Source organism: Myroides phaeus (assembly GCF_009799805.1).
GTDB classification, from domain to species: domain Bacteria; phylum Bacteroidota; class Bacteroidia; order Flavobacteriales; family Flavobacteriaceae; genus Flavobacterium; species Flavobacterium phaeum_A.
This window is the reverse complement of record NZ_CP047050.1, coordinates 2,737,544-2,968,229: the sequence shown is the minus strand read 5'-3', so window position 1 is coordinate 2,968,229 and position 230,686 is coordinate 2,737,544. Positions and strand designations below refer to the sequence as shown.

At 32.2% G+C, this 230,686-nt stretch carries 183 protein-coding genes, 2 tRNA genes, 1 pseudogene and 1 riboswitch (2 of these 187 cut by a window edge); of the genes and pseudogenes, 112 read left to right on the top strand and 74 right to left on the bottom strand.

What is annotated here, in order from left to right:
• From GQS07_RS13120 to GQS07_RS13085, 8 genes are all read left to right on the top strand, one after another.
• Positions 1 to 7,941, top strand: partial view of a beta strand repeat-containing protein gene (locus GQS07_RS13120; protein ID WP_158211210.1) — the 3' portion only. 423 nt of this gene lie to the left of the window's left edge; the window shows 7,941 of its 8,364 coding nt (coding positions 424-8,364); the start codon falls outside the window, past its left edge; its stop codon occupies positions 7,939 to 7,941.
• A gap of 411 nt (positions 7,942 to 8,352) precedes the next feature.
• The gene (locus GQS07_RS13115; RefSeq protein ID WP_158211209.1) at positions 8,353 to 9,906 is read left to right on the top strand and encodes a hypothetical protein; all 1,554 of its coding nucleotides are present in this window, start codon (positions 8,353 to 8,355) and stop codon (positions 9,904 to 9,906) included.
• A gap of 546 nt (positions 9,907 to 10,452) precedes the next feature.
• Positions 10,453 to 12,438, top strand: a complete 1,986-nt coding sequence (locus tag GQS07_RS13110) for a thiamine pyrophosphate-dependent enzyme (protein WP_158211208.1) — start codon at positions 10,453 to 10,455, stop codon at positions 12,436 to 12,438.
• A 31-nt stretch (positions 12,439 to 12,469) separates the two neighbouring features.
• Entirely contained in the window at positions 12,470 to 13,420 is a 951-nt protein-coding gene (locus GQS07_RS13105) for a phosphoribosylaminoimidazolesuccinocarboxamide synthase (RefSeq protein ID WP_158211207.1), read from the top strand.
• Positions 13,421 to 13,433: 13 nt separating this feature from the next.
• The gene (locus tag GQS07_RS13100) at positions 13,434 to 14,069 is read left to right on the top strand and encodes a nitroreductase family protein (RefSeq protein WP_158211206.1); all 636 of its coding nucleotides are present in this window, start codon (positions 13,434 to 13,436) and stop codon (positions 14,067 to 14,069) included.
• A 250-nt stretch (positions 14,070 to 14,319) separates the two neighbouring features.
• Positions 14,320 to 16,725, top strand: coding sequence for a thiamine pyrophosphate-dependent enzyme (locus GQS07_RS13095; protein ID WP_158211205.1), 2,406 nt, complete (start codon positions 14,320 to 14,322; stop codon positions 16,723 to 16,725).
• Positions 16,726 to 16,965: 240 nt separating this feature from the next.
• A complete protein-coding gene (locus GQS07_RS13090) occupies positions 16,966 to 18,231 on the top strand; it encodes an aminotransferase class I/II-fold pyridoxal phosphate-dependent enzyme (RefSeq protein WP_158211204.1) in 1,266 nt (421 codons plus the stop codon).
• 160 nt (positions 18,232 to 18,391) lie between these two features.
• Entirely contained in the window at positions 18,392 to 18,760 is a 369-nt protein-coding gene (locus GQS07_RS13085; RefSeq protein ID WP_158211203.1) for a hypothetical protein, read from the top strand.
• A 51-nt stretch (positions 18,761 to 18,811) separates the two neighbouring features.
• Here GQS07_RS13085 and punC read toward each other — a convergent pair.
• The 5 genes and pseudogenes from punC to GQS07_RS13060 all read right to left on the bottom strand — a co-directional run bounded on the left by punC (position 18,812) and on the right by GQS07_RS13060 (position 24,646).
• Positions 18,812 to 19,876 (bottom strand): annotated as a pseudogene (gene punC, locus GQS07_RS13080) (purine nucleoside transporter PunC).
• Between the two features lie 368 nt (positions 19,877 to 20,244).
• Complete coding sequence (locus GQS07_RS13075) at positions 20,245 to 21,768, bottom strand: AbgT family transporter (protein ID WP_158211202.1); 1,524 nt, start codon at positions 21,766 to 21,768, stop codon at positions 20,245 to 20,247.
• A gap of 180 nt (positions 21,769 to 21,948) precedes the next feature.
• The gene (locus tag GQS07_RS13070; protein ID WP_158211201.1) at positions 21,949 to 22,611 is read right to left on the bottom strand and encodes a CatA-like O-acetyltransferase; all 663 of its coding nucleotides are present in this window, start codon (positions 22,609 to 22,611) and stop codon (positions 21,949 to 21,951) included.
• A 3-nt stretch (positions 22,612 to 22,614) separates the two neighbouring features.
• Positions 22,615 to 23,397, bottom strand: coding sequence for an enhanced serine sensitivity protein SseB (locus GQS07_RS13065; protein ID WP_158211200.1), 783 nt, complete (start codon positions 23,395 to 23,397; stop codon positions 22,615 to 22,617).
• A gap of 157 nt (positions 23,398 to 23,554) precedes the next feature.
• Positions 23,555 to 24,646 (bottom strand): M42 family metallopeptidase, encoded by a 1,092-nt coding sequence (locus tag GQS07_RS13060; RefSeq protein WP_158211199.1) that lies wholly within the window; start codon positions 24,644 to 24,646, stop codon positions 23,555 to 23,557.
• Between the two features lie 79 nt (positions 24,647 to 24,725).
• On the opposite strand from GQS07_RS13060, the gene GQS07_RS13055 reads away from it, so the two are divergent.
• The 5 genes from GQS07_RS13055 to GQS07_RS13035 all read left to right on the top strand — a co-directional run bounded on the left by GQS07_RS13055 (position 24,726) and on the right by GQS07_RS13035 (position 29,821).
• The gene (locus tag GQS07_RS13055) at positions 24,726 to 25,421 is read left to right on the top strand and encodes a DUF4294 domain-containing protein (RefSeq protein ID WP_158211198.1); all 696 of its coding nucleotides are present in this window, start codon (positions 24,726 to 24,728) and stop codon (positions 25,419 to 25,421) included.
• A 47-nt stretch (positions 25,422 to 25,468) separates the two neighbouring features.
• Positions 25,469 to 26,554 carry a DNA polymerase III subunit gamma/tau gene (gene dnaX, locus GQS07_RS13050; protein WP_090410195.1) on the top strand — a complete coding sequence of 362 codons (1,086 nt, stop codon included), beginning with the start codon at positions 25,469 to 25,471 and terminating at the stop codon, positions 26,552 to 26,554.
• Positions 26,555 to 26,568: 14 nt separating this feature from the next.
• Positions 26,569 to 27,279: a hypothetical protein gene (locus GQS07_RS13045; RefSeq protein WP_158211197.1), complete on the top strand. Its 711-nt coding sequence runs from the start codon at positions 26,569 to 26,571 to the stop codon at positions 27,277 to 27,279.
• 31 nt (positions 27,280 to 27,310) lie between these two features.
• The gene (locus tag GQS07_RS13040; RefSeq protein ID WP_158211196.1) at positions 27,311 to 28,138 is read left to right on the top strand and encodes a S1 RNA-binding domain-containing protein; all 828 of its coding nucleotides are present in this window, start codon (positions 27,311 to 27,313) and stop codon (positions 28,136 to 28,138) included.
• Positions 28,139 to 28,933: 795 nt separating this feature from the next.
• Positions 28,934 to 29,821: a helix-turn-helix transcriptional regulator gene (locus GQS07_RS13035; RefSeq protein ID WP_158211195.1), complete on the top strand. Its 888-nt coding sequence runs from the start codon at positions 28,934 to 28,936 to the stop codon at positions 29,819 to 29,821.
• A 151-nt stretch (positions 29,822 to 29,972) separates the two neighbouring features.
• Here the strand turns inward: GQS07_RS13035 and GQS07_RS13030 are convergent, their stop codons facing one another.
• Positions 29,973 to 31,331 (bottom strand): sensor histidine kinase, encoded by a 1,359-nt coding sequence (locus tag GQS07_RS13030; protein WP_158211194.1) that lies wholly within the window; start codon positions 31,329 to 31,331, stop codon positions 29,973 to 29,975.
• Positions 31,332 to 31,659: 328 nt separating this feature from the next.
• Here GQS07_RS13030 and GQS07_RS13025 point away from each other — a divergent pair, with 328 nt between their 5' ends.
• From GQS07_RS13025 to GQS07_RS13000, 6 genes are all read left to right on the top strand, one after another.
• Positions 31,660 to 32,154: a hypothetical protein gene (locus GQS07_RS13025; RefSeq protein WP_158211193.1), complete on the top strand. Its 495-nt coding sequence runs from the start codon at positions 31,660 to 31,662 to the stop codon at positions 32,152 to 32,154.
• 220 nt (positions 32,155 to 32,374) lie between these two features.
• Positions 32,375 to 33,550 (top strand): efflux RND transporter periplasmic adaptor subunit, encoded by a 1,176-nt coding sequence (locus GQS07_RS13020; RefSeq protein WP_158211192.1) that lies wholly within the window; start codon positions 32,375 to 32,377, stop codon positions 33,548 to 33,550.
• Positions 33,551 to 33,784: 234 nt separating this feature from the next.
• A complete protein-coding gene (locus GQS07_RS13015) occupies positions 33,785 to 34,354 on the top strand; it encodes a Crp/Fnr family transcriptional regulator (RefSeq protein WP_158211191.1) in 570 nt (189 codons plus the stop codon).
• 304 nt (positions 34,355 to 34,658) lie between these two features.
• The gene (locus GQS07_RS13010) at positions 34,659 to 34,832 is read left to right on the top strand and encodes a histone H1 (RefSeq protein WP_090410203.1); all 174 of its coding nucleotides are present in this window, start codon (positions 34,659 to 34,661) and stop codon (positions 34,830 to 34,832) included.
• A gap of 343 nt (positions 34,833 to 35,175) precedes the next feature.
• On the top strand, positions 35,176 to 35,796 hold the full coding sequence (locus GQS07_RS13005) for a hypothetical protein (protein ID WP_158211190.1): 621 nt from the start codon (positions 35,176 to 35,178) through the stop codon (positions 35,794 to 35,796).
• Positions 35,797 to 35,813: 17 nt separating this feature from the next.
• On the top strand, positions 35,814 to 36,458 hold the full coding sequence (locus GQS07_RS13000; RefSeq protein ID WP_158211189.1) for a hypothetical protein: 645 nt from the start codon (positions 35,814 to 35,816) through the stop codon (positions 36,456 to 36,458).
• Between the two features lie 47 nt (positions 36,459 to 36,505).
• On the opposite strand, the gene GQS07_RS12995 is transcribed toward GQS07_RS13000, so the two are convergent.
• On the bottom strand, positions 36,506 to 37,816 hold the full coding sequence (locus GQS07_RS12995) for a DEAD/DEAH box helicase (protein ID WP_158211188.1): 1,311 nt from the start codon (positions 37,814 to 37,816) through the stop codon (positions 36,506 to 36,508).
• A gap of 243 nt (positions 37,817 to 38,059) precedes the next feature.
• Here GQS07_RS12995 and GQS07_RS12990 point away from each other — a divergent pair, with 243 nt between their 5' ends.
• Positions 38,060 to 38,944, top strand: a complete 885-nt coding sequence (locus tag GQS07_RS12990; RefSeq protein WP_158211187.1) for a Fic family protein — start codon at positions 38,060 to 38,062, stop codon at positions 38,942 to 38,944.
• A 335-nt stretch (positions 38,945 to 39,279) separates the two neighbouring features.
• On the opposite strand, the gene GQS07_RS12985 is transcribed toward GQS07_RS12990, so the two are convergent.
• The 3 genes from GQS07_RS12985 to GQS07_RS12975 all read right to left on the bottom strand — a co-directional run bounded on the left by GQS07_RS12985 (position 39,280) and on the right by GQS07_RS12975 (position 41,091).
• A tRNA-Leu gene (locus GQS07_RS12985) sits at positions 39,280 to 39,365 on the bottom strand.
• A 207-nt stretch (positions 39,366 to 39,572) separates the two neighbouring features.
• Positions 39,573 to 40,409 (bottom strand): DUF5694 domain-containing protein, encoded by an 837-nt coding sequence (locus tag GQS07_RS12980; RefSeq protein ID WP_158211186.1) that lies wholly within the window; start codon positions 40,407 to 40,409, stop codon positions 39,573 to 39,575.
• Between the two features lie 211 nt (positions 40,410 to 40,620).
• Positions 40,621 to 41,091: a lipocalin family protein gene (locus tag GQS07_RS12975; protein ID WP_158211185.1), complete on the bottom strand. Its 471-nt coding sequence runs from the start codon at positions 41,089 to 41,091 to the stop codon at positions 40,621 to 40,623.
• Positions 41,092 to 41,523: 432 nt separating this feature from the next.
• Here GQS07_RS12975 and GQS07_RS12970 point away from each other — a divergent pair, with 432 nt between their 5' ends.
• The 8 genes from GQS07_RS12970 (at position 41,524) to GQS07_RS12935 (ending at position 48,475) form a co-directional block, all read left to right on the top strand.
• Positions 41,524 to 42,795, top strand: a complete 1,272-nt coding sequence (locus tag GQS07_RS12970; protein ID WP_006260869.1) for a site-specific integrase — start codon at positions 41,524 to 41,526, stop codon at positions 42,793 to 42,795.
• On the top strand, positions 42,792 to 43,691 hold the full coding sequence (locus GQS07_RS12965; protein ID WP_006260870.1) for a hypothetical protein: 900 nt from the start codon (positions 42,792 to 42,794) through the stop codon (positions 43,689 to 43,691). The genes GQS07_RS12970 and GQS07_RS12965 overlap by 4 nt, the downstream gene beginning before the upstream one ends.
• Positions 43,692 to 43,866: 175 nt before the next feature.
• Positions 43,867 to 44,166: a DUF3853 family protein gene (locus tag GQS07_RS12960; RefSeq protein ID WP_006260872.1), complete on the top strand. Its 300-nt coding sequence runs from the start codon at positions 43,867 to 43,869 to the stop codon at positions 44,164 to 44,166.
• A gap of 96 nt (positions 44,167 to 44,262) precedes the next feature.
• Positions 44,263 to 45,498 carry a primase-helicase family protein gene (locus GQS07_RS12955; RefSeq protein ID WP_006260873.1) on the top strand — a complete coding sequence of 412 codons (1,236 nt, stop codon included), beginning with the start codon at positions 44,263 to 44,265 and terminating at the stop codon, positions 45,496 to 45,498.
• Between the two features lie 219 nt (positions 45,499 to 45,717).
• Positions 45,718 to 46,671 (top strand): toprim domain-containing protein, encoded by a 954-nt coding sequence (locus GQS07_RS12950; protein ID WP_158210463.1) that lies wholly within the window; start codon positions 45,718 to 45,720, stop codon positions 46,669 to 46,671.
• A gap of 95 nt (positions 46,672 to 46,766) precedes the next feature.
• Positions 46,767 to 47,066: a plasmid mobilization protein gene (locus GQS07_RS12945; protein WP_006260875.1), complete on the top strand. Its 300-nt coding sequence runs from the start codon at positions 46,767 to 46,769 to the stop codon at positions 47,064 to 47,066.
• Positions 47,067 to 47,068: 2 nt separating this feature from the next.
• Positions 47,069 to 47,983: a relaxase/mobilization nuclease domain-containing protein gene (locus tag GQS07_RS12940; protein ID WP_006260876.1), complete on the top strand. Its 915-nt coding sequence runs from the start codon at positions 47,069 to 47,071 to the stop codon at positions 47,981 to 47,983.
• A gap of 3 nt (positions 47,984 to 47,986) precedes the next feature.
• Positions 47,987 to 48,475: a hypothetical protein gene (locus GQS07_RS12935; protein WP_006260877.1), complete on the top strand. Its 489-nt coding sequence runs from the start codon at positions 47,987 to 47,989 to the stop codon at positions 48,473 to 48,475.
• A gap of 251 nt (positions 48,476 to 48,726) precedes the next feature.
• On the opposite strand, the gene GQS07_RS12930 is transcribed toward GQS07_RS12935, so the two are convergent.
• From GQS07_RS12930 to lnu(I), 4 genes are all read right to left on the bottom strand, one after another.
• Positions 48,727 to 49,587: an AadS family aminoglycoside 6-adenylyltransferase gene (locus GQS07_RS12930; RefSeq protein ID WP_158211184.1), complete on the bottom strand. Its 861-nt coding sequence runs from the start codon at positions 49,585 to 49,587 to the stop codon at positions 48,727 to 48,729.
• Between the two features lie 175 nt (positions 49,588 to 49,762).
• Positions 49,763 to 50,929 (bottom strand): tetracycline-inactivating monooxygenase Tet(X2), encoded by a 1,167-nt coding sequence (locus tag GQS07_RS12925; protein WP_008651082.1) that lies wholly within the window; start codon positions 50,927 to 50,929, stop codon positions 49,763 to 49,765.
• A gap of 334 nt (positions 50,930 to 51,263) precedes the next feature.
• A complete protein-coding gene (locus GQS07_RS12920) occupies positions 51,264 to 52,235 on the bottom strand; it encodes a phosphotransferase (RefSeq protein ID WP_158211183.1) in 972 nt (323 codons plus the stop codon).
• 173 nt (positions 52,236 to 52,408) lie between these two features.
• Positions 52,409 to 53,179 carry a lincosamide nucleotidyltransferase Lnu(I) gene (gene lnu(I), locus GQS07_RS12915; RefSeq protein ID WP_158211182.1) on the bottom strand — a complete coding sequence of 257 codons (771 nt, stop codon included), beginning with the start codon at positions 53,177 to 53,179 and terminating at the stop codon, positions 52,409 to 52,411.
• Between the two features lie 314 nt (positions 53,180 to 53,493).
• Here lnu(I) and GQS07_RS12910 point away from each other — a divergent pair, with 314 nt between their 5' ends.
• On the top strand, positions 53,494 to 54,333 hold the full coding sequence (locus tag GQS07_RS12910; protein ID WP_006260881.1) for a tyrosine-type recombinase/integrase: 840 nt from the start codon (positions 53,494 to 53,496) through the stop codon (positions 54,331 to 54,333).
• Positions 54,334 to 54,662: 329 nt separating this feature from the next.
• Here GQS07_RS12910 and GQS07_RS12905 read toward each other — a convergent pair whose 3' ends face one another.
• The 9 genes from GQS07_RS12905 to GQS07_RS12865 all read right to left on the bottom strand — a co-directional run bounded on the left by GQS07_RS12905 (position 54,663) and on the right by GQS07_RS12865 (position 65,680).
• Positions 54,663 to 55,361: an abortive infection system antitoxin AbiGi family protein gene (locus tag GQS07_RS12905; protein ID WP_158211181.1), complete on the bottom strand. Its 699-nt coding sequence runs from the start codon at positions 55,359 to 55,361 to the stop codon at positions 54,663 to 54,665.
• Between the two features lie 201 nt (positions 55,362 to 55,562).
• Positions 55,563 to 56,675: a DUF262 domain-containing protein gene (locus GQS07_RS12900; RefSeq protein ID WP_158211180.1), complete on the bottom strand. Its 1,113-nt coding sequence runs from the start codon at positions 56,673 to 56,675 to the stop codon at positions 55,563 to 55,565.
• Positions 56,672 to 57,325 carry a hypothetical protein gene (locus GQS07_RS12895; protein ID WP_158211179.1) on the bottom strand — a complete coding sequence of 218 codons (654 nt, stop codon included), beginning with the start codon at positions 57,323 to 57,325 and terminating at the stop codon, positions 56,672 to 56,674. The genes GQS07_RS12900 and GQS07_RS12895 overlap by 4 nt, the downstream gene beginning before the upstream one ends.
• A 313-nt stretch (positions 57,326 to 57,638) precedes the next feature.
• On the bottom strand, positions 57,639 to 58,094 hold the full coding sequence (locus tag GQS07_RS13720; protein WP_199269100.1) for a hypothetical protein: 456 nt from the start codon (positions 58,092 to 58,094) through the stop codon (positions 57,639 to 57,641).
• 4 nt (positions 58,095 to 58,098) lie between these two features.
• Complete coding sequence (locus tag GQS07_RS12885) at positions 58,099 to 58,533, bottom strand: InlB B-repeat-containing protein (protein WP_158211178.1); 435 nt, start codon at positions 58,531 to 58,533, stop codon at positions 58,099 to 58,101.
• 574 nt (positions 58,534 to 59,107) lie between these two features.
• Entirely contained in the window at positions 59,108 to 63,595 is a 4,488-nt protein-coding gene (locus tag GQS07_RS12880) for an AAA family ATPase (protein WP_158211177.1), read from the bottom strand.
• 497 nt (positions 63,596 to 64,092) lie between these two features.
• Positions 64,093 to 64,410, bottom strand: coding sequence for a DUF6922 domain-containing protein (locus GQS07_RS12875; protein ID WP_006260078.1), 318 nt, complete (start codon positions 64,408 to 64,410; stop codon positions 64,093 to 64,095).
• 39 nt (positions 64,411 to 64,449) lie between these two features.
• Positions 64,450 to 65,133: a nucleotidyl transferase AbiEii/AbiGii toxin family protein gene (locus GQS07_RS12870; RefSeq protein ID WP_158211176.1), complete on the bottom strand. Its 684-nt coding sequence runs from the start codon at positions 65,131 to 65,133 to the stop codon at positions 64,450 to 64,452.
• Positions 65,134 to 65,272: 139 nt separating this feature from the next.
• Positions 65,273 to 65,680: a helix-turn-helix domain-containing protein gene (locus GQS07_RS12865; protein WP_158211175.1), complete on the bottom strand. Its 408-nt coding sequence runs from the start codon at positions 65,678 to 65,680 to the stop codon at positions 65,273 to 65,275.
• 215 nt (positions 65,681 to 65,895) lie between these two features.
• Between GQS07_RS12865 and GQS07_RS12860 the strand changes: the two genes are divergently transcribed.
• Positions 65,896 to 66,150, top strand: coding sequence for a DNA-binding protein (locus GQS07_RS12860; RefSeq protein ID WP_158211174.1), 255 nt, complete (start codon positions 65,896 to 65,898; stop codon positions 66,148 to 66,150).
• A gap of 110 nt (positions 66,151 to 66,260) precedes the next feature.
• Here the strand turns inward: GQS07_RS12860 and GQS07_RS12855 are convergent, their stop codons facing one another.
• Both GQS07_RS12855 and GQS07_RS12850 read right to left on the bottom strand, forming a co-directional pair.
• Complete coding sequence (locus GQS07_RS12855) at positions 66,261 to 67,580, bottom strand: site-specific integrase (RefSeq protein ID WP_158211173.1); 1,320 nt, start codon at positions 67,578 to 67,580, stop codon at positions 66,261 to 66,263.
• A 272-nt stretch (positions 67,581 to 67,852) separates the two neighbouring features.
• Positions 67,853 to 67,937, bottom strand: a tRNA-Ser gene (locus tag GQS07_RS12850).
• Between the two features lie 720 nt (positions 67,938 to 68,657).
• Between GQS07_RS12850 and thrS the strand changes: the two genes are divergently transcribed.
• The 5 genes from thrS to GQS07_RS12825 all read left to right on the top strand — a co-directional run bounded on the left by thrS (position 68,658) and on the right by GQS07_RS12825 (position 72,567).
• Positions 68,658 to 70,610: a threonine--tRNA ligase gene (gene thrS / locus GQS07_RS12845; protein WP_090409698.1), complete on the top strand. Its 1,953-nt coding sequence runs from the start codon at positions 68,658 to 68,660 to the stop codon at positions 70,608 to 70,610.
• Positions 70,611 to 70,655: 45 nt separating this feature from the next.
• Positions 70,656 to 71,210 (top strand): translation initiation factor IF-3, encoded by a 555-nt coding sequence (gene infC / locus GQS07_RS12840; protein WP_090409696.1) that lies wholly within the window; start codon positions 70,656 to 70,658, stop codon positions 71,208 to 71,210.
• Positions 71,211 to 71,274: 64 nt separating this feature from the next.
• Positions 71,275 to 71,472, top strand: a complete 198-nt coding sequence (gene rpmI, locus GQS07_RS12835) for a 50S ribosomal protein L35 (RefSeq protein WP_090409694.1) — start codon at positions 71,275 to 71,277, stop codon at positions 71,470 to 71,472.
• Positions 71,473 to 71,579: 107 nt separating this feature from the next.
• On the top strand, positions 71,580 to 71,924 hold the full coding sequence (gene rplT, locus GQS07_RS12830) for a 50S ribosomal protein L20 (protein ID WP_090409692.1): 345 nt from the start codon (positions 71,580 to 71,582) through the stop codon (positions 71,922 to 71,924).
• Positions 71,925 to 72,045: 121 nt separating this feature from the next.
• Positions 72,046 to 72,567 (top strand): class IV adenylate cyclase, encoded by a 522-nt coding sequence (locus GQS07_RS12825; protein WP_158211172.1) that lies wholly within the window; start codon positions 72,046 to 72,048, stop codon positions 72,565 to 72,567.
• 52 nt (positions 72,568 to 72,619) lie between these two features.
• Here the strand turns inward: GQS07_RS12825 and GQS07_RS12820 are convergent, their stop codons facing one another.
• The gene (locus GQS07_RS12820) at positions 72,620 to 73,309 is read right to left on the bottom strand and encodes a cell division ATP-binding protein FtsE (RefSeq protein ID WP_158211171.1); all 690 of its coding nucleotides are present in this window, start codon (positions 73,307 to 73,309) and stop codon (positions 72,620 to 72,622) included.
• Between the two features lie 412 nt (positions 73,310 to 73,721).
• Between GQS07_RS12820 and GQS07_RS12815 the strand changes: the two genes are divergently transcribed.
• The 8 genes from GQS07_RS12815 to secDF all read left to right on the top strand — a co-directional run bounded on the left by GQS07_RS12815 (position 73,722) and on the right by secDF (position 86,526).
• On the top strand, positions 73,722 to 74,063 hold the full coding sequence (locus tag GQS07_RS12815) for a CidA/LrgA family protein (RefSeq protein WP_090409686.1): 342 nt from the start codon (positions 73,722 to 73,724) through the stop codon (positions 74,061 to 74,063).
• Complete coding sequence (locus tag GQS07_RS12810) at positions 74,063 to 74,761, top strand: LrgB family protein (RefSeq protein WP_158211170.1); 699 nt, start codon at positions 74,063 to 74,065, stop codon at positions 74,759 to 74,761. The genes GQS07_RS12815 and GQS07_RS12810 overlap by 1 nt, the downstream gene beginning before the upstream one ends.
• A 105-nt stretch (positions 74,762 to 74,866) precedes the next feature.
• Positions 74,867 to 77,890, top strand: coding sequence for a tetratricopeptide repeat protein (locus tag GQS07_RS12805; protein WP_158211169.1), 3,024 nt, complete (start codon positions 74,867 to 74,869; stop codon positions 77,888 to 77,890).
• A 24-nt stretch (positions 77,891 to 77,914) separates the two neighbouring features.
• On the top strand, positions 77,915 to 79,678 hold the full coding sequence (locus GQS07_RS12800; RefSeq protein WP_158211168.1) for a TonB-dependent receptor: 1,764 nt from the start codon (positions 77,915 to 77,917) through the stop codon (positions 79,676 to 79,678).
• 159 nt (positions 79,679 to 79,837) lie between these two features.
• Entirely contained in the window at positions 79,838 to 80,290 is a 453-nt protein-coding gene (locus GQS07_RS12795) for a hypothetical protein (RefSeq protein ID WP_158211167.1), read from the top strand.
• 156 nt (positions 80,291 to 80,446) lie between these two features.
• Entirely contained in the window at positions 80,447 to 82,387 is a 1,941-nt protein-coding gene (gene gyrB, locus GQS07_RS12790; RefSeq protein ID WP_158211166.1) for a DNA topoisomerase (ATP-hydrolyzing) subunit B, read from the top strand.
• A 78-nt stretch (positions 82,388 to 82,465) separates the two neighbouring features.
• Positions 82,466 to 83,401: a malate dehydrogenase gene (locus GQS07_RS12785; protein WP_158211165.1), complete on the top strand. Its 936-nt coding sequence runs from the start codon at positions 82,466 to 82,468 to the stop codon at positions 83,399 to 83,401.
• A 137-nt stretch (positions 83,402 to 83,538) separates the two neighbouring features.
• Positions 83,539 to 86,526: a protein translocase subunit SecDF gene (secDF, locus tag GQS07_RS12780; RefSeq protein WP_158211164.1), complete on the top strand. Its 2,988-nt coding sequence runs from the start codon at positions 83,539 to 83,541 to the stop codon at positions 86,524 to 86,526.
• 527 nt (positions 86,527 to 87,053) lie between these two features.
• On the opposite strand, the gene lgt is transcribed toward secDF, so the two are convergent.
• The 7 genes from lgt to GQS07_RS12745 all read right to left on the bottom strand — a co-directional run bounded on the left by lgt (position 87,054) and on the right by GQS07_RS12745 (position 99,834).
• A complete protein-coding gene (gene lgt, locus GQS07_RS12775; protein ID WP_158211163.1) occupies positions 87,054 to 87,983 on the bottom strand; it encodes a prolipoprotein diacylglyceryl transferase in 930 nt (309 codons plus the stop codon).
• A 66-nt stretch (positions 87,984 to 88,049) separates the two neighbouring features.
• Positions 88,050 to 88,274, bottom strand: a complete 225-nt coding sequence (gene yidD / locus GQS07_RS12770) for a membrane protein insertion efficiency factor YidD (RefSeq protein ID WP_090409668.1) — start codon at positions 88,272 to 88,274, stop codon at positions 88,050 to 88,052.
• 64 nt (positions 88,275 to 88,338) lie between these two features.
• Positions 88,339 to 89,817 (bottom strand): cysteine--tRNA ligase, encoded by a 1,479-nt coding sequence (gene cysS / locus GQS07_RS12765; RefSeq protein WP_158211162.1) that lies wholly within the window; start codon positions 89,815 to 89,817, stop codon positions 88,339 to 88,341.
• A 25-nt stretch (positions 89,818 to 89,842) separates the two neighbouring features.
• Positions 89,843 to 90,514 (bottom strand): GTP cyclohydrolase I FolE, encoded by a 672-nt coding sequence (gene folE, locus GQS07_RS12760; protein ID WP_090409664.1) that lies wholly within the window; start codon positions 90,512 to 90,514, stop codon positions 89,843 to 89,845.
• A gap of 289 nt (positions 90,515 to 90,803) precedes the next feature.
• Positions 90,804 to 98,093, bottom strand: a complete 7,290-nt coding sequence (locus GQS07_RS12755; RefSeq protein ID WP_158211161.1) for an MBG domain-containing protein — start codon at positions 98,091 to 98,093, stop codon at positions 90,804 to 90,806.
• Between the two features lie 236 nt (positions 98,094 to 98,329).
• On the bottom strand, positions 98,330 to 98,851 hold the full coding sequence (locus GQS07_RS12750; RefSeq protein WP_233269282.1) for a hypothetical protein: 522 nt from the start codon (positions 98,849 to 98,851) through the stop codon (positions 98,330 to 98,332).
• A 149-nt stretch (positions 98,852 to 99,000) separates the two neighbouring features.
• Positions 99,001 to 99,834, bottom strand: coding sequence for a universal stress protein (locus GQS07_RS12745; RefSeq protein ID WP_158211160.1), 834 nt, complete (start codon positions 99,832 to 99,834; stop codon positions 99,001 to 99,003).
• Positions 99,835 to 100,320: 486 nt separating this feature from the next.
• Here GQS07_RS12745 and mnmE point away from each other — a divergent pair, with 486 nt between their 5' ends.
• The 8 genes from mnmE to GQS07_RS12705 all read left to right on the top strand — a co-directional run bounded on the left by mnmE (position 100,321) and on the right by GQS07_RS12705 (position 108,412).
• A complete protein-coding gene (mnmE, locus tag GQS07_RS12740) occupies positions 100,321 to 101,712 on the top strand; it encodes a tRNA uridine-5-carboxymethylaminomethyl(34) synthesis GTPase MnmE (RefSeq protein ID WP_090408046.1) in 1,392 nt (463 codons plus the stop codon).
• Positions 101,713 to 101,861: 149 nt separating this feature from the next.
• The gene (locus tag GQS07_RS12735) at positions 101,862 to 102,989 is read left to right on the top strand and encodes a site-specific integrase (protein WP_158211159.1); all 1,128 of its coding nucleotides are present in this window, start codon (positions 101,862 to 101,864) and stop codon (positions 102,987 to 102,989) included.
• Between the two features lies 1 nt (position 102,990).
• Positions 102,991 to 103,818, top strand: a complete 828-nt coding sequence (locus GQS07_RS12730; RefSeq protein WP_158211158.1) for a hypothetical protein — start codon at positions 102,991 to 102,993, stop codon at positions 103,816 to 103,818.
• Between the two features lie 94 nt (positions 103,819 to 103,912).
• The gene (locus GQS07_RS12725) at positions 103,913 to 104,299 is read left to right on the top strand and encodes a helix-turn-helix transcriptional regulator (RefSeq protein ID WP_158211157.1); all 387 of its coding nucleotides are present in this window, start codon (positions 103,913 to 103,915) and stop codon (positions 104,297 to 104,299) included.
• A 103-nt stretch (positions 104,300 to 104,402) separates the two neighbouring features.
• Positions 104,403 to 105,641 (top strand): primase-helicase family protein, encoded by a 1,239-nt coding sequence (locus GQS07_RS12720; RefSeq protein WP_158211156.1) that lies wholly within the window; start codon positions 104,403 to 104,405, stop codon positions 105,639 to 105,641.
• Positions 105,642 to 105,844: 203 nt separating this feature from the next.
• Positions 105,845 to 106,756 carry a toprim domain-containing protein gene (locus GQS07_RS12715; RefSeq protein ID WP_158211155.1) on the top strand — a complete coding sequence of 304 codons (912 nt, stop codon included), beginning with the start codon at positions 105,845 to 105,847 and terminating at the stop codon, positions 106,754 to 106,756.
• A gap of 206 nt (positions 106,757 to 106,962) precedes the next feature.
• A complete protein-coding gene (locus GQS07_RS12710; RefSeq protein WP_158211154.1) occupies positions 106,963 to 107,454 on the top strand; it encodes a BfmA/BtgA family mobilization protein in 492 nt (163 codons plus the stop codon).
• 10 nt (positions 107,455 to 107,464) lie between these two features.
• Entirely contained in the window at positions 107,465 to 108,412 is a 948-nt protein-coding gene (locus GQS07_RS12705; RefSeq protein ID WP_158211153.1) for a DUF5712 family protein, read from the top strand.
• A gap of 34 nt (positions 108,413 to 108,446) precedes the next feature.
• Here the strand turns inward: GQS07_RS12705 and GQS07_RS12700 are convergent, their stop codons facing one another.
• A complete protein-coding gene (locus GQS07_RS12700) occupies positions 108,447 to 108,968 on the bottom strand; it encodes a hypothetical protein (RefSeq protein WP_158211152.1) in 522 nt (173 codons plus the stop codon).
• Between the two features lie 371 nt (positions 108,969 to 109,339).
• Here GQS07_RS12700 and GQS07_RS12695 point away from each other — a divergent pair, with 371 nt between their 5' ends.
• Genes GQS07_RS12695 through GQS07_RS12675 form a run of 5 tightly spaced genes read left to right on the top strand, consistent with a single transcriptional unit; the run spans position 109,340 to position 117,441 of the window.
• Positions 109,340 to 111,268: a site-specific DNA-methyltransferase gene (locus GQS07_RS12695; protein ID WP_158211151.1), complete on the top strand. Its 1,929-nt coding sequence runs from the start codon at positions 109,340 to 109,342 to the stop codon at positions 111,266 to 111,268.
• Between the two features lie 3 nt (positions 111,269 to 111,271).
• On the top strand, positions 111,272 to 113,620 hold the full coding sequence (locus GQS07_RS12690; protein WP_158211150.1) for a DEAD/DEAH box helicase: 2,349 nt from the start codon (positions 111,272 to 111,274) through the stop codon (positions 113,618 to 113,620).
• Positions 113,621 to 113,637: 17 nt separating this feature from the next.
• Positions 113,638 to 113,850: a DNA modification system-associated small protein gene (locus tag GQS07_RS12685; protein WP_158211149.1), complete on the top strand. Its 213-nt coding sequence runs from the start codon at positions 113,638 to 113,640 to the stop codon at positions 113,848 to 113,850.
• A gap of 11 nt (positions 113,851 to 113,861) precedes the next feature.
• Positions 113,862 to 115,847 carry an AAA family ATPase gene (locus GQS07_RS12680; RefSeq protein ID WP_158211148.1) on the top strand — a complete coding sequence of 662 codons (1,986 nt, stop codon included), beginning with the start codon at positions 113,862 to 113,864 and terminating at the stop codon, positions 115,845 to 115,847.
• A 13-nt stretch (positions 115,848 to 115,860) separates the two neighbouring features.
• The gene (locus GQS07_RS12675) at positions 115,861 to 117,441 is read left to right on the top strand and encodes an ATP-binding protein (protein ID WP_158211147.1); all 1,581 of its coding nucleotides are present in this window, start codon (positions 115,861 to 115,863) and stop codon (positions 117,439 to 117,441) included.
• A 265-nt stretch (positions 117,442 to 117,706) separates the two neighbouring features.
• Here GQS07_RS12675 and GQS07_RS12670 read toward each other — a convergent pair whose 3' ends face one another.
• Entirely contained in the window at positions 117,707 to 118,747 is a 1,041-nt protein-coding gene (locus tag GQS07_RS12670; RefSeq protein WP_233269281.1) for an ATP-binding protein, read from the bottom strand.
• Positions 118,740 to 119,345 (bottom strand): response regulator, encoded by a 606-nt coding sequence (locus GQS07_RS12665; protein WP_158211146.1) that lies wholly within the window; start codon positions 119,343 to 119,345, stop codon positions 118,740 to 118,742. The genes GQS07_RS12670 and GQS07_RS12665 overlap by 8 nt, the downstream gene beginning before the upstream one ends.
• A gap of 483 nt (positions 119,346 to 119,828) precedes the next feature.
• On the opposite strand from GQS07_RS12665, the gene GQS07_RS12660 reads away from it, so the two are divergent.
• The 9 genes from GQS07_RS12660 to GQS07_RS12620 all read left to right on the top strand — a co-directional run bounded on the left by GQS07_RS12660 (position 119,829) and on the right by GQS07_RS12620 (position 130,190).
• Complete coding sequence (locus GQS07_RS12660) at positions 119,829 to 122,279, top strand: AHH domain-containing protein (protein ID WP_158211145.1); 2,451 nt, start codon at positions 119,829 to 119,831, stop codon at positions 122,277 to 122,279.
• A gap of 1 nt (position 122,280) precedes the next feature.
• Entirely contained in the window at positions 122,281 to 122,850 is a 570-nt protein-coding gene (locus tag GQS07_RS12655) for a hypothetical protein (protein ID WP_158211144.1), read from the top strand.
• Positions 122,851 to 122,858: 8 nt separating this feature from the next.
• Positions 122,859 to 123,551, top strand: coding sequence for an OmpA family protein (locus GQS07_RS12650; RefSeq protein ID WP_158211143.1), 693 nt, complete (start codon positions 122,859 to 122,861; stop codon positions 123,549 to 123,551).
• 754 nt (positions 123,552 to 124,305) lie between these two features.
• The gene (locus GQS07_RS12645) at positions 124,306 to 124,803 is read left to right on the top strand and encodes a hypothetical protein (RefSeq protein ID WP_158211142.1); all 498 of its coding nucleotides are present in this window, start codon (positions 124,306 to 124,308) and stop codon (positions 124,801 to 124,803) included.
• Between the two features lie 473 nt (positions 124,804 to 125,276).
• Positions 125,277 to 125,468: a hypothetical protein gene (locus GQS07_RS12640; RefSeq protein ID WP_158211141.1), complete on the top strand. Its 192-nt coding sequence runs from the start codon at positions 125,277 to 125,279 to the stop codon at positions 125,466 to 125,468.
• 4 nt (positions 125,469 to 125,472) lie between these two features.
• Positions 125,473 to 126,597: a ThiF family adenylyltransferase gene (locus GQS07_RS12635; protein ID WP_158211140.1), complete on the top strand. Its 1,125-nt coding sequence runs from the start codon at positions 125,473 to 125,475 to the stop codon at positions 126,595 to 126,597.
• A complete protein-coding gene (locus tag GQS07_RS12630; RefSeq protein WP_158211139.1) occupies positions 126,584 to 127,687 on the top strand; it encodes a HesA/MoeB/ThiF family protein in 1,104 nt (367 codons plus the stop codon). The genes GQS07_RS12635 and GQS07_RS12630 overlap by 14 nt, the downstream gene beginning before the upstream one ends.
• Positions 127,665 to 129,863: an ATP-binding cassette domain-containing protein gene (locus tag GQS07_RS12625; protein ID WP_158211138.1), complete on the top strand. Its 2,199-nt coding sequence runs from the start codon at positions 127,665 to 127,667 to the stop codon at positions 129,861 to 129,863. Before GQS07_RS12630 ends, GQS07_RS12625 begins: the two co-directional genes overlap by 23 nt.
• A gap of 153 nt (positions 129,864 to 130,016) precedes the next feature.
• Positions 130,017 to 130,190, top strand: coding sequence for a hypothetical protein (locus GQS07_RS12620; RefSeq protein WP_158211137.1), 174 nt, complete (start codon positions 130,017 to 130,019; stop codon positions 130,188 to 130,190).
• Between the two features lie 919 nt (positions 130,191 to 131,109).
• On the opposite strand, the gene GQS07_RS12615 is transcribed toward GQS07_RS12620, so the two are convergent.
• Entirely contained in the window at positions 131,110 to 132,240 is a 1,131-nt protein-coding gene (locus GQS07_RS12615; protein ID WP_158211136.1) for an FAD-dependent monooxygenase, read from the bottom strand.
• Between the two features lie 237 nt (positions 132,241 to 132,477).
• Between GQS07_RS12615 and GQS07_RS12610 the strand changes: the two genes are divergently transcribed.
• Complete coding sequence (locus tag GQS07_RS12610; protein ID WP_158211135.1) at positions 132,478 to 133,137, top strand: response regulator transcription factor; 660 nt, start codon at positions 132,478 to 132,480, stop codon at positions 133,135 to 133,137.
• 127 nt (positions 133,138 to 133,264) lie between these two features.
• The gene (locus GQS07_RS12605; protein ID WP_158211134.1) at positions 133,265 to 135,622 is read left to right on the top strand and encodes a glycoside hydrolase family 3 N-terminal domain-containing protein; all 2,358 of its coding nucleotides are present in this window, start codon (positions 133,265 to 133,267) and stop codon (positions 135,620 to 135,622) included.
• Positions 135,623 to 136,001: 379 nt separating this feature from the next.
• Here the strand turns inward: GQS07_RS12605 and GQS07_RS12600 are convergent, their stop codons facing one another.
• From GQS07_RS12600 to GQS07_RS12560, 9 genes are all read right to left on the bottom strand, one after another.
• Positions 136,002 to 136,874: an IS3 family transposase gene (locus tag GQS07_RS12600; RefSeq protein ID WP_262885458.1), complete on the bottom strand. Its 873-nt coding sequence runs from the start codon at positions 136,872 to 136,874 to the stop codon at positions 136,002 to 136,004.
• 32 nt (positions 136,875 to 136,906) lie between these two features.
• Positions 136,907 to 137,452, bottom strand: coding sequence for an IS630 transposase-related protein (locus tag GQS07_RS12595; protein WP_158209529.1), 546 nt, complete (start codon positions 137,450 to 137,452; stop codon positions 136,907 to 136,909).
• A gap of 57 nt (positions 137,453 to 137,509) precedes the next feature.
• A complete protein-coding gene (locus GQS07_RS12590) occupies positions 137,510 to 138,076 on the bottom strand; it encodes a hypothetical protein (protein ID WP_158211133.1) in 567 nt (188 codons plus the stop codon).
• A gap of 58 nt (positions 138,077 to 138,134) precedes the next feature.
• Positions 138,135 to 138,230: riboswitch (SAM-I-IV-variant riboswitch) on the bottom strand.
• A gap of 189 nt (positions 138,231 to 138,419) precedes the next feature.
• A complete protein-coding gene (locus GQS07_RS12585; protein WP_158211132.1) occupies positions 138,420 to 138,836 on the bottom strand; it encodes an HPP family protein in 417 nt (138 codons plus the stop codon).
• 329 nt (positions 138,837 to 139,165) lie between these two features.
• Entirely contained in the window at positions 139,166 to 140,761 is a 1,596-nt protein-coding gene (locus GQS07_RS12580) for a DASS family sodium-coupled anion symporter (protein WP_158211131.1), read from the bottom strand.
• Positions 140,762 to 140,852: 91 nt separating this feature from the next.
• Positions 140,853 to 141,320: a CYTH domain-containing protein gene (locus GQS07_RS12575; protein WP_158211130.1), complete on the bottom strand. Its 468-nt coding sequence runs from the start codon at positions 141,318 to 141,320 to the stop codon at positions 140,853 to 140,855.
• A gap of 4 nt (positions 141,321 to 141,324) precedes the next feature.
• Entirely contained in the window at positions 141,325 to 141,969 is a 645-nt protein-coding gene (locus GQS07_RS12570; protein ID WP_158211129.1) for a hypothetical protein, read from the bottom strand.
• Positions 141,970 to 141,971: 2 nt separating this feature from the next.
• Positions 141,972 to 142,790 (bottom strand): lamin tail domain-containing protein, encoded by an 819-nt coding sequence (locus GQS07_RS12565; RefSeq protein ID WP_158211128.1) that lies wholly within the window; start codon positions 142,788 to 142,790, stop codon positions 141,972 to 141,974.
• Positions 142,791 to 142,803: 13 nt separating this feature from the next.
• The gene (locus GQS07_RS12560) at positions 142,804 to 144,186 is read right to left on the bottom strand and encodes an OprO/OprP family phosphate-selective porin (protein ID WP_158211127.1); all 1,383 of its coding nucleotides are present in this window, start codon (positions 144,184 to 144,186) and stop codon (positions 142,804 to 142,806) included.
• 466 nt (positions 144,187 to 144,652) lie between these two features.
• Between GQS07_RS12560 and GQS07_RS12555 the strand changes: the two genes are divergently transcribed.
• The 10 genes from GQS07_RS12555 (at position 144,653) to GQS07_RS12510 (ending at position 153,398) form a co-directional block, all read left to right on the top strand.
• Entirely contained in the window at positions 144,653 to 145,294 is a 642-nt protein-coding gene (locus GQS07_RS12555) for a retropepsin-like aspartic protease (RefSeq protein WP_158211126.1), read from the top strand.
• Positions 145,295 to 145,341: 47 nt separating this feature from the next.
• The gene (locus tag GQS07_RS12550; protein ID WP_158211125.1) at positions 145,342 to 145,860 is read left to right on the top strand and encodes a PDZ domain-containing protein; all 519 of its coding nucleotides are present in this window, start codon (positions 145,342 to 145,344) and stop codon (positions 145,858 to 145,860) included.
• A gap of 298 nt (positions 145,861 to 146,158) precedes the next feature.
• Positions 146,159 to 146,572 (top strand): hypothetical protein, encoded by a 414-nt coding sequence (locus GQS07_RS12545; protein ID WP_158211124.1) that lies wholly within the window; start codon positions 146,159 to 146,161, stop codon positions 146,570 to 146,572.
• 353 nt (positions 146,573 to 146,925) lie between these two features.
• A complete protein-coding gene (locus GQS07_RS12540; RefSeq protein ID WP_158211123.1) occupies positions 146,926 to 147,150 on the top strand; it encodes a hypothetical protein in 225 nt (74 codons plus the stop codon).
• Positions 147,151 to 147,619: 469 nt separating this feature from the next.
• A complete protein-coding gene (locus GQS07_RS12535) occupies positions 147,620 to 148,525 on the top strand; it encodes a helix-turn-helix transcriptional regulator (protein WP_158211122.1) in 906 nt (301 codons plus the stop codon).
• Between the two features lie 50 nt (positions 148,526 to 148,575).
• Positions 148,576 to 148,797: a DUF6140 family protein gene (locus tag GQS07_RS12530; protein WP_090408076.1), complete on the top strand. Its 222-nt coding sequence runs from the start codon at positions 148,576 to 148,578 to the stop codon at positions 148,795 to 148,797.
• A 22-nt stretch (positions 148,798 to 148,819) separates the two neighbouring features.
• On the top strand, positions 148,820 to 149,416 hold the full coding sequence (locus GQS07_RS12525; RefSeq protein ID WP_158211121.1) for a uracil-DNA glycosylase family protein: 597 nt from the start codon (positions 148,820 to 148,822) through the stop codon (positions 149,414 to 149,416).
• An 86-nt stretch (positions 149,417 to 149,502) separates the two neighbouring features.
• The gene (locus tag GQS07_RS12520) at positions 149,503 to 151,671 is read left to right on the top strand and encodes a hypothetical protein (protein WP_158211120.1); all 2,169 of its coding nucleotides are present in this window, start codon (positions 149,503 to 149,505) and stop codon (positions 151,669 to 151,671) included.
• Between the two features lies 1 nt (position 151,672).
• Positions 151,673 to 152,248 (top strand): DUF4112 domain-containing protein, encoded by a 576-nt coding sequence (locus GQS07_RS12515; RefSeq protein ID WP_158211119.1) that lies wholly within the window; start codon positions 151,673 to 151,675, stop codon positions 152,246 to 152,248.
• Between the two features lie 304 nt (positions 152,249 to 152,552).
• Complete coding sequence (locus tag GQS07_RS12510) at positions 152,553 to 153,398, top strand: HPP family protein (RefSeq protein WP_233269280.1); 846 nt, start codon at positions 152,553 to 152,555, stop codon at positions 153,396 to 153,398.
• Positions 153,399 to 153,586: 188 nt separating this feature from the next.
• Here GQS07_RS12510 and GQS07_RS12505 read toward each other — a convergent pair whose 3' ends face one another.
• On the bottom strand, positions 153,587 to 155,671 hold the full coding sequence (locus GQS07_RS12505; RefSeq protein ID WP_158211117.1) for an alkaline phosphatase family protein: 2,085 nt from the start codon (positions 155,669 to 155,671) through the stop codon (positions 153,587 to 153,589).
• A 401-nt stretch (positions 155,672 to 156,072) separates the two neighbouring features.
• Between GQS07_RS12505 and bioB the strand changes: the two genes are divergently transcribed.
• From bioB to GQS07_RS12480, 5 genes are all read left to right on the top strand, one after another.
• Positions 156,073 to 157,071: a biotin synthase BioB gene (gene bioB, locus GQS07_RS12500; protein ID WP_158211116.1), complete on the top strand. Its 999-nt coding sequence runs from the start codon at positions 156,073 to 156,075 to the stop codon at positions 157,069 to 157,071.
• Complete coding sequence (gene bioA, locus GQS07_RS12495; protein ID WP_158211115.1) at positions 157,064 to 158,335, top strand: adenosylmethionine--8-amino-7-oxononanoate transaminase; 1,272 nt, start codon at positions 157,064 to 157,066, stop codon at positions 158,333 to 158,335. The genes bioB and bioA overlap by 8 nt, the downstream gene beginning before the upstream one ends.
• A 2,978-nt stretch (positions 158,336 to 161,313) precedes the next feature.
• The gene (locus tag GQS07_RS12490) at positions 161,314 to 161,754 is read left to right on the top strand and encodes a lipocalin family protein (protein ID WP_158211114.1); all 441 of its coding nucleotides are present in this window, start codon (positions 161,314 to 161,316) and stop codon (positions 161,752 to 161,754) included.
• 848 nt (positions 161,755 to 162,602) lie between these two features.
• Positions 162,603 to 162,833, top strand: coding sequence for a TM2 domain-containing protein (locus tag GQS07_RS13795; RefSeq protein WP_262885460.1), 231 nt, complete (start codon positions 162,603 to 162,605; stop codon positions 162,831 to 162,833).
• Between the two features lie 212 nt (positions 162,834 to 163,045).
• Positions 163,046 to 163,312: a TM2 domain-containing protein gene (locus tag GQS07_RS12480; RefSeq protein ID WP_158211112.1), complete on the top strand. Its 267-nt coding sequence runs from the start codon at positions 163,046 to 163,048 to the stop codon at positions 163,310 to 163,312.
• A 303-nt stretch (positions 163,313 to 163,615) separates the two neighbouring features.
• On the opposite strand, the gene GQS07_RS12475 is transcribed toward GQS07_RS12480, so the two are convergent.
• Positions 163,616 to 164,827 carry an MFS transporter gene (locus tag GQS07_RS12475; protein WP_158211111.1) on the bottom strand — a complete coding sequence of 404 codons (1,212 nt, stop codon included), beginning with the start codon at positions 164,825 to 164,827 and terminating at the stop codon, positions 163,616 to 163,618.
• A gap of 91 nt (positions 164,828 to 164,918) precedes the next feature.
• Between GQS07_RS12475 and GQS07_RS12470 the strand changes: the two genes are divergently transcribed.
• Complete coding sequence (locus GQS07_RS12470) at positions 164,919 to 165,791, top strand: LysR substrate-binding domain-containing protein (protein ID WP_158211110.1); 873 nt, start codon at positions 164,919 to 164,921, stop codon at positions 165,789 to 165,791.
• Between the two features lie 55 nt (positions 165,792 to 165,846).
• On the opposite strand, the gene GQS07_RS12465 is transcribed toward GQS07_RS12470, so the two are convergent.
• Together GQS07_RS12465 and GQS07_RS12460 are read right to left on the bottom strand one after the other, a co-directional pair.
• The gene (locus GQS07_RS12465; protein WP_158211109.1) at positions 165,847 to 166,473 is read right to left on the bottom strand and encodes a hypothetical protein; all 627 of its coding nucleotides are present in this window, start codon (positions 166,471 to 166,473) and stop codon (positions 165,847 to 165,849) included.
• A gap of 365 nt (positions 166,474 to 166,838) precedes the next feature.
• Positions 166,839 to 167,264, bottom strand: coding sequence for an acyl-CoA thioesterase (locus GQS07_RS12460; RefSeq protein ID WP_158211379.1), 426 nt, complete (start codon positions 167,262 to 167,264; stop codon positions 166,839 to 166,841).
• 439 nt (positions 167,265 to 167,703) lie between these two features.
• On the opposite strand from GQS07_RS12460, the gene GQS07_RS12455 reads away from it, so the two are divergent.
• From GQS07_RS12455 to GQS07_RS12445, 3 genes are all read left to right on the top strand, one after another.
• On the top strand, positions 167,704 to 168,243 hold the full coding sequence (locus GQS07_RS12455; RefSeq protein ID WP_158211108.1) for a hypothetical protein: 540 nt from the start codon (positions 167,704 to 167,706) through the stop codon (positions 168,241 to 168,243).
• Positions 168,244 to 168,346: 103 nt separating this feature from the next.
• Positions 168,347 to 169,168 (top strand): helix-turn-helix domain-containing protein, encoded by an 822-nt coding sequence (locus GQS07_RS12450; protein WP_158211107.1) that lies wholly within the window; start codon positions 168,347 to 168,349, stop codon positions 169,166 to 169,168.
• Between the two features lie 72 nt (positions 169,169 to 169,240).
• Positions 169,241 to 169,840 carry a DUF417 family protein gene (locus GQS07_RS12445; protein ID WP_158211106.1) on the top strand — a complete coding sequence of 200 codons (600 nt, stop codon included), beginning with the start codon at positions 169,241 to 169,243 and terminating at the stop codon, positions 169,838 to 169,840.
• A gap of 95 nt (positions 169,841 to 169,935) precedes the next feature.
• Here the strand turns inward: GQS07_RS12445 and GQS07_RS13835 are convergent, their stop codons facing one another.
• Both GQS07_RS13835 and GQS07_RS13830 read right to left on the bottom strand, forming a co-directional pair.
• A complete protein-coding gene (locus tag GQS07_RS13835; RefSeq protein WP_317165332.1) occupies positions 169,936 to 170,205 on the bottom strand; it encodes a nitroreductase family protein in 270 nt (89 codons plus the stop codon).
• 21 nt (positions 170,206 to 170,226) lie between these two features.
• The gene (locus tag GQS07_RS13830) at positions 170,227 to 170,568 is read right to left on the bottom strand and encodes a nitroreductase family protein (protein ID WP_317165329.1); all 342 of its coding nucleotides are present in this window, start codon (positions 170,566 to 170,568) and stop codon (positions 170,227 to 170,229) included.
• 375 nt (positions 170,569 to 170,943) lie between these two features.
• On the opposite strand from GQS07_RS13830, the gene GQS07_RS12435 reads away from it, so the two are divergent.
• The 3 genes from GQS07_RS12435 (at position 170,944) to GQS07_RS12425 (ending at position 175,312) form a co-directional block, all read left to right on the top strand.
• Positions 170,944 to 171,834 carry a hypothetical protein gene (locus GQS07_RS12435; RefSeq protein WP_158211105.1) on the top strand — a complete coding sequence of 297 codons (891 nt, stop codon included), beginning with the start codon at positions 170,944 to 170,946 and terminating at the stop codon, positions 171,832 to 171,834.
• A 423-nt stretch (positions 171,835 to 172,257) separates the two neighbouring features.
• Complete coding sequence (locus tag GQS07_RS12430; protein WP_158211104.1) at positions 172,258 to 174,318, top strand: tetratricopeptide repeat-containing sensor histidine kinase; 2,061 nt, start codon at positions 172,258 to 172,260, stop codon at positions 174,316 to 174,318.
• Positions 174,319 to 174,331: 13 nt separating this feature from the next.
• Positions 174,332 to 175,312, top strand: a complete 981-nt coding sequence (locus GQS07_RS12425) for a hypothetical protein (RefSeq protein WP_158211103.1) — start codon at positions 174,332 to 174,334, stop codon at positions 175,310 to 175,312.
• Between the two features lie 88 nt (positions 175,313 to 175,400).
• Here GQS07_RS12425 and GQS07_RS12420 read toward each other — a convergent pair whose 3' ends face one another.
• Genes GQS07_RS12420 through GQS07_RS12410 form a run of 3 tightly spaced genes read right to left on the bottom strand, consistent with a single transcriptional unit; the run spans position 175,401 to position 177,196 of the window.
• The gene (locus GQS07_RS12420) at positions 175,401 to 175,592 is read right to left on the bottom strand and encodes a cold-shock protein (protein WP_090408125.1); all 192 of its coding nucleotides are present in this window, start codon (positions 175,590 to 175,592) and stop codon (positions 175,401 to 175,403) included.
• Positions 175,593 to 175,615: 23 nt separating this feature from the next.
• Positions 175,616 to 176,047, bottom strand: a complete 432-nt coding sequence (locus GQS07_RS12415; protein WP_158211102.1) for a cold-shock protein — start codon at positions 176,045 to 176,047, stop codon at positions 175,616 to 175,618.
• 30 nt (positions 176,048 to 176,077) lie between these two features.
• Positions 176,078 to 177,196, bottom strand: coding sequence for a DEAD/DEAH box helicase (locus GQS07_RS12410; RefSeq protein WP_158211101.1), 1,119 nt, complete (start codon positions 177,194 to 177,196; stop codon positions 176,078 to 176,080).
• An 815-nt stretch (positions 177,197 to 178,011) separates the two neighbouring features.
• Here GQS07_RS12410 and GQS07_RS12405 point away from each other — a divergent pair.
• The 3 genes from GQS07_RS12405 (at position 178,012) to GQS07_RS12395 (ending at position 180,400) form a co-directional block, all read left to right on the top strand.
• A complete protein-coding gene (locus GQS07_RS12405; protein ID WP_158211100.1) occupies positions 178,012 to 179,043 on the top strand; it encodes a hypothetical protein in 1,032 nt (343 codons plus the stop codon).
• A 140-nt stretch (positions 179,044 to 179,183) separates the two neighbouring features.
• Positions 179,184 to 179,627 carry a hypothetical protein gene (locus GQS07_RS12400; RefSeq protein WP_158211099.1) on the top strand — a complete coding sequence of 148 codons (444 nt, stop codon included), beginning with the start codon at positions 179,184 to 179,186 and terminating at the stop codon, positions 179,625 to 179,627.
• Between the two features lie 167 nt (positions 179,628 to 179,794).
• Complete coding sequence (locus GQS07_RS12395) at positions 179,795 to 180,400, top strand: hypothetical protein (RefSeq protein ID WP_158211098.1); 606 nt, start codon at positions 179,795 to 179,797, stop codon at positions 180,398 to 180,400.
• Positions 180,401 to 180,792: 392 nt separating this feature from the next.
• Here the strand turns inward: GQS07_RS12395 and GQS07_RS12390 are convergent, their stop codons facing one another.
• From GQS07_RS12390 to GQS07_RS12370, 5 genes are all read right to left on the bottom strand, one after another.
• Entirely contained in the window at positions 180,793 to 181,383 is a 591-nt protein-coding gene (locus GQS07_RS12390) for a DUF3347 domain-containing protein (RefSeq protein WP_158211097.1), read from the bottom strand.
• A 109-nt stretch (positions 181,384 to 181,492) separates the two neighbouring features.
• On the bottom strand, positions 181,493 to 183,064 hold the full coding sequence (locus GQS07_RS12385; protein ID WP_158211096.1) for an efflux RND transporter periplasmic adaptor subunit: 1,572 nt from the start codon (positions 183,062 to 183,064) through the stop codon (positions 181,493 to 181,495).
• Positions 183,057 to 184,514 carry a TolC family protein gene (locus GQS07_RS12380; RefSeq protein ID WP_158211095.1) on the bottom strand — a complete coding sequence of 486 codons (1,458 nt, stop codon included), beginning with the start codon at positions 184,512 to 184,514 and terminating at the stop codon, positions 183,057 to 183,059. The genes GQS07_RS12385 and GQS07_RS12380 overlap by 8 nt, the downstream gene beginning before the upstream one ends.
• Positions 184,504 to 188,352 carry an efflux RND transporter permease subunit gene (locus GQS07_RS12375; RefSeq protein WP_158211094.1) on the bottom strand — a complete coding sequence of 1,283 codons (3,849 nt, stop codon included), beginning with the start codon at positions 188,350 to 188,352 and terminating at the stop codon, positions 184,504 to 184,506. Before GQS07_RS12375 ends, GQS07_RS12380 begins: the two co-directional genes overlap by 11 nt.
• A 309-nt stretch (positions 188,353 to 188,661) precedes the next feature.
• Positions 188,662 to 189,135: a hypothetical protein gene (locus GQS07_RS12370; RefSeq protein WP_233269279.1), complete on the bottom strand. Its 474-nt coding sequence runs from the start codon at positions 189,133 to 189,135 to the stop codon at positions 188,662 to 188,664.
• 768 nt (positions 189,136 to 189,903) lie between these two features.
• Between GQS07_RS12370 and GQS07_RS12365 the strand changes: the two genes are divergently transcribed.
• The 3 genes from GQS07_RS12365 (at position 189,904) to GQS07_RS12355 (ending at position 192,086) form a co-directional block, all read left to right on the top strand.
• Positions 189,904 to 191,052, top strand: a complete 1,149-nt coding sequence (locus tag GQS07_RS12365) for a porin (RefSeq protein WP_158211093.1) — start codon at positions 189,904 to 189,906, stop codon at positions 191,050 to 191,052.
• Positions 191,053 to 191,157: 105 nt separating this feature from the next.
• Positions 191,158 to 191,424 carry a hypothetical protein gene (locus GQS07_RS12360; protein ID WP_158211092.1) on the top strand — a complete coding sequence of 89 codons (267 nt, stop codon included), beginning with the start codon at positions 191,158 to 191,160 and terminating at the stop codon, positions 191,422 to 191,424.
• A 221-nt stretch (positions 191,425 to 191,645) separates the two neighbouring features.
• Positions 191,646 to 192,086, top strand: a complete 441-nt coding sequence (locus tag GQS07_RS12355; protein WP_158211091.1) for a hypothetical protein — start codon at positions 191,646 to 191,648, stop codon at positions 192,084 to 192,086.
• A 33-nt stretch (positions 192,087 to 192,119) separates the two neighbouring features.
• Here GQS07_RS12355 and GQS07_RS12350 read toward each other — a convergent pair whose 3' ends face one another.
• The 3 genes from GQS07_RS12350 to GQS07_RS12340 form a co-directional block, all read right to left on the bottom strand.
• A complete protein-coding gene (locus GQS07_RS12350; protein ID WP_158211090.1) occupies positions 192,120 to 193,304 on the bottom strand; it encodes a multidrug effflux MFS transporter in 1,185 nt (394 codons plus the stop codon).
• Between the two features lie 48 nt (positions 193,305 to 193,352).
• On the bottom strand, positions 193,353 to 194,210 hold the full coding sequence (locus GQS07_RS12345) for a helix-turn-helix domain-containing protein (RefSeq protein ID WP_158211089.1): 858 nt from the start codon (positions 194,208 to 194,210) through the stop codon (positions 193,353 to 193,355).
• Between the two features lie 244 nt (positions 194,211 to 194,454).
• The gene (locus tag GQS07_RS12340; RefSeq protein ID WP_158211088.1) at positions 194,455 to 194,595 is read right to left on the bottom strand and encodes a hypothetical protein; all 141 of its coding nucleotides are present in this window, start codon (positions 194,593 to 194,595) and stop codon (positions 194,455 to 194,457) included.
• A 94-nt stretch (positions 194,596 to 194,689) separates the two neighbouring features.
• On the opposite strand from GQS07_RS12340, the gene thrA reads away from it, so the two are divergent.
• From thrA to thrC, 3 genes are read left to right on the top strand one after another with little or no spacing between them, the layout of a single operon-like run.
• On the top strand, positions 194,690 to 197,140 hold the full coding sequence (gene thrA / locus GQS07_RS12335) for a bifunctional aspartate kinase/homoserine dehydrogenase I (RefSeq protein WP_158211087.1): 2,451 nt from the start codon (positions 194,690 to 194,692) through the stop codon (positions 197,138 to 197,140).
• 2 nt (positions 197,141 to 197,142) lie between these two features.
• Positions 197,143 to 198,066, top strand: a complete 924-nt coding sequence (locus tag GQS07_RS12330; RefSeq protein ID WP_158211086.1) for a homoserine kinase — start codon at positions 197,143 to 197,145, stop codon at positions 198,064 to 198,066.
• Entirely contained in the window at positions 198,063 to 199,352 is a 1,290-nt protein-coding gene (thrC, locus tag GQS07_RS12325) for a threonine synthase (protein WP_158211085.1), read from the top strand. Before GQS07_RS12330 ends, thrC begins: the two co-directional genes overlap by 4 nt.
• A gap of 73 nt (positions 199,353 to 199,425) precedes the next feature.
• Here the strand turns inward: thrC and GQS07_RS12320 are convergent, their stop codons facing one another.
• Positions 199,426 to 199,983 carry a hypothetical protein gene (locus GQS07_RS12320; RefSeq protein ID WP_158211084.1) on the bottom strand — a complete coding sequence of 186 codons (558 nt, stop codon included), beginning with the start codon at positions 199,981 to 199,983 and terminating at the stop codon, positions 199,426 to 199,428.
• Between the two features lie 258 nt (positions 199,984 to 200,241).
• Between GQS07_RS12320 and GQS07_RS12315 the strand changes: the two genes are divergently transcribed.
• The 11 genes from GQS07_RS12315 to GQS07_RS12265 all read left to right on the top strand — a co-directional run bounded on the left by GQS07_RS12315 (position 200,242) and on the right by GQS07_RS12265 (position 212,953).
• Complete coding sequence (locus tag GQS07_RS12315) at positions 200,242 to 201,309, top strand: SMI1/KNR4 family protein (protein ID WP_158211083.1); 1,068 nt, start codon at positions 200,242 to 200,244, stop codon at positions 201,307 to 201,309.
• Positions 201,310 to 201,400: 91 nt separating this feature from the next.
• A complete protein-coding gene (locus tag GQS07_RS12310) occupies positions 201,401 to 201,802 on the top strand; it encodes a hypothetical protein (protein WP_158211082.1) in 402 nt (133 codons plus the stop codon).
• A 27-nt stretch (positions 201,803 to 201,829) separates the two neighbouring features.
• The gene (locus GQS07_RS12305) at positions 201,830 to 202,726 is read left to right on the top strand and encodes a WYL domain-containing protein (protein WP_158211081.1); all 897 of its coding nucleotides are present in this window, start codon (positions 201,830 to 201,832) and stop codon (positions 202,724 to 202,726) included.
• Positions 202,727 to 202,830: 104 nt separating this feature from the next.
• Positions 202,831 to 203,169 carry a hypothetical protein gene (locus GQS07_RS12300; protein ID WP_158211080.1) on the top strand — a complete coding sequence of 113 codons (339 nt, stop codon included), beginning with the start codon at positions 202,831 to 202,833 and terminating at the stop codon, positions 203,167 to 203,169.
• Between the two features lie 29 nt (positions 203,170 to 203,198).
• Positions 203,199 to 203,744, top strand: coding sequence for a YqiA/YcfP family alpha/beta fold hydrolase (locus GQS07_RS12295; protein WP_233269278.1), 546 nt, complete (start codon positions 203,199 to 203,201; stop codon positions 203,742 to 203,744).
• A gap of 115 nt (positions 203,745 to 203,859) precedes the next feature.
• Complete coding sequence (locus GQS07_RS12290) at positions 203,860 to 204,630, top strand: SMI1/KNR4 family protein (RefSeq protein ID WP_158211079.1); 771 nt, start codon at positions 203,860 to 203,862, stop codon at positions 204,628 to 204,630.
• Positions 204,631 to 205,481: 851 nt separating this feature from the next.
• On the top strand, positions 205,482 to 206,084 hold the full coding sequence (locus GQS07_RS12285) for a DUF6088 family protein (RefSeq protein WP_158211078.1): 603 nt from the start codon (positions 205,482 to 205,484) through the stop codon (positions 206,082 to 206,084).
• Positions 206,074 to 207,069 (top strand): nucleotidyl transferase AbiEii/AbiGii toxin family protein, encoded by a 996-nt coding sequence (locus GQS07_RS12280; RefSeq protein ID WP_158211077.1) that lies wholly within the window; start codon positions 206,074 to 206,076, stop codon positions 207,067 to 207,069. Before GQS07_RS12285 ends, GQS07_RS12280 begins: the two co-directional genes overlap by 11 nt.
• 91 nt (positions 207,070 to 207,160) lie before the next feature.
• Positions 207,161 to 208,381, top strand: coding sequence for a hypothetical protein (locus tag GQS07_RS12275; protein ID WP_158211076.1), 1,221 nt, complete (start codon positions 207,161 to 207,163; stop codon positions 208,379 to 208,381).
• A 143-nt stretch (positions 208,382 to 208,524) separates the two neighbouring features.
• Positions 208,525 to 209,577: a hypothetical protein gene (locus tag GQS07_RS12270; protein ID WP_158211075.1), complete on the top strand. Its 1,053-nt coding sequence runs from the start codon at positions 208,525 to 208,527 to the stop codon at positions 209,575 to 209,577.
• Positions 209,578 to 209,773: 196 nt separating this feature from the next.
• Positions 209,774 to 212,953 carry a DUF3427 domain-containing protein gene (locus tag GQS07_RS12265; protein WP_233269277.1) on the top strand — a complete coding sequence of 1,060 codons (3,180 nt, stop codon included), beginning with the start codon at positions 209,774 to 209,776 and terminating at the stop codon, positions 212,951 to 212,953.
• A gap of 89 nt (positions 212,954 to 213,042) precedes the next feature.
• Here the strand turns inward: GQS07_RS12265 and GQS07_RS12260 are convergent, their stop codons facing one another.
• Positions 213,043 to 213,609, bottom strand: a complete 567-nt coding sequence (locus tag GQS07_RS12260) for a thioredoxin family protein (RefSeq protein ID WP_158211074.1) — start codon at positions 213,607 to 213,609, stop codon at positions 213,043 to 213,045.
• A gap of 369 nt (positions 213,610 to 213,978) precedes the next feature.
• On the opposite strand from GQS07_RS12260, the gene GQS07_RS12255 reads away from it, so the two are divergent.
• Positions 213,979 to 214,713 (top strand): MBL fold metallo-hydrolase, encoded by a 735-nt coding sequence (locus tag GQS07_RS12255; RefSeq protein ID WP_158211073.1) that lies wholly within the window; start codon positions 213,979 to 213,981, stop codon positions 214,711 to 214,713.
• 114 nt (positions 214,714 to 214,827) lie between these two features.
• Here the strand turns inward: GQS07_RS12255 and GQS07_RS12250 are convergent, their stop codons facing one another.
• The 5 genes from GQS07_RS12250 to GQS07_RS12230 are packed head-to-tail and all read right to left on the bottom strand — an operon-like array spanning position 214,828 to position 217,836.
• Complete coding sequence (locus GQS07_RS12250) at positions 214,828 to 215,532, bottom strand: hypothetical protein (RefSeq protein ID WP_158211072.1); 705 nt, start codon at positions 215,530 to 215,532, stop codon at positions 214,828 to 214,830.
• A gap of 11 nt (positions 215,533 to 215,543) precedes the next feature.
• Entirely contained in the window at positions 215,544 to 216,152 is a 609-nt protein-coding gene (locus GQS07_RS12245) for a hypothetical protein (RefSeq protein WP_158211071.1), read from the bottom strand.
• An 11-nt stretch (positions 216,153 to 216,163) separates the two neighbouring features.
• A complete protein-coding gene (locus GQS07_RS12240; protein WP_158211070.1) occupies positions 216,164 to 216,850 on the bottom strand; it encodes a hypothetical protein in 687 nt (228 codons plus the stop codon).
• Between the two features lie 11 nt (positions 216,851 to 216,861).
• Complete coding sequence (locus tag GQS07_RS12235) at positions 216,862 to 217,470, bottom strand: hypothetical protein (protein WP_158211069.1); 609 nt, start codon at positions 217,468 to 217,470, stop codon at positions 216,862 to 216,864.
• A 30-nt stretch (positions 217,471 to 217,500) separates the two neighbouring features.
• The gene (locus tag GQS07_RS12230; RefSeq protein WP_158211068.1) at positions 217,501 to 217,836 is read right to left on the bottom strand and encodes a PadR family transcriptional regulator; all 336 of its coding nucleotides are present in this window, start codon (positions 217,834 to 217,836) and stop codon (positions 217,501 to 217,503) included.
• A 282-nt stretch (positions 217,837 to 218,118) separates the two neighbouring features.
• On the opposite strand from GQS07_RS12230, the gene GQS07_RS12225 reads away from it, so the two are divergent.
• The gene (locus GQS07_RS12225; RefSeq protein ID WP_158211067.1) at positions 218,119 to 218,886 is read left to right on the top strand and encodes a sulfite exporter TauE/SafE family protein; all 768 of its coding nucleotides are present in this window, start codon (positions 218,119 to 218,121) and stop codon (positions 218,884 to 218,886) included.
• Between the two features lie 86 nt (positions 218,887 to 218,972).
• Here the strand turns inward: GQS07_RS12225 and GQS07_RS12220 are convergent, their stop codons facing one another.
• From GQS07_RS12220 to GQS07_RS12205, 4 genes are all read right to left on the bottom strand, one after another.
• Positions 218,973 to 220,553 carry an MFS transporter gene (locus GQS07_RS12220; RefSeq protein ID WP_158211066.1) on the bottom strand — a complete coding sequence of 527 codons (1,581 nt, stop codon included), beginning with the start codon at positions 220,551 to 220,553 and terminating at the stop codon, positions 218,973 to 218,975.
• A gap of 40 nt (positions 220,554 to 220,593) precedes the next feature.
• Positions 220,594 to 221,724 (bottom strand): HlyD family secretion protein, encoded by a 1,131-nt coding sequence (locus GQS07_RS12215; protein ID WP_158211065.1) that lies wholly within the window; start codon positions 221,722 to 221,724, stop codon positions 220,594 to 220,596.
• 19 nt (positions 221,725 to 221,743) lie between these two features.
• Positions 221,744 to 223,063 (bottom strand): TolC family protein, encoded by a 1,320-nt coding sequence (locus GQS07_RS12210; protein ID WP_158211064.1) that lies wholly within the window; start codon positions 223,061 to 223,063, stop codon positions 221,744 to 221,746.
• A 96-nt stretch (positions 223,064 to 223,159) separates the two neighbouring features.
• Positions 223,160 to 224,020: a helix-turn-helix domain-containing protein gene (locus GQS07_RS12205; protein ID WP_158211063.1), complete on the bottom strand. Its 861-nt coding sequence runs from the start codon at positions 224,018 to 224,020 to the stop codon at positions 223,160 to 223,162.
• A gap of 1,047 nt (positions 224,021 to 225,067) precedes the next feature.
• Between GQS07_RS12205 and GQS07_RS12200 the strand changes: the two genes are divergently transcribed.
• On the top strand, positions 225,068 to 230,686 hold the 5' portion of the coding sequence (locus tag GQS07_RS12200; RefSeq protein WP_158211062.1) for a hypothetical protein. Its footprint extends 336 nt past the window's final position; 5,619 of the gene's 5,955 nt are visible here — the first part of the coding sequence; it begins with the start codon at positions 225,068 to 225,070; its stop codon lies off the right edge, out of view.

Here is a 230,686-nt window from a genome sequence, read left to right as displayed (position 1 = left end):
ATAAACATTGTATCTACGTTGGAAGATGGCGAAAAAGGTATTTTTACCTATACAGATGAAACAAATAGAGTTACAAAAATTGATATCCCTTTTGAAGTAATAGATAATATTCACACAATTGTTAATGACCCAAAAGTTATTGCAGAAATCCTTCTTCAAATAAAAGCAAACGCAAGACATTTGGAAGGCGATAGTATTATTAATGTTGAAAAAGGAGAAAGAGCTGTACTTAACGATGTGAAGTTAAGTGTAAAGGATAAATCAATTACACCTTCTAAATTAAAAGCTGATAAAGCTGATGTAGGTAAAGTGTTGATGGTTGATAAGGATGGAGATGTTTACTATGCAGTAATTTTACAAGAGAATGCTAAAAATGAGAGTATTGCTGTTGAAAGTAAAGATGGAAAATTAGATGCCTCAAGTGTTTTATTTATAACAGATTCGGATGGTGATAGAATCGATATCGCTTTATCTGAATTAAATATTGTTTCAACATTAAAGGATATTGGTGAAGGCAAATTTGAATATGTTGATGAAAAAGGGACTGTTGTTATTATTGATATTCCAAACTCAGTTATAAAAAATATTGATACTATTTTAAAGGTAACGGAAGTACAAGATAGTATATATAATACTATTGCTACTAAAGGTCAGAAGATTAATACAGATAGTATTATAGCAGTTACAAATGGAGATAAAGCTGTATTATCAGAAATAACTTTATCTGTAACAGATCACAGCATTACCAAAGACAAGTTAATTGCTACTGTAGCTGATGCTGGAAAAGCATTAGTTGTTAATGAAGATGGGAAATTACACTATGCCATTTTAGATGGTAAAAATACAGTAATCAGCACTTTTGTTGTTGACGGTGATAATTTAACGATAACGGACTCGGAAGATGATTCGTTCCCAGTGCCTTTAAGTGATATTAATATAGACACATATATTAGTAATGATAGCAAAGGGAATTATACTTATTATAATGAAGCAAAGGCTTCGTATAAGATTCAAGTTGTAACAGATGTTGTTAATAATATCCAAACAATCTTAGGTGATAAAACGGTACAAGAAAATATTTATACTACTGTTGCTTCTCAAGGTAGAAAACTATCGAGTAATAGTAATATTATTGAGGTGTCTGGAGGGGATAATGCTGTACTAAATAATGTGATTTTATCTGTAAAAGATAAGAGTATTACAAAAGATAAATTGATTGCAACAACTGCTGATGCAGGAAAAGTATTAATGGTTGATGATAAGGGAGAGTTTTACTATGCTAAAATAGCAGATGAGAATACTAAAAACAAGGCATTTGCTGTAACTAAAATAGGAGGCGAATTAAATAAGAATAGCGAATTTTCATTAGAAGATACAGATAAACACAAAGTAAACATTAAGTTATCTGAATTAAATATTGTTACTACGCTTGTTAAAGGCGTTGATGGAAAATATACGTATACAGACGAACAAGGAGTTATTTCAACTATTGATATTCCTACTGATGTTATTGATAATATAACAACTATTTTAGGTAATGAAACAGTTCAGAATAGTATTTACGCGACTGTTGCTAATCAAGGAAAAGGGCTTAAAACAGATGCTTCTTTAAAAGTAGAAGGTGTAGCAAGTAAGGCTTTGTTGTCAGAACTTTCTATTAAAGTTGATACAGGAGGAATAAAGAACGAACATATCGCAAGTAGAGCTGTTACTCAGGACAAAATTAGTGCTATAGGAGCAGTAAATGGAGCAATATTAGTTTCTGAAGGAGGAATAGATAACCCAATGGCTAAGTTTGAAAGTGCAGAAACGGTTGTTAGTAGAGTAGCTAAAGGTGATATTGTAGAGAGTGAAAGTATTGCTGTTGAAGGAGGTAAAGATGTTCTTTTTGGTCAGGCATCCAAAGATGCTAAGTTGAGCTTGAAAACAGGGGGAGTTAAGAATGAACACCTTGCTGTTAAAAGTGTAACAAAAGATAAAATAGATTCTAAAGAGGCAGAAAGAAACACTGTTCTTACCGCAGATGGTAATGGAAATGTTACTTATCAAGCTCTTACCAGTGATATGATTTCTACTGCTGAAAAACTTTCAACAACGGGACCTATCAAGGTTAGTAATGAAGATAATAAAGCAACTTTACAACCGATTACTGTTTCCTTAGAAAAAGGAGGAATAACAAATGAATATATTGGTAACAAATCAGTTACTACAGACAAAATTAGTTCTACAGTAGTTACAGGAAATGCTAAAAGAGGAGAGGTGCTTACAGCAGATGGAAATGGAAATGTAACTTATTCTCCAATTGAAAATATAATTGCACCGAAAGCTGGTAATTTACAATCAGACGGAATTATTAGCGTATCTGGAAAGACGGAGGCTACAGGTGAAACTAATGGAGATAGAGCTGTTTTAAAAGATATCTATTTAGCAATTACAGATAAAGGAATTAGCACAGAAAAATTGGCAGATAAAGCGGTTACAACAAAACAGCTAAATGCTGAAGGGGCTAATAAAAATACTGTTCTAACAGTTGTTGATGGTGATAAAGTAGCATATCAAGCAATTACGGGAGATATGATTACTACAGCTGGAGAAATCAAAACAGATGGTATTGTTAGTGTTAGTGAAGGTGCTAACAAAGTACTTGCTGATGTTACATTAGGTATTACTGATAAAACTGTTACAGCTACTAAATTAGTTGGCCCAACTGGAACTGCTAATCTTGTAGCAACGACTGATGCGGCAGGTACTGTAACTTATAGAGCAGTAACAAGTGATATGGTTACTGGAGCAGGAAATATTACAACAGATAATGTTGTTACTGTTGTAAATGGTACAGGGAAAGTACTTTCTGATGTAGAGTTAGGTTTAGCTGATACATCTATTACCACTGCAAAATTGGTTGATAAGGCTGTTACTACTGATAAAATTAGTTCTGTAGTTTCTGGAAAAACGGCTGCTGAAAATCAAGTGTTAACTGCTGATGGACAGGGAGGAACGTATTACAAAGGAGTTGACACAATCTTTAACGAAAAGTCAGTAAAACTTTCTACTACAGGTCCTATTGTTATAGATCAGGTAGATAATAAGGCAACTTTACAACCGGTGAATATTTCTTTAGCTGATAAAGGTGTCACTAACGAGTTTATTGGTGATAATGCTGTTACTACAGATAAGATTGGCTCTGGTATTGCTGCCGATAAGACAGTTCTTACAGCAGATGGGCAAGGTAATGTAGCGTATAAATCATTTGGGGAACTTCAAGAAACAGGTTCTTTAAAGGCAGATAATTCAATATCGGTAAGTAGTGAAACTCAAAAAGCAATCTTAGGAAAAGATATAACTCTTAAAGTAAATGATAGAGGAATTCAAACAAAGCATATTGATTTTAAAGCAGTAACTACTGATTTAATTAGCTCTAAGGATATAGATGCAACAACTAATAGCAATTTTGCAGGAGGTGATATTTTAACTGCAGATGGTAGTGGTGGTGTTGCTTTTCAGCCTGTTTCAAATGCTGTGAAATCTTCGATGAAAGGGGATATAGTAGGAAATGAAAGTATAGAAGTTGATGGAGGAGAAAATGTTTTGTTTGGAGCTGACGATAAGAAAACAGCGTTAAGTTTAAAAACAGGTGGGGTTAAAAATACTCATTTAGCTGCAGGAAGTGTTGAAGAATCAAAAATTGCAACTAGTGCAGTTACAGCTGATAAAGTATCTGATAAGGCTATTACTAATGCAAAACTGTTTGGAGGAATAGTAGAAGGTGCTGATAATCGCGTGGCAATTAGTGATGCGGAAGGAAATGTTACTTACAAGCAGATTACAACAGATGTTATTGCTTCAAAAGGGAACTTGTCAGGAGATGCGATTATAACGGTTGATAATGGAAAAAATAAAACATTAGGCGATGTTAATTTAAGTGTAAAGGATAACTCAATTGAAGCATCTAAACTTAAATCAACTGGCGCTACAGTAGGAACTGTTGCTACTGCAGATGGAGCAGGTAAAGTTAATTATCTGCCTATTACTTCTGCAAGTATCACAGGTAAAGGAAATATTACGACAGATGATGTTGTTACTGTTGAAAATGGTACAGGTACAGTGCTTTCTAACGTAAAGTTAGGCTTAGCTGATACATCTATTACCTCTGCGAAATTAGCTAAGGATGCAGTTATCACTGATAAAATAGCTGATGGTGCAGTTACCACGGATAAAATAGAAGGTAAAAATGTTACTATTGAAAAATTAGGGTCAGAAGAAGGAGAAGGTAAAATCTTAGTAACAGATGGAAATGGTGGCTTTGTTTATTCTACAGTAGCAGCAGAGCAAACGGAAGCTCACGATATAACGACAGATGGAATCATCGGTTTTGGAGATGGACAAGATGGAAAAGGTGTAGTTCTTCAAGACATAAATCTTAAAATCAATGAAAATTCAATTACTAAAAGTAAATTGACATCTGAAAACCAACCTGTTGATAGATTACTTGTAACTGATGGTAACGGAGGTTTTGATTATGTTGTAAAAGAAGCAGTCCAAGCTGGAGGAGTTGATATGTCAGTTGGTTCGTCATTAGAATTTATTAATGGAACAGAAGGTAAAAATGCGGTTCTTGCTTTAACTTCAATTGATGTCAAAGATCAAGGAATCACTAATACTAAATTAGCTGATAAAGCTGTTACAACTGCTAAGATTAGCTCAGAAGGAGCTGCTGCAAATACTGTGTTAACTGCAGATGGTAGCGGAAATGTTGCTTATAAAGGAGTAGGTGAATTAGTATTCGATCAAGGTGAAAACTTAACAGCTGATGGTTCTATTTCGGTTACAGCAGATAATAAAGCTTTATTAAAAGCAACCGAAATTAAGATTACAAATCAAGGTGTAGGCAATGAACACATCAAAGTAGGTGCGGTAAAAACAGCTCAATTAGCTGATAATACGGTTACAACTGCTAAGATTAATCCAGAAGGAGCTGCTGAAAATACAGTGCTAACTGTGACAGCTGGAGATAAAGTTGCTTACAAGGGAATGGATGAATTAGTTTTCAACCAAGGAGAAGCATTATCTGGAAATGGAGCAATTGAAGTTAAAACCGGTGAAAAAGCTTTATTGAAAGCCGCTTCTATAGATATTAAAACAGAAGGAGTTCAAACAGAACACTTAAAAAATAAGGCAGTAACAGCAAGTAAAATTTCTTCTGAAAGTGAGACTATCAATCACGTATTGATAGCTGATGGAAATGGAGGAGCGAAGTTTACAGCAATAAATAACCTGATAAATGTAGATGGAAAGAACTTGTCTGAAACAGCAAATGGAGCTATTGAAATTACTGGTGGTGCAAATGCTGTTTTAAAAGATGTGAGTATTGGTGTTAGAAATGGAGGTATTACAAATGCAAAAATAGCTGATAAGAATATTACTGCTACAAAGATGAATAGTGAAACATCTCTGAAGGGTACGGTACTAACCTCTTTAGGAGACGGAGAAGCACAATATTTACCATTAAATACAAATGCAAAAACATTAGGTTCTGATGCTTCAATTAAAGTCACAAACGCTGGTCAATCGGTATTAAATGATGTAAGTATTCAAGTTGCAGATGGTGGAATTGAGAATAAGCATATTGCAGCAAGTGCAGTAAAAACGACTCAATTAGCTGATAAGGCAGTTACTGCAGCTAAGATTAGCTCTAAGAAAGGTGCAACTACAAATGAAGCTGCTAATACTGTATTAACTGCAGATGGTAGTGGAAATGTAGCGTACAAAGCTGTAAGTGAAGTAATCACTAAAGGTGATTTGGGAAGTAAAGACACTACTATTAAAGTTACAAGTGGCAACGGGGCTGTATTGACAAATGTTGATTTAGCAATTAATGAGAGTTCTATTTTAGGAAAACACATTGTTGGTCAACAAGTAGATGCAACTAAATTAGGAGCACCTAAAACAGCAAATTTGGTTCCTGTTTCTAATGCAGACGGAACAGTTGAATACAAGGCAATTAAAGCAGTTGTAGATAACAATGCTGAAGATTTAGTAGTAGGAAATGCTTTAGAGTTTGTTGACAATACAACGGGTAAAAAAGCTGTTAATAGCGCAGTAAATATTCAAGTTAAAAAAGAAGGAATAACAACAGACTTATTGGCAGGAAATGCGGTTACAAATGGAAAATTAGCTGATAATGCTGTTTCAACGAGTAAGGTTGTAACAAATGCAATTACTACAGATAAACTTGGAAATGCAGCTGTTACAAGTGCAAAAATTGGTGAAAGTGCTGTATTAGAATCTAAGTTAGCGAATGGAGCAGTTACAAATACAAAACTTGCTGCAGGAGCCGTAACAGTAGATAAGGTAAGTACTGTTTTACCAACTGGTAACGCGGCTACAGATGCTGTGTTAAGTGCAGATGGAAAAGGTGGTGCAGTTTATAAAAGTTTGGGTACTCTTGTTGTAAATCACGGTCAAGATTTGAAAGCAGATGGTTCTATTGAAGTTGCTTCTGGTAATAAAGCTTTAATAAAAGAAACGGAAATTAAGATTGCTACAGAAGGAGTGGCAACAAACCATTTGCAAAATAATTCTGTTACAAAAGAGAAAATTAGTTCTAAAGTAGGAGATAGTAATGCTGTTGAAAATACGGTACTTACTGCCAAAGGTGATGGAACTGTAAGCTATAAGGGAATGGATGAGTTGGTGTTTGATAACGGAGAAGCAGTTACAAGTACGGAAAACTCTATTAAAATTGAGAATGGTGATAAGGCGGTATTGAAGCCAATGAAACTTGATATTGCAGATGGCGGAGTACAAACAAAACACTTAGCTGGAAAATCAGTTACACCAGATAAAATTAATTCTGTAGGTAAGCCAGAAAATCATTTTTTAGTGTCTGATGGAAATGGGGCTACTGCTTTTAAAGATATTAATTCGATGTTAGAGTTAGGTGGAGCCGAATTGTCTGGACCAGGTGCTATTGAAGTAACAGACGGAGATCACGCTTTGTTAAACGCCGCTTCTATTGATGTTAGAGATGGGGGAATTACAACAGATAAGATTGCTGATGGTGCTATAGTAAATGATAAGATTGCATATAGAACAATAAATCCTGAAAAGATTCGTAGTGCTTCTAATGATACTTTGGGGGTACTAAGAGCTGATGGAAAAGGAGCTGCGGCTTTTACAAGAGGAAAAAAATTAACCCTTGGACATCCTTTACAGTATGGAGAAATGGAAAGTAATCAATTTGTTTTACTTTCTCCTTTGTCAATACAACTAGCACCGCTGGGAATTACTTCTGGTTTTATTGGTGAAAAAGCTGTTACATACGATAAGATTTCTTCTGGTAAATTCAAAAAAGGTTCTTTCTTAATAGCCGACGGAAAAGGAGGTGCAGAATATGGGATACCAAAAGATTATGGTAAAGCATTAACATCATCTGATAATTCTATAGAAGTTGATCATGGAATTTATGCATTAGTCGATCCAGCGTCAATTAAAATAGCAGACGGAGGGGTAAAAGAAAAACATATCGGAAACAGAGAGGTACATGAAACTAAAATTAGTTCAGTAAATAAAAATCAAGGTACTGTATTAGTAGCAGATGGAAATGGTGGTGCATCATTTCAGGAATTAAAAGCTGCAATGCCTAAATTTTTCTATATGCCATCAATTGCATTAGAGGTAAAAGCAAATGAGACAATAACTAAAGATATCTATGCTGATTATTTTAGACAATTCTCAGCACCAATGTATTCAAGTGTTGGAATAGATGGGAAATTACCTGTATTGCCTGCTAATGAATTAAATTACCATATTACTTATTATGATACTACTGTATTCGAAATAGTATCATTAAGTGAAGAAGGAGTATTGGTTTATAAAGTAAAAGGTGATGGAGTTGTAACAGGAAAAACATTTATGAATATTGTATTAGAAGTGAAATAAGAATTTTTTAATAAGTAAATTTTAAAAGGACAGGCAGAAATGCTTGTCCTTTTTTTATGGAACAATGAGCAGTTTGCCTTTTTTGTAAAGCAAAGTGTCTTGAGAAAATTTGAATTAAGTGTTTTTTGTTGCTTGTTTCGGGAAAGTAGTATAGTTGTTCGGGACTTGTTCGGAAAAAGGCCCCTTTTTCCGAACAAGTCTCAAATAGTCCTCGAATAATCTACGATTGATTACTTTGTTGAGCATTTATGATTCTTGCCGTTGTTAAGAATTGTAAAGTTAACCAAATAATTTTTTTAATAGTTTTATATAGTGTGATTTTGAAAGTTGTTTTTTTGTGTATTTTATGTTAAATTTAGGTAATAGTGTTTGTGTTTATTAGAATTAGTATAAAAATCTAAATTTTTAATTATGAATATATTTAAAATAACAGTTGTGTTTTTAGTGTTTTCATTCATAAATATTTTTGCACAGAGTGGAAAAGTACACTATCCTTTTTTCTTGACACTTCAAGAGGGAACTGATGTTCCAAAAGGACTTTATTTACCAGAACGTGAGAAGAATAGTGCAAGATTTACTAAGTATGGTTTAAAGCTTACTCCTTTAGAACAACAGCGATTTGGTGCTGTTTTAATGGATGATATGGCTTTTACGTCGAGTAATGGTATTGATATTAGTTTTGAATTTAATGTTTATGATGGTCCTGAAGTAGAAGGAACAGATGGTTTTATTGTTTTCTTGTATGATGGGGCTACTTCTTCAGAAGAAATGCAAATGGGGGCAACAGGTCGTTCTATGGGCTATATGTATAATAGAGCTTCAGAGGATGAGAAATTAAAAAGAAGAAAGGGGTTGCCTAATGCTTATTTAGGAGTAGGTTTGAATATTACAGGAAATTTTAAAAACAGAGCATTTCAAAGTGATATAAGAATATCAGGAATAAAAGGTCATAATTGGCCAGCTTTGAATTCGTGGACTGTAGGGCAAAGTCACGTTACCTTAAGAGGGGCTGAATATAAGTTACCTGATGGTGATCCAATGCAAGGGTACAGAGGGTATCCTGTGTTGAAAACAGTGAGTACTTTGAAAACAGATTCTCAAACTAATGGTAGTGCTGAATTAAATGATGATGGTACTTATAGTTTTGGGCCAAGTTTTTCACAGAAAACTTCGTTTAGCTTGCGAAATGGAAAGGTTGCGGATAATGAAGACGATGAGAATTTTAGAAAAGCATTTATTAGTTTATTACCGCATAGAGAAGGTGGACTTGTTGTAACAGTAAAAATTCAACACGGTAAGGTGATTTCTACGATTATAGATAAATATCACTATAAAACAAAAGTGACTTATTTTGAAAATGCAGAGGCAAAGTTTGGTGATTTTACAACAAAGAAAAAAGAGAAGAATGTAGCAGGGGAAGATGTTAAGTTTGTTTTGGATGCACCGATTCCAAAAATTTTTAAGGTTGGATTTGCTGGGATTACAGGAGGACGTACAGATATACACATGATTAGAAATTTGTTGATTTCTGTGCCTTATTCAGCAGTTGCTACAGATAAAAATATGACTGTATGTGATAAAACAGCGTCTAAGTTTTATGCATTTACAGATGATTATGCATATACTAATCATATATCAAATCCTATAGCAGGAAATGAAAATATAGATCCAGCGTCTTTTGTTTTTTATTCGAGTGATGGAACAACTGCTATTGAAGGGTATCGATATGCTGATACTAATGGTATGTGGATTTATGATCCTAATATAAGTTATATCACTTTTATACCTAATGATAACTTTGTAGGGAATAAAGCAACTGTGAGATATTCAATGAAAGCAAAAGAAGGTGGTACTTGGGAACCTTACGGAGATGAGATGTATAGGTCAAATCCGGCAAGTATTACTTTAACTGCAGAGGAATGCCCAATTTATGTCAACCCCAATATAAGAATGAAACCTAATTAAGGATAATCCCTAATCTTTTTCTGTGCTTTAAAGAAGATTTATTTTAGCTGTAAAATTATAATTCTATTTTTGTTTGTGAAATGTGATAGAAAAATGTCACTATAGTAATTAGAACAAAGAAATACAAAGTGCCGATGAATATTGTCTTGTGGATTATAGTTAGTATAGCGTTTTTAGGGAGTGTATTAATGTTTATTCCTTCCGTTATGAGCTTAGGAGCTCCTGTATTTAAAGCATCAAATAATAAACAGAAGATACAATTTTTTGTATCCAGAACTTTTCTGTATTTAGTTTTGGTTTATCCGGTTGTTTTCTTTTTTAGTATTATCGGTTACCGTTTTTTTGACGTAAGTGTATTGCCTTTTTTACTTGTTTATTTATCTATTGTATTACTCTTGTTTTTAGCTTGGCGTAAGTCCTCTTAGATTATAAAGGGATGGTTAAAAATAAAATAGGGATTCTTTTATCTCAAAATGAGAGTAAAAAGAAGGTGGTAATGTTTTTTGATTCGCAAATATTCTTATTTTAGTTTCTTTAAAACCAACCATGAAACAAATAAACTATAACCGAAAAAAATTATCAGATCAAGTATTACTTGATCTTTACCAGAGGCTACTTAAACCTCGTATGGTAGAAGAAAAAATGCTTATTCTTATTAGGCAAGGCAAGGTAACCAAATGGTTCTCAGGTATTGGGCAAGAGGCAATTTCTGTTGGAATTGTAGCTGCTTTAGAGTCAGACGAATATGTTTTACCCATGCATAGAAACTTGGGAGTTTTTACTTCTCGAGATATTCCACTACACCGATTATTCTCCCAATGGCAAGGAAAAGCGAATGGTTTTACAAAAGGAAGAGAACGCTCTTTTCACTTTGGAACTCAGGAGTACCACATCGTTGGAATGATATCGCACCTTGGGCCACAGTTGGGAGTTGCTGATGGAATAGCCTTGGCACACAAATTGCGTAAACAAAAGAAGATAACGGCGGTGTTTACTGGTGAAGGGGGAACGTCGGAAGGAGATTTTCACGAAGCGTTGAATATTGCATCTGTGTGGGATTTACCAGTACTGTTTGTTATTGAAAACAATGGTTACGGATTGTCTACACCTACTAATGAGCAATATCGATGTAAACACTTGGCGGATAGAGCGCAAGGATATGGAATGGAAAGTCATATTATAGACGGAAATAATATCTTAGAAGTCTATACGCAAATTAGTGAGATTGCAGCGTCAATGCGAGAGAATCCACGCCCTGTATTGATTGAGTTTTTAACGTTTAGACGTAGAGGGCATGAAGAAGCAAGTGGTACAAAGTATGTACCGCAAGAGTTAATGGATGAATGGGAACGCAAAGACCCATTGGAAAATTATCGTTCTTATCTATTAGCAGAAGGTGTGTTAACAGCAGAAGTAGATGAGGTAATGCGTCAAGCATTTAAAGAAGAGATAGATAGAGATTGGAAAGCAGTGCAAGAAGAAGCGCCAATTGTAGCTAATCTGCAAGAGGAGTTATCAGATATGTACGCGCCTTTTGTTTACGAAGAAGTTAAACCATCAATAGAAAAGGAAAATATCCGTTTTATAGACGCTATTTCACAAGCGTTGAAAGAGTCATTTGAAAGACATCCCGAGTTAGTTATAATGGGGCAAGATATTGCTGAGTACGGAGGAGCATTTAAAGTAACAGATGGTTTTGTAGATCTGTTTGGCAAGGAGCGCATCAGAAATACACCAATTTGTGAAAGTGCGGTTGTCTCTGCAGCTATGGGGTACTCAATTAATGGAGGAAAAGCAATTATGGAAATGCAGTTTGGTGATTTTGTGTCAACAGGCTTTAATCCGATTGTCAACTACTTGGCTAAGATACATTACAGATGGAATGAAAAAGCGGATGTAGTAGTGCGTATGCCTTGTGGTGGAGGTACCCAAGCAGGGCCATTTCACTCTCAAACAAATGAAGCGTGGTTTACCAAAACACCAGGGTTAAAAGTTGTTTATCCTGCATTTCCAGTAGATGCAAAAGGATTGATGAATACAGCGATTAACGATCCAAACCCTGTTATATTCTTTGAACATAAACAATTGTATCGCAGTGTGTATCAGGATGTACCAAAAGATTATTACACGATTCCGTTTGGCAAAGCAGCAATGTTGAGAGAAGGAGGGGATGTTACCATTATATCTTTTGGGGCAGGAGTACATTGGGCGTTAGAAACTTTAGATAAAAACCCAAAAATAAAAGCAGATTTAATAGATTTGCGTACCTTACAACCATTGGATACTGAAACTATATTTAATTCCGTTAAGAAAACAAATAAAGTTATAATTTTGCAAGAGGATTCAATGTTTGGAGGAGTTGCAAGTGATATATCAGCAATGATTATGGAAAACTGTTTTGAACATTTAGACGCACCAGTAAAACGTGTGGCAAGTTTGGAAACAGCTATCCCATTTGTGAAAGCTTTGGAAGATCAATATCTACCTAAAAATAGATTTGAACAAGCGTTAATAGAACTATTAGCGTATTAAGTAAGAAAGAACTACACAACTAAATAAAAATATGAATAACACAATCACAAAAACGAGTTTTGAGTTTCCAAATCAAAAGTCAGTTTATCACGGAAAAGTAAGAGAGGTTTACAATATCAACGACAACCTATTGGTTATGGTTGCTACGGATAGATTATCTGCATTTGACGTGATTATGCCAAAAGGGATTCCTTTTAAAGGACAAATCTTGAACCAGATTGCAACGAAGTTTATGGAGATGACCAGTGATATTGTACCAAATTGGTTAGTCGCTACACCTGATCCTAATGTTGCAGTGGGACACGTTTGTGAGCCTTTCAAAGTAGAAATGGTAATTAGAGGATATCTTGCAGGGCATGCTGCTCGCGAATATGCTGCCGGAAAAAGAGTTTTATGTGGTGTTACACTTGCAGAAGGTCTTAAAGAAAATGATAAACTTACATCACCAATTATTACGCCTTCTACTAAAGAGGAAATTGGGTTACACGATGTAGATATTTCAAGAGAGGATATCTTGGCAAGGGGAATTGTTTCTGAAGAAGATTATTTGGTTTTAGAACAATATACACAGGCGCTTTATAAAAGAGGGAGCGAAATTGCTGCGGCAAGAGGACTTATCTTAGTAGATACAAAGTATGAGTTTGGAAAGACAAAAGAAGGAAAGATTGTGTTAATAGACGAAATTCATACACCAGATTCATCGCGTTATTTTTATGCGGATGGTTATGAAGAACGTCAAGCAAAAGGGGAGGCTCAAAAGCAATTGTCTAAAGAGTTTGTTAGACAATGGTTAATTGGCAACGGTTTTCAAGGGCAAGAAGGACAACAAGTACCTGAAATGACAGATGAATATATTGCATCAGTTTCAGAGCGCTACATTGAATTGTACGAGAAAATTATAGGTGAACCTTTTGTAAAAGCAGATGTATCAAATATTAATGAGAGAATAGAAAAGAATGTTTTGGCTTTTTTAGCTAAATAATTAATATTGAAAAATGGAATTATTAAATAGTTTACAGTGGCGATATGCTACTAAACGTTACAATAGTGAGGTTAAATTAAGTGATGAGGTAGTGATGCAGATTGTAGAAACAGCACGCATGGCGCCAACATCATCAGGATTACAACCTTTTGAAATGATTTTAATTAAAAATCAAGAGTTAAAAGAGAAGTTGGTTCCTGTAGCAATGAATCAGGTACAAGTAAAAGAGTGTTCACATTTATTGGTATTTGCTGTTTGGGATACGTATACTGAAGCGCGTATAGATAGTGTTTTTGACAATATGGAAACTATTCGCGAGATGGCAAAAGGAGAAATGAACGATTATAAAAACTCGCTTAAAGCTCATTTTGGTTCATTAACAGAGGAACAACAATTTCAACACGCGGCAAGACAAGCATATATTGCATTTGGTTTAGCTATTGGAGCAGCGGCAGAGTTAAAAGTTGACGCTTCGCCAATGGAAGGGTTTCACAATGATCAAATGGATGAGATGTTAGGACTTACTGCAAAGGGATTAAAAAGCGTAACTATTTTAGCATTGGGAGAAAGAGATCATGAAAATGATTGGTTAGCTCCGATGAAAAAAGTGCGATTCTCATTAGAGTCAATTTTAACTGTTATAGAGTAAAAATAACAGTATCTAATAAAAACTTAAAACCCGTCTGATGACGGGTTTTTTTGTTGAAATACGATTATCATATTAATAATCTATAAATAGTGAATTAACAAAATATTTTGTTTTTGATAATTAAATGTGGAGTTGATTATTAAAACAATAATTGAGATGTGCATTAATTGGTAATAATGTAGTGTTATAAATTAGCTTTTTTATCGATATTATTCTATATTCGTAACCGGTAAATTAGTACATTTTTACGATGAGTCAAAAAGAAACAAATATGGCTCTTTCTTACGAAGATTTTAAGAAAGAGGTAATTCAAGATTATAAAATTGCTAAGTTAAGTAGAGAATGTAGTTTACTTGGTAGACGTGAAGTTCTTACTGGAAAAGCGAAGTTTGGAATTTTTGGTGATGGAAAAGAAGTGCCACAATTGGCATTAGCTAAAGCTTTTCAAAACGGTGATTTTAGATCAGGTTACTATCGCGATCAAACATTTATGATGGCGATTGGAGAATTGACAGTTGAGCAGTTTTTTGCAGGACTTTTTGGACATGCTGATTTAGCGTATGATCCAATGTCTGGAGGACGTCAAATGGGAGGACACTTTGCTACGCATAGTGTTGATGAAAATGGAAACTGGAATAAATTAGTAAATCAAAAGAACTCAAGTGCGGATATTTCTCCTACAGCTGGGCAAATGCCAAGATTGTTAGGTTTAGCACAAGCTTCAAAATACTATAGAGAATTTGCTGAGGCAGATGCAGAAGGTAATTTTTCTGTTAATGGTAATGAAGTAGCTTGGGGTACAATTGGTAATGCTTCTACGTCAGAAGGATTGTTTTTTGAAACAATTAATGCAGCTGGTGTATTACAAGTGCCAATGGTTATGAGCGTTTGGGATGACAATTACGGAATCTCTGTTCACGCAAAATATCAAACTACAAAAGAAAATATCTCTGAAATCTTAAAAGGATTTCAACGTGATGATAAAGGAAACGGTTACGAAATCTTAAGAGTAAACGGATGGGATTATGTTTCTTTAATTGAAACGTATGCAAAAGCTTCAAAAATTGCAAGAGAAGAACATACGCCAGTTTTAATTCACGTACAAGAGCTTACACAACCACAAGGACACTCAACTTCAGGGTCTCACGAGAGATACAAAAGTAAAGAGCGTTTAGAGTGGGAAGCAGAGAAAGATTGTATCGTTCAGTTTAGAAATTGGATTATTAGTTCAGACATCGCTACAACAGAAGAGTTAGATGAATTAGATAAACAATTGAAAAAAGAGGTTCTTGATGGAAAAAAAGCTGCTTGGAAAGCATATTTAGATCCAATTGTAGCAGAAAGAGATCAATTAGTAGCTGTGTTAAATACAGTTGCTGCATCAAGTCCAAACCGCGTTTTCTTAGAGAAATTTGCAAATGATTTAGCAGGAATAAAAGAGCCAATCCGCAAAGATGTAATTACTGTAGCACGTAAAGCGTTGCGTATGGTAGTGAAAGAAGCAGGGAAAGGAACTTTAGTTCAGTTTATTGAAAACTACTTTGAACAAAATCAAGGTAGATATAGTTCTCATTTAATGTCTGAAACAGCTCACAAAGCTGCATTAGTTAATGAGGTGTTGCCTGCTTACGATGAAACATCAGAGGAAGTAGATGCACGTGTAATTTTGAAAGATAATTTTGATTTTATCTTAGAAAAACACAAAAACGTGATGATTTTTGGAGAAGACGCTGGTAATATCGGTGACGTAAACCAAGGATTAGAAGGGTTACAAGAAAAACACGGATTAAATAGAGTATCAGATACAGGTATTCGTGAGGCTACAATTTTAGGTCAAGGAATTGGTATGGCAATGAGAGGATTACGTCCTATTGCAGAAATTCAGTACTTAGATTATTTATTATACGCTATTCAAATTATGAGTGATGACTTGGCTACATTACAATATAGAACTGTAGGTCGTCAAAAAGCACCATTGATTGTAAGAACACGAGGACACCGTTTAGAGGGAATTTGGCATTCAGGTTCTCCTATGGGTATGATTATTAATGCAATTAGAGGAATGCACGTTTTAGTACCACGTAATATGACTAAAGCAGCAGGTTTCTATAATACATTAATGGAAAGCGATGAGCCAGCGTTGTTAATCGAATGTTTGAACGGATACCGTTTGAAAGAAACGATGCCAACGAATTTAGGTGAGTTCAAAACACCTATTGGAGTAGTAGAAACAATCAAAGAAGGTAAAGATATTACTGTGGTTTCTTACGGATCTACTTTGAGAATTGTAGAGCAAGCAGCTCAAGAATTGTTGGAGTTGGGTATTGAAGTGGAAATTATTGATGCACAGTCTTTATTGCCATTTGATGTTAATCATGATATCGTTAAGAGTTTAGCTAAAACAAACCGTTTATTAGTAATTGACGAAGACGTACCAGGAGGAGCATCAGCATATATCTTACAAAAAGTTTTAGAAGAACAAAAAGGTTACCGTCATTTAGACAGCGAACCACAAACTTTGACTGCTAAAGCTCACAGACCAGCTTATGGAACAGATGGAGATTACTTCTCAAAACCATCAGTTGAAGATGTATTTGAAAAAATTTATGCGATTATGAATGAGGTAAATCCAAGTTTATATCCAGCATTATATTAGTATAGTTACACGAGAAAACCTTTCATATTGAAAGGTTTTCTTTTTTTAATTCACTTTTTATCAAATAAAATACACCATAAAGTAGGTAATATTCTCAATTTATGATTGTATTTTTATATTAAAATCATTTTTATTGTTAGTAAAGTTAAAGGTGTTTGGTATTAAATAGTTTTGTATTTATTATGAAAGCATACAAAATATCATTAATTTTGCATTTGTTTTTTTAAACATAGTTATATTATGGTAAACGATTTATTTGACAGAATACAGAAAAATAAAGGGCCTTTAGGAAAATGGGCATCTCAAGCAGAAGGATATTATGTTTTCCCTAAGTTAGAGGGGCCTTTGTCAAATCGTATGATGTTTCATGGAAAAGAAGTTATTAACTGGAGTATCAATGATTATTTAGGTTTATCTAATCACCCAGAAGTAAGAAAAGTAGATGCAGAAGCAGCAGCAGAATACGGAGCGGCATACCCAATGGGAGCTCGTATGATGTCAGGACATACTTCTATGCACGAACAATTACAAGATGAGTTAGCTGCATTCGTACAGAAAGAAGCTGCTTATTTATTAAATTTTGGTTACCAAGGAATGGTGTCTATTATTGATGCATTGGTTACTAAAAATGATGTTATTGTATATGACGTAGATTCTCACGCATGTATTATCGACGGTGTTCGTTTACATATGGGAAAACGTTTTACGTATAAACATAACGACATTGAAAGTTTAGAAAAAAACTTAGATAGAGCTACTAAAATGGCTGAAACAACTGGAGGTGGTATTTTAGTTATCACTGAGGGTGTATTCGGAATGAGAGGTCAGCAAGGTAAATTGAAAGAGATTGTTGCTTTAAAAGAGAAATACAATTTCCGTTTATTAGTTGATGACGCTCACGGATTTGGTACTTTAGGTGCAACAGGAGCTGGAGCAGGTGAAGAGCAAGGATGTCAAGATGGTATTGATGTTTATTTCTCTACTTTTGCTAAGTCAATGGCATCAATTGGAGCTTTTGTAGCTGCAGATAAAGATATTATTGATTACTTAAAATACAATTTACGTTCTCAAATGTTTGCTAAGTCATTACCAATGATTTTTACATTAGGAGCATTGAAACGTTTAGATTTATTGCGTTCTAACCCTGAGTTGAAAAACAAATTATGGGAGAATGTGAACTTACTTCAAAATGGATTAAAAGAAAGAGGATTCAATATTGGTGATACTAACACTTGTGTTACTCCTGTTTACTTAGAAGGAAGTATTCCTGAAGCAATGGTTATGGTAAATGACTTACGTGAAAACTACAGCATTTTCTTATCTATTGTTGTGTATCCAGTAATTCCAAAAGGAATCATTTTATTGAGAATGATCCCAACTGCTACTCACACTAAAGAAGATATTGCTGAGACTTTATCTGCTTATGAAGCAATTCGTGAGAAATTAGAAAACGGTACTTATAAGCAAATTGCTGAACAAACTACTGTTGACGTATCTAATGAATAGTTAGAATATTACACTATATATGAAAGGGAATCCATTACTATGGGTTCCCTTTTTTGTTATTAAATAGGTGTATTTATTCTCCTGTTTACGAGAACATAGTGCTTTTAATAAATTTAGGTTACCTTGCGGTAATGATTGTTTTATAATGCTTACTTGTAATATGAAGTATTTAGTTGTTTTACTTAGTGTTGGTTTTATGTTTAGCTCTTGTAATAATTTGCGACCAGATTGTGAGGCATTGACTAAAAGTGAATTACAAATGGAGTGTATTGTTATAGCAAGTGAATTGCCTACACAAAAATCAAGTAATTATTTTGTTTTAAAAGGGACAAATATTTACACGAATAGTAAAAAAACAATTATAGATCCTGGAAGAAGGTGGAGTCAGTATAAAAAGCATATTGAAATAGGAGATACGCTTATTAAAAGAAGGGGTGAGTTGACAGCGTATATTCACAAAAGAGGTGAGGTACTTGTGTTTCCGTGGAAATGTGGAGGAGAAGTTTATAATGATTCGATAAAGAAATAGGTTTGAAGATATAAAAAAAAGGAGGCTCGAAAGCCTCCTTTTTAATTTGTATTATTTTCTACTTAATCTAAAACCTAAATACATAAAGGGAACAGTACATCCCATTACGATTGTGGTTGTAAGTAAAGCATCTTGTGTAAATATCGATACGATAGCACTTGTTATAAAACATACACCAAGTTGAATAGTGTTTTGTAGTGCGGCAGCCTTTCCTGTATTGTTAGGGAAAGATTTTAAAGCCTCTGCTACTACTATTGGGTAGTTTGCACCATTTGTTAATGCCATTAAACAGAACGGTATTAAAAGCGTTGTTAATGATGGTTCTGTAAACACAGACAACAAGTATAATGTAGTTGCACCAATGGAATACAAAGCAATTGTAAACGACATAATTTTATAGCTCTCTACTTTATGAGAGATAAAGCGATAACCGTAACCACCAATTAGGAAAGAAATTGTTTGCGGAACAAAGCTCAGTCCGATTTGACTTTCTGTATATCCCATTTCTTTTAAGAAGAAAGGTGATCCTGTAAGCCAAGCGAAGAATGCACCAGAGCAAATAGCGTAAATAAGTACATTACCCACATATTTTTTTGACTTTAAAAGAGAGAAGTAACTTTTGTTTTCAGCTGCTTCAACTTCTTTGTGTTCGTCTTTTTTCTCTTCTGTTAAAGTAAATGTATAAGCAATTAATAAGATAGCAATTACAGCAAGGCTGATGAAGATAGATCTCCATCCGAATTGGTTAAGTAAATAAACACCTAAAAGAGGCGCAAGAGCAGGAGATAAAGCTACTAATGGCATAATAGAGGCAAATACTTTGTTTGTTTCTTCTGCTGGGTATTTTTCAATAACTAATGTTTACCATGTAACTGCAGCGGCACAAACACCAATAGCTTGTATTAAACGCAAAGCTAAAAGTAAGGCAACACTATCTGTGAAATATATGATAAGAGAAGAAATAGTAAATATTCCCAAGCCTGTTAGAATTGTTTTTGGTTTGCCAAACTTTTCAGAGATTGGTCCCCATATTAATTGGGCGATTGCGTATCCTCCTAAGAATAAACTAAGGCTTAAGCTGATATTGCTTTTTGTAGTACCTAAGTCTATACGCATTTTATCAAATGCAGGTAAGTACATATCTGTGGCTAAAAAGCCGATTATACTTAGTCCTGCTAAGTAAACAAGGAATAGAAAGCTATTCGGTTTGTTGTTTGACATACTTTATTTTTAATAAACGAATTTGCGAAAGTAGTCTAAAAATATAGGGTGGTGATTTTAAACAATAGTTATTCTTTATGGCGCTAATGTTTTTGATTATATGTTAATTTTTATTGTTTTTAAATATGTGTAATTTAGTTGTTTGTGGTTTATTTTTGTGATTATTAGATCTTTATATTTAACTTTTAGTTAGCTAAAAAGACTGTGTTTTAGGAGAAATAAGAGCAAAAAAAAGATGCTTATTCAAGCATCTTTTTATTTTTTTAGACTGTAACGTGTAATTGCGCTCCAGGACCTATAGGTAAACCGATTAGAATCCATATTATTAAGAGGATAGACCAACCGATAAAGAATATTATTGTATAAGGTAACATTGTAGATACAATTGTACCGATTCCTGCTTTTTTATCATAGCGTTGCATAAAGGCAACAATTAATGCGAAGTAACTCATCATTGGAGAAATGATGTTGGTAACACTATCCCCAATTCTATAAGCAACCTGAACAAATTCAGGAGAGTAGCCTAATAACATAAACATAGGGATAAAGACAGGTGCCATAATTGCCCATTTAGCAGATGCACTACCCATAATTAAGTTAATTAAAGCAGATACGATTACGAATGATAACATCAGTGGAATAGGACCTAATCCTGATTTTTGTAATGTACCCGCACCTTCAATAGCGAAAATAATACCAAGATTAGTCCAGTTGAAATAAGCAACGAACTGCGCTGCAAAGAACACTAATACAATATAAGACCCCAAGGTTTCCATTGCTTTAGACATTCCCTTCATTACATCACTATCATTTTTTATTGTTTTAGCTCCAATACCATAAGCGATACCAGCAACTGCAGAACCAATGAATAACAAAGCTACAATACCAGACATGAAAGGCGATTTAAGAATAGCTCCGCCTTCTCCTCGCAAATATCCTTGTTCAGGAATAAGACCTCCTAAAACAAAAGCAGTGAAAGCTAATGCAGCTAATCCTGCATATAATAATCCTTTTTTCTCTTCTTTCGTTAAAGCATCAATAGAGATTGCTTTTTCTTCTCCTTCATATGTTCCCAATCTTGGAACAACGATTCTTTCCGTTACCCAAGTACCTAAACCGGCGATAACAAAAGTAGATACAAACATGAAATAGTAGTTTGCAGCTGGATTGACAACATAGTCAGGAATCATAATACGAGCTGCTTCTTCTGATAAACCAGCTAATAAAGGGTCGATTGTTCCTAATAGTAAGTTGGCACTATATCCTCCAGAAACCCCAGCAAAAGCAGCTGCAAGTCCGGCTATAGGATGACGCCCTGCTGCTAAGAATATAACTGCAGCTAAAGGAACTAATAAAACATAACCAACCTCGCTTGCTGTATTTGATAAAATACCAGCAAAAACAATAACAAAGGTCAATAGTTTTTTAGGAGATGATAAGACAATTTTTTTAAGTACAGTTCCAATTAAACCTGAACCTTCTGCGATACCTATTCCCAATAAAGATACAAGTACAGTTCCCAAAGGAGCAAAACCTGTAAAGTTGGTTACCATTTTGGTAAGTATCATTTGTAGCCCTTCAGCACTTACAAGATTAAATGATTTAATCTCTTCTTGTGTACCAGGGTGAATAACGGATAAATCAAAAAAACTTGCTATCCAAGAAGCTATAATAACTAATAATGCAAAACTTGCAAATAGGGTAGCTGGATGTGGTAACATATTACCAATTCGTTCAACCGAAGATAGGAACTTATCTACAAAGCTCTTTTTTGTTTTTGTACTCATTGCTATTTCTAAAAGTGAAATCGCAAGATAGTCTTTTTTTGTTGTGTTAAAAACAGCTTATATAAACTTAATTATTTTGTAAAATAATGTTATTAGTTGTCTTGTTTTCAGTTTGTTGTATGTTTTTGGGAGTGTTAATTTGCTAAGGGAGTAAAAAAATAAAAGTGCTCGAAAGCACTTTTATTTCATCCATTCTGCTACGTTGGTAGCTATATTTTGTATGTCGTTTAATAACATTGAAGTGTGATATCCATCTGAAATTGCGTGATTTACGAAGATTGACAAGGGGATTTTAACCCTGTTGTTTTCCGTGTAAAACTTTCCAAATCGGATAATAGGTTGTAGAAAGTCAGAATCAACCGTTGTATCTTGACTAATGCTTTCAAAACTAATCCATGGTACACAAGAGATAGGAACAAAGTTAGGCGGAGTGTTTGGTCTTGCCTTAATTTGTTTGACATCTTTATAAGTGTCAATATCTTTTATTATTACCTGATGAAAAATTGCAAAATCACTATGGTATTCACTCCATAAATCAGAGAAGGTTTTATCGTCTTCATGAAATATGGTAAAAGCAGGTTGTAAGAAGTTCCATTGCCCTAATTGTCCGTTATGAATGACTGTTCGGAAAGCCTCACTATTGTTTAATGCTTTCATAATTACATACATAAAAGTAGGGTAAAACTTATAACCTTTTATTTTATAACAAGCGTGAAGTTCTGTAATATCAACTTTAATACTAACCGTATATTTTGTTTTTAACTTATTGCGATAGTAATCGTAGTAAGGTTTACGGCTCCATGTATCCAAATCGATAGGAGTAAACTTAGCTTGTTGTTTCATAGTTTATTGTTTCTTATAAAACGGCTCAGCATGCTTGTAGAAGTAATCACTAAAGTTGCCATTCTGTTCTAATTTAATAATGTCTATAAACTCTTCTTTTTTCAAGTGAGGTACACATGTATTTGAAATCATATCAGCTATTTCTTTAAACTGTCCTTTTTCAGCGATAGTTTCAATAGCAAAGATATAATGAGGCTTCTTGTCGATCATAGGATTGAATGTCCACCCAATGTATGCGTTATCAATCACTTCATGCGTTGAGAAAAGTTGTGTTAGTTCCTCTAAAAGAGCAGTAGGTTCAACTTCCGGTTTACCAATTTTTACTTGCATTTGAGCTTTCAGAACAGGGTTTGACAAAGTGTTGAAAATACTACCATTAAGCATTTGAGAAATTTCTTCAGGAACTAAGTTCTTATATATTTTAGAAAAAGGGTTTACAATAATAGTAGAACCAAACGTCATCTCTAAGAAAGAGCGACCTCTTACTTTCATATAAGAGATATCGTCAGTTATTTCACCATTGTCAGAAATACTATCAAGACTTGTAAATACAGGTATGCGTTGGTCATCCAGAACCAAAATAGGAGCATCAGTTGCAAGTCCTTCATTATTATTAGAACTATTAGGTGTTTTTTCAACCAATACATAGATGTAATCTTTTAGAAAACGATCGTAAAAAATAGCGCGGTATTCAGGTTTACTACCGGCTTGTTCTATTAATTGAGCTAATGTAAGATTAGCGTTGATTTTAGTCGTGCTTTTTTTATTTCTATTGTAAAAAGACATTGTATATTCAATTTTAAATCAAAGATAAGTGATTTAAATAGAAGAGCCCTTTAAATACGTGACAAATTGAAGTGTAAATAGCTGTTTTGTATGAATCAAAAAGCCCTATAAAGTAAGTTACTTTATAGGGTAAGTTTTAATTGCGATATTTTAAATCTTATTTGAAATAAGAAAAAGTTTCGTTATTCTCAATTTTAAGAAGAGTTTCATAAATCAAGCGAATAGTATTCTCAACATCCGTTCTATGAACCATTTCTACTGTAGTATGCATGTAACGTAGAGGTAATGAGATTAAAGCAGAAGCAACACCACCATTGCTGTAAGCAAAAGCATCTGTATCTGTACCAGTTACGCGAGACATAGCGTTGCGTTGAAAAGGAATCTTGTTGTTCTCTGCCGTTTCTTCAATTAATTCTCTTAGGTTATTTTGAATAGCAGGAGCATATCCTACAACGGGACCTCTACCAATTTTGTTATCACCTTCAATGTTTTTGTCAACCATTGGTGTGTTAGAATCATGGCAAACATCAGTTACGATAGCAACATTAGGTTTAATCGTTTGTGTTATCATTTCGGCCCCTCTCAAACCAACTTCTTCTTGAACTGCGTTTACGATGTATAGACCAAATGGTAATTCTTTTTTGTTTTCTTTTAATAAACGAGCAACTTCAGCAATCATGAAACCTCCCATTCTGTTGTCGATTGCACGACATACAAAGCGATTGTTATTTAAAATTGTGAAAGTATCAGGATAAGTGATTACACAACCAACGTGAATTCCTAAAGCTTCAACTTCTGTTTTAGAATCACAACCAACATCGATGAAGTTAGTTTCGATTTTAGGAGATTCTTCTTTTCCAGCTCTATTTCTAATGTGGATAGCAGGCCAACCAAAAACTCCTTCTACAGTACCTTTTTTAGTGTGGATTAATACTCTTTTAGATGGAGCAATCATGTGGTCACTACCCCCGTTTCTTACAACGTGAATAAACCCTTCTTCAGTTATGTATTTTACATACCAAGAAATTTCATCTGCGTGTCCTTCGATAACAACTTTATAAGGAGCGTCTGGATTGATAACTCCAACTGCAGTTCCGTAAGTATCAGTAAAAAAAGTGTCAACATACGGTTTTAGATAGTCCATCCATATCTTTTGTCCTTGTGACTCATGACCTGTAGGTGATGGATTATTAAGATATTCTTTTAAAAACTTTAAAGAATCTTCATTTAAAATTGTTTCAGTATTCATGATTTTATTTTTTGCTAATTTACCCAATCTGTTATTATAACTCAACAAAAAGCGATATTTTTGATTAACAATTTGGGTTATGAGAAAGTTAATAGTTATCGTGCTATTTTTAATGCCATTCTTGAGTATGGCACAAGAACAAGAGCTTAGGCAAGTGCCTGATATACCACACGAGATAATAGTGAATGGAGATACAATTCATGAATATTCGATACCAGAGATATTCATTGGAGTGGATGCTCGAGAAGAAAAGTATCGACGAGATATGATTATATTGCGCAATCGCCTTAGACGTGTCTATCCTTATGCAGAAGCTACAGCTGCGAATCTTGTTATTCTAAATAAAAATTTAGAGTTGATGGAAACCAATAGGGAAAAGCGCCAATATATAAAGCGTTCACAAAAGTATTTAGAAAGCCAGTTCAAAGAGCGGTTAAAAAAATTGTCTCGCAATGATGGAAAGATATTACTGAAGTTGATAGATCGTCAGACTGGAAATACCGCATTTTCATTGATAAAAGAATTTAAAAGTGGTTGGACTGCCTTTTGGTCTAATACTACTGCAAGAACATTTAGTTTGAATTTAAAATCAGAATATCATCCAGAAAGTGATATAAATGATTTTTATATAGAGACACAATTACAGTTTTTGTTTTTTAGAAATGAATTGGACTATTCAGCAGGTTCACCTGGGATTAATTTTAATGAATTGAGAAAAAAGTGGATTTTACAAGAGAAGCAAGAAGAGTTTTTTCCATTGGAGTTAAGAGAATAGTTTTCCCATTATAAAAAATAAACTACCTTTGCGCTAATATTATATCTATGGAACAATTCATCGTATCTGCCCGTAAATACAGACCTCAAACTTTTAATGACGTGGTTGGACAACAAGCTATCACGAGTACATTAGTGAATGCAATTGAAAGCAATCACTTAGCTCAGGCTTTGTTATTCACTGGTCCGAGAGGAGTGGGGAAGACGACATGTGCGCGTATTTTGGCGAGAAAGATTAACCAAGAAGGGTATGATAATCCAAATGAAGACTTTGCTTTTAACGTATTTGAGTTAGATGCTGCTTCAAATAACTCAGTGGATGATATTCGTAATTTGATTGATCAAGTTCGTATACCACCACAAACTGGAAAGTATAAGGTATATATCATAGATGAGGTGCATATGCTATCATCAGCAGCTTTTAATGCGTTTTTAAAAACATTAGAGGAGCCGCCACGTCATGCTATATTTATCTTAGCAACTACAGAAAAACATAAGATTATTCCGACTATATTATCGAGATGTCAAATATTTGACTTCAAGAGAATTACTATTGCTGATGCTGCTAATCATTTGGCACTTGTAGCGCGAAGTCAAGGAATTACTTATGAAGATGATGCACTTCGTATCATAGCACAGAAGGCTGACGGGGCTATGCGTGATGCACTATCTATTTTTGACAGAGTAGTGTCTTATTGCGGTAGAAACTTAACTCGTCAAGCAGTAGCTGAGAATTTGAATGTATTAGACTTTGAATATTATATTAGAATTACAGATTATATTTTACAAAATAATATACCTGCGTTATTATTAGCGTTTGACGACATTTTGGCAAAAGGTTTTGACGGACATCATTTTGTGTCTGGTTTAGCATCTCATTTTAGAGATTTGATGGTGTGTAAAACACCGGAAACGATTAATTTGTTAGAGATTGGTGATCATGGAAAACAATTGTTTTACAACCAGTCGCAACAGACATCAATGCCTTTATTGTTAAATGCCATTGAAATAGCAAATGACTGTGATTTGAAATATAAATCAAGTCAAAACCAACGATTATTAGTAGAATTGTGTTTAATGCAGTTAGCGTCTTTAACTTTTGAAGGCGAAAAAAAAAAGATAAACAATATATAATACCTGCAGATTTATTGAAGCAATTGCTTGGCAATGTTGCTCCGATAGATAATCATACTGTTGTTAATCAGCCTGTTTCAGTAGGAGGAGGGCAAACAGATGGTGCATATAACCAAACTACGGATTTAGTAAGTCACAATACAGCTCCAGTTGTACAAGTGCAACAGCATATGGCACAGCAGCCAATTCAGGGAAATGTAGAGCAAGGGCAACCGTCTTTACAACCGAATCAACACGATACAGGTGCTAATGGTGGGGCACGAAAAGTGTCTGCTTTGTCCTTGTCAAGTATTCGTGCAAGGAAAGAGATGGCTTCTTCTTTAGAAAAGCACGTTGTTAATCCGGAAGACTTACCTAAAGATCATTTTCACTATGATCGAATGATGGTGGAGTGGAATAGCTTTTCAGAGCGTTTAATTCGTTCAGGTTTAATGTTAATGGCTTCATTAATGGGAATGACTAAACCGCGTTTGAATGGCTATATTATAGAATTGGAATTACCTAACCACGGTTCTAAATTAAGTTTTGACGAGAATAAGTACGAGTTAGTAAATTATTTAAGAAAGAGACTAAACAACTACGGAATCGAGATTAATATTACAGTTAACGAAGAGATTAAAATAGCTAAGAAAGTATTTGATTCGAAAGACAAGTATCAACATCTAAGTGAGATTAATCCAGAAATAGAATTATTAAGAGAAATATTTGATTTAGAGTTAAAATAAATTCAATTAGATATTGCAAATACATTATAAGATGATAAAAATTGGTGATGATAATACGTTAAAGATTGCACGTGAAACGAGTGTAGGTCTTTATTTGACAGATGGTGAGAAGGATGTCTTATTACCTAATAAGTATGTACCTAAGAAATATGAGATAGGAGACGAACTTATTGTTTTTGTTTATTTAGATCAAGAAGAACGACCAGTAGCTACTACTTTAGAGCCTTATATATATTTGAATGAGTTTGCTTTATTAAAAGTAAACTATATCAATGATTTTGGAGCTTTTATGGATATGGGATTAGAGAAAGATCTATTTGTTCCATTTAGAGAACAAGCTCGTCCAATGAAAGAAGGTAATAGATATTTAATTTATATGTACTTAGACGAGAAAACAAATCGTTTAGTAGGTTCAAGTAAATTAAGACAGTTTGTAGATAATAAAGAAATTACTGTTCAAGAAGGAGAAGAAGTAGAGTTAGTTGTATCTCACATTACAGATTTAGGAATCAATGTAATTATTAATGAGAAGCATGCAGGACTAATGTACAAGAATGAGGTTTTTGAAGAAATGAGAACCGGAGATCGTATTATCGGTTATATTAAATCTATTCGCCCTGATGGAAAAATAGATGTAACGAGAACAAAAGTAGGGTTTGATGGAGTACTTGATAGTGCTACACAGATTCTAAAAGAATTAGAGAGTAATAATGGCTTTTTAGGACTGACAGATGCAAGTCACCCAGAAGACATTAAAACTGTTTTAAACATGAGTAAAAAGACATTTAAAAAAGCTGTAGGTACTTTATATAAACAACAACAGATTGAAATAAAGGAAAACGGTATTTTTTTAAAATAATGCATGAATAAATAAATTATACTTGAATGGAGGCTCGGAGTAATCTGGGCCTTTTTTTATGGAGATAAGAGTGTTGTTGAAAAAGAGAGTAGTTTAGAAATATGAATAAATATAGTTAAAGTTGTACTTATTATAACAAATCTGTTGTTTACTCAGAAAAGAGTTAGGTTTAAATTATTTACATTTTTCCGATGTAAAACAAGTTTATCTTTGACTCAAATATTTAGCATTAAAGTGATTCTAAAAGTCCCTATGACGCTCTTTTTTTAAAAAGGAGAGCGTCTTTTTTTTTCTAATTATTTGTGAGTTTTATAATTTTTCTAATCTGAAAAATGAAATGATTAGTTAGTTTGAATATACATTAGTTTAGGGGCGTTAGGAACTACTCATTTTTATAAAGGGAATCTAATATCAGTTATATATTTTAATGTTGGTGGTATGCTGTGATAAATTTCTTTTTTGGATTTGCTTATAATTAGTTAAAAATGTTAACTAACGTACAATGGTGTTTGTTGTTTTTGTATCAGTGTGTTTTACTATGTAAATACTGTGTTTTTTATGCTAAATAATTAACTAATGTTTATTTATTTATAAAAAACACAATTAAAATTATAGAATAAAAAAAGATATTCACTCAATAAAAGCCTTTGTTCACCAAAAAAAACGACTAATTATTAGTAGACTATAATATCTTTGTGTCCCAATTATAAGTGCGTTAATTATAATGTATGTTAGAGAATAATAACTGATGTAATAAAAAACGCAATGAGTAAAAGTATAATAATTGGATAAGCAATGAAAAAGCTCCGCTACTATTTTTTAGTATTAAACTATTTAAAACAAAATCAATTTCCATCACGTGAATTACTATTAGATTATCTAAAAGAATTTGATATTGATATCAGTGAACGAACTTTATATCGGGCTTTAAAAGAACTAAAATCAGAATTTGGTATTTTGATTAAGTTGGATACGAAGAAAAAAGGTTATTATATTGCAGAGGATGCAGAAGATAATGCAAATACAGTTCTTACTTATTTGAAAGGCATTGTAACCGCAGATATTTTAAATTCAGCAAATAAATCTAAGTTTGAGTTAGCTCATTTTATTGATCGTGAAAATAAGGGTAGTTTAGTATCAATTGATAGCTTCTGTGTTTTCTTTAAAGCAATGACTTCTTTTCACAAGATATCATTTAAATACAATAATGAAATTAAAGGTGAATGTAGAGCAGTAATATTATCTCCTTTGTTTTTTAAACAATATAGAGGGCACTGGTATGTTATTGGTTATGTCGGTAAAGATTTAATTTCATATGAATTAGATAAAACATCTGAGACAATAATTCTTAAAGATAAGTTTAAGGCAAATGGAGGATTGATTAAGGATACATACAAAGAAATAGTTGGGTTTGATTATACAGATTCTGATTTAGAGCAAGTTGTGTTGTCATTCTGTAATAGTCAAGAAAGTTGTATTCGTAAATCACCCTTGCATCACTCTCAAACATTAAATAATTGTGCAGAAGATGGTCGATTATTAGTAACTTTACGCGTTCGACCAAATAATGAGTTAAAAAGAGAAATTTTAAAGTATGGTAAATTCGTGAAGATTGTTCATCCAGAACATTTAAAGCGAGATATAATTAGTGAATTACGTTCTGCATTAGAATTAAATGCATAATATATAAAGACACATTGATTGGGGAATTAATGTATGTTGTATTTGTAGGTATATATAAGACATTAGTCTAAGTATAAAAACAAGTATAGCGGTTAGTTTGTTTCTAAAAAAAATAGCAGGTGGGGGCCTGCTATTTTTATTTTTAAATGTGTTAGATACATCTTGGAATATTAATATAAACTGTTGTTCCACAGTGTATTTCTGATACAATTTGAAGCTTACCTTTATGAAGTTTAATAATCTTAGATGTAAGTGATAACCCTAATCCTGTTCCTTCTATAGCAAAAGCATTGCTCGACCTAAAGAAAGGTATAGTTAGTTTTTCAATGTCTTCTTTTTTAATACCAATTCCTTTATCCTTTACAATTATTAAAATATTGTTCTCTTCTGTTTTAAGAGTGATATCAATTAATTGGTTATGAGAAAATTTACTTGCATTAAATATTATATTAGATAGTGCTAATTCAAGTAGTGTCGTATTACCTTTAAAGTATAATTCCTGTAAATCTTCTTTGTTTTCTATTAATAAATTAAAATTTAAACTCGGTTGTAATACTACAAATTGATCTAACATAGACCACCAAAATTCTTCAAATTTATTTTTTTCTAAAGGATATGCAGTACTATCAAGTTGCGATAAAGTTAATAGGTTGTTTACCATTTGGTCCATATGCAGTGATTCATTAATAACTTGTTGTAGTACTTTTGTATATTCTTCTTGTGTACGCGTATTCATTAAGGCTATTTCAGCATTGCCTAATAATGATGCAATAGGTGTTTTAAGTTCGTGCGAAGCATGGGCAATAAATGCTTGTTGATTGTCAAATGATTCTTGTAAACGATGAAATAAGTTATTTATCGTTTCGCTTAATGTTCGTATTTCATCTTTTGACATTCCTGCAGTTGAAATAGGCTGAAACAAATTAGGCAATTGTTTTTGTTGTATATGTTTGTTGATTCGTGTAATTGGACGTAGAAAATAGCCAGCAAAATATCTTGATAACCAGAATGTAATGAGTAAAGCGATTAGTAAAGAGGTAAACATAACCGTTCTCAATTGCTTTAAGGCGGCAATTCCTGTTTCGTTTGTAGCTTTAGCCATCACTATAAAGTCTCCTGAATTGTCGTTGTAAAATATTCCTACAACTTGTTGTTCGTCTTTTTTAAAGTAAACTTTATTTTTTTCAATAACTTGATTTAGTGTTTCTTGATCCCATTTTACGTTACCCTCATCAATAAACATAGGTTCAAAGTCTGTAGTGTAAATTCGAATAGTTTCGTGTGGTAATGTGCGTGGAAAATTGCGAAGTACTTCAGCAAATTCAGCTGGTGTAAAATTGTCTTCAGCTAAGTAATTATCACCAACAGTAAAAGCTCTGTTTTCTAATTGCTTATAAAAATCATTCTTCCAATGTGAATTTACTAAAATATATACAGCAACAAGAACACCAGATAATAAGATGGTGAATAATCCAGAAAATTGAAAAGAGAGTCTATCGCGTATTTTCATTTTTTATAGAATAAGTTTCTACTTTAATAAGTAATACTTAGTTCAATAGCTCGTTTTATAATATTTTGAGATAAGAGATAAGTACTAATTTATTTTGTTGATTAATCCAAAATTAAGCCAATTGTTTATGTGAAATTGAACATTAGAGTAATTTAATCTACAGTTAGAGAATGATAAGAGGTAAAAGAGAGTTGTATTAAATTAGTGTTTTTTAAGTTTTGTAGGAATTGTAAACTAATGTTAATGTTATCAAATTGTTATGTTTTATATATATATAGGTTAATGTTGTGTAATTCATTAGATTTATTATAATCAAATAGTAAAAATTATGGATGTTTTATGCCGAAGTCAATTCTTAATAGATTTAGGAATTGATGTTTTAAACAGTAAACATATAGCTCAATTACAGAGAGAGTATAAGTTTTCTGAAGATTGCTATAGATACTTACTGGCAAATGAAAGCTTGAGTAATAGAGAACGTTTATGTGATACAATTTCACATCGACAGCAAGTAGTTTTTTGTATTTCTAATATTATCGAATTAAATGAAGAGAGTATATTTTCTCCATATATTTTTTTCTTTGCAAGAAAAGGAATGTCATTGATTGGTGAGATTTTAGTTGGAGAACATAAAGGTGAAATAGTTTCTATTGAAGAGGAACTTTATTGTGATATAGATAGTCTGGAAGAATTATTAGAAGATTTAGATATAAGTGTTACGTATGCTTTTAAAGATGAAAATAGAATTATAAAAGAATTAATGAAGCCTTCTTTACAAATCGTGATATTGTTAGAAAAGTCGTTTGAAAAATTCATTGAATAAAAAAGAGATTGTTGTTTTCTTGTTTACCAGGGGATTAGTTTGTTATAACTAATCCTCTTTTTTTATTCATAGTTGTTTGAAAGAGGATACCTTTGGACGACAGTAGAATATATTGGTATATTATTGGTTTTTTTGTAATTTTCGACCAACATATTTAATAATGTTAAAAGTCGTTTTTTAATTAAAGAAAGTAAGGCTGTATTATCAGCTAAATTGACAAATGAAGAAAAATAAAATAAGAATTCAACAGGTAGTAATGACTATTTTAAGCATACTTTTCTTGGTATGGGTAGGATATTACGGTATGAATAAAGGCGAAACGACTACTAAAATTGTAGAAACAAAAGAGATAGATAAGGTTGTTGATAAAGATGATGTAGCTACTACTGATCAATCAGAAGAAGTGATGGTGGAAATAGTAGAAGAGGTTTCTTTAGATGCTGTTTCAACTGCTAAATTAACTACCAAGTATCATACTTATGCAAAAGAGTATGATGCTAAAGTAAAAATTACTGAATCAAGAATTGAGAAATTGGCTAAAAGAGGACGTATTGTTACAGTATTTGTCAGAGATGGACAAGTTGTAACTGCAGGTCAACCAATTGTGGGAATAGAAGTTGAAAATACAGCAGTTTTAAGTGAATCAGAATTAAAAAAAGAACTGAGAAAATTTGAATCATTAAAGTCTAAATTAGAAAGTGCTCAGACAAAAATTACTAAGGCAGAGAATAAGGATTCGAGTGCACAAGCAAAACAACAAAATAAATATGATGATATATTAAGAGAATATCAAGAAGTTGAGAGTAAAATTGCTTCAGGTCAGAATAAATTTGAACGTATTGTGATAAGAGCTGCAAAAGCAGGTCTTGTTAAGAATTTATCTTTAAAAATGGGAGATGATGTCACAAGTAATAGTTCTTTATTTAAAATAGTTTCTTATGATGTTTATTTTGATTTAAATGCAACTGATTTAGAACAATGGAAGATAGCTGCAGATAAAGCAATAGTAAAGGGTTCTTTTGTAGGAAAAGATGGACAGAGTATTCCATTTGATTTGCAAACAAGTAGTATCCAAGAAAGAGTCTATATTAAACATTATATGCCTATTTGGGAAAGTTTAAAATTCTTTACTGACGATACAATTGATAATAAAGTATCATTAGTTGCTGTTTATAAAGATATAATAGAGATTTCAAGTAATGCTGTAGGTGTTGAATCAGATGGGAGATCGTTTGTTTGGGTTGTCAATGCTGATAACCGTTTTACTAAAAGATATGTTTCTCCAATTAAAAAATATGGCTCTACTGTTTTATTAGCAGACACTTCTTTAAATGGAGTTACAATTGCTGTTAATAATATAGATAGACTGTCAGAAGGAAAAGAGATTAATTTATAATCTCTTTTTTTTATTTTTAAACTAACCTTAAAGATTAGATGTAAATAGTGACTTTACTTAGATGTAACGAGGTAAAAGCAAGGGTTTAATAATGTGTTAGTGTTTTTTGTTAGATTAAATGTACTTATAAGTTTAAAGAAGAAGATGTTTAAAGAGCTATAATGACTTTTGTTAGGATTTTTTGTGCATAAAACACGTAATTTTGTGTTAATATAATTAATAATTCTACTAAAGATGATAATAGATGATTTGTTAAATAGATTAGATTTAAAAGATATTAATTTAACAGTTGGAGACAGATTATTGTTTGAGGGATATTTCAAGCCAATAAAAATCAAGAAAGGAGATTTTCTTGTAAAAGAAGGTGAAATAGAACACAACATATATTTTGTAAATGATGGAATACTTCGTTGTTGGATAAATGATAAGTATGATCGTGAGAAAACATTTTGGTTTTGTATGCCACATACTTTTTCATTATCTAATTTATCGTTTACATTACAGAAACCATGTGATTTTAATGTTCAAGCTGCAACCGACTGCGAGTTATTTATGATAACACAGCACGATGTAAATGAACTTTATGAGATATCTCCTCAAATGCATCGGGTTATGAATATATTTACGGGAGAGTTACTAAACTTTATGTTACAACGAAAAGTTGACTTGCTTAAGTTGACATCTATAGAATACTATAAAGCATTGCTTGAACGTTACCAAAATTGTATGAAAGATATTTCTCCTGAAGATTTAGCGTCATATCTATGTATTTCTGAGGAAGAAATGAGTAAGATTCACAAATAATCGCTTAGTGAATTACTGTTATTGTAAAGATGTAATACAGGAAAAAAAGAACCAAATTATTGAGATAGTTTGGTTCTTTTTTATTGCTATAATCTTGTTTCTTTAAAATTTATTCTTTGTGTTATCTTGATACTTTTTAAGTTGATGAATTTAGAATGATTATATAATTGGTCGAAATAACCTGTAAACTACTGTAAACCCTATATATTTTGGGGTATGTGGTGTTGTTTTTTTCTTGTAAAGCCGTTGTTTTTAATATTAAATTCTATTTTTGCACCTTTAACTATTAAAAGTAAAAATTACCATGAAAGAATTAATGGAGAAAATCAGCGCAGAGTTTGAAGCATTCACACAAGATGCTAACTTACAAATGGAAAATGGAAACAAAGCGGCTGGAACAAGAGCTCGTAAAGCTTCTTTATCTATTGAGAAACTTTTAAAAGAGTTTAGAAAAGCTTCTTTAGAGGCTTCTAAATAATAAAACAGAAAAACTCCTACTTTTTAGTAGGAGTTTTTTGTTTTATAAATAGATATTAGAAAAAAACAAGGGCTGTTACATAACGTAACAGCCTTTTTTATTAAATTAGAAATAATCAATCAATTTTATTTAATATTATTGATTTTATGTTGTGTTTATTTTAAATAATTATCTTAAAAGATTTCGTTTTGTTTTTATTTACTGTTTTTGTTGATTTGTTTTTTTTTGCTGTGTTGTGGTGTTTTTTGTTTGTTTATTGTTAAATATGTAATATTATTATTTTTAATTAATTATTTGTATAGTTATTATTGCAAAAATATATTTTTGTTTAAAATGTATTTTTATGATAAAGAGTAATTTATTAGTAGCAGGTTTTTTATTAGCATTAAATTCTTTTGGGCAAGTCGGGATTAATGTAGAATTACCCACAGAAATGTTAGATGTAAACGGGAGAGCACGTATTCGGACGACAACAGAAATGAAATCAAGTGATAATTTTGATTTATTGGTTACAGACAACAAAGGAGTTGTCAAGAAGTTGAAAAAGACAGATCTTGAAATTAAAAGAGAAGAAGTAACTGCAACTATAGCGTCTGGTAATTCATCTATAGTAACGAATACTTATGGTTATCAGGTAGCTAACATTGTTATTATTTCTGTAAACAATTGTAGAAGAACGATGATTAGTTCTTTTCAAACTAACCTTGGAGCAATGTTGTTTATAAACGGAATTGCACGTGATAAAGCAGCAACTTTTTCAGTTGTACCTATTCCTCATTCAGCAGCTTTTGATGCGTCAGCAAGCTATATTGTGAAATTTCCAAATGTGATTGGATGTGGAGATGGAGGAGATGGTTCACAATTTGACTTTACTTTTGAGAAAGTAGGTGCACATCAATATAAGATTACTAATAATGGAAATGTGTCAAGAAGATACACAGTTATATTTCAGAAAATTTCATAACAATAAAAGAATATTATATGAAGAAATTTTACATATATATATTGTGCATTTTAGTAGGTCATACCATATTTGCACAAAATCACGCTATAGGAATAGGTGTGAAATTACCAACTGAATCATTAGATGTTAACGGAACAATGCGTATTCGTGAAATTAATTATGCACGTGAAAATGATGATGTTTTTTTATTAGTGAAAAACTCAACAGGAGTGGTAAATAAATTATCTAAAAATGTTTATGGACAAAATATAGAAACAGTTAAGAATGTTAGAATTATGTCTAATCAAGTTGCTCAAGTTAAGAACGAAGGTGATTATTCATCTACCAATTTAATCTTAACAATAGTAAATCCTTGTAACAGAAGAATGATTGCTACATTTCAAGTTAATTTAGGTGCATTGATTTTTTTGAACGGTATAGCAAGAGATAGACCTGCTGAATTTAGTATTAAAGAAATACCTTCTGGTGCTCGTGCTTTTTCTGCTGAATGGATTATTTCATTTCCGAATGTTTTAGCCTGTACCGATTGGAAAACAAATGAAACTATAGGAAGTGAGGATTATTTCAATTTTTCATTGAAACAAATAGATGCAATTACTTATGAGATTAAAAACTTAGGATCACATAATAAAAGCTTTGATGTGTATTTTGAAAAGATTTAGAAAAAACCAAGGGCTGTAACATAACGTAACAGCCCTTGTTTTTTTGGTTACTCTTTAGCAAGAGCAATCTTCACTTTTTTATTTTTTAGCTTAGTATCTTCTAATTTAGCTAATAAAGGTTTTATTTTATGAGTGCTTACAGCTACAAAAGCTTGCTTATCCCTCACGTCAATTAAACCAATATTCTCTTTGTTTAAACCACCTGTTTTAATTAAAAAACCAACGATGTCTACCTTGTTTACCTTGTCTTTTTTACCAGCACTGATATAAATAGTTTTAAAGTCAGTTTGGTTGTCTATTTTATACTTCCCTTCTAAGTTTTCAATCGGCAATTCAGGATCGATGAAACTAAACTTTTCATCATTTGTAACCATAACGTATGCTTTACCAGAAGCTTTCATACGAGCAGTACGACCATTTCTGTGGATAAACGCATCTTCTTTTTCTGGAATTTGGTAGTGAATTACGTGTCCTATTTCCGGAATATCTAATCCGCGTGCAGCTAAATCTGTGGCAATTAGAATATGACAACTACCATTTCTAAACATCATTAAAGCGCGCTCGCGTTCTTCTTGTAACAAACCACCGTGAAAAGCACCATTAGCAACCCCTTTTTTAGTCAACGTTTCGCTAATTCTCGCTACTGCATCTCTATGGTTACAGAAAATAAGAATAGTGTCTTTTCCAATTTTACCAACTAATTTAATTACAGTCTCTAATTTCTCTTCAGCAGTAGAAATAACCTGACTAAAAGTTAAGTCTGGTTTAGCTTCTTCAGATTTTAAAAAGTGAATACGCTCAGGGTCTTCGATACCTGTGAAATCAGGAATTTTCTTCAAAGCCGTAGCAGAAGTCAGCATTCTAAAGTTAATATTGTCAAAAGAGTTGATGATGTAGTCCATATCATCTTGGAATCCCATCTCTAAAGCCTTATCAAATTCGTCGATTACGTAACTTTTAACCGTTTCAGTATTAAAAGAACCTTCTTCAACGTGAAATGCCACACGACCAGGTGTACCAACTAATACAGCAGGAGGTGTACTAAAATTGTTTAGTTCAGTTCTTGTAGAATGTCCACCGTAGCAAGCGTTGATTTTAAACGCTGTTCCCATTTTTTTAAAAACAGTTTCTATCTGTAATGCTAATTCGCGTGAAGGAACAAGAATAACTGCTTGAACACCTTTTACATTAGGGTCTAAACGGTTGATAAGAGGCATAAGAAAAGCCACTGTTTTACCTGACCCAGTAGGTGACAATAAGATAATGTTATTCTTTTTTTGAGCAGCGTTAAATGCCTTTGTTTGCATTTCGTTTAACGCTGTAATATTTAAGTTTTGAAGTATTTCTGCTTTATTCATAGCCGCAAAGGTATGTTTATTATTTTTTTGTTTTACATCACCAAGACGGAATTAGTAAAAAATAAATTCAACTTATTTTAGCTGTTATAAATACATTATAAAAACAAAGTTTAGTTGTATTGTTTTGATGTTTAGTTAACTACGTGTTAATTTGGTTTGTAGTGGGGGATAGGGCTAATAAATGTTGTACTAAGGCAAGGGAAATAAGTATATTTGCAAACAATGTGAAAATACGTGGGGACTATGATTTATATTTCAGTAAAAGAATTTGCACAACAGCAGGGAGTATCAGAAACGACAGTTAGAAATCACTGTACAGCTGGTAAAATTGAAGGCGCTTTTAAAAAAGGAAGAGCTTGGAGTATTCCTGCTGATGCAGTGTTATTGAAAAGTAGTAGAGCGGAAGCCATTAAGAAATCCCTGCTTGAAGTACTGCAAGAGCAGAAGGGAAAGGGATTGAAAAAGGGTATTTACCACCGTACTCAGGTGGAGTTTACTTATAATTCTAATCGTATTAAGGGAACTGAATTAACTCGAGATCAAACGCGTCATATTTTTGAAACTAATACTGTTGGTACTACTCGTGGATGTGTAAATGTTGATGATGTTATTGAAACAGCGAATCACTTTCGTTGTATTGATATGATAATTGAAAATGCAGAACAGGTACTGACAGAAGAGTCAACAAAGAAGTTACACGCTCGTTTAAAAGTAGGAACATCTGACAATGGAAAACCTTGGTTTAACGTAGGAAAGTACAAACAGGTGTCAAATGATACCGATACTCACATCGCTTGTTCACCAGAAGAGGTTGAAGAACGTATGCGTAGCGTGTTTGTACATTATCAGAGTATAGAAGTTAAGACAATAGAAGATATTGTGGAGCTTCTTTATCAGTTTGAAAGCATACGACCTTTTCAGGATTGTAATGGGCGAATAGCACGTTTGATTCTTTATAAGGAATGCTTAGCTAATCAACTTGTACCGTTTTTCATAGAAGAAGAAATGAGAGACGAATACTTTAAAGGAATAGAAGAGTGGCCTATATCGAGAGAACGTTTGTTAGAAGTGTGTTTAAAGGCTCAGAGCGATTACCAAAAGGTACTTAAACGACATAAATTGTATTAAAAATATCAAAAGCCTCATAAGTGTAAACTGTGAGGCTTTTTTGTGCCTACTTGTTTTTGGGAATTTTATTAGTGTTACTTTCACTTATAAGTACGGGTAAGTATATAGAAGAACAATTACGAAAACTGAGTTGTATATTGAGATGATTAGGGATTATCGTAGAGCTAACATTCGTTGTTAATGTAAAAGGGTACTAAAAGAGGAGGAAGGTAAGGTGTATTGTAGATTAAGTCAATTTTTATATATAGATCTCATGGTATGCTATTGAGCCAAAAGAAGTCAAATTACTACAAAATAAAAAAGGAGAATTGATATTGTATCAATTCTCCTTTTTGTACTCGAGGCGGGACTTGAACCCGCACGAACATTACTGCTCACTGGATTTTAAGTCCAGCGTGTCTACCACTTCCACCACTCGAGCATGCTTACACACGTTTTGTTTGTGATTGCGAGTGCAAAAGTCGAATAATATTATTTAATATACAACAATTAAAAGCATTATTTTTAAAATAAAAACCACGTTATATGCTTATGTGTTGATTTTTAGTAGGTTATTTGAGTGGTTTTTTTCAAAAAAAGTATTATGTAAATTGATGTAATTGTTATTTTAAGTTTAGAAAGTATGTATTTACTCCATTACTTCATTAAAATCGATAAGATTAAAATTAGAATCATTTTTTATAAAATCATAAAACATAGCTGCATGTCCTGCTCCTACAATAATTACGATATTTTTATCTCCAATTGAAACTTGATTTTGTACATAAGAATACATTATTAAATTGCGTTTGTACCAGCTTGCAACAAAATCAGAGCCAAAGAACGTATCATCGTTGTTTAAACGATTTAGAATTGATATATAGGCTCCTTTGTTCAATTCTCTTTGTTCTTTAGAGTTTATACAGACAAAAACGTCGGATAAACTATTTTTTGCAACACAATTATTAGTAAAGTCACTTAGAGTTTTAATTCTATTAGAAAAAGATGTAGGGTCTATTTGTGTATTCTTGTTTGTTTCAGATTCTATTAAATCATAGCGTTGCTCTAAATTATAATCAATAGAATATATAGCATTGTTTTTTGATTTTTTTGCAAGTCTGAATCCAAGTTGAAAAATCTCATTCTCCGAATAATATCGTTTAAAGAAGTTTTTTTGGATACTATCTAAGTTATAAAAGGGTTTATTGTCTACATACAACAAGTATTGTTTATTCAGGTTTTCTCTGTTTTCATATGACGATTCTACAAACACTTTATCAGGATTGTATTTTTGTACAATTTTATTAGTAATTTTTTCTAAATCCTCTTGTTTAGAAGAGTTTAGAATATCGATGTCAATTACTTTTCCACGATCAAAACCAGGGTTGTTAAAATGTACTGTTCCTATCAGAATTACATTTATTTTTTCTTGTGAAAAAACAGTTGTGAAAAACAAAACAAGGATAAAAGCTATTGTATTTCTCATTTGATTTATTGTATTTGGTAAAAGGGATATAGTTTGTTTGTACAAACATTTTTTCCGTAAAAATATTATATTTCATAAATTATACAATACTGCTTTCGTTTAATTTATAAACAGAGATAACATATCGGTAGGGAGTAAGTTGATACAAAAAAAACGATAACATATGTTATCGGTTTTTTATGAAGAAGGCTTGTCTTTTACAGACACCTTATTACTTAATTCTTTTATAGCTAATTTCAGTATATTTAATAGAATTAGCATCTTCTTTTACTGGATTAGGCAATGAGACCATAACAACTAATTCGTCATTAGTTAAATTCGTTATAAGCATCTTATCTTCTATGCCCAACTCATCTAAAGTACTGATGTTATTATTTTGAAGAGTATAATTTAAGCCAACTATTTCCTCAAGGCAATTACCATTTTCGTCTTTACCTACGAATTGAAGGATATCTATTTTATCTTTCGTATAGGTCCAAGTCATCAGTCCACATCCATAATCATCTGAAGGGAAAATTTGTTCTATAAATTTTGCTTCTCTATCGTATGTCTTAGTCGATGATAATTCCCATGTTCCTACTAAATTCTCTATTTCAAATTTTTCAGTAGCTTCTTGCTCTTTACAACTACTCATTCCCAATGCCAAGAAAGAGAACAGTAAAACGTATAAAGTTTTTCTCATATTCATTCTATTTTTTTTGTAAAGATAAAATTTTCAACAGATTTCACTAATAATTCTATTGATAACCGTTTTTATAGATGTCCCTTTAAAAAAGAATAGGCTGTTATTGATAAAGTTAAGCGCGAGAGATTACATATCCCAATGAGGATATTTTGACTCAAAGAAAACCATAAGCTTATGGAGGTGTCTTAAAAAGCTATAATGGAAGTAAGGCTTTCAGCAACTATATAAAATAAAAAAACCGATAACTCTCGTTATCGGTTTTATTTGCGGAGAAAGAGGGAATATAACCCATATATAAATAGAGTGTGATAAAATACTATTATTTTGATTTATTGGTAGTTATGTTTTTATTAAGTCGATTAAATACCTTAAAATACTATATGATAGTATCAAAATTGGGTGTATATTTGGGTGCTATTACAAATAACTATGACTATAAAAAGAAAGATAACTATTGCTATTGAAAAGAGAAAGAAAGATGGTGTATTAATCACAGAGAACGTTCCAATTCGTGCAAGAGTGGTATATAATGGTGGCCGTGTAGAACTCTTTACAGGCTACCGCATTGATGCTTCTAAATGGGATGAAGCAAAAGAAAAGGTACGCAATGGGTGTACCAATAAGCTAAAACAAAGCTCTTCCGAAATCAATACAGCAATACAGGAGCTATCTACTACGATTGATAGAATCTTTAAAGAGTATGAATTGAAAAACGAAGTACCTTCTTTTGAACTCTTAAAAGATGAAATAAAACGCTACTCAGATAAACAAACCATATCAGCAACAGAAAAGAATCTCTTTACAGCTTTTGACGAGTTTGTAAAAAGTAGTGGTAAACGCAATGATTGGACAACTGCTACTTACACCAAGTTTAATACTGTTCGTTCACATCTTTTTTCTTTCAAAAGCAATTTTCAGTTTACTGATATTAACGAAAAGACGTTATTAGACTACGTTTCATTTTTACGCATTGAAAAACAGATGCGTAATAGCACCATCGAAAAGCAAATTAGTTTTGTAAAGTGGTTTTTGAAGTGGTGTAAAAACAACAATTATACAATTACCTATAATTTTGAAGAGTTTAAACCAAAACTAAAGGAAACATCTAAAAAGATAATCTTTTTAACTCAAGAGGAAATCGAACAGATTAAATCAACGGATTTAGGCACAAAGTCGTACTTAGAACGTGTACGTGATGTATTGCTTTTCTGTTGCTATACAGGACTTCGCTATTCAGATGCCTTTAGCCTAACAAGACACGACATTAAAAATGATGCTATTGAGTTTGTTACCAAAAAGACAAATGATATGCTGAGAGTTGAATTAAACAAACACAGTAGAGCAATATTAGAGAAGTACAAAGATGTACCTTTTGAAAAAGGAAAGGCTCTACCTGTTATTTCTAATCAAAAGATGAATGACTACATAAAAGAACTTGGAGAGTTAGCAGAGATTAACGAACCGATTAGAGAAACCTACTATGTAGGCAATGAAAGAATAGATGAAGTAAAACCCAAATACGAACATTTAAGCACTCACGTAGGGCGAAGAACATTTATCTGTACCGCTTTATCATTGGGGATACCTGTACAGGTTGTAATGAAATGGACAGGACATTCAGACTACAAATCAATGAAGCCTTATATTGATGTAGCTGATACGATTAAAGCGAATGCAATGACTAAATTTGATATGATATGAATACAGTAGATGCCCAATTAGAATTAACAAGATTTATGACTGATAACACAATAGTGATGTGGGAAAAAGAATTAAACACATCAGGAAATTCGTTTAATTTCGATTCCCAAGATATTTATAGACAATATATGATTAATATCTTAATGTTTGATTTTAAAGACCGAATTGATTCTGCAAAAGACACACAAGAAAGAAAAGAAATTTTATCTATTGTTAGAGAAAATTTGGAGACAATAATTAAGTTGTATGAAAAAAATTCTGATTTCTTCACTAATCTTGATAGAGATGGACTTCGGTTAAAGAAATACCGAGAAAGAAATAAAAATAGTTTGTCAGATAATGATTTAACAATGGAATTGTATAGAGAAACGGAATTGCCTGAACGTAAAACCTACTTTGAATCAAGTTTTTACAAAGAGATAGGTTTTTTAAACTACGACTACCACCAAGAGATATATAATCATAGTAAAAGGCTTTTAAAAGATGTGAAATCAAATTTTAAGGACTATGAAATGTATGACAATGATTATCTTTTTATTAATGACAAGCCTATATTTTCAATGGGACTTATTAGTAAACTACATAGTATAGTAAACAATCAATTTATTGAAGATATATCAGAATATGATTTTTATAGAGAGATAAATATCTTACATACAGTGAATAAAATAAAAATCAAAGAGGATTTTCTATACACTTTCTTTTATGTAATTCATTGCTTACATAATAACATAGAAAACAAAAGTTTAAAGAAAAAGTGGTTTGCTCAAATATTAAAAGAATTTAAGATTAAGAAAGCAACTTATGACTCTAAGTATAAACACATAACAGGTAGCAGTGCCAATGATACATTAAAAGAGTATCGCAATCTCATTGATTCAGCTTTTAAACAATAAAGTACTATAAAAGCCTTTAAAATTTATAAATCCACCTTTGAACCACTTTAGAATTTTACTAAAGTGGTTTTTTTGTGCAATAAAGTGTGTTTTTCCACCCCCTCTCCACCTTACACACATCGTAGTTTTGAATTGTTCGAACATCACAAAATCGTATAATTTAAAAACTAAAACTATGTATATAAGCGAATTAAAAGAAAAGCCAGTTTGGCAAATGACAGGAGAAGAACTATTACAGTTATTACAAACAGTATCTATAAAGGATTTTAAAGAACTCAATACTTCGCAAGAAACGCAACAATCTACAAAGCGTTATGTTTACGGAATACGTGGTATAGCAGACCTACTTGGGTGCAGTATTACCACTGCTAATAAAATCAAGAAAGAAGGTCATATCAAAAAAGCGATTATCCAAAGAGGTAGAAAAATTATAGTCGATGCTGACTTGGCATTAGAACTATTCGCTAAAAAATAAAAGGGACAACTTGTGCAAATCGTCCCTTAATATCCAATTAAAGTATAACTCAACTCTTATCGTATAAAGATAAGGATTATTAAAACACAAGTAAATATGAGCTTAGATATACCCTATATCCGAGTAGGAACTGCTTACTTTAAAATCATCGAAAAACCTTTGATATCAGGTGATAAAGTTAAAGTAATGGTGCGTTGGACTCGTGAAACGATTGTATCAGATCACGGAAAGTCCTACTTAGAGAACGTCTTAAAATTAGATGGCTTTTGCTGTATTCCAGACCATCTTAACTATCAACCAATCGTAGAAAATTTTTTTAATACCTATAATGAATTAAATATGAAACCAATAGAAGAAGATTTTAACTTAAATGAATTAGAACAATTGATTCCAAACTCACTACACTTTGTAAAGCACATATTCGGAAGTGAACAATACGAATATGGTTTAGACTATCTAAAGCTATTGTATGAGAAGCCAACGCAAACCTTACCAATATTGTGCCTTGTTAGTAAAGAACGTGCAACAGGAAAAAGCTCTTTTATTAAATGGCTTAAAAATATCTTTGGACTCAATATGACTTATATCAAAGGAGATTCTTTTGGTTCTCAATTTAACGCTGATTGGGCAAGTATGTTATTAGTTGCCATAGACGAAGTATTCTTTGATAAGAAAGAGATTACAGAGCGTTTAAAGTACCTTTCTACTACTGACAAAGACAAAGTTGAAGCAAAGGGAAAAGACAGACAGGAAATAGAGTTTTTCGCCAAGTTTATTCTTTGCTCTAACAATGAGGATGATTTCATTCAAATAGACGAAGAAGAAATACGTTTTTGGATTCGAAAGATTAAACCTATTGAATCAGAAGACGTTCACTTTATCAAGAAGCTAACAAGTGAAGTTCCTTATTTCATCAAATACTTACTTCTACGACCTTATTACACCACGCAACAAACCCGAATGTGGTTTACACCTAAACAGATACTTACAGCTTCCCTTTTAAAGCTAATTAGTAAAAACAAAATAGAGATTTCACTTTTAGAACTTTTAAACCTGTGCTTTGAAAAGGTTGCCGAGGATGAAATTTGCGTAGCTCCCAATGATTTACTCTTGTTATTACGCAAGACAAACCCAAAACTAATAATATCTGCTAGTGAAATAAGAAAGATTTTAAAGAAATGGGATTTTGAACCACAAAACAACACAAAATCTTATCAAGGAATAGAGCTTTTATCTCATGGAGAATTTGTTAAAATAGAACGTAGAGGACGTTACTACATCATTAAAAAAGATTTATTCTATAAAATATTTGATGCAATGATGCAAGAATAGATTAAACTATTGTTTATTAACAAGTTATACTGCATCAAAGTTTGCATCAAACTAAAAACACGTCAAGTTTGATGCAAGAGTGATGCAAGAAACAAAATGAGTTTGATGCAGTGATGCAAGAGTGATGCAGAGTATTTTATTGAAATACAATTGATTAACACCTTTCTGCATCATTGCATCAAAAAAAAACAGATTTTTAACCCGACTATTTCAAAACGTATGAATTGTGAATTAGCTAAACAAATTAGCCTAACAGACTTACTTAAAAAGTTAGGTCATACCCCAACCAAAATAATGAGAGTTGATTGGTGGTATATAAGTCCATTTAGAGAGGAAAAAACAGCATCATTTAAAGTGAATATTGATAAAAACGTGTTTTATGACCATTCTGCTGGTTTTGGTGGAACAACACTTGATTTTGTGATGAAGTACAATAATTGCGATATTAAATCAGCTTTAGAATTGCTCAAAAACGATTCTTTTTCTTTTCATCAGCCAATTATTGTGAGTTCTAACATTATTCAAGAACCAACATATACAATTCAAGCGATTAAGCCATTAACACATCCAAACTTGATACAATATATCACTGAGCGTAATCTTAGCCTTAAAATGGCTCAAACTTATTGTAAGGAAGTACACTATACTCTAAACAACAAATCATATTACGCTGTTGGTTTTCCCAATACCACCATAAATGGTTTCGAACTAAGAAACGTGTATATAAAAATGTGTCTTGGAAAAAAGGCAGTAACCTACTTTGATAACAAAAGTAAACATATTGTCTTGTTTGAATCTTGGAGTGATTACATCAGCTTTTTAACCCTTTATCCAAATGCAGAAAAGCAATATGATTATTTGATTCTTAATTCCGTATCAATGTTGAATAATACAATAATTAAAACACCAAATAATTATTTGTACAAATGTACAAATGGGGAATTGTATAAATGTATCAATGTACAAATGGATAAAAGTATCAATAATACTTTGTACAAAGAATTAAAGTATGAAAGTATTATTTGTTGTTTCGACAATGATAAAGCTGGAGAAAGTGCCTTTCAAAAAGTAGCTCAGACCTATACAAACGTTGTTGATGGACGAAAACTGTACGAGAATCACAAAGATTTGAATGATTATTTACTAACTATTAACCGCAATGATTTGACGTGAGAATTATCGAGATGTGTCTTTGTCCTTACAAATTGGAAATTTGACAACCAAAGACCACTCGTTTTTCTCCCGAAGGTCGCAAAATGGGTAAGACGATGAAAAAAACAAAGAAGATAGAATTTAGAGTAACTCTTACAGAGGCTCTAATCATAAAAAACAAAGCAGAAAAAGTAGGTTGTAGCGTTTCGGAGTACATCCGAAACACCGCACTTGACTATTCTTTAGCGTATAAATTAACTCCTGATGAAGTTGAAGTTTACAAATTACTGAACAAATACACAGATAATTTTAGGCGAATAAGCAACCTTTTTAAGCTTGGTGATACAACAGGAGTTAAAGAACACACTATTGAAACAGCTAATCTAATTCGGACTCACTTACAAAAACTACTGTAATTATGATAGCTAAAGCAAAATCTTGTGTTGGTGGCACAGCATTATTCAATTACGTAATTGATGATAAAAAGGGATATGAGCTATTAAGAAACAATCTTTCGGGGGATACTCCGAAAGATATGTTTCAAACGATGCAGATACTACAAAATCAAAACAGCAGATGTAAAAACAACACAATATCGGCTGTTATATCTCCAACTATTGTAGATAGTCAAAAGATGAGCGATAGAGATTTACGAGCATTAGCCGTTGAGTTTTTACTTGGTTTACAAATCGATCCTACCAAAGCTCAATTCATTGCTTTTGTTCATACAGAAAAAGAGCATAAACATATTCATATCATCGCCAATCGCATAGATGAAAATGGCAAAGCTCTAAAAGATAATTACATTGGTTTTGAAGCTCAAAGAGTTGCTCACGAAATAGCACTTAAATACGGTTGGACGTCTATAAGACAAGAAAACGAGAATAAGAAACAAAGAGCTAACAACACAAACTTAATAGCTAAAAACACTATCAAAACAGCTCATAGGGAAGTTTTAAGACAGGAACCAAAAGATTTACAACAATACATTCGATTAATGCTTGAAAAAGATATTGAGGTTAAACCAACTATTAATAAACAGGGGAATATTCAAGGATATCGCTTTATTCATTTACCAACTAATACAAACCTAAAAGCAAGTGAAGTTGACCGAAATATGAAGTTGAATGATTTATTTAAAAATACAGCAAGCACAGAGTCAAAGAATGAAGTAGAAAAACTATTAACTAAGCAAGAAGCAATCGAACCACAAATGCAGAATTGGAAAACAGATGTGTCTGTTTTATTTAGTTTGTTATCTGCTTTTCAACTTAGTGGTAACGATGAAGATGATGAACAAAAAAAACGTAAACGAAGAGCACTAAAAAGATAAACAATGGCAAAGAACCAACCTAAACTCACTGATATGACAGAACTATTACTTCAGCAAGTCATACAATTAGAACACACGATAAAACAAAGTAAAAAAACTCATTTAGATACCATCAAAGAATTAAGTAACATCAAAGTAACAGTAAATGTTGCTGAACTTCGACAGATAGAAAAAGAACAAAGACAACGCTTACAGAATGACTTCGATCAATTTCATCGAGAGATAACAAAAAATAATGAGGAGCTTTTGAAGGTTCACAAGGCTGTTAGCTCAAAGAGGTTATTCTACTTGATTGTATTGAACATCTTTTTACTTTTAACAACAGGTTTTTCAATGTATTTAGCTGTTAAGAATACTATTGAGAAATCGGAGTATGAGCGTTTAGAAAAAGAAAAGGGGCAATTAATAAATCAATTAGAAAATGTAAATCAGTTTTTTAACAAAAATCCAAGGACAGCTAAATCTTTCAAAGAGTGGAGTCAAAAGCAATAATTGAAAAGTGTTTATCAAAGTTATTTCCGTAAAATTTTTAGAGCTTTGAAGGCTCAAAATTTTATGGAATAACTTTGTTGGAATAGGTTCACAATATTTTAAAAGATTTACTAACGGTTTGGGTATTGCCGAAGGCGGGGATTTTTAGCGCAAAAGTTCAAACGAAGGACGAATGTTGAACCTTGCACAAATGTCCAATCGAAGTCGTTCAGCCCCGCTTTTGGCAATACCTTGTTGTACGACGTAGTTATTTATTTAGTTTTTAATTCGTCCAAATATTTTCGTATGTCTTTTTCTAATTTTTTGGGATAATCATAATTTAGTTTTTTCGATAATTCAGTTCCAATTTTTGAAACTAAATCAGCCATTGCAAATAAAGCATCCCAATTATCATTTTTTTTACTTCCTGAAAATGTTTGTTCTATTGTTTCCCACAAATCGGTAGTCAGGTATTTTTTAAAAAGTCTGCCGTATTTATTGGTTGTAATATTCCAATTATGTTCGCTTGAAATGTACCATTCGATTAAAGGGATTAAATAGTCTGTTCGGATATTATTTTCAGTCATAAACTTTGTATAAAACAAGTCATCCCTAATAATACATTTTGCGGTATGAGCAATGTCCCACCAAAAGTCATTTAAAACTTGTTTGAATTTTTTTTCTGTAGGTTTTTTTATTATAAAAATCTGGTGAGTAGGCTTTTTTAGACTATTTGTTAGCCCTTCTTTATCCACCAAAACTTTATAGCCAATATCCCAATCTTCGTGTAATTCATTTTTTTTTGCGTCAAGTAAAAATTCGGGTTTGCTGTATAATTTGAAATCTACTTTGACATAGTCAGCATATAAAACCATTTTCATAGCGTGTTTACCTTCGAAATAGGTTTCGTCTTCTTCAACCATTGCAATTGGATTTCCAAAATTTTCTGTCCAAGTATTGTCTGAAATATATTTGGCGTTATTTTCGAATATAAGTTCAATGTCTAAATCACTAAATTCGTCAACAAGTGCTAAAGGATTTACAAGTGAACTTGTCAGAAGAAGAACTCTTACATCTTCGTTTTTCTCCGACCATTCTATAATTGTTCTTAACTTTTCTTCTCTGACTTTCATTTTGTTTGGTTCGGTTTTACTATGTCGTACAACGTTTGGCAAATTGGCGATGGAGCCGACTTTTAGCACAAATGTTGAATAGAATTACTAATCTTCAACATTGCACAAAAGTTCAATAGAAGTACTTCACCGGCTCTATTGCCAATTTGTTTGTTATGTGCCGTTTTATTCCATTTTATACATTTAACAATTGCTGAAACGTAAAGTCGGGTTTAAACATTTCAATTTCGTTTTGAGTTGATTCTTCTTGTGCTTCTTTGCCATAGATAAACATTTGCTGTTCATAATTTTTAACAGCCTCTTCAATGCTATTAAATTTTCCATCGGCTAGATTATCAGACAATATCAAGGCATCCACCAACCCACTATTTACTCCCTGCCCTGCAAAAGGCGGCATCAAATGTGCGGCATCCCCAATCATTGTTATGGGTAATGGGCGCTTGCTTTTCCAAGGCTTTTCTAAAGGAAATATCCGTGTAGCCAATCCTACAAATGACAACGTCGTATGAATCAATTCTTTGTAGCGTTCGTCCCAATCGGAAAATTCTTTCAGAAGAAAATCAACGACACTATTTCTGTTTTGAAAATCTACCTGCGTTTGGTTTTTCCATTCATCAGGTGTTTTAAAACTTATTCCAAAATGCAATGCACCATTATTATTGGGGTTAGCAAATAATAAATTACCTTGGTGAGATGCCATTAGCCGGTTTCCATTGCATAGCTGAAAAAATCCAGGACAGTTTATCTCTGGTTGATGAATATCGGCTTGTATATTGAAAGTACCTGTTTCTTCAACTTCCGTGTCGGTAACAAATTTTCTTACCTTGGACATCCCGCCATTGGCAAGAATAACCAAATCTGCTGTTTCACTCGGTTTATTCTCAAAAGTTAGTGTCCACTTCTTCTTACCAGGTTCAAGCATAACAAGTTTTCTATCCCAAATAACCGTGTCGTTTTCTAAACTATTCAACAAGATAGCCCTTAAGTCATTTCTGTTTATTTCAGGATTGTCAAATCGATTTTCGGGCTTTACATTTTTTGTGGATAAAATATTGCCTTTTTCATCAGCAATATTTACACCCATTGGTAAGGCTAAGTCATAATAAGTTTGTAACAATCCCGCTTTTTTCATTGCTTCCTGACCTGAACCTTTGTGTAGGTCAAGGGTTCCACCAAAAATTCTTGCCTCTCGGTCGTTGTCTCTTTCGTAAACTGAAACGTCTATGCCGTTTTGCTGTAATAATTTTGCCATAGTCAGTCCAACGGGTCCACCACCAATTATTGCAACGTTCTTATCACTAAGTAAATTCATTTGTTTGTCTGTATCTATTCGCATTGTCATTCAAAAATGGCACATAACGGCAAAGCATTGGCGTAGTGCCATAACAGTTCTTTAAAATAATAACGATATTTGCAAAGGCATTATGCCAATGCAATGTTATGGGATAGGTGTGGCGATTATTGGTGAGGGTTGCACGGGCGAACCGAGAATGCAAGGCACTCCATAGAAAGCCAGCAGGTTAAGCCGAGTCTGCATTCGCCACACTTTACCATAACGGTTTGGGGCTTTGCGAGGGCGGGGATTTTCAGCAGAAAATCTCGACCGAAGCACTAAGCTACAAATATAGCGAAAATCTCCAACGGAGTATTTTCGCCCCGCTCTTGCAAAACCCTTGTTACCTGCTGGCTGTGTTTTTAGGTTTGGATATTATGTTATCAACTTCTTTTTTCAGATAGTTTAAGTTGATTTTGTATTCTTCCGAATTGAGTTCGTCAAATTGTAATTGTTCGATAAACTCAAAAATATCTTGAAGTTTTCTACTTGTCAGATAATATTGTAAAACCGTTTCATTGATTTGATAATCAGGATTGAGTTCATAATATCTTTTGATAAACAAATCAAAATAAGGTTGCTGATAAATGCTGAAAATATCGGCTTCGGGTGGTGCAAACTTTATTCCTTCCCAATCCAAAAGATATAATTTTTGTTTGTCTGTGATAAGATTCCAATGATGAATATCTGTATGACATAAACAATATTTTAAATCTTTTTCCTTTAAAGCATTTGATAAATTATACCATTCGTTGATTTGATTTTTTATAATTGAAAGATTAGGTTGCAGTACCGTTTTGATTTCCGTTTTTAGTTGGTCAAGGTTTTTTTCTATCCAATTGTTTAGTTTAGAAATAAACGAAAGGTCAAATGTTTCAGAAATCTGCGAAAGGTCAAAAGGAGTTTTTTTTAAATGATGTAACTGACTGACAATTTCGGCTAATTGAGTTATTTGTTCTTTGGTTAAATTTTTTTCTCCAACTGTTTCTCCTTTAATGTAATCAAACAAAACATATATATAATTTTCATCTTCGCACCTAAAATCATCAGATTGCGTTTTAATCAATCGAATGATTTTTCCTTTCAGCAGAGTTTGATTATCAAGCCAATCCACAATGGGAAGATAAAGGTCGATGTGTTCCGTTAAATAAGAAGTTGATTTTCGACTTTTTTCATAAACTTTTAAAAAATAAAAATGCTCGTTTTCATCTTCTATTTTATAAGCCAAAGAAGCCCAACCACCTTTTTGTTTAGAAATTGTGTTTGTTTTGATAAGATATTTTTGTTGCAATGTTTTTATCAATGTTTCAACCATTTTATTTTGTCGGATTTTTGGTTCACAGCTTGCAGGTAACGGTCAAGTATAAGCGTAGTGCGGGTTTTCGGAGCAATACACTGTCCGCCAACACGAACTTTGATAGATGGCAAAATACTAAATTTTAGCCACTTCGCCCGCATTACGCTTATACAATGTTGGCGGTAGTTTATTTATTCAATTCTCCTTAATACCCCCTTTAATTTTGCTTCAACTCCAAGATTATCAAAAAGTTTTTCAGTCAATGTTAATGTCTTCTTGAAAGCTGTTTTAATATTTGTCGGATCTAATTCTGATGTTGTCTGCTGAAATAACGAATACCAATCTGGATCTATGTCTTTTTCCAAGTTTTTTGTTGGACTTTCCCAATGTTTGGTTTGGTATGTTTCAATTCTTATTAACCAAAGTAAATATTTTTGAACATTTGATAAGCTTTGGTAAGCGTGAGCAAATTCCTGTCGTTTAATTAAGTTGCTTGTTGTAAGTAAAACATTCAACAACGATTGGCTCAACCACAGGATATTTTCATTTGTTGTTCGATCAGGTACTTTAGTTTTTATTTCTTTGAGCGTGTTAGTCAATAAATCTTCTTTATCTACTAAAATCATCTTGTCAAAGTCGCTAAACTCTACCGATCCGTCCCACGATTTGATAACTTCCATTTGGTCGTTTGTCAAAAAATGAAACTCCCCCCTTATCATATTTTCAAAAATGGCAACTTCACTTCCAAACTCGTTGGTAAAATATAATGCCAAAGGATGAATTTGGCTTACCCAATTTTCAGCGGAAAATTTTTCTTTATCCTTCAAGAAGATGTAGAATTCAATATCTGAATATTTGTCCCCTTCATTTTTGGTAAATGACCCGTACATAAATACGGCAGAAATATTTTTATCATTTTGAGCTATTGACTTTGTTTTGTCAATCATTTGTAGCTGTGTCATTTTCTAATTTTTTAATATTAACAATCGCCCTTTCTACTTTGCGTATTAAAGGATATTTCAATTCTTATTCTATCTTACAGTTACTTATAGCTTCATTTTCTTGAATGTTTTTCGTTGTTAATTGTTTCTTCAAATTACCGCCAACATTGTTATTTCACGAAATAAAACACGGTGTAGTTTCGTAAAATAACACCTATATGCGCATTTCGTAAAATCTGTTGCTAATATAATTACTTTTTTTGTAAATTAGATACTTAGTAAGTTATTTTTTGTGGATAGCGAAACAAAATAGGTTAAATTAGATTTATTTAAGTATGGATAGCGAAACAATATTAAAAACCTTACACGACCGATTGCAAGTGCAACGCTACGCCAATAATACCATAAAATCGTATTGTGGTTATGCACAAATATTCTTAGAGTATATGAATAAATATCGTACGCTCAACGAAATACCTATTGCTGAAATAGAGGGTTTTATTAATGAAAAAGTATTTCAAGACAATATTAGTGCATCTTATCAACGCTCTTTAGTTGGGGCAATTAAGAAGATTTATGAGTTGGTCAATAATCAATCGATAGAGTTAAATTATTTATATCCTAAACGAAAATCAACCCAACTGCCTACTTTCTTTTCTCAAGAAGAAGTGAGAAAAATATTAAATGCTACAGAAAATTTAAAGCATAAAGCAATTCTTACCACTATTTACAGTTGTGGATTACGCTTAAGTGAGTTAATAAATCTTAAACTAACCGATGTAAAATCCGACAGTAATTTACTATTAATACAACAAAGCAAAGGGAATAAAGATAGGCTAGTAGCTTTACCTGATAAGTTATTAAGTTTGTTGCGAGAATATTATATTGAATATAAACCCAAAATATTTTTATTTGAAGGAACTAATGATGAGCAATACAGCGAAAGAAGTGTTCAGTTAGTTTTGAAAAAGTCAATGAAAAAAGCCAATATTGTAACAAAAGGCAGTGTGCATACTTTGCGTCATTCATACGCCACACATTTAATAAAAAGCGGAATTGACATTCGGGTTGTACAAGAATTATTAGGGCATAGTGATATTAGAACAACCATGATTTACACTCATATTACAGATGTAGATAAGAAATCGACACCAAGTCCATTAGATTTTTTGTAACCTAAATTAAAAAACCCAACTTTACATTTTTGGGTGTAAAATTGGGTGTTTATGCTTTAACTGATTAAGTATCAGTGTTTATTGCGGAGAAAGAGGGTTAGCCTCTTTTATCTCGTATGCTTTATAAATAGGGAGGTTCACTTTTTTAAATTGTAGTGAGCACCTTATTCGGAAAGTTTTAAACTATGATTGGAATCGTTTGATTCTATATCAAATATACATTTTATAATTAATTTTAAGACAAAAAGCAATAACATTGTTTTTTTTGATTAAAAAATAAATTCGATATTTCACTTAAACAACCATTTTGGAAAACCTATGTGATGTTTTTACTTCCAACTATATTTTTCCATTTTGCTTACTAAATCAGGAAATTTCTGTTTTAGCAAATTATAACTCTGTTCATCATCATAAAATATTTTTGTTATTTCTTGATGTGTAAATCTCAAAGGATATTTTATAAGTTTACTATTGTATTTATCTTCATTACTTAGAAATGTAGTCCTGTTTTCTGAAATATATCCATTTCCAATTTGTTTCTTAGAGGGTAAAAATCGCCATTCATTTTCTGTTTTAAATACAAAATCTTTTTGGTCAAAATAACTATTATAACCTACTGTATTTTTAACAAAACCACGAATTGTCATAATTGGAAGACGTAATTTATGTCCTTCAGGTAATGAACGTCTATGTTCTAATAATATAGCTAGTGAATTAGCAACAGGTGAATTTTTTTCAATATACATAACTGGTTGAATATTATTTTTAATTATCCAATCCGTTGACAGTGAAATTCCAAACTTTCCATAAGTTATTTCTTTATTTTGAATTTCCTTTAAATTTTGTTCACTAAAACAGACCATAGGATGGACATTCTTAGAAACAATTGTTTCGTTAGTTATACAAAACTCTTCTTTACAATATTTTAATCTGAATTGTGATTCTTCAATAATTGACACTAAGTATTCAATTTTAGAAGTAAAATGAATTAAAATATTATCAGGGTTTTGATTAAAGTATTCATTCATAATGCATTACATAACATTTTGAGGTTTAGTGCCAGTTACAGAAATTGAATTGCAAAGTTTCAATTTAAGTACACGTTAAACAAGTCATCCAATTTAATTTAAGAAAAAAGTTCATAACATCAGTTTTTTGCCCAATAGAAACCTGAAATTTAAATTTAACACTTTAGTCTCGTTTGTAGCAATACATTGTTAGCCAATGTATTATTTTAGTGATAAAATAATTCTGTCATTAATAAATTTCCCTCTGAATTCACGAGAAGATTGTTCATTTACAGCTTCTTTTGCTACTTCAAAATATTTTATTTCACCTTCAATTTTTTCCTTATAATTATCTGAGCTATTTCTGTATTCTTTGTTATTAGTCTCAATTTCTATAAGTTTATCTTTAAAAACTTGATAGTCTATATTATCAATATTATCAAATTTAAAAAGTTCGCAAATTATTGTGAAAACATTTGCTTTGTTGAACCAATATGACTTTTCAGGTAATTCTAACTTGTTGATAAACTTAACACAGTCTACAAGACCAAATTCATATATAGATGCATCCATAAACTCTTCATTAAATTGCTCTATATAATTTTGGATTTTATCATTTCTTCTAAAATAATTACCTTCAATAAGGGTTGTAATTAAAGTTAGAAGATATTGCAAAGCAAGCATTCTCTTAATATCGTTTTCTGAGAAAATTTTAAATTCATTTACAAAGAAATCGTTTAGTAAAGATTTATTTTCAGGTAGTAATTTATAAGATATAATGTCATAATTGATTTTATCATCTTCATCAATTATTTGCTTCGCAAATGAAATAAATTCACTATCTCCCCATTTTGCATTATCTCTTTCTATAGCATTTAATGAATATTCAGTACTATTAATTCTTTGAAAAATTTCTTTAATTTGATCCTTTTCTGCATTTTTTAAATAACGTACAGATACTTCAAAGTTTAAAAAGTCCTCTTTTTCCTCTTTGGATAACTCATTAAATAGTTTAATACTTTGATTTCTGTTTGCAAATACATCCTTGCCTTCAATATAGTTTACAATTGTTGTACAACGTTGTTGCCCATCAACAATTAGGTCTTGAAGAGTTAAAGTCTCTGTATTTAATTCTCCTGGAGCAATATAAATTTCAGGAAAAGGAAAATTCATAAGTATAGTTTCTATGAATCTATATTTATGTTGTTTCTTCCAAACAAGTTTTCTTTGAAATGAAGGAGAAGGATCTAATTCTTCTTTTTTAATTTTGTTATATAATTCTATAATTTTCCAATTATTGGCTGGAACACTAGCATTTAATTTTTTTATACTCATAGTACCTCAGTCTTTGATTTTAATTTAAGTTGGTTTAAATTGTGTAAGTGATAACTTTTAAAATAAAACCAATCTTCATATATCGCTAAACCTAATTTTCTTTTGCTTACAGCGTAAATCTCTTGTTTTAAACTTTCAAAATTTCCACATTTACATATTTCGAATCCTACTGGTTTGAAGTCTGGTCTAAACCATCCTTTGCAAATGTATTGAAATAACTTATAATTTATATTTACAGGTTTATATTCATTGTAATATTCATTGCTGTTCCAGTCCAAAGTTAATCCATCAGTGAAGTCGTATAGTTTTTTCTTTAATTCTGCAAATAATAGTGGAGATATTACAGCAACATCAATATCTGATTTGTCTTTTTTAAGTTGCGTTGTTTTAAATTTATGATCGAATTCATTATACAATTTTTTAGGACTTAGGCTGTATCCTAATTTTGAGGAACCTACAATGACTACCTCATTTAAATGGACATCAAGATGTTGAGATATTATTTTTCGGATTTGATATTCATAATCATATGTAGTACTTTCAGTTATGAAAGTGCTAATATCTATCAAATGCTTTTGGAAAATCTGTTCTTGATCTAAATCAGATTTATATAAATCATTTTTTAAATCTTTAATTCGTTTTTCTATCACGGTTTGTGTAGTTAATATATGGGTTATTATTGCAATTTCACTAAATACGCTACTGATATAGTAGTTTAGGAAAATTAGACACTTACAAAACTACCTTATTACAAATAGCAAAACTATCCGAATTAAAATTGTTTTTTTTAAATGTAGATAGTGAAACAGCATTTTTTTCAAACATATTAAAACTTTCTTTAATTCTATTACGGAAATCCATAAATTCTGTTGATATATTTATAGAGTGAGGCTAATGTTTTAGGGCTTGACGCTAGTTATGGAATAGATATCTGAAGCTTCAAATTACTGTTATAAATAGGTTTTATTTGATTCTTTTTACCCCAATACTTTTTCCTTCGACTAAAATTTTATAATTACAACCATTTGAATAAATTATAGCATCTGGCCTATATGAATAATTATAGTCATATTCATATTCATTTTGTTTCCAAACTTGACCATTGTCAAGTTCAAAAATTGTATCTCCAGACCATCCATTAAAGTCATTAACAATAGTTGCTTTACTAACTTCTTGTATTAATTCTACCTCTACGAATTGATTTTGACCGTCAACAGTTAAAAAATATCTGTTATTAAATATATAAATAGTAATGTTGGCCATATACGAATAGTGATACCAATACTTGTAGTTTTTTTGTATCCAATATTGTCCATTATATAAAGGAAATAAGTTTTCATCTTCAAAACCTTCAAAATCCCCATCAATTCTGGATTTTACTATTGGTTTTCCATTCAATATTATTTCTTCGTAGTCCATTTTACTATAATTTCTTCACAATAATTCGTCCGTCTTTTCCTTCACGGTAAGTATATCCGCTTAATGGAAATGCAACTATACGTCCGTCTTTTCCTTCACGGTAAGTATATCCGCTTAATGGAAATGCAACTATACGTCCGTCTTTTCCTTCACGGTAAGTATGTCCGCTTAATGGAAATGCAACTACACGACCATCTTTTCCTTCACGGTAAGTATGTCCGCTTAATGGAAATGCAACTATACGTCCGTCTTTTCCTTCACGGTAAGTATGTCCGCTTAATGGAAATGCAACTACACGACCATCTTTTCCTTCACGGTAAGTATGTCCGCTTAATGGAAATGCAACTACACGACCATCTTTTCCTTCTCTGTAAGTATATCCACTTGATGGAAAAGTCACCTTAACCCCATCTTTACCTATTCTGTATGTATCTATCATATTGATATTTTTGATATTGGTTACTTAAGTTTGTTTATAACAAAATAAATTACAATGTAATTTCATATAATAACACGTATATCTATATTTCGATTAGTTAAATATTATTTTCAAACATAAGTAATTGTTTTTATTTTTTTAAAAAAAATACGTAAACTACTCAATATTTTGAGTCTATCGACTTTTTTAGACAAAACTAACGACTTCGGAGTAGTTTTCCAGCCCTCTGCAAGAGCAAGTCGTTTTGAAAGCTCGAATCTCAATTTCGAGTGCCTCAAAACATAACTTGCTGTTACTTTTGCAGTAACTTTTACTAATATAATTTAAAAGCAATTTTCATAACGCACACTTCTTAAATATCAGGTATATCTTCTAAAAGTATAATGTGAATATATTTGTATATATATGAATACATATATATACATATTACGTTGTAATTCAATAAGTAACTTAGTACTTGGATAAATATGTATATAAAATACATTTAGCTGTAAAATTATGAAAGTACTTTTACAGTTTAACAACTTAAAATAACAAGAGTCTATCTGATGAGAACAATTTCTTTTTTTAATACCTAAGAAACATCTTTTGAATTATTACCTCCTACTTCTTCATAACCATTTAATCCATTCTCAGAAACTTCCCGAGCTTGAATTGGTTGCTGAACAATTATTGTAGTATCTTTTTTAGTATTCTTTTCGATAAAGTCAATCATTTTTTCAATTTCTACTTGCGGGTTTCTCTTAAATGCAGAATAGAGTACACGATATACTTTCCAGCCAACACGTTCTAAAAATTCTTGTCTTTCTATATCATAGATTACATCTTCAGGAAGTGAATGAAATGGATCCCCATCACATTCAATTGCAATCATTTTACCGTTGTGGTAAACAACTAAATCTATTTTGAAATTTATATAAACATCCTTTTTCAGCTTATGATTATAAAAAAGTTCAGCTTCTTTTACATTATATTGAGGTTGAATATAACTGTATCCCTTTTCAATAAGAAATTTTGTTATATCATATTCGAACCAACTATCAAATGGTTCAGGAACATTATGTCTAAATCTTTCAATATTATAATTATCAATTTGTAAAGGTTGCATAAGTTTTACTTCATCATTGAAAAAAGCAAGAATTTTATTTCGGAAATCATTTGGTTGTAAATGGTCAAATTTGACAGAATGAAACAAAATCATCTGTTCTTTTGCTCTACTTAAAGCAACATTAATTTTCTTAAATTCATCTTGACTACTTATTATTGCTCTTGGTTTTGCATTTTGATTTTCTTTTAATTTTATAAAATCCAATGCGACACCTAATGAAACTATCATAACATCTCTTTCATCTCCTTGAAATTTAGGAGAATCCTCAATAATTAGTTTATGTTTATCTATTTTTTCCTTTCCAAATTCAGATGCTAGATCCTCTTTTATATCTTTAAGCTTCTCAGTGTGGTTTACAGTTCCTAAACTAACTACACCTATTGATTTATTAATATACAATTCATCATTCAAAATTTTTTGAAGAAACCGCTTTATTTCTTGAACCTCTTTGTGAACTATTTTATCTTCAGCAAAAGCATCTTTAACAAAAAAAGTTTCTTTTGGATTTAGTCTGTTTGAATTAATTTGTTTTAAAGGCCTTAGTGAATTATCATAGAATTCTCTTTTTGAAAATTCTATGATTTCAGGAACACATCTAAAATGTTCTTTAAGTGATAAATTAGAAGTCCCCGCAACCATTTTCGAAAGCATAAACAAACTATTATCACTTTTTATATGAAGTGCATTAGTACCTAAAAATTTCAGATATTTGTTTTTTATAGCCTCAAAATCGTTGCCATCTGCACCTGTTAAACTACTTGGAGATGTTTGTTTGTCATCTCCAACTATTATCATATTTTCAGCATAATAGCTTAAAATAAGGCTATTGAAATCTAACTGACTCGCTTCATCTACAATAATACAATCAAAGATTTCAGGTTCACTTCCGACTGAATTTAAAACATCGTTAAATTTCATCACCCAACATGATAAACGTTTACTTATATCAATGCTATTTTTACGAGTTAATATTTGATATTGTGTTTGATTTCGAATTTTTCTAGTGCTTTGAGAAAGATTGTATTTATACGCTTCTAAAAGATTTATGAATGCATCAATTTCATCTTTCTCAAACTTATTCTTAAAATTTGATTTGGCTAAATCAAATAAAATATCGCATTTGGCTTGAAATATTTTTTTATTGATAAAAAACAATTCTTCCTGACATTTTTGTAAATCAATAAATTCATTTTGTTTTATAAACTTATTTGCAGAAGCATATTCAAAGTTCTCACTTAAAATATAATGATTAGGAACATTATTAAGAGACGCAAAAGTATTCGGAAGTAAGTTAATTAGAGACTTTTTTAGATTATTAAAAGTCTGTTCAATTTCAATTTGTCTACCTACTTCAAGAAATTTGCTTTTTAAGTGTTCAAATTTTGGAACATTATCAATTTTATTCACAGGTAAAAATTCTGAAAAAATTGCTTTCATCGTTGATTGATCTATAATACTGTCAAGATCTTGAAGCATTTGTTTTTGGTCAGTCAAGTTATTACTTAGATTTTGTAGTTTTTCAAAATCCTCTTTTAATAAAATTGCTTTCCTGGATAATTCATCAATATTAAATAAATTAATCTGACTATATTCTGCGAAATTTATGAAATCAGAATCAAACTGGATTTGAGAAACAACATTTTTGTTGTTTTCTACTTTCTTTAGAACATCATTTAAAACCTTATATTTTTCAAATAAATTAGAATTATCATCAAAAGAAAATGAATAACCACTTTCTTTCAATGCATTGAAATTATTATTGATGACAAGAAGGTTTTCAATTAGAGATTTTAATTGAAATATTTCAATTTTATTATTACATTTTTTACCATTAATAGTAAATTGCTCCAAATATGAAACTCGTTTAAAATTTGAATTTGCAAGTCTTGTTAAAAAACCTGCTTTACCATTTTCAGCAAAAGACAAATAGGTTTCTATGTCTAAAAGATATTGTGTTCCATTGTGTATAAGATCACTGAAACCTTTATTTGTTGTCAGATTCTCTTTTGAAACATAAAAATTGATTTGTTTTTGAAGCTGATCTAATTCTTTAATATTTTTTAGAACAATATCAGATGTTGAAAATTTACTCGTAATATCTGTTATTTTTTCTAACTGTATTTTTAAAACCTTATCTTTAGAATATTCCGTTAATCCTAAATGAATTAATTGCTGATTGTAATTTTCTTGAATTGAAAGAAAATGTTTAAAATCAAAATGCTCCAATTTGTCTAAAACTATTGAAATATCAATATCTAAAGAATTACTATATCGAATTTCTATATCATATAATTCTTTATACTTCAATATATCTTGTCTAATTATTTCAAAATTAGATAATTCTTCATGTGTGAGTTCATCTTGAATCCAACTCCATTCTTTTGAATCTTTAGATTCAAATTTTTCAACTATTTGATAGGCTCTTAAATTGTTAAAAGAATCATTGATTTTAATTTGTGTATATTCTTTTTCAAGAGTTTGGATAATTTCAGATTTAAGTTTTATATATTCTCCTTTTAAACTGTCTAATTCATCTATTTTAGAATCAATATTTAGGTAAAAATTATCTGTAAGAATTTTTGAAATCTTTCCAATGCTTTTTTCTAAAGAAAACCTATTTTGATTGGTTTCTAATTGAATTTTTGTAAAAATTAAATCATCAAAAGTTTCTGGTATCTTATCTAATAATGATTCTAAAGCCTTGTCTGTTTGAGCTGTAACAAGAACTCTTTTACCTTGAGCTAACAAAGAGCAAAGAATATTTACAATTGTATGTGACTTTCCTGTTCCTGGAGGACCTGTTACAACTGTTAATCTGTTCTTTAAATAATTTTCATAAATCTGTTTTTGCTCTTTGTTAAATGGAAGAGGAAAAAAAACAGAAAAGTCGTCCTCTCCATTTAAGTTTTTGGCCTTGTATTTATATGTTTCAAAAAGTTTATCTTTAAAATAGTTTGGTTTAGTATATGAATTATTTCCTAATGAATCAGGATTTCTTACTAATAAATTGAATAACTTCGCTTCAATTTCATTTTCTCCATTATACTTAATGATTGAGTCGGTTAATTTTTCAAAAAAACGTGGTTTTCTTTGTTTGATATTTATAGCTGGAGAAAATGAAATTCTAAAATGACCTTCTCTAAAATTGTCGCTTTCTGGTCTATATACAGAATTTTCAAACTCAGAATTACTAGAAATTTTTTGAATAGATTTTGAGATTAACTCTTTAAAATCATTTTCATAAATATATTCATAGCCTAATTCCATAATTTGTTCTTCAAATTTATCTACAATATTTGATAATATTTCTTTCTCTATAGGAGTGTTATTTAGAAAGAAAAAATCTACATAAGGATTTTCTAATGTTGAAAATACGATTTTCACCACATTGTTTGAATCAATATCTAAAAATAGTGGAAAATGAAATAAGTGTTGATTGGTTTTCGATAAGTTTCCATTAGTGTTAAGTTTTGAATATTGAACGAATCCAACACTTAAAACAATTTCTAAATTTGAATCATTTTTGATGTCATTATATGCCCTATATAGCTTTGAATAAACCTCTTTATTACTCTTGAACTTTTTTAATTTTTCTATTTCAGTTTTACCTTCTATTGAACTTTGAAAGTTCTGAAGTTCTTGTTCATCTCCATTTATGCTTTCAAACTTATTCTTGACTTCATCAAACTCAATAATTCCAATAAATTTTTTTGGAATATTTATGTTGGGTTTTAAAGGTTTTGCTAATGAGAAAATTAAAGGCTGTTTTTTAAATTTAAATGTAAAAATGTCTGTTAATATAGATTCACAAATACCCGCATTAATGAAATCGTCAATTTCATTGTTCCAAATGAAGTTACTCGAAACAGTGGAATTTAACACGTCTTTCACACCTCTTTCAAGTAGTTTTTTATATTCTTTTAGAAAGGTTATATATTGATTAATTGCATTCATTTAGTTTCAATAGTAAAATTGTTTCTTCAAATTTACAATTTTTTCCGAGGTGTTGGGATAAGATTTTGTATAACTTCTCTGTACTTTTCAAAGTGATGAAAAATTGAAGCTAAAAATTTTGAGTTCCCTTAAGCCTATTGAAAGTTACCTGTATTTGTAAATTTAACACAAAGGATTCATTTTTTTTAATTATACTAAATTTTATTTTTAGTTAAAAAAAATAATTTATTAAATATATTTTAACACATATAGATTAGTAAATAAAAGTAATACCCTTAACAAAAGATAAGTTTACAATACATGTCATCTTCCTCAATAAGATTACGTAAGAATTATCGAGATGTGTCTTTGTCCTTACAAATTGAAAATTTTCCAGTATCAAAGACCACTCGTTTTTCTCCCGAAGGTCGCAAAATTGGTAAAGAGAAAGGAGTATTAATTACCCAAATAAAGCAAAAAAAGCTAGAGTACAAAATTACATGTACTCTAGCTTTTTCTTATATCCAATGATAGGATTTATCTTTTCTGTTTTGATAACAAAGCATATCTTCTTTTCTAAGTTCTGGAAAAAATCTAATGGCTCTTTCAATAGCGTAATTAGGTAAGAACTTAATCTCCTTACATATTGTAAGAAGCACTTTTTCTTTGCTATACAACCGAACGATTTCATCTATTTCACTCTGATCGCCACGTTCAATTACACGTACTATAATGGGAATATATGCTTTCTGATAATCAAGCTTATTAATGTCAGTGTCCCAAAATAATTGAGTTCCTAAAGTTGAAATATCAGTTAGTTTTTGTTCTTTTTTCATATTATAAATATAGTGATTTCATGAAGGTTAAGCAACTGTTTATCTGCGTATTCCTCTTTTTCTAACATATTGGTCTATTTTTTTATCGGGTTCTAAATCGAATTTAAAAGAGGGATTTGCAACAGCTTTTTCTAAACGTTCTTTCATTGTACCCCAATTACTTTCTTTTCCATGCATCAAGGTAACCTCAAAATCTCGATAGATATTCTCATAAAAAGTTAACGCATAGGATGCTAATGCTGTATTACCATTATACTTGTTTTTATAAGCATCTAAATAGGTTTGCAAAGGATTGTGCTCTAAAAGAAAATACATATCAACAAAGTCTTTGATACGTGTTCCGCTTTGAAAAATAGCATGAAGTTTCATTGCTCCAATATCTTCTAAAGAAGCTAATCGTACATTGTCTATATTCAATACTTCTTTTTGTAAAGGATATTTATGTGCAATAATATCTACTTTAACTCGATTGATATCCATTAAAATAGTATTATTAAACATTTCCTTTACATTGGCATTAAGTTTTTGTTTTAAATGTTGTGATATCGATTTATAATCAAAATCTTTGGTCGAAAATAGGTCTATATCAATACTAATTCGATGACCTATTTGCAGGCTTAATGCTGTTCCTCCTACAAGAATAAAATCTTGTAACTTTTCATCTTTCATAAGTCTTTGAAGTAATTCCCAAAGCTCATTAATAACGGTTTGTTTATATAACATAATTAAAAAATTTTCAGAAAAGTATTCCTGAAAACCTCCTATATTATGTATTGGCTTAATGAGGTTCTATTTGTCTTTATAAGTCACAAAAAAAAGCCTAACCATAGGTTAAGCTTTCATATATTTATTAATAATCTATTTACTTCGTTTGAATCAACTTCTCTAAGCGAACCATCATTTCATCTTTCTCTTTAAGCATGCGCTCATACAAAGCAATCTTTTCTTCATGAAGTTGAACTAGTTTATCAATAGGGTTGTTATTAAAAACTGGACTATAATTTATCAAGCCTTGTGTGCCATGAAATGTACTTGATATTATATTAATAGCTTGCTCTTCATCAAAATTCTCAATTGCTTCAACAGGTATTTTAAGTACTTTAGAAATCTGTTGCAACAGTGAATTATCAATGACTTCTTTTTGTTCAAGTAAAGATATCTTCTTTTGATTCCAATCCTCTCCTAAATCAAAAGCAAGAACCTCTTGCTTGATTCCAAGCATTTCTCTAAAACGCTTTACATTTCTTCCTTGGTGTATTTTATGTTCCATAATTAATAGCTGAGTTAAGAAGGCTCAAAGATAAAGCCAATGATTTAAAAAGATTGAATTGTAAAGTTATAAAATAATCGGTAAGATATCCCTATATGAGAATATTATAGTTGTTTAATAGGAAATTCATAGCCAAATAGACTCTAAAACTGCCAAAAACAAAGTGAAATCTGTTTTGATTGTAGTTTAGTTGTTTAACCAAAAAAACAACTATCATGGAAAGTCAAATTACAAAAGACGATTTAAGATTGTTTGCTCAAACAATCATTGGAGAATTAAAAGATCTATTAGTCAAGCAAAACAAAGAAACCTCTCTTGAATGGGTAAAGGCAAAAGTAGCAAGACAATTACTAAGTATCTCGCCAGCTTCACTACAAACATTACGTATCAGTGGTAAATTACAGTGTCGCAAAATACTTGGTTCGTATTATTACAACAGAAAAGAGATAGAGAACCTTTTTAATGAGTAGAAGTTAACTTCTACTCATTAAAAAGGTTGGAAATTGACTCCCTTAAATTTCTTGTTTGCAAAACTACAGTTGAATTGTTAGAAAGTGTAGAGAATTTAAGGGAGTTCCTATTATCCATTTAACTGATTAATAAAAGTAGTTAGTTGAGTTAATTTATCGGGGTTTAGGCTTTTTAAACCCTCAAGTAAGTCAGTATAATTATCCGTTTGCTTATTTGATTTCCCTTCAAGTTTACCTTTTAAAATCTGCATTTCAGTTTTAATAGCTTCTTCTTCAGTTAAAGCGTATTCCTCTGTTTGTTTAACAGAGTGATGTCCTAACATTTCTTTGACTACATGAATAGGTACACCATTGCCAAGAGTTACCGTACTTCCAAAAGTTCTTCTTGCTTTATGGGTGTTTAACTCACTAATTTCACAAAGTGAAGCAATCTCTTTTAAGTACTCATTCATCTTTTGATTAGAGCGAACAGGAAGCACTATATCTTTACCAATACAAGCGGGATGATCCTTATGTTTTTCCATTATCTCAATAGCTTTTGGAAGTAGTGGTATAGTAATATTAGCATCTGTCTTTTGTCTGTTAATTCTAATCCACAGATTACCTTCTTCATCTTTTGTAATATCACTTTTCTTTAGTTGAAATACATCAATATAAGCGAGCCCCGTATAACATTGAAAAACAAACACATCTCTTACAGTAGCTAATCGCTCATTTGTAAACTCTTTGTTTTCTAAAATTGATAACTCTTCTTTACTTAATGGTTTCTTATTGAGTTTAGTCTTTTTAGGTTTGTATTGTACAAATGGATTGGAAGCAATAATTCCTTTAGCAACTGCCCGTAAAACAATCTTCTTGAAGTTTGAGATATACTTTATAGCTGTGTTATTAGAACACGCTCTAACGGTCTTTAAATAGTGCTCATAACCAAGCACAAACTCATAATTGAGTTCTCTAAACTCTATATCTTCTTTACCATATACATAACGAATATATTCAGCTACATGTGATCTTGCTGTAACATATCTTTCATGTGTTCCAATAGCATACTCTTTAGGCACAAGTTTAAAGATTTCATCGTTATGCTTTTGGAATTCTTCTAAAACTTTAGCCTTACTAGTTCCTTTGCCTTGGATATAATCCATAAGCACAGAGGTAGTAATGGGCTCTTCATTACTTAAGAGCTCTAATTTGTACTTGGTAATCTTAGATATGATTGTATCTAAGATATAGTTTAGCGTTTTAGCATCTTCTTTAGCGCCATTGGCACGACCTGCTTTTTGGTTCCATCTTTTGATATCCCATTTGTGACTAAGAGAAGTCTCTTTGCGAATACCATCTACTGTGATTCTAAGGTAAACTCCTCTTAAATCACTTTTCTCTCTATTGGGTTTAAGAAAGAAATTAATTGATAACTGTTTTTCTAACATAATTCAACTGTTTTTAATATTAATAAATGTCGAATTAAAACGTTCCAAAATCACAGTCTAAAACTCTCTGGCACCCTTTGGCGTCTGGGTTTGCTAAGTTGAAAGGTGCGCATCACTTAAATATTTTTTTGTGCACCGAATCTATAACCTTTTTAGGTGCACTTTTGAACAAAATGCGATACCCCTAAAAAAGAAAAAACCTATAACTCATTGTGAATCATAGGTTTTGTGTTTTTTTGATGACTTTTAAAAAGTTATCTTTTATAAATTAGCGGAGAAAGAGGGATTCGAACCCCCGGACCTGTTACAGTCAACAGTTTTCAAGACTGCCGCATTCGACCACTCTGCCATTTCTCCAGTCGAACGTTTTGTTCTGTAATGCGAGTGCAAATATAGTGCATTTAGTAGGGTTTGCAAATGTTTTTAAATATTTTTTTGTTGTCTTTTTTCAATTGCTTGATTATAATTATGTTGTGGTGTGAACTTTTTTTGAAAAAATAGGGGAGAGTGGACTTAACTTTATAAAGAGGGGCGTAATTAAGCTGATTTCTCATTAAAGGAGAACTTGCAAAAAGAGAGTTTTTTTCTTTTAGAGTGGAAAATAGTCTTTGTTTTAAACTGAGAAAGTAGGGCGAGGAAGGGAAAAAAGAATAATTAAAGTGTTGTAAATAAAGATTAGCAAGCATATTGTTAGGTTGCTTATCTGGTAAAAATTTCGTATCTTATTTAGGAAGCAGTTAAGGCTTTTTAGAGTAGCATAGTAGCTATGTACAAGTAGAATATAAAAGATACAGATTTTTTAAATCTTGTATTTAATTGCTGTAACTAACTGTTTGATAGGTTGCTGAAAACTTCAATTAGACTATGTGAGTTTTATTGCGCAAGTGCTGATATTATAAGCCATAGCAGATAATTTAGTTGTCTAAAAAAGGCAATGATCCCATTGAAAAGGGAGAAATGTTAAGAATATCAAATTAAATGCTGTGTAAAAAATCAAAAAAAGGGAATGCTAATGTGTTTAATCTTGTTATTCTATAGGAAAAACAGTATATTTGCACTTTATTTTTTAAACATATTATGATAAAAATTACATTACCAGACGGTTCAGTGAAAGAGTTTGCCTCGGGTATTACTCCTTTCGATGTTGCAAAAAGTATAAGTGAAGGTTTAGCAAGAAATATCATTTCTGCAAGCTTCAATGGTACCACCATCGAAACCACGACCCCATTGACGACCGATGGTAGTTTAGTTTTATACTCATGGAATGATGATGAAGGAAAAAAGGCTTTCTGGCACTCAACTTCTCACGTAATGGCGCAAGCTTTATTGGAGTTATTCCCTGGAATCAAATTGACAATAGGACCTGCAATTGCTAATGGTTTCTATTACGATGTTGATTTTATGGATCACAAAGTATCAGATGCTGATTTTAAGAATATTGAAGCAAAAGTTATCGAAATAGCTCGTGGTAAACACGAATTTACAATGAGATCTTCTACAAAAGCAGAAGCATTGGAATACTATAAAAAAGATAACAACCCATATAAAGTAGAATTGATTGAGAACTTAGAAGATGGTACTATTACTTTCTGTGATCACGACAATTTTACTGACTTATGTCGTGGTGGACATATTCCTAATACAGGAATTATCAAAGCTTTCAAAGTGCTTTCTATTGCAGGGGCTTACTGGAGAGGGGATGAGAAAAATAAACAGTTAACTCGTGTTTATGGTATTTCTTTCCCTAAACAAAAAGACCTTACTGAGTATTTAGAAATGCTTGAAGAGGCTAAAAAACGTGATCATAGAAAATTAGGTAAAGAATTAGAATTGTTTACTTTTTCACAAAGAGTAGGTCAAGGGTTGCCGTTATGGTTACCTAAAGGAGCTGCTTTGAGAGACCGTTTAGAGTACTTCTTGAGAAAAGCACAGAAAAAAGCAGGATATGAGCAAGTGGTTACACCGCATATCGGACAAAAAGAGTTGTATGTAACTTCTGGTCACTACGCTAAGTATGGAGCAGATAGTTTCCAACCAATCCACACTCCTGTGGAAGGAGAAGAGTTCTTGTTAAAACCAATGAACTGTCCTCACCACTGTGAGATTTATAATTCTAAACCATGGTCTTATAAAGACTTACCAAAACGTTTTGCTGAGTTCGGTACTGTTTACCGTTATGAGCAATCGGGTGAGTTACACGGATTAACTCGTGTTCGTGGGTTTACTCAAGATGATGCACACATTTTCTGTATGCCGGAACAATTAGACGAAGAGTTTAAAAAAGTAATTGACTTGGTATTGTATGTTTTTGGTTCTTTAGGATTCGAAAACTTTACAGCACAAGTATCAGTTAGAGATTTAAGCAACCCTGAGAAATATATCGGTTCTGTTGAAAATTGGGAGAAAGCTGAACAAGCAATTATCAACGCTGCGAAAGATAAAGGTCTTAATTATGTTGTAGAAACAGGAGAAGCTGCTTTCTACGGACCTAAATTAGACTTTATGGTAAAAGATGCTTTAGGTAGAAGCTGGCAATTAGGAACTATCCAAGTTGACTATAACTTACCTGAACGTTTTGATTTGAATTATAAAGGTTCTGATAATGAATTACACCGTCCGGTTATGATTCACAGAGCTCCTTTCGGGTCTATGGAACGTTTTATAGCGATTTTATTAGAGCATACAGGTGGTAATTTCCCACTTTGGTTAATGCCAGAGCAAGCTATTATACTGTCTTTGAGTGAGAAGTATGAAAAATATGCGAAAAAAGTTTTAGATTTGCTGGAAAATAGCGAAATTCGCGCGCTGGTAGATAACCGAAATGAAACAATCGGTAAAAAGATTAGAGAAGCTGAAGTACAAAAATTCCCTTACATGTTAATTGTAGGAGAGGATGAAGAGAAAAACGGAACGATTTCTGTTAGAAAACACGGAGACTCTGGTAAATCTAATCAAACAATGAAAATAGAAGAATTTATCAATCTTGTACAAGAGGAAGTAAAAGGTTCTATGAAACAATTTGGAGAATAAAAATTGTATAACGCTTGATGAACAAGCACCAAAAATTTTATAGCCATAGCAGTAAGACAAAACAGAGGAAGAAATCCTCGCGAAGAAAAGAAAGATGCGCATAGAATTAACAATGCCATCCGCGTTCCTGAAGTTCGTCTTGTAGGAGACAACGTCGAAACAGGTATTTATAAGCTCGCAGAAGCAATGCGCTTTGCAGAAGAGCAAGAATTGGATTTGGTAGAAATTTCGCCAAACGCAGAACCACCTGTTTGTAAAGTGATCGATTACAAAAAATTCCTTTACGAACAGAAGAAGCGTGAAAAAATGCTAAAGGCTAAATCGACGCAAATCACAGTAAAAGAGATCCGTTTCGGTCCTCAAACAGATGAGCACGATTACGAATTCAAAAAGAAAAATGCTGAGAAATTCCTTAAGGAAGGTTCTAAGTTAAAAGCATTCGTTTTCTTTAAAGGACGTTCGATCATTTATAAAGATCAAGGACAGATTTTATTACTTAGACTTGCGCAAGATTTAGAGGAATTTGGTAAAGTTGAAAGTATGCCTGTCTTAGAAGGTAAGCGTATGACTATGTTCATCGCACCTAAAAAGAAAAAATAATACTCCTATTTACGTAGGATTTGAAAGATACTTAAGTAAGATAATCATTAATACCTAGGAAATAATGCCTAAAATGAAAACTAAATCTAGTGCTAAGAAACGTTTTAAACTAACTGGCTCTGGTAAAATCAAAAGAAAACACGCTTTTAAAAGTCACATTTTGACTAAAAAATCTAAAAAGCGTAAATTAGCTTTAACTCACTCTGGATTAGTGTCTAAAGCTGATACACACAGTATCAAAGATCAATTAAGATTAATCTAATCTTAGTTTTTCCGGTTAAATCAATTTAATAACCCTGGAGTGGGGCAAAAGAAATTTTAGAAGTGTTTGAAATATAACCGCCCACTACAAAAAATACATTTTTAGAAATGGCAAGATCAGTAAACTCAGTAGCTTCAAGAGCAAGAAGAAAAAGAATTTTGAAGCAAGCCAAAGGATTCTTTGGAAGACGTAAAAACGTTTGGACAGTAGCTAAAAACGCGGTAGAAAAAGCAATGGTATATGCTTACCGTGATAGAAAACAAAAGAAAAGAAACTTCCGTTCTTTATGGATTATGCGTATCAACGCTGGTGCAAGATTACACGGAATGAGCTATTCTGTTTTTATGGGTAAATTAAAAGCTAGCAATATCGAATTGAACCGTAAAGTTCTTGCAGATTTAGCTATGAATCACCCTGAAGCTTTCGCAGCTATCGTTAATCAAGTAAAATAATAAACGTTTGTCAAATCTGATTTATCTTACTTAATATATAGAAAAGCCTTACTTTAATTAGTAAGGCTTTTTTGTTTTTATTACTTTCATTTTGGTATCTTGTGGCTTTAATTTAAGTTATATGGAGCTAATTAATGTGGAGTTTAAGGCTCGTGTAAATAATTATGAGGCAGTTAAGTGTAAATTGGATAGTTTGCCTATTTACTGTGAGGGAGATATGAAACAGGTAGATACGTATTATAATGTTCCGAAAGGGCGTGTGAAATTACGTGAGTATGACTCTTATAGTTCGTTGATCTATTATAATAGAGAGAATACGGCTGGTGTAAAACAATCGGATGTGTTGTATTATAAGCACGAGAGTAATCCTGCTTTGGGTGCTATTTTAGAGTTGCAATTTGGTATTAAAGTTAAGGTGGCTAAGGTTCGTCGGAAGTATGTAAAGGATAATGTAAGTATTCATTTGGATAGAGTAGAAGGCTTAGGATGTTTTGTAGAAGTTGAAGCTTGTAATAGTGGAGTGGATTTAACTTTAGAGGAGTTGCGTATGCAATGCGATGAGTTTTTTAATTTATTGCAGTTGCGAAAGGAAGATTTGATTGATGTGTCTTATAGTGATTTATTGTTAAGACAAGTGATATAAAAAAAGCCCTATACAATATTGTATAGGGCTTTTTATGTGTTATAAAGACAGCTTAGTTTTGAGCTGTTCTGTGAATTACTTCAAATAGGGTACCATCGTCACATTTAAGTGTTTTAGATGGATATTTTAATAATAAAGCATAATCGTGAGTAACCATTATGATTGTACGTCCTGCTTCGTTAATTTTAAGTAATAGGTCCATTACATCAGAACTTGTCTGTGGGTCTAAGTTACCTGTTGGCTCATCTGCTAAAATTAAGTCTGGATCATTTAATAAAGCACGTGCAATAGCTATACGCTGTTGTTCTCCACCAGATAATTGGTGTGGCATTTTTTGAATATGTGCTAACATACCAACGCTATCAAGTACTTCTTCTATCTTGCGGTTCATCGCCTCTTTTTCTGTCCAACCTGTCGCTTGTAAAGCAAAGTACAAGTTACCATAAACAGTGCGGTCTGGCAATAATTTGAAATCTTGGAATACAATACCTAATGATCTTCTTAAATAAGGAATATCTTTTTCTTTTAAAGCTTTCAAATCATAGTCCACAATAGAACCTTCGCCTATCGTTAAAGGAATATCTGCGTAAAGTGTTTTCATAAAACTACTTTTACCAGCACCTGTTTTACCAATGATGTATATAAATTCTCCTTTTTTAACTTCTAAGTTTACGTTAGAAAGCACCTTGTGTTTGTTTTGGAAAATATCTACTCCTTGTAAGGATAAAACTGTTCGAGACATAATGAATGATTATTTTGGTGTAAAAATAGTAAGATATCTATTATAAATGATATATTAAAGCTAAAAAGTGCAAAGTTGAGAGTGAAATGGTCGTTTTTTGTCGGCCTTGCTTATCTGAAATAAAAAAAGGGAGGCTTATATAGCATCCCTTGTAGTAACTAACCAACTTAACCAAACTTATTTATTCTATAATTTCTCCCTTTTTGAATTATTACATTGCAAACATACTTAATGCATTTGTGAGTAATATTACATTAAGGTTATCAATTCAATTCTAATGTTACTAAATCATTAAGAAGTAGTTTTATATAGGATGTAGTTATAACGGTATGTTAAATAAATTTATTTTATTTAATTATGTCTATGCTGAGAAAAGTTTGTTTAGTAATTTTGTGCTAAATCTTTATATAAAATGAATTTAATTAAACAAGTGGCGGTGATTGTAGGATCACTCGCGTTTGGAGAGTTAGTAGTTTACCTTACTAATGTAAAATTACCTTCAAGTATAATAGGGTTAGTTTTCTTGTGGACCTTATTAAAAATTGGTTGGATTAAAGTTGAATCTATTGGAGGAATAACGGATTTTTTAATAAAGAATATGGGAATCTTCTTTGTTCCGCCGTGTGTGGCGATGTTGAATTACTTTGGAATATTAAGTAAGTCTATCGTTCCTATTGTTGTAGCAACTCTTGTGAGTACAGCATTAGTCATTTTTGTCACTGGATTAACTCACCAATTATTACGAAAAAAATAATGGAATTTTTAGCAAACCCAACGTTTTTACTTTTCTTGACGTTAGCAATTTATTCTGTAGGAATCTACTTGACTTCAAAAAAGAAATGGGTTATTTTTAATCCGATCATCTTATCTACAGGGGTACTGATTAGCTACCTTTTAATTTTAAAAATACCTTACGATAATTATCACGTAGCAGGACAGTATATCGACTTTTTTCTAAAGCCTTCTATTGTTGCTCTTGCTGTGCCACTTTATGTGCAATGGGATAAAATCAAAAAGCAATTAGTGCCTATTTTGTTTAGTCAATTAGCTGGATGTATAGTAGGGGTAGTTTCGGTTGTACTTCTTGCGAAATGGACTGGAGCTGACAAGGAGATTATCCTGTCGTTAGCACCTAAATCTGTAAGTACACCTATCGCTTTAGAAATTTCAAAAGCTGTAAACGGTATTCCTTCTGTTACTGCAGCTGCAGTTATGATAGCTGGAATATTTGGTAGTATGATTGGTTTTAAATTTTTAAACTTATCGCGAATAAGCAATCCAATGTCACAGGGAATCGCAATGGGTACTTCTTCTCACGCGATGGGAACTATGAAAGCAATGGAAATTAGTAATAAGTACGGAGCCTTTGCAAGTGTTGGTATGATTTTCAATGGAATACTAACAGCAGTGTTAGCGCCTATTATCTTAGGGTTGATTGCACCGTATTTATAAAGTCTGCAGATAATTTTTAACGGCATTTTAGACAATATATTGCCAAAATATAAGTTTTAAAGAGTATAAAATGATATATTTGGCAATATATAAATCTGAAAAAAAATGCGCAAAAATAATAGATTAGCTTATTTAACTCTCGCGCTTGGGAGTATAACTGCAAGTGCACAGCAATCAGCTATTTATGTAGACGAATTAGCTGATTTTAGACACGCTGTGGCTCTGTATGATGAGGAACAGTATTTAGCTGCTCAATTATTATTTTCTAAAGTGAAAAACAATCCTACTGCTCATAATAAGGAAGTGGAAGCTGATTGTGTTTATTATATCGCAAACTGTGCAATTCGCTTAGATCAAGATGGTGCGGAGGATAAGATTGACGAGTTTGTTAAAAATTACCCTACGAGTTCTAAACAGAACCAAGCGTATGTGGAAGTAACGGATTACTATTTCTCAAAAGGTAATTTCGCTAAGTCACTTCACTATGCATCTAAAGTAAAAGAAAATGCTATTGCTAACGAGAAAGTGTTAGACCGTTTCAACTTTGAAAAAGGATATAGTTATTTCTATGCTAAAAATAAAAAAGAAGCAGAAAAATATTTAAAACGCGTTAGTCCAAATGGGGTATGGGGTGAACAAGCTACATATTACCTTGGATACATCGCATATGACTCTGATAAGTTTGACGATGCTAAAAAGCTTTTTGATAAAGTAGAAACTAAATCTACTTACAAAGAGAAAATGGGGTATTATCAAGCGGATATGAGTTTTAAAACGGGTAATTTCCAAGAGGCGATTGCTAAAGGGAATGCTCAAATGAAAGTGGCTACACCTGAGGAACAATCTGAATTGTCTAAAATTGTTGGAGAGAGTTATTTTAACTTGAAACAATATGATAAAGCATTGCCTTATTTGTTGAAATATAAAGGGAAGAATGGCAAGTGGAGCAATACTGACTTCTATCAGTTGGGATATGCTTATTACAAGTCTAAAGATTACCCTAATGCGATTGAGCAATTCAACAAGATTATTGGTGGTGATAATGCTATCGCTCAAAATGCTTACTACCACTTGGGAGAAAGTTATTTGAATACACATAAAAAAACTCAAGCGCTTAATGCTTTTAAGAATGCTTCTGAAATGCGTTTTGATGCGGGAATTCAAGAGGATGCTTTCTTAAATTATGCGAAGTTGAGTTATGATATTGGTAATGCGTATGTGAGTACTCCTGAAGTATTGAATGCGTATATTACTAAATACCCTTCTTCTCCATACAAAGGGGAAATGGAATCGTTGTTAATCGATTCGTATGTTACTTCTAAAAACTACAAAGAGGCGTTGGCTTTATTAGAGAAAAATCGCTCTAAGGCTAATGGGGAAGTTTACCAACAGGTTGCTTTCTTACGCGGATTGGAATTGTTTAGTGATGGACAATACAATGAGGCGTTGAACTTATTTGATAAGTCGTTGGCTGAGAAGCAAAATTTAAAATATACTGCTAAGGCACAATATTGGAAAGGTGAAACATTGTTTTACTTGAACAAGTTTGCTGAATCTATCAATGTGTTTAAAGCATTTGGAGAGAATCCAGCTGCTAAAGGATTGAACGAGCGCGAGAATTTGAATTACAATTTAGCGTATTCTTATTTTAAAATGAAGGATTATGCTAATGCGGCTACGTACTTTAAACAATATGTGGATGGTAATCCTAAAAACGAGGCGAGAAGCATTGATGCTAACTTACGTTTAGGGGATTGTAGTTTTGTATTGGGTAAATACTGGCCTGCAATGGAGGCGTACAACAAAGTTATTGAAGCGAATAAAGTGGATGTAGAGTATGCGCGTTTCCAAAAAGCATTGAGCTATGGTTTTGTAGATCGTCATGCAAGAAAAATTGAAGACTTAACGCAGTTTGTGAAGGATTATCCTACTTCTAACTTAGCAGATGATGCGCAGTATGAAATTGGGGTAAGTCACGATGTGATGAATGAGTCTACTAAGGCTGTGGCTGCTTTTGATAAGTTGTTAAAAGATTATCCTACGTCAAGTTTTAAAGCGAGAGCTATTTTACGTCAAGGGTTAATTAACTACAATGCAAATAAATCTGATGCGGCATTAGCTAAGTTTAAACAAGTGGTTAAGGAATCTCCTAATTCTCCAGAGGCATTAGAGGCTGTGCAAAATGCGCGTTTAATCTATGTTGATAATGGTAAGGTAGATGAATATGCTGCTTGGGTGAAAGGACTTTCTTTTGTGAAGGTAACGGATGCAGAGTTAGATAAAGATACGTATGAGTCTGCTGAGAAGCAATATGTTCAGAATAATACACAGCAAGCGATTGCAGGCTATGAGAAGTATTTAAAAAGCTTCCCTTCTGGACAAAAAGCATTGCAAGCACATTTCTACTTAGGTCAAATGTACTTTGCAGAGAATAATATGGATAAAGCAACAGCTAATTATGAAGCTGTAGTGAATAGTGAGAAGAGTGAATACTCTGAGATTTCACTTGCAAGATTAGCTGAAATTTACTTGAAGAATAAAAACGTAAGTAAGGCAACAACTGCTTTAAAACGTTTAGATAATGAGGCTGTGCAAGAACAGAATGTTGTGTTTGCAAAGTCTAACTTAATGAAGTTATCGTATGAGCAAAACCAGTACAACGATGCGTTGCGTTATGCAGAGGCTGTATTGAAAATGCCAAAAACAGATAATAAAGTGAAGAGTGATGCACAGGTGATTATTGCAAGAACTGCGTTTGCTACGAAAGATGATGCAAAAGCGAAAAAAGCGTACCAAGAAGTGTTGAAATTAGCAAAAGGAGAGTTAGCTGCTGAGGCATTGTACTTTGATGCTTATTACAAAAACAAAGAAGGTAAGTTTGATGCCTCTAACGAGAGCGTACAGAAGTTAGCAAAAGATTACTCTGGGTATAAGTACTACGGGGCAAAAGGATTGGTGTTAATGGCTAAGAACTTTTATCAGTTGAAAGATAGTTACCAAGCAACTTACATTTTAGAAAGTGTAACAAATAATTTTGGTGAGTTTACAGATGTTGTAAATGAAGCAAAACAAGAGCTTGCTAAGATTAAAGGGGAAGAGGCAAAGAGAAACTCATCTATTGCTCAATAATGCATAACTAAGAACAAGATAACAATGAATAATAATAAGATATATACGATTTTTTCTGCTGTTACGCTTTTAGGAGGTACAGCATTTGCGCAAGAAAAAACAAATGATACTAATAAATTAGGTACGGAAGTAGTAAACGTGGTTCGCGCGTATGATGCTACTATTTCTGATGCTTTTAAAGTTAGAGCGTTGCCTAATACAGATGAGGATGCTACAACTAAGAAAAAGGATGTAGTGTATACGATCAGTTCGTTTCCTGTAGCTTCAACGTTTGTGCCTGAGAAAGGTAAAGCGGCTGAAGTTGAGAAGTCTGAACGTTTGAAAAAATTCAATAACTACGTGATGTTTGGTGCGGGTAACTACACAAACTTAAACGGAGAAGCTTTTTTGAGTCATAAGTTGAATAAAAACAGCTTTTTAGCTGGATATGCTTCACATTTTTCTTCTCAAGGGGGAATTAAAGACTTATTGTTAGATGACGCTTTTTCTAAAACTAAAGCAGGTTTAGTATATGGAGGTCAATTAGATAATTTTGGATGGAATGCTGAAGTAGGAGGAAGTTACCAATTGAGTAATTGGTACGGTTTACCTACAAAAGATGTTTTGTTTAGTAAAGAAATGTTGAGCGGAGTAGATGAAAGTCAGCATTACAAAAACGTATTTGTAAATGCGGGATTAGAGTTTAGAAATAGTCCGTTTACCAATCTTGATTTACATTATGACCATTTTTGGGATGACTTTAGTTCGGTTGAAAACCGTGTGACAGTTAAGCCACACGTAAAAACACAATTGGGAATTGGTGAGGCTAACTTAGGACTTATTGTTGACTATGTTGGAACAGAGTATAAAAATGCGTTTACAGCTGATAAAATTGAGTACAAACATTTAAACATTGGTGCACAGCCAAGTTTAACTTTCCAAGATGACGATTATTCTGTTCAGTTGGGATTAGGTATTTTCTACAATGATGGTAAGGTTGCAGGAAAGACACAAAACAATGTTTATGTGTATCCACAGATTAAGGCATCTTATAATTTAGTACCTGGGTTATTAGTAACGTATGCAGGTATTGAAGGAGGATTAAAACAAAATTCTTTCAGACAGTTTACAGAGGCAAATCCGTTTGTATCTCCAGACTTATTGATTACTCCTACTGATGAGAAGTATGACATCTACATTGGTTTAAAAGGAAAGTTAGATAATACAATTTCATATAACGTAAAAGGTTCTTATAAAAGAGAGAGCGATAAAGCATTTTTTGTGCACAATGAATTTTCTTTAAATGAAGCTAAGGTTCCTTATATGTTTGGAAACTCTTTTGGAGTAGAGTACAATACATTAAAAACGTTTAATTTATTTGGTGAATTGCGTTTTGACTTTGAAGAGAATGTGTCTATGGGAATTCACGGAGAGTGGAATAACTATGATACAGACGCGATCGAGGCTTGGAATTTAGCGAAAGTAAAAGCTGGTGCTGATTTTAAATTTGACTTTACAGACCAATGGTTTGCTGGTTTAGATGTGTTTTATGTTGGAAAAAGAAAAGATGCATTTACAGTTAATCCTACCGGATTAATCGGAGATTATAACACAATAGATTCACCACAAGTTGTAGAGTTAAACGACTATGTTGATTTGAATATTAAAGTTGGCTATAGACCTACAAAAAATTGGACATTATTTGTCAAAGGAAGCAATTTACTGAATGATAAGTACAGTAATTTTGATAATTTCCGAGTACAAGGAGTACAGGTTATGGGTGGAGCAATGTATAAATTCGATTTTTGAGAATAAAAAAATTGGAAAAATCAAAAAAATGATTGTTTTTGATTAATTATTGCTAAAATATGCACAATTCAGTTTCTTTCATAAGATTAAAAACTTACTTTTGTCACAACAAACAACAATTCATGCCCCTTTATTGATTAAAAGGAATTAAAAAACAAAATGATGACACTAAAAAAGAAGCTGAAAGCAATTTGTTTAGAGCGGTTAAATGACAAAGTGAGTGCTTTGCAAGGTATCGTCGAAGATTTAGCAATAGATGCACAGAACGACGCCAAAAGTTCTGCAGGTGATAAACACGAGACTGGGTTGTCAATGATGCATCTTGAACAAGAAAACATTAGTAAAAAGATCTCTGAAAGCATTGCAATGCGTGATGTAGTATCTAAAATTAATGATGATAAAGTAAGTAATGTAGTAGAATTTGGTAGCTATGTACAGGTAAATTCAGTAAACCTGTTTATTTCAGCTGCTTTACCTAAAATTGTAGTTGAAGATAAGTCGGTATTAGCCGTATCAATGGATGCTCCAATTGCAAAAGAATTATTAGGTAGAAAATTGCACGATAGATTCACTTTTAATAATTGTGAATTTACAATTCATCACTTAGAGTAGTTAAAAAATTATTCAATAGCTATAGAACGCAGATATGAAAATATCTGCGTTTTTTTTTGATTTTTTTGTTGTTTTAGGGGATATATGAAAGGGGATTTGTTGATAAAGTGTTATAAGTATTGTATATTTGTACGTTACTTATTTTAGAATATTATTATGAGCCAAGAAACAAATAAGAATAATTATTCGGCAGATAGCATTCAAGCTCTCGAAGGGATGGAACACGTAAGGATGCGTCCTTCTATGTATATTGGTGATGTTGGAGTTAGAGGACTACATCATTTAGTGTATGAAGTTGTTGACAACTCTATTGATGAGGCTCTTGCAGGCTATTGTGATACGATCAATGTTATTATAAACGAAAACAATTCAGTTACTGTTGAAGACAACGGTCGTGGTATTCCTGTAGATATTCACAAAAAAGAGGGTGTATCTGCATTAGAGGTTGTAATGACCAAAATTGGAGCAGGAGGTAAGTTTGATAAGGATTCGTATAAAGTTTCAGGAGGTCTACACGGTGTTGGTGTATCTTGTGTTAATGCTTTATCAGAAGATTTAAAAGCTACTGTGTATCGTGAAGGTAAAATTTACGAACAAGAGTATTCTCGTGGTAAAGCTTTATATCCTGTTAAAGTAATTGGAGAAACAGATAAGAAAGGTACAGCTGTTACTTTTCATCCTGATAGTACAATCTTTACACAAACGTTAGAGTATTCTTACGAAACGTTAGCAGGACGATTAAGAGAGTTAGCTTTCTTGAACAAAGGATTAAAGATCGCTTTAACAGATAGACGTGTTGTTGAAGAGAATGGAGAGTTTAAGCATGAGATTTTTCACTCTGAAGAAGGGTTGAAAGAATTTATCAAGTTTTTAGATGGTAACCGTGTGCCGATTATTGAATCTGTTATTTCAATGGAATCAGATAAAGGTGAAGTTCCTGTAGAAGTTGCTCTTATTTATAACGATACGTATTCAGAAAATATTTATTCATACGTGAATAATATTAATACACATGAAGGAGGTACGCATTTACAAGGTTTCCGTATGGGACTTACTCGTACGTTGAAAAAGTATGCTGATGCTTCTGGATTGTTAGATAAATTAAAATTTGAGATTACTGGGGATGACTTTAGAGAGGGATTGACTGCAATCGTTTCTGTAAAAGTTATGGAACCTCAGTTTGAAGGACAGACTAAGACTAAATTGGGTAACCGTGAGGTTGTTTCTCCAGTGAGTCAAGCTGTTGCTGAAATGCTTGAAAATTATTTAGAAGAACATCCTAATGATGCGAAAATTATCGTTCAAAAGGTAATCTTAGCTGCACAAGCAAGACACGCTGCTAAAAAAGCGCGTGAAATGGTGCAACGTAAGACTGTAATGACTGGTGGAGGTTTACCTGGTAAACTATCTGACTGTTCTTCTCAAGACCCAACTATTTGTGAGGTATTCCTTGTGGAGGGAGACTCTGCGGGTGGTACTGCTAAACAAGGTAGGGACCGTAATTTCCAAGCTATCTTACCGTTGAGAGGTAAAATCTTGAACGTTGAGAAAGCAATGGGACACAAAGTTTTTGAAAACGATGAGATTAAAAATATCTTTACTGCTTTAGGTGTTACAATTGGAACAGAAGAAGATAGTAAGGCACTTAATTTAGAAAAACTGCGTTATCACAAGGTAGTAATTATGTGTGATGCCGATGTGGACGGTAGCCACATCGCAACATTGATTTTGACTTTCTTCTTTAGATATATGAGAGGGCTGATTGAAAACGGACACGTTTATATCGCTACACCTCCATTATATATGGTGAAAAAAGGACAGAAAAAAGATTACGCTTGGACAGATGAAGAACGTTTAGAATTAATGGAGCAATTCGGTAGTGGTTCAAGTGTTCAACGTTATAAAGGTCTTGGAGAGATGAACGCGGAGCAATTATGGGATACTACTATGAACCCAGAGCACCGTATTTTACGTAAAGTTACAATTGATAATTTACAAGAAGCAGACCGTGTGTTTTCTATGTTAATGGGGGATGAAGTTCCACCACGTAGAGATTTCATTGAGAAGAATGCTACTTATGCTAAAATTGATGCTTAGTAATTAATTGAAAAATAATAAAGAAAAGGTCAAGCATTATATATGCCTGACCTTTTTTTGCAATAAAATAAATAGTTTATGAAAGTTACAATTATTGGGGCAGGTAATGTGGGAGCTACATGTGCTGATGTTATCGCCTATAGAGGGATTGCAAGTGAAATTGCATTAGTTGATATTGCAGAAGGTTATGCAGAAGGAAAAGCAATGGATATTATGCAATGTGCATCTACTACAGGATTTAATACAGTAGTAAAAGGTAGTACTAACGATTATTCTATCACGGCAAATAGTGATGTAGTTGTTATTACTTCTGGTATTCCTCGTAAACCAGGAATGACAAGAGAAGAGTTAATCGGAACGAATGCAGGTGTTGTTAAATCTGTAATAGAACAAGCATTAGCTGTTTCTCCAAAAGCAATTTTTATTGTTGTAACTAATCCTTTAGATACAATGGCTTATGCAGCATTAAAAATTACAGGATTAGATAGAAATAGAGTAATCGGAATGGGTGGAGCATTAGACTCTTCTCGTTTTAGATATTTCTTATCTCAAAAATTAGGTAAGCCAATTAATGATATTCAAGGTATGGTAATTGGTGGACACGGAGATACTACAATGTTGCCTTTAATGCGTTTAGCTACTTACAAAGGTATTCCAGTGAATGATATTTTAAGTGCTGAAGAGCAAGAGGAAGTAGTAAAACAAACAATGGTAGGTGGAGCTACACTTACTAAATTGTTAGGTACTTCTGCTTGGTACGGACCTGGAGCAGCAGTTGCAAGTGTTGTTGATAGTATCTTAAATGATCAAAAACGTCTTATTCCTTGTTCAGTTTTATTAGAAGGAGAGTACGGACATAAAGGATTGTTTATTGGTGTTCCTTGTATTATCGGTAAAAATGGTGTTGAGGAAATCGTAGACGTAAAGTTAAATCAACAAGAGGCTGAGAAATTTGCATCAAGTGTAAATGCAATTGTTGAAACAAATAAAGAGTTAACAAAATTTTTAGGTTAAGACTCTAAATGTTAAAATTTGATTACACGATGATGCTTCTTTTTTAAGTACATTCTTAAGAAAATAATTGGTTAATCATCGTGTATATCATATATTTGCTCGTTTTAAAAAAAATAAATAATTAATTTTTAGTAATAATGCAAAACAAAGGACTCGTTAAATTTTTTGCAATTATCTTTGCATTGGTAAGTATTTACCAACTTTCATTCACCTTTGTTACCAACCACTATGAGAAGAAAGCGAAAGCTTTTGCAGGGGGTGATTCTACAAAAGAATTACAGTACTTGGATTCTATTGGTAACCAAACGGTTTTTTTAGGGCAAACATTTAATGACGTGAGAGCTAAGCAAATCAATAAAGGTTTGGACTTAGAAGGAGGGATCAATGTTACCTTACAAATTTCAATTAAAGATATCCTTAAAGGTTTAGCGAACAATTCAAAAAATGCTGTTTTCAATAAAGCATTGGCTGATGCTGAGGCAATGAGACAAGGGAATCAAAGCTACTTAGATGCGTTTTATACTGCATTTGACAAAGCTTCTCAAGGATCTGTAAAATTAGCTTCTGCTGATATTTTCGCAAATAGAAACTTAAGTGAAATCACTGTTGGTATGTCAGATAGTCAAGTGAAGACTATTTTAGATAAAAAAGTGAAAGAATCAATTGAAAGTGCTTACCGCGTTTTCAGAGAGCGTATTGACAAATTTGGTGTAACTCAACCTAATATTCAAATGTTAGGAGATACAGGACGTATCTTAGTTGAATTACCAGGTGCTAAAGATGTTGATCGTATTAAAAATTTATTACAAAGTACTGCTCAGTTAGAGTTCTGGGAAACATATAAAGTGGAAGAGATCGGAAACTTTATTGTTACTGCTAATGAACACTTAAAATCTACTGAGAAGAAAGCTGAAGATAAAACGGATGCTAAAGAAGTGGCAAAAGCTGATTCTGATGTTGAAGCTTTATTAGGTGGTGTTGCTAAAGATTCAATGGGTAATGCTGCTAACAAAGAATTTAATCCATTATTAGATTTATTTGTAGCTGGTGGTCACGAAGGAAGTCCAATTTTAGGATACTTCAATACGAAAGATACAGTAAAAGTAAATTCTTATTTACACAGAGCTGACGTTCGTAATTTATTACCAGGTGATCAAAAATATGCTCGTTTCGTATGGGGTAAACCAAGTAGAAAAGCTCCAGACGTAGTAGAGTTATACGCATTAAAAACAAACAGAGATGGTGTTCCACCATTAAGTGGTAGTGTTATTACTGGTGCTCAAGACGAGTTTGACCAATTTAGCCGTCCAGTTGTTGGAATGACTATGAGTCCTAAAGGAGCTAAAATCTGGGAAGAGTTAACTACTAAAGCTTATACAGAGCATTCAAACATTGCTATTGTATTAGATAATATCGTTTATTCTGCTCCAGGGGTTACTAATGGACCAATTACAGGAGGTAGATCTTCTATTTCTGGAGACTTTACAGTTTCTGATGCAAAAGACTTAGCGAATATCTTACGTGCAGGTAAATTACCAGCAGGTGCAGATATCGTTCAATCTGAAATCGTAGGACCATCATTAGGTCAACAAGCTATTGATGCTGGTATGTTATCTGCTATTGCAGGTTTAATCATCGTTGGTGCTTGGATGGCATTCTACTACGGTAGAGCTGGATGGTATGCAAACGTTGCTTTATTAGCTAACTTATTATTCTTATTCGGAATTTTAGCAAGTTTAGGTGCTGTGTTAACTTTACCTGGTATTGCTGGTATCGTATTAACAATGGGTACTGCTGTGGATGCGAACATTATTATCTCGGAAAGAGCTAAAGAGTGTTTGCGTAAGGGTATGAACTTAGCTGATACGATTAAAGAAGCTTATAGCTGGCAAGGTGCAATGCGTCCTATCGTAGATGCTAACGTTACTCACATTTTAACTGGGGTTATTTTATTTGCTTTTGGTTCAGGACCTATCAAAGGATTCGCAACTACTTTATTAATTGGTATTGCTACTTCTTTATTTACTTCTATTTTCATCGCTCGTATCTTTATGGATAGAGACGTGAAAGCTGGTAGAAGTTTAGCATTCTCAACTGCTGTAACTAAAAACTGGTTCACAAACTTCCATTTCGATTTCTTGAAAATGAAGAAAGCTACTTACGGATTGTCTGCAATTATCGTAGTTGTTTCTTTCGTTTCTTTCTTTACAAATGGATTTGACCAAGGTACTGACTTCGTAGGAGGTAGAACTTTCCAAGTTAAATTTGACAAACCAGTAGTTGCTAATGAAGTTAGTTCTAAGTTAGGTGACGAATTTGGTGTAAATGTTGAAGCAAAAGTATTTGGTAATAAAGAGCAATTAAAAATTACTACTAAATATAAAGTAGAAGAAGAAGGTGCTGCAGTTGACCAAGAGGTAAACGAGAAATTGTATGCAGGATTGAAATCTTACTACTCTAATGATATTACTTACGAAGAGTTTGTAAACGCTACAGAAGGTAAAACGTTAGGAGTTATCCAAGCGTCTAAAGTAGGTCCAAGTATGGCAAAAGACGTTAAGCAAAATGCTTATTGGGCTGTATTAGGTTCTATGGCTGCTATCTTTGTTTACTTAATCATCTCTTTCCGTAAATGGCAGTACTCATTAGGAGCTATCGTTTCAGTTGCGCATGATGTTGTATTTGTATTAGGGATTTACTCTTTAACTTACAAATTTATGCCATGGCACATGGAGATTGATCAGCACTTTATCGCAGCAATCTTAACTGTAATCGGATACTCAATGAATGATACGGTAATTGTATTTGACCGTGTTCGTGAGTACATTGGTGGTAAAACTAAAGGTGATTTCAATAAAATCGTTAATGATTCTGTAAACACTACGTTATCAAGAACAATTAATACATCATTGACTTTAATCCTTGTATTATTGATTATGTTCATCTTTGGAGGTGATTCAATCAGAGGATTTATCTTTGCTATGTTAATCGGTATTATCGTAGGTACTTACTCTTCATTATTCTTAGCTACTCCAGTATTAGTAGATACTATGCCAAGAAAAGATAAAGAGGAGATCGAAAGACGTCATAAAGAAGCTCAAGAAGAGTTAGCTGCTGAAGCTTAATTCAACAACGAGTAAATGCATTATATAAAAGCTGTTCTATTCATTTAGAACAGCTTTTTTTTATGTTATATTATTTTGTATGATTGCTGCATTTTTATTAATTAATGTAAGGAGAACTTATTTTGACGTGTTTGTAGGTGATAATGCAGTGAATTCTATATAGAGTTTTATAATTGATATAAGTTTAGGTTTTAAAGCTGTATTTGAATGTTTTTAGAGTTTGAATTGATGTAATAATTTTTATAATTATGTGCATCATATACTAAAAGTGATAAGTTTTATAGTTTTGTTGTATTTATAGGTAGTGTCTTTGTACTGTAAGGTTAATACTATTGTTGATTTTATAAGGAGTTGTGTGTTTGAGTTATAAATAAATTAAAGTTTTTGTTTAAGAGGTAATATCAGTTTTTGAGTAAAGTATGTTATAAAAGGAAATTTGAGTAAAAAGAAGTTTGTTGATATATAAAAATAAAAAAATCCGGTTGAGTATTATCTCACCGGATTATATATGTAATCTTATTGATTGTTTATGACGTATAAGGTCTCTTTTTTGCAGTTAACCAAAGGTAGAGTCCTATAATTATAAATGGTATACTCAACCATTGGCCTGTTGAGAAAATACCTAATGATTCTTCAAAACCACCTTGACTTTCTTTCATAAATTCTACTACAAATCTAACAGTCCATAGTAAAACCAAGAAAATTCCAAACAAATAACCTAAGTGCTTACGAGCATCAGTCTTCCAATATAAAAAGTAGACGATGTTAAATACGAGAATGTATCCAAATGCTTCGTATAGTTGCGTAGGATGTTTAGGAGTCACAGCTGCAAGGTATTCTGCAAACTGAGGGTCGAACTGTATAGCTTGGTAAGCTTGGTTGTAATCTTGAATACCTGTAATTTGCATTGCTTGTCTTGGAGTGTACTCATCTCTAATAAAACGGATTCCCATTGAGCTCGCTGTATGATTTCCAATAATCTCAGAGTTAAAGAAGTTTCCAAAACGAACAAATACACCACCAATACTCACAGGTACAACTATTCTATCTAAAATCCAGAGTACTGGTTTTTGAATAACCTTTTTACTGTAGTAGTACATCGTAGCAATAATAGCAATGGCAGCACCATGACTGGCAAGACCACTAAAACCAACTATTTCAAATTTAGGTGTAAAACGTACAGGTGATATTATTTCAAATAAGTGATCTTTATAATAGTCCCAATCATAGAAAAATACGTGTCCTAAACGCGCTCCAATTAATGTTGCTAATACTGTATAAATAAAAAGTTTATCAAGTTTTTCTACACTCAGGTTTTCTCGATCGTAGATCTTTTTCATCAAAAACCAACCAAGTCCGAATGCAAGGACAAACATTAAACTGTAATAGCGAAGTTTTATAAATCCTAAGTCAAATCCTTCTGAAGGATTCCATACCATATTTAAGGTGTGTATCATGGGTAAATAGTAGTGTTAAAAAGTAAATGTAAATAAATTATCTTAGATAACGCAACAAAATAGTAATTAAGGTACAGGGTCGTATCCTTTGCCACCCCAAGGTCCACAACTAATAATTCGTTTTATTGCCAGCCATCCACCTTTAAATAAGCCATGTTTTTTTAATGCTTCTAATGTGTATTGAGAGCAAGTTGGACTATATCTACACGCAGGTGGAAATAGGGGAGAGATAGCTAATTGGTAAAAGCGCACTAAAACTACGAATGGGAATATTAGAATTTTCTTTAACATAAGACTGTTATTAGAATGAAAAAAAGCTATAAGAGGTCTTATAGCTTTTTTAGTAAATTATAGTTTAGAAAGTAAATGATGTACCTTCTTTTCCGTCTTTTAATTGAATACCTAAACGAGCTAATTCATCTCGAATATGGTCAGACATAGCGAAGTCTTTGTTAGCTCTTGCTTCATTTCTCATTGAGATCAGCATATTAACAACACCTTCTAATTTATCGTTATTATTAGCCGACTCTTCAGAGTTTTCTAATCCTAACACATCAAAAACAAAAGCGTGCATTGTTTGAGTTAATACCTCTAAATCTTCTTTTGTAATTGTTTCTTTTCCTTCTTTGATTAGGTTAATCATTTTAACTGCTTCAAATAAGTGAGCAATTAAAATTGGACTATTAAAGTCGTCATTCATTGCGTCGTAGCAGTTCTGTGTCCACTTAGCAAGATCAATAGAAGTATTGTTTGAAGTTTTCAAGTCTTTTAACGCCTTGATAGCCTCCATTAAACGTTGGAATCCTTTTTCAGAAGCCATAATAGCATCGTCAGAGAAGTCCAAAATACTTCTGTAATGAGCTTGTAAAATAAAGAAACGTGCTACAGAAGGAGCAATTGCTTTACTTAATATGTTGTTTTCTCCAGAAAATAATTCATCTGGTAAAATGTTATTACCAGTTGACTTAGACATCTTTTTACCATTTAGAGTAAGCATATTCGCATGCATCCAATAGTTAACAGGAGTGTTACCTGTGCACGCTTGGTTTTGTGCGATTTCACATTCGTGGTGAGGGAATTTCAAGTCCATTCCACCTCCGTGAATATCAAAATGTTTACCTAAATATTTAGTACTCATTGCTGTACACTCAAGATGCCATCCTGGGAAACCATCTCCCCAAGGAGAAGGCCAACGCATAATATGTTGTGGTTCTGCATTTTTCCACAGTGCAAAGTCAAGTGGGTTGCGCTTATCAGATTGTCCATCTAACTCTCTTGTGTTAGACAGCATATCTTCAATTTTACGGCCACTTAAAATACCGTAGTCATTACTTTGGTTGTATTTTTCAACATCAAAGTAAACCGAACCATTAACTTCATAAGCTAATCCGTTGTCAATTATCCCTTGTATAATCTCTATTTGGTCAATGATATGTCCTGTTGCCGTTGGCTCAATACTTGGCGGTAAGTTGTTAAACTGTTTCAGGATGTTGTGGAAGTTAATCGTATATTTCTGTACGATTTCCATTGGTTCAATTTGCTCAATACGAGCTCTTTTAGCAATTTTATCTTCTCCTTCATCCACATCGTCAACGATATGACCCACATCAGTAATATTACGTACATAACGTACAGAATATCCTAAGTGTTTTAAATAGCGATATATCAAGTCAAAAGAGATAAAAGTTCTACAGTTTCCAAGGTGAACGTAGTTGTAAACTGTTGGTCCACAAACATACATACCCACTTTCCCATCTAAGATAGGTGTAAAAACTTCTTTTTCTCCCGACAGAGTATTGTAAACTCTTAACTGTTGTTCTTGATATAAAGGCATAATAAAAAAAATATCTTTAGTGTGATTAGAATTTAGTTTCTAATTTGATGAATTCTATAAATTCTTTGCGCACGCTTTCTTCTTTGAAACGTCCACCAAATTCAGCAGTAACAGTACTACTTTCGATGTCTTTGATTCCTCTTGAGTTAACACATAAGTGTTTAGCGTCGATGATACAAGCAACATCTTCAGTGTTAAGAACACGTTTTAATTCGTTCACGATTTGAATAGTCAAACGCTCTTGAACTTGTGGTCTTTTTGAATAAAACTCAACAATACGGTTCATTTTAGAAAGACCTACTACAGTACCATTAGAGATATATGCAACGTGTGCACGACCTACGATAGGTAATAAATGGTGTTCACAAGTAGAGTATACAACGATATTTTTTTCAACTAACATCTCGTTGTATTTATATTTATTGTCAAATGTAGAAGACTTAGGTTTTCTTTCAGGGTTTAATCCACCGAAGATTTCTTTTACAAACATTTTAGCAACTCTATTTGGTGTCCCTTTTAAGCTGTCGTCTGTTAAATCTAAACCTAACGTATTTAAAATATTTTCTACATCTTTCTTAATTGATTCTATTTTTTCGTCATCTGTACGGTCAAACGCATCACTTCTTAATGGTGTAGCATCACTCGAAGCAATATGATTGTCTCCCATATCATCGTGAAACTTTTCGTCTTGGCTCATTATGTTTATTTTTAATACATATTGTTTTTAATCGCTACAAATATAAATAATTATTGCTGATAAAGGCAGTCCCTTATTTATAAATAATCTTAATGTATGTATAGGTTTAGGCAATAATATGCCAGTTAGAGAATAAAAAGGATTGAAAAGAGATGTTTGATTATTCCCTTTTGCAATAAATAAGGACGAATAGCTGATAATTAAGCTTTTTGAAGGATAAAAAACAAGCCAGATGTAGACTTGGGACTAATCTGGCTTGCAAGTTTTCGTTGTATAACTTTAAGGGTATTTATTCTACTACAAAATGCATAGTTACTTGTTTTGAACCTTTTTTGATAACAGCGATGTAATAGCCCGCTTGAATAGTTAGGGGCAATTGTACTTCTGTTATTCTGTCAGTCAGTTTTTGAAGATGAATTAGACGTCCGTTTACAGTGTAAACTTCTAAAGTAGCTCCATAATATTGATCAACGTCAGAGTCAAATGTAAACGTGATTTTTCTATTTTCCTTTACTGGATTTGGGTGTAATAGTATTTTGTTAGTATTCTTTACGGGAATAGGGGCTAAGCAACTATAAATTGTTTGTCCTTGATCAGTAAATAACTTAACGTAGTACATTGCATCTTTGTCAGATTGACTATTGTAATGTGAACCTACAGTATAGTGATCTTTTTCACTTACTAACTCATTATTTTTAAACCACTCGTACTTGATGAAATTATAACCGCCATTTTGTGTAATATCTTTGTTTATAGCAATTATATTATTCATATTATGGGTGGTAACTTGATTAAAATCGATTGTTTTAATGAGTTCAAATACATATTTATTTGACGTTTGTTTACTTTCAGAGTTAACTGTGATTGTTAGTAGTTTTGACCCCATTTTTGTTAGCGTCATTTCAATAGTACGATCTGTATCTATTGATGCGAACTCACTGATTTTATCTATTGAAACTGTTACTTCATTCTCTCCACAAGATAAGAAGTAGGTTGTTTTTTGTTTAATATTCTCAAACGTTTGTCCGTTAATCGTTACTTGTAGAAGTTCTGCTTTTTCATTTGCGCGTACTATAGTTAAAGTAGCTTGTTTTGTTCCAATTAACTTATTTTCAAAGTAGAAAGAAGCTGTAACTGTATACTTTCCAACTTCAATAAACTCATTATTATCAAAGCTTACTATCACATCTTTGGGCAAGTTAAGTACTTGTATCGAATGAGCATTTCCATTATATGTAACTGTCTTATCTTCAAAAACAACATCTTTTATAGAAGGAACAGATACTTGCTTTTCCATAATAGTTAAAGTAGCTTGTTTTGTTCCAATTAACTTATTTTCAAAGTAGAAAGAAGCTGTAACTGTATACTTTCCAACTTCAATAAACTCATTATTATCAAAGCTTACTATCACATCTTTGGGCAAGTTAAGTACTTGTATCGAATGAGCATTTCCATTATATGTAACTGTCTTATCTTCAAAAACAACATCTTTTATAGAAGGAACAGATACTTGCTTTTCCATAATAGTTAAAGTAGCTTGTTTTGTTCCAATTAACTTGTTTTCAAAGTAGAAATAAGCTGTAACTGTATACTTTCCAACTTCAATAAACTCATTATTATCAAAGCTTACTATCACATCTTTGGGCAAGTTAAGTACTTGTATCGAATGAGCATTTCCATTATATGTAACTGTTTTATCTTCAAAAACAACATCTTTTATAGATGGAATAGTAGCTTGTTTTTCTGTAATAGTTAGAACTGCTTTTAGTTCAGCATTATTGTAATTTTTCCTCCCATCAATGTGTGCTGTAATAATATAAGCACCTGGGTTAATTTGTGCATTATTAGTGTATGAAACAGTAACTCCTTTAGGTAGACTACTTTTTAAGGTTAATGATTTTGGAGTACCATCATAAACAAAGGACGCATCTTCAAACTTTATAGTTGGTAATGTTGCTTTTATGATAGATAATGTTGCTTTCAATTTATAACTATTAAAGTTAAGACCTCCATTTACAGTTGCTATTATTTCATAGCTACCAACTTCAGTTTGTTTATTATTGCTATAGTCAACACGTATTACATCAGGTAAATCCCCATTGATAACTGCTGACTTAGGTGTACCATCATAAGTATATGTTACATCATTAAAAATTAGACAAGCAATATCTCCTTTTGTAATGGTCAACGTAGCTTTCAATTCTTTATTAGAATAATTTTTACCACCGTTTATTTGAGCTGTAACGTCATAACTACCAGCGTTAACGTGTGAATTATTAGTATAAGTAACTGTTGTCCCTTCAGGTAAATAACCTTTTATAGCCAATGATTTAGTAGTACCGTCATATGTATGCGTACCATTTTCAAGTATTATATTAGGTAATTCTGCTTTGTTGATTTTCAATGTAGCTTTCAATTCTTTATTAGAATAATTTTTACTACCGTTTATTTGAGCTGTAACCTCATAACTACCAGCGTTAGCGTGTGAATTATTAGTATAACTAACTGTTGTCCCTTCAGGTAAATAACCTTTTATAGCCAATGATTTAGTAGTACCGTCATATGTATGCGTATCATTTTCAAGTATTATATTTGGCAATTCTGCTTTGGTAATTATTAACTTACCTTTAAGTTTTAAATCATTATAGTTGTTGCCACCAATAAGGTAAGCAGTTACGATGTAAGAACCTACGTTTGTTTGTGTATTGTTGGAATATATAACCGTAGCGTCTTTTGGAACCTTGCCTGTAATAATTAAAGACTTTGGTATACCATCATAAGTAAATAATGCATCTGATAAGACTACATTTGACAAAGTTGCTTTAGTAATAGTTAGCATAGCTTTCAGTTTCTTATTGATGTAGTTTTTACCACCATCAATTTGAGCTGTAATTACATAAGTACCAGCATTAATTTGTGAGTTGTTAGTGTAAGTTACAGTAACTCCTTTTGGTAAAATACTATTTATAAATAATGATTTAGGTTCACTATTATAAACAAATGAAGAATCTTCGAAGTTTATAGTTGATAATTGCGCTTTAGTAATAGATAATGTTGCCTTTAATTGAAGGTTATTAAAGTTATTCCCTCCATTTATAGATGCTATTATTTCATAGTCCCCTGCGTTAGTTTGGTTGTTATTAATGTATTTAACGTCTATTCCATTTGGTAGTTCGCCTTGGATAAAAGCTGATTTAGGAGTACCATCATAGATAAATGTTGCGTCATTAAAGATTAAACACGCAATATCTGCTTTAGTGATTGTCAGAGTAGCTTTCAATTGCAAGTTATTGTAATTCTTCCCTCCATTAATTGTAGCTGTAACCTCATAAACACCAACGTCAGTATACTTGTTATTTGAATAAGTAACAGTAACCCCTTCAGGAATATTTCCCGTTAGTATTAACGATTTCGGAGTTCCATCGTATGTATAAGTTGCATTGTCAAATGTAAGCTTAGGAAGTCCTGCTTTAGTGATTGTTAGATTAGCTTTCAATTGCGAGTTATTGTAATTCTTCCCTCCATTAATTGTAGCTGTAACCTCATAAACACCAACGTCAGTATACTTGTTATTTGAATAAGTAACAGTAACCCCTTCAGGAATATTTCCCGTTAGTATTAACGATTTCGGATTTCCATCGTATGTATAAGTTGCATTGTCAAACGTAAGCTTAGGAAGTTTGGCTTTATTGATTGTTAGATTAGCTTTCAATTGCGTATCGTTGTAATTCTTCCCTCCATTGATTAGAGCTGTAACCTCATAAACACCAACGTCAGTATACTTGTTATTTGAATAAGTAACAGTTACCCCTTCAGGAAGGTTCTCTTTTAGTATTAGCGATTTCGGAGTACTGTCATAAATATAAGAAGCATCGTTAAACGTAAGCTTAGGAAGTTCATTTTTAGTGATAACTAACAGGGATTTAAGTTCACTATCATAGTAATTCTTACCACCATTAATTATAGCTGAAGCTTCATAAACACCAACATCGGTATGTCTGTTATTGATATATTTAACCGTTGTTTCCTCAGGAATATTGCCTTTTAGTATTAATGATTTTTGTGTTCCATCATAAGTATAAGAAGCGCTATTAAATACTACTTGAGGTAGTTCTGCTTTAATGATAGTTAAGATGGCATTTAGTTCCTTACTGTTGTAATTTCTGCCTCCATTAATCATAGCTGTAACTTTGTAAACACCAGTGTTAGTTTGTTTGTTATTCGAATAAGTAACTATAATATCATCAAGTAGATTACCTTTTAAAGTTAGCGATTTAGGTAATCTGTCATAAACAAAAGTAGCATTGTCAAATGTCAAATTAGAAAGTTCTGCTTTAGTGATAACCAAGTGTGCTTTGAGTTCAATATTGTTGTAATTAATTCCACCATTAACTGTAGCTATAGCTTCATAGTTACCTGAGTTGATATGTTTGTTGTTAGAATAAGTAACTTTAATACCTTCTGGTAAAATGTCGTTAATTATCAATGTTTTATGTGTGCCATCATAAACAAAAGTTGCATTGTCATACGTTAAACTCAGTTCAGCTTTCTCAATTGTTAACATAGCTGTCAGTTCAGTATTTTCGTAATTTTTACCTCCATTAATATGAGCTATAACCTTATATTCACCAACATTGATTTGCATATTATTTGAATAAGAAACAGTAACTCCTTCTGGTAATATGTCATTAATTATAAGTGCTTTAGGTGTTCCGTCATAAACGAAAGATGCTGCATCCAATTTGATAATAGGTAGTTTCGTTTTATTGATAGTTAGCATAGCTTTAAGTTCTGTGTTGTTGTACTTATCTCCACCATTAATATGGGCTATAACTTCATAATCACCAGCGTCTATATGTTTATTATTTGAGTAAGTAATAGTAACTCCATCAGGTAGATTATCATTAATTACCAATGATTTAGGAGTTCCATCATAAGTAAAGGAAGCATTGTCAAACGTTAAATTAGGAAGTTCAGCTTTATTGATTGTTAATGTAGCTTTTAATTCTGTACTATTATAGTTTTTACCTCCATCAATCTTAGCTATAACCTCGTAGGTACCAGGTGCCGTTTGCTTATTGTTTAAATATTCTACCGTTGTTCCCTTTGGTAATTTATTATTCAAAATTAATGATTTAGGTTTTCCGTCATAAACAAATGAAGCACTGTTAAACGTCAAATTAGATAGTTCAGCTTTAGTAATTGTCAATATAGCTTTGACTTCAAATAGGTTGTAGTTGTTGTTACCGTTGCAAAGTGCAAAAACTTGGTAAGTACCAACATTAATTTGGTTATTATATGAATAAATTATTGAAATCCCTTCAGGTAAAACATCATTTATTTTTAACGATTTAGGTTTTCCATCATAGACAAAAGAAGCATCGTTAAAATTGACTATAGTTATATCTGCTTTAGTTATTTGTAATGTAGCTTTCAATTCTTTATCAAAATAGTTTCTGCCTCCATTTATATTTGCTATAGCCGTATGATTTCCAGCATTAGTGTGTTTATTGTTTTTATATGATACACTAATGTAGTTGGGTAAATCACCTTCTATAACTATTGATTTTGATGTACCATCAAAAACGTAAGATGCAGAGTCAAATTTGAAATGAGGCAGTTCTGCTTTTGTAATAGTTAACTTAGCTCTCAGCTCTTTATTTTTATAGTTTTTTCCACCGTTGATATAAGCAGTTATTGATATACTACTAACATCTGTGATAACGTTGCGAGAATAAGAAACGGAAGTACCTTCTGGTAAATCACCATTTATAACCAATATTTTAGGAGTTCCATCATAAACAAAAGAAGTATTATCAAATGTTACGTAATCTATTTCACCTTTAGTTATGGTTAAAGTTGCTTTTTTCGTGTCAATTATTTTATTTTCAAAGTAAAAAGTAGCTATGATATTGTATACACCTATATCAGTTACATTTGTAATATTGTAATCTACAGTAATATTATCCGGAATATTTGTAGCATATAGAGAAAAAGGAGCTCCATTGTATTTTACTACTAAATCTTCGAAAGCAACTTCTTTTAAAGAAGGAGCACTTCCTTCTTTAAATTTAATAGACATTGTAGCAGAAATTATTTGACTGAGATGATTGTTACCTCCGTTAATAAAGGCTTTTACTATATGATTACCGATTTCAGTTTGGTCATTTCCCAGGTAGGTTACAAAAGCACCTGCAGGAAGATTAACTGTATCAATAGAAATAGATTTAGGTTCACCATCATAAAAAAAGTCTTTGTTTCTAAAAACAATAGGCGGAAGCTTAGCTTTTTTGATTGTTAAATTAGAAGCTTCATAGTTTATAGAATTGTTAATTGCTGCATATCCAGGTCCAGATGCATGCATTCCAACTGAATATTCACCTACTTCACTTTGTGAGTTTTTTATAAAATCTACTTGGACAGTCTCTGGTAAGTTATCAATCATTGGAAGAGAGTATGGTGTACTTTTTTTAGTTATACTATCAAATTTATATTCAAAGGTTTCATTAGGAAATGTGATTTCTGGAAGTTTTATTGATTCTATTTTTAAAGTAGTTTCTTTTATATCTATAATTTCATCTTTGTATTTAATTATAGCTAATGGATTAATACTTCCTGGATATTGAAGTTCATTATTGATATATTCTACAGTAACATCTTTAGGTAATTCTCCTGTAATTTCTATTTTTTTTATAGGCTGTGGATCATTAGGTACAAAAATAAATTCTTGTGCTTTAAATTCTAACTTACTTGTATCAGGAATAGTTGGAGTAGTTGGAGTAGTTGGAATAGTAGAAGTAGGTTTACCTGTGATTTGTAAAGTTCTTTCTACTATAGTTGATATATAATTCCTACCTCCATATAAATAAGCTTTGACTTTATAAGTACCAACTTCGGTATGCGCGTTATTAATTTGAAAAATTTGAATTTCAGAGGGTAAAGTGCTTTTTAGTTCAATTTTTTTTACTGTACCGTCATAGGGAGTTTGTAATGAATTAAAAATTATTTTTTGGCGATCAATAGGAATTTTTAGAATTTCTAAATAATTAGAAAATACTGTTGATTTATAATTTTTATTAAACATAAAAGCGTGTACAAAGTACACTCCAACATTAGTATGCTTTTCGTTGAAATAGACTATCTCAGTATTTGGAGGAATGGGGCCCATCACTTCAAGAAATATTTCTTTGCCTGTATAAGCAATACGTGGCTTTCTTAGTCGAACTTGATCATCATAAGTCCTTTTCTTAATTACTTGAGTTAGTAATTGTACATCTATAATTTTATTTTTGTAAAATATAGTGACTGTAATATCATAAGTTCCAGCTTCTACGTTGCTATTAGGACTATATGAAAGTGTAACACCATTTGGAACATCATAAGCACTAATTATTTTAGGTCTTCCATTGTAAGTTGTTGAGAGGTTGAGATATCTGATTTTTGAAATGTTAATTTTGTGAGGAGAAGTAATAGAGTCATTGTTAAGTATTGACGTTGTATTTTCAATAGCAAAACATTTAAAGCTTGATAATAAAATAAGTATTACAAAAAAGTAATAATGTAAATAAGACTTAGGCATAATAAATAGAATTAATTCAACATTTTTTATCTCAAATACTTTAAATGAGAAGAATAGTGTGAATGTAGTTTTATAAACTAATTCTATTTCTAATTTCAGTGTTACTAAAATATTATAGTTTATATAGATAGCTCTACTTATAGTTTGATTTTGTACTTATTTCTACGTTTAATATTTGAAATTCTTAGAATAGTATTAAATAAAAAAGCGAGTACAGGAATTGTACTCGCTTTTGTTTATTGTTTAGAAGTTGATTGTATCTTCTTTTTTATATCGTCATTAGTAGATCTCTTTGTAGCTTCATTAGCTAATTTAAGAGCAGCTTCATTTGTTGTAATTTCACTTGCATTTTTAGACCATTTTGTAACATCTTCTCTAATGTCCATATAATAGTCGTATAACATCTTTGTTAAGCTAATTTCAACACGTTGTCCTACAAATTTGTTCAGTGTAAAGTAGCCGTATTTTTTACCATCTTTTTTAATAATAGGTGGTTTCTCAGCGTGTGGATTCCAAGGAGATAAATTACTTGTGTTATCACCATAAACTCCATACTTATTCCAGATGGATTTTTTGTTGTATAGATTACCATAAGCACCCATATTATTCCAAATGGATTTAGAGTCTTTAGCATCACAGTTTAGGCACCCAAGATATTCTTCTTTGTCATCATTGGTGTAAATTTCAAGCTTTTGAGCATAACTATAACTACCTACAAATAATGTAAAAAATAGAATGTGGATAAAATAGCTTTTCATAAGGGACATGTATTATTTATATAGTGCACAAAGTACAAATTTTTTCATTTCAAACGCAATATGTTGAGAAAAATATATAAAAACACAGATAAAGACAAAAAAAGTCGCAATAAACTATTGCGACTTCCTTGTTAACATATGTTAAAGTACTATTCTTCGTGAAAAGCTAATACAGGTACGTAGTTATGGTAACTTAATTTCTTAGTCATACTACTTGTAAATAATTTTTCAAAGAAGCTTCTGTTTCTTTTTACAGATACTAATAAGTCAATATTTTCAGTATCTAAGAATTCGAATACTGATTTTTCAACGTCATTACTATCTACGATGTAAAACTTAATGTTTTCATCTTTATAGTTAGCTTTCCAGCTTTCGATAATACTTGCTTCAACTCTGTCTTTAGCCGTAGCTACGTGAACACATTTAACTGTAGCATCAAAACCTTTAGCGATTTTTAATATTTTTTCAAGTGTTACTTTATCTTGAGCAGTAAACAATGTAGTGAATGCAATAGAGTTGATTCCGTCAAAAATAGCATCGTGAGGAATACTCAATACAGGCACGTCTAAAGTACCAATAGCATTAGCTGTATTAGAACCTAATAATTTTTTGTCCAATCCAGAGTTACCATTAGTTCCCATAACCACAAGATCAATATCTTCTTCTTTTACACGTTTTTTCAAGATAGTGTTTAAGAAACCTTCTTCTAAAATGAAGTGCATTGGAACGTGGTCAAGGTTGTGTTTTTTAGCAATATCTCTAATTTGAGGCACTTGATCTTTAAAGTTTTCAAAGTTGCTCAATTCGATTGTTTTATATACATCCTGAACCATAACTGGATTAGCAGTAGCAGAAATTACAGGCATTTCATAAGCGTGAAGAACAAAAAGTGTTGCATTTTGATTCTCAGCCATTCTCAATGCATAAATTAACGCGTTGTTTGCTGTTTCAGAGAAGTCCGTTGGAAATAATATTTTTTTCATAGTACGTGATTGTTATGTTTTGTATAAAGGTAAGGATAAACTTTATTTTATGATAGTATTTTTTGCTTAAAAACTCGTAAAGTATTTAAAATGCTCGAATACAATGCAAAAGGATACGCAATATACTTACGAATATCTCTATGGTTTTATGATAAATTAAGAGGTGTCAAATACTAAATTAAATGAACTATTGTTGTGATTATTCGCAGAATAAGAATAGTTTAATTAATTGATAATAAGTGTACTAATGCTATTTTGGGTATTAAAGAAGATCTGACGTTTTTTTGCAGTATAGCCGTGTTTTTATTAAGAAAATGGCTGTAAATGCTGAGGCATTAAGTCAAGGCATTCAGTGATAAATAGTGCATATAAATGGAGAGATAAAGCAAGAAAACGTCGAAATACAAACTTTTCGGTCTAAGTCAAAGCCGAATAATTCCATTTGGATGAATAAATATTATCTTTGCGCTATAATTTCGAATATATATGATATTACAAGATACGATTGTTGCTTTAGCAACGCCTTCAGGAGCTGGTGCAATCGCCATTATACGTGTATCGGGAAAAGACGCTATTACCTTGGTAAACGGCATTTTTCGCTCGATTAAAAATAAAGACTTGACCACACAAAAAACGCATACCCTTCACTTAGGACATATAGTGGATGGTGATCGTGTATTGGACCAAGTGTTGGTTTCGTTGTTTAAGGGACCAAACTCATATACAGGTGAAAATACGGTTGAAATTTCTTGTCACGGTTCAACGTTCATTCAACAGCAGATCATTCAACTGTGCTTGCGAAAAGGCGCTAAAATGGCACAAGCAGGAGAGTTTACTATGCGTGCTTTCTTAAACGGAAAGTTAGACTTATCACAAGCAGAAGCTGTAGCAGATTTGATCGCATCAGACAACGAGGCAAGTCACCAAATCGCTATGCAACAAATGCGTGGTGGTTTTTCAAGTGAAATCGCCTTATTGAGAGAGCAGTTGTTAAACTTTGCTTCGTTGATCGAGTTAGAACTTGACTTTTCAGAGGAAGATGTGGAGTTTGCAGATCGTACGCAGTTTAAGGAATTGATTAACCGTATTGAGTTTGTATTAAAACGCTTGATTGATTCATTTGCTGTGGGGAACGTTATTAAAAACGGTATTCCAGTAGCAATTGTAGGGGAGCCAAACGTAGGTAAATCAACGTTGTTAAACGCTTTGTTAAACGAAGAACGCGCAATTGTTTCAGACATTGCAGGAACTACGCGTGATACAATTGAAGACGAATTAGTGATAGACGGAATAGGTTTCCGTTTTATTGATACAGCGGGAATCCGTGAAACGAAAGACGTTGTAGAGAGCATCGGAATTCAAAAGACATTTGAGAAGATAGAAGCTGCTCAGGTAGTGATTTATTTGATTGATGGAGCTAAGCTGAATACAGAGTCGTTAGACAGTATTAAAGTGGAATTAGAGAAGTTGAAAAACAAGTACCCTCTAAAACCGTTGTTAGTTGTGTGTAATAAGAAAGACTTATTGACAGACGAACAAATTGGGCTTTACAATGAGAATATTGAGAATTTGATGTTGATGTCAGCTAAGGCAAACGAAGGAGTAGAGGAGTTGAAGCAAGCACTTTTAGGGTTTGTGAATACAGGTGCATTGCGTAATAATGAAACGATTGTTACCAATACGCGCCACTACGATTCATTGCTTAAAGCATTGGAAGAAATCGAGAAAGTAAAATGGGGATTACAAACGAATTTATCTGCTGACTTAATGGCAATAGATATTCGCCAAGCCCTTTATTTCTTTGGAGAGATTACAGGACAAGTGACTAACGATGAGCTACTTGGAAACATATTTGCTAACTTCTGTATCGGTAAATAAATCACCTTTCTCTTGTTAAGATATACTTTCTTTTAATTGACTATCAGTAAATTAACACTGATAGTCTTTTCTTTTATGTTCTTTTCTTAGTATATTCGTTGCAACAAAATCATCACATATTTTAGATATGTAGCAAATTGCATCACATAATGAAAATCACACTAAGAGAACGCTTATTACCCAGTGGTAAGATTAACCTATCTATAGAATACTATAAAGGCACAATACAACAACCTAATGGCAAACGCAAAACCGTTAGAGATTACGAAAACTTAAAACTCTTTTTACATAGCGAACCTAAGAATGCTGGTGAAAGAAAAGAGAATAAAGAAACAATGGCACTTGCCAAGCAAATCTTAGCTATTAGAGAAGCTGAGTTTTATCAAGGTCGCTTTGAACTAAAGAATACCACCAAAGGCAAAAGAACCTTTTTAGACTACTTTCACGAGAAAACGGAAGAGAAGATTGATAGCCCGAAAAACTATGGTAATTGGACTGCTACAATGATTCATTTAAAGCGATGTATCTCCCCTAACACAATCTTTGACGATATAGATGAAAAGTTTATTAAACGTGTGCGTACTTATTTTGACAAGGAAGCTCGCACTAAAAGCAATCTCCCTTTATCTCTAAACTCTAAATACTCCTATTTCAACAAATTTAAAGCTTGTTTGCGTGCTGCATTTGATGAAGGCTACTTAGCTATAAACTATGCTTCTAAAGCTAAATCATTTGAACAGGCAGAGAGTCAAAGAGAATACCTAACTTTTAATGAATTACAAGATTTAGCCAATACTGAATGCAAGTATGAAGTTTTAAAACGAGCGTTCTTATTCTCTTGCCTTACAGGTTTACGTTGGTCAGACATCAATACCATGACCTGGTCTGAAGTTCGTGATGAGGATAATGCAAGCCGTATAAACTTTAGACAAGAAAAAACAGAAGGTGTTGAGTATCTCTATATCTCTAAACAAGCACGAGAGCTATTAGGAGAACGTAAAGGCAATATGGATCGTGTTTTTATAGGTTTAAAGTACTCGGCTGTATATAATAATGCCATTGTCTTATGGTGTAATAAAGCTGGTATTTCAAAGCATATTACTTTCCATAGTGCAAGACATACAAACGCTGTCCTTCTACTCGAGAACGGAGCGGATATCTATACTGTATCTAAACGTTTAGGACATCGTGAAATTCGCACTACCGCTATCTATGCGAAGATTGTAGATGAGAAAATGAAAGAAGCTTCTAATTTAATTCCAGAACTAAGTTTTTAAAATGATGAAAAGACTAATTTTTATAACTTGTATTTTATTGATTGCAATTATTTCAACAATAGTAAATTACACACAGTCTAAATATGGATATTTCGGAATCATTAGTGTATTATTTGGAGTAAGTTCCTATCTCATTTTTAAAGAGTTGAGAATTCTATGGCGTTTTATTACAGCATATATGTTTAATATAAGGACTGATTTTTTTAATAAACGCATTGAAAGACCCAGACTATTTGTTTATATGACCTTTGGTACATTGTCCATAATTTCATTATATCATTATTTACATATAGATAAATCAACATTTTTTGATCAATATTTTACAACAACTTCTCTAGTACTATTAAATGTAGTTTCAAATATGTTATTAACCTTAACATGGAGAGATAATTTTAAAGAGCAGTTTATTACAAAAATTCAACAGCAGATTATCAAGAGAGATAATAGAGCTTTTGAATTTAACGAATACTGTCTGAATGATCTAAAAACGTTATACAATAATCTAATCGATAACGACTTCATTGAATTAATAGATTCCAATACAGATGTTAATGATACTGATAAATTTGCTGAAACACTATTTAATGGTACACTTCCAAAAGCCCCAATTTTCATGCTTAATATGGATAACGTTCAAACTAAATATTTGTGGGATAAACTAGTTGCAAATAGTACTGGCTTTACATTAGACAAATTCTTACTGATCTTCAAGAATAAAAACTCAAATGCTACTAGACAGAGTATTGAAACATCCTTTTCAAATAATAAGAACTTTCCTAAAAGGAAAGAAGATATAGATAGTTGTTTCAATTTCTTAGGAAAAGGTTAAGATTTGAACAAAAAGATTAAGATAACTTAATAATCAATGAATTGCATTTTTAAAAAAGAAGTGATTTGCACTATAACCATATAAAAGAAAGTATATGAAAACAATAGAAAGCAAAGACTTAAAAAAGGAAAATGTAAGTCAATTACAACAAATATTACTTCAAACAATTGAAGAGTTTAGTGCATTTAAAAACCAAATTATTCATCACCAAAGGGAACTAAAAGAAGCTATTAGTCTTAATATAGCGCAACAAAAAGAAATGCTTAATGTACAAGAGTTATCTGACTACATTGGCATGTCCACATCAAGTATATATAAGCTTGTTTATAACAATGTGATTCCATTTTATAAACCCAATGGAAAAATATTATACTTTGATCGTGAAGAAATAAATGCTTGGCTACGACAAAACAAAAGCCAGTCTATATCACAGATAGAGCAACAAGCTTTAAACTATTCCTTCAAGAATAGAAAAAAATAAAGCGTTCAAACTGCAATTTTGAACGCTTCAAATTAATATTGTCCGATTTTTTTTAATCAAATCCTTATAGTGCAAATATAAGGATTATAATCTATTATTTATTATGAACTTAGATTCTGCCGAATTTATTCGAGTGGGCACGGCTTATTATGCCATTATCGAACGACCTACACTCAACAAAACAACTGAAAAGATCATGCTTCCTTGGAACAAGGAAACTATTGTAAATGATTTTGGGAAAGACTTTGTTTCTACTATTAAGAAATATTACGGTTTCTGTTGCATTCCACAACATATCAATTACAACAGAGAGATAGCTGACTTCTACAATATTTATCATCCTGTTGATTACCAGGTACAAAGATGTAATGATGACTTAACTTTCTTAGAAAGCAAACTAAAATACACCTTAGATTTTATACGTCATATTTTCGGAGAACAATACCACTTAGGTCTTGACTATTTTAAAATTCTATTGGAATACCCTACTCAAGTTTTACCTGTGCTTGTATTAGTTTCTAAAGCTAGAGAAACAGGTAAATCAACAATGCTTAAATACCTAAGAAAGATCTTTTCATTTAATGCAACTTACATCAATGCAGAATCTTTTGTAAATAATTTTAATTCAGATTTAGATGGTAAATTATTAGTACTCATAGATGAAGTAGTTACTGATAATCAACAAATCACTGAACGCATCAAGTTTTTAAGTACTGCTGACAGAAATAAGATTGAAAGAAAAGGTAGAGATAAAGAAGAAGTGGAATCTTTTTACAAGTTTGTAATGACAAGTAATTTTGAGGATTCGTTTATGAAGATAGATAGAGAAGAAATACGCTTTTGGGTACGTAAAATTCCACAGATAGAAAAGAACCCCGATTTTCTAGATCTACTCTTTAAAGAAATCCCAGACTTTCTTAATTACATACATACAATACCTTATTCTACAACTAAGAAAACACGTATGTGGTTTACCCCAGAACAAATACGTACTGAGGCATTGATAAAACTAATGAACTCTGAGAATAATAAATTACAACAAGATGTTTTACAACTACTTAAAGAACTATCTGAAATGTTTGAAGAAAAAACAATTTGTATGACACCAATTGAAGCTTGTGCTATGATTAAAAAACTAAATAAAAGAAGTATCATAGAACCGAATGATGTTAGAAACATATTTAAAAATTGGGGATTTACACCATCCAATAATTCAAACAAATATTCAGGATATGATTATCAATCGTATGGTGAATTTACAAGATTAGATAGAAAAGGACGCTATTATGAAATTGAACTGAGCAAAATTGCTCTATTTTTTGATGACAGTGATGACAGGTAGTGTATCTTATTTATTTTCAATAAGTTACACGTCATCAAAATTGTCATCAAACTGTCATCAAAATAAGTTTGATGACAGTTTCTAAACAAGTTTGATGACTGATGACAAGTTTGATGACAGCGTATTCTATTAATTATCAGTAAATTAAAAGCTTCTGTCATCAAATCATCAAAAATACACTAAAATTTAAGTCGCTCAGAATTATGACATGTAGTGAAGCAAAAAAGATAAGTTTAGTTTCTATTATAGATAAAATTGGAGCTAAAAAAATCAAGCAGAACAATGGGGAAGTTTGGTATATAAGTCCGTTTAGAAATGAAAGTACAGCATCTTTCAAAATTGATATAAATAAAAACATTTGGTTTGATCATGGACAAGGAATTGGTGGAAATGTTTTAGACTTTATAATGGCATTTTATAAATGTGATTTAAAAGAAACATTAAGGATTTTAGACAATGAATCTTTTTCTTTTCACCAGCCCATTTTTAATGATAATGCTATTGAAAAAGAAAAAAATTATGAAATAAAAGCGATTAAGCCACTAACGAATACTCAATTAGTTAATTATATACAAAGTAGGTACATCAGTCTTAAAATAGCTAAAGAATACTGCGTAGAAGTTTATTACTGTCTAAACAGTAAGTCATATTACGGAATAGGTTTTATGAATGACTTTGAAGGATACGAGATCCGAAACAAATATGTAAAAATGTGTTTAGGAACTAAAGCACCATCTTACTTTAATAATAACAGTAATCAAATTGTATTATTTGAATCGTGGAGCGATTTTTTGAGCTTCCTAACGCTATATCCAAATGCAGAAAAACATTATGACTACTTGATATTGAATTCGGTTGGGACATTAAATAATGTTTTAATTGAAAAGTCAAATAATTATTTGTATAAATGTACAAACGGGGAAAAGGATAATTGTATCAAAAACACTTTGTACAAACAATTAAAGTATGAAACAATTATTTGCTGCTTTGATAATGACGATGCTGGAAACAAAGCCACTGAAAAAGTGCAAAATACTTTTCCTAATCGTGTAAAGGATGGAAGATACTTATATCCTAATTACAAAGATTTGAACGATTGCATATCCACAAAGTAAGGAAGGTAGGGACTAGCAAGAGGGAACGGGGCAGAGCCCTGTTCATCTTGTTTTAATAATTACAATTGATTAAAAATCAAATGATTAAGTGTTTAATCATTCTCGTAAATTATATTTAGAATATAATTATCATGTCCTTACCCTATTTAAACCATTGTAATTCAATACACAACCATTAATATCAAATATATTTACATCAATACTCCATGAAAACTAAGAATGAAAAAGAAACCACAACGGTAGCACTATCAATTACTGATAATCAGCGATTAACAGAATTTTGTAAAATGTATGCAATACCTAAAAAAGACTTTATAGGCATTATATTGAACTATCTTGAAATCAATGGAATAAATCCGAAGACTCATCATGCACCTAAAACCGAATTAGAAAAAATAACCAAGCGACTAAATCAATTATTTGCCTTTATTAAAACGCAAGAAAAGGATTACACTCGACCAGCTTTAGAAGCAATTTTAGCTACTGAAAACAGAATGCAAAATAGTATATCTACCCTAGCCACTAAGAAAGATTTAAATGAATTAAGAGTAATGGATTTACTTAATCAGCTCTTAGAAATCCTTAAAAAAAGTAACCAAGAACAGGCTAATAAAATTCTATCTGAGCTTAAAACCTTTCAAGAAAACACAGTAACTCATCTAGAAGAAATTAAAAAGAAAAAAGGCTTCTCACTATAAAAATATAGCTATGCACATAAAAATTCAAGGTGGTGGAAATGGTAAATATGCTAATAGTGGAAGTTGTTCTACGCTTGTTAGCTATTTAGAACACGAAGATTTAGATCGTATAAAAAAAGGGCAGAAAGTAGAACCTTTTTTCTCACATACAGAAGATCACATCAAAGGAAACGTAATTATTGAGGCAATAGATAACAACAAAAAGAAACTATGTAGGGATGAAGCAAAATTCTTTATGATAACTGTTAGTCCAAGTCAAAAGGAAATAGCTCATTTAGGAAAAACGCCTGAAGAACAATCTAAAAAACTAAAGGATTATATCCGTAACGGAGTTATGCAACAATACGCTGAGAACTTCAATAAAGGACTAAATGCTGAAGATATAATGTACTTTGCTAAAATACATCACGAACGCAAAACAAATAAAAATGAAGGCAACCTACACATTCACATTTTAGTATCACGCAAGAGTGCAGATGGTCGATTAAAATTATCTCCGATGACTAACCATCAAAACACCAATAAAGGGGCGGTAAAAGGTGGTTTTGTACGTATAAATTTCTATACAGGTGCAGAAAAAGCTTTTGATGAAAAGTTTTTATATCAACGCCAACGTGAGGAACAGTTTGATTATAAGAAACAGTGTAAAAAAGGAACTGCGAAAGAATGGGAACAACTAAATAAAGAAAAGCACAAATACAATCAACAACAAAAGGAAAATAACAACCAGTTTATCCAAAACTGTAAAGAGCAAGGGTTTTCAGAAAAAGCGATAGATCATATGCTTCAGGGTAATTCAATCGAGAAAGGAAATGAGTCTTTCTCGATTGGATTAACTGATAATACTTTTCAACTTGTTCGCTTTGTTTCTTCTATGGCTCAAGCTTTACAGTATGCGAGTGGCAGTAGTCAAAGTCTTGAAGATAACCGTAGAAGGAAAAGAAGAAGATCTATTTGAAAGATAGAAAAGTTATAGTTAGCATTGAGTTTCTTTAAATTATAAACATATTCAGAATATCTTCATTAGTCCTTACTTGAGCATTAAATTTCAAGACTCTCTCATATTCAACTTTAGTAATGGTAAACTCCTTTATCTCTAATCGATGTAGGTTTTCTAAATACATATAGAGCTCTTTGTAAATTACAGAATGAGTATTAATACCTGTCAAAAATTCAAACATCATTTTATTAAATTCAGCCTCGTTATCTTGATTGCCATTAATAGGCTTTTTAGACTCTATTAAATCAGTTAATATTGCCGTAGTTAATAATACATCATTCTCAACAATGATTTTGACTACATCTACTTTTTGTTGTTGATTTAGATGTTCTAAAAACTCAAAAATACATTTGTAGAAGTGTGTACTTTGTTTTGCTTGCGCATACTCTTCCATTGAAAACTTATATCCTTCCGATAATTTGATACAATCATCTTCAATGGCTACTTCTTTCTTTCCTGTTAAAATTAAATTGATTAGTGGAACTAAAACCGAGTAAAATTCTTTTGTATTCATAGTGCCTTAGTTGGTAGTTAAAAAAAGGCGTGAAACTAAAATCAATCCTAAACTGAGGCTTGCGACAGCCTGACAACCAGAAAGACTTAGCCCACGCCAATATAAGGCACGGGCGTAAGTCTATCGAATAATTGGTTGTCAAATGAAGGTCGCAATTTCAGTTTACCAATACGATAGCTTACGCTTGTATGTAATATTTTCTAATGCAAATGTAGGGATTAAAACATAATACTAAAATTTATTATCTTTTCTTTTCACTCGCAAAAAGGCTGCCTTTACTATTTTTTCCAATGTTTTCGTTTGTTTTCATTTTTAGCACGAACGAACATTCCTTATATTTACCAAGAATACCTTTTAATATAAAAATCTTTATGAATAAAAGAGACCTAATAAAAAAAATAAAAGACCTTACAGATATATCTAACGACGAGAAAGCCTATTTAATTGAATTGGTAAACACCAAAAAAAAGTATGGCTTAGTTTGGGAAGATAAACCAGAAGATGTAGAAGAACAATTGCGTAGTATGTTACCTGTTTTTAAAGAGGTAAAAGAACGTGCAATAATTTCTGACGATGTTAATACGCCTAACCATATCTTAATTGAAGGTGACAACTTACATGCTCTAACTGCTTTAACTTATACTCATGAAGGAAGAGTAGATGTCATTTATATTGATCCGCCATATAACACGGGTAAAGAAAATGAATTTAGATATAATGATAAATGGATTCTTAAAGATGATCCTTTTAAGCACTCTACATGGTTAGCATTTATTTCTAAAAGACTAAAGATTGCAAAAAAATTATTAGCAAATGATGGAGTGTTTATTTGTCATATAGATGAAAATGAATTTGATGCATTGAATTTATTATTAGAAACAGAAGTTTTTACAATTAATGATTTTCTTGGTGTAATAGTTTGGAACAAATTAAATCCAAAAGGCGAGGTAGTTGGAGTGGCTACAATGCATGAGTACGTATTGATCTATGCTAAAAATAAAGACCAATTTAAAAATTTAGAAAATATACTTACGAGATCTAAGCCAAATGCATCTAAAATATTAAATAAAGCAAAACAATTATTTAATAAAATAGGAAAAAAACAAATTCCTGAAACAATAAAAGAAGTTATTAAACCATTTAATTATTCCAAAGATCAATTAAAAGATTTTGAGGTTATTTATAATTTAGAATTAGTTAATACTGAATTTCAAACTTGGTTATCAAAACAAGATTTTTCAGGAGGAGAAAAAGCATATAAATTTATTGATGAGAAAGGGGATGTATTTCGTGGGGTTTCGATGGCAGCACCAGATAAACCAGAAACAAGATCTCATAGACCATTGATACATCCAATTACAGGAAAACCATGTCCTGTACCTGGTAAAGGCTGGAGAAATCCTGACAATACAATGGATAATCTTTTAAGTAAAAAATTAATAATTTTTGGAGTTGATGAAACAAAGCAGCCTGAGAGAAAATATTTACTAAAAGAGAATATGTATGAAGTAACTCCTTCTATTTATAACAATGGATCATCAGATGAAAACTTAATGAAAGACCTTAAGTTAAAATTTCCATATCCAAAGGTTACATCTGCTTCAATGTATTTTTTGAATAATATTCATCCTAATCCAAAAATTATCTTAGACTTCTTCGCAGGTTCAGGTACAACCTTACATGCAACCATGGCATTAAATGCAGAAGATGGTGGTAATCGCCAATGCATTTTAGTAACTAATAACGAGAATAAAATTGCAGAAGAGGTAACATACGAACGTAACAAATGTGTCATCGAAGGGTATACCAATACCAAAGGAGAACAAGTAGAAGGTTTATCGAATAATAACTTACGTTATTACCAAGCGGATTTTGTACCGAGTGAACGTACAGAAATGAATCGTCGTTTACTGACAGCTCGTTCGACCGAATTGCTGTGTATTAAGGAAGATTGCTATCAAGAGTTAACCAAAGATTTTAGTATCAATGAAAAGCAAGCTAAGATCTATACGAATGATACAGGTAAGTACATGATAGTAGTTTATCATACACGCAACCAAGAGGAAGTAATCTCGCAATTGACAACTATCATTAGTGGGTTAGAAACTACCGAAAATGTAAAGGTATATGCTTTTAGTCCTGAGAAAGAAATCATAGAAGATGACTTTTACAAGGTAGCAGATAAAATTACTGCTGTTCCTTTGCCAGATAGTATTTACAATGCATATCGTGCAACATTCCGTACCCTAAAATTAGACAAAAAAGAGGCTGTTTTACTAACTACTAACCAAGAAGCTTAATTCATGTACACTTTATTAGATTTTCAAGAAAAAGCAGTAAATGCATTACAAAATCATGTAATAGAAGCGTTAGAAATTGCTACACCACAAACACCTGTATTACTAAAAGCTCCTACGGGGGCAGGCAAAACGGTAATGGCTGCTGCTTTACTAGAACGCATTGTAGATCAGGCACATTTACATCCTGGCTTAGATAACAACATGGCGTTTATATGGTTTGCACCAAATACCTTACATGTACAAAGTTATGATTCCTTAAATCAATTATACGAAGAACAAAGACGTTTAAATTGTTTAAATCTTAACGAACTTGCTGCAAATCCTGTACTAAATCCTGGTGATTTGTTGTTCGCCAATTGGAGCAGTTTAAGTTCTGCTACTAATATTTGGCGTAAAGAAAATGAATCCAATACCAATTTAGAATCGTTAATAGAAAATACACGTCAAAATGGTACAAAGATTTTATTAATTATTGACGAAGCACACCTAAGTGCATTTACGGGAACACAAGCCAAAGCAGTACGTGAATTAATTGCAGCAGATGTAGAAATTTTAATTACAGCAACACCAAGTGGAGAGCAAACAGTAAAAGCGGGAGATTATATGGTAAATGTACCTCGTAAGGATGTTATCGACCAAGAATTAATCAAAAAATCGGTTCGATTAAACATTGGGTTAAATCCAGACGAGCAAAATGGAGACAATGTTCATATACATTTATTGCGTAAAGCTTTCCAAAAGAAAACTGAATTACAAAAATTGTATGATCAAGAAGTTGGCAAAGGTGTTGTTAACCCTTTAATTTTAATTCAATTACCTTCAGATAAAACATCTCTATCTGATGAAGATAAAACCATCCGTGAAGTAATAGAAGGTTTATTAAATGTGGAATACAAAATTTCTACAGCTAACGGTCGTTTAGCCATTTGGTTATCTGGCGAAAAGGATAAAGACGGTTTAGAAGAAATGAATGGTTTACAAGATGTTTTGATCTTTAAGCAAGCCATTGCTCAAGGTTGGGACTGTCCTCGTGCTGCCATTTTAGTAAGTTACCGAAATGTTCAATCTCCTGATTTTGGGATTCAAACCGTAGGTCGTATTTTGCGTATGCCGCATCGTAAGCATTACACAAACGATGATTTAAACCATGGTTATGTGTACACCAATATCCAAACCAATCAAATAAAATTTGTGCCTTCAGATGCTGATTATTTTGATAAATTATTAGCCACTAGACAAGACGATAAAGGTTGGGTATATACCCATTTGAAAACGGCACAGATGATTAATGACCGTAAAACGTCAGCAACGTTAACTTCTGTTTTTCAAACCATTTTCTTTAATGTTATGGAAACAAAGTACGGTGTAAAACAATTACCTGAATTGGATTTATTTACACCACGTGAAAGTGATGATGCAGATGTACTTGCATTAAAAGAAAAGAATACAAAATTGATGCGTGAAAAGGGATGGGAATTTGATATTATTTCGCACCAAATTACTATTCCTACTGACATAAGAGTAGATCCCTATCAGGTAAATGCGATTGCTGTAAATGCTCAAAACTCGAAAGATTTTGCCATTACAAGCGAAGAGTTTAGGCAATATTTTGATCGTTTCTGCTATGACAGTATTACTTTATTAATTAAAGAAAAATCATGGCGTAAAATGCGTGAAACCTTAATCAATTTTGCAGAGTATTATTTACAAGCATTTGAATTTGATGCACGTAAAATTTATTTATTTCCTCACAACAAAGCGTTGATACTAGATGATATCCGTGTGGCATTAGAAGAATATAATAAATACCAACATGAGCAAGAAGTAGTTAATCGTCGTGTAGAATATTCAGATTGGTCTATTCCCAAAGAACGTTTTTATTCAGAAAAGCATACACGAGAAGAAATTGCCATTCATGCATTAACGCCTTTCTACGAATTAAATAATGCTTCTACTCCTGAAAAGTTATTTAAAGACTTTCTAATTCAGAATGAAGATAAAATTGAGTATTGGTATAAGAATGGTGACAGTGGCCGTGAACACTTTGCTGTCGATTATACAGATATAGCAGGTGTGAAACGTTTGTTTTTTGTCGATTTTATTATTCGAACAAAAGATGGTCGTATCGGATTATTTGATACAAAAACACTTAAATCTGATATTGCAGATGCGAATAAACACAATGCTTTGCGCCGTTGGATGAATGAGAATGGATCAGAATATTTTGGCGGGGTTTTAATCCCAGTAGAACAAGCTAATGTGTGGAAATTCTATTATTCTGAATTTGATTTAGAGGAAAATAAGTACATTGAATCAATTACAGGATTTACTGATTTTCAATCGAAAATTTAATAATTAATAATTACACTATGGATAAAGGATTAGATGCCATGTTTATACACTACGGTATTCGTAGAGAAGACATGGCTATTATAAAAAATATTTGTGAGGCGAACGAAATTGATTATGATTGGTTTAAAGATGAAATTCTTAAAGAGTATCATGAAATTAAAATGAGAAATCAAGAAACCGAAGAAATTACAATACAAAAAATCATAGAGAAAGCTTTAAAAAATAAGTAAATACCAATCTTATGCTGATAACTAGAATTGCTGCAAAAAACTATAAAACCTATAAAGATTTAGATTTAGATCTTAGTGTAAAACCAGACAAACCTATTGTGTTAATTGGTGGTCAAAATGGAGGCGGTAAAACAACTTTATTTCAAGCTATTTACGCCGCAATGTATGGTTTAGAAGTGAAAAACGAAGATCATTTTAAAAGATTAATTAGTGCTTCTGTACCTTTTACGAATGATCTAAAAATAGAATTAGAAATTGATTTTAAAGGAAAGGTACTACATCAAGAATATTTTTATAAAATAAAGCGTATTTACGCTTTAAACACACAAAATAAGCCTGTAGAATCGGTGAGCTTAAATTTTAATGGAGAGATTTTTACATACGGTACAGCTACACCTATTAATCAAAGAGCTATTGCTGAAGCTGAAGTAAATAAGATCATTAAGGCTAACCTTCCTAAAGAACTAAGCAAGTATTTTCTTTTTGATGCAATGGAGTCCGGTAATATTCTAAAAGAAGATTATCTTTCTCGTGTAATTAAAGAAAATATTGAAAATGTGATGGGCTTTAATAAATATACTTATTTATTAAACGCTACAAGTAAAGTTAAGCAAAAATATATTGAAGAGTCAATAGATATTGAAGCTGAACGTGAGGAGTATAAAACCTTAGTTGATGCTAAAGAATCTCATGAAAACAATATTAAAAAACTTAATGAAGAATATCAAAATAAATTAGGTTATTCTATAAACAATAAAGAGCTCTATGGAAAAGCTAAACAAGGGGTGAATCTTCAGAAAGAGTATCAAGAACGTATTCAATTTCTTCAAAAGAAAATAGAAGAGTTGAAAGACAAACAAGTAATTTATTTAGCCAATGTTACTAAGTATACGAATGATGTAGAAATTCAAGTTTTCTTACCTAAATTAATTGATATTATTCGTGAAGAATTACAATTAATAATATCGAAGAGTGAATCAGATAATGCAAATCATTTTACTAAAGTACAATTAGATTTTATTACAGATAAATTAAATAGTTTTATTCTTTCTAAAGAATATAACTATTTAGATGCGAGTGATTTTTCTACTTTTTTTATTAATTATTTAAAATCTTCAACGCAAGATCAAGGCGATACTAATCCATATAATTATTTATCTGTTGAAGAATTAGAAACAATACGTACGATGTTAAATTTAACATCCATAAATACGTTTAGTTTTTTGATGCAATCTAAAGACGATTTAGAAAATGAATTTATACAGCTGCCTACACTAAGAGCTCAATTAGATGAAGCTAAAAGTCATTTAACAGCTGATGATAATTCAATTATTCAAACTTACGAATCGAATGAATCAAGATTATCTGAAATTAAAGAATCAATTAAGAATTATAAAGTCGAAATTGAAAAATTAGTAACTAAAATTAATAGGTTTGATATTCCTGATGATGAAGTTCCTAATCCTAAATTAGAATTATGTAAAAAAATTGAACCTATTTTCGCTCAAATTGCAACAGCATTATTAAATGCTAAAAAACAACAAATTGAACAGACTATGTTAGAGGATTTAAACTCTACTCTTGTTGTCTATGCCGATCAAATAGGTCGTGTTGAATTATCCGAAAACTTAGCAGATTTAACGTTTAAAATTTATCACAAAGCTGGTAATGAAATTTTTTTAGAGGAACTTAATGCAGCTTCTAAACAGATTATAGTTCAAGTATTACTAAAAGCATTACATCAATTTGGAGATTATAATCCTCCCGTAATGATCGATACAGTAATGGGATATTTAGATGAAGATAGTAGATCTTCTCTATTAGAAAATTATTTCCCAAAACTTTCACATCAAACTATCTTATTGAGTACAGATAGTGAAATTAGAACGGATAAAGATTTAATGAAAATTGAAGAATTTATTTCTAAAAAATATACTCTTATTAGAAATAAAGAACTACAATTAACAACAATTAGCGAAGGATATTTTAACAATTAAACAATTCCATGATATGTTAACATTACAAACAGGCTTAAGAATAGCAGAAGCGGTTCAACCTAAAATGGATGAGTTACGCTTAAAATATGAAACTCTTGTTAATTTAAGTAAATATGAATTCGATGTATTCCCTTTCTCAGTTAAAGGAAATGCAAAATATATGCGTATCGCTTTACTTGTAGGGCTTTCTCAAAATTATAAAAGAACAGATGATTTTTTAAAGTTAACAATGACGAATAATAGTATTCAACCAACATTATTTACTGTTCATGGGTTAGCCAATACGATCAATACACTAATTCATTTAAGATATAGCGATTTAAATATTGATTGGGAAGATAATATCAAAAAGAGTAAGGTAATATGTCATGAAATTTTGAAAGGTGCTGAATATTTGATTCAAGGCAATAATTTAGATGAATGGTTGTCGTTTACAAAATCAAATAATGGAAATGCAAATGAAATTCCACATTTAAACCTAAATATTGGGGAGTATGCTGATGATATACCTGCTTATTTGGATATGAATAGTACTGCTATAACTAATACTCAAATATTAATAGCAGGTACAACAGGTTCAGGTAAATCCAATCTATTAGCAGTTTTAATGAATGAAATTAGAGTATTATCAGTAGAAACAAATTACCCAGTTAATTTTTTATTTTTTGATTATAAAGGAGAATTTTCTGATGTAGCGAATAACGATTGGTTAAATCATTTCGCTGTTGATCGTAAAGCTATTTTAGATCCTATTGTTGAACCATTACCTTTTACACCGTTTAAGAATTTTGTTCAGGCAAATCAAAACGAGATAAATATTTATTCAACAGAAATGGCTAATGCACTTTGTTCAATTGATAAAGCAACTATTAGTGCAAACATGAGTAATCGTTTGTCTGAAGCTATTATAAACGCTTACAAACATACGAAAGGTCAGCCTATCACTTTTGATTTAATGCTTGATTGTTATACAGAACTTCAACCTAAGAATGATAAAGAAAAAGTAGATAGTATAAAATCTGTTTTGAGTCAATTAATTAGAGCTAATATATTTTCTTCTGAAGATCATATCGATTTAATAAATAATAGTTTTATAGTAAAAATGGATAAATATGCAAGTGATGGTCCAGTAGGTAAAGCAATTGTCTATTTTATTATTTCGAAGTTAAATTCCATTTATGAAAATCTACCACAGCAAGCAAATGATGGTCAAAGAGTTCAATTACGCCATTTTACGATAATTGATGAAGCACATTATATGCTTGATTTTGATAACAAACCATTACGTAATCTAATTGCGGTAGGGCGTAATAAAGGTATGAGTGTTGTGTTAGCAACACAAAACATGGAACATTTTAAATCAAAACATTTTGACTTTTATGCAAATGCTCAATATCCTTTAATAATGAAACAACAATCTATTAATGATGGGGTTCTAAAAGACTTATATGGAGCTAATGCATCTGAACTTCAAGATATAAAACAAGCTATTGTTTCATTAGGTAAAGGAGAATTAATTATAAAGAACAATGAAGCAATTATGTTAGGCTTTGGTAAAAAGTTTAAAAAATTTAAAGTAAGACATTTAATTTAGGTTTCATTAATGTTAATAACAGCCTTCAGATTGAAGGCTGCTATTATTTGTGTTTAGTAATTAAAAGGCTACACTACTTTCTTATATTTTGTTTTGGTATTTTTAGTCACCAAGAAATTTTATATAATGCTGCAAGTGTTAGGTAGTTTAAATAGAAGTATCGGCGTTTTTTTGACAACATTTGATTTCACTACATCCGCATCACAATCTCTTATAAGCTTTCCCTAATTTGGAAACTTACAAGAGATATAACTTATACTAGATCTTACGTCTTATTAAATGTTAATTCAATAATGTTTTCAGCGTAATCAATACCCTTCAATTTTACAGATTTCTCGCCATTGATAAAAATAATTTGCCCATTATTCAATTTCATCATACGCTCTATTTGCCACATACCAATACCATCTCCTTGTAAATTACATTTTTTAGCAACTTCTCCAGAATATCCTTCATTAAAAACAGTACATACTTCATCATCATCTATATATAAGCTTGTCATTTTAAAAGTAACTATTGTTGTATTATCCGTATCAGTAAAACTAATTTCGACACTACTGTTGGGTATTGAATATTTAGAAGCATTTTCAATTAAATGGTATAATGCGACTTGAATGCTTTCATAATCTATTTGAACTCTACCATCAAACTCCTCAACATTTACGCGAACTTTTTTATTTGTAAAATCAATAAAAAATGTGTGAAGCACATTTAGAATTACTTTGCGGATTGGATGTTTATTAAAATCTAAAACTGCATCTAAACGATCTAGTTTCTTATATATAGAAAACTCCGTTTTCATATGAATATTATGCTTCGCAATTCTAAGAAACATTAATGCTGCTTCTTTTTGATTAGTTCTAATTTCTTTTTTAATAAAATCAATTATTGTATTATATTTTTCTGTTAAAAATTCTTGAGGAATAAAATCATCTATCTCTTGAATATTATGAGCATTTAATGATGTTAAATTATGTATTAATCTATTAACCCTCTTTTGTTCAATTTTCTTTATATCTTCTTCTAATATTTTGACAAATGAGTATATATCTAAAGCAGCATAAGACAAAGCTTCTAATTTTTCCCTAAACACTTTAGTTGTTTTAGTATCGTTACTGCATAAAAAAAATTCGCCATTATTATTTGTAATTTTACCCTGTCTTATGTTTTTTTCTAAATATATAGGACAATTTTCAATAGTTACTCCTTTAGAAGAGCATTTATCCATACATTCCTTACAATTATCTGTTAGGTTAGAAGATACTTTTCCTAATTTACTATCTACTATACTAAAATGTTTAATCATTATTTGCTATTAAATTTTCTATTAAATTAATAAACTGATATGCGTCAGCATTTTTAGGTAGACAGTGATCAACTAGTCTTAGAGCTTCATGAAATCTATCACCTGTTGTTTCAGCTGAATAGATAACAATTCTTTTTTCAGAATATTTTTTTTTTAATGCTGATGCTAATCCAAGTCCTTGATCTTCAAAAAGTTCTTCGCCTACACCATTAATATCCACAAAAATAATATCACTTTCTTTAACAAAAGTTGAATCTAGATCCTTAACATCCTTAATTCCTTTTGTATGAATCCACCCTGCTTTTCTAAGAATAGATACTATTTTATACTCGCTATGTTCATCATCAATAAATAATATTCTTGTATTATCTTTAGTTAAAATTTTAGTAGAATTGTTTGGATTATCATTTTCATTACTATTTGTATTTAAGTAGTTATTAACTGTAAGAGTATTATTGTTATCATTACTAGTACTACTGTCCTTACCTTTGTTTTTTATATATTTGTAAATTCCAATAATAATTGGTACTAATGCTATACCTGTACCGATTATAAACTTAGTATTTTCGCTTAAAGGAATATTTAATTGTTCTACCATCTTTTTATAAATTAAATTTTAAACAAAAATAACATTTTTATAACACCTATCACATTTTCACCGCATCTGCATCACACAATCCTTACAACCCCTTGTAAATCAATGTATTTAAGATATTGTATCGGTAAATAAAACACTAAAAATCAATACATTAAAAAGCGTCGTAGTACACACTACAACGCTTTTTTTGTGAAATGTGATGAAAGTGTGGTATAAATAGTATGAAAATTTAATTATTTCAAATCAAATCGAATTAGATCTATATAGGTAGAGAAGTGATTTACACAGGAAGCAAGATGTTTATGTTTCATTGACTAAATAAATAGCTGTATTCACTAAATTTTTCACTTTTTTTTTAAATGAAGGAACTATTTTTAAAAAGTTAAATTTTATAACGTGGGTAAATATTTGAATTATTTCGTTTTTTTCTTTTTAAGTGCTATCTGTTTATCCTGCACAAATAAAGAAAGAGGTTATTGGCAAATGACTGAAGAACATTTGTATGTAAGGTATTTTGATAATAGTAATGAATTAAGTTTTTCATGGGATGGAGAATCTGTGGAAAATTTAGTTCATGGCATGGGAGAGCTTTCGGTTTATAAAAATAAGGTGTTATTAAGTAAAGAAAAAGTTAATGCTTATTATGGAAGTATTGACGAGAAACAGGTGATTAATTTACCAAATGGGGATGATTATATTGGAAATGTTGAAGATAATTATTTTTCAGGATTCGGTGTACTTATTCAGAAAACTGGTGATATAAGAATTGGTCATTTTAAAAACAGTAAGGCAGAAGGAGATCTAACTTGGTTAAAAAACGGGAAAATTTATTACAAAGGAGCATGGGTAAATAATCAAATGCATGGTAAAGGTATTATGTTTAATAAACAAGGAGTTGAACAAAGAGGAATTTGGGAATTTGGGAAAATGATTTTAAATGATTCTGGAATTGAAAATGACTTAGGAGTTTATTATGGAGAAATGGTTAATGGAAAAGCTGATGGTTATGGAGAAATGCTGTATAAGAATGGAGGGAAGTACTATGGTTCCTGGAAAGAAAGTCTTTGGGATGGAGAAGGAGCTTTGGTTTCTCAACGTGATAGTATTGTAGGTAATTGGGAGAGAGGAATACTTAGTGGTTTTGGATTATATAAAAATGATATTTACCTATATGAAGGAGAGTGGTTAGATAATAAACCGAGTGGTTTAGGATTTATTATGTATAATGATTTAACTGCTTATTCAGGTGGGTGGTATGAAGGAAAAAAAGAAGGAGAAGGACATGTTAATTTTAGCAATGGAGATAGTTATAGTGGGCAGTGGAAAAATGATGAATTTAATGGAGAAGGGATTTACGTATATAGTAATGGAGATTCTTATGAAGGAAATTGGTTAGAGAATAGAAATCATGGTAATGGTATTTACAAATCTAAGGAGTTTGTTTATGCTGGTGATTGGGATGAAGGATGGATGAATGGAAAAGGTAGCGTTACTCATAAGAATGGGGATGGTTATATAGGGCATTTTATCGAAAATAAGATGCATGGAAGCGGTATTTATAAGTTTGAGAATGGAAATGTTTATGAAGGGGAGTTTGTTGAAAATCAAATGAATGGTTTGGGTAAGTTTTACTATAACGATAATAGTATTTATGAAGGAGAGTTTGTAAATGGGAGAATAAATGGAGAGGGAACTTTAATATTGCAAATTGATGGCCAAAAAATTGCTATCACTGGTCATTGGGATAAATTAAATTCATTTCCAGACAAAGCAAGTGTATTGTTTAGTAATGGAGATCTATATGAAGGCGATCTAGTTAATGGATTACCTACAGAAAATGGTCGTTGGTCTAGTGAGCAAGATAGAATTACAAATAGTAATAAAGTTCTTTCCATTGCATCTAAAGCAAATGAATTTTATAAACGGCATAAAGCTGTTTGGGATAAAGCTGTTTCTTACACTTCTACGGTTTTGATTGCTGTTTCATTTATACCTATTCCACCATTGCAAACAGCTGCAAAAATGGCAAATATAGCAATTATAGCAGTTGATATCTCGTTAAATGTTGCTTCTCAGACAGTTGATGTTTTAGAGGCTAGAGAAAATGGTGTAGAGGTGTCAAACGAAGAGATTGCAGAAACTGCTAAAAAGGTAGCAATTGATTTAGCTTTAATGGCGACGCCTAAAGCAGTAAGTAAATTTACTAAAAGAGCAAGTGTAATCATGTTTAGTAACTCTATTAGCAAAGCATCGAGAGTAGCGAGTTTTGTAATTACAAAAAATAAAATTCTTGGAAAAACAGTAAAAATTACAAGAGATCAAACAGGATTATTTGTAAAAAATCTTCAAGACTCAAGAGCTTCAATTTTTTTAAATAGAGTAAAAGCTCCAAAGGTTCAGATGTTAACTATAAACAAATATAATAGATTTTTGGAAAAAAAAACAGTTCCTTTGGAATTTGGAAAAGAGCCTAGTGGGGCTATTCTAAGGAGAAATATGTATCAGACTATGACTTCTTCACAAAAAAAAGCAATCAATTTCGAAGCACGTAGTAGTAAGAATATGAAATTAAAAAGAGCAGAAGCACATCATGTGGTTTCTGGAAATAAACCTAATGCTTTAGAGTCAAGAAAAATTCTCGAATGCTGTGGAATTGATATTAATCATCCTCTTAATGGCGTCTTCTTGCCAATGCACACGGAGAGTAAATTTTTAGGAAGTTTACATGGAAATCATAAAAATAGTTATGATGACGAGGTGTATAAGCGTTTAAAGAACATGAAGGATAGAAAGGGATGTAACACACAAGCGTGTTTTGAAGTGTTAGATCGTGTGAAAAAAGATTTAATTGGTGGCCAAATTCAATTGTTGTCCAATGAAAAACATTATGTCAATACAGTGTTTAATTCTATAATAGCTTCTAAAACGAGGTAGTATGATTTATTTGTTGAAAAAAGAAGAAGAAGATACATTGGATGTTATTTTTAATCAAGTGGATATTAAAAATAAATTGTTATCCTCATATGGACAGCCATTATTCTTTAATTGGAATGTAGCAAATTGTAAGTGGTATAAAGATGAGGAATCTGAAGATTCTAAAGAAAAGGATTTTATATTATTATTAGGTTACATTCCTATATGTAAATCAAAAATTATTGATGCTTTTATGAAAGAATTTTCTTCAGAAGATATTGAATATTTGCCTATTCTGATTGAGGATAAAAGCTATTATGTTTTAAATATTTTAAAAAAATATGATCACTTAGTAAATATTGCCAAATCTAGAGTTGATTATTTTTCAGATAAAAGTATAATGTGGATACACGAATTTGTGTTTTATCCAAGAGCTGAAGTATCTTTAATGTTCAGAGTATCTGAAATTTCTTCAGTTGTATTTGTTAATGAGCATTTTAAAAATATATATGATGACAATAATTTTAAAGGACTTGATTTTAAAAAATGTCGAATAAAAAAAAGGTCAATACTTAATTTATTATTTAAATAATTTATTTTATGGAAAACAATTGTAAGAAATGCGGACAAAGTATCAAGGTAATGAGAGGTAACGTGTGTAAAGGATGTTCAAAAAAACGAAATTTAAAAATAATTACAGGTTTAGTTGCTATATTAGTTATTGGAGGTGGAGTAAGTTGGTATTATGCTACCAATCAAAATATCATTGGGTACAATAATAATGTTTTAGAGCAAGAAGTTACTATTGAAACTCAAGGACAAGTAGAATTTGATTTATCAAAAGTTTCGATGAGAAGTTTCGATAAAAAAATTATTGGAGGTACTATTGATAATCAAGAGTCTTTATTAGCTTTGTATCAAAAGCAAGTAGAATTGTCAAAAGAAGGAAATTTAGATTATATTGAAATTCCTGCAATTCAAATTACTTTTGATATTAATTCTGCGTTAATGAGTGAAAAGTCGCAACAATTAGTTAGTCAATATATAGAAATCTATAAAAATACTAATCAAGAATCAAGAATCTTAATAGAAGGATTTACTTGTGATCTTGGTGAGGACATTGTTAACGATAAGATTTCTAAAGAACGTGTTGATAGTGTAGTTAATCTTTTTAATTCACAAACTATTTCTTTAAATAATATTGAACAGATATGGTATGGTAAAAAGAGAAATTCAGAGTTTGACTTTGATGATATAACACAGTATAGAAGAGTTGTTATTTCAATCATTTAAGAAGAGTTAAAAGTAGTTATCTAATGCGATAATGTGCTGTTTTTTGAGTAATTTGTAAATCACATGAATCAGTATGCTTATAAAAAAGCAAAATTCTATACAGAGGATATAAGTGAAATAGTGTTATATAAGAAATACATCACCAGAGTTAATATTAATATACTTGATAATAATCTTTATTATCAAGTATACAAATAATTATAATATGATTACAAAAGAGTGCTCTAAGGCCTATTTTACACACCTTTTATTAAATCGATTAAAAACTCAGAATTGATAAAGTGATTTGCTTTTTTGACCTTTGTTATTAAAAATGTTTTACCATGTAAGGGAAAGAAATTTTGGAAAAGACATATTACTTTCTTTTTTTATATAACCAGTTGTAAGTCAGTTGATTTAAGATATTTTGTTTTGCTAAATCAAATTACCCAAAGCGTTGTAGTAAACACTACAACGCTTTTTTTGTATAATGTCATGAAAGTGTGCTATACAGTATTTACAGTTAAAATTTACTAGATTATACCTCATAGAGTATAGTTTAGGGCAGTTGTAGCGATATTATACCCAATAAGGGTATTTTTCGATATCTAAATCTACAATCTAAAATGGTGAACCATATTTTATAAAGAGAGTTTTCAAAATAATGAAACACTGACTTTACAGTGTAGGATAATTACAAGAACATTTTAAACTATTTTGATATAGAATTGTATTACTTTTACAAACGAAATATATACGTTTTAAATAAAAAAAAATGAGATCTGAAATTTGTTCTTGTCAAGGCTTAAATAGTAATTGTAAAAAATGTTTTGGAAGTGGATTTGTTTCTACCGAAACTGTAACTAAGTCTGCGGACTACAAAAAAGGAAATAAACAACAACAATTGAAATCGTTGGTGCCTAAAAATTTAGATCTATTATCAAAAAATGAAGTAGAGGCAATTGCAATTAAAATCATTGGAGGTTTAGACCAAAAATCAAAAAAACAAATGCAAATTTTAAATTCAATTCCTTTTAATACCACAACTTTTAGAAGAGATTTTGGTGATAAATTCGAATTACTTAGTTCCTTAGAAGTTGAAAAACAACACTTAAGAAATGAACTTTTAATTATTGATCAAGAAATTATTCTGAAAAACTACAAAAGTAATTTCAAGTTTAAGCATTTTTTATCTGATAAGGATCTTGATGTTACATCAAATCGTCAGCTAAAAGAATTAATTCGTGCTTATAAAAAATTGAAAAATATCTAAAGTAATCGAGTATAGAAAGATCGTTAGATAATTTTATACACACGTTTTAAAAAAGTTATCGCTCCAATAGTATAGTTTACAACATTAGTTTTTTTGTATAATTATACTTCTGTAATAGTAGTTGTTTTTGATAAAAACGTTTAAGTACCACGATAATGTTACTTATATAAAATACTAAAAATAAAAATACCCAAAGCGTTATAGTACATACTATAACGCTTTTTTTATAGAATATGATGAAAATAGGGTACATATTTACAGATGAGGATAGGTATAATATCCCCAAGGGGGTAATTTTTTGTATGAATATTTATGGTAAGCAATGACGAAATTGTGAAAGAAAGTAGTTTTTTCTTAGGTAGATATTAGCAATAGATTGCTTTACTAAGAAAAAGGGGGCTTTCACCATTTTTTTGTTTCTTCTATAAAGTACTATGTTATTTTTGTTTTGTATAAACTAATGAATTTTAAAAATGGAATTAAAGAAAAAATTTAGCTTTAAAGTAATTTCTGATACAGAAAATTTAGAAAATGCTTATAGTGCTGGTTGTAGTGGAAGCAGAAGTGATTGTTGCACAAGAGTATGTACAAGACAAGCTCAACCTGCTAATGTAGAGCAATGGGGAAAATTCTTAGCAATTAATGCAGGTGTAATACAATATTAGTATTATGACAAAAGTAAATATAAAAGATATTTATTATATAAATCCATCAGTTGATGTTTATAAAATAGGAGAAGATGTCTTAGAATTTTACTTCATTAACACCAAGAGAAGGGTAGCTATTAGTGTTACCCCTCTTGTTTTTGATTTAATATCTACATTTAATAAGAAATATAGTTTAGAAGAGGTCTGTGAAAGGAATAATATAATACTTGATGAAGATATAATCAGTTTTATTCTTTATCTTAAAGAAGAACGTTTGATTTTTTCATTAAATGAAAAATCTAAAAATAAGTTTTTAATTTCTGAAATTGATAAAGAACGTTACGATAGGCAGCTTCTTTATTTTGATTCAATAAGTGAGTTAAGTTCTTTTCAAGTTCAAAAAAACATACAAGAGCAAGTAGTATTGATTTTTGGAGTAGGTGCTATTGGTAGTGGAATTGCTATCCAATTGGCAATGGCAGGTGTCCGAAACTTTATCTTTGTTGATAAAGACTATCTTACTCAGGATTCCATAAGTAGACATTTTTATTTTGATGAAAAAGATATAGGTAAGGATAAAGTAGATGCACTATCAAGTTATTTGTATCAAATAGATTCAAGTGTTAATTGTAAGGCGGTTAAAATGATTTTAGATTATGATACAGATATCTCTGATCTCATTCAAGAATCTAAATTTGTAATTAATACTATGGATGAACCCTATATAGGTATTACTAGTTTAAAGATTGGAAGAGAATGTTTTCGCTATGATATACCTTTATATGTAACAGGTGGATTTGATGCTCATTTAATGAGTACAGGGGAACTTATAATTCCAGGAAAGACTCCTTGTGTTGATTGTTATACTCATTATTTTACCGGAGCTCTAAAAAATTGGAAGCCAATATATAATAGTGAAATTGTAACTAAAAAGCAAACTGATATAGATAACTTTGAAGTTGGGGGAATAGCATCTATGTCTTTATTCTCTATTAGCTATGCTGTATTAAAAGTATTAGATTTCTTTATTAAAAAAGATAACTCTATGGAATATGGTAGAGGGGAGCTTTTATTTAATGAAGAATTAGAAATTAAATACTTAGAAATTAATAGAAACCCTAAATGTTTGATTTGTGGAAATAAATAGTGTTTTAAAACTAAGACCATCTGTAGCATTAGTGATAGGTGATGATTTTACAGAATTTTTTAATAGTAATACTCGGGAGATTTTGAGATTAGAGATAAATCCAGAAATCTCTAATTTGTTATTTAAATTTGATGGAATTCTTACGGTAGGTTCATTCATAAGTGATTTAGGTAATGGTGATGAAGATGTTGAAGGATTGATGTTATTATTAGATTATTTAAACGAGAGATCAGTATTAATTAATGTAGATGTAGATTATCCTAAATATGCCTATTCGAAATTTAAAAGGGTGTTTAATTTACTAGAAGATTATTACTTAAATCAATCTGATGTAATAAAGGCTTTTGAAAAAATCACTAAAAGTCATGTGGTTATTGTTGGCTTAGGTGCTGTTGGAACATGGGTTGGGCAATGTTTGGCGATGTCAGGCGTTCAAAACTTTACTTTTATTGACCCTGATAATGTTTCTCTTTCAAATTTACATAGACAATTTGGTTATAAAGAACAAGATGTGAATTGTAAGAAAACAATTTCTTTTACAAAAAATATACGGAATTTAGATGATAATATTAAATGTAATATTATTAATAAAGAATTGTCTTTTGAGTTACTTAATTCTCTAAATCATAAGTATTTTGACTTAGTAATAAATTGTGCGGATTTTCCTACTGTTGATAGAACGTCACAAATAATAGGTGAATTTTGTATGGAAAATGATATAAAACATATAATTGGCGGAGGGTATAATTTGCATCAGTCTTTGATTGGACAAGTAGTTTTTCCAGGGAAAACAGCTTGCGTGGAATGTTTTAAAATGCATTTAGAAGAAATTAATGAAATTGACACAAATAACATACAAAAATTAGAAAATAAAGATAGAAAAGTAGGAAGTTTTCCTCCTTTATCAGCTTTATCAGCTTCGATAGCAGCAAACGAAGCATTTAAAATATTGGCGAATTTGCAGAATTTTTCAATGATAAATAAAAGAACAGAATTTAGTACTCAAGATTTAAATTTTTCTAATCTTCAAATTGATCGTAGATTAGATTGTAAATGGTGTGGAACACATGGGAAATATTTTAATTTATAAAGGCATAAAAACTAATAATTTAAAAAATATAGATGTTAGTTTAGAAAAAGGTGCATTTTACGGAGTATCTGGGCCTTCAGGTTCAGGAAAAAGTTCTTTAGCTTACGGAACAATTTTTGCAATTTCAAATTTTGAATGGGAAAAAGTTACTGGTGAATTAACAAAAAACACAGCGTTTGATATTGATTTTTATGATAATATTATACCTGCAATATCACTTCCTCAAGATAATTATAATACTAACCCAAGGTCTACAATTGCAACTTTTTTAAAGATAGATAGAGATTTTCGTTTGTTATATTCAATTTTTACTTCTGAGCCAGTTAGCTTGTTTACATTTAATAATCCTCAAAATGCTTGTAAACATTGTTCAGGATTAGGAATTGAATATCTTGTAGATTCTACGCAAGTTATTGATGAAAGTAAAAGTATTATTGAACAACCTTTTAAAAGTTGGAAAAATAAATATCAACAAAAAGTTTTGGAAAAGTTTGCTGAATTTTCTAATATTCCATTAACTATTCCATTTGCAAAATTAAATAAAAATCAGAAAGATGCATTACTATACGGACGATCTAATACTAAGTTTAAAGTATCTTATACTTTGAATGGGAAAAAAAGGAATAAAGAGTTTTTTTACGAAGGTGTTTTATTAATGATGCAAACTTTAAAAGATGATAAAAAGCATATATCTAGTCATCAGAAAATATCGGAGTATGCTTTTTCTTCAGAATGTACGAAGTGTGAAGGAACAAGATTTAATGAGAAAATTTCTGGGTTAAAGTATTACGGAAAAAGTATTGGTGACTTATATCAATTAGAGTTTGAGGAATTATTGACATTCATAAATAGTGCTTTTTTGAAGGAGAATTGTAAAGAAATAAAAATAATCTTAAATGATATAGTGACAACTATTAAAGAGTTAATAAATTCTAATTTAGGATACTTAAATTTTAATAGATCAATACCAACTTTATCTGGAGGAGAGTTACAAAGACTAAGGTTAGTGAATATACTTTCTTCTAAAATTACAGATATGATGTATGTAATCGACGAGCCCTCTGCTCGACTTCATATATCTGAGTATAGTAATCTTCTGGATTCTCTATATAAATTAAAAAAGAGGAATAACACAATTTTAATGATTGAGCATAATTCTTATTTTCTTTCAAAAACAGATAAAAATTTTATTATTGGACCTAAATCAGGTTTAGAAGGAGGAATGATAGTTGATGAAATCCCAGACTTAAATATTTTAAATTTTACTCGTAGAGAATGTGAGGAATTTATGAGCTTTAGTAATTTAAATAGTCATAATTTGCAAAATATTTCGGTTAAAATCCCTATAGAGAATATTACAGGAATTTATGGGCCTTCAGGATCAGGAAAGTCTACTTTAGTAAAATCAATAATGAGTAAGTGTAAAGGTTCTGAGTATGTTTCTCAGAAACCTTTGAGAGGAAGTATAAATTCTACGATAGCTTCGTATTGTGGGGTATTTGATGATTTAAGAAATTTGTTTTCAAGTAAATTAGATATTGATTCTCTTTTTTTTAACTTTAATTCTGAAAAAGGGAAGTGTTGTGATTGTAATGGAAAAGGAGTTTTAACATATAAATTAGATTTTGGAAAAACAGAAGTTGAAGTTATATGTGATACCTGTAAAGGCAAAAGGTACAATACTACTGTTTTATCTTTTAAAGTAGAAGGTTATTCTATTTATGATATTTTAAATAGTACTATTGATTTTTTATTAGAAGAAACATTTTTAAAAGACAATGATGTTATAAGTAAAAAACTTAATTTGTTAAAAAAATTAGGGTTAGGTTACTTGACTTTGTTTAGAACAACAGATTCAATTTCTGGAGGAGAAGCTCAAAGGTTGAAGATGACGAAGTTTTTAGGAAAAAGATTAAAAAATAAAGTCTTTATTTTTGATGAGCCTTTAAGGGGGCTAAGTAATAGTGATTCAGTAAATATTTTAGAGATATTTACAGAATTAACTAAAAATAAGGCAACGGTTATTTTTATAGAGCACAACATTATGGGACTTCAAAATTGCGATTATGTAATAGAGATGGGACCAGGTAAAGGAAAATATGGAGGTAGAGTGTTATTTGAAGGGGCAATTAAAGACTTTGTAGAAAGTGAAAATTATAAAACATATATTTTATAATATAAAAAAAGATATCTTTTAAGATCTAATTAATAGAACAAAATGTTTATAATTGTGTTGTTTAGATGTCAATTAAAAACTTAATTATAAAAGATTTTTTATTTAAAAAAAAGAATGTAATTTAATAAGTACTAATTTAAAATAAATATTAAGATGGCAAGATATTTTGATCAAGACGAGAGTGATAAAGTAAATGGACAATATTATGGTAAAGATAATCCATACAATGGTAGTGATGATGAAGACGGAGGTGATTTGTATGAAAGTTATACATCTTATGATATAGAGGCAGAAAATGAAGATAATGACGAGGATGATGACTGGTAGATAAAAATGCTTTTATAAGTAATGTTTAAAATAACAAAATCCAAAGATATTTCTTCTTTGGATTTTGTTGTATATTATACCTTTTGTTTGAAATTTATTGATTTTTCATATTGAATAGATATACTTGTTTTTTATACCCTAAAGCCATCCTCTCCATTCCCAATACCCAATACCCACAAGCCTTACAAGCGTTTTGATTACACCATGTTCGAGACAAGTTCGAGACAAGTCCCACATTTACTCGGAAACAGGGGGGGATTTCCGAAGGAGTGTAGAACCAATGTGGTATTAGTCTCGAATCAGTAGTAACCAAAACTAAGCGCAGAGTAGTCTATTTTACCAATCATCGTCATTTCTTTCAACCTTTGGCTGCCACAAATAAGAGAGAAGTACTTTCATATAATCAGCAGATTTTAACCAGCGTGTCTTTCATAATCAGCAAGTATTTATTGTTTAAGTCAGAATTAGATATTCCCAATGTTAGTTTTAGTTTATAAGGCAAAATTAGACATCCCTACAAGACAATAATTTCAAAGCGGTTATTTTGACATCATTTGCTATCATTTGACATCATATGCTATCAAATGCACTATAAACTCTGTCCCACTTTTTTCTCATATCGCTACTATCCCTTATAAACACTGAGGTTGAAAGGGTTTTGTATAACATTTAGTCGCAAATAGGCCGTAAATAAGTCGTAATTACCTCACCTAAAGGCCTTTTTCGCGAACCATCTACGACTTATTTACGACTCAATTACGAGTTAATGTCGTTTAAAACTATAGGAAGTACTGTAAATACAGAGGATGATCTATAATAATCTTGTGTAGAAGCACCTTTGTTAGGTTTTCAGTTCACTCCAATAACTGTATGTGTAGAGAAAGTGTTTTATGAGATTAAATAACCTCTTCTAAAGCACTTAATACACTTTATCTAACTCGAACATCTCTCGCATTTGTTTGTCCTTCAAAAACGCTGGTAGTACCTTAAATGCAGTATTACGAGCGGCAACTAACACTGGATTGCTAAGTTGGGCTATTTGACCCAATTGCCAACTGTTGCGTACAATACTATGTGCTTTTTTACGGCGGATAACCGGAAACTTCTGAAGGGCTTCATCTAAAGTGAATTGTTCTAATAATCGACTAAAAACATAAACATCTTCAATAGCCTGACAAGCACCTTGCCCTAAGTTAGGGGTTGTAGCGTGTGCGGCATCGCCAATTAAACAGACCTTGTCTTTATACCATTGTTGCATTAATTGTAAGTCGTATATCTTGTCGATATGTAGTTCAGAAGGGGGTGTTTGCGTAATCATCTGTTCTACCAGAGGTGCGCAATCGCCTAAGTGATCTGTCAATTCGGGTTGTTGTATGTATTTATCCTCATCCACTAAAAAGTACCAATACACCTGTTTACTGTCCAATTTTACAAAGCCAAAGCGCTTGCCTTTTCCCCAACCTTCAAGAGCTACGTGGTTATGCGTAGGAGGTAGGTCAAAATCGAGAACCCCACGCCAGCATACTTGTTTAGCATCGCGCAACGGATGGTCTCCAAAAATGAACTGCCTAACCTGTGAGCGTATACCATCTGCTCCAATCACATACTTGTGAGTCGCCTTGCTGTTGTCTGTAAACGTCAGTTCATATAGTCCGTCAGCTCGCTTTTCAATGTTTTGTATGCGCTTGCCCAGTACCACGTTCTCTCTATCAATTGCGTTGAGCAATACTTGGTGTAATTCACTTCGGTGTATGGCGATATTTGCCAGTTTATACTGCTGTTCATAAGGCGTTAAATCGGTACTGTTTAATAAATTCAGCTTAAAATCAGTGAGCTTCACTGTGGAAATACGTACACCTCTTTCGTTCAATTGATCAGCTACCCCAAGATAGCGGTATACCTGCATAGCGTTGTTGGCAATGGCAATTCCCGCACCAACAGGTTTGATTTCTTTGGTGGCTTCGTAAATGACAAAGGGAATATTGGCTCTTTTTAGCGCAATAGCCATTGTTAATCCTGCAATTCCTGCTCCTATGATAGCTACTTTCATCTTGATTTGTTGAGGTTATTAAAGAGGTGAGTGTTTGACAATACAAAACGGTAGCAGTAAAACTAACGCAATTTTAGGCAGTAGTCAAATTGTTTGTGCTAATTGATTCATAACAAGTTTGAGGAGGTTGTTTAGAAGTGATAGTTAATCTGCAATCCACAAGTAAGTTGTATGGTTTGTGTAACTGTTAAATGTCATTTTATTTCAGTATATTTATGTATATAAAGTGCTATAAATATGATAGTTGGAATCACAGAAGATTACAAGAATTTGGCAGAAGATATCACGGATATATCTTCTTGGCAAGAACCCGTTCAGGTTGTATTTGAAGGGCGTTGTCCTAACAAATTGTTGGCAGATTTACAAAAGACGCCTGTTGATGTGCTATTTGCAAGTCATCATTTAATCTACTATCTAAATGTTCCGTTTTATGGAACATTAAAAGATTTGTTTCCTGATATACGCATTGTTATTTTCGACCTATTTGATAATGAAAAGAGCAAAGGGAATTGTCAGTTTCCGATTGAACCAAAGTTGTATGAACGGACTAAAAAAATGCTGTCACTTACAGCTAAAGAAATATATATAGGTCCGCATATTGTGTTTGTTGATGAACACGATCCCAACGGGTTTCTTAGAAAATTGAAGTTGTATTATCAAGGACTTTATGAGTTTAACGATGTTGTTTATATTTCACTTCGAGAGAAATATATTATTAAATTAACCGCGAGAGAGTTGGCTGCAAAAGAAATTGCGGATGAACTAAACATCAGTTTACGCACTGTTGAGGTGCACAAAAGAAATTTGATGGAACGCACAAACTCTAAAAACTTCATTGGGGTTATTCTTTATGCTCTCACGAATCGAGTGATGACATTGGAAGAGATATATGGTTAGTATGTAGTGATTTAAGAATACGTGAAAATACGTATTGAAATCATTTACGAAATGGAATAGGTTTGCCTCACATATTACAAATGTGTTTTAAAGTTGAATTTTATAGTCATCAACCAAATAAAAACCTATGAAAAAACTAACCTATTTACTTGCTTTCTTTGTGCTATATGGTACACAGGAAATAAGTGCTCAAAAAACAAAAGATGTTAAGTTACCACAGCAAGCAGTTTTATACACGGATGCTGAAATTGATCAATTATTATTAAAGTTAACAGATGAAGAAAAGGTTGCTTTAATCATTGGTAGGGGAATGGATAATGTGGGTAACCTTGGGGTTATCGATGGTAGAGTTCCTGGTGCAGGTGGACAAACACATAATGTGGATCGCCTTGGAATTCCAGACATTATTGTGTGTGATGGTCCTTCTGGAATCCGTATTAATCCTACGAGGGAAGGGATATCAAGAACATTTTATACAACAGCTTTCCCTTCAGAAACTGTTTTAGGTTCTACTTGGAGTAAAGAACTTGCACGCGAAATCGGAAAAGCTTTAGGTACAGAAGCTAAAGAGTATGGAATTGATGTGTTGTTAGCTCCTGGAGTTAATATTCATCGTAACCCACTTGGAGGCCGTAACTTCGAATACCTTTCTGAAGATCCTGTTTTAGCTGGTGTAATGGCAATGAACTTAATCAACGCTGTTCAAGAATTGGGAATCGGGACTTCACTTAAACATTATGCAGCCAATAATGCGGAGAGAAATCGCCTTTTCAGTAATTCATTAGTTAGTGAACGTGCTTTGAGAGAGTTGTATTTAAGACCATTTGAAATTGCTGTTAGAGGTGCTCAACCTTGGACAATTATGACTTCTTATAACAAATTGAATAATGTTTATACAAGTGAAAGAAGAGATTTGAATTACCAACTACTTCGTGAAGAATGGGGTTTTAAAGGATTGGTAATGACAGATTGGTACTCTGGTTTCTCAAGTGTTGAAATTATCCGTGCTGGTAATGAGTCAAATGATGTATCTGCACAAATTCGCTCAGGAAACGATATGATTATGCCAGGTTCTAAAATTCAGTTAGAGGCAGCTTTGAAAGATGTAAAGTCGGGAAAACTTTCTAAAAAAGACTTGGATTTTGCAGTGAAAAATGCTTTGCGTTTGGTGGCTAAGTCGCCAACGCCATTGAAATATGCTTATAGCGATAATCCAGATTTGAAAGCACACGCAGCTGTGTCTCGTAAAATTGCAGCTGAAGGAACAGTGATGCTTAAAAATGCAAACGCACTTCCACTTGCGGCAACGACACGTATAGCTACATTTGGAGTTGGGTCGTATCACTTGGTTGTTGGAGGTACTGGTAGTAGTGAGGTTACAACGTCTTATAATGTACCTGTGTATAAAGGGTTACAGAATGCGTCATTCACCTTGTACAAACCATTGCTTGAAAAGTATGTTGGTTATGTTCAAGAAGAAGAGAAAAAGGATATTGCACGTAGAGCTAAGTTGAACAAATTAGCACCGTTAGGAGTGATTGGACAGTTGAATTTAACAGATGCAGAGTTGGCTATGGCTGCTGCAAATACAGATGTAGCGATATTAACTTTTGGAAGAAATTCTGCTGAAGAGCAAGACTTGAATGTTGAAACCGAGTATAATTTGACGAAAGAAGAGGAGTCAATGCTAACTCGTATTTCAAATGCTTTTAGAAAGGAAGGTAAAAAAGTAATTGTAGTATTGAACGTAGGAAGTGTGATGAATACGTCTTGGAGTGATAAAGCAGATGCTATATTAGTTACTTGGTTTGCAGGTGCTGAAGGTGGTAATGCGTTAGCTGATATTGTTAGCGGTAAGGTAAATCCTTCTGCAAAAACAACAGCTACTTTTCCAAAAGCGTATGCTGATGTGCCTTCTGTAGATAGTTTCTTTGCTTCAGAATCTTCTGATTATCGTGATATTAGATACACGGAGGGAATCTATGTTGGATACCGTTATTACGACACCTTTAATGTTGAAACTGCCTATCCGTTTGGATTTGGATTGTCATATACAACTTTTGATTATACTGGTCTGACACTGAATAAACAAGAGTTTAAAGATGATATCAAAGTTTCTGTGAAGGTTACAAATACAGGGAAAGTTGCTGGTAAAGAAGCAGTACAACTATATGTGAGTGCACCGAAAGGAACTATTGACAAACCTGTGAAGGTATTAGTTGATTTTGGTAAGACAAAGTTGTTAGAGCCAGGACAGTCTGAAGTTTTACACTTGACAATAGGAGCTAAAGAAATTGCATCGTTTCACACAGATAAAAGTCAGTGGATAGCAGATGCTGGAACATATAAAGTATTAGTTGGTAAGTCAAGTCAAGACATTGTTTTACAAGCTGCGTTTACAATGAAGAAGCCTTTATTGGTGGAACAGGTTAAACCTGCTTTTGTAGAAAAACTTGATTTTAAAGATTTAACAAGCAGTAAGTAAGATTGTTGGGGGGACAATTTTATTTAAGAGAAGAGGGAGCTATATAGCTCCCTCTTTTTGTTTTTATAATATAGGTGTGTTTTGGATAATTTTGATATCTCTAATAGCTAAGACATTTGTACTACGCAACATAGAAAATAAGTGTTTTCAACATAAGTGCAACCGTCGTTAATAGTAATTGAACTATTGACAACCAAATATTTCAACATTTAAAAGCTTTATTGGTTTTGCAAATGAGTTTAGTACATCCAAGAGATCATACACACATTACGCTATTGCTATCCATAGTAAATACCTAAAATATGTCTCGTCCTACTATAGCTGTACAGCTATAGTTGATAATCCTGTTTTGTACTGTACAGTTATTTCAGTAATCCTATTACTGCTGTACAAGTTCTTTTTTCTCTGTTTTATTCTTGTAATAATTCTTCCATCTTTTAGGAAGCACCCCTGTTTTTAGGTGCGCTTGATTAGGAGTTAATCTATCACAACTATCGTGAGGTCTAATTTGATTATAAGCTTCTATGCTATTACCTATTTTTTCCTTAGTTTTTTGATACCCTAAACTTGAGTAGTTTAGATTAAACTCTCCTTTAATTATACCATTTACTCGCTCTGCTACTGCGTTATCTCTTGGCTCTCCACTTTGTGTAGTACTTATTGATATATCGTTATCTATTAATAACTGAGTGTAAGTAGCGCTACAGTATTGGCATCCTCTATCAGAATGATGAATAAGTTTTTCTGTATACATTCTATTTTTTAACGCCATTGTTAAGGCTTTCAAACACCCTTTTGTAGTCAAATCTAGATTAAAACTATATCCCATTATTTTATGTGAATAAGCATCTGTGATTAAACTCAGATATCCCCAAGCATTATTTAGTCGTATATATGTAATATCACTTACCCAAAATTGCTCTGGTCTAATAACCTTTACACCATTATACAAGTCCAAATATTGACCTCTCCATGCTCTAGAATCTGTTGTGTATGCTTTTCGTTTGCGCTGCCTAATCAACATTTTTTGACTATCTAATAAATCAAATAAATAATCTCTGCCTATGCTTATCTTATGTGTAGCTAAGCGTTCTTGGAGCATATACTGAAGTTTTCGAGTACCTACCTTAGGAAGGCTGGTTCTGATTTTCAATACTTCTTGTAAGATGATATCATCTTTTATTGATTGCCGCTCATATTTATTAATTGACTGATAATAAGCACTTCGTGTTTTCCCAAACAGTTTACATATTTTGTCTATTCCCTTGGTAGGATATAAGAGTTTTACTTCTTCAACTGCTTGGAACCAGACTTTTTTCTAATATCAATATCCAATTTTTTTTCTGCTACATCAATCAAAGTATTTAATGCTACTATCTTAAATTGTGCTTCAGCTAAAGCCTTTTTTAAAGCTTTTACTTCTAAAGATTCTAAATTGGTTGTTTTTTCTTCCATAAGAATTGGAATGTTAATTTCTTTACAAAGATCTTTGTTTTTGTTGTAATTAACTAATAACCAATTTGTTATTGTACTTTTACTTTCGATTCCATACGTTATACAAGCTTCTTTTATAGTCATTTTGTGTTCTGTAATACTATGAACTACTTGACGTTTTAAGCTTTCTGAATAAATTTTATTCCTGCGTGTTTGATCAAATTCTATACTTCCATATTTCTTAATCCACCGACTCACCGTTGGTTGTCTTAAATCATACTTGAGAGTAACTGAACTTTGGGTAGCGCCATTTTCTATTTCTTGAATTACTTTTTCAATAAATTTTAAGTGATAACGTTCTGTCTTTTTTTGTCTTGTTTGATTACTATTTTCCATTTTTAACTGTTTTAAAACTGTACAGTTATTTCAGGACGGGTCAATAGGGATGTAGGATTATACAACTTCAAAAGTTCCAAACCTTCTATAACCTACCTTTCGATTGTAAATAACCTTTGTTCTATTCTTTACAAATGGTTCAACCTCAGAAGGGTTAGGGTATGTTTTTCCATTCAATGTCATATATACAAACACCTGATTAGGCTTTAAATCAGCTAATTGTTGAGGTGTGATAACAGTTATATTTGCATCTGACATAAGTGTTTGCTCCCTAATATAGTCAAACGTTACAAGCTCCATTTCCTGTAATAAAGGGTGTTTTTTTAGGAATTCCATTGCTGGATATAAGGTGCTTTTGTAAAAATAACCTACTTGAGATGGTCTTTGAATATTCTTTTCAAAAATAGTCTTGTTGTGGATAACAAGCTGTCCATCTGTTTTAAAGATAGGGGTAGTATCAGGCGTACTCTCGTAGTTTGTAATGATACAAGAGTAGTCAAGTTCCCGTCTTTTAAATTCGGCGAGTAGCTCAAGATCAGTAAATACCGACGAAGCTTTAATGTTGATAAATAGGTTGTCTGATAGATGAGACCACGTTGTCTCTGTGAAATGATAATTGCTCATAATACAATATTTTATGTTATTAAATAAACTATTGTACTTCGATAAAAATAGAGGAAAATGTGTACGTTAATTTTGGACAGTCATCCCGTATTATTTGACCACCGTGGAGTCTACTCTCGGTTGGTATCACTTAATGTGATTCGAAATACAGGGCAAATGTATAATCAAAACCAATTGAAAACAAGTGTTTTGCAAAATATTTTTTTACGATGTTTTTTATTGAAGGGTAAAACAAGTATTAAAAGATAATGTGTATGTGAGGATATATCATAAAAAAATCCTCGTCGGGGTGACGAGGATTTCTATTAATGAATCGGTATATTAATAAAGGGGATTATTAATCTTAGTATTGAGCGATTAGATAATTAATTAAATCAGTAGTTGTTACAATTCCCTCTAATTTATTGTCTTTTCCTACAATAGGAAGTGAGTGGAAATGTTGCTCAGCAAATAACTCAGCTACTTCTTTAATATTTGTATCATCGCTTACAACGATTGGATTTTTTGTCATGATGTCTTCTAATTTGTAAGCATCATAGATAGCATTTAGTGCATCTTTATCCATATCGGTATGGCTATATCCTATTTTCAAAATATCTTTGCTACTAATAATACCAACGATTTTTTCACCTTCTACAACAGGAATGTGTCTAATGTTGTAATCTGCGAATAATTGGTTTACTTCGCTTAGTTTTTTCGTTGTAGGAACAGCGATTAAAACTTTAGCCATAATTTGAGAAATTGGAACTCTTTGTTTCATAGTGTTTATTATTGGTTATTATGTTTTTGTACTACAAAGGTGCACGTATTATATTGTTGAAAACATGATAAATAGCATATTTTGGTTAAAAAGATTATTGTAATTTACATCTTTAAAAATTCAAAAGTAAAATTGAATTTTGTAATTTGTCATCGTTAAATATAAAAGCATTTCGTTGTAGAAATGCTTTTTTTTATAGTACTTCTTATTATTATTTCTAATTGTTAATTCTCACAATAAGAGATGTTTCTATACGTTGTTTGTACATATGTACAATTGCTCAGGTTGTTTGTATAAATTTTTTTCAATTCATCTATGAGAAAAATGTTTTATAAAAAGAATAAACCTTCTGTATATCCTAACCATTTAAGTACTGTTTCTCCCCACAGTAAAATCATAGCCCAAGAGATACATATCATTGTAAATCCAAATTTAAATGTATCACTCCAGCTATATTGGTTGGTAGTATATAATAATGCGGCAGGTTTGCTGTTAAATGGAAGTACATAAACATGTTCAATTAATAAAGCTACGGGAAATGCTAAACTTAATATAGGGTAATTAAATTTTTGAGCTACACCAATCGCAATAGGAACAAATATAAGAGCTCGCATTGTTTTTGATTGAAATATTATAGCACTAAATAGCATTAATCCTGTTAAGATTATATACAATATGTAAAAAGGTGTTTTTTGATCTATTCTGAAGTAATTAAATATAACTTCAACTAATGTATTTGGTAAACCAGTAGCATCAAGACCGGCGCCTAATGTATAAGCACCAGCAGAAAACAACATCAAATGCCAAGGGATATCTACATCATTCCATTTAACTACTCCAATTCGTGGAAATAGGGCTATAACGGCTCCTATAAAGGCTACTGCTGTTTGATTTATTCCATGTTGCTTGTCTGTAGCCCACATTAATAATACACCTAAGAAAATAGCAATAGCTTTGTACTCTTCTATACTTATTTTTCCGAGTGATTTATATTCTTTTTGTAATTTCTGTAGTCCACCTTCAATTTGTGGTTTATTTTCACCTTCTTTTAAAGGGAATATTATTTTAGTCCCTATAAACCAGGCAATTATAATTAAAATGATAGCTAATGGGAAAGCTGCAATAAACCAATCTTGATAACTGAATAAATCCCATCCCATTGCTCCAGCAATGAGGGAAGCAGCTAATAAATTGGCTCCCGATCCAGTCAAAAAACCAGAGGCACCTATGTTAATCTGAAATAAGTTTTGTAATACTAAATTTCGACCAAAGTTATTTCTATTCTCTCCACCTGTCGCTCCATAAATAGCTGCGATTACCATAAAAATTGGTAATAAAATTGTTGCTTTAGCAGTAGTAGCAGATATAAAGGCAGACAAAACAATATTTATAACTATAAAGCTTAAAACAACATAAAAAGCATTTTTACCAAATTTGATAACAAACCATAAAGCAAACCGTTTTGCTACTTTTGTTTTTACAAGCATACTTGCTAAAACAAAAGATAAAATATTTAACCACATTACAGGATGACCAAGTTGTGCATATGCTACTTTATCTGTTGTTACTTGTGTTAATACCATACCTAAAATTAACAACAAAGAGGTTAAATAGTTTGGAATTGCTTCAGTTATCCAAAGTATTATTGCTGAGATAAAAATTGCGAGCATTGCATAATTTATTTTGATGAATTGGTTGTGACCAATTACGTCATAACGACTAGATGCTCCTTTAGCAAGTGTGGTTTTGTCAATTGAGTTTAAGAAGTCAAAATTAGAAAAATAGTATATAATAATAAAAGTTACTAACGCCAGAGGAATACCTAATTTGGCCATTATTTTTTCGACTTTACTTTTTTCCATTTTAGGTAATTTCTCTATAGAGTAATTACTCATATCTAATAAGTCTTGACTGTTTTTTGTCATAAAATAGAAGTGTAATTGTTTAAAACAAAAGAGGAATCTTCTAAAGAGCAAAACTCAAGAAGATTCCAGTTAAAGTTGTTCAATATGCTTTTTACCAAGTATTAAAAGGATGGTGCATTAGCATAGAATTATAATATTTAAGTTGTCCAGTGACTTCTTCTCCTAACCAATTAGGTTTGGGAAATTTTTCACCAATTTTGCTTACTTCTATTTCTGCGACAATGAGTCCTTGGTTCGAACCGTGAAATTCATCAATTTCATAAATGAATCCATCGATCTTAGCGATATGTCTTGTTTTATCAATTATTCCTGGTTCACAAATTTTGAGTAGACTTTTAGCTTCCTGTAATAATATTTCTTTTTCCCATTCAAAACGACTTATACCTGTTTTATCTCCAATTCCTTTGATTGTTAAAAATGCTTGTTCTCCTTTGATTCTCACTCTAACAGTTCGTTCCGGGACAGAAGATAAGTATCCTTGAACTATATGAATACTATGTGTTACATCTTGAAAGAAAGAATCTTTTACTAAAAATTTATGTTCTATTTCTTGTGCCATAATATTAATTTGAGAAAGGTTTGTCTATCATTCCAATTACACGTTTGATAGCTTGTAAATAGTTTATATTTTCGATATTATTAAGACCTATTTCAGAAATTGTTTTTTTAATTTCTTTTATATCAGTAGATTCGATATTTATAGAGATAAGTTTTGCTCCATTAATTAAAATATTAGCAACTTCACAAATTGTATTATTTACCATATAGCCAAAACGTTGTTTATGAACTTTTACAATAGCTAAATCAGGATGATCTTTAATTAACAATATGAACTCATTATAAGTATATGTTTGTTTTGTTAATGAAGGAAACTCTACCATAAAAGCAGGAATAATTTCTTGTTCTAATATTTCTTTTGATAAAGGGAATACGCTTTTTATTAAGGGATTCCATTGTTCAAGACCGTCAACAGTTTTTATGTGTGTTTTAATGTCTATTTTTCCATCTCTAATTTTTGTGTTATTAATGTTGTTTTTTTTAGACATAATATAGATTTCATCACTTTCACGTTCCCAAATTGCTTCTGGAACTGGGATTGATAAACGGGCCATTCGTTTGTGTTGGATTAAAAAATCTTGACCAAAAGATCTAAATTCGAATCTTGGTTTAGATACTTTTCCTATTTCTGTTTGTTTACTTTGCGTCATAATTAATTTTGAGGTATATTTTCTCCAGTTTTAGGGTTTTTATTTCCAATAGTAGGAATAGCTAATTTCCATTCTCCTTCACCATTTGGGCAGATTTGATATGAGTAGGGAGCAGTATCACTAAGTTTGGCTCCGAGATTATCATCTGTTCCTCTTAAAAAGGTTCCGATATTATTGCCATTAGGAGATTTAAATTCAATTTTTAATGCTTGTTTTGATGAGATTCCACTTGTTCCAGAAAGGTTTTGATTATCCGGATTATTTTGAATAATTACAATGTACTGACCAGGCTCAATTATTCCGCTTTCTGTAGTTCCTTTCCACCATTCACTGCTATTGTTTTTTAATAATGTGAATCCTTCTAAAGAGAATGATTCTTTTCCTTTGTTGAATAGTTCAATTGATTTACTGTTTCCATCAATTTCATTCATAACTATTTGACTATAATCAATAAGTTGGTCTGTTACTGTGTATTTCTGAGTTTTTGAAGTTGTTAAAAAACCATTTTTATTTGTAACCGAAATTGTAAACTGAACTTGAGTATTGTTTTCTTGAGATGGAATTAGAGCAGAGTATAAATTATTATCTACTAAATGCATAGTAATTGTTTCAGATTTATCAATGGTTTTATAATCCAACTTTACCATTTGTATTCCTATAAGATCAGTAATAAGAGCAGTTATTTTTACTTTATCTTTTGATGTAATATTATTAGGCTCAATCAATATATTTTCAATGTGTGCAGGACCTTTAAACATTTCATCTTTTACACAAGAAGCTATTCCTAAACTAAAAAGTAAAATAAATAATATTTTTTTCATAATTTATGTATAATTAAAAAGTTAATTCAATTCTAAAAGAAAGCATACTGTAATCTACTCCTGCTTTATTTTTTCCTTCTACAACTTTCGAAGGATCTTTTACTGCTTGACCATTAGTATCATGACCAACTAATAATTTTCCTTTACCATTTGCATATCTATCGTTGTTATTATATTGGTAGTTAAGCATAAACTTAACATTGTTATTGACATAATAATTTAAACCGATTGAGTAAGCTTCTCCCGATCCTCCATATATATCCCTACTGTTTAAATCTAAATAATCATACCTTAAGGCAAGTTCAATATCTCCCCAATCTCTCCCTCTCTTAACTTGATTAAATTTACCACCTGTATAATCATAGTGTTGTTGGCCTCCAAATAGTAAGTAACTCACTTGTGTGTAACTACCCAGGAAATGTTTAGTTTGTTTGTTTTCTTTTTCAGGTGCTGAATCTTTTATGTGAGTATCATTTTGAATAAATGCAGACTCGAATCTAAAACCTTTATAAAAACCTGCTAATTCAAAAGTGTATAATAAATCATAATTTACATTATTTATTACACCTGTATCAATATACTTTTTACGGTTGATTGAAGTTGAGTTCCTTGTACTAAAGCGTGATCCTCCAAATTTAGCAGGATCAACATCTGTTTTAGGTGTACGATATGATATTCCAGCACCAATATGTAGAGCCATATCGTCGTGTTTATGTAAAGGTTGAAAAGCTATTTTACCTGTATAAGACATTCCTTGATTACGTCCATAATCTTTATTATTAGTTTCAACAAAGTCAGCTTTTTCAGCATCTTCAATTTCTTGAAAGAAAATTCCTCCAGATGCGTATAACCAATCTTTTTGATATTTAGCATTAATACCTAAATGTCTTGATGGAGCGAGAGCTTGAGCAGCCATAGGTCTTTCCATAAATTGTTGATATCTTGAGGATGTATTTCTTGCAATTGAAAAGTTTTCTTTAAAGTTACCTATTTGCAACTCTGTATTTGAAAAACCATCATATCGGATAATTGCGTCTTTTAATTCTAAGCGACCATCAGCAAAGTTTAAATCGATTTCTCCATACCAATCTTGTGTTATGTTTGCTTTAATAGCTGTTCTTGCTCGTCTAATTCGTGCACCATTTCCAATAGGATCATAATCTTTTTCTACTCCCCAAAAGGAAGCACCATCAACATGTACTCTTAAGTCTAACCAAAGTTTATACTTTTCATCTTTAGATTCAAAAACTAATATTCCATTACGAGCTTCTGCAGAAAGTGATTGTCTTTCAACTTGTAAACCATATTGATTATATCGTAAAGAATCGTTCTTAGTTTGTGAGAAGCTTAATGTGCTTAGAGCAAAAGCAGATACTAAGTAGAGTGTTTTTTTCATAATTTTTCATTTTAATTTAAAATCCATACAAAGGATATTTTATTTTTATTAACATAAAATTACGTAATAATTAATTGTTTAGTTTTTGTTTTTTTATAATGTAATATGTTTTTTTTGTAATATTTATAGGGGTAATTAGGTGTATTAAATGTTTATTGGTACTATCTATATGTGGAAATTTAGTTTAATTCAATTAAATTTAATTTTAGTTTAAATAATTTATTTTTAATTTTTTATTTGTTTTTTTATGTTAAATAATTGATGTATAGCTGGTTTTTAACGTAGTATTATTCTGTATAGTCTTTTTGTTAATTTCTGTTTAATTTAAATTTCTGTTAATTTTCAAAAATGTTTTTTTTATTATATAAATAATTATAAAATGATTGTTTATAATAGGTGCTGATAATGTTACGTTGTTTGTGTAAACTACCTGTTTCTCTATCTAAATATTTGTAAAAAAGTTTGTATGAATAAAATCAAAATATGGGTGTTTGGAATATTCCTTAGTGGACTTTCATTAACTATGCACGCTCAGAATATCAATAAACTAATAAACAATACGACAGTTGACCAAAAGGACTTTAAAATAACCTTCCCCATTGAAGTAAAAGGTGCTTCTATATTCGTAAAGCCTCTTATACAAGGGAAGGAGTATAAAATGTTATTTGACACAGGAGCAGTAACCACAATTTCTTCTGATATGAAAGAGAGCTTACGCCTTAAACCAATAAAAGAACGTAAGGTGTATGATATAGATGATAAGAGCAATAAGATGATGTATGTCAAAATAGATACGCTTTCTTTAGAAGGGATCAATTTTTATAATGTAGCAGCGATAGAACTGGACCATAAAGCTGTGGCTGCGTTTAAGTGTAAAGAGTTTGATGGTATTTTAGGTGCCAATGTTTTGAGAAAAGTAGTCTGGCAAATAGATATGATAGCAAAAACCATCACGTTTTCAAATGCTCTTAATTCTCTGACAATTTCCCCTAATACGCCTAAAACTAAGCTATATATAGGCGTTGGAGGTGTGCCGAGTATAACAACATATATCGGGAAAGAGAAAGTGTATAATACAGTCTTAGATTACGGATTTGATGGGGGATAAGTATGAATAGTAGTTTGTTTATTAAACTACTCAAAAGTAAAGAGGATGTGAAATATATAGAAGGAACGGGTAGTACGCTAACTGGTTTATATGGAGATGTAATTGTTCCTAAATATTACACTGCAGTGATAGATGATTTTAGTATAGGTAATTTTGCAGTGCCTAAAGATTACGTTTTCTTCAACACTAATTATTCAAGAAGTATAGGTGCTTCTTTTTTGAAAAACTATAAGGTAACCTTGAGTTGGAAAGAAAAGACTATATGGTTTGAGCCTATGGAGGCGGAAAATAAAGAAGCTTATAAAGGTTTTGGATATCGTTATGCTTTAAGGGGAGAAAATGTCTATATCAACTCTATTTACGCAGATAGTGAAGCTGCAGCTAAAGGATTACAGATTGGAGATCAAATTGTAGCGATAAATGGGGTAGGTTATACTAATTTAAACAGTGAAGAGCAGTGTAAAGTTTTATATTCTGAAAGAGGAGATACACAAGATATTACAATTAAAAGGGGGGAGGTTATTATAACTAAAAAACTTGAAATGAGAGAAATGTTAACTCTGTGATAAAGGTTAAGTCATTGTTAGTAATAGAAAATATACTGTGAATTGTTTTGTAAGAGGAATGCCTTTGCGAAAAATAGCTGAACTACTAATTACTAAATATTGCTTGTATCCTTTGTAAAATAAGGGAAAATGTCATATCTTAGAGTATGAAGTTTTCTTCATTATAGTTTATTATTAGTAAAAAACTATAAAAGCAAAAATAAATATAAACATCTATCACAAACTGTCGAAAAAGTGTAATAATACGAATTATTTTAACTTTTTTAGGTGGGGATACAAAACAAGTTTGAGATAAAACATGAAACAAATTATTAAAAACATCTACAAAAGTTTACTTACTTATTATTACTACAATAAATATGAAAACAATTTAGAGAGGTCAAGAGGAAAAGCATATGAACTAACGCGTATTATCTGTTTTTTAGCAGTGACTATTCCTACTTGCTTATTCTTGGTTTTTGGTTATGATAGTTATCAGGAATTCCTTCAAAATAAAGGATTAATGTTTAAACTATTTCAATATATCTTAGGTATGTTATTGTTCTTTTTAGGCACACGATTTTTTAGAAAGAAAATGGAGGTTGACTTTGATAGTATAACTGTAGGAGGGTGTGATGAATCTAAGTCAGTAATTAAGTGTTTGACTTTTGGAGGCTTGGGATTTATTGCGTTAAATGTCACTCTTGTACTTGTTGTACAATACCTATTATAAATAGGAATAAAATAGCGTATAATCTGAATCGTTTTTATATAAAATAATTTATGAATGGATTATAAAGTATAATCCTATTCAGAAGCGATCTCCCCTTGATTTGAGCTGTATTTATCAATTTTAAGTAAAACATCTACTTTATAAGAAGAAAAAAAATGAAAGAGATTAAAATAAGTTGCTAAAAAGGAGTCTGAATAGCAATGTTTGGTGTGTTTTTTAGTTGTAATTTATTGATTTTTAATTGTTTGAAAATTTTTTAAAAAACCTAAAAAAAAGTAGATAAAAAATATTTCGATATTAAAAAAGTTATATATTTGCCCCGAATTAATAATCAACTTTTATAGTTTAGTAAAATGAAAAAAATCGTATTAAGTATTGCTTTAGTAGCAATGATGGGAGTATCTTTCGTATCTTGTAAAGAAACTGCAACAGAACCAACTCAAGAAGAAGTAACTACAGAAACTGTTGCTGAAGAAGCTCCAGTAACTGAAGAAGTTGCTACTGAAGAAGTAACTGAAGAAGTTGCTGCTGAAGAAACTCCAGCTACAGAAGAAGTAAAAGCAGAAGAAGTTAAGTAATTAGCGCTCTGTTATATAAAATAAACCTCGTTTTTAAAACGGGGTTTTTTTATGTCCTGTTTTTTTAGTTTGAATATAAAATCGAGAAAAGCTAATTGTAAACAGATTGCAATTTATTTAATTGCTTATACCTTTCTATACGTGCATTTTGCACATTTTTCTTAATATATTTTATTGATTATAAGTGAATATCAAAGCGAGATACATCTTTGTAGATTTACTTTGTGCCTATCTCATAGCTTTTATATCTGGCATACAAGTAATTTAATTATCAACTTGCTTAATTCTTTTATTCATAAATGTGATAGATAGTATTTCACTTTTCTATAGTAATGATAGTTTCGATATTTCCCCTCAGAAAAACAGGCGTTTTACCCAATATTTCTTCAATTAACAATACTGTTGTTTTAACTTTAATACGTCATCATTTGGCTGAATGACAAGTTAATTTTGACAAAAATTATTAAATATGGCAAAAGGGGAATACGCTAAACGACAAATGCTTATTGTGGAGCTATTAAGAAAAAAAGAGTGCACATTAAAAGAGATTCAAGAATACTTGATAAATAAAAGCACCTTTTTTGATAAGAATTTAGAAATAAGTTCACGTACCTTTCAACGTGATGTAAAAGACATTTTATCGCTTATGGGAATAGAAATTCTCTATGATAGAAAGGAGAAAGTGTACAAAATCAGTGAGGAGCATAAAGAGGAGTATATTGAACGTGTAATAGAATCATACGATACAATTACAGCCTTAAAAGTTGGTGAAACCTTAGGTGAACATATTTATTTTGAAAAGCGAAAGACAAGAGGAACTGAACATTTTAGTGGAATACTTCACGCTATTCAGAATAAGTTAGTTGTTACTTTTACTTTAGATAGTTATTGGAAAGATCCTTCAGAACGTAGATGTGTTCCAAAAGCAATTAAAGAGTCGCAAAATCGCTATTATATGATAGCGTATGATCTGGATAAGAAGGAACTACGCAATTACGGATTAGATAGGGTTAGTAATTTAGTTATAACTACTCAGACAGCAGTAAGTCCCGTGATAAATATAAAAAAGCATTATGAAAGTGCCTTTGGTATTGAGTGTTATGATGCCCCTCAAAAAGTAGTATTAGAAATAGATCAGAGTCAACGTAAGTATGTGGAATCTTTGCCCTTTCATCATTCACAGAAAATTACCTCTACAAGTGATTATACATTTACGGTTGAATTATTTGTACATCCCACAACTGACTTTGTTATGGAAATAATGAGACATGGCAGTAATATTGAAATTATTTCACCTCCTGTTTTAAGAGATTGGGTAATAGATACTATCAAAGAAATGTGCGAATTGTATGAATTGTCTTTAACTACGTCGTAGTTTGGCTGAGTGTCAGGGTATTTTTGTCTTATCAATTAAAAGCAACACCAATGTCAAAAGTATTTAAAGTAACTCCTAAGCGAGTAAAGAGAACAAATGGAACTCTTTTAACACCAGAAATGTCAGTTGTAGTTACAACTGTTCAGCACACTTCTTCTCCGTTCTATAATGGAGCAAAAGAATTGCAACAAGCCTATGTACGTTTATATGATTTTGATTATAAACAAGCTTATTGTACAATGGCGGATTTTGATGTAGAAAAATTAGATTAACGACTTATAAAATTAAACAAAAATGGCAAAATTAGTTTTCAAACCTTGGGTAGGTAAACACTATACTAAAGGCATTAATGGAAAACGTGTCTTAGTATTAGGAGAAAGTCACTATTGTGATGATCCAAAAGATGCAGTGCTTACTATGACATTAGATATTATTAGAGATCTGTTTGATGATGATAGTGAACATGAACCATATAAAAACACGTATACAAAATTTGAAAGAGCTTTAAAAGGAAGAGTTGTTCCTTTTGAAGAAAAACAAGAATTGTGGAATTCAGTGGCATTTTACAATTATGTACAACATCCGATAGATGAAGCACGTAAAGCACCAACAGCAGAGGAGTTTAGAACTTCAGAGCCTTTATTCTTTGAAACATTAGAAGAGCTACAACCGGACTGCGCTATTGTATGGGGCAAAAGGTTGTACGGACAATTGCCAAACACTGGTGAGCAACAAGCAGATGTTGTTTTGGACAATGGGGATAAAATTGAAACATGGGGATACAAACTTTCAAATGGGAAAGTAGTTAAGTTATTACCAATTTATCATCCTTCAGCTGCATTTGAATGGACTTATTGGCATCAGGCTATAGATAAGTTGATTAAAGAGTAATTGAAATGTAACTGTATCATTTTAAATATAAATAAGCCTTATAAGTCCCCATTCTTTACTTAAAAACATATTAAACCACCTTACTAATGAATAATAATCAGATTTACGATAAAATATACGAAATAGCTAAGAGCTTAAGTAGTAAATCAACAACATTTACGCGTTCTGACCTATCTTATGAATTGAAGAGTTTAGGCGTTAAGAATGATTCTTTTGATGTAAACACCTTAGTGTGGGATACTTATTTACACTTTAACAAAGATATTCGTGTTAAGAAGGCCTTTGTCAATAATGAACAAAATAACACAATTATTGATGAACATAAGTTATATATCCAATTACAAGAAGGTGATTCGCAAGCGGTTTTTGCAGTAATGCAAGATAGTATAGACAATATTCAACGCAGTGTTTACTTGTTAGAACAACAATTCGGAGTTGATATTAATGCTTTTGTAGCAGAAAAGGGTACTGCAATGATAGCGAGGATTGTAGGTACAAGTGGAACAATGAAAGTTCAACAAGAAGCCTCTGCATTGTTTAACAATTACAACATAATGATTAACAATTATGAAGAATCTAAAGACTCAATAATTGAATTAATAGAAGACTTTTTAGTTCTGAGAGAAAATGTCTTGGCTATTTATCGCGAGTATTCACAAGCATTAATAGATGTATTTGGTGACTCAATTAAGTTGATTGCTCCAGAGTTGTTTGACTTTAATCACATTAAGTGGTTAGATACAAAAGGAATGCTTGAATCGGTTTCTTTAGAATATGATAAACTTGCTACTTCATGTGGGGTTTTAGTAGGAGAAATAGGGGAAGGGTTTAAAAATTCATTAAACACAGCAGCAAAGTATTCAAAAGTTAGTAAAAATGGAAAAGTAGCTTTAGGATTAGCCGTAGTTGGTATGCTTACACATTATGTTGAAGCAGAACAGAAAACAACAATGATGAAACAAGAATTGTTGAAATTAAAGGGCAAAATTAAAGAAGATGTTACAACTGTAAAAGCTGATATGGGACGCTTAATGGAAATTTATAAGACTTTAAATGAGTTGTATATTCCTAAAGCACAAGTTTTTTATGGTTCAAGTAGAGAAGTGTTATCTCAAGAATTAAAAGGTTTGATTACATCTATCTATAATACACCAGAGTTACAAGCTTTAAAAGCTGAACGCGATCAAGTTTTAAAAGAGTATAACTTGTTAGGTAATAGGATATTAGATGAGAACAGAAGTATCGAATATTACAAGTCTAATATTCAGGAGCTTAAGCAGCTTTTAGTTGATGGAAAAGATGAGTATGAGATGGTACTTCAAGTTAAGCCTCAAAAGCCAATGATGCTTGTAAATGCTTTGTCATTTGGAGCTAAAAACAAGACATATAACAGAGAATTGTACGATTGGAGTATAAAAGGAGCGCCTGTAATAAGTGCTTATGAAGAAGCTAAGGTTAGTTTAAAATTAGATATGGAGGAGTTGTCTGGACAACAAGAAAATTTTAAAGTAGATACAGCGAATTATAATCAATTGAAAGGTAAGTTAGATCGTGTAAATCGAGTAATTGCGGATAAACTGGAAGTATCAGATGATGTAAAAATAAAGGTAGGAAGTCAATTAGGACCTTACATTAGTTTATTGCGAATTGCCAAAGACATTGTTAATAGTAAATTAGATCAGAGATTGGTAAATACGATTAGTATTAACAAACATGAGGAAATAAAGTTGCCTGCTGAGATAGAACAAAATGTAAATAATTTTATTCAGGCAATGCGTCAAAACTTAGTTGTCAATGATTTTGTCTCAAAAGAAGTTACAGAAGAGTTTTTTGGGGCTACGTTTATGAAAGAAGAAGACCAGAAAAAAATAGATAAAGAAAAACTCGATAAAAATTCTGTGTATGGAGAACAAGATTTAAAGCTAATGATTAATTCTCAAAATAAAGCATTACAAGCAGGTATCGGGTATTTTGAAAGTTGGCTGCAATTACAGAATGAAGTAAAGTTGTCTGTTGAAGCAAGTAGATATTATGATCAACAAATGGAGCAAATGGAAGAGGAGTTTAGAAAAAATATAGCTTCAATTGACAATAAAGCAGAATTATTACGTGCGATTATATCGAGAATAAATACAGCAGGAAGTCCTGAAACACTAAAAGAAGGAATGTTGATGTTAGCTGAAATTAGTGGCGATAAGTTGAGCAAAAATGATGTAATTCAGTTATTAAGAGGAGACAAAATTATAGAGATTTAAGATGCAAAGTAGTAGAAGAGTTCAAGCACAAGAGTCGTTGGGAATTGCTAATGTGCAACAAGTTAGACAAGATCAGACAGCAATAGAACAGGAAATCAAGAGGAAGGAAGCTAAGATTAATAAAAAAATAGCGATTGAACAATCTCAATCCTATAGACAGTTGAAAAGAATAGCAACTATAATGGACAAGTATTTTTTAGATCCATTATTAGGTTTTATTCCAGGGATAGGAGATATAGCAACTCCAATTATATCAGTACCTTTTGTCTATGTAAGTTTGTTTAAAGTAAAATCTATATCTCTTACATTGGCAGTAATTTATAATTCATTAAGAGATATGCTTTTAGGGATGATTCCATTCTTTATAGGTGATTTTATCGATGTATTACATAGATGCCATTTGCAAAATTTAAAATTAATTGTTGGCTTTGTAGAAGATGACAAAGAAATTATTAAAGAAGTAAATCAAAAGGCAATTAAAAGTGCTATAGGTATTGTCATTTTGATAGGATTAATTTATTTAATGTTTAAAATGGTAGCTTCTATTGTAAGTTGGTTTAGCGGATTATTTGGATAAGATGTTAAGTATAATTAATAACTTTTAACGTTAAGAAAGGACTGTCATTTTCGATAGTCCTTTTTTTGTGTAAAAGTTTTGTCTGTATATATTAAAATAAAAGTTATGAGTTGTATGTATTAGAAATGATGAAGTTTCATATTTTAAAAGTTGATGTGTGAAGGGAATGAGTATTAGAGAAGTATTTCTAACTTAGAATTAACATAACTGAATAGCGTTTTTGGTAATTTTACATCAAAATAAATCAATGCCTTTATCATCGTTTCATTCAAAACTTCCAATAGTACACTATACAATAGCTTTTATGTTTATTATCGCAATGATAATAACAGCATTTCTTTTAGAAGATAAAGAAATAATATTACCTGAAATTGCAGCAATGACTATTGCTTTATGGGTATATCGTGAAAAAGCGTGGATGCGTCACCCTGAGAAAATATTCATTATGCCATCTATAACAGCCGTCTTAGGTTTTGCTGTAAATATGCTAACTGTGCCTTATATAGCAAAATTGGCAATTATATTATTGTTGATGGTTATTTTTATGAGATTAGTACGTTATAGTTTCCCGCCAGCTTTAGCAACGGGTTTTCTTGCAATAGTCACTAATGCTCACGAAATGTCATTTCTCTATGCGATATTCTTTTTAACCTTTGTGCTAATGCTTGGTGTTTATCTATTTAAGTTAAATGAAGGGGTAGAGCGAGAAGGGGCTTTTGATACGCGTAAATTGTTAGCTTATTTTTCAATAACAAGTATATGGCTATTATTGAGTTTCGTATTAGGAATAGAGCAAATGGCGTTAATTCCACCAATAACAGTGGTAATGTTTGAGTCTTTAAATATGAAAAAGTACTCATTCAAAATTGCAATTAAGCAGACTATAATTTTAACACTATCTATAAGTATTGCTGTTCTATTGACTTTATATATTACAAATTGGGTAGTGTTGATATTGTTTTTTTTGGTGTTGATGAATATCTTATTACGAATTTTTCAAATGAAAATTCCTGCTGTTTATGCATTTCCATTGTTGATTTATGTTTTTCCTGCAGAGAGAGTATTGCAATTACCATTTGCTGCTTTGTTAGTTTCTGTTTTCTCTTTTGGGATGGTATTGATTTATAGAAAAATGTTACAAGTTGTATAAGTATGATTAGTAATCAGTTAGTTGGGGTTTTTAGTTGTGTTGGGAATTTATTTATTATATGAAGTTATGCTTGTTTCATTTTTAGTAAGGTTATAGAGTTTTTAGAATAGGTAATCATTTTTAAATAATACAAAAAAACCGGCTCACAGTAGGTAAACTGCAAACCGGTTATATAAACAAATATTAACTTAAAACTTATTATAAGCACTCTTCTCAAGTTGTTTCGCAGTAAACTGATAAAACGAAACTGCCTCATCGACATACTTTTGATTCAACTTCGGACTCTTAACCAGCGGAATAATCGGATTGTTAATTGCCCCAGGGGTAAACACAAACTGGTTCACATTTCTGTTAGCACTCAATATCGTAAGCGTATTATCTCTAATATACCCCAAATCTTGGTAAGTAGCAATAAAAGCACGCGGAATATAATCTTCTGCCAATACATTCGTACCAAAGAACTTAGACTCATAACTAAAGTTAAGCAAACCAAGTAGCGTAGGCATCACGTCAATCTGCGACATCACCTTATCAAACTGTTGTGCAGGCACCCCATTTGGTGCGTATATCATAGCCGGAATGCGGTATTTATCAAGCGGTAACTGTGTTTTACCAGCACTTGATGCACAGTGGTCTGCCATAATAACAAACACCGTATTCTCAAACCACGGTTGCTTAGCCGCCATTTTGAAGAACTGTCCAATAGCATAATCTGTATAACGAACCCCTTTATCACGACCACTCGACAAGTCAGACACATCTAATACTCCCTCCGGATACGTAAATGGGCGGTGGTTACTCACCGTCATAATCTGATTAAAGAAAGGCTTCCCAGTAGCGTGTTCCTCATTCATCACCGTAATCGCCTTGTTAAACATATCCTCATCACAAACACCCCAGATGTTTTCAAACGTAATCTCCTCTGGCTTAAAAGCCGACTTATCCACAATAGCATATCCATTACAGCCATAGTAGTCGCGCATATTATCAAAATACGCATCCCCACCATACAAGTACTTCGTTTCATATCCGTTTTTAGCAAACACAGAACCCGTTGTAAACTTGTCCTTATTGTCCACGCGTTTCACCACACTCTCACCAGGTGAAGGCGGAATACACATAGTCATAGCCTCCAAACCACGCACTGTTCTATTACCCGTTGCATACACATTAGTGAAAAACAAACTCTTTGTAGCTAAACTATCCAAGAAAGGCGTCAACTTTTTGTCATTACCATAAAACGACAAGAAATCCGCACTATAACTCTCGATACTAATCAGCACCACATTTTTCTTTTGCATAGTAGAGTCGCCTTTAATCTCTCGCAACAAAGACTCCCCACCAGTATAAGAAGGGTAAAACTGCTTCATATTCTTCACCACAGTATCCTCAGGCACCGTGTTGTAAAACTGAAAATAGTCTAACACACTATTCGTAAACGCACTGTAAAATTTATACACCCCGTTACTTGCCAACTCAGAAGTAAAGATATTATCCTTTTGTTGCTGTTTCATTATCCAAGGTGTTGCCCATAAAGCCAAAGCTACCGCGGCAATATAAATACCACTATATTTTATTTTTTGTGACAACGTAGCAATGTTGATCACGCTGTCATTTGTTTTTCTGTAAATGAAATACGTACACAAAACCGTAACCAATCCAACTCCCGCAAACAGAGGAACCACAGGATACGACTCCATAATATTTCCAATTACCTCATTGGTGTACACTAAATAGTCCACTGCAATAAAGTTAAAACGCACACCAAATTCGTTCCAGAAAAAGAACTCGCTCACGGAGTTTTGCACTAAAATCAGTACAAACAAGAAAATAACAAAAGCGTAGTTTACTTTTCTAATTGCTGTTCTCTGTTGAGGTAAAAACAAGCAAAGACCAAACATCACAGTCTTTATCGACAAGAAAATAATTCCAATCTCCGGTAGCACACCACCGTATTCATTCAAAATTGTCTTGCCAAACGTTACCCACGCCCAAAGCCCTACAAGCAGAGCAAAGAGGATATAACCAAACGGTTTTTTGTATTTATCATTCGACAAAAAGATAAAATACAACCAAAAAATCAGGTAAGCGATTATAAAAATCGTCATATCTCTAATTGCACCAATCACAAAAATAGACATCAATTCGCCCACGCTAAAAGATGACGAAGTAATTGGGTGAACAATTAAAACAATTCTCAATACAAAATTAATCAGCAAGTATAAGCCAATCAAGTATTTAAAAGGTTTGTAAAACGAAGCGTTTTTCAACATAGTTATAAAAATGGTAAAGTGAAATTTCTTTTTTTAAAATAATAAAACTACAATTAATTATATTTATTGTTTAAAAGAGTGCAATTATAAGATAACTTTAAGAAATAGGAGTATCTGTTGGTATAAAATTAATTATACTACTATAGAATTATTTTAAAATAGGACACTCTGTTAATTTATACTATAACTTATTTTTATTTAAGCAAAAAATGTGCTATAAATTACTATTTGTAATATAATTTTTTCATTTAATGTGTGAATAATGATAAAATATCATAATTGAAATCACAAGGTGTAGATAAGTCCATTAATTAGTGGCTTAGTTGCTGTTTCAAAACCGGACTACCGAAGTCAGGAGTTGAACTAATATTTTTGTTGCAAATGTTTAAATAACAGCGACAATGAAAGACAACCACACTATAGCGACTATCCGTCACGATTGGACAAAAGAGGAGATTCAGGCCATATACGACACGCCTTTATTAGAATTAGTTTACCAAGCGGCAACCGTTCACAGAGCGTACCACCCAAAAAACGAAGTTCAAGTAAGTACCTTATTGTCAATCAAAACGGGAGGTTGTCCTGAGGACTGTTCATACTGCGGGCAAGCAGCGAGATATCAAACAGATATTAAAGTACAACGCTTGTTGCCAGTAGATACGGTTTTATCACACGCACAAAAAGCAAAAGACAACGGATCATCTCGATTCTGTATGGCTGCTGCGTGGCGTGAAGTGAGAGATAACAAGGACTTCGACAAAGTAATCGACATGGTAAAAGGAGTAAATGAAATGGGCTTAGAAGTTTGTTGTACTCTTGGAATGTTAACAGAAGAACAGGCAATTCGCCTTCAAGAAGCGGGATTACACGCTTATAACCACAATATAGATACGTCAAGTGAAAACTATGACAACATCATTTCAACGCGTAAGTTCAGCAACCGTACCGACACTATTCAGAACGTGAGAAAAGCAGGAATCACTGTTTGTTCTGGTGGAATCATCGGATTAGGGGAGAATGATAGCGACCGTATTTCAATGTTAATGACGTTGGCAAATATGGAGAAACACCCAGAATCAGTGCCAATTAACGCTTTAGTACGTGTAAAAGGTACGCCAATGGAAGACATGCCTAAGGTAGATACAACGGATATGGTTAGAATGATTGCTACAGCGCGAATCATTATGCCAGAAACAATGGTACGCCTAAGTGCAGGCCGTATTGAAATGGATGAGTTCGAACAAGCGATGTGTTTCATGGCAGGGGCAAACTCAATGTTTTCAGGAGAAAATGAGACGTTGTTAGTAACGCCAAACCCAAGTTTGACAAAGGATAAAACACTATTGGAGAAATTTGGATTAACACCAATGGTAAGCAGCAAAAAAGCATGCCATGAATAATGAATTACGATTAAGAGACAAAGCTGTCAACTGGCACCCTTATACACAAATGAAAACAGCGGAACACATCATTCCGATTGTCAGTGCAAAGGGAGTTTACCTAACAGACAGCGATGGCAAGAGTTATATAGACGCTGTTTCTTCTTGGTGGGTAACGCTTCACGGACATTCACATCCGTACATTGCCCAAAAAGTAAGTGAGCAGTTGTCCACTTTAGAGCAGGTTATTTTTGCGGGGTTTACCCACAAACCAGCCATTGAATTATCAGAGCGATTATTGGCGTTATTGCCTAATAATCAGCAAAAGGTATTTTATACAGACAACGGATCGACGGCAATTGAAGTCGGACTGAAGATGTGTATTCAATACTGGTTCAACAAAAAACAAAAGCGTAATAAGGTGTTGGCTTTTAAAAACGCTTACCACGGCGACACGTTTGGAGCGATGTCTGTGAGTGGAAGGGGAATATGGACAGACCCTTTTGGGGCTATGTTGTTTGAGGTTATTTTCATCGACGTGCCAACTAAGGAGAACTTCGAAGCCAACAAACGCATCATTGATCAACACGCAGACGACATTGCTTGTTTTGTGTACGAACCTTTAGTACAAGGAGCGGCAGGAATGTTGATGCACGAGAGTGAGTGCTTGAGTGAACTGATGACCTACTGCCGTTCTAAGAATGTATTGATGATTCAAGACGAGATATTCGTTGGTTTCGGTCGTACAGGGAAATTGTTTGCAGCAGACCATTTGACAGAAAAGCCAGATGTAATGTGTTTTTCAAAAGGACTAACAGGAGGAACAATGCCGTTGGGGCTAACCACTTGTACCAATGAAATATATGATGCTTTTTACTCAGAAGAAAAAGACAAAGCGCTATTCCACGGACACTCGTTTACAGCGAGTCCCCTTGCTTGTACAGCGGCAGTGGCAAGTTTAGACTTGTTATTACGACCAGAAACGCAAGATGATATTGCCCGAATAGTAGCACAACATAAAGCATTTGCCGACAAGTTGCAGCAGCACGAGAAGGTGAAATGTGTAAGACAAACCGGTACTATCCTCGCTTTAGAGTGGAAAACCGGCAACACCACAAGTTACTTTGATGATATTCACGACAGGTTGTATGCGTATTTCTTAAACAAGGGAATATTGCTACGTCCTCTTGGAAATATCATTTATTTGTTGCCTCCTTATTGTGTAACAAATGAAGAACTAAACCATATATATACTACTATTTTCCAAGCATTAGAGGAGGTGTAGTCGAGGTTTTATACTCTGTATGGATAATTTATTAATGGCATACCACAAGCTGATTCTTGGGTATGGGCATTGAAACAAATGCCACTGTTGTTTTTATAAAAGGATTCTATACTTTTAAATATGGGGATGTTTAAAAGGCATAGAATCCTTTTTTTATTGATATAATTCGACTCCGAGTTTATCAGTACAAACGAGATACTTTTCATCTCGACATTGCATATTCCATTTGTATTGTAGTTTGTGTATTCTTGTGATTTGACTGTCAGTTTATCTGTTTACCTCCCCCCAACTAACACGTCAATTATTACGTGTTTCGCTGTGTAATATTACAATTTTAGTGATAAAAATAAAAGTATTTTAAAATCCAATAAAATGACTCATAGTATTTTTTGTTAATTTAATTTATTGTTAATCAGCAGAATATGTCTTAAGCCAATATAATGAAACAATAAGGTGAGAATGAAACAAGTTCTTTTGTTTAATTAGAGGAAATAAGAGTAATTATAAACAAATTTACTTGTTAAAACAATGGTAGATAATTGGTAAATAACAGGAGATATAACGTGTCATAAGATAGGTAAGTATAGTTCTAAAGATCTAAATTCTAACGCAAGGTATTTATAGTTACACGTATATATATAAGGAGTAGCTTGTAGTGTTTACACATATATATAAGGAGTAGCTTGTAGTGTTTACACATATGTATAAGGAGTAGCTTGTAGTGTTTACACATATATATAAAGAGTAGCTTGTAGTATTTATACATATATATATAAGGAGTAGCTTATTGTATTTGCACATATATATGTATAGGGAGTGGCTTGTAGTGTTTACACATATATATAAAGAGTAGCTTGTAGTATTTACACATATATATATAAGGAGTAGCTTATTGTATTTACACGTATATATATAACGTAAAAGCAATATTTGCACCTATATATATAAGGAGTGAAATATATCAAATAAAAGTACGTTTGGAAAGTACGCCGATTCCCAATAAAAAGTATCCAATCCGAAATCAAATATTTACTGTATAGTCTATGCTCATATGAAATTTTGTTCTTTGACAAGATAAAAAGTCATAGAAGAAAATCACTTATAAAAAAAATAACTCTTCATACCCCCATTTACAAGAGTGTAAAATAAAAGGTACTGTATAGCAAGTATGCATAATTTTATGTGATACTCTAATAAATTTCCAAACAAACTTATGTCGTTAATGTGTGCTTTTACGTAACAAGAAACCATAACAAAAGAGTTTCTTATTGATACATTCACCAGTAAGACCGCTTTGTTTAATTGCCGATATCGACTAAGCAAACAAACTAATGTTCACCACATAACGATTATACAAACAATAAGCAGTTAGCCATTGATGCAATGGAATCTGTTGATCGGGGGATAAGAGGTTAGTTGTGCCGAAGAATTGTATGGGAGTACCCATTGGGGTAATTCAACGTATTAATTTTATTACTTCATTTTCCGTTCGGGGGAAAGGAAAAAACAAGATTAATAAAAGCTACAAGATCGCAATTGCTTAAAGGTTACTTTATCAGTTCATCAAATCGTGTCCATAAGAACAGATAGGCGTACCAGCATTACAGTATTAATCAACTCATACTGAAACGACATAGATCCATTTCAAGGGAAATATTCAGACTACAATTTTTCAAGCTAACCGTGGTGAAAAGGGGGATTGTTTATGAAAAGCTTAAAAACAAAATACGGTATAGTGAAACTTAAAGTCTTTTTGAAAGGATTATACATTCGTTACCAACTCCAGGCTATCCCTTTTGTGCAGTTCACAGTCATTTCAAGCAAGTAGGAGTAAAGTAAGATAGTTTTGTGTAAGAATATAAAACCGATACACGATGTTTGGCGAGTTTAGTTTAACCAATAAAGAATATTATAGGCGAAACACACTCAATCTACAAAAGAACTTTCGTTCATACGGAGTAACACAAAAGTCAGAAGTATAAGTTACAATAGGTTTACGAACGAGAGGGTGCGTTATATTCGCCAAATAGATGTTGAATACTCGATAGCGTTTCAAATGCAAAAACTTGATCAGATGAACAATTTTACTAACAGCTACTATGTAAAGATCCTGTGCACATGGTACAACAAGGCATTTTTGACGAAGTATAGTCAAGTTAATAAAAAATCTGAATAGTTTTTGAAGCATAGCGGTTCTCTTTTTTTTTAAATTCACTGCTTTACGCTTATAAAGCCAATGAATAAGATAATTTTCGTTATAAGGCTATATGCAAAATCCAAGCCAAACTATTGTTTCTATACTGAGAAGTGCTATAAAAAATTATTTAGAGAAGAAAAAAGAATGAATTTAGAAAGGAAGGGGGGGAAAGGGGATTATTTCGCAGCCTTTTAGTGCAGAAAAAATAAGAATTAAGTGAGAAATTAATAAAACAAAAAACCAGCCTACTTTTAGTAGTAGAAAAACTACTGAATTACTGTGATTTGAGGCTTTTGAACAGGGTGAAAGATGAAAAAGATGCAATTTTAACATCAAATATTTTCATATTTTTTCAAATAAAATGTTAGAGTACATTAAAATGGACATTTCAGACATTTTTTTACTTTTTTTAAACTGTTTTTACATCATAATTCACAGTGTAACTAACTATCCTTAAGGTACTTATTTTGCTGGGTTTCTATACTAATTAAGTTGTATTATTTTACTTGAAAATTCAATGATTTTTATCATATAAATCTGGTGTAATCAGTAGTACATTTGAAGTATAATTAGAAGGGGAAATAACAACAAAGAATTCTAATTATAACGTTCATATTCTTTATTATTTAATACAATTAGTTTTTAATCCTTATTATTTTACTTAAAATTAGCTTATTAAAAATAATTGTCTTAAATTTATGTAAAGATAAGGGGGAAAAGCAAACAGAAATTGAAAAGAACGTGTTTGCAACAATTGTATAATTTTTTAAAAAGCAAGATTATGAAAAGCTTAATGAATTTGGTAGTAGGGGTATTATTAGTAAGTGCTAACTTCTTATTTGTAGGATGTAATAATGCAGATGATAACAACATAGTTGATGTCAACCCAAAAATGGAAATTAACAGTGTTAACTTAGAAAGAAACTGGATCGCAGCGCACTTCGCATTTTCTCAAGAATGTCATGCATCAAATAGATCAGCATATCAAAAATCATCAATTGAAATCAGTATAGATGGAGATAGATTCCACGCAATTGATCAATACAGTTTGAAAGAACAAAAAGGAGCTTGGAAATTAAACGGTAAAGTGATTAAAGCGATTTTAGATGAAGGAGGAGAGAAAGAATATAGAATCGTAGAGTTGAAAAAGAATGAGTTAATCGTTCAACCTATAAATCACAAAGATTTAATTGAAATTGAGTTAGTGTCTTTAGACAAGTAAACATAGCGGTAACGCATCAATCTTGAAAAAATAAGAAAAGCCTTTCATTACGAAAGGCTTTTTTTTTGAAGCAGCGCTTTCAATCTTTTCTTTTTGAAAAACTACGGTTTTCTGTTTTTCTCATTTTCATTTATGTTTACTGGATTATCATCCAACCACCGATGTAGGGGGGAATTATTATTCGCCTGTACGACATACGACATACGACACAACGCATATCACGCATTATATATTTTCGCTCTGCGCATCAATTTTCACGTATCACGTATTTCGGTTCGACGTATCACTTTTAAACAGGTAAAAAACGGACAAAATGTGCTATTTAGGATGTTATTCTGTGCCAGATAAAACGGACAATGCAACATAGTTGTTTTAAGCGTTTTTAGTAATGTATATACATAAAATAATTAGAGTAAAAAGATGCTGTCGTTAAGCACTGTTAAAATGCCAAAAAAAGCAATATGAGAAGTGATTCTGTTACTGGAAATTAAAAATTATGCCTAATAGTTTAAAATGGTTGTTTACGGACAAAAGGGTGTTTTTTGTAATATGTACGATTTTAGTAGAGATTAAGGCCTATTGAAGGATAATATTAGCAAAAGTGTCAAAATGTATTTATTGGTAAGAACAAAGAGTAGAGTTGTCTGTGGATTAGAGTTGTTTTTTAAAAAAAATTGCACAAAATGTGCAAGATTGTATATTTGTATAAAAAGAACGTTATGCATTTAGTAAATCAACCAAACGAGAACAATCAAGAAGGTCAACAGTCTCATTACAGTAATTCGTCGGCAAACCAAGGAAGTAATAACTATGGGAATTACAACAGAAATAACAACAATGGAGCACCTATTGACAACAAGAAAATTGCAGCAGGATTGTTGGGAATTTTCCTTGGTCCATGGGGAGTTCATAAGTTTTATTTAGGTTATACCACAGAAGGAATTATCCAGATATTAATTACACTTTTCTCTTGTGGTACTTTGGGGATTTTGGGAATAATAGAAGGAATAGTTTATTTGACAAAATCAGATGAGGAATTTTATCAGATATATCAAGTGAATAAAAAAGGATGGTTCTAATTAATTAAGTGTTTTTTTATAAAAATCACACTTTTTTAAAAGATGATGAAATTTTATGTCAGCCCTTTATTTACAAGGGTAGAACAGGATTTATTACTGCTAAAAAGTGGCTATTTGATAAGTTTTTCTTTTTGATATAAGTTAAAATTGTTTTTTAAAATATTGCTAATCAATGATGTTTTGTTATTTTTGGTTAAAAAATATATAACATTATGGAACAAAAAAGACAAAGTAGCAATGTGCCACAACAAGAAAACAAGAGGGTTATTGCAGGTATATTGGGAATATTATTAGGATCTCTGGGAGTTCATAAATTCTATTTAGGATATACTAAAGAAGGAATAATTCAATTGATAATTAGTATATGTAGTTGTGGAGTATTGTCAATTCTGGGATTAATAGAAGGAATTATTTATTTGACAAAAACCGATGAGGAGTTTTACCAAACGTACCAGGTTAATAAAAAAGGGTGGTTTTAATTATATAAGAGATGTTGAAAAACATCTCTTTTTTTTTGAAAAGCTGCACTGCATTATTTCTAATGATATATTTGTTATGGCCTGCAAATGTTAGACGCATAGTATCGATTTATTGAGAGAAAAATAGCAACCCAACCACCGACGTGATGTTTACAGGAATATCACCCATCATTGGTGTAGATGCTAATTATTATTCGCTCGCACGGCATACGTTACAAAACATATTGACAATTGTACGGTATATAACTACAAAGACGCATCATATATTTCGGTTCCCGTTTTACGTATTCCCTTTTTGGTGCATTACTTTTTACGCGTAGCGTACAACGTAGTTGCCAAGGCAATAATTGACAAAGCCATCAAGGTTAAGAAGAAGTCATTCCAATTTCCTTTATTTACGAAAATTCCTGTAGAACTACCGATTACACTCGATCCGATGTAGTAAAAGAACCAGTAGAAAGCAGTTGCAGAACTCTTCGCTTCTTGTCCTAAAGTAGTTACGACGCGACTCGCAATGGTGTGTCCACTGAAAAAGGAAATTGTAAAAAATGTTAATCCTAATAAGATGACTACAAGGTTATCCAAAAACATAGCAATTGTTCCCAATAGCATCATTGTTAACGCGGATAATAATATTTTTTTAGGCGAATATTTATCAGAAAGTGTGCCTGCTATCATATTTCCGAAAATACCAAAAGCATACATCAAAAAGATCATGGCAATCAAATAGTGTGGTAGGTTGTAAGGCGGAGCTTCAAGTTTAAAACCAAGAAAGTTATACACACTGACAAACGAACCCATCAAACAAATTGCAACCACATACATAGCCAGTAATTTTACATTTTGGAAAATGCTCTTCATTTGAGTCAATTTGTGTTGTAAGTTCAACTTTTGAGGAGTAAAGAAAGATGAATTAGGAAAGAACATATAAAATACAAAAGCGATGATAATTGCAATAATACCGATGCTAAACACTGCTACCTGCCATCCAAACCAACCACTGATTAGCGCTGCTACAATTCGTCCAAACATTCCACCAAAGGTATTACCTGCTAAGTAAAAACTAATCGCTGTACCTATATATTTTGGATCAATCTCTTCAGCGAGGTATGCCAATGTAACAGCGGACACACCAGAAATACAGATTCCTTTTATAAAATTGATATTCACTAAAATAGAAAAATCGCTGATCCAGGCAGAAACGAGAGTCAAAAGGGTAGAGGTGACTAAAGAAAATAACATTACTTCTTTTCGTGGGTAGCTATCGGCAATAAATGCAAATAAAAGTAAACCAAAAGCCATTCCCATTGTTGATGCAGAAACAAGGTAACTACTTTGTGCAGGAGTAACTTTGAAAAAATGAGTAATATCTGATAACAGTGGCTGATAGTTGTACAATTGTGCGAAAACCGACACCCCAACCATAAAAATACACCATTTAATCCTTTTATAACGGACAGATCCCTTTACTGCTCTATCCATTGACAATTCATTGCTATACGCTGTCGTCGCCATGTAGTTTTCTTTTTTTGTAAAGTTAAGCGTAAGTTCTATATTAGTAAAACGGAATTTTTCTATTACATCTATCGATAAAACCGATTAACATATGGAGTTACGACAACTGAGATATTTTCTGAAAGCTAAGGAATTGCTGAATTTTACAGAAGCATCAAAACGATTATACATCACTCAGAGTACACTTTCACAACAGATTAAACAGTTAGAGGATGAGTTAGGCCAACCATTGTTTAATCGCATTGGTAAGCGAATTGTACTGACTGAGGCAGGTGCGATGTTTGCTACTTACGCAGAACGTAGTATTAAAGCTGCGCAAGATGGGATGACATTGTTAGAGGATTTAACGGAATTGAAAACAGGTGTGTTGAGTTTTGGATTAACGTGGGGACTAAAATCATTGGTATTGAATCCTTTGAAAATGTTTGCTCAAGCTTATCCAGGAGTGAAGATTGAGGTTACATTTGGAACTACCAATGAGTTAATAGAGTATTTGTCAGACCAGCAAATTGATTTTGCACTCACTTTCTTTGATGGAGAGCGTACGGAAAATTTACATTATGAACCATTAATTGCATCAGAAATGGCACTTATTGTAGCGAGTGATTCACCTTTGGCAAAGTTGTCAGGCATCAAATTAAAAGATATAGAGAAGTTGAACCTTGCAATGCCTGTCAAGGGATTTAGTACAAGAAACTTTATAGATCGTCAGTTTGAGAAATATAAGATTTCCCCTCATATTGCAGTAGAAGTGAATCATACAAGTACAGTAATTGACTTGGTAAAAGTAGGAGCTTTTCAGACAATATTAACCCTTGCCACAGTGCGTGGAGAAGAGAATTTAACGGCTATTCCAATCACAGATACAAATATGCAGCGCGAAGCAGTAATTATTCAGATGAATGGAAGCTATCAAAAGAGAGCTGTAAGAGTTTTCGTTGATATGTTGATGAAAGAGGTGTAAAAATATTTAGATTACTGTAAATAGCAATTTTAGAAATTAAGTTATCAAATAAAAACTAATTCTGTGTAGATTTAAATACGAGAGCAGCTCTAATAAAGCGACCTGTTTTTGTATAGTTCTCAGGTAATTTATTGTAAAAATCGCTAAAAGAAATCAAGCCGTAATTAAAATAAATAGATTTATCTTGATTTTCTTCAGTACTACCTAATTTCCAAAAGTTGTATAAGTTGAGATAGATGGCAAATTGTTTTTTGTCTTCACTCATTACAATATAATCAGACATATCGTCGATAGAGTTTTTAAGAGACCCTACATTATTTTTCCAAATTATTTTGTATGTTTTAGAAGTTTTATTCTTCCAGGTAACAGTTGCTTGATCATTTTCAATATCAACTTTATCTGGAGTAAGTTCCCAAATTTTTTGCTTAAAAATGTCGTCCATTTTTTCGTTGTCATTTCTAAAAAAATTACCTCTAAAAAAATAATTTTCTTCAATATGCATATATTCATATAAATAGGTTGCCTTATGTTCATTAGGAACTTCTGGGGTAGTTGGTACAACTGGTTTTGGTGGAATAGTTTCTATTGGTGGAACAATGGAATCGTTATTGTTTTCAGTGCTACAATTTGTAAAAATGATAGCTCCAATAGCTATAATGAATATTTTAAAATTATGTAACATAGTTTGTTTATTTGCTGTTAGTTACTATAAACGTACAATGAAATATAGTGTATTTATATGATAAAAAACATTTGATAATGTCAAAATATGTCGTAATTTAAACTGTAGAATATTTTGTAATAAAACAGATAAGTATTTAAAAAATGTAGCGAAAAATAATTGTTTCAAGAAGGTTGAAAATATAAAAGGAGATTGCATTTCTCTAACCATGTTTAAAGAATCTCATTTTGATAAGTATAATAAAAACAAAAGGACTGGCATCAATGGCAGTCCTTTTGTTTTTATTATTGTGTTCCAATATCAATTATATATTTGTATTCTGACAAATCAGTGATTAATATTGATTGTATTATTGTGAATAATAACTATTCTTCTATTTCATCTAATACAGGAACAGGTCTTTTACTTTCGTTAATAGCAACAAGTGTAAACGATCCAGTGATTGCTTTTTCACGTCCTTCTCTATACATACTTTCTACGAATACATCTACGCGAACATCTAAACTCGTTCTACCTACACGAGTTACTGTACCTATTAGTTCAACTAACGTACCGGCAGGGATAGGATGATTGAAATCTACCTTGTCACTTGAAACTGTAACAATAGGCTTACGACAAAAGCGTGTTGCTGTCATAAAAGCGATTTCATCCATGATATACATAACTGCTCCACCAAACATTGTGTTGTGGTGATTTGTTTGACCTGGGAATACAGCTTTAAAAACGTGAGTTTCAGAATCTTTTATTTTCTTTTGAATACGCAGTTCTCTGCTTGTTAATTGACCTTCCATAATATAATGATTCATTTTTACAGATTAAAAATCTATACGCAGCAACCAAAGATTAGCTTTGTTTCATACACTGATTAGTGTAGCCCCGGAAACAGATGATAAAAAAAGGCGCAATTGCGTAAGAAAAATACTCTTTGTAGAGTGAATTGCAAATATACGGAGTATTCTGCTGTATTGATTTAAATTTTTGTTATAACTATGGGAGGCATATAGAGGTGGTTATCTTAAGTAATCTTTTTAATAAATTTGTTTATACTATGATTATTTTAAGAGTTTTTACTTGTATTAAATGTAGTCTTTGTCGTTGTGAAATAGTAAGAAAGATAATATTATGGAGCCGAGTAGATTTGTGTCAAGTAAGGAATAAGAAATATAGTTTAAAAAGACTCTTCCTTCCGTTTGTATTAAGTATGTTTGTGCTTGAAAATCAAAAAGAATTATGGCATCAGATAGGTTAACTTCTAAAACAAAAGAATACTTAAGTAAAAATTTTACAAGTGATTTTATAAAAGCATCACTTCAAACAGCTTATGATATCTTAAAACAATATTACAAAGTGTTTTCGATTGAAGAAGTAGGTGAGGAACAAAGTAAGCCAACATCAGAGTTTGTTCAAGTAAATAATGCACAAGGAAATCTTACTGCTGAAGTTAGAGTATTGATAACATCTTATCTAAGCACATTTAAATTTACTGAAAATGACGTATTGTCTTTAACGATAGCTTATGTAAATTCGATGAGTTATGATAAAGCTGCAGTATGTTTGATTGATACGAATGATGAGAGGAATGTACAAGAATTATATGAAGTATTAATTGAGAAGCGTGTAAGTGTTGAGTTGCCAATTTATTTAAAAGAGGTAATGATTGAATCAATGGCAATGTTCTGTGCAGAATTTGATATCTCTGGAGGGTTAGTGGACAATGAATATTTTATTGACTTATTGCCTGTATATTGTACTTTTAATAATTGTAATTAGTTGTTTGATAAAAATTACAGTTTTATTTGAGTGATGTATAACTTTTCTTCTTTTTTTAGTTTAAAAAGGTTGTTGGATCTTGGTTCGTTTAAAAAATAACTATATGCAAGAGAATGGTATTGAGGTTTTAAAGGGGAGTAAAGATGAGGATTTCAAAATAGAAAACTCACCGTTATACGCTTTGTTGTTTGTTAAAGGAGATGTCGGTTTTAGCGTAGATGGGATACCTTACTGTTCAAAAGATCATACTGTAATTTTTTTAACACCTTTTCAAGTTTTTGAAATTGTAAAAGGACATCTATATCAACTGATTCTATTTCACGGAGATTTTTACTGTATAGAATATCATAAAAAGGAAGTAGCGTGTAATGGTTTATTGTTCAATAATATTTATTTAGAACCTTTTATAAGAGTAGATGTTAGCTTATTTGAAGAATTAAAAATGATTACTAATAAGATGCAGAATCTTTTAGTTGCGCCATCAAAATACGATGAACCTATTTTAAAAAGTTATCTACAATTAGTGTTAGCATTATGTAGTAAAGAAAAGTTAAATGAAATTGAGTCTAAAGAAAACAAGGAGCTTCTTTTGTTAGAAGACTTTACATTTCAAAATGAGTTAGAACAGTTTTTTATTGAACAACGCGAAGTTTCTTTTTATGCGGATAGATTAAGTATATCTGTTAATTCACTAAGCAAGAAAGTAAAGAAACAATACGGAAAGAGCCCTTCTATTATGATTCAAGAACGTGTTATATTGGAAGCGAAGAAACTATTGCATTTAACAACTAAGCCAATAAAAGAAATAGCGTCAATTCTTAATTTTGAAGATGAATATTATTTTAGCCGTTATTTTAAAAAAGCTGTAGGCTCATCGCCTAAGCACTATCGGGAGAGAGTAGGTATTTCAAGGGTAGCACAATAGTCCATTTTTATTCCCTTTTTATCCATTTTATGGAGATAGATCATACTATATTTTTGCTTAAAAATAAGAAAGATGAAAAATATAGTAGATCAACTTGTTAAACTGCAAAGTCAGTTTTTCAATGTTATGCGTATTGCAATTTTTGTAGTAATGGTTTGGATAGGAGGTTTAAAAGCTTTTCAGTATGAAGCTGATGGTATTGTTCCATTCGTTACGAATAGTCCATTTATGAGTTTCTTTTATCATAATAGCGATAAGGTTGAACAAGATCAGCAGGGAAAGAAAGTTGCTTCTTACACTTTACATAAAAATCCAGAAGGTAAGACTGTGCAAGCTAATGTAGAATGGCATAAAGAAAATGGTACTTATCTATTTTCTTATGTATTAGGAACTGTAATAGTTAGTATTGGTATTCTTGTTTTATTGGGGGTTTGGTATCCTAAAATAGGATTATTAGGAGGTTTTTTAACAATAGGAATGTCTATGGTAACATTATCTTTTTTAATAACTACACCTGAAGTTTATGTTCCTAATTTAGGAGGTGATTTTCCAACACCTCAGTATGGTTTTCCTTATTTATCAGGAGCAGGGCGCTTGGTGTTAAAAGATATAATTATGCTTGCTGGAGGATTATTACTTATGGGAGAAAGTGCCAGACAAATTAAACAATAATATATAGTTAGCTATTCAATATGATTTAGTTGTAAATTAAGTTATTATAGCATAATAAAAAGTCGGTTAAATAGTTATTTAACCGACTTTTTATTTTATAAACGAGTAATTAATTCTTCTTGAGGAATACGTGATTTTTTTAATGAAACATTCCAATCATTTGCTTCATCTCTATAGCCAATATACATCATCAACGTGCTTTTTAGTCCTTTTTCTCTAAGACCTAATACTTTGTCAATCATTTCATTATTGAAACCTTCTGCGGGTGTACTATCAATTCTAAGTTCAGCAGCTTGCGCTAATGCAATTCCTAATGCGATATAAGTTTGTCTTGCTGTATGATCAAAGTTAGCTTCCTCTGAGATGTCCTTGAAAGATTGTTTTAGTTAATCTGTATAACTATCAAAACGCCCTCTTGGTAGGCCTTTTATATCGGTCATTAAGTTATATACATTATCAATTTTTTCATCAGAGTATTTGTCCCAAGCTGCAAATACGATAACGTGAGAACAATCACGTACACATTCTGGATTTAAAGCATATGGAACTAATTCATTTTTAATATCTTGATTTTCTATTACAAGTATTCTAAATGGCTGTAAACCAGAAGAAGATGGCGCTAATGTAATTGCATCTAATATTTTTTGTAAGTTTTCTTCTGATACTTTTTTTGTAGGATCGTATGCTTTAGCTGCATATCTCCATTTTAAATTATCTATCAATGTCATTATAATAAAGTTTGATTACTCAAAATGAGTGATTTTTATTTGTTAGCAATTTACAAAATATGTAAGTAATGAAAGGTATATTTTAGTTTACTTTAAGAAATGTAGGTGAAATGTTAGTTACTTTTAAAGGATAAAGGAATATTTTATTATACGATAGTTTAAAAAGGTTACTAATAAAAAAATATAGGTAATTTTTATTAGTTTTATTTTACTTGTTGTGATTTAATATGTTCTTAATATGTGAAAAATTTACTATATTATTCTTATTTTATGTATTTTAATAGTATATTTGTAATTATATGTTAGTCGGTTCTGCTTATAAAGTATTAATTCAGATGAAGATTATAAGTAACAGAATTGCAAAAGTATTTTGTGATGGAAAAGAGAGTAAATCAATGTATAGATAGAAGTGTTTTAAAGGGATTATATTTTTTTAGAACAGATGCAATTACAAGTGGACGACCTGTGCAGATAAATAGAGTAATAGATTTTGTACAGTATAGTTTTTTATGTGAAAAAGGGGTAGATAATTTGTCTACTGAAGAAAGACATCTATTAAGACAAGTGCTTTCAGATAATGAAGAAGCCTTTTTAAAAGAGGGGAGTTATCTTGTAGATACCCCTACAAACTATTGGGAGTTTAATGTAGATAGTGAGAATAGGTTAGTAGGTAAATCATATTTTAAAGATACTGTTGATGGTATGGAGTATGCGTTGTTTTTTGAAGATGGTATTGCCGTTAAAGGAGAATTAACTATTAACAACGTAATTGTATCAAATTTTCATTATACGAATGAAATATTATGTCTTCGTTATTTCAGTGAAAATGATATATTAGATTCTCAGACAGAGATATTTGTAAATTTATTGAATCAAGAAAATATAATATGTACGTCTTTTTATAAAAATGGACGTGTTATGCGTGTTGAGAATAGTATTGATCAAAGTATCTCTACATATTATGAAAGTGGAAATTTAGAAAGTGTACAAAATTTGAATGAGCAATGGTCAAAGTTTTATGATGAAGAGGGATTGATTTGCAGTGAAATGTATTCTGAAAATGATGTTAAAACAATAATAACTTATTGTGATGGTGTAATTACAAAAAAAATAGAAGTTTCGGAAGAAGAAAATAAGAATTATTATTTTAAAAATGGCGTGTTAAGTTCATTTGAAGTATGTAATAATGCAACTAATGAAGTGGTTTCTTATCGATCTGAAGATATTTTAGTAAGGAATGATTTAGTAGAACAAGAATTTGTGTGATTTTCTAAAAAGATTTTATCAATAATTCAAAAGTATTCTGTTTTAAATCACTGGTTTATAAGATAATAAGGTGTATTGATATAAATTAAAAAAATAAATAGGTAAAATAGTGTGGAATATTAAATTTATTCCGTAATATTGCACCGTTAACAAAATCTGTTATTTGTTAACCTACTCCCTCTGCAGGCTTCCAATTCTGCTTAGGGAGATTTTTTTTTATACTATTCTTCCAAAACTTTTCTAAGTAATTCTTTTTTTAAATTTGACAGTATTTTTTGTGTAATAAAGATATTGATATATTCATTTGTTGTAATATCATATTATAGTGTGTACAATTGGTTTATATTGCGATTATATTAATAAAAGAGTGTAAATAAATTCCGTAACGCGAACTTATTAAAGGCAAATTACTAATTTTGTTAAATGATTTACCTTACTCAGAAAAATAATAAACTTGTTTTGTACTTAAGTTTTTTAAGTGCAATATTGTTATTAGTAAATTGTTCAAACCCACAAATCAAAACTGAAACTGATTTAGAACAATTGTATGCATATAAATATAGTAATCACTACAGAGATAGTTTAGCAGAGGTGTTACAACCAGAATTTAAACATGTTATGAGTCTTTCAAATACGGAGGGTAATCGTATGGCTATGGATAGTGTTTTAATGAAGTTGCGTTGGACACGAGATTCAGTGTCTTTTAGAGCACTTGCTACTCGATCTAAAAAGTATGCACTTGCACGTGGAGATGATTATGCTTTAGCTAAGGTGTATAATAATATAGGTATGTATTATCACAATATGGAAAAATTGGATAGTACCTTTTATTATTATTTATTAGTTGAAAATATCTATAAAAAAATTAACGATAGTGTACGTGTTGGAGAAATACAATTTTATCAAGCAAGACTATTGTTTGAAATGGGATTGTATTTAGAAAGTGAGGTTAAGGTTTCTAATTCGTTATCATTATTAAGAAATTCTATCAATAATCCTGTTCCTTTTGAAGCAAATCAATTGATGGCATTGTGTCTTATGGAGCATAATGATTATAAGGAAGGAGAACGCTATTTTCTTCAGGCTCTGGAGTTAATGGAGAAAGATTATAAAAATAAAAAAGTACTTGAAGAGGGGAATTTAAAATTAGCTTTAGCTGCTGTTCACGGAAATTTAGCTGCTGTTTATTTAAAGCAAGAAAAGTTTCAAACGGCATATCAATATGCAGAAAAAGGATTAAGCTATCTATCAGTAAACGATTATCCAATTTTAATATCTTTTCTTGAAACAACAAAAGCAATTGCTTCATTTGAACTTACGGGAGATAGGAATAATTTTAAAATTATTGAAAATAACTATAAAATAGATTCAACATTTGGCCATATTTATAGAATGTTTATGACGGGTAATGATCTTGCTCAATTGTATCTTGATTCTGGTGATCGTGATCTTGCTCTTGTTTGGGGTAGAAAAATTTATGATATAGTAAAAGGACAGGACCTAAAGGTTTTGGAACGACAAGCTCTTGAGTTTATACTTTTAAATGAACATCACAAATTTAAAAATGAGGTTGATCATTTGATACACTTGAATAGAGAAATTCAAGAACAAGATAATAATACTCGTAACAGATTTGCTCGTATAGCTTATGAAACAGAGCTAATAATAGCTGAAAATGATCATTTAAAAGGTATTATTTCCTTATTAATTATTGCAACATTATCTGTATTGATTATGTTAATCCTATTTTTTTATGTTGCGCGTTTAAGAAGTAAAAATAGGGCGTTAAAGTTAATTGAAGGACAAAAGAAAGCGAACGAGAGCATATATCAATTGATTATTGATAAAAATAATATAGCTACTGAAGTGAAAAAAGCAGAGAGAAATCGTATTGCCAAAGACTTACATGATGGTATTGTTAATGGAATTTTTACTATACGTTTTAATTTGCAACAGATCGAGTGTGATAATGGAGATTTAAAGAATGTGTTAATTGAAGAGTTGAAAAAACTTGAGATTGGTACACGTGATTTATCTCATTCTCTTCGTAATGTTGATTTGTTCAAAGGTAATAGGTTTATTGAGATAGTAAAGGAACTGGTAAATTTGCAGAGAAATGAGTGGAATACGCGTTTTTGTGTTTATGAAAAGCAAGATGTAGATTTAGAAATATTGTCTTCTTCTCAAAAGGTAAATATTTATTATATCATAAAGGAGGCTCTGCAGAACGTTAATAAACATTCACACGCATCAAAATGTGTTGTAGATTTTAAAAAAGCTAATGAAGGAGTGTTGTGTAGTATAAGTGATAATGGAGTAGGACTTCTAAAAGGAAAGAGTCACGGTATTGGTATGAGTAATATGATAGATAGAGCTTCTTTTTTAAAAACAGATTTAAAGATAACTTCCTCTGAAGAGAGTGGAACTACGATAAGTTTTATAGTAAAAACTACTGTAATTGATAAGAATGAAAAGGACAATTAAATAGGTTTATTGTATGAATTTAAAAAAAGAAGATATTAAATACTTTCCTGCTTATGAGGAGGTATTTGCAACTGATATTGATAAATGTAGAGAGCATTTTTTACCTATTTGTTCTATTAATTTAAAATGTGTTGATCCTACTAATGATCAGTGGTTACATTTTATTTCAGCTAAAGAGATTTACGATGGATGTGTTGGTCAAGAAACAGAGCAATGGCATACTGAATATTGTAAAATGGATATGTTAGGCTTTGATATTATAGGTGATAAATATGCTTTTGAAGCAGACTGGAATTACTTTGCTATTGAAAAAATGAAGCAAAGTGAGGTGTCTAACTTAGAAATAGTACAGCTATATCGCAATAAACGTAAAGAGTTTCAAAACGTTGAAGAATTAAAGACTTGGTTGTTTATTTATAAAGATGATATTAGGGAAAGCGTCATATCTACAATTATACAGAAGCATATGTTCTACACTAATCCTTCATCGGATCAGGGATTAGTAGAAAGTTTGTTAGATAGATTGGAGAAGCAAGCTATTGAAGCTGATCAAGATAGTTTGATAGGAGCATATCAAATAAATGAAGATACATTTCAGTTAGCAAAGAGTTTTTATAAAAAGCATAAACATATATACCCAAGTACGATTGGTAATTATAGTTCCAAAATATATACGTTAGAGCAATTGGAAAACAATTATGCTAAAGATAGAGAGTATATGGAGAATCCTGAAATAGGTGGAATTATAGATGATATACAATTCTTGAGTAAGGGAGAGCAAGAATATTTAACGAAGTATAATGTTAGCTTAGAAGAGGCTAAAGCATTTGAAGGAACAAATTTGATTGAGAAGCCTTTTGATAAGGATGGTAATATATTTGACTATATAGGTCGCCTTACGGGGTATATATTTCAAGGTTATGGAGCAGATAGTGTTTATTTGTTTTACAATAAAGAACTTAAGAAAGCAGTTATTTGTTTTGAATACACATAAAAAGCAAAAAGCCAGGAGATACTCCTGGCTTTTTTTAAGATTTTCAATAAGTCAGATTTTTTCAAATCGTCTATTACTGGAATGGAAATTACGCTTTTCTTACGTTAACTGCGTTTAATCCTTTTTTACCTTTTTCAACTTCGAAAACAACTTCGTCATTCTCACGGATGTTGTCGTATAAACCTGTAGTATGTACGAAAATGTCTTGTCCTCCGTCTTTTGGTGTAATAAATCCGAAACCTTTAGTTTCATTGAAGAATTTTACTGTTCCTTCTTGCATAATATTAAGTATTTAATTTTGTATTATTTTATTATTTTGGCAACTTCTATAGCTCTAAGACCTTTAGGAGTTCTTTCTTTTTTAAAGGTAACGCGGTCACCTTGGTTTATGGGTTGTGTTAATTGACTGCTGTGTACAAAAATGTTCTCCTTCGTTTCGTCTTCAGTAATAAAACCAAATCCTTTACTACTGAAATAAGTAACCTGTCCAACACATTCTTCATTAGGTCCAGCTGCAGACATACGTAATTCGTGCTCTCTGTTCGCTGCCTCAATATCTTGCTCTTCTGGCGGAACCTCAGTTAAATTACCATTAATATCCACATAGATTAGCATATCTTCAAGGTCCTTTCCTTTATTGTTGTTGGTTTTTCGGTCTTCTCTTTTCAGTGCTTTCTCTTGCTTTTTCTGTGCTTTCTTTTTGTTTTTTTCTTTTTTAGAAAAAGAATCAGCCATATTTACTTTGTTTTTTAGTTTATAAAATTTTTACTTTGATACCTGTTTTCTCACTTTCATTTTAATTCCAGTGAAACGTTGAATATCATTAAGCTCTTTCTGTTGTTCTGGTGTACAGATAGATAGAGCAGTGCCTTTTATTCCAGCCCTACCTGTTCTACCAATACGATGTACGTAGGTTTCAGGTTTATCTGGAATATCATAATTAATGACAAATGGTAATTTGTCAATATCTATGCCTCTTGCAGCTATATCAGTAGCGATTAAAATCTTAATGCGTTTACTTTTAAAGTCTTCAAGTGCCTTTGTTCTTGCGCTTTGAGATTTATTACCATGAATAGCCATAGCTTCAAGTCCTCCTTTATCTAAGTGTTTTACAAGTTTATTAGCTTCGTGCTTTGTACGCGTAAATACTAATGTTGGTGCTTTTTGTTCACTTAAAAGAGAATGCAATAAGTCTCTCTTGTCCTTTTTTTCTATATAATAAACTTCTTGTGTTATAGTTTCTGCTGTGATTATCTCAGCAGCAATCTCTATTTTCACAGGATTTTTCACTATTGTGTTAGCAAACTTAGCAATGCTTGCTGGCATTGTAGCTGATAAAAACAGCGATTGTCTTTTAGAAGGTATATATGATAATATCTTTTTTAAATCATGGATGAATCCCATATCAAGCATTTGGTCTGCTTCATCTAAAACCAAAATCTGTAATTTTGATAAATCAACATATTTTTGGTTGATTAGATCTAACAAACGACCTGGCGTTGCTACAACAATATCAGCTCTTTGTTTAAGTGCTTTTATCTGAGGTTGTAATGAAACTCCTCCAAATAGTGCAATTGTCTTTAAAGGCAAGTGCTTGCTGTAATCTAAGAAACTTTTTTGGACTTGTAAAGCAAGTTCACGTGTAGGGACTAATACTAATGTTTTGATTCCTCTTTGTGAATTATCTTCTTTACTAAGTCTTTCTAAGATAGGAATTGCAAAAGCAGCAGTTTTACCTGTTCCAGTTTGAGCAGTACCGATTAAATCTCTACCCTGTAGGATTAGTGGTATAGCTTTCTGCTGAATCTCCGTTGCCTGAGAATATCCAATCTCGTTTAACGCTTGTTTGATTTGTGGTATTAAAGGTAATTCTTTAAAATTCATCTTTTCTTTAATAACTATATAAAGATATAAAATTCTTTACAATAGCTTGTTTAATTTTTAATAACTATTTGTATTAGTGATCTCTTCGTATTTATTCTTTTACAAAAGATTGTTTTGACTACGGGATAGTTCAATACTTAGAGTATAGGTGAATCACATAGGTTATTAATATTAAACTTAAAGACAGATAGATTACATTATTTCTCTTAGAAAGAAATAGAGTAATCATTTTGTTTGATGTTGTAATGATTAACTAAAAACTTCTGTTTTATTGCTACATTTTAGTGTAAGAACAAGACAGTTTACTAAATATAAGAATCAAGAGCTAATACGAATGTTACATTTGTTTCATCCATTCTTTTAAATATGAACGCTACCATTGGTAAAATCTATATAGAAAAGAAATTCATTAACTATTAATACGTTGCAAATGTATGATTATAAATTGAGATTAATAGTATATTTTTTTTATTTTTTCTAAAAGCAATGTGTTTTTTCTAACTTATAGCTTTTTTATGCTAATATTTTTTAGTGTTTTTAAAGATATATCTAAATATTTTAAAAAGGATAGTTGCGAATTTTTGGCTTTTATATCTTATTTTCTAATTAGAATCACGTATTTAGTTTATGTATTTGATATATATAGCATCTTTTTATGATGGATGTAAATCTACTGTTTTCAAATGGTAACTATTTTGTTTTTTATAGTAATTTATAGTTTCTAAGTCTGTTTTTCGTATATCAATAGAAAGGTTTACTTTTGAATATTGTTGCAAACTCAATTGTATATACATTTTAGATAACCACTTTTTTATATGCTTGATTCTTTAAAAAAACGCGTAAATCAGTTTATAATTAAACTTCCTATTTTGATCTTACTATTTACTGTGATATGTTCTACCACTGGTTTTGCTCAAGAGGTGGAAGTAGTAGATGAAACGGATACTGCAAGTATTATTAAGTTGTGGTTAGATGACAATGGAGACAATAAACTATATATAAATGTTGGTGCAACGTGTAATAATTATGATAGTAAAGGATTGTTTCCTAAACGAGGATATCCTTCTGTGATATCTGTTGAGTTAGAGAATGATGAACACCATATTTTTGCTGAATTTGCCGATAGACATTACGACAGAGAAATGTTGATGTTTTATGATGAAGCAATTTGGTTTACGGAGTTAAACGAAAAGCAAGCTGTGTTTATTCCTGTTTTCTATTGTACTGTTTTTCACGGTAATACAATGCCATTGACTTATATTGTATTATATGATGGCAAACGATATTTGTATCATTTTGACTATCAATGTGAACCTTCTGTTTTGGGGAAATGTAGATTGCCTTACACGAATAAAGAATTAGGCAAACGATTGAGTAATTTACCTAAACCGTTGGAAAGTAGGTTTACAGATTATCTACGCAAAGTTTACACTACTCGTGAAGACTTATTTCCAAATCATGCAACATTTGACTTAGAAAAGTATCATCAAACAAAGAAACCTTTTGATTTGGCAACTGCTTATAATTCAAGCTATCCTTATGTGTTATTAGATAAGGTAAATACTTATTTAGCTGGCCGACGCTATTCTTTGGCTCTAACGTATTTAGAGGAGTTTGAATACTTGTATGTTCGCGATCCAAATATTGTTGATGTTGCTGGTTTTTATGTGCAAGACAGAAAAATTAGCGGTAAGGCAGAAGAATACAAGCCTTTGGTGTTAGATAATCCTCAGGAGTTATTGGATAAGGCAAAGGTTTTTACAGAGTATAGTTTATACCAAGAGGCTTATTTGATTTATAAAACTTTCATTGAAGAAATTGTTATGTTGATGGCAGAAGAGGCATAGTTACTAAGTGATATTTAAAAAATAACGTATAAAAAGCTTATTTGTGCTATTCCCTATATAGTTGTATCTTGCTAACAAATTGTTAAACAGTGTTTTAATTGGCATTAAGTGTCATTTTAAACAGTATAAAATTAAATAGTATGAAAAAGGTAGTTGCTTTATTAAGTTTAGCACTATTAACATTAGGAGCTTGTTCTTCTGATGACAATAAGGGAAATGATAAGGTTTCGATTGAAGTAGGGGAAAGTCATTCTACAGATATTAAAACACCAGTATGGTTACAGGGTACTTGGGCGCCAGAGAATGATTCAGAAGTAGAATTTGATGTCGTTAAATTTAGAATTACTAAAGATGATGTATGTATGCTTACTGGAATTACACAATGTTTTAAAGGTATTGTAAAAGAGTTACTTCGTGTTTCTAAGGATAATGTAAATGTTTATCAAAAATATGAAGAAGACTATTATCAGTTAGATATTGATTTTCCTGCAGGTGCAGTTGTAGAAATGGAATTTTATCGTTTAGATGATAATCGAATGAGACTTGTTCAAAGTGGTGCTTCAGCTGTTTTTGTAAGAAAATAGTTTAAAGGTATTATATAGAAAAAACCTCAACTAAATAGTTTGTTTAGTTGAGGTTTTTTTATGCCATATTTGATAGCTTTTTCTTTAGTTACAATATTAAATTTTTATGCATCATAAGTGCTATATCATTTTTTTTGCTATTTTTAATACTCTTAAATTCAGATGTTATGATACGTTCAATTGAGAAGGCGTACTATCCCTTAGCGGTTTTTATGATTTTAGTGGTATTGATTGCAGTAATCAATGAGCTTATGTATTTGTTATTGTTTATACCCGTATTTGCTTTTTTAGCTTTGCTGAAATTGTATATCATTGACCAACGATTGCATTACTATGGGGAAGAAGCATTGGCAACTATAGTGAAGTATAAATCATACGTGAATTTTGATGCTAATGTAGCAAGTAGTAGAAGAGGAGATGTAAAAACAGAAGTGGTCTTGATGGAATTTACTACGAAAGAAGGGGAAACTGTGAAAGGACAACCTAAAGAATATGATATCCATACTCCATCCATTGATGAAAGCCAATTCGGAACACCGTATTTGGATTTACACGAAGAGCTTAAGAACTTCAATCCGGTTGGACAAAAATATGAGATTATCTATGACCGAGAGCGCCCTGATATTTTCATTTTTAAAGAATTACTCTTAGATGAGATCGGAATTAGTGTGAGGTTAATGCAACTATTAGGTGTATTTATTGCGCTGTGTTTTGGTTATATATTTTATACTTATAGCGTAGTTGGTACTGTTATGTATCTATTTGGTAAGTAATCATTTTTAATATTGTGGGGCTTTAAAGGCCCTTTTTTTTTGCTCTTTTTTAAGGAGAAGTGAAGATGGAGTATGTGAGGAGTGCTGGTAAGAACGTAGGATATACGTGTTTTATTTAGGATATGTTCGAGATAAGTTCGAGACAAGTTCGAGATTTGCTCGGAAAAGAGCTTTTTTACCGAAGGTGTGTGGTAGATGTGTCGAACTTGTGTGGTATTAGATATGATTGAGGTTCGCACTAATTTTATAGCAAGGATAACTGATGTTGTTATCTAAAAAAAGAGGTGCAATATATTGCACCTCTTTCGTATAGAATTTCTATTTTAAATAGTATTACTATCTACTATATAATAGGAAGTATTTGATAATAAGCTTTATGCTGTTTATCTTGCTTATGATTCTGGTGTAAGTTTGTTATTTGTAACACCACATTTAAGCATTGCTGCTCCGTAAAGCGGGTTGAATAAATCCTCAGCATCACTTAACCAAGCACCACCTTCTCCGTTATCGTACATTGGACAGTATTGTTCAAATACAACGCGGTCAGATCCTACAATGCTGATTAATTTAACCATATCTTCTGTAAGGTCTTCAAATGCTTCTCTTTGTGCTTTGATATCACCTTTTTCCATTTTAGCAGCTTCTTCAGTTAATTCTTTCACTAACTCTTTAACGTTAGCGTCAGTAGAAGCAGTACCTACTTCATTTAAGCTTTTTACAAAAGCTACAGAAGCCGTTGCTGCGTCAGCTTGCTTGTCTTCTTGAAGTGCTTTTTTCATTGAAAAATACCCGTCTAATGAAGCTTTTAATACATCAGAAGATTTAACTGCTGTTGATTTCTCTACTGTTTCATTTGTTGCATGTCCATGGTCGTGGTTGTGTTCATGCGTTTCTGTAGCAGGTACAGTCTCATTTGTTTTTTTGTCATTACAAGCTGTAAATGCAATCGCTAATACAGCAATACTTAAGATTACTTTTTTCATATTATTGTTTGTTATTTATAATTAGTGTACTGTTAACAGTTCATTATTGTGGTTGTGAAATGTAATATTCTACTTACACTGTAAACTATAAGCCGCTAACCTCCAAAACCTATCTCGTATATTGGCAACAGCTATGTAAACCTGCGTAGGCGTCGTGAGATGCTTTGTGAATTTCCGTATCGTGTCCAACACCTGCAACAGCTTTACTTACCTTTGTTTTATCTGTCTTTGAACTATCAATAGTCAAATGTAATAATTTTGTGTTTACATCCCACGTTGCAATTTGAACTCCTGCTACTGATTTTGCAGCGGTTTCAATGCGTTCTTGACAAAGTGTACAATTTCCTAAGACTTTAAACATTACTTCTTCACTGTGCTTATTAGTTGTACTATGATCAGTGTGACCAGCGGTTGCAGTGCTGTCCTCATTGTTCATCATACTTCGTTTTCCCTCTAATTGCGCACTCGCATCAATGGTAAAAACGCCATTGGTTACAATTTCCTCTCCATCTTGTAAGCCAGACATAACCACGTAGTTTTCACCTAATGAAGGTCCAAGCTCTATCTCGCGCATCATAAATGCTGGGGTAGTTGTATTGGGTTGTTTTACATAGATGATCGAACGCTTTCCAGTCCATAATACAGCTGATTTCGGAATTACCATTTCATTGTTGTATGCCTTCATCGGAGCTTTAATACGTGCACTCGCGTACATCTCTGGTTTCAGGTTTTGATCGCTATTGTCTGTTTCTACACGCACTTTAGCTGTTCTTGATGTTGCATCTATAATTGGATTGATAAATGCTATTTTTCCTTTGTACACTTTGCCAGGGATACTCTGTAATGTATATTCTAAGTCAGCCCCTTCTTTCAAGAAAGGCAAGTCATTTTCATAAGCATCAAATACAGCCCAAATTTTAGATAGATTAGAAATGCTAAATAACACAGTACCTTGATTGATGTAGTCACCTTGGTTGACATTTTTAGCAACAACAATTCCACTTGTATTAGCGTGAATGCTTACATAAGGAGAAACATTTCCAGAAGTAAGGACTTTGTTGATTTGCCCTTCAGACATTTTCCACAAGCGCAGTTTTTGTTTTGCCGCATCTACTAATAGGGGTTGAAAGTCTTTCAACTTCTCAGCTTCTAATAATTCTTGTTGCGCTGTCAATAGGTCAGGGGAGTAAATAGTGGCAATCAATTGGCCTTGTTTTACAGCTTCCCCTGTAAAGTTGATATATAACTTTTCAATACGCCCGTTTACGTGAGAGGTTTGCGATTGTTGTAATCGTTCGTCAACTTGAATTGTTCCGTATAGTTCAATATCCTTTATAGGGTCTTTTCTGCCTACTATGGTAGTTTGAATATTTGCTAATGCCATAGCTTGTTTTGACATTTGTATTGCATTGTCATCTACCGTTTCATCTCCACTATCACCAGATTTAAGAGGAATTAAATCCATTGCACAAAGAGGACATTTACCGGGTTTGTCCATCTTGATTTGTGGATGCATAGAACAGGTCCACAGAGTTGCTTTTTCTTCAGTAGGAGCAGGCTCTCCATTGTGTTCGTGTGTTCCAGAGCCACCAAATATCAACCATCCTAATAATAGTCCGATTAGTAAAATAGCACCGTACTTTACAGCGTTATTTTGAAATATATTTTTCAACTTATCCATTGTTTTCTGTATCTGTAATTGCAATTAATTTATTGATAGAGGCTACCATCGTATTGTAATTGGCAATAGCTTCTGCTTTTTTTAATTGGTAATCTAATAATTGTCGCTGTACTTGAATTACGTTGGTTAGGTCATTTTTACCAGCTACAAATTCTTTAACAATCAAGTTAAACGTTGTTTCAGCTAATGTACTTTGCTTGTCATACAGTTTTACGATGCGTTCAGTATCTTCAAGCTGACTTTTATAATCGTAATAGGCTGCTTTTAGGGTGTTTAGTGTATTGTTGTAATTTTGCTCACTTGACTTCCACCACAGTTTACTTTCTTCTTGTTGGGCATTGTATTTTTTGCGGAAAATAGGTAGCGAGACCGTTAGCATGGGCATAACCATGTCTTTTCCGTTCATATCTCCCATACCTAACATAGCATCGTTCGTTTTACCAATAATCATATATTGTAAACCTACGCCAATCATAGGGTAACTCATCTTTTTGTCCATTTCTGCTTTTGCTTGATACGCTAATCCTTGTTCCGTAAGCATACCTAACATTGGGTTGTTGGTTTCAATCATAGCCATCACATCATCTTCTGTCAGCATAAATGGTGTTTTTTCAATGTGTTTAGCAACGACTACCTCAGCAGTTGCTTCTCTATTTAAGAGTACATTAAACTTTGCTTTTTCTACTTTTATCTGAGATTGTAAAGTTTCAATGGTATTTTCAACTTCAATAATTTCAAGGCGAATACGCAATACATCAGACATTCCGGATGCTTGACTATTTCCCATTTCACTCATACCGCTGCTTACTGCCATAGTAGGAGTAGAAGAAGCTGTATTTGATGCTCCCATTCCCATACTACTCATTCTATTAGCTGATGAGTTGGTCGTAGTTGGTGCAGGTCTATTGACAACAGGAGTAGGTGCTTTAGCCGAACTTGTAGGAGAAGAAAACTTCTTTAAAGATAGTTGTTCTAATTGTTCCAATAACTTTTTATTGTCTTCTGCATTGGCTAATTGCTGTTGTTGTTTTTGCAATATATACCATTGTGTGTTTACTTGTAAGGCCAGGTTCTCCTTTGCCTCTTTGTATTCTTGGTATTGCATTTGTGCCATGTGGCTTGCCTCGTTACGCGCACTTTTACGTGTGCCAAACCAAGGCAACATCTGCATTACTGTAATATCTCCAATTTGACGACCACCAACTATATCCATTGGTTTGGTATAAAACCCCATAGACAGTTCAGGGTCGGCAAACGCACCGGCTTGGGGTACCTTTTGTAAGGTAGCCTCGTAAGCCAATTGTTGTGATTTTACTAATGGATTGTGTTCAATAGCTACTTTTATATAGTGGGCTAAGGAATCCTTTGGTTGCTCTTGTGCTACTGTTGGTGCTGTTGTAGAGAACATCAATAGGGTAGTTGCTATATATAAATAAGATTTACGCTTCATCGTTTACGGTGTTTTCAGTTGGTTTCTGTTCTTTTTTAATCGCCCATTCTCTCCACATACATTGGAATACAGGGACTACAAACATGGTCATAGATTGAATAAACATTCCCCCGAAAGTCGGAATAGCCATTGGCAACATAATTTCTGCTCCTTTTCCTGTTGAGGTCATCACAGGAAGTAAGGCGATTAATGCAGTAGCTGTTGTCATTACAGCTGGGCGTACACGTTTTAATCCAGCATATATTACAGCTTCTCTAATATCTTCTTTCGTTTTCGGGTCTCTGTCCACAAAGGTGTCGTGAATATACGTTCCCATTAACACCCCATCGTTGGTCGCTAAACCAAATAAGGCGATGAACCCTACCCATACGGCAATACTCAGGTTGATGCTGTGCATTTGAAATAAGTCGCGCATATTCATATCTCCGATGGAGAAGTTCATAAACCAAGGTTGACCATACAACCACAATAAGATAAATCCTCCTGCAAAGGCTACAAACACTCCTGAGAAGTGAATTAACGAAGCAGTGATTGTTCTAAATTGAAAGTATAGAATCAATAAAATAGCCAATAAACTAAGAGGAACAACAATCATTAAGCGTTGTGAGGCACGTTCTTGTTGCTCGTAATTACCTGCAAATTTGTAAGTAACTCCTTTCGGCAAGGTTAACTCGCCTGATGCTATTTTGTCTTGTAACAGTTTATCTGCCTCACGGACAACATCAACTTCTGCTTTACCAGCTATTTTGTCAAAAATCACGTAGCCTAACAAGAAGGTGTTTTCACTCTGAATCATTTGAGCACCTTTGGCGTATTCAATGTCTGCAACCTCTTTTAGTGGAATCTGAACGCCAGTTGCAGTTGGAATAATTAGTTTTCCTAATGCTTCTGGGTTATCTCTCAATTCACGAGGATAGCGTAGTCTAACAGGGAAACGCTCACGACCTTCAACAGTTGTAGTCAAGGTCATTCCACCCACAGCAGCACCAATTACTTCTTGTAAGTCGGCAACGGTAATTCCGTATCTCGCCATATTGTTTCTATTCAGGTGAATCTCGATGTACGGAGCACCCACTGCACGGTCGTAAAATACCGTTGATGGCATAATAGAAGGAATGTCTTTTAAAGCCGTTTCCAATGCTTTACCCCCCGTTTCAATAGACTCTAAATCGGGTCCTGAAACCTTTAGTCCCATTGGAGCACGCATACCTGTTGACAGCATCACTAAACGGGCTTCAATAGGTTGTAATTTCGGAGCGGATGTTAGCCCTGGTAAGTGTGATACATTCACAATTTCTTGCCAGATATCATCTGCTTTCTTGATATGAGGACGCCATTGACGGAAATACTTACCTCCTTCATCTACAAGTAAACTATCTTTTGGAATCAATCTAAATCCGTTATCAGGAGTATAAGTATCACCATTGATAAGTTCAAACTCTCCTTTTCTATTGACTTTAAAACGCTCTCTATGCCCTTGTTCATTGAGCATATATTCTGGTCTATAGTTGATTGTATTCTCAAACATCTGAGCAGGAGCAGGGTCAAGGGCAGAGTTTACACGTCCCCATTTACCTACTGCTATTTCTACTTCAGGAATATTAGTAATACGCTTATCTAATGTCTCGATGAATTGCAAGTTTTGCTCAATTCCCGTGTGAGGCATACTCGTTGGCATAAGTAAATACGACCCCTCGTTCAAGCTTGGCATAAACTCCTCACCAATACCAGGAAATCGCTCACTTGGTTTTTGCCACATTGCTGTTTGGCGGATATTCTTCCAACCTACGGCTTCAAAACCGTTAGCAATTACTCCAAACGTCTTGTCAAACCCAAGCCATACTAAAACTCCGAATAACACGGTGATAATTGGAATACTCATAAACTTCCAACGGTTGTCTAATGCCCATCTTAAGATGTTTTCATAGTAGATAACTAATAACCATAAAGCCCCTAAAATAAGTCCAATTGCAAAAAACACAAAGGCGAAGTTAAGACCAGTGCTTTGTTGTGTACCTAAAGGCAACCATTCTACGGTTAAGTAGTATAGCGCTACAATTAAGGCAATAGCTACATTGACGTAATTAGCGATTTGTTCTCCTTTCCACTTCGGAGTAAATAGGTTGTTTAGTCCCACTAAAGACAAGGCGATTGCAGGCAATTCACCTGTGAATATTACTAAAGCAAATCCCAATAAAACTAAAGCGTAATTGGCATATTTGCGCAGCTTTTTACTGTCTAAACGAATAGAATAGATATAGTATGCAAGGGTAGGTAGTACCACAATTCCCAATAAGAAAGCTGAGGTTAAAGCAAAGGTTTTAGTATACGCCAATGGTTTAAACAGTTTACCTTCTTGTGCCTCCATAGCAAAAACGGGAAGGAAACTGATGATTGTTGTAAGCATAGCAGTTGATAAAGCTCCTGATACTTCAGACACCGCATTCGTAATCAAGTTTACAAATGCTTGTCCCTTGCTTTCAATGCCTTGTTTTCGTTCTTCTTCTATATGTCGAATAATACTTTCTACAAAGACGACTCCCACATCAACCATAACTCCAATAGCAATCGCAATACCCGATAGGGCAACGATATTTGCGTCAATCCCCATATATTTCATAATGATGAAGGTTGCTAATACACCAATAGGAAGAATACTGGATATAATGATAGAAGCACGTAGGTTGATAACCAATACGATAACAACAATAATACAGATTAGTATCTCGTGTGCTAACGCACTTTCTAAGGTGCCTATTGTTTCTTTGATTAAGCCAGAACGGTCGTAAAAAGGCACTACAGTTACTTTGGATACCGTACCATCAGCTAATGTTTTCTGTGGTAATCCAGCCTCCATCTCTTTGATTTTTGCCTTTACATTGGTGATTACCTCCATTGGGTTAGCACCATATCGAGCCACTACAACCCCTCCAACAGCCTCAATACCCTCTTTGTCCAGTCCACCACGACGGGTAGCAGGACCAAGGTTTACAAAGGCTACATCTTTAACTTTTACAGGAACGTTATTTCTCACCGTTACTACGGCATTTTCAAGATCGCTTACGTTCTTGATATACCCTAATCCACGTACAAGATACTCCGCTTTGTTGATCTCAATAGTTTCTGCACCTATGTCTAAGTTGCTCTTTTGAATAGCAGTCATAACATCCATGACAGATACGTTATAAGCACGCATTGCATCTGGATTAACTTCAACTTGATATTCTTTGATATACCCTCCAATAGAGGCAACTTCAGACACACCAGATGCCGCTGCTAAACTATATTTAGCATAAAAGTCCTGTACAGTGCGCAACTCATCAGGGTCCCAACCACCCGTAGGTTCTCCTGTTTGTGGATTGCGCCCCTCTAATGTGTACCAAAATACTTGTCCCAATGCGGTAGCATCAGGTCCTAAGGTAGGAATTACACCTTCAGGTAATGTTCCTGCTGGTAGAGAGTTTAGTTTTTCTAAAATGCGTGAGCGGCTCCAGTAGAATTCAACATCCTCATCAAAAATGATGTAGATAAATGACATTCCAAACATAGAACTACTACGCACAGTTTTTACTCCTGGTACTCCTAAAAGAGATGTGGTAAGAGGATATGTAATTTGCTCTTGTATATCTTTAGGAGAGCGCCCCATCCATTCTGTAGCAACGATCTGTTGGTTTTCACCAAGGTCAGGAATAGCATCTACAGGCACGGGATTACTTGGCAAAATATTTTGATGCCAATTAAAGGGTGCGGTTACTAATCCCCAAATAATAACTACACAAAGTAGCAATAAGGTGATTAGTCTATTGTTTACAAAGTACTTAATGATTTTATTAAGCATAGTATTTGATTTTTTATGAAAAGACGATTGGGTTGTTTTGGTTAACGGTTGTTGGTTAACTGTTTACAGCTTGTATGTGAAGCGTAATACACCACTGTGGGTATACTAAACGATGTAGATTCCCCTTGTCGTTCATTGATTATGAAAGACATCAATATATGCGTGATACGAAAGACGTAAAACGAAAGACGTTGTTGTGGATAGACTGTATTAATGAATAGTAATTCGCTTCTAAATCAAGTAGAATGCACTATTCAGTAACCACAATAGGAGTAGCGGTAAACGGTTAGCTGTTTACTGTAAACTAAATCAAATACGATAGGTACAGATGTAATCGAGGCGATTATCATCTTTAAATTTGAAGCCATCAGAGGCTATAGAGGTAGGAGTAACGGAAGTAAGATCAACAGTTCTCCAATCTGACAAGTAGTTTGAGTTAAACCACTTAGCTTTGATATTTGCCTTTTTCTCTTTCGCAATATCAACAGTTTGTGTTACTTCAATAGTAAGGTCAATGGTTGGTGAAACAACGCGCATTGGAGCAGGACAACACATCACGTTTGTCATGTCATTGCTTGCTTTTTCCATATCCATAGAACAGCAAGACATATCGCTATCTCCACTCATATCCATTCCACAAGTCATCACGCTCTCAGTACAGCTCCAGTCAATAACCGGATTAGCCATAACAAGTACGGATAGGAATAAGAATAATATGGAAGCGTATTTCTTCATTGAACTTAATAGACTGATAAATAAAACGTCAGTGTTGCAAATGTACATTGTTTTGAATTGCAATGAAATATTTTTTTGAAAATATTAGGGATTAACATAAGGGAGTACAGTTGAAAGATGGGTAAGTAGCTTTACTGAGTTTTTCGCCAGACAAGGGGAAATCAGGTTGAGGTTTTTGCTCTAAAATAAGTAGTATAGTTGATTTGGGAAAGTAAAACAAAGTGTACTTGAGTGTTATGAATTAGTTGTTCGTTTTGTGATGTTTTTATCTCATTAAGACAAGGCAAAAAGAAGGCGGGAAGCTAAGTTGTTGATTGATAGAAAGTCAGTGTTTACAAGGAGTTTTGTTATGATAAAGTATTAAATTTTTTTAGAAAACTTTATGCTTTTTGCTCCTTTTCTTTTGTGACAAAACATGATTTTTTTCGGCAACTTATTTTTTAAATTTGCATACTTTATTTGCAAATCTGATTGGTTCCCCCAAGTGATCAATCATTTACTACAAGTGCAGTATCCGTTTTATGTGGTCAAAGAGCAACATCTTTATCACTACTATAGTTAGGTTTTATTTTTTTGCCTTTATAGCAATAGTAAAAGGTAGTTTTCCTCCCCCAGGAATACGGTCTTTTGTTTTTGTTAGGCGAAGTGGGTCCTATATTTGAATAGTTAGTTGGTAAATAAAAACTACTCCCCAGTAGTATCTCTTGTGTAGTACCATGTCAAATAGAGCTGTGTGCGTGTTTTGTATTTAAGGTAATACTCCTTTAGTTGAGAAACAGCTAATAGGGTGTGAAACATAGGAAACATAAACTAACAATGAAGAAAAAGTACTTATTAGGTGCAATGTTAATTAGCACTATGATGCTGCATGCACAAGAAACTCCTAAAAATGGAGAAACGCTAAAAAGCGTTGAAACGTTAAAAGTGGAAGAAGCTCCAAAAGCAGATGAAACACTTTTTGATGTGATTTTACCAACTCAAAAGGTAGAAAAAGAAGAAAAACCAAACAACATCAATGTGTTTTTGGACTCTAAATTTGAAAACAAAACAATTATCAACAGTAAAGAACCGAATGAGAGTGGTTTCCAAATTGCTCAAGCAAGGGTTTACTTAGAGGGTAACTACAAAAACAAGTTGAGATATTATTTGCGTTATAGACTAAACGAGTCTGTGGCTAAAAATGCGTTGGAATTAGCGTATTTTGATTATGATATCAATGATAAATGGACAGTTACTGTAGGTAAGCAATTCACAGCATGGGGGTCTTGGGATTTGTTATACAATGCGTCTGAATATTATATGTTTAGTAATGAGTTTAGCTCTTTAGAGTTATTCAGCTTAGGGGCAGCTGCAACATATAAAACAGCGGGACAAGCATTCAAATTACAAGTTATTTCTCAAGGGGAGCAGTTTACTGCTGAGAACTATAGAAACAAAGCTTATGCAGGACTATTCTTATGGGAAGGTACTTTGTTTAATGACCACTTCAAAACGAGATATGGTTATGAGATTTTTCAACACGATTCTAAAAGATATTATAGCTGGGTAACTTTAGGTAACCAAGTTAATTTTGACAAAGTTGTTTTAGAATTAGACTGGATGTACGGTTTCCATAATTTAGCTGATAAGGAATTAACACCGTTTAGTGCTGATACAAAGGTTGCTTATGTAAAAGACAATGCAACTGTATTCTCTGCTAAATATCACTTCAAAAAGTTTACTCCTTATGTGAAGGCAATGTATAACTATCGCGAGGATTTAGACAACAATGTTGCTTATTCTTTAACAGGTATTTCTACTGCTTTGGAATACTACCCATTTGAGAAAGCTCCGTTTAAAACAATCCGTTTATACGCAGCTTACAACTACTTAAACTACAATTACCAAAAACACGAAGTTCGTCCATCTGACAAACATGAGCACCAAATTGCAGTAGGTATGCGTTGGAATGTTCCGTTCTTTTAGGTCGTAACTTGCAGTATTGCTAAATGTTATATAAATGCTAAATATCAATCATCTCGGTTTTTAAATGTGTACTTTAGATGTATTAAATTTTTAAACATAGATGATATGGCAACGTTTAGTGAATTAGTTTTTGATGAAAAACTAAAGACGATGGAATTGATTACTGACTTATCCAAAGAAGCAGATCAAGTGTTGACAGCCAACATCGGTAAAATGATTGAGGCGGGTATGGATGTTCGATGCCAAGTAATGGCTACAACAACTACTGCAGAGGATTTGTACGTAGAAGGGTACAAAAAACAAGCTGGAGTGTATAAAGGATTATTACAATCTTACACTGAGCTAACAGCTACTCAATCTAATCACAATTAGGTAAACAATTATTATCGTAATTCTATAATTCATTAGGAGATGACTCATTTGAGCATCTCCTTTTTTTATTGACAGCATAAATTTATAACAACGATATATAAAAGTGTATCTTGCTAAGAAATTAGTTACGTATAAATACTTGAAAAAGTAGGCTTTTAGTTAGGTGTCAAATCACAAGGTTGAAATAAATTATCTTATTAATAATGTGGAGTATAATTAGTATGAGAAATAAAGTTATAGCAGGGGGAATTATACTTCTATTTACTTCTTGTTTTTTAGATAAAGAATACTGTGAGAAGGTAAATAAGTTTACGGATGAAGATGACTACCAAATTATATTAAGTGAGAAGCCTTATAATACCTCTACAAACTTGGTGTTTCACTATGTAGTAAAAGGAAAAGAAGTAAGCACACAGAGAGATACTATATTGAAGTTATACCATTATCGTTGGCATGATTCTTTTGTCTTTTATTGGGATAAAGGCGACTCAATTGTAAAGCATAAAAATTCAAGGGTAACGGAAATACATAAAAAAGATACGGTGTATTTTATGGAATGGGATTGTGAAACACCTTTGATTAATGGAATGACCACAGACCAAGTTTCTCAAACATGCAATTTTCGGATGCTGAAAGAAAAGTATTACCAAGAATATAGATAAAAAAAAGCCACTCAATCGAGTGGCTTTTGTGCTTTATGCTTTTACTGGATGTTCCTTTTTCAAGTAACATAACAAGTATAAAAGGTGACAACCTAATAAGGCATAACCAGTTAATACCATAATATCAATTGGAATTAAATTGGTAATTGCTGATATAATAAATGTAAGCAATAATTGTAATGAACCTAAAAGAGCAGAGGCAGAACCACTATTCGTAGTGAATGGTGCTAAAGCTAATTTAGTTGTAGTAGGGAATAACACTCCTAATGTTAATACAATGAAGAACAATGGAATTAATAACTCTACAATTGGCATTTGCATAATACACAAGACTAAGAATATAGCACTTACTACAATCCCAAAGAAAATAGTATATTTTACAATTTGCTCAACAGTCCACCATCTTGCTAATACAGAGTTTGCTAACCACGCACCAGCTACTAAACCAATGGCGTTAAATGCGAAAATTGTACTGAACATACTTGATGATAATCCACCGTAATCCATGATAATAGAAGGGGCATTAGCTAAGTATATCATCAAAATACTGTAAGTTAAACTACCGATTAATGTGTATTTAACGAATACGTTATTTTGCATAATCTCTTTAAAGTCAGCCATAATATTTGTAGCTTTCTTTTCTGTTTTAACCATCGTTTCTGGCATAAAGAAAATAACAGCAAGTAAACATATCATACCAATGATGAATAAGGTAACAAAAGCTGATTGCCATTCAAAATGACGAATAAGGAAGTTACCAAACACAGGGCCTATGATAGGTGCAATACCAGCAATAATTGCTAATAATGAGAAGATTTGCATACTTCTATCTGTGTCAAAGTACTCATTAACAACTGCTCTTGCAATTACAACACCTGCACATCCAGCGAATGCTTGAAAGAAACGGGCAATAAGGAATTGCTCTATCGTTTGTGAATAAATACAAGCAACTGTGGCAAGGATAAAAATCACAAGGGAAATAATAGTCGGCATCTTACGACCATACTTATCAGAGATAATTCCCCAAAATAGCTGTCCCGCAGCAAAACCTCCTAAGAAGGTAGAAATAGACATTTGTACTGATTTCATATCAGTCTTAAATGTTTCTGCAATTTTTAGAAAACCAGGTAAGTATAAGTCGATACTGAATGGCTCTAACGCAGAAAGAAGTGATAGTATAATAACCACCACAAGTTGAGTTCTTGTTAAATTCTTCATGTTGATGTTTAAAGTCGGCAAATGTACTCCCTTACATCAACCTACTCCTTACGATAAATGGAACTCAACTTGGACTTTTTTCACATTTGTACGAAATTCGATAGGGGTGAAGCCTGTGTTTTTTTTGAAAAAACGATTGAAATAGTTGACTTCACTGAACCCTAAGTCTGCTGAAATTTCGGATATGTTTAAGTCAGAATACCCTATTAAACGCTTAGCTTCAAGGAGTAAGCGGTATTGTAAGTGCTGACTCAATGTGGCATTAGTGGCATTCACTAATATCTCATTCATACGTTTGACAGATAATGCGATTTTTTGCGCATAAAAGTCGTTGCTACGCTCTCTGGTGTAGTTGTTCTCAATCATTTCAAGCAACTGAAAAACGCGTGTATCTTTAGGAGAATATGCGTCAGATAGTCGCTCTAAATCCTGAATGTGAATAAGTGAAAGTTCAAGGTACTTTTCTAACACTTCTGTACGCTTTTGTCCGTTCCACTCTAAAGCCACTAAGTTCAAAAGTGATTTAAAAAGAGAGACTTTGTCTTCCGAGACGTGAAAGTGTAACGGAGGAGGGAGCTTGAAAGTGTTTTCTTTAAGTTGATGGTGAATAATGCGGTTAAAGTAGTCTTTATCAATCGCCAAGTAATACCCCTTAATCCCAGTTGGGTCAAAGAATTGTACTTGTCCAGGATAGATAATCCATATCTCCTGTGGTTTGATTGGGTACGATTGAAAGTCTATTTGTTGCTGACTATTCTCTACTTCAGTAAACCAGAAAATCTGATAAAAGTTGTATTGATAGTGGTAATCAAAGTCGAATAATTCAGTTGTATCTTCTATAGAATAAAGCTCAATGGGAATGTTTTTGTCAAACATTTGAACTTTGATAACCTTGTTTTGTGGCATTATTCTGTGTTTTTAGTGTTGTAAAAATACAAATTTTAAAACTTTTTTTGCCTTTGAAATTCTCCTTGCTTTTTGGTTGTTCAAAAAAACTCCTAACTACTTGTTAAAATAGGGGTTAGGGTGTAGTTCAGTAGTGTCTTTTTTTATTGAATATTTATTGGTTTTTGAAGCATAATTCGTGCTATTCGTTAAATAAAAGTGAAAATTTATTAGCGTATTGTAAAAAATGTTTTCTACATTTGTTTCAGATGTTAAAGCAAGGCAATACATATAATTCAATTTCTACACCAACAATCTTCGTTGGCGGCATTGCTATTGTATCTACATCATTAACGACATCTACATCGTCGTCATCGTCAACTTCTACCCCGTAAAGGGGTATCAATTAACATATCGCCCATTTGGTGGTTGTTTGCATATTTGTAAGCAGCCGGCATATCTTTTATCCTAATTCAACACAACACAAAATAATATTTACCATGAAAATAGTAAAATTCGGTGGGTCTTCTGTGGCCAATGCCGCCAATATATTGAGATGTATAAACATCGTTAAGAATAAAAAATCACCTGTAATTGTTGTCGTTTCTGCCTTGGGTGGCGTAACAGATTTACTGCAATTATCTGCTAATCAGGCGTCAAAAAAAGAAGATGCTTATCACGAAAACTATGAGGTTATCGCTCATCGTCACCTGGATATTGTCCGTGAGTTGATTCCTGTAAACCAACAAGCGGGTATTTTAAGTAACGTTTTACGCAAATTAAATGAGCTTGAAACACTGCTACAAGGAGTGTTTTATTTAGGAGAATTATCATTGCAAACGAAGGATGTGATCTTGTCTTTTGGAGAGCGTTTATCGTCTTTCTTAATCGGAGAAGTGTTAATTGCACAAGGAGAAAATTGTTGTTCTGTCAACTGTCGTGAGTTGATCAAAACTAACAACCGCTTTGGTAAAGCAGCTGTTAATTTTGATGTAACAAACACAATAATTAGACAGTATTTCGCTAAAAATAATTGTGATTATTACATTGTTCCTGGTTTTGTAGCAGAGTCAGAAGATAAGTTTATTACAACTTTAGGACGTGGTGGTTCTGACTATACAGCGGCTATTATCGCGGCTGCTTTAGACTTGGAAGAAGTGGAGATTTGGACGGATGTAAGTGGAATTTACACAGCTAATCCAAAGATGGTGAAGCAGGCGCAAGTAATTGAGAATATCAACTTCCAAGAGGCAATGGAACTTTCTCACTTTGGAGCTAAAGTATTGTATCCATCGGCATTGGAACCTATTTTGCCTAAGAATATTACCATGCTTATCAAGAATACATTTGACCCTGAAGCCAAAGGAAGTGTAGTAAGCAACAAAGCACACAATGAGGGATGTAATCCAATTCGCGGAATTAGTAATATTGATAAAATTGCCTTGCTAACATTAGAAGGACCAGGTATGGTTGGAGTTGTTGGTATTGCAAGAAGGTTGTTTGAAGTACTATCTCACAACGAAATAAATGTAATCTTCATTACACAAGCCTCGTCAGAACACTCTATTTGTTTTGCAATTGCAGAGGGAGAAGCAATGGTAGCAGAACGTTTAATTAACGAGGTTTTCCAGTTTGAAATCCAACAAGGAAAAGTTAAGCCAATCGCAGTAGAGTTTGATTTATCTATTGTTGCTATTGTTGGTGATAAAATAAAAGGTCATCAAGGATTAAGTGGTAAGATGTTAAGTGTATTAGGACGTAATAACGTCAATATCTGTGCAATTGCACAAGGGGCGTCTGAGCGTAATATTTCAGTTGTTATTTCTCATAAAGATGTAAAGAAAGCATTGAATACACTACACGAAGCGTTCTTTGAAGAGGCGGTAGTTCAGTTGAACTTATTCGTAATGGGTGTTGGAAACGTAGGTGGTAAGTTCTTAGAGCAAATTGAACATCAGTACGCTTATCTGAAAAATAACTTGAAGATTAATGTTCGCGTGGTTGGGATGGCAAATTCTAAGAAGATGCTTTTCAATGAAGAGGGGATTGACCTGACAGACTATAAAGATGATTTAGCAAATGGAGTACCTGCAAGCCAAGAGGCGTTCTTAGAACAAATCAAAGTGTTGAATATGCGTAATAGTGTTTTTGTTGACAATACAGCAAATGCTGAGGTAGCAATGACTTATGCGTCTTATTTGAGAAATAGTATTGCAGTGGTTACTTGTAATAAAGTGGCGTGTTCTTCTGACTATGCGTACTACAAATTACTAAGAGACTTATCTCGTAAATACAACGCTCCTTTCTTATATGAAACAAACGTGGGTGCGGGATTACCAATTATAGATACACTGAAAAATTTAGTGGCATCAGGAGATAGAGTGAAAGAAATTCAAGCTGTATTAAGTGGTAGTTTGAACTTCATCTTTAACAATTTCGATGGGAAGTTGCCTTTTGACCAAATTGTTCATCAAGCACAAGTGGAAGGATACACTGAGCCCAATCCAAAGATTGATTTAAGTGGAATTGACGTATTGCGCAAGTTGCTTATTTTGATGAGAGAGAGTGGTTATGTCGTAGAGGAAAAAGACATTGCTGTTGATTCGTTCTTGCCAGAAGCGTGTTTGAAAGCAGAAACAGTAGAGGAGTTTTACCAATCTATGAAAGACAACGCAGCTCACTTTGAGGCATTGTACAACAAGGCACAAGAACAAGAAGCGCGTTTGAAGTTTGTGGCTACGTATAAAGACGGAAGTGCCAAAGTAGGTTTGCAATTTATCGATAAAGAACACCCTTTCTACAATTTGGAAGGGAAAGACAATATTGTGTTGTTCTTTACAGACCGTTATCAAGAGCAACCACTGTTAATCAAAGGGGCCGGAGCAGGGGCAGCAGTTACTGCTTCAGGAATTTTTGCAGATGTAATACGAATTGGAAATAAATTGAATTAGTTATGGAAGTTATAAAAATATTTTGTCCGGCTACAATCGCCAACTTATCTTGTGGATTTGATGTGTTAGGAGTATGCTTGGACAGCGTTGGAGATGAAATGATTATTGAAAAACGCGCAGAAAAAGGAATTAGAATTAAAGAAATAATCGGAGCAGATTTACCCTTGGCAGTTGAGGAAAACGTAGCTGGTGTAGCAGGATTAGCTTTGTTGGAAAAGTTGCAACCTGACTTTGGTTTTGACATCACAATCTATAAAAATATAAAGGCAGGAAGTGGTATCGGAAGTAGTGCTGCAAGTGCTGCTGGTGCGGTTTACGGAATAAACGCTTTGTGTGGTTATCCGTTGACTAACCTTGAATTGATTGAATATGCAATGCAAGGAGAAGCATTGGCAAGTGGTGCGGCACACGCAGATAATGTTGCCCCTGCTTTGTTAGGTGGTTTTGCATTCATCCGCAGTTACGAACCATTAGATATCATTGCAATTGAAGCTCCTGAGGAGTTGTATGCTACTGTGATTCACCCGCAAATTGAGTTAAAGACAAAAGATTCTCGATCTGTGTTAAAGCAAACTGTGCCTTTGAGAAAAGCGGTGGTACAATGTGGAAACCTTGGGGGACTTGTCAGCGGGTTGTTTTTAAAGGATTATGAGCTTATTGGTCGTTCTTTACACGATGAGTTTGTAGAACCAATGCGTTCATTGCTTATTCCAAATTTTGACAAGTTGAAACAAGCAGCTTATGACAATGGTGCTTTAGGAGGTGGTATTTCAGGTGCCGGACCATCAATGTTTGCCTTGTCAAGAGGTAGAGAAGCTGCAGAGCGAGTGGCGGCGGCGATGAAAGAAGTAGTTGCTAATGCTGATTATGAGAATGAAATACATATTTCGGCTATTAATCCAATGGGTATAAAAGAATTGAAATGAGATATTACAGCATAACAAATCCAGAGTTGCAAGCGTCTTTTAAAGAAGCGGCAATCAGTGGAATAGCTCCTGATAGAGGATTGTATTTCCCAATGGAGATTCCAAAGTTAGACAAGGAATTTATCGACACTATAGAAAATTACAGTAATCACGAAATAGCTTACAAAGTTATCAAGCCTTTTGTGGGAGATGAGATGAGTGATGAAGCACTGAAGCAATTGGTAGCAGAAACGTTGTGTTTCGACTTCCCAATTGTTGAAGTAGAAGAAGATGTTGCAAGTTTAGAGTTATACCACGGTCCAACTTTAGCATTTAAAGATGTTGGAGCTCGTTTTATGTCGCGTTGTTTACAAGCTTTTACGAAAGAAGAAAATAAGAATATTAAAGTATTAGTGGCAACTTCTGGTGATACAGGAGGGGCGGTAGCTAATGGTTTTTACGGAGTAAATGGGGTTGAGGTTGTTATCCTTTATCCTTCTGGAAAGGTGAGCAGTATTCAAGAAAAACAGTTGACTACATTAGGAGGAAATATCCGCGCTGTGGAGGTTAATGGTAGTTTTGACGATTGTCAGGAGATGGTTAAAACAGCTTTCTTAGACCAAGAGTTGAAAGATTGTAATTTAACTTCTGCCAATTCGATTAACGTGGCGCGTTGGTTGCCACAGATGTTTTACTATTTCTTTGCCTATAAAGCATTGAAAGGTAAAGGAAAACCGATAGTGGTTACTGTGCCAAGTGGTAATTTTGGTAATATCTGTGCGGGAATGTTAGCACAGCGAATGGGCTTGCCAATAGAACATTTTGTGGCGGCTACAAATATAAATGATACAGTGCCTCGTTTTATGAAAACGCAGGATTACAAGCCTAATAAAACACAAGAGACAATTTCAAATGCAATGGATGTAAGTAATCCGAGCAACTTTATTAGAATATTTGAGTTGTTTGAAAGGCAATATGGAAGCCTATCTAACGTTTTCTCTTCATATTCTTTTGATGATATGCAGACAAAAGCTACGTTGAAAAAGGTATATGAAGAGCGAGGGTACTTATTAGATCCTCACGGAGCTGTAGGGTATTTAGGACTAACACAGTTTATGGCGCAACACAAAGGATATACAGGGGTGTTTTTAGAAACTGCCCATCCTGTAAAATTCCCTGAAAGCATTGAGCAAACATTGGGTATTGAAATCCCTGTGCCAGAGGCTCTAAAACCGTTAATGACAAAAGAAAAACAATCAGTTGTCATCAACACATACAATGAATTAAAGCAATACTTGTTAGAGTAGATTTCAGAATAAACATTTTTTAGCAGTAAAAAAGGGCGAAGTAATTCGCCCTTTTTTTGTAATTTTATTTAAGTTATTTAGAAACAACAAATGTTGAAATAACGACTTGTTTTTCATCTAATGAATTAGGGTTTAATATCATAATTCCATATTCTCCAGGTTCAATTGAGTCAACATTTATTAAATAAGAACTTTCTCCAAATTTTTCACCAGTAAAAGTAATATTTTCAAAGTTATTAGATTTTTTTGTTCCAAAATTACTTGCTGAACTAACTTCTGCTCTTCTAAATTTTTTCTTAGCTTCGAATTTAAAGATTTTGATGATAGAGAATGGGTCAGTTGAATTTTCAGTATTTTTAATTATAAATTGAATTTTATCATTTTGATTTACTGCAATTTTAGAACAACAACCAGGTATTTGAAGTTGAGTTCTAACTTTTCCTATTCCTGTAAGCATTAAGCCTGTAGATGAAACAGTTCTGTTTTGAGTTAGATGTTTTTCTAATAAAACTGTTGTATTATCAGGTTTGATTAATAAACATTCTCCTATAAAGCTAGGCTCTTTAAAATCTTGGGCATTTACATTTAAAGTTATTAAGAATAGAAATGTAAAATAAATCATCTTTTTCATTTGACTTTGAATTTTAAGTTATTAACTAATATTTTAAGAAAAATCAAAATTAGCTTTTTTTTATATTTCAGACAACTATATTTTTTGTTAAATTGGCTTAAGTAGTCTTTTTGAGTTGTTTTTTAAATGAAATAATAAAAAATATTTTTAATAATTTAGTTAAAAATTAGTATCTATGAGTTGCTTTTTGTAAAACATTTTAATAATACATTTCTTTTCAAAACCTTCCTTTTTCCTATATTCGCGAAAACGATATATATGATTACAGCAGACTTCTCAGATTTAGGGTTTACCTTTTGTGGTAAAGAATTATCTTTTCCTTTTCACATTGACGAATTACACGCATTATTAGGAAACTCCGAATTGTTTACTGGGGAGTACAACGATGTATATATATGGAATTTTTTGGGTATTCGCGCCTTTTCAAAAGTTGACCAATTGGTGGATGCATTAGAATTAACTTGCCAAATAGATAACTATGAAGGAGCTATTCAATCTACATTTACAGGACAATTGAGTATGAAAGGTGAGTCAGACCCTGTAAAATACTATAACGAACACACAGCAGAGCGCGTTAAATTGTGGGACACCGACACTTCAGGTGCTTTTGTATTTAATGATACTTCAGTTTGGTACAGCTTGCGCGATGGATATTTGTATGCACTAAGTATTCAACAATACGTGAAACAAGAAGTGCCGGTAGTTGACGTATTGCCAATGGATGAGGGATATGAGTATTTACAAGCAGTTTGGAGCGATTGGTTGACGGGGATTAGCAAGGTGGTGAAGAGTGATAATAAATACTACAACCTGACACATGGGATTACAAAAGAGCAGTTTGACCAAGTAAGCGAAGAACTGGAAGGAGTTGTGTTACCTGCGGTTTTAGTGAACTTTTACAAAGCGAATAATGTAAAGTGGAATGCTGTTACTTCGGCGTTTAGCCTACATGCAAATGGATGGGATTACGACTTACTGCCGTTTGACCGTATTGGTGATGCATGGGAAAATGTGAACGGACTATTAGGCGATGAGGATGTAGATGCAGACCTATTAGCTAAATACTCCGATAAAATTAAAGCCACAGGATATGCTAACCCTAAATGGATTCCGTTTGCAGAAGGTCGTAATGGTGATTTCCTTTTAATAGACACTGATCCGTCTGACAAAGGCGATTACGGACAAATAGTTGAACTACAAAACGAAGCGTGGGAACGTACGGTTGTTGCTGGTTCTTTAGAAGAATTGATTTACAGAGAAATAGGCTCACTCGAACAAGGAGGAACAGAAAAGTATATGTTTATCGTAGAGCACGGTGCTTTTTAGAGATTACAAGTCGTTTCTTAATATTCTTACCATTTATCGACTGCTATTGAAATAAATTGGGTAATTTTAGAATTACACCAATAGACTACTTATGCCTACTACTATTCACAAAGGGCGATATACTAACAATAGTGATATCATCTGTACATTTGACGGGAAAAACCTCTATAAAGGCCGTTATAACAATATGAGCGATCAGCTTTTTTTGTTTGATGGGAAGCATATTTACAAAGGGCGTTATACCAATATGAGTGATGTACTCTATACGTATGACGGAAAGCATCTTTATAAAGGAAGATATACCAATATGAGTGATATTTTGTACACTTTTGATGGAAAGCATATTTATAAAGGACGCTATACGAATATGAGTGATGTACTCTATACGTATGACGGAAAGCATCTTTATAAAGGAAGATATACCAATATGAGTGATATTTTATACACTGTAGATGGTAGTTTTCCAATGCCACTTTGGATAGTAGTGATTTAGCATAACAACCTTACAAAATATAAATAAATGACAACAGACCAATTTCAGGCAATTATTCTGCTTTTGGACAATCTATTCTTAAGTCCTAAGAAGTATTCACGCACTTCATTTGCTGACGCTTTAGAGGATAAAGGATTACCTTTTAAACCAAGTTTTATCACCAAAGTACTAAGTAAAACCCGCGATTTAGGAATCAATATCGTACACAGTCATCTTGAAGGATGTTATCAGTTAGATACAGATGACAACCAAGAAGAAATGCTGTTGAACTACCAAAATATAAAGAACATCATTAGTTTGGAACAATTTAGCCAAAAGGTGTTAGACGATCCTATTTTATTTCGCTATGTACAGTTTGGACATCGCGTTAGAGGGAAAGGTTATGCCTATTTGCCCCTTTGTTTGGAGGCAATTTTGACCAAGCGAAAACTGCAAATTGTCTACGAATCGTTTAAAGATGACAAACCGACTACTTATATTATAGAACCATTATTTGTCAAGGAATATCTCAATCGTTGGTACATAATTACGAGAACGTTAGCCAATCGTGATCACAATATTTTTGCTTTAGACCGCATTCACGACTTAGAGATTACTCAAAAGGAGTTTACGCTGACAGAAGTAGATAGTTTTGCGATGTTTGACAATACGATTGGTATTGACCAACGGGGAGAAATTAGCTATGTGCGCTTGAAGTGTGATCAAAGTGCAATTAACTACATACGCACTTTGCCTTGGCACGACTCGTTCAAAGAGGAAGAAATAACCGCTGACTATATGATATTCTCTATTACAGTTAGGTTAAATCACGAATTAGAAAGTTTACTTATTTCGTACGGAAGCGCGATTGAAGTGTTAGAACCTGTAGAGTTGCGCACCAACATTAAAAATAAACTGCAAAAAGCCTTGGATAGATACGTTTAGTTATAGATGTTTCGTTTTACAACATTGACTGTATTATTTTAGAAATGTTAGAGAAACGGAGTTGTTTTCTCTATGGAAATTATAAACAATTGGAGCAGTTAATTATGAGTAATACAGCATTAAACCAGAAACGTACAAAAACAATAGTAGAGAGTAAATACTTTGCAACAAAGCAAGCGTTTGAAAGTTGTTGTTATGTTGGGCAAAAGAATGTAGAGAACGGAGCTATAAGCGTTGGGTGTGTTGATCTTGCGGCATTTTTGAAAAAAATAAAAGCCTTGCATTCTACACTTGAGTTTAGCAGTATTAAATCACCAAAAGCTATTTTAGTAGATAGAATGACGTTTTACACTGCTTTAAACGAGCCACACAATCCAGATGCGCAAGCAATTGTATTTTTATACGAAAATGAAGACAAAACTTACTATATAGCGTTGGAGTAAGCATAGAAAAACACATTAAAAGAAAAGAATTGCACATACAAAAAACCTTAGTTTATTTTCACGGGTATGGTTCAAACAGACAATCGCGTAAATTTCTAAACCTTCAATTAGCAATGAAAGGGGTTGAAATGATTGCCTTTGAGTGGACTCCCGATACCAATTTTAAAGACTTTATGAACATTGCTTTTACAGCCGTTGCCAACACACAAGAGGTAATCGTTGTAGGAGATTCAGCAGGAGCAAACTTTGCTTATCAGTTGAGAGAAATGCGTCAAACAAACGGTTTAAAGACGATATTAGTCTTAACGAGTCCGCTTTTGAACTATACAAACCAACTTCGCGTCCCCGTTCCAATTACCGATAATTTACAAAATGCATTGGTTGTTATTCCACAAGTTAGCGATGCCTTGCTATTGTTAGCTAAAAACGATGAAGTACTTGACTTCACCCAATATGATATTTATAATCAACCAAATACCGTTGTGGTTTATGTTGACGATAACCATCAATTAGAGCGTTTTGAAGCCTATATAGGGTATATAAAAGCTTATATAGGAGAACAGGAAACCCACTAATTACGTGTTGAAATTCAGTAGTTGCTGTAAATAAACTACCTTCAAAAGCTTAAAACCCTTGATATCTGTTGTAACTTTGCCTATTAATAGAAAAGTAAAATTAATTCACATAGATATGATTAATTATCAAGATATAATGGAAAGAGTAAAAGCTGTTGGCGACAAAGTTTTTTACATTCCAATGACAGAAGCAGAGGTTGCGAATTTAGAACAAGAAGTAGGAATTGCATTTCCAGCATATTACCGTGACTTTTTGTTGACTTTCGGAATGCAACAAGATTTCGTTCAAGGGCTATTTACAGACGTTAGCGATTTCTTAGAACAAAATTCGTACTTACAAGAAGCTGTGCCAAATTATTTGATGATTGGTGATAATGGAGGAGAGGATTATTGGATTTTACGTACGGAGAAGGTGAATAGTCAGCGTATATTCAATTGGGTTGACGATGAGATTGAGAAAACAGATTTCACATTTGAAGAGTTAATTACGTACGCTTTACAACAATTAGAAGACGAAGATGTATTGTCATTAGACAATTCAGAAAAAAGTTGGTGTGTGCAATTTGCTATTACAACAAAAGATGAAGAAGCGTTATACCAAGCGTTGCCGTTAAAGTTGACAAGTAAATGGACATTGTCAGAACAATCAGAAGCAGGAGTAGACGAATACATTGCACAAGCCGTTTTAAATGGAGAAGCAATTGAGATGAGTCGCTTAACTTACGGTTCAGGAAGTACACCAACGTATTTTATTGACTACAAAGAAAGTTTAGACAGCGTTAAAAAACAAGGTCAAATCAAACAATGGACTACAGCGTTAGAAGCTAAATTTCCTGAGTTTAATTTAGTTGACTATGGCGTATTGCCAACAAGTTTTGAGATGTAATCAATCTTAATTATAAAAGATATATAGAAGCACTGTTTATAGCAGTGCTTTTTTTGTGCCTAATGGTTTCGTTGTAGAATAATTTTGTGCTTTTAAATACATAGAAAGATGTAGTATGTAAGTTTTTTTAAATGAATGAATTACAGTGTTTTAATAAAAACAACAATCGCATAATATGCTATTTACGAAAATAAAAAACAGCGCTATAAAAAAAACAATACGATGAACTAAAGTTTGTAAAAAACACCGTAAAAAGATAAAAAGTACCACTTTTTTAGTGTTTCAAAGCAAGGTAATGTAGTTCAAACCCTTACTGGGTAAGGGATTCAGGATGTTGGAAAAGCATTTGTTCGGATGTTGTTCGGGAATTGTTCGAGTGAGCTTCGGAAAAAGGGTGGCTTTTCCGAACAATGGTGCTACAAATCACGACTAATACTCGGATTGAACACGATTTTGCTGTTTTGAAAACCAGTAAAATTTTTGAAAAAAAGTAGAAATACGACCCTGTTTTTAGTCGCAAGTAGTGAATTAATTCTTAGAGTTGAATTTAAGCACTTATAATAGTTTTTTATAATTATCACACTGTGTGTGAGTATGATATAGTGTAAATATAAGAAAAAAGGATGGAATAGAGAGTAAATAGATACTTTATTTAAAACTTCCATTATTTGCTGTTTTATAGCGATAATTAGTTGGTTAGTATTGGTGGTTTTTAATTTTTTGTTTTTTATGATTTTTGTAATTCTGTATATTGATTATTAGTATCTTGTATATGTTTTATTGCAAGTTTATTCTTGTGTTATTTGTCACAAAAATTCATTAAATTTGTGACAAAATAAAAATATAAATAGATGTCAGATTCAGTTAAAAAACAAATAGAAACAAAGATTTTGAAATCTTCACGTGGAGAGATGTTTTTCGCTGAAGATTTTTGTAAATATGGTTCTCCTGAAAATATCCGAAAAGTACTTTCTCGTGTTGAAAAAACATCTGTTGTAGAAAGACTAGCACATGGTATTTATTTAAAACCTAAAAAAGATCCATTGTTAGGTACTATTTATCCAGATATAGATGAAGTGGCAAGAGAAATTGCCAAGAGAGATAAAGCGCGAATTGCGCCGACAGGAGTATTAGCGTTGTATTTACTAGGATTAACTACTCAAGTGCCTTTAAAAACTGTTTATTTGACCGATGGTTCACAAAGAGAAATCAAAATAGACACTCGTACAATTAAGTTTAAAAGAACTGTTCCTAAAAGTTTTGCTATCAAGAATGAGCTTTTGCATTTGATTGTACAGGCATTTAAAGAAGTTGGAAAAGATGGTGTGTCAAATGATTTTTTGAATAAAATAAAGCCAGCTATTTTGCGTGTAGATAAGCAAGTTTTGGATACTCAATTACAATATGCACCAGTAAGAATTCAGAAATTAATAAAGGAGTGTTATGTGGATTGAATTAAATAAAAAACAAAGAATTGCTGTTTTAGAACAAGTAGCTAGTGTTAAAGGACTACCTACATTTGTAGTTGAAAAAGATTGGTGGGTTTGTATGATTTTAAGGGCAATATTTCAATCACAATATTCTTCATCAATTATTTTTAAGGGAGGTACCTCTTTGAGTAAAGCATATAGTTTAATTAACCGATTTTCTGAAGATATTGATTTAATTATTGATCGAGAGTTATTAGGTTTTGGAGAGTTGAAATCAAAATCTCAGATAAAGAAGCTCAGAAAAACATCAGGAGGTTTTATCATAAATGAGTTTAGAGAAGAATTAATAGCTCAATTAAAACTTTTAAATATAGATTGTAGTCAATATGAAATAAAATATAATGCTCAGGTAGATGACACAAGTGATCCTAATATATTAGAAATTTATTATCACTCTATTGTTCCTAATAAGAATGTTTATATACATCAGCGTGTGCTTTTAGAAATAGGAGCAAGATCATTAATTGAACCTATGGAAGTTAAGGAGATTTCTTCATTTATTGATGCTCAATATGCAAGTTTAGATTTTTCTGATTTACCATTTGATGTACAGGTTGTTATACCTACAAGAACTTGTATTGAGAAGATTTTGTTATTGCATGAGGAGTTTTCTAAGCCAATAAATAAGATAAGAACTGATAGATTAACACGTCATTTCTATGATTTAGATAAATTAATGGCTTCTATTTATGGTACAATGGCATTAAATGACCATCATTTATTTGAAGTTATTGTTGAGCATAGAAAAACAATAACTCCTTTACGTGATATGGATTATAGTAATCATGTAAAAGGGAAGTTACGTATATTTCCTCCTATAGAAGTTATTGTTCTTTGGGAAAAAGATTATAAAATAATGCAAGATAACATGATTATAGGGAGTAGTTTGTCTTGGGAAGATTTACTTGTTAGAATAAAGGAGATAGAGAGATTGTTTAATGGAGATTAACCTTATAAAAATATCTTCTTGCTTTTCTTCGTGTTGCACTTAGCAACATTGCCTAAATTATCTTTGTTCTATAACCCAAAAGATAGTTGTTATGGATATTCAACGATTAGTTAGCCATGTGTGGCAGAATAGCGAAATATTAGGTATTCCGGAAGTTGTGAAGCAGCGCAAGTACTGTTTTTGTGCTAACGACAAACAAAAAGATATATTGGTGTTGGGGTTAAATCCAACTTACAATGATTCTTCAGTTCCCGGACCTGTTAAGTTTACTTATCGCAAGAATCCAACCACAGAATATAAATACAACCCTTACTTCACAAGGGTTACTGATATGTTGCAGTCAGCAGATTCTCAGCTTGATTTTGCACCTCACATCGCTTATACCGACCTGTTTTATCATCGTGAAAACAATAGCTTAGACTTGTTGCAAGTATTGTTAGATGATTTAGATGGTCGTATCTTTTTGATAGATCAATTAAATGTTACCCAGAAGTTAATCGAGGAGGTTATTAAGCCTAAAGTTATAATTGCCAGTAATTGGACTGTAGCTCTTTTTATGGGGTTTTATGGGATGAATGCTGACTCTCCTTGGTATGGCTACGATTTTGAGTTTGTAGAATACACGAAGAGTGGGCACAAGGTTTATCAGATCAAAGGGATTGTTACTGACGATGCATTAATGGATGATTTTGTAAAGACAACCAATTTAGTGGGCACCTATTTTATCTGTAATCCCTATTTGAGTAGTGGCGAGTTCTCTGCTAATACCCTAACAGCAGAGGATATTGCGGTTTATTGTAAAGATTTGAATCAACAGATTGAGCGTGAGGAGACTTTTAATGAAATTCAGAGTGGACTTTTTGACGATTTGTACGATGTTGTAGTATGTGCAAGTTTTCCGGATTTATACATTGGTTATTTTGATACAGGTGAAGCAGAACAAGAGGAGCATCGCCCGGAGGATATTGCTCTTTTAAAGAAATTATTATTGTTTAGAGATTTGCCCGTGCCAGAGGTTGCGAAGTATATTTTTGCTGATTTAGCAAACGAAAAGGTACTTACAGAACAAGATATTTGTGAGTTGAGTAGTGCTACATTTTGTGCTGATGTTTTGTGGAATGATACTTTAGCGATTAAGGAAGTAACGGGTTTACAGGAAGGGGATATCATTGCTTTGTCGGCTGACTTCTTTGCAGAGCCAATTGAGTTATTAGCGGACAGATGGTTTGTGATTAGTAAGCAATGGGATGAGTTTATGCTTAATCCGTTAGAGGAGTGGTTTGTTGGAAAGATTTATGTAGAGAGGGGGTAGTTTACTCAGAGAATGTGGTGTTTGGAGTAATTTTTGATGAGTGAAAGGATATAAATGAGTATGTTTAGTATTAGATAATTTTGTCGTTGTTTTGAAATGAAATTATCGGTTTTAAGAGTTAATAATTTTAAATAAAATAGAATATGAAAATTGAAATAGGTGAGTCATTGGTTTCATCATGGTTAAAGCATGTAAACGGATGTCAAATAGTACAAGAGAATTGGAAGATATCGTCATTATGGGAAACTTCTATAGAGCCAAGAGTAATTGAGAAGATGTTTAATAGTTTAAAAAAATCTTTTAAAGAAGATGAGTTGACTTTTATTTCTAAAAATCAGAAATCAACGCAAATGATTAAACAAGGGGAAGTAGATTGTTTAGGAATAAAAATGATTTTAAATGATGATAGAGTTTTAATCGTTGATAGTATTTATGCAGTTGATATTGCTTTTCATGAAGGTGGATTAAATTACGGGAAAATTGAAGAAACAAAATCAAGGCTAAGAAAAAAAATGATTCGTACGGCTTTTAGCTTATATCAATTATTAGGTGTTAAGAAAGGTGAAATTATTTTTGCAACACCAAAAGTTCCTATAATGCATGAAAGTGATATAAAGCAAACTGCTTTAGATGTAGCAAAACATTTTAATAATGCTATTGAAGGGGGAGAATTTAATTTCAAAGTATATTGTGGGGAAGATTTTAAAAACTTTATTGTAGAGCCTGTACTTGAAATAATAAATGAAAATTCAGATTCAAATGAATTATTTGCTAGAAGTACTAAACTATTAAATTTATTTGGATTATTAAATAATGATAAAAAAGATGTTGTTGATAATTTACTAAAAGTTAATAAGTTAAATAGTTCTTCTGGAGAATTTACAAAAGCAACAAATCTAAAAATTGGTGTTTATGTTCAGAATATTTTTAAAGAGTTAGAATTGGAAAACAAACTTACTCAAGAAGTTGTAAATAAATTACTTGATAAGGATATATCAAAAGATCTTTTTAATATCAATTTTCCTGTTTTAAAAGAAGATAGTGGGGATAAGAATGATGCTTTTGATGAAAAAGGCAGAGCAAGATATTATTTGAAAAAAACATATAGTTTTAATAAGAAAGAGTATTTACTTTGTAATCATTGGTACGAAAAAGATAATAGAGTAAAACTAGAAGAATGGTATAATAGTTTATAATATATAAACCTTGAAGAGATAGATAATCCCCTGAATTTTAATTACGTTTAGGGGATTTTTAGTTTAAAGTAACTAAAAATCAAGATAGTCTCTTAGAAATATCAAATCTCGAATGTGGTGGTTTCACTTTATAATTTCTTCCATACTAAAATCATTTATCTTAATTTAGTAAGCTATTCCAATAGAAGGAATATTTATGACCTTAACATCCCATCAGAAAGTAATGCAACAAGGAATATATGAAGGCTTGATTACACAAGCATTAGCAAACAAGCTACAACAATTAAATCAAGATAAATATTATATAGCGAGTAAGCAATTAGATTTAGAAGAGGCAACTTTCTATTTAACGCAACACTTCTCTAAAGCTATGGAGAATGCTTTTGATGTAATTAAAGGAATTAAAAAGGAGTCATTACTTTCTCATCAAATTGAAATTGTAAACAAGCTATTGACTTATTTGCATAAGGAAATAGAAACGTATGATTTTACAGAAGATATACTAACAGCAGAAGGAAGTATATTGACAGGAGTATTAGATAAGATAAATACCGATTATTCAGATTTGTCTCTACGATTAAAGCAAATTACTCCAGTTTCAAGATTAACACAGAGTGAATTATTTACTGGAGGTAATCTTGGCTTATCGTTGGATGGTGAGTTGAAAAAAGAAATTCTTTCCTCAGATCGTATTGACCTGTTAGTTTCATTTATCAAGTGGAAAGCTATTGTTTTATTAAGACCAGCATTAGAGGAATTTACTCGTAATGGTGGGCAATTGCGAGTTATTACTACTACTTATATGGGAGCTACGGATGCTAAAGCTATTAAAGAATTAGCTGAATTGCCCAATACTACAGTAAAGGTATCTTTTAATACAGGTAACGAACGCTTGCATGCTAAGGCATATTTGTTTTATAGAAAGACTGGATTTCATACTGCATATATAGGTTCTTCTAACTTTTCACGAACTGCTTTGACTGATGGATTGGAGTGGAATGTAAAAGTTACAACGACTGAAATACCTCACATCATTGATAAATTTCAGAAAACTTTTGATACTTATTGGAATAATGAAGAATTTGAAGTCTATAAAGGAGATGAAGATTATGAGAAGGTAGATAGTGCTTTAAAGCGTAGTAAAATAGGCAAAAGTGATCAACAAGAAAACATTGCCTTTTTTGACATCAAACCTTATTATTACCAAAAGGATATTTTGGAAAAACTACGTGTAGAACGCTCTACGCATCAATCTTATAAGAATTTAGTTGTTGCTGCCACAGGCACCGGTAAAACTATGATTGCTGCATTTGATTTTAAAAGTTATTACAGTGAGAATCCAAATACTAAGATGTTATTTATAGCTCATAGAATAGATATTTTAAAGCAAGCACGTACAACTTTTAGACAAGTATTAAGAGATCAAAATTTGGGTGAATTATTAGGTGATGGATATACTGTTCAAAATAAACGTTTTGTTTTTGCTACTATTCAAACACTTTATAATAGTATTGAAAAAGGAGAAATAGCTTCAAACTACTATGATTATGTTGTTTTTGATGAGGTACATCATGCAAAAGCAAGCACATATCAATCTGTAATAAAATATTTGACACCTACTATATTATTGGGATTAACGGCAACTCCTGAACGTATGGATGGAGGTAATATTTTAGAAGATTTTAATTTCCGAATAGCAGCAGAGATTCGCTTACCAGATGCTTTAAATAATAAATTACTTTGTCCTTTTCAGTATTTTGCTATATCTGATAGTATTGATTTAACAAATGTTGTTTGGAAAAATGGTAAGTATGATATTGCAGAGTTGACTAATATTTATACTGCAAATGATATCCGTGTTGGAGAGATTTTATCTAATATAGATAAATATACACAAGGTGTAAAATCAGTTACAGCTCTTGGATTTTGTGTAAGCAAAGCACATGCAGAGTTTATGCATAATAAATTTCAGGCAAAGGGAATTAAATCTGCATATTTGACATCAGATAATAGTAGTCAAAGAGAAGAATTAATAGGAAAGTTAAGAAGAAAAGAGATAAATTATTTATTTGTAGTTGATATATTCAATGAAGGTATTGATGTACCTGAGATAGATACCGTTCTTTTTTTAAGGCCAACAGAAAGCTTGACAATTTTCTTACAGCAGTTAGGAAGAGGTTTAAGATTGAATGAAAATAAAGAAGTTTTATCGGTACTTGATTTTGTTGGGAATGCCCGATCAGAGTATGATTTTGAGAATAAATTTAGAGCATTAGTAGGCAAGACAAATACTACAGTATTACAAGAAATAGAACAAGAGTTTCCTCATTTACCTCTGGGATGCTCTATTATTTTAGAGAAGCAAGCAAAAGAATATATTCTAAATAATATTAGCCAGGCGATAAACTTAAATAGAAGAAAGCTATTGCAAAAAATTAGACAGTTTGGTGAACATACAAATAAACCATTAACTCTTGCTAACTTTCTGGAGTTTTATAATATTGAATTAAAAATGTTATATAAGACAGATCTTTTTTCTGTGTTATGTAAAGAAGCTATTGGAGGTGAAATAGAAGAGCTTAATTTAGATAGATATAGAAGTATGTTTAAAAATAAATGGAATGTAACAGAATCTTTCTCGTACTTTTCATTTATTATGAGATTGATTGCTGTTGATTTTAATTATAATGCGTTACCTCAAACGGATGAAAATTATTACATGGCTCTGATGCTTCATTATGATTTCTGGCAAGATAATAAAGTGTCTTTTAGTATTCAGGAATCTATGAATATAATTGGTCAGAATAAGATGATGCTTAATGAAATGGCGGCTTATTTAGAGTATAAAATATCTAATATTAGTTTTGAGGAGAAACCTGTTGTAGGATTAACTTATACACTGCCTCTTAAAATACACGCACGTTATACAAGGGATCAGATATTAGCCGCTTTTAGGTTAAGTACAATTGATAAAAAGAGTTCGAGTAGAGAAGGTGTCACTGAAAATAAGGAATTAAATACAGAGTTATTATTTGTAAATCTACAAAAGAGTGAAGAGGACTTCTCGCCAACTACAATGTATGATGATTATGCAATTAATGAAAACTTATTTCATTGGCAGTCTCAAAACAATACAGCTGATACTTCTCCAAAAGGAGTTTCTTATATAGAACAAATACAGAAAGAAAAAAAGATTGCATTATTTGTTAGAGAAGGGAAGAATGATATGTATAAAAATACGCAAGGTTATGTATTTTTAGGACTTGTGAAATTTAAAGATTACTATGGATCTAAACCTATGTCTATTACTTGGAAGTTAGAGGAGCCTATCCCTAATTATATGTGGAAAGAGGTTTTAAAACTAAGAATCGGTTAACACCTATCTTTAACTAAGAAAATATATCTCTTAATTACAATACACAACCCACAAAACAAAAACAGCCACTCAATCGAGTGGCTGTTTTGTTATTTCTTAGCAATGTTATTTAAAAACATTTGCTTTACTTTTTGTAAGTCATAGCTCTTTTCTGATTCTAACTCACCAGAACCGATGATTTTTGTTACTTCTCCCTCTCCATTGATAACAAAGAAGAACGGATAGCCTAATTTCTTACCATTTGGAGCGTATTTCTCAAATACCTCTGTGTTCTTGTTCTTTGTAGAGTAATTTAAGTGGTAGTATAAGTAATTTGCATCTACAACAGTCTTCAACTCCTCATTTTTTTGAACGAAGTCGTTAAATCGCAAACACCAAATACACCAGTTTCCTCCAGCTTGTACAAATACATTCTTACCTTCAATCTTTGCTTTAGCTACTAATTCATTGATTTTTGCTTGTGCATCTTCCTCTTCGTTATAAGGCTTTGCAAGTTGTTCTTTCTCCTCATTTACCTGTTGCTGCTTAGCTTCAGTACTATCAACTGCTGCTGTAGTTGTTTCCGTTTCCGTTTTTTCTACTTCTGCTTCTTTCTTACAACTTGTAAGTGATAAAAAAGCAGTCAGTAATATAGATGATATGATAAGTTTTTTCATAATTAAGATTGAATTATATATTGTTTGATGTTGTGAATGTAATAAAATAATTTAAAAATGGCGTTCTTTACTATTGTTTTTTTGCCTATTATTCATATTTACAAATATTAATCAATTAGTCATTAAATGGTACTAACTGTTCTGATATTTTATTTTAAACAATTGTAAATGAGTGTTTTATTTGTTTTTGTGGTAAAATGAGATTTAAAAAGGATGAGATTTATAATGACATAAATATTTGATTTGTTTTATTCTACAGATTTTTATCGTAAGCACTTTTTTATAAAATTAAGTGAATATATACGTTATTTCCATTATGCAGATTACCTTTGTAAACTTTGACAGTAAAAGCAAATATTAGATAGTGTTATGAGAATTATTCCCTGTAAAGAAGGAGACTTCTATGAAGATGAGATAAAGGACTTTTTATTGATTAATGGCAAGCAACTAACGACGGAGATTCAGTTAGCAGTGCAACCGTTTTTGGTAATGACAGAGGAGTATAACGTCTTGTTAGATGTTGGTCTTGGATATAATGAGAACGGTGAGTATATCATAGATGCTATTTTAGCAAAAGAGGGGATAACTCCTCTAACTATAGACCGCATTTACTTATCACATTTACACAAAGATCATATTAATGGTTTGTTAGTAGAAACTGATGCGGGATATGAATGTCGTTATCCTAATGCGGATATTTATATTCAACGCCGCGAAGCAGAGTTTGCTATAAGACAACAAGATGATATTTCTTTTGATTACGATATTTTAGAGGAAGTATTAGATTTACCTAATATAGTGTGGATGGATGATGATCAAGGCCGTTTAGATGATTATATCACCTATGAGGTTGTTGGAGGACATTCTCCTTATATGCAAGTGTTTTGGATGAAGGATGGTAAGCATACGTACTTTTACGGTGCAGATAATTTGCCAAAGCGAAATTACTTAGACTTTGATATTGCGTTTAAGAGTGATTACGATGGTAAACGAGCTATGCAGTTACGCCAAGATTGGAAAGTACGTGCAAAGGAAGAACAATGGATTGTATTGTTTTACCACGATATGGATATGATGAGTTATTCGTTTGAAATAGATAAGTAAAAAGAAAGCGCTAACAATACTGTTGGCGCTTTTTTTTAATCCTAAAAAAGGGACATGATTAATGTGATCATATACCTGATTACAGCAGTTAATAAAGTAATCATAATAGTAGTTTTAGGTTAGTTTATATTTATGAATAGTATCTTCTATGTTTTTCCGTATTAATGGTCTGATTGTAAAGGTAGTAATAAAGGTGCATAGTGCGAAAACCAATATTAAAAAACTGTATAAAATAGTTTGAAAAAGCAATGAACTATTTTCTGTAGTGCGATATAATTCAGTCAAAAAAGGTGTAAACATTCCTCCTATAATAGGTAGACCGAATCCTTGTATCGCAATAGAAGAAATAAGGAACTTCTTATTTGTGGTTTGACACAATTTACGGATAGCGTAATGCCATTGTATTCCAACGAATACATATAGTAGAAAGGTTATTATCAGTAAACTGCTATATATTTCAGCAGCACTGTTAGGAAATACTTTACCTATTAAGCATAACAATAAAAATAAAGCAGTGGTCAATACAATTCTCGGAAAGGTAAAAAAGCCAAGTAATGTTTTAAATAGTAGCTTTATATAACTCCCCGTTAGTCGTTTTGTCTTTTCTTCTATAATATCAGAGAAGCCATACACGCCAAACTTCTTGAACTCAATTTGTAAGGCATTATCAAAAGTGATATTGTTGTCAATAGTCCACTGTAGCTCAATACCATTAGCCAAGTGATCTACTAACTCCAATTCTACGTCATAGTGTTCAACATAATGCTTTTTCACAAAAAGGTGAATCTGCTGTACTTGTTGTTCTGTTAGTTGTGTCATAAGCTAAGGTGTTAGGCAATAGTGTGTACTTTAATTTTTTTGGCTTCTATGAAGTAGTAGCTCTGATTAAATGCAATAATTAGTATAAGAGGAATTATTTTATAACTGATATCATTAGTTCCAAACATTAATAACAAAAATAAAGCTATACCACCATAGCTAAGTGCTTCTTTGGCAATAAAACGTAGGCGATAGTTTTGTACTTTTCTATATTGAAAGAATAGAATTGTACTTAACGCTACAGATAAAAAGGCTGATACTGTAAATAGTGAATTAGCTAAATTATAGTTGGTTATGGTATTAGCAAAAATGTACGGAATAAGCAATCCTACAATTATTGCTAAAGTGTGATAAGCAATATCTCTCCAAAACCAATTCTTAGCCAAATATCTTGGAATATTATTATAACGTACCCAAAGATGAGGATTTAAGTTTTTGTTCCACTTATTAAAAGTAGTCTTAAATGCATCAGTGTATGTTATCCCCTCAGATATTAGTTCCTCAATATCACAAGCGATATGATCAAGTACTTCATAACGGGCATCTTCATATCTTATCTTGTAATGGTCAATTAAAAATTGCTCAATCTGCTGTACTTGTTTTTCTGTTAGTTGTGTCATAAGCTGAGGTGTTAGGCAGTTAATTTCTTTTTTAAGACTTCTCTTTCGTTGTTAATCGTTGGATAAATTACAGATACACTAATAAAATACCATAGTATAATAAATAGTATTGCTGAAGCAACTAACCAGGTTTGACGATGGAATATCGAGATAACCATTCTAAAGTAAACGAAAAAGATAATGGTAGGGAAAGCAATAAATTGAAACTTTACTTTGTCTAATATCCACTTTCTACCTTCACTTTTATTTTTTCGTTTGGTTTTAATGACATCAATGCTTGCCCATATAATATTAAATACAAGTGTTGATAGAATAAATATATCTGCTATATCTCGCGTGTGTATAAAAATTGCTGTATATTTTAGTAGAGCATAGATAATACTATATAATGCCATTGATACAACTATTCTATGCCATTTGAAATAGCGTTTAATCTCCTTTAAGAGATTCTTTATGTATTGCAATGTTAAAGCTTGTGCTTTTAACTCAACTACATCAGAGAACCCATATACACCAAACTTCTTGAACTCTATTTGTAAGGCATTATCAAAAGTGATATTGTTGTCTATAGTCCACTGTTGCTCAATGCCATTAGCCAAGTGATCTACTAACTCCAATTCTACGTCATAGTGTTCAACATAGTGCTTTTTCACAAAAAGGTGAATCTGCTGTACTTGCTGTTCTGTTAGTTGTGTCATAAGCTGAGGTGTTAGGAAATAGTGTGTACTTTAATCTTTTTAGCTTCTATGAAATTATACACTTGCATCAAAGCCATTGTAAAAGCTAATGATATCATCAATAAGTCATTAGTAGAGATGCTAAATCGTATTAGTAGCACTAATGTGAATATAGCATCCATAATTGCATTTTTTGTAAGAAAACTCAAACGATAATTTTCTTTTTTTCTGTGACTATAATAAATTAAAGTAGCGATGATAAAAGAAATAACTATAAAAGTGGCAAATACAGGACTACTTAAATTATACTCTCTAATAGTATTTAATAAAAGGAGAGGCAATGTTATACCTGCTATAGCAGTAAGGGCGTAATATGTCAAATCTCTTTTTAGCCAAGTTTTAATTAAAAACCAAGGCATATCATTATATCTAATCCAATGATGAGGTTTTAAACTTTTGTCCCATTTGTCAAAAGTAATATTATATGCATCTGCGTAGATAACATCATTATGCATCAAAGTTTCAATTTCACAAGCGATGTGATCAATTATCTCACAGCGAGTTTCTGTGTATTTAATGTTGTATTGGTCAATTAATTGTTGCTCTATTTGTTGTATTTGAATGTCTGATAATCGTTTCATAATTAATAGCAATGTTGGTTTTTAATAATATTATGTCAATTTTAGGTTGACGATATTCTGCATATTTCGGATAAAACTTTCCAGTTCCTCCATCTTATTATCTGTTTCCTTCACCCCAGACTCCGTAAGCTTATAATATTTACGCACACGGCCATCTACGCGTTCCATTTCAACATCTAAGAAACCATCTGCTTCCAATTTGTGTAGCGCAGGATATAGTGCTCCTTCTGTTAAACTCATTTCACCTGCGGTAACTTCTTTTACTTTTTGCGTAATCTCATAACCGTACATTCGCCCGTTTTGCTCCAATAACTTCATTATAATTGCGCTGAGGCTTCCTTTGTATAATTGTTGTTGCTTTTTCATACTTAAGATTCTTATGTATGGCAAATATAGAAATAAAACTGATACATCAAATACTTAGGTATTGTTTTTAATCAATTATTATCGATGTAGGACATTGAGGTCTGTTAGCTATATCAAACAGGTTGAGTTGCTTAATTATTCTTGTTGTTAACTAAAATCAAGGAGTAGGAGGAAACATAAGGACACTATACATCACAACTGCTCGTAGTCAGAAAAAGAAATAAACGAATAAAAAAAGAGTAGAATAAACATTTCGATATACCTTTGCGTTTTGATAAAAAAATGGAAATAGACATATTATTCTACTTGTGTATTGTAGCTTTCTGTGCTGGTTTTATAGATGCCATTGCAGGAGGAGGTGGGTTAATACAAACCCCGTTAGGATTGGCATTACTACCTACTTATCCAGTATCGACTGTAATCGGGTCATTGAAGATTCCGGCTTTCTCAGGAACAGCAATGGCGGTAAGGCAGTATCTGAAAAAGGCTAAGATAAACTGGAAGTACTTCGGAATATTAGCAGCTATATCCTTTGGGAGTGCGTTTCTTGGTTCTTATACCTTGACTATCGTCAATAATGACTTTATGAAACCGCTCTTGTTTGGCATACTGTTATTACTATGGGTGTTTACGTATGTGCGAAAAGACTTTGCAAGAAAAAGTATAAGTGCTGTAACAGACAAGAACAAGTATAAATACGGAATAATAATAGCTTTATTTGTGGGCTTTTACGATGGTTTCATAGGTCCAGCTACAGGAACATTCTTTATTATGGGGTTCATCTTTTTAGTTGGCTTTGATTTCTTTAAAGCCTCTGCTTATGCTAAGATGATTAACCTTGCTACCAATTTTGGAAGTATTTGTTTATTTATGTTGAAAGGACAGATTATATGGGAAATAGCAATTCCAATGGCGATATGTAATGGAGTAGGAGGATACTGTGGTGCTAAGTTGGCTATTTTGAAAGGACAACAATGGGTACGTTATATCTTCTTGTTTATTATGTTTGTTGCCATTTGTAGATTTGGTTATGAAGTATTTGAGTTTTAACTCCCACGAGTTATTCCTATAATATAAAGCGAAAAGCCCTGACACCGTAGTGATCAGGGCTTTTCTAAAGTACAAAAAAGTTATTTTTAGTCTTCCATAGGAAGTTGATTTTCTATTAATTCTTGGTCTTTCTTACTCATAAATAATCGGCCCATTTTATCTAAACCAAAGCGCATTTTGATATCTCTTGTACGCCCAAAGTGGTGAAATAAAATATAGAGTAAAATACCCACTCCTGCGATGTTTATATAACCAAATAAGGTTTTGTTTGCAGCTAATACAGCGTTTACTTGCACTGCTTTTAAACTGATGCCATTATTAGGTCTAAACAGTAAGGCGTCGTCAAAATACACAGCCAAGTTGGTTAAACTTTGTAATTGTAGCTGGTATTGTACCCAATTGAATAAAGAAGAACAAATACCTAAAGAGATGAAGGTTCTCCATAAAAGGATGAAACCAATCAAGCTCAACAAGCTTGGAATATCTAATTTATCTAAAGCGTAATACCAGATTACGATAAACAATACTCCCGTACCATAGCCTTTTAAGAACATTGGCAATAGCCAGCTTTCATAGTTGAACTCAGGAACCATTGAGAAGTACATAATTACTGTGTACATCATAAACGAGGCAAATCCGGAGAACGCAAGCATACGGATAGGTATCTGACGGCTAAACCACTTGTAACATACTATTGCACCAACAAGTAAACCAGGAACCATCATTACGTTTAGTGAGGCGTTTGTCAAGGGGTTGTATCCCAAAACTCCCACTGCAAAGATGTTTTGTATATTGGTTGTAGCTAAGTACATTCCTAAAAAGAACAACATCAAGATAGCGTGTCTTACGTTATTTTTCTTAAATGCTTTAAGTGATAAGAATGGTCTTTTTAATAGTTGTTGTCTCAAAAAGAACAAGAATGCCAAAACGATAAAGGTAGCTGTGGCATACTTTATTTTATCAGAATTGAACCAAGCTTGTTGTTTTCCAAAGGATAGGATATACCCTAAGATGATAAACGAACTATTATACAACAATACACTTAACCAGTCGATATAATAAAGGGGTACCTTTTTCATAAAGCGTTGGTTATGTTGGAAGATTACGCAGATTAAAGCAGTAATTAAACACATAGCAGCGTATTGTAAGTATCCAAACTGCCAGTTGAGGTAGTATGAGACTTTAGCGATATGATAACCTGATAGCTGGGTAACCATTAGTACTCCAGAGTAAAATATGCTGTAAAACAATCCTCTATTTCCTCCTTTACTCAAGAGGAACATTAAAGGAAGTAATACCTCCATCATCCCCAGCATTTTAAACATACCCACTAAGAACGAAGCTCCAATAATAACCTGTGGTTGGTGGGTTGTACCCATTATGGTAAATAGAAAAGCGATGCTCACCAAAGAAGTGATAAGTATCTCTTTAGTTCTGAATCTTGCTTTGATACGAATCACCAAGGGCATTACAGTTCCCATTCCTACTACGTTAGCATAGTTTGCCCACATATAGTATTCTGACATAGCCCCTGTACTACCCACTAAGTAGGTGATATTAGTAGTGTAAATTCCGCTTAAAGAAAAGAACACTAAGGCAATCAGGATAATCAGTAAGAGCATAACAGGTTTAGGAACCCAATTGTGAAATAATCCTTGATTATACATTTACTTTATATTTTTAATTAAAAACCAAAAGGCGAGGGGGTTATCCTTTTACTTGGATATTCATATTCATCCCTGCTCTTAGTCTTTCTACATCTTCTTTTTTATTAGCATCTGTAAACTCAATACGCACAGGAATACGCTGTTGAACTTTAACGAAATTCCCCGTTGAGTTATCTGTAGGCATACTTGAATATCTTGCTCCAGTTGCTGCTGAAATAGCTGTTACAACCCCTTCAAAACTTTGTCCTCTAAGTGCATCAGCACTCATATTGATTTTAGTTCCAATTTGAATATCTGGCATTTGTGACTCTAAGAAGTTAGCAGTAACCCATTTGTTGTTGTGTAAAACGATTGTTCCGATTTGCTGACTTGGGTTAAGCAATTGGCCTTCGTTGATTAATCTTCTCCCCATTGTACCATCATAAGGAGCAGTAATAACAGTGTAAGAAAGATTCAATTTAGCCATATCAAGCATTGCTTTAGTACGTTGAATATCCGCATCATTTAAGGCTAAACGCGTTTGAACTTCAGAAACCGAAAGTTGCGTTGTACTTTTTTGTTTTGTCAAGGCCTCGTATCCTGCTTTAGCCGCTTGGTATTCTGTTTTTACTTGGTCATACTGTTGTTGTGTTACAGCTTCAGCCTCCAGTAAGTTTTTAAATCGGTTACTATTTTGCTCCGCATTCCACAATCTCGCTTTAGCTCCTTCTATATTAGAGTCAAAAACAGCAATATTGTTCGAAACCGTTTGAATAGCAGATGAGGTAACTTGCTTTGCCGCCAATGCACTTGCGTATGCAGCTTCTGCTTGTCCTACTTGCGTTAATATTTCGCGATTGTCAAGAATAACCAGTGTATCACCTTTCTTTACATTTTGGTGTTCAATGAATCTAATCTCTTTAATATATGCAGATACCCTTGTGTTAATCGGGTTTATAAATTCTTCAACCTGTGCAGATTCAGTATAATCTTTGTCGCCAATATGGAAGTACTTGGTCAATAACCAATAAAATGCCAAGGCGATAATCAGAAAAGTAGTTACATTAATGATAATAATCTTCGATTTCTTACCGATCTCTTGTTTGTGGTTAATCCCTGTATTGGAAGAAGCAGCAGCTGGTTTTTGAGTTTCCTGTACTTCTGGAGTTTCTATGTTGTCTTTATTTTCCATTTGTAATTGCAAACATTAATTAAAGTGTTCCTGTTGATTTGATTAAATTGTAGTATTGAAACAATACGTTTATCTGTGCATTAGCATATTGTAATTCCGCTTCTAACTTAGCATTTGTAGCATCAGTCATCTCGGCTTGAATTGCTAACTGGTTTAAGTATTTAGCTTCAATAATGCGGTAGTTTTCTTGAGCTAAGTGTTGGCTCTTTTTCAATAGATTAGCGTTTTGAACAGCCTCTTGATATTTGGTATAAGCAGCATTCACACCCATTTCTATGTTTTGTAATAATAAGATAAGTGATTCATCTGCATGAGATTTGTGTATTTCTTCCAATTTCACTTTTCCTTTTGTCTTGTATAGGTTGTCTAAGCTATAGCTAAGAGAAACACCAACCTGCCAAGCATTAGAATACATATCCATTACAGGGTTTACCGTTGTTATAGGTCTTGTCATATTATATCCACCAACTGCGGCAAGTGCTGGGTATCTATCTGTTTTAGCTACCTCAATTTTCTTTTGTGCCAACTCTACGCTTTTCTGTGCCATAGCCAACATAGGGTGGTTTTCATAAGCCAATTGCAGATAGTAAGAAAAGTCACCTTCTAATGCTTTATTGTTTACATCACTCACTGGGATAAAGGTTGTATTCGGTTGTAATCCTAATGCAAACGCTAAGTTGTAGTTTAGGATAGCGGTATTGTTATTTACTACTAACAATGCTTGGTCAATGTTTTGCAAAGCCAATTCACCACGGATAACCTCGTTTCTGGTCATCATACCTTCTTTGTAAAAGCGAGTAACATTTTCTAAGCGAATATTAGCCAGTCTTTTATTGTTTTGGTAAACCTGTTCTTGATTTACCAATTTGTATATATCCAAATAGTTAGATATTACAAGAAACTTAATAGCTTGCTGGTCCTTTTCGAAGTCGAGATTCGTCAGTTGCTCACGCATTTCAGACATTTCGATAGACTTGTTAATCAAACCACCTTTGTATAATAGCTCCGAAGCCTGTATAGCATAAGAATTTCCAAAATGTGGCATATCTTTTGTCATAACCTTACTGAAGTCCTTGTCTAATATCTGTACATCACCAATATAGGCAGCAGTAGCAGATGCTGTAAGGTTTGGAAGGCGTTGTTGTCTAACAACCTTCGTTTGCTGAGTAGCAAATTCTTTATTCTTTTCGTTAACTTTTAGTTGTTGGTGATTTTCAAGAGCAAGTTGTATAACTTCCTCAATAGTAAGTTCTTTTACTCCGTTTTGGGCATAAGAAATACCAGACGATAATAAAAGAGCACTTATTCCATAGAAGCATTTACGCAGGGAATATTTCATTTTCTCTAATCATTTTAAGAATGCAAAGTTAGGCTGTAGCTATACTTTGTAAAATGATTAAAAAACGGATAAAGATGTTTGAAAGTATTATTTTGTTTATTTAAACTGCGCTCGATATTGAGTCGGGCTAATGTTAAGATGTCTTTTAAAGAAGTGAGCAAAAGCGTATTGATCGCTAAATTTGAGCAATTCAGCAATTTCTCTGATTGGATTTGTTGTACTTGACAATTGTGCTTTAGCCTCGTTTAGAATAAACTCGCCTATAATCTCGTTTGGAGTTTTATTTGTAATCTCTTTAACGACAGTGCTTAAATGGCGTATAGATATACGGAGTTGATCTGCGTAGAACTGCACTGTTTTATCGCGTAAATAGTTTTCGGACACCAAAATAAGGAAGTTATAAGCTATAGCTTGTTGGGTAGTCATCTGACTTAAACTGTCGTGTTGTTTAGGAGAGGTAATACTAACAAGGTGATATAAAACAATATTAAAGTAGTTTTCAACAATCTCTCTTGCATACTCGATATTGTTGAAGTTTTTGATATAATAGTTAAGCATACGAATGTTTTGCCAGAACAATTCCAATTCTCCAGGAGTTGTAGTAAAGCTTCTTTTTAGCTGTCTTTTTAAGTTGTCATATACTTTAAGCTTGTTGAGTTTAAGTGCTATTTTTTGGATAAACTCCAAGTTGTAGCTTACTAATCTTAGCTCTATATCATCACTCATCTCAATGGTTTCGTACACGTATTTCTTGTCAAAAAGAATGATTGTATTTGCCGTTGCTTCAATTTCTGTAATCTGTTCTTTGAATAATAGACGACCCTTTTTTACAAATAAAATCGACGATCGAATAGGGCGGTAAGGGTGACCAATAGGAACAATATCAAAGATAGTTTTCTCGTCATTTACTGCTACTTCTAAGAAGGGATTATTTGTATTTGAATCTGCGTTTTTCAAAGTAAGATGAATTGAAATTAAGTATTGCAAGTTACCAAAAAAAATGGGTAGGTTGACTTAATACATAATCCAATTCTCTTCCTTAATATTCAATTAGAATAAGATTTATGTATCCAATAACAAGATGTTTTTTGTGATTTATTCGTGTAAGTAAAGAGTCATATAAGGAGTGTTTAACAGTAAATGAGTTTTTTTTAACAAAAAATAGCAAGTGGTAAGAAAAGTTCAAACCTTGTTTTTGGTTAAGTATGTGTTTTTTAATTGAATAATCTATCTTTTTTACTGTGAAATTTATTTTAGGATATGGTTATAAAGCTATGTAGTTATTATATTTGCAGGCATTTTTAGAACGCAATATGTGCTATTGTAAAATTGGGTTAATAAAATAATTTCCAATGAGTTGTGTTTTTATGGAATTATCGTATTCTTAGTTAAATAGATGTTTTATTGGTAATATTTAAATATAAAAAACCTCTTGTAGAAAGGTTCTGTTGTGCAGGTCTTATATAAGTGATATTGTTAATTATTCATAAAATGTGATTTTACATAATTTAAATTGTGACTCAATGAGAATTGTGTGTCTTAAGGGTGAAAAAATAGAAATAGAATGTCTTATTTACTTTGTAATTATCGACATATAAAAGAGTAGAGCTCTATTGAATACAGATACCAATTTTTGGGAAAGCAATTGGTATTAGGTATTAAAATAGTAAAGAGAAAAATAAGAATAACGGATTATTTTTCTTCTTTTAAAGATTAAAAAAAGTACTATTTGTACGAATGAAATTTTAAAATGGTGTTTTTACATTGAATGTAAAAATATTTAGAAGTTTCATTACTAAAAATGAGATTTTTTTGTAAACCGTTATAAATCAAAGCGTGCACTGCGTTTCATTTTATTGGGAAGTACATCTTTTTTACAAAATGAAACATATATAAAAGTGAATAGTGCTATCTTTGCATAAATAATTTGTGCGCGCGATATGAACTTATGTTTCAAAATCGCGAAGTACAGATAAATTGTAAAACTATACAATACTACACCTTATGAACAAAAGATTAATTTCTGCTGGCTTGCTAATGTCATCTCTTGCGATCAATGCGCAAGTAGGGGTTGGTACATCAACACCAAACAAATCTGCTGAGCTTACTGTAGCTTCAACAAATAGAGGTTTATTGATACCACAAGTGCCATTAAAGAACACTGCAGATAAGAGTACAATCACAAATGGTAATGTTGAAAGTTTACTTGTTTACGCAACTGTAAAGCAAGAGGATATTATTCCAGGATACCACTATTGGGATGCTAAACGTCAAGTTTGGAAACGCCTAACAGCGGACTCTGAAATTCCTGCGCTTGTTGTAAATCAATTTGAAAATATCTTGAATCTGGAAGGAGACAAGGTGAAAAATCTGATTAAGAATATCGTGAATAATACTACGGGAAATGTAGTGTATGAAGGAGATAAATTATACCACATAACAGAGGGTGGTAAAAAGGTTGAAATCAAACTTGGCGATATTGTTAAAGCAAATGAAACATTGACTGTTTTAGCTTACGATAAAGTTACTGGTGCTTTGACTTATTCTGATGAGAAAAAAGCTATCGTTACTGTTGATATCAAAGGGGCTGTTAAGTCTTTTGAAACTGTTAATAGTATCATCACAGATGAGGATAAAGGAACGATTACTTTTAAAGATGCAGCTGGTAATGTAAATGCTACTGTTAAGATTAAAGACCTTGTAAAAAAATACGAGACAGTGACTACTCTTGTGGATAACAAGAATGGTACTTATTTATACACGTCTGAAAATAATACACAAACTACAATCAATGTGCCTGCTGATGTAATTAATCAATTCAACAAAATCGTGAATAACGGTGATGTTTTAAAAGAGTTGGTTACTGTTTTAGGAGATACATATGTAGGAGGTAACGTTTACTATGACGGAGATAAGTTTCAATACGTTGATAATAGCGGAAAGAAACATAATGTTAGCCTTGAACAATTAGTAAAAGGAAAAGAAACTATTACAACTTTAGTACGTGAGAAAGCTGGTAAGTATGTTTATACTAATGAAGCTGGAGCTACATCTAATATTACTGTTGTAGGTGATGTTACTGAGGTAATCAAAGCTAAAACTGACCAAGACTTGTACAATGTGTTAAAAACATTTGTAGATGTTGAGGAAACATTGACACAATTAGTGTACAACGCATCAACTAAGAAATTGGTGTTTAGTGATGAAGATGATAAAGAGCACGAGATTGACGTAGATGCATTAGTGAAAAATAACCAATTTGTTTCTGTAGTTCGCGGTGGTACTAATATCAATGTAACTAAAGTTATCGACGGAAATACGATTACTTATACATTAGATGTTCCAACTGCAACTAAAGATGTTGCTGGGGTTGTAAAAGCTGGTAGCGGATTAGACGTTGATGCTAATGGAAACCTTAGTGTGAATTTAGAAACTGCATTAAATGGCAAGAATTTGAGTGGCGACAATATTATTGTTGTTACTGATGGTAAAGGAGCTGTTTTAAAAGAAACAAAATTAGCAGTAAATGAAAAGGCAATAAGCCTTGAGAATGTAGGAGGTTTGCTTAATCTGTCACAATTACATAAAGGTAATGCAGGTGATGTGTTAGTTGTAGATGCAAAAGGTAATGTAGTATGGTCTGCAAAAGAGGCAATAACTACAAATACATTAGTATTAACTGGTTCTGATTTAGTTTCTACTGTTAACGGTGTAGCGATTACACAAAGCTTAAAAGACAAATTGTCTACTGAGATGCTTCAAAAAGGAGCTGTTACAGCTGATAAATTAGGAGCTACTGCTGCTGAAAAAGGAAAAGTTCCTGTGGTACAAGCAGACGGAACAGTGAAATATGAAAACATTGCTGCTTCTAATGTAGATGGAAAAACATTAGATTCTGCTAATGAGTTATTAACTGTATCTGATGGAGCTGGAGTTGTATTGAAAGATGTAACATTAACAGTGAACCAAGGGAAGTTTGATTTAGCTAAAATAGGAGGAGAGTTACAATTAACTCAAATCAAAAAAGGAAATAAAGGAGAAGTTTTAGTAACAGATAAAGATGGAAACGTTAGTTGGGCAAAACCAGAAAGCGATTTAATCAAAGAGATGGTTCAAAAGAACCAAACGGTTACTAAGATTGTTGATCATAATAATGGATCATTCACTTATTACAATGAAGCTGATTTTGATTTGAATGGCGAATTAAAAGCAAATGCGAAAGGATTGACTTTTGATGCCAATACATTGACAATTTCAGTGAAAGATGGTGTATATACATTTACAGATAAGTCGACTAAAGAGCCATTAGCTGTTATTGATACAAATGCGAGTTCAATTATTTTCAATGATAATAAAACGCAATTGGGAAGTACTAATGTACAAGGAGCAATTGAGAAGTTATTAGAGAAAATAGGTGCGGTTGAAAGTACGAAAGGAGAATTGAGCGGTACAGGTATCTTAATTAATGGCAAAGCAAGTTTAGTTGATTCTGTGTTAAAGAATATGGTGTTGTCTATAGAGGATGGTGCTATTACAACAGATAAGTTAGCAGCTGATGCTGTTACAACGGCTAAGATTGCTAAAGGAGCTGTAACAACAGATAAAGTTCAAGCTGGAGATAAGGGTACTGTTTTAGTTACAGACAAGAACGGAAACGTTACTTGGGGTAATGAGAAAAATGAGGTATTGAAAGAGATTGTTTCAGCAAACGAGACAGTAACTATTCTGTCTTATGATAATGCAAGCAATACATTAACCTATACAAACGAAGCTAATATTAAAGAGACAGTTGCTTTAAGCGTTGGTTCTTTATCGTATGACGATAAAACTAACTCGTTGAAGTTTACGGATGCTGCAGGAAAGGCGACAACATTGAAGTTGAATGAGGTTACTGCTTCACTAAAGGATGGTGTTTACACTTTTGTAGATGGAAAAGGAGAAACAATTACATCGATAGATACAAATGCATCAGCAACTGGATTTGATGATACGAAGTCTAAGTTAGGAGCAAATAATGTTCAAGAAGCTATAGACAATTTAGTTAAAAACTTAGCGTCAGGAGCAGAGGTTAAATTGCAAGACAAGCAAGATGGTAAAGTTACATTAGTAGCAAAAGATGGATCAGTATTAGGAACAGTAGATAAATCTTCTGTTACTTCAGATGGTAAGGGTTCATACACGTTTACTAATGGAAATGGAAAAGATGTTGTCATTAATGTAGTTGGAGATGTAGTTAATAACCTAACAGCAGAGGGAGATATTTACAAAACACTTGTAGAAATCTTAAAAGACAAGAGTGATAAGTTAGTAAATAATAACAATGGAACATATACGCATACATCGGTAGATGGTTCTGTAGTTGAGATTGACGCAAACACTACAACTGTTACGATAGATAAAGGTGTTTATACTTTCAAAAACGGAAAAGGAGATGAAATTACATCGATAGATACCAATGCATCAGCAACTGGGTTTGATGATACGAATTCTAAGTTAGGAGCAAATAATGTTCAAGAAGCTATAGACAATTTAGTTAAAAACTTAGCGTCAGGAGCAGAGGTTAAATTGCAAGACAAGCAAGATGGTAAGGTTACATTAGTAGCAAAAGATGGATCGGTATTAGGAACAGTAGATAAATCTTCTGTTGTTTCAGATGGTAAGGGTTCATACACGTTTACTAATGGAAATGGACAAGATGTTGTTATTAATGTAGTTGGAGATGTAGTTAGTAACCTAACAGCTGAGGGAGATATTTACAAAACACTTGTAGAAATCTTAAAAGACAAGAGTGATAAGTTAGTAAATAATAACAATGGAACTTATACGCATACAGCGGTAGATGGTTCTGTAGTTGAGATTAACGCAAACACTACAACTGTTACAATTGAGAAAGGTGTTTATACTTTCAAAAACGGAAAAGGAGATGAAATTACATCAATAGATACAAATGCATCAGCAACTGGGTTTGATGATACGAACTCTAAGTTAGGAGCAAATAATGTTCAAGAAGCTATAGATAAATTAGCTAATACAGTTAGTACAACTAAAGGAGATTTAGAACTATCAAAAGAGTTAGAGTTTGTAGGTGGTACAGATGGAACTAACAAATTATTGGCTAAAGCATCAGTAGGAATTAAAGATGGAAGTATTGGTACTGGTAAATTTGAAAAAGGAGGTAACGGTACTGTTTTAGTTACAGACAAGAGCGGAAACGTTACTTGGGCTGAAAAAACAAATGAAACTTTAACCGATGCTGTGAAAGCTAACGAAACTGTTACAGTATTAGTTAAAAATACAAATGGTTCTTATACTTACTATAACGAAAAAGAAGTAGGAGCAGATGGTAAACCAGTTAGTGGTGCTACTGGAGTTAATATTGATCCAAAAGAAGTTTCAGTTGAATTGAATACGGCAAAACATCAATATGAGTTTAAAAATGCTAATGGTGATGTAATTGGTTCAATAGATATGAATGCTTCTAATGTAGCAATCGATAATAAAGGAGTCTTTACGTCAACAGATGTTCAAGGTGCTTTAGAAGAGTTGTTAAAAAACATTAAGGCAGTTGAAAGTACAAAAGGAGATTTAACTGTAGCTGGTGGTCTTGAGTTTACTGATAAAAGTAATGGAACAGAAAAGTTACTGGCTAATGCAGGAATTCAAATTGCAGACCAAGGTATTTCAACAGGTAAACTTGCTAATAATGCAGTTACAACAGATAAAGTTCAAGCTGGAGATAAGGGTACTGTTTTAGTTACAGATAAGGATGGAAACGTTACTTGGGGTAATGAGAAAAATGAGGCATTGAAAGATATTGTTTCAGCTAACGAGACAGTGACCATTCTGTCTTATGATAATGCAAGTAATACATTAACTTATACTAACGAAGCTAATATTATAGAGAGAGTTGCTTTAAGCGTTGGTTCTTTATCATATGACGATAAAACTAACTCGTTGAAGTTTACGGATGCTGCAGGAAAGGCGACAACATTGAAGTTGAATGAGGTTACTGCTTCACAAAAGGATGGTGTTTATACTTTTGTTGATGGAAAAGGAGAAACAATTATATCGATAGATACAAATGCATCAGCAACTGGATTTGATGATGAAAAGTCTAAGTTAGGAGCAAGTAATGTTCAAGAAGCTATAGATAAATTAGCTAATACAGTTAGTACAACTAAAGGAGATTTAGAACTATCAAAAGAGTTAGAGTTTGTAGGTGGTACAGATGGAACTAACAAATTATTGGCTAAAGCATCAGTAGGAATTAAAGATGGAAGTATTGGTACTGGTAAACTTGCTGATAATGCAGTTACAACAGAAAAGATAACTGATAAAAATGTAACAGCAGATAAGCTAACAGCTGGAAAAATTGATAACGAAAAGCCAAGAGTTGGTATTGCAGATAAAGATGGAAACGTTACTTATCAAAACTTTGAAACAGTAGTACAAGGAAATCAAAAAACAGTTGTTTTAGTAGATGGTACAAATACTACAGTTGAAAGTAAAGTTGATTCAAAAGATGCTAACAACACAATTTGGAATGTAAATGTTGCCACAGCAAAAGGAGCTGCTAATAGTGCCGAATCTGTTTTAGGTTTAGTAAAAGAAGCAAAAACAAAT

Excerpts from the sequence above, each read along its gene's own strand:
- GQS07_RS12815 (WP_090409686.1), top strand. The coding sequence starts at position 73,722 with ATGAATTTAATTAAACAAGTGGCGGTGATTGTAGGATCACTCGCGTTT.
- GQS07_RS12675 (WP_158211147.1), top strand. The coding sequence starts at position 115,861 with ATGTTAACATTACAAACAGGCTTAAGAATAGCAGAAGCGGTTCAACCT.
- folE (WP_090409664.1), bottom strand. The coding sequence starts at position 90,514 with ATGAGCCAAGACGAAAAGTTTCACGATGATATGGGAGACAATCATATT.
- GQS07_RS13040 (WP_158211196.1), top strand. The coding sequence starts at position 27,311 with ATGATAAAAATTGGTGATGATAATACGTTAAAGATTGCACGTGAAACG.
- GQS07_RS12255 (WP_158211073.1), top strand. The coding sequence starts at position 213,979 with ATGAGAATTATTCCCTGTAAAGAAGGAGACTTCTATGAAGATGAGATA.
- GQS07_RS12445 (WP_158211106.1), top strand. The coding sequence starts at position 169,241 with ATGAAAAATATAGTAGATCAACTTGTTAAACTGCAAAGTCAGTTTTTC.
- GQS07_RS13070 (WP_158211201.1), bottom strand. The coding sequence starts at position 22,611 with ATGAAACAACAAGCTAAGTTTACTCCTATCGATTTGGATACATGGAGC.
- GQS07_RS12430 (WP_158211104.1), top strand. The coding sequence starts at position 172,258 with ATGATTTACCTTACTCAGAAAAATAATAAACTTGTTTTGTACTTAAGT.
- rpmI (WP_090409694.1), top strand. The coding sequence starts at position 71,275 with ATGCCTAAAATGAAAACTAAATCTAGTGCTAAGAAACGTTTTAAACTA.
- GQS07_RS12275 (WP_158211076.1), top strand. The coding sequence starts at position 207,161 with ATGGATATTCAACGATTAGTTAGCCATGTGTGGCAGAATAGCGAAATA.
- GQS07_RS13030 (WP_158211194.1), bottom strand. The coding sequence starts at position 31,331 with ATGAAAATACGCGATAGACTCTCTTTTCAATTTTCTGGATTATTCACC.
- GQS07_RS13095 (WP_158211205.1), top strand. The coding sequence starts at position 14,320 with ATGAGTCAAAAAGAAACAAATATGGCTCTTTCTTACGAAGATTTTAAG.
- GQS07_RS12400 (WP_158211099.1), top strand. The coding sequence starts at position 179,184 with ATGAAAAAGGTAGTTGCTTTATTAAGTTTAGCACTATTAACATTAGGA.
- GQS07_RS12215 (WP_158211065.1), bottom strand. The coding sequence starts at position 221,724 with ATGGAAAATAAAGACAACATAGAAACTCCAGAAGTACAGGAAACTCAA.
- GQS07_RS12230 (WP_158211068.1), bottom strand. The coding sequence starts at position 217,836 with ATGAAAAAGCAACAACAATTATACAAAGGAAGCCTCAGCGCAATTATA.
- GQS07_RS12455 (WP_158211108.1), top strand. The coding sequence starts at position 167,704 with ATGGCATCAGATAGGTTAACTTCTAAAACAAAAGAATACTTAAGTAAA.
- GQS07_RS12450 (WP_158211107.1), top strand. The coding sequence starts at position 168,347 with ATGCAAGAGAATGGTATTGAGGTTTTAAAGGGGAGTAAAGATGAGGAT.
- bioA (WP_158211115.1), top strand. The coding sequence starts at position 157,064 with ATGAATAATGAATTACGATTAAGAGACAAAGCTGTCAACTGGCACCCT.
- GQS07_RS12650 (WP_158211143.1), top strand. The coding sequence starts at position 122,859 with ATGGAAAACAATTGTAAGAAATGCGGACAAAGTATCAAGGTAATGAGA.
- GQS07_RS12235 (WP_158211069.1), bottom strand. The coding sequence starts at position 217,470 with ATGAAACGATTATCAGACATTCAAATACAACAAATAGAGCAACAATTA.
- GQS07_RS12715 (WP_158211155.1), top strand. The coding sequence starts at position 105,845 with ATGACATGTAGTGAAGCAAAAAAGATAAGTTTAGTTTCTATTATAGAT.
- GQS07_RS12210 (WP_158211064.1), bottom strand. The coding sequence starts at position 223,063 with ATGAAATATTCCCTGCGTAAATGCTTCTATGGAATAAGTGCTCTTTTA.
- GQS07_RS12560 (WP_158211127.1), bottom strand. The coding sequence starts at position 144,186 with ATGAAAAAAACACTCTACTTAGTATCTGCTTTTGCTCTAAGCACATTA.
- cysS (WP_158211162.1), bottom strand. The coding sequence starts at position 89,817 with ATGCCTTTATATCAAGAACAACAGTTAAGAGTTTACAATACTCTGTCG.
- GQS07_RS12435 (WP_158211105.1), top strand. The coding sequence starts at position 170,944 with ATGGAAAAGAGAGTAAATCAATGTATAGATAGAAGTGTTTTAAAGGGA.
- GQS07_RS12710 (WP_158211154.1), top strand. The coding sequence starts at position 106,963 with ATGAAAACTAAGAATGAAAAAGAAACCACAACGGTAGCACTATCAATT.
- GQS07_RS12555 (WP_158211126.1), top strand. The coding sequence starts at position 144,653 with ATGAATAAAATCAAAATATGGGTGTTTGGAATATTCCTTAGTGGACTT.
- GQS07_RS12415 (WP_158211102.1), bottom strand. The coding sequence starts at position 176,047 with ATGGCTGATTCTTTTTCTAAAAAAGAAAAAAACAAAAAGAAAGCACAG.
- GQS07_RS12365 (WP_158211093.1), top strand. The coding sequence starts at position 189,904 with ATGAAGAAAAAGTACTTATTAGGTGCAATGTTAATTAGCACTATGATG.
- GQS07_RS12735 (WP_158211159.1), top strand. The coding sequence starts at position 101,862 with ATGAAAATCACACTAAGAGAACGCTTATTACCCAGTGGTAAGATTAAC.
- GQS07_RS12820 (WP_158211171.1), bottom strand. The coding sequence starts at position 73,309 with ATGTCTCGAACAGTTTTATCCTTACAAGGAGTAGATATTTTCCAAAAC.
- GQS07_RS12970 (WP_006260869.1), top strand. The coding sequence starts at position 41,524 with ATGACTATAAAAAGAAAGATAACTATTGCTATTGAAAAGAGAAAGAAA.
- GQS07_RS12575 (WP_158211130.1), bottom strand. The coding sequence starts at position 141,320 with ATGGCACAAGAAATAGAACATAAATTTTTAGTAAAAGATTCTTTCTTT.
- GQS07_RS12880 (WP_158211177.1), bottom strand. The coding sequence starts at position 63,595 with ATGAATGCAATTAATCAATATATAACCTTTCTAAAAGAATATAAAAAA.
- GQS07_RS13035 (WP_158211195.1), top strand. The coding sequence starts at position 28,934 with ATGAAAAAGCTCCGCTACTATTTTTTAGTATTAAACTATTTAAAACAA.
- GQS07_RS13020 (WP_158211192.1), top strand. The coding sequence starts at position 32,375 with ATGAAGAAAAATAAAATAAGAATTCAACAGGTAGTAATGACTATTTTA.
- GQS07_RS12800 (WP_158211168.1), top strand. The coding sequence starts at position 77,915 with ATGAATAATAATAAGATATATACGATTTTTTCTGCTGTTACGCTTTTA.
- GQS07_RS12995 (WP_158211188.1), bottom strand. The coding sequence starts at position 37,816 with ATGAATAAAGCAGAAATACTTCAAAACTTAAATATTACAGCGTTAAAC.
- GQS07_RS12935 (WP_006260877.1), top strand. The coding sequence starts at position 47,987 with ATGGCAAAGAACCAACCTAAACTCACTGATATGACAGAACTATTACTT.
- GQS07_RS12480 (WP_158211112.1), top strand. The coding sequence starts at position 163,046 with ATGGAACAAAAAAGACAAAGTAGCAATGTGCCACAACAAGAAAACAAG.
- GQS07_RS13000 (WP_158211189.1), top strand. The coding sequence starts at position 35,814 with ATGAAGAAATTTTACATATATATATTGTGCATTTTAGTAGGTCATACC.
- GQS07_RS13720 (WP_199269100.1), bottom strand. The coding sequence starts at position 58,094 with ATGGACTACGAAGAAATAATATTGAATGGAAAACCAATAGTAAAATCC.
- GQS07_RS12465 (WP_158211109.1), bottom strand. The coding sequence starts at position 166,473 with ATGTTACATAATTTTAAAATATTCATTATAGCTATTGGAGCTATCATT.
- GQS07_RS12595 (WP_158209529.1), bottom strand. The coding sequence starts at position 137,452 with ATGGAAAATAGTAATCAAACAAGACAAAAAAAGACAGAACGTTATCAC.
- GQS07_RS12670 (WP_233269281.1), bottom strand. The coding sequence starts at position 118,747 with ATGATTAAACATTTTAGTATAGTAGATAGTAAATTAGGAAAAGTATCT.
- GQS07_RS13015 (WP_158211191.1), top strand. The coding sequence starts at position 33,785 with ATGATAATAGATGATTTGTTAAATAGATTAGATTTAAAAGATATTAAT.
- GQS07_RS12660 (WP_158211145.1), top strand. The coding sequence starts at position 119,829 with ATGACTGAAGAACATTTGTATGTAAGGTATTTTGATAATAGTAATGAA.
- GQS07_RS12805 (WP_158211169.1), top strand. The coding sequence starts at position 74,867 with ATGCGCAAAAATAATAGATTAGCTTATTTAACTCTCGCGCTTGGGAGT.
- GQS07_RS12645 (WP_158211142.1), top strand. The coding sequence starts at position 124,306 with ATGAGATCTGAAATTTGTTCTTGTCAAGGCTTAAATAGTAATTGTAAA.
- GQS07_RS13075 (WP_158211202.1), bottom strand. The coding sequence starts at position 21,768 with ATGAGTACAAAAACAAAAAAGAGCTTTGTAGATAAGTTCCTATCTTCG.
- GQS07_RS12285 (WP_158211078.1), top strand. The coding sequence starts at position 205,482 with ATGTCAGATTCAGTTAAAAAACAAATAGAAACAAAGATTTTGAAATCT.
- GQS07_RS12940 (WP_006260876.1), top strand. The coding sequence starts at position 47,069 with ATGATAGCTAAAGCAAAATCTTGTGTTGGTGGCACAGCATTATTCAAT.
- GQS07_RS12520 (WP_158211120.1), top strand. The coding sequence starts at position 149,503 with ATGAATAATAATCAGATTTACGATAAAATATACGAAATAGCTAAGAGC.
- mnmE (WP_090408046.1), top strand. The coding sequence starts at position 100,321 with ATGATATTACAAGATACGATTGTTGCTTTAGCAACGCCTTCAGGAGCT.
- GQS07_RS13025 (WP_158211193.1), top strand. The coding sequence starts at position 31,660 with ATGGATGTTTTATGCCGAAGTCAATTCTTAATAGATTTAGGAATTGAT.
- rplT (WP_090409692.1), top strand. The coding sequence starts at position 71,580 with ATGGCAAGATCAGTAAACTCAGTAGCTTCAAGAGCAAGAAGAAAAAGA.
- GQS07_RS12930 (WP_158211184.1), bottom strand. The coding sequence starts at position 49,587 with ATGAAAGTCAGAGAAGAAAAGTTAAGAACAATTATAGAATGGTCGGAG.
- GQS07_RS12990 (WP_158211187.1), top strand. The coding sequence starts at position 38,060 with ATGATTTATATTTCAGTAAAAGAATTTGCACAACAGCAGGGAGTATCA.
- GQS07_RS12905 (WP_158211181.1), bottom strand. The coding sequence starts at position 55,361 with ATGAATGAATACTTTAATCAAAACCCTGATAATATTTTAATTCATTTT.
- GQS07_RS12870 (WP_158211176.1), bottom strand. The coding sequence starts at position 65,133 with ATGTTATATAAACAAACCGTTATTAATGAGCTTTGGGAATTACTTCAA.
- GQS07_RS12245 (WP_158211071.1), bottom strand. The coding sequence starts at position 216,152 with ATGACACAACTAACAGAAAAACAAGTACAGCAGATTGAGCAATTTTTA.
- dnaX (WP_090410195.1), top strand. The coding sequence starts at position 25,469 with ATGGAACAATTCATCGTATCTGCCCGTAAATACAGACCTCAAACTTTT.
- GQS07_RS12730 (WP_158211158.1), top strand. The coding sequence starts at position 102,991 with ATGATGAAAAGACTAATTTTTATAACTTGTATTTTATTGATTGCAATT.
- GQS07_RS12620 (WP_158211137.1), top strand. The coding sequence starts at position 130,017 with ATGGCAAGATATTTTGATCAAGACGAGAGTGATAAAGTAAATGGACAA.
- GQS07_RS13110 (WP_158211208.1), top strand. The coding sequence starts at position 10,453 with ATGAAACAAATAAACTATAACCGAAAAAAATTATCAGATCAAGTATTA.
- GQS07_RS12695 (WP_158211151.1), top strand. The coding sequence starts at position 109,340 with ATGAATAAAAGAGACCTAATAAAAAAAATAAAAGACCTTACAGATATA.
- thrS (WP_090409698.1), top strand. The coding sequence starts at position 68,658 with ATGATAAAAATTACATTACCAGACGGTTCAGTGAAAGAGTTTGCCTCG.
- GQS07_RS12290 (WP_158211079.1), top strand. The coding sequence starts at position 203,860 with ATGATTAATTATCAAGATATAATGGAAAGAGTAAAAGCTGTTGGCGAC.
- GQS07_RS12525 (WP_158211121.1), top strand. The coding sequence starts at position 148,820 with ATGGCAAAATTAGTTTTCAAACCTTGGGTAGGTAAACACTATACTAAA.
- GQS07_RS12475 (WP_158211111.1), bottom strand. The coding sequence starts at position 164,827 with ATGGCGACGACAGCGTATAGCAATGAATTGTCAATGGATAGAGCAGTA.
- GQS07_RS12580 (WP_158211131.1), bottom strand. The coding sequence starts at position 140,761 with ATGACAAAAAACAGTCAAGACTTATTAGATATGAGTAATTACTCTATA.
- GQS07_RS12250 (WP_158211072.1), bottom strand. The coding sequence starts at position 215,532 with ATGACACAACTAACAGAACAACAAGTACAGCAGATTCACCTTTTTGTG.
- bioB (WP_158211116.1), top strand. The coding sequence starts at position 156,073 with ATGAAAGACAACCACACTATAGCGACTATCCGTCACGATTGGACAAAA.
- gyrB (WP_158211166.1), top strand. The coding sequence starts at position 80,447 with ATGAGCCAAGAAACAAATAAGAATAATTATTCGGCAGATAGCATTCAA.
- GQS07_RS12875 (WP_006260078.1), bottom strand. The coding sequence starts at position 64,410 with ATGAAAAAAGAACAAAAACTAACTGATATTTCAACTTTAGGAACTCAA.
- GQS07_RS12330 (WP_158211086.1), top strand. The coding sequence starts at position 197,143 with ATGGAAGTTATAAAAATATTTTGTCCGGCTACAATCGCCAACTTATCT.
- GQS07_RS12585 (WP_158211132.1), bottom strand. The coding sequence starts at position 138,836 with ATGAAACAAAGAGTTCCAATTTCTCAAATTATGGCTAAAGTTTTAATC.
- GQS07_RS12680 (WP_158211148.1), top strand. The coding sequence starts at position 113,862 with ATGCTGATAACTAGAATTGCTGCAAAAAACTATAAAACCTATAAAGAT.
- GQS07_RS12955 (WP_006260873.1), top strand. The coding sequence starts at position 44,263 with ATGAGCTTAGATATACCCTATATCCGAGTAGGAACTGCTTACTTTAAA.
- GQS07_RS12530 (WP_090408076.1), top strand. The coding sequence starts at position 148,576 with ATGTCAAAAGTATTTAAAGTAACTCCTAAGCGAGTAAAGAGAACAAAT.
- GQS07_RS12265 (WP_233269277.1), top strand. The coding sequence starts at position 209,774 with ATGACCTTAACATCCCATCAGAAAGTAATGCAACAAGGAATATATGAA.
- GQS07_RS12515 (WP_158211119.1), top strand. The coding sequence starts at position 151,673 with ATGCAAAGTAGTAGAAGAGTTCAAGCACAAGAGTCGTTGGGAATTGCT.
- GQS07_RS12685 (WP_158211149.1), top strand. The coding sequence starts at position 113,638 with ATGGATAAAGGATTAGATGCCATGTTTATACACTACGGTATTCGTAGA.
- GQS07_RS12535 (WP_158211122.1), top strand. The coding sequence starts at position 147,620 with ATGGCAAAAGGGGAATACGCTAAACGACAAATGCTTATTGTGGAGCTA.
- GQS07_RS12375 (WP_158211094.1), bottom strand. The coding sequence starts at position 188,352 with ATGCTTAATAAAATCATTAAGTACTTTGTAAACAATAGACTAATCACC.
- GQS07_RS12240 (WP_158211070.1), bottom strand. The coding sequence starts at position 216,850 with ATGACACAACTAACAGAACAGCAAGTACAGCAGATTCACCTTTTTGTG.
- GQS07_RS12225 (WP_158211067.1), top strand. The coding sequence starts at position 218,119 with ATGGAAATAGACATATTATTCTACTTGTGTATTGTAGCTTTCTGTGCT.
- GQS07_RS12570 (WP_158211129.1), bottom strand. The coding sequence starts at position 141,969 with ATGACGCAAAGTAAACAAACAGAAATAGGAAAAGTATCTAAACCAAGA.
- GQS07_RS13115 (WP_158211209.1), top strand. The coding sequence starts at position 8,353 with ATGAATATATTTAAAATAACAGTTGTGTTTTTAGTGTTTTCATTCATA.
- GQS07_RS13085 (WP_158211203.1), top strand. The coding sequence starts at position 18,392 with ATGAAGTATTTAGTTGTTTTACTTAGTGTTGGTTTTATGTTTAGCTCT.
- GQS07_RS12610 (WP_158211135.1), top strand. The coding sequence starts at position 132,478 with ATGATAGTTGGAATCACAGAAGATTACAAGAATTTGGCAGAAGATATC.
- GQS07_RS12305 (WP_158211081.1), top strand. The coding sequence starts at position 201,830 with ATGACAACAGACCAATTTCAGGCAATTATTCTGCTTTTGGACAATCTA.
- GQS07_RS12700 (WP_158211152.1), bottom strand. The coding sequence starts at position 108,968 with ATGAATACAAAAGAATTTTACTCGGTTTTAGTTCCACTAATCAATTTA.
- GQS07_RS12745 (WP_158211160.1), bottom strand. The coding sequence starts at position 99,834 with ATGAAAAAAATATTATTTCCAACGGACTTCTCTGAAACAGCAAACAAC.
- GQS07_RS12910 (WP_006260881.1), top strand. The coding sequence starts at position 53,494 with ATGGATAGCGAAACAATATTAAAAACCTTACACGACCGATTGCAAGTG.
- GQS07_RS12360 (WP_158211092.1), top strand. The coding sequence starts at position 191,158 with ATGGCAACGTTTAGTGAATTAGTTTTTGATGAAAAACTAAAGACGATG.
- GQS07_RS12825 (WP_158211172.1), top strand. The coding sequence starts at position 72,046 with ATGGAGCTAATTAATGTGGAGTTTAAGGCTCGTGTAAATAATTATGAG.
- GQS07_RS12545 (WP_158211124.1), top strand. The coding sequence starts at position 146,159 with ATGAAACAAATTATTAAAAACATCTACAAAAGTTTACTTACTTATTAT.
- GQS07_RS13010 (WP_090410203.1), top strand. The coding sequence starts at position 34,659 with ATGAAAGAATTAATGGAGAAAATCAGCGCAGAGTTTGAAGCATTCACA.
- thrA (WP_158211087.1), top strand. The coding sequence starts at position 194,690 with ATGAAAATAGTAAAATTCGGTGGGTCTTCTGTGGCCAATGCCGCCAAT.
- GQS07_RS12925 (WP_008651082.1), bottom strand. The coding sequence starts at position 50,929 with ATGACAATGCGAATAGATACAGACAAACAAATGAATTTACTTAGTGAT.
- GQS07_RS12380 (WP_158211095.1), bottom strand. The coding sequence starts at position 184,514 with ATGAAGCGTAAATCTTATTTATATATAGCAACTACCCTATTGATGTTC.
- GQS07_RS12655 (WP_158211144.1), top strand. The coding sequence starts at position 122,281 with ATGATTTATTTGTTGAAAAAAGAAGAAGAAGATACATTGGATGTTATT.
- GQS07_RS13100 (WP_158211206.1), top strand. The coding sequence starts at position 13,434 with ATGGAATTATTAAATAGTTTACAGTGGCGATATGCTACTAAACGTTAC.
- GQS07_RS13005 (WP_158211190.1), top strand. The coding sequence starts at position 35,176 with ATGATAAAGAGTAATTTATTAGTAGCAGGTTTTTTATTAGCATTAAAT.
- GQS07_RS12980 (WP_158211186.1), bottom strand. The coding sequence starts at position 40,409 with ATGAGAAATACAATAGCTTTTATCCTTGTTTTGTTTTTCACAACTGTT.
- GQS07_RS13060 (WP_158211199.1), bottom strand. The coding sequence starts at position 24,646 with ATGAATACTGAAACAATTTTAAATGAAGATTCTTTAAAGTTTTTAAAA.
- GQS07_RS12640 (WP_158211141.1), top strand. The coding sequence starts at position 125,277 with ATGGAATTAAAGAAAAAATTTAGCTTTAAAGTAATTTCTGATACAGAA.
- GQS07_RS12690 (WP_158211150.1), top strand. The coding sequence starts at position 111,272 with ATGTACACTTTATTAGATTTTCAAGAAAAAGCAGTAAATGCATTACAA.
- lgt (WP_158211163.1), bottom strand. The coding sequence starts at position 87,983 with ATGATACACACCTTAAATATGGTATGGAATCCTTCAGAAGGATTTGAC.
- GQS07_RS12405 (WP_158211100.1), top strand. The coding sequence starts at position 178,012 with ATGCTTGATTCTTTAAAAAAACGCGTAAATCAGTTTATAATTAAACTT.
- GQS07_RS13090 (WP_158211204.1), top strand. The coding sequence starts at position 16,966 with ATGGTAAACGATTTATTTGACAGAATACAGAAAAATAAAGGGCCTTTA.
- yidD (WP_090409668.1), bottom strand. The coding sequence starts at position 88,274 with ATGTTAAAGAAAATTCTAATATTCCCATTCGTAGTTTTAGTGCGCTTT.
- GQS07_RS12540 (WP_158211123.1), top strand. The coding sequence starts at position 146,926 with ATGAAAAAAATCGTATTAAGTATTGCTTTAGTAGCAATGATGGGAGTA.
- GQS07_RS12385 (WP_158211096.1), bottom strand. The coding sequence starts at position 183,064 with ATGGATAAGTTGAAAAATATATTTCAAAATAACGCTGTAAAGTACGGT.
- GQS07_RS12410 (WP_158211101.1), bottom strand. The coding sequence starts at position 177,196 with ATGAATTTTAAAGAATTACCTTTAATACCACAAATCAAACAAGCGTTA.
- GQS07_RS12720 (WP_158211156.1), top strand. The coding sequence starts at position 104,403 with ATGAACTTAGATTCTGCCGAATTTATTCGAGTGGGCACGGCTTATTAT.
- GQS07_RS12270 (WP_158211075.1), top strand. The coding sequence starts at position 208,525 with ATGAAAATTGAAATAGGTGAGTCATTGGTTTCATCATGGTTAAAGCAT.
- thrC (WP_158211085.1), top strand. The coding sequence starts at position 198,063 with ATGAGATATTACAGCATAACAAATCCAGAGTTGCAAGCGTCTTTTAAA.
- GQS07_RS12370 (WP_233269279.1), bottom strand. The coding sequence starts at position 189,135 with ATGTACATTTGCAACACTGACGTTTTATTTATCAGTCTATTAAGTTCA.
- GQS07_RS12505 (WP_158211117.1), bottom strand. The coding sequence starts at position 155,671 with ATGTTGAAAAACGCTTCGTTTTACAAACCTTTTAAATACTTGATTGGC.
- GQS07_RS12810 (WP_158211170.1), top strand. The coding sequence starts at position 74,063 with ATGGAATTTTTAGCAAACCCAACGTTTTTACTTTTCTTGACGTTAGCA.
- GQS07_RS12945 (WP_006260875.1), top strand. The coding sequence starts at position 46,767 with ATGAAAAAAACAAAGAAGATAGAATTTAGAGTAACTCTTACAGAGGCT.
- GQS07_RS12755 (WP_158211161.1), bottom strand. The coding sequence starts at position 98,093 with ATGCCTAAGTCTTATTTACATTATTACTTTTTTGTAATACTTATTTTA.
- GQS07_RS12345 (WP_158211089.1), bottom strand. The coding sequence starts at position 194,210 with ATGCCACAAAACAAGGTTATCAAAGTTCAAATGTTTGACAAAAACATT.
- GQS07_RS12795 (WP_158211167.1), top strand. The coding sequence starts at position 79,838 with ATGATGACACTAAAAAAGAAGCTGAAAGCAATTTGTTTAGAGCGGTTA.
- GQS07_RS12565 (WP_158211128.1), bottom strand. The coding sequence starts at position 142,790 with ATGAAAAAAATATTATTTATTTTACTTTTTAGTTTAGGAATAGCTTCT.
- GQS07_RS12965 (WP_006260870.1), top strand. The coding sequence starts at position 42,792 with ATGAATACAGTAGATGCCCAATTAGAATTAACAAGATTTATGACTGAT.
- GQS07_RS12785 (WP_158211165.1), top strand. The coding sequence starts at position 82,466 with ATGAAAGTTACAATTATTGGGGCAGGTAATGTGGGAGCTACATGTGCT.
- GQS07_RS12460 (WP_158211379.1), bottom strand. The coding sequence starts at position 167,264 with ATGGAAGGTCAATTAACAAGCAGAGAACTGCGTATTCAAAAGAAAATA.
- GQS07_RS12390 (WP_158211097.1), bottom strand. The coding sequence starts at position 181,383 with ATGAAAAAAGTAATCTTAAGTATTGCTGTATTAGCGATTGCATTTACA.
- GQS07_RS12280 (WP_158211077.1), top strand. The coding sequence starts at position 206,074 with ATGTGGATTGAATTAAATAAAAAACAAAGAATTGCTGTTTTAGAACAA.
- GQS07_RS12665 (WP_158211146.1), bottom strand. The coding sequence starts at position 119,345 with ATGGTAGAACAATTAAATATTCCTTTAAGCGAAAATACTAAGTTTATA.
- GQS07_RS12725 (WP_158211157.1), top strand. The coding sequence starts at position 103,913 with ATGAAAACAATAGAAAGCAAAGACTTAAAAAAGGAAAATGTAAGTCAA.
- GQS07_RS12310 (WP_158211082.1), top strand. The coding sequence starts at position 201,401 with ATGCCTACTACTATTCACAAAGGGCGATATACTAACAATAGTGATATC.
- GQS07_RS12865 (WP_158211175.1), bottom strand. The coding sequence starts at position 65,680 with ATGGAACATAAAATACACCAAGGAAGAAATGTAAAGCGTTTTAGAGAA.
- GQS07_RS12395 (WP_158211098.1), top strand. The coding sequence starts at position 179,795 with ATGATACGTTCAATTGAGAAGGCGTACTATCCCTTAGCGGTTTTTATG.
- secDF (WP_158211164.1), top strand. The coding sequence starts at position 83,539 with ATGCAAAACAAAGGACTCGTTAAATTTTTTGCAATTATCTTTGCATTG.
- GQS07_RS12960 (WP_006260872.1), top strand. The coding sequence starts at position 43,867 with ATGTATATAAGCGAATTAAAAGAAAAGCCAGTTTGGCAAATGACAGGA.
- GQS07_RS12885 (WP_158211178.1), bottom strand. The coding sequence starts at position 58,533 with ATGATAGATACATACAGAATAGGTAAAGATGGGGTTAAGGTGACTTTT.
- GQS07_RS13105 (WP_158211207.1), top strand. The coding sequence starts at position 12,470 with ATGAATAACACAATCACAAAAACGAGTTTTGAGTTTCCAAATCAAAAG.
- GQS07_RS12705 (WP_158211153.1), top strand. The coding sequence starts at position 107,465 with ATGCACATAAAAATTCAAGGTGGTGGAAATGGTAAATATGCTAATAGT.
- GQS07_RS12320 (WP_158211084.1), bottom strand. The coding sequence starts at position 199,983 with ATGAAAAAGATGATTTATTTTACATTTCTATTCTTAATAACTTTAAAT.
- GQS07_RS12300 (WP_158211080.1), top strand. The coding sequence starts at position 202,831 with ATGAGTAATACAGCATTAAACCAGAAACGTACAAAAACAATAGTAGAG.
- GQS07_RS12920 (WP_158211183.1), bottom strand. The coding sequence starts at position 52,235 with ATGGTTGAAACATTGATAAAAACATTGCAACAAAAATATCTTATCAAA.
- GQS07_RS12635 (WP_158211140.1), top strand. The coding sequence starts at position 125,473 with ATGACAAAAGTAAATATAAAAGATATTTATTATATAAATCCATCAGTT.
- GQS07_RS12605 (WP_158211134.1), top strand. The coding sequence starts at position 133,265 with ATGAAAAAACTAACCTATTTACTTGCTTTCTTTGTGCTATATGGTACA.
- GQS07_RS12625 (WP_158211138.1), top strand. The coding sequence starts at position 127,665 with ATGGGAAATATTTTAATTTATAAAGGCATAAAAACTAATAATTTAAAA.
- GQS07_RS12260 (WP_158211074.1), bottom strand. The coding sequence starts at position 213,609 with ATGAAAAAACTTATCATATCATCTATATTACTGACTGCTTTTTTATCA.
- GQS07_RS12470 (WP_158211110.1), top strand. The coding sequence starts at position 164,919 with ATGGAGTTACGACAACTGAGATATTTTCTGAAAGCTAAGGAATTGCTG.
- GQS07_RS12350 (WP_158211090.1), bottom strand. The coding sequence starts at position 193,304 with ATGAAGAATTTAACAAGAACTCAACTTGTGGTGGTTATTATACTATCA.
- GQS07_RS12590 (WP_158211133.1), bottom strand. The coding sequence starts at position 138,076 with ATGAGCAATTATCATTTCACAGAGACAACGTGGTCTCATCTATCAGAC.
- GQS07_RS12750 (WP_233269282.1), bottom strand. The coding sequence starts at position 98,851 with ATGAAAAGCTATTTTATCCACATTCTATTTTTTACATTATTTGTAGGT.
- GQS07_RS12950 (WP_158210463.1), top strand. The coding sequence starts at position 45,718 with ATGAATTGTGAATTAGCTAAACAAATTAGCCTAACAGACTTACTTAAA.
- GQS07_RS12900 (WP_158211180.1), bottom strand. The coding sequence starts at position 56,675 with ATGAGTATAAAAAAATTAAATGCTAGTGTTCCAGCCAATAATTGGAAA.
- GQS07_RS12855 (WP_158211173.1), bottom strand. The coding sequence starts at position 67,580 with ATGTTAGAAAAACAGTTATCAATTAATTTCTTTCTTAAACCCAATAGA.
- GQS07_RS12615 (WP_158211136.1), bottom strand. The coding sequence starts at position 132,240 with ATGAAAGTAGCTATCATAGGAGCAGGAATTGCAGGATTAACAATGGCT.
- GQS07_RS13055 (WP_158211198.1), top strand. The coding sequence starts at position 24,726 with ATGAGAAAGTTAATAGTTATCGTGCTATTTTTAATGCCATTCTTGAGT.
- GQS07_RS12355 (WP_158211091.1), top strand. The coding sequence starts at position 191,646 with ATGAGAAATAAAGTTATAGCAGGGGGAATTATACTTCTATTTACTTCT.
- GQS07_RS12490 (WP_158211114.1), top strand. The coding sequence starts at position 161,314 with ATGAAAAGCTTAATGAATTTGGTAGTAGGGGTATTATTAGTAAGTGCT.
- GQS07_RS12510 (WP_233269280.1), top strand. The coding sequence starts at position 152,553 with ATGTTTATTATCGCAATGATAATAACAGCATTTCTTTTAGAAGATAAA.
- GQS07_RS12315 (WP_158211083.1), top strand. The coding sequence starts at position 200,242 with ATGATTACAGCAGACTTCTCAGATTTAGGGTTTACCTTTTGTGGTAAA.
- GQS07_RS12975 (WP_158211185.1), bottom strand. The coding sequence starts at position 41,091 with ATGAGAAAAACTTTATACGTTTTACTGTTCTCTTTCTTGGCATTGGGA.
- GQS07_RS12860 (WP_158211174.1), top strand. The coding sequence starts at position 65,896 with ATGGAAAGTCAAATTACAAAAGACGATTTAAGATTGTTTGCTCAAACA.
- GQS07_RS12425 (WP_158211103.1), top strand. The coding sequence starts at position 174,332 with ATGAATTTAAAAAAAGAAGATATTAAATACTTTCCTGCTTATGAGGAG.
- GQS07_RS12420 (WP_090408125.1), bottom strand. The coding sequence starts at position 175,592 with ATGCAAGAAGGAACAGTAAAATTCTTCAATGAAACTAAAGGTTTCGGA.
- GQS07_RS13830 (WP_317165329.1), bottom strand. The coding sequence starts at position 170,568 with ATGACATTGATAGATAATTTAAAATGGAGATATGCAGCTAAAGCATAC.
- GQS07_RS12220 (WP_158211066.1), bottom strand. The coding sequence starts at position 220,553 with ATGTATAATCAAGGATTATTTCACAATTGGGTTCCTAAACCTGTTATG.
- GQS07_RS13065 (WP_158211200.1), bottom strand. The coding sequence starts at position 23,397 with ATGTCTTTTTACAATAGAAATAAAAAAAGCACGACTAAAATCAACGCT.